This window comes from Streptomyces sp. NPDC046727 (genome assembly GCF_040645635.1).
Taxonomy (GTDB): domain Bacteria; phylum Actinomycetota; class Actinomycetes; order Streptomycetales; family Streptomycetaceae; genus Streptomyces.
Map to the genome: position 1 here is coordinate 1 of NZ_JBEYYR010000009.1, position 226,978 is coordinate 226,978.

The 226,978-nt window shown below is 71.7% G+C and carries 205 protein-coding genes, 2 tRNA genes, 2 pseudogenes and 1 riboswitch; of the genes and pseudogenes, 118 read left to right on the forward strand and 91 right to left on the reverse strand.

The genetic code is table 11. The annotated features are described in order from the left end of the window. Nucleotides 1-122: 122 nt before the first annotated feature. Complete coding sequence (locus ABZ937_RS13260; RefSeq protein WP_361690201.1) at nt 123-833, reverse strand: ATP-binding protein; 711 nt, start codon at nt 831-833, stop codon at nt 123-125. Between the two features lie 221 nt (nt 834-1,054). Between ABZ937_RS13260 and ABZ937_RS13265 the strand changes: the two genes are divergently transcribed. Further along, entirely contained in the window at nt 1,055-1,645 is a 591-nt protein-coding gene (locus ABZ937_RS13265; RefSeq protein WP_361690204.1) for a TetR family transcriptional regulator, read from the forward strand. A gap of 388 nt (nt 1,646-2,033) precedes the next feature. Here ABZ937_RS13265 and ABZ937_RS13270 read toward each other — a convergent pair whose 3' ends face one another. Next, on the reverse strand, nt 2,034-2,474 hold the full coding sequence (locus ABZ937_RS13270; protein WP_361690207.1) for a VOC family protein: 441 nt from the start codon (nt 2,472-2,474) through the stop codon (nt 2,034-2,036). A gap of 48 nt (nt 2,475-2,522) precedes the next feature. Further along, the gene (locus tag ABZ937_RS13275) at nt 2,523-3,620 is read right to left on the reverse strand and encodes a hypothetical protein (RefSeq protein ID WP_361690210.1); all 1,098 of its coding nucleotides are present in this window, start codon (nt 3,618-3,620) and stop codon (nt 2,523-2,525) included. Between the two features lie 194 nt (nt 3,621-3,814). Between ABZ937_RS13275 and ABZ937_RS13280 the strand changes: the two genes are divergently transcribed. After that, nucleotides 3,815-4,426 (forward strand): Tat pathway signal protein, encoded by a 612-nt coding sequence (locus ABZ937_RS13280; protein ID WP_361690213.1) that lies wholly within the window; start codon nt 3,815-3,817, stop codon nt 4,424-4,426. Between the two features lie 178 nt (nt 4,427-4,604). After that, nucleotides 4,605-5,240 carry a hypothetical protein gene (locus ABZ937_RS13285; protein ID WP_361690216.1) on the forward strand — a complete coding sequence of 212 codons (636 nt, stop codon included), beginning with the start codon at nt 4,605-4,607 and terminating at the stop codon, nt 5,238-5,240. Here ABZ937_RS13285 and ABZ937_RS13290 read toward each other — a convergent pair. Then, nucleotides 5,198-6,091 (reverse strand): helix-turn-helix transcriptional regulator, encoded by an 894-nt coding sequence (locus ABZ937_RS13290; RefSeq protein WP_361690219.1) that lies wholly within the window; start codon nt 6,089-6,091, stop codon nt 5,198-5,200. The genes ABZ937_RS13285 and ABZ937_RS13290 overlap by 43 nt on opposite strands. A gap of 238 nt (nt 6,092-6,329) precedes the next feature. On the opposite strand from ABZ937_RS13290, the gene ABZ937_RS13295 reads away from it, so the two are divergent. Beyond that, nucleotides 6,330-7,778 carry an MFS transporter gene (locus tag ABZ937_RS13295; protein ID WP_361690223.1) on the forward strand — a complete coding sequence of 483 codons (1,449 nt, stop codon included), beginning with the start codon at nt 6,330-6,332 and terminating at the stop codon, nt 7,776-7,778. 15 nt (nt 7,779-7,793) lie between these two features. Here ABZ937_RS13295 and ABZ937_RS13300 read toward each other — a convergent pair whose 3' ends face one another. Then, nucleotides 7,794-8,495, reverse strand: coding sequence for a DUF5324 family protein (locus ABZ937_RS13300; protein WP_361690225.1), 702 nt, complete (start codon nt 8,493-8,495; stop codon nt 7,794-7,796). Nucleotides 8,496-8,768: 273 nt separating this feature from the next. Between ABZ937_RS13300 and ABZ937_RS13305 the strand changes: the two genes are divergently transcribed. Further along, complete coding sequence (locus tag ABZ937_RS13305) at nt 8,769-9,299, forward strand: peptidylprolyl isomerase (protein ID WP_361690228.1); 531 nt, start codon at nt 8,769-8,771, stop codon at nt 9,297-9,299. Nucleotides 9,300-9,390: 91 nt separating this feature from the next. Next, nucleotides 9,391-10,278: a rhomboid family intramembrane serine protease gene (locus ABZ937_RS13310; protein WP_361690231.1), complete on the forward strand. Its 888-nt coding sequence runs from the start codon at nt 9,391-9,393 to the stop codon at nt 10,276-10,278. A gap of 282 nt (nt 10,279-10,560) precedes the next feature. On the opposite strand, the gene crgA is transcribed toward ABZ937_RS13310, so the two are convergent. Further along, complete coding sequence (crgA, locus tag ABZ937_RS13315) at nt 10,561-10,815, reverse strand: cell division protein CrgA (protein ID WP_361690234.1); 255 nt, start codon at nt 10,813-10,815, stop codon at nt 10,561-10,563. A 152-nt stretch (nt 10,816-10,967) separates the two neighbouring features. On the opposite strand from crgA, the gene ABZ937_RS13320 reads away from it, so the two are divergent. Genes ABZ937_RS13320 through ABZ937_RS13345 form a run of 6 tightly spaced genes read left to right on the forward strand, consistent with a single transcriptional unit; the run spans nt 10,968 to nt 15,152 of the window. Continuing rightward, nucleotides 10,968-11,756 carry a DUF881 domain-containing protein gene (locus ABZ937_RS13320; RefSeq protein ID WP_361690237.1) on the forward strand — a complete coding sequence of 263 codons (789 nt, stop codon included), beginning with the start codon at nt 10,968-10,970 and terminating at the stop codon, nt 11,754-11,756. A 21-nt stretch (nt 11,757-11,777) separates the two neighbouring features. Then, nucleotides 11,778-12,467: a class E sortase gene (locus ABZ937_RS13325; protein WP_361690240.1), complete on the forward strand. Its 690-nt coding sequence runs from the start codon at nt 11,778-11,780 to the stop codon at nt 12,465-12,467. A gap of 53 nt (nt 12,468-12,520) precedes the next feature. Beyond that, the gene (locus ABZ937_RS13330) at nt 12,521-12,682 is read left to right on the forward strand and encodes a hypothetical protein (protein WP_361690243.1); all 162 of its coding nucleotides are present in this window, start codon (nt 12,521-12,523) and stop codon (nt 12,680-12,682) included. Then, nucleotides 12,679-13,317 carry an aminodeoxychorismate/anthranilate synthase component II gene (locus ABZ937_RS13335; protein ID WP_361690246.1) on the forward strand — a complete coding sequence of 213 codons (639 nt, stop codon included), beginning with the start codon at nt 12,679-12,681 and terminating at the stop codon, nt 13,315-13,317. Before ABZ937_RS13330 ends, ABZ937_RS13335 begins: the two co-directional genes overlap by 4 nt. Continuing rightward, entirely contained in the window at nt 13,314-14,366 is a 1,053-nt protein-coding gene (locus tag ABZ937_RS13340; RefSeq protein ID WP_361690249.1) for a class E sortase, read from the forward strand. Before ABZ937_RS13335 ends, ABZ937_RS13340 begins: the two co-directional genes overlap by 4 nt. 27 nt (nt 14,367-14,393) lie before the next feature. Then, a complete protein-coding gene (locus ABZ937_RS13345) occupies nt 14,394-15,152 on the forward strand; it encodes a class E sortase (RefSeq protein WP_361690252.1) in 759 nt (252 codons plus the stop codon). Between the two features lie 73 nt (nt 15,153-15,225). Here the strand turns inward: ABZ937_RS13345 and pknB are convergent, their stop codons facing one another. The 6 genes from pknB to ABZ937_RS13375 form a co-directional block, all read right to left on the reverse strand. Continuing rightward, nucleotides 15,226-17,226 carry a Stk1 family PASTA domain-containing Ser/Thr kinase gene (pknB, locus tag ABZ937_RS13350; protein ID WP_361690255.1) on the reverse strand — a complete coding sequence of 667 codons (2,001 nt, stop codon included), beginning with the start codon at nt 17,224-17,226 and terminating at the stop codon, nt 15,226-15,228. Between the two features lie 196 nt (nt 17,227-17,422). Continuing rightward, a complete protein-coding gene (locus ABZ937_RS13355; protein WP_361690258.1) occupies nt 17,423-18,904 on the reverse strand; it encodes a penicillin-binding protein 2 in 1,482 nt (493 codons plus the stop codon). After that, nucleotides 18,901-20,343 carry an FtsW/RodA/SpoVE family cell cycle protein gene (locus ABZ937_RS13360; RefSeq protein ID WP_361690261.1) on the reverse strand — a complete coding sequence of 481 codons (1,443 nt, stop codon included), beginning with the start codon at nt 20,341-20,343 and terminating at the stop codon, nt 18,901-18,903. Before ABZ937_RS13360 ends, ABZ937_RS13355 begins: the two co-directional genes overlap by 4 nt. Before the next feature lie 27 nt (nt 20,344-20,370). Beyond that, nucleotides 20,371-22,056 (reverse strand): Stp1/IreP family PP2C-type Ser/Thr phosphatase, encoded by a 1,686-nt coding sequence (locus ABZ937_RS13365; RefSeq protein ID WP_361690873.1) that lies wholly within the window; start codon nt 22,054-22,056, stop codon nt 20,371-20,373. 140 nt (nt 22,057-22,196) lie between these two features. After that, nucleotides 22,197-22,727 carry an FHA domain-containing protein gene (locus ABZ937_RS13370; RefSeq protein WP_361690264.1) on the reverse strand — a complete coding sequence of 177 codons (531 nt, stop codon included), beginning with the start codon at nt 22,725-22,727 and terminating at the stop codon, nt 22,197-22,199. 10 nt (nt 22,728-22,737) lie between these two features. Next, on the reverse strand, nt 22,738-23,601 hold the full coding sequence (locus ABZ937_RS13375) for a DUF3662 and FHA domain-containing protein (RefSeq protein WP_361690267.1): 864 nt from the start codon (nt 23,599-23,601) through the stop codon (nt 22,738-22,740). 478 nt (nt 23,602-24,079) lie between these two features. On the opposite strand from ABZ937_RS13375, the gene ABZ937_RS13380 reads away from it, so the two are divergent. Next, nucleotides 24,080-24,163: transfer RNA gene (locus ABZ937_RS13380), tRNA-Leu, on the forward strand. 194 nt (nt 24,164-24,357) lie between these two features. Here the strand turns inward: ABZ937_RS13380 and ABZ937_RS13385 are convergent. Then, nucleotides 24,358-25,167, reverse strand: coding sequence for an arginine deiminase-related protein (locus tag ABZ937_RS13385; RefSeq protein WP_361690270.1), 810 nt, complete (start codon nt 25,165-25,167; stop codon nt 24,358-24,360). 358 nt (nt 25,168-25,525) lie between these two features. Between ABZ937_RS13385 and ABZ937_RS13390 the strand changes: the two genes are divergently transcribed. From ABZ937_RS13390 to ABZ937_RS13400, 3 genes are all read left to right on the forward strand, one after another. Beyond that, a complete protein-coding gene (locus ABZ937_RS13390; RefSeq protein WP_361690273.1) occupies nt 25,526-26,956 on the forward strand; it encodes a DUF2252 domain-containing protein in 1,431 nt (476 codons plus the stop codon). A 258-nt stretch (nt 26,957-27,214) separates the two neighbouring features. Continuing rightward, entirely contained in the window at nt 27,215-28,027 is an 813-nt protein-coding gene (locus tag ABZ937_RS13395; protein WP_361690276.1) for a hypothetical protein, read from the forward strand. A gap of 49 nt (nt 28,028-28,076) precedes the next feature. Then, complete coding sequence (locus tag ABZ937_RS13400; protein ID WP_361690876.1) at nt 28,077-28,406, forward strand: rhodanese-like domain-containing protein; 330 nt, start codon at nt 28,077-28,079, stop codon at nt 28,404-28,406. A 26-nt stretch (nt 28,407-28,432) separates the two neighbouring features. Here the strand turns inward: ABZ937_RS13400 and ABZ937_RS13405 are convergent, their stop codons facing one another. Next, nucleotides 28,433-29,575: an acyl-CoA dehydrogenase family protein gene (locus ABZ937_RS13405; protein ID WP_361690279.1), complete on the reverse strand. Its 1,143-nt coding sequence runs from the start codon at nt 29,573-29,575 to the stop codon at nt 28,433-28,435. A 157-nt stretch (nt 29,576-29,732) separates the two neighbouring features. Between ABZ937_RS13405 and ABZ937_RS13410 the strand changes: the two genes are divergently transcribed. Continuing rightward, nucleotides 29,733-30,665 carry a hypothetical protein gene (locus ABZ937_RS13410; RefSeq protein WP_361690282.1) on the forward strand — a complete coding sequence of 311 codons (933 nt, stop codon included), beginning with the start codon at nt 29,733-29,735 and terminating at the stop codon, nt 30,663-30,665. Nucleotides 30,666-30,726: 61 nt separating this feature from the next. On the opposite strand, the gene ABZ937_RS13415 is transcribed toward ABZ937_RS13410, so the two are convergent. The 5 genes from ABZ937_RS13415 to paaA are packed head-to-tail and all read right to left on the reverse strand — an operon-like array spanning nt 30,727 to nt 34,346. Then, a complete protein-coding gene (locus ABZ937_RS13415; protein WP_361690285.1) occupies nt 30,727-31,791 on the reverse strand; it encodes a 2Fe-2S iron-sulfur cluster-binding protein in 1,065 nt (354 codons plus the stop codon). Further along, on the reverse strand, nt 31,791-32,324 hold the full coding sequence (paaD, locus tag ABZ937_RS13420; RefSeq protein ID WP_361690288.1) for a 1,2-phenylacetyl-CoA epoxidase subunit PaaD: 534 nt from the start codon (nt 32,322-32,324) through the stop codon (nt 31,791-31,793). The genes ABZ937_RS13415 and paaD overlap by 1 nt, the downstream gene beginning before the upstream one ends. After that, the gene (paaC, locus tag ABZ937_RS13425; RefSeq protein ID WP_361690879.1) at nt 32,318-33,019 is read right to left on the reverse strand and encodes a 1,2-phenylacetyl-CoA epoxidase subunit PaaC; all 702 of its coding nucleotides are present in this window, start codon (nt 33,017-33,019) and stop codon (nt 32,318-32,320) included. Before paaC ends, paaD begins: the two co-directional genes overlap by 7 nt. Before the next feature lie 26 nt (nt 33,020-33,045). Next, the gene (gene paaB, locus ABZ937_RS13430) at nt 33,046-33,333 is read right to left on the reverse strand and encodes a 1,2-phenylacetyl-CoA epoxidase subunit PaaB (protein WP_184967739.1); all 288 of its coding nucleotides are present in this window, start codon (nt 33,331-33,333) and stop codon (nt 33,046-33,048) included. Next, on the reverse strand, nt 33,330-34,346 hold the full coding sequence (gene paaA / locus ABZ937_RS13435) for a 1,2-phenylacetyl-CoA epoxidase subunit PaaA (protein ID WP_361690291.1): 1,017 nt from the start codon (nt 34,344-34,346) through the stop codon (nt 33,330-33,332). The genes paaB and paaA overlap by 4 nt, the downstream gene beginning before the upstream one ends. A gap of 434 nt (nt 34,347-34,780) precedes the next feature. Between paaA and ABZ937_RS13440 the strand changes: the two genes are divergently transcribed. The 3 genes from ABZ937_RS13440 to ABZ937_RS13450 are packed head-to-tail and all read left to right on the forward strand — an operon-like array spanning nt 34,781 to nt 37,520. After that, the gene (locus ABZ937_RS13440; RefSeq protein WP_361690294.1) at nt 34,781-35,563 is read left to right on the forward strand and encodes a DUF5819 family protein; all 783 of its coding nucleotides are present in this window, start codon (nt 34,781-34,783) and stop codon (nt 35,561-35,563) included. Further along, nucleotides 35,560-36,771 (forward strand): HTTM domain-containing protein, encoded by a 1,212-nt coding sequence (locus tag ABZ937_RS13445; RefSeq protein WP_361690297.1) that lies wholly within the window; start codon nt 35,560-35,562, stop codon nt 36,769-36,771. The genes ABZ937_RS13440 and ABZ937_RS13445 overlap by 4 nt, the downstream gene beginning before the upstream one ends. Further along, nucleotides 36,768-37,520: a TrmH family RNA methyltransferase gene (locus ABZ937_RS13450; protein ID WP_361690300.1), complete on the forward strand. Its 753-nt coding sequence runs from the start codon at nt 36,768-36,770 to the stop codon at nt 37,518-37,520. The genes ABZ937_RS13445 and ABZ937_RS13450 overlap by 4 nt, the downstream gene beginning before the upstream one ends. Here ABZ937_RS13450 and paaN read toward each other — a convergent pair. Next, nucleotides 37,517-39,211 (reverse strand): phenylacetic acid degradation protein PaaN, encoded by a 1,695-nt coding sequence (paaN, locus tag ABZ937_RS13455; protein WP_361690303.1) that lies wholly within the window; start codon nt 39,209-39,211, stop codon nt 37,517-37,519. The two genes, ABZ937_RS13450 and paaN, sit on opposite strands and share 4 nt — an antisense overlap. A 159-nt stretch (nt 39,212-39,370) precedes the next feature. On the opposite strand from paaN, the gene ABZ937_RS13460 reads away from it, so the two are divergent. Together ABZ937_RS13460 and ABZ937_RS13465 are read left to right on the forward strand one after the other, a co-directional pair. After that, the gene (locus ABZ937_RS13460) at nt 39,371-40,885 is read left to right on the forward strand and encodes a 3-hydroxyacyl-CoA dehydrogenase (RefSeq protein WP_361690306.1); all 1,515 of its coding nucleotides are present in this window, start codon (nt 39,371-39,373) and stop codon (nt 40,883-40,885) included. Continuing rightward, nucleotides 40,882-41,469 (forward strand): TetR/AcrR family transcriptional regulator, encoded by a 588-nt coding sequence (locus ABZ937_RS13465; protein WP_361690309.1) that lies wholly within the window; start codon nt 40,882-40,884, stop codon nt 41,467-41,469. Before ABZ937_RS13460 ends, ABZ937_RS13465 begins: the two co-directional genes overlap by 4 nt. A gap of 2 nt (nt 41,470-41,471) precedes the next feature. On the opposite strand, the gene ABZ937_RS13470 is transcribed toward ABZ937_RS13465, so the two are convergent. Further along, entirely contained in the window at nt 41,472-41,972 is a 501-nt protein-coding gene (locus ABZ937_RS13470) for an Lrp/AsnC family transcriptional regulator (RefSeq protein WP_361690312.1), read from the reverse strand. Between the two features lie 175 nt (nt 41,973-42,147). On the opposite strand from ABZ937_RS13470, the gene pdhA (ABZ937_RS13475) reads away from it, so the two are divergent. From pdhA (ABZ937_RS13475) to ABZ937_RS13505, 7 genes are read left to right on the forward strand one after another with little or no spacing between them, the layout of a single operon-like run. Beyond that, nucleotides 42,148-43,314: a pyruvate dehydrogenase (acetyl-transferring) E1 component subunit alpha gene (pdhA, locus tag ABZ937_RS13475; RefSeq protein ID WP_361690315.1), complete on the forward strand. Its 1,167-nt coding sequence runs from the start codon at nt 42,148-42,150 to the stop codon at nt 43,312-43,314. After that, on the forward strand, nt 43,311-44,315 hold the full coding sequence (locus ABZ937_RS13480) for an alpha-ketoacid dehydrogenase subunit beta (protein ID WP_361690318.1): 1,005 nt from the start codon (nt 43,311-43,313) through the stop codon (nt 44,313-44,315). Before pdhA (ABZ937_RS13475) ends, ABZ937_RS13480 begins: the two co-directional genes overlap by 4 nt. Beyond that, the gene (locus ABZ937_RS13485) at nt 44,315-45,691 is read left to right on the forward strand and encodes a dihydrolipoamide acetyltransferase family protein (protein WP_361690321.1); all 1,377 of its coding nucleotides are present in this window, start codon (nt 44,315-44,317) and stop codon (nt 45,689-45,691) included. Before ABZ937_RS13480 ends, ABZ937_RS13485 begins: the two co-directional genes overlap by 1 nt. A gap of 46 nt (nt 45,692-45,737) precedes the next feature. Continuing rightward, the gene (locus ABZ937_RS13490) at nt 45,738-46,649 is read left to right on the forward strand and encodes an NTP transferase domain-containing protein (RefSeq protein ID WP_361690324.1); all 912 of its coding nucleotides are present in this window, start codon (nt 45,738-45,740) and stop codon (nt 46,647-46,649) included. Beyond that, the gene (locus ABZ937_RS13495) at nt 46,646-48,037 is read left to right on the forward strand and encodes a molybdopterin molybdotransferase MoeA (RefSeq protein ID WP_361690327.1); all 1,392 of its coding nucleotides are present in this window, start codon (nt 46,646-46,648) and stop codon (nt 48,035-48,037) included. Before ABZ937_RS13490 ends, ABZ937_RS13495 begins: the two co-directional genes overlap by 4 nt. Further along, entirely contained in the window at nt 48,034-49,131 is a 1,098-nt protein-coding gene (locus tag ABZ937_RS13500; protein WP_361690330.1) for a potassium channel family protein, read from the forward strand. The genes ABZ937_RS13495 and ABZ937_RS13500 overlap by 4 nt, the downstream gene beginning before the upstream one ends. A 29-nt stretch (nt 49,132-49,160) precedes the next feature. Further along, nucleotides 49,161-50,141 carry an NAD(P)H-quinone oxidoreductase gene (locus ABZ937_RS13505; RefSeq protein ID WP_361690333.1) on the forward strand — a complete coding sequence of 327 codons (981 nt, stop codon included), beginning with the start codon at nt 49,161-49,163 and terminating at the stop codon, nt 50,139-50,141. Between the two features lie 21 nt (nt 50,142-50,162). On the opposite strand, the gene ABZ937_RS13510 is transcribed toward ABZ937_RS13505, so the two are convergent. After that, entirely contained in the window at nt 50,163-50,882 is a 720-nt protein-coding gene (locus ABZ937_RS13510; RefSeq protein ID WP_361690336.1) for a hypothetical protein, read from the reverse strand. A 174-nt stretch (nt 50,883-51,056) separates the two neighbouring features. Between ABZ937_RS13510 and ABZ937_RS13515 the strand changes: the two genes are divergently transcribed. Then, a complete protein-coding gene (locus ABZ937_RS13515; protein WP_361690339.1) occupies nt 51,057-51,596 on the forward strand; it encodes a bacterial proteasome activator family protein in 540 nt (179 codons plus the stop codon). Nucleotides 51,597-51,683: 87 nt separating this feature from the next. Here ABZ937_RS13515 and ABZ937_RS13520 read toward each other — a convergent pair whose 3' ends face one another. Next, the gene (locus tag ABZ937_RS13520; protein ID WP_361690342.1) at nt 51,684-53,339 is read right to left on the reverse strand and encodes a protein kinase; all 1,656 of its coding nucleotides are present in this window, start codon (nt 53,337-53,339) and stop codon (nt 51,684-51,686) included. A 354-nt stretch (nt 53,340-53,693) separates the two neighbouring features. On the opposite strand from ABZ937_RS13520, the gene ABZ937_RS13525 reads away from it, so the two are divergent. Beyond that, nucleotides 53,694-55,346 (forward strand): protein kinase, encoded by a 1,653-nt coding sequence (locus ABZ937_RS13525; protein WP_361690345.1) that lies wholly within the window; start codon nt 53,694-53,696, stop codon nt 55,344-55,346. A 51-nt stretch (nt 55,347-55,397) separates the two neighbouring features. On the opposite strand, the gene ABZ937_RS13530 is transcribed toward ABZ937_RS13525, so the two are convergent. Then, nucleotides 55,398-56,441 carry a phosphotransferase gene (locus ABZ937_RS13530; RefSeq protein WP_361690348.1) on the reverse strand — a complete coding sequence of 348 codons (1,044 nt, stop codon included), beginning with the start codon at nt 56,439-56,441 and terminating at the stop codon, nt 55,398-55,400. Nucleotides 56,442-56,954: 513 nt separating this feature from the next. On the opposite strand from ABZ937_RS13530, the gene pdhA (ABZ937_RS13535) reads away from it, so the two are divergent. The 3 genes from pdhA (ABZ937_RS13535) to ABZ937_RS13545 are packed head-to-tail and all read left to right on the forward strand — an operon-like array spanning nt 56,955 to nt 60,574. Then, a complete protein-coding gene (pdhA, locus tag ABZ937_RS13535; protein ID WP_361690351.1) occupies nt 56,955-58,193 on the forward strand; it encodes a pyruvate dehydrogenase (acetyl-transferring) E1 component subunit alpha in 1,239 nt (412 codons plus the stop codon). A gap of 1 nt (nt 58,194) precedes the next feature. After that, a complete protein-coding gene (locus ABZ937_RS13540) occupies nt 58,195-59,172 on the forward strand; it encodes an alpha-ketoacid dehydrogenase subunit beta (RefSeq protein WP_361690354.1) in 978 nt (325 codons plus the stop codon). A 10-nt stretch (nt 59,173-59,182) separates the two neighbouring features. Further along, nucleotides 59,183-60,574 (forward strand): dihydrolipoamide acetyltransferase family protein, encoded by a 1,392-nt coding sequence (locus ABZ937_RS13545; RefSeq protein ID WP_361690357.1) that lies wholly within the window; start codon nt 59,183-59,185, stop codon nt 60,572-60,574. Nucleotides 60,575-60,665: 91 nt separating this feature from the next. Here ABZ937_RS13545 and ABZ937_RS13550 read toward each other — a convergent pair whose 3' ends face one another. After that, nucleotides 60,666-61,688, reverse strand: coding sequence for a Bro-N domain-containing protein (locus ABZ937_RS13550; RefSeq protein ID WP_361690360.1), 1,023 nt, complete (start codon nt 61,686-61,688; stop codon nt 60,666-60,668). A 222-nt stretch (nt 61,689-61,910) separates the two neighbouring features. Between ABZ937_RS13550 and ABZ937_RS13555 the strand changes: the two genes are divergently transcribed. Beyond that, nucleotides 61,911-62,795, forward strand: coding sequence for an alpha/beta hydrolase (locus ABZ937_RS13555; RefSeq protein WP_361690363.1), 885 nt, complete (start codon nt 61,911-61,913; stop codon nt 62,793-62,795). 6 nt (nt 62,796-62,801) lie between these two features. On the opposite strand, the gene ABZ937_RS13560 is transcribed toward ABZ937_RS13555, so the two are convergent. The 5 genes from ABZ937_RS13560 to ABZ937_RS13580 all read right to left on the reverse strand — a co-directional run bounded on the left by ABZ937_RS13560 (nt 62,802) and on the right by ABZ937_RS13580 (nt 66,174). Then, the gene (locus ABZ937_RS13560; RefSeq protein WP_361690366.1) at nt 62,802-63,254 is read right to left on the reverse strand and encodes a hypothetical protein; all 453 of its coding nucleotides are present in this window, start codon (nt 63,252-63,254) and stop codon (nt 62,802-62,804) included. Beyond that, on the reverse strand, nt 63,251-63,802 hold the full coding sequence (locus ABZ937_RS13565) for a sigma-70 family RNA polymerase sigma factor (protein ID WP_361690369.1): 552 nt from the start codon (nt 63,800-63,802) through the stop codon (nt 63,251-63,253). The genes ABZ937_RS13560 and ABZ937_RS13565 overlap by 4 nt, the downstream gene beginning before the upstream one ends. Nucleotides 63,803-63,811: 9 nt before the next feature. Then, entirely contained in the window at nt 63,812-64,822 is a 1,011-nt protein-coding gene (locus tag ABZ937_RS13570; protein WP_361690371.1) for a DUF1648 domain-containing protein, read from the reverse strand. Next, nucleotides 64,819-65,166 (reverse strand): GntR family transcriptional regulator, encoded by a 348-nt coding sequence (locus tag ABZ937_RS13575; RefSeq protein WP_361690374.1) that lies wholly within the window; start codon nt 65,164-65,166, stop codon nt 64,819-64,821. The genes ABZ937_RS13570 and ABZ937_RS13575 overlap by 4 nt, the downstream gene beginning before the upstream one ends. Nucleotides 65,167-65,271: 105 nt before the next feature. Further along, the gene (locus ABZ937_RS13580) at nt 65,272-66,174 is read right to left on the reverse strand and encodes a D-alanyl-D-alanine carboxypeptidase (protein ID WP_361690377.1); all 903 of its coding nucleotides are present in this window, start codon (nt 66,172-66,174) and stop codon (nt 65,272-65,274) included. 191 nt (nt 66,175-66,365) lie between these two features. Here ABZ937_RS13580 and ABZ937_RS13585 point away from each other — a divergent pair, with 191 nt between their 5' ends. Together ABZ937_RS13585 and ABZ937_RS13590 are read left to right on the forward strand one after the other, a co-directional pair. Continuing rightward, nucleotides 66,366-67,040 carry a GntR family transcriptional regulator gene (locus ABZ937_RS13585; RefSeq protein ID WP_361690380.1) on the forward strand — a complete coding sequence of 225 codons (675 nt, stop codon included), beginning with the start codon at nt 66,366-66,368 and terminating at the stop codon, nt 67,038-67,040. Next, nucleotides 67,037-68,344, forward strand: a complete 1,308-nt coding sequence (locus ABZ937_RS13590) for an MFS transporter (protein WP_361690383.1) — start codon at nt 67,037-67,039, stop codon at nt 68,342-68,344. The genes ABZ937_RS13585 and ABZ937_RS13590 overlap by 4 nt, the downstream gene beginning before the upstream one ends. A 99-nt stretch (nt 68,345-68,443) precedes the next feature. On the opposite strand, the gene ABZ937_RS13595 is transcribed toward ABZ937_RS13590, so the two are convergent. Continuing rightward, nucleotides 68,444-69,268 carry a maleylpyruvate isomerase family mycothiol-dependent enzyme gene (locus ABZ937_RS13595; RefSeq protein WP_361690386.1) on the reverse strand — a complete coding sequence of 275 codons (825 nt, stop codon included), beginning with the start codon at nt 69,266-69,268 and terminating at the stop codon, nt 68,444-68,446. Nucleotides 69,269-69,451: 183 nt separating this feature from the next. Between ABZ937_RS13595 and ABZ937_RS13600 the strand changes: the two genes are divergently transcribed. Next, the gene (locus ABZ937_RS13600) at nt 69,452-70,252 is read left to right on the forward strand and encodes a carbon-nitrogen family hydrolase (protein WP_361690389.1); all 801 of its coding nucleotides are present in this window, start codon (nt 69,452-69,454) and stop codon (nt 70,250-70,252) included. Between the two features lie 6 nt (nt 70,253-70,258). Here ABZ937_RS13600 and ABZ937_RS13605 read toward each other — a convergent pair whose 3' ends face one another. Further along, a complete protein-coding gene (locus ABZ937_RS13605; protein WP_361690392.1) occupies nt 70,259-70,753 on the reverse strand; it encodes an LURP-one-related family protein in 495 nt (164 codons plus the stop codon). A gap of 78 nt (nt 70,754-70,831) precedes the next feature. Between ABZ937_RS13605 and ABZ937_RS13610 the strand changes: the two genes are divergently transcribed. Next, nucleotides 70,832-71,434, forward strand: a complete 603-nt coding sequence (locus ABZ937_RS13610) for a hypothetical protein (protein WP_361690395.1) — start codon at nt 70,832-70,834, stop codon at nt 71,432-71,434. Here the strand turns inward: ABZ937_RS13610 and ABZ937_RS13615 are convergent. Next, nucleotides 71,405-72,406: a helix-turn-helix domain-containing protein gene (locus tag ABZ937_RS13615; RefSeq protein ID WP_361690398.1), complete on the reverse strand. Its 1,002-nt coding sequence runs from the start codon at nt 72,404-72,406 to the stop codon at nt 71,405-71,407. The two genes, ABZ937_RS13610 and ABZ937_RS13615, sit on opposite strands and share 30 nt — an antisense overlap. 51 nt (nt 72,407-72,457) lie before the next feature. On the opposite strand from ABZ937_RS13615, the gene ABZ937_RS13620 reads away from it, so the two are divergent. Beyond that, nucleotides 72,458-72,844, forward strand: a complete 387-nt coding sequence (locus tag ABZ937_RS13620) for a cupin domain-containing protein (RefSeq protein WP_361690401.1) — start codon at nt 72,458-72,460, stop codon at nt 72,842-72,844. A 149-nt stretch (nt 72,845-72,993) separates the two neighbouring features. After that, nucleotides 72,994-73,851: a calcium-binding protein gene (locus ABZ937_RS13625; protein WP_361690404.1), complete on the forward strand. Its 858-nt coding sequence runs from the start codon at nt 72,994-72,996 to the stop codon at nt 73,849-73,851. Between the two features lie 34 nt (nt 73,852-73,885). On the opposite strand, the gene ABZ937_RS13630 is transcribed toward ABZ937_RS13625, so the two are convergent. The 7 genes from ABZ937_RS13630 to ABZ937_RS13660 form a co-directional block, all read right to left on the reverse strand. After that, nucleotides 73,886-76,297: a hypothetical protein gene (locus ABZ937_RS13630; protein ID WP_361690407.1), complete on the reverse strand. Its 2,412-nt coding sequence runs from the start codon at nt 76,295-76,297 to the stop codon at nt 73,886-73,888. A 120-nt stretch (nt 76,298-76,417) separates the two neighbouring features. Then, the gene (locus ABZ937_RS13635; protein ID WP_361690410.1) at nt 76,418-77,167 is read right to left on the reverse strand and encodes a hypothetical protein; all 750 of its coding nucleotides are present in this window, start codon (nt 77,165-77,167) and stop codon (nt 76,418-76,420) included. A gap of 240 nt (nt 77,168-77,407) precedes the next feature. Beyond that, a complete protein-coding gene (locus tag ABZ937_RS13640) occupies nt 77,408-77,749 on the reverse strand; it encodes a hypothetical protein (RefSeq protein WP_361690413.1) in 342 nt (113 codons plus the stop codon). Nucleotides 77,750-77,827: 78 nt separating this feature from the next. Then, nucleotides 77,828-78,079, reverse strand: coding sequence for a DUF6458 family protein (locus ABZ937_RS13645; RefSeq protein WP_361690416.1), 252 nt, complete (start codon nt 78,077-78,079; stop codon nt 77,828-77,830). A 65-nt stretch (nt 78,080-78,144) separates the two neighbouring features. Beyond that, the gene (locus ABZ937_RS13650) at nt 78,145-79,443 is read right to left on the reverse strand and encodes a M18 family aminopeptidase (RefSeq protein ID WP_361690419.1); all 1,299 of its coding nucleotides are present in this window, start codon (nt 79,441-79,443) and stop codon (nt 78,145-78,147) included. A gap of 99 nt (nt 79,444-79,542) precedes the next feature. Continuing rightward, nucleotides 79,543-81,369 (reverse strand): acyl-CoA dehydrogenase, encoded by a 1,827-nt coding sequence (locus ABZ937_RS13655; RefSeq protein WP_361690422.1) that lies wholly within the window; start codon nt 81,367-81,369, stop codon nt 79,543-79,545. 132 nt (nt 81,370-81,501) lie between these two features. Then, complete coding sequence (locus ABZ937_RS13660; RefSeq protein ID WP_361690882.1) at nt 81,502-82,245, reverse strand: alpha/beta fold hydrolase; 744 nt, start codon at nt 82,243-82,245, stop codon at nt 81,502-81,504. A gap of 258 nt (nt 82,246-82,503) precedes the next feature. On the opposite strand from ABZ937_RS13660, the gene ABZ937_RS13665 reads away from it, so the two are divergent. From ABZ937_RS13665 to ABZ937_RS13680, 4 genes are all read left to right on the forward strand, one after another. Then, entirely contained in the window at nt 82,504-82,986 is a 483-nt protein-coding gene (locus tag ABZ937_RS13665) for an SseB family protein (RefSeq protein ID WP_361690425.1), read from the forward strand. Between the two features lie 53 nt (nt 82,987-83,039). After that, complete coding sequence (locus tag ABZ937_RS13670; protein ID WP_361690428.1) at nt 83,040-83,900, forward strand: DUF3592 domain-containing protein; 861 nt, start codon at nt 83,040-83,042, stop codon at nt 83,898-83,900. Nucleotides 83,901-84,012: 112 nt separating this feature from the next. Further along, nucleotides 84,013-84,984 carry a pirin family protein gene (locus ABZ937_RS13675; protein WP_361690431.1) on the forward strand — a complete coding sequence of 324 codons (972 nt, stop codon included), beginning with the start codon at nt 84,013-84,015 and terminating at the stop codon, nt 84,982-84,984. A gap of 297 nt (nt 84,985-85,281) precedes the next feature. Continuing rightward, complete coding sequence (locus ABZ937_RS13680) at nt 85,282-86,349, forward strand: AI-2E family transporter (protein ID WP_361690435.1); 1,068 nt, start codon at nt 85,282-85,284, stop codon at nt 86,347-86,349. A 592-nt stretch (nt 86,350-86,941) separates the two neighbouring features. On the opposite strand, the gene ABZ937_RS13685 is transcribed toward ABZ937_RS13680, so the two are convergent. Then, nucleotides 86,942-89,125 carry a SpoIIE family protein phosphatase gene (locus ABZ937_RS13685; protein ID WP_361690439.1) on the reverse strand — a complete coding sequence of 728 codons (2,184 nt, stop codon included), beginning with the start codon at nt 89,123-89,125 and terminating at the stop codon, nt 86,942-86,944. A 270-nt stretch (nt 89,126-89,395) separates the two neighbouring features. On the opposite strand from ABZ937_RS13685, the gene aspS reads away from it, so the two are divergent. Both aspS and ABZ937_RS13695 read left to right on the forward strand, forming a co-directional pair. Further along, a complete protein-coding gene (aspS, locus tag ABZ937_RS13690; RefSeq protein ID WP_361690442.1) occupies nt 89,396-91,159 on the forward strand; it encodes an aspartate--tRNA ligase in 1,764 nt (587 codons plus the stop codon). 108 nt (nt 91,160-91,267) lie between these two features. Further along, nucleotides 91,268-92,170: an intradiol ring-cleavage dioxygenase gene (locus ABZ937_RS13695; protein ID WP_361690445.1), complete on the forward strand. Its 903-nt coding sequence runs from the start codon at nt 91,268-91,270 to the stop codon at nt 92,168-92,170. A gap of 4 nt (nt 92,171-92,174) precedes the next feature. On the opposite strand, the gene ABZ937_RS13700 is transcribed toward ABZ937_RS13695, so the two are convergent. Beyond that, complete coding sequence (locus ABZ937_RS13700) at nt 92,175-92,870, reverse strand: nucleotidyl transferase AbiEii/AbiGii toxin family protein (RefSeq protein WP_361690885.1); 696 nt, start codon at nt 92,868-92,870, stop codon at nt 92,175-92,177. A 109-nt stretch (nt 92,871-92,979) separates the two neighbouring features. Between ABZ937_RS13700 and ABZ937_RS13705 the strand changes: the two genes are divergently transcribed. Beyond that, the gene (locus ABZ937_RS13705; RefSeq protein ID WP_361690448.1) at nt 92,980-94,323 is read left to right on the forward strand and encodes a polysaccharide lyase family 1 protein; all 1,344 of its coding nucleotides are present in this window, start codon (nt 92,980-92,982) and stop codon (nt 94,321-94,323) included. 68 nt (nt 94,324-94,391) lie between these two features. On the opposite strand, the gene metG is transcribed toward ABZ937_RS13705, so the two are convergent. From metG to ABZ937_RS13725, 4 genes are all read right to left on the reverse strand, one after another. Continuing rightward, on the reverse strand, nt 94,392-96,116 hold the full coding sequence (gene metG / locus ABZ937_RS13710) for a methionine--tRNA ligase (RefSeq protein WP_361690451.1): 1,725 nt from the start codon (nt 96,114-96,116) through the stop codon (nt 94,392-94,394). 122 nt (nt 96,117-96,238) lie between these two features. Continuing rightward, complete coding sequence (locus ABZ937_RS13715; RefSeq protein ID WP_361690454.1) at nt 96,239-97,747, reverse strand: VWA domain-containing protein; 1,509 nt, start codon at nt 97,745-97,747, stop codon at nt 96,239-96,241. Between the two features lie 59 nt (nt 97,748-97,806). After that, the gene (locus ABZ937_RS13720) at nt 97,807-99,753 is read right to left on the reverse strand and encodes an FUSC family protein (RefSeq protein WP_361690457.1); all 1,947 of its coding nucleotides are present in this window, start codon (nt 99,751-99,753) and stop codon (nt 97,807-97,809) included. Nucleotides 99,754-99,810: 57 nt separating this feature from the next. After that, nucleotides 99,811-100,767 carry an endonuclease/exonuclease/phosphatase family protein gene (locus ABZ937_RS13725; protein WP_361690460.1) on the reverse strand — a complete coding sequence of 319 codons (957 nt, stop codon included), beginning with the start codon at nt 100,765-100,767 and terminating at the stop codon, nt 99,811-99,813. Between the two features lie 105 nt (nt 100,768-100,872). On the opposite strand from ABZ937_RS13725, the gene ABZ937_RS13730 reads away from it, so the two are divergent. After that, nucleotides 100,873-102,216: a PLP-dependent aminotransferase family protein gene (locus tag ABZ937_RS13730; protein ID WP_361690463.1), complete on the forward strand. Its 1,344-nt coding sequence runs from the start codon at nt 100,873-100,875 to the stop codon at nt 102,214-102,216. 48 nt (nt 102,217-102,264) lie between these two features. Here the strand turns inward: ABZ937_RS13730 and ABZ937_RS13735 are convergent, their stop codons facing one another. Continuing rightward, nucleotides 102,265-103,200, reverse strand: coding sequence for a hypothetical protein (locus ABZ937_RS13735; protein WP_361690466.1), 936 nt, complete (start codon nt 103,198-103,200; stop codon nt 102,265-102,267). A 219-nt stretch (nt 103,201-103,419) separates the two neighbouring features. Further along, nucleotides 103,420-103,902, reverse strand: coding sequence for a hypothetical protein (locus tag ABZ937_RS13740; RefSeq protein WP_361690469.1), 483 nt, complete (start codon nt 103,900-103,902; stop codon nt 103,420-103,422). A 177-nt stretch (nt 103,903-104,079) separates the two neighbouring features. Here ABZ937_RS13740 and ABZ937_RS13745 point away from each other — a divergent pair, with 177 nt between their 5' ends. Together ABZ937_RS13745 and ABZ937_RS13750 are read left to right on the forward strand one after the other, a co-directional pair. Next, a complete protein-coding gene (locus ABZ937_RS13745; protein WP_361690888.1) occupies nt 104,080-105,243 on the forward strand; it encodes a PP2C family protein-serine/threonine phosphatase in 1,164 nt (387 codons plus the stop codon). 109 nt (nt 105,244-105,352) lie between these two features. Next, a complete protein-coding gene (locus ABZ937_RS13750; RefSeq protein ID WP_361690472.1) occupies nt 105,353-106,471 on the forward strand; it encodes a hypothetical protein in 1,119 nt (372 codons plus the stop codon). Nucleotides 106,472-106,474: 3 nt separating this feature from the next. Here the strand turns inward: ABZ937_RS13750 and ABZ937_RS13755 are convergent, their stop codons facing one another. Both ABZ937_RS13755 and ABZ937_RS13760 read right to left on the reverse strand, forming a co-directional pair. Beyond that, a complete protein-coding gene (locus ABZ937_RS13755) occupies nt 106,475-108,445 on the reverse strand; it encodes an Ig-like domain repeat protein (RefSeq protein WP_361690475.1) in 1,971 nt (656 codons plus the stop codon). Nucleotides 108,446-108,568: 123 nt separating this feature from the next. Then, nucleotides 108,569-109,810: an amidohydrolase gene (locus tag ABZ937_RS13760; RefSeq protein WP_361690478.1), complete on the reverse strand. Its 1,242-nt coding sequence runs from the start codon at nt 109,808-109,810 to the stop codon at nt 108,569-108,571. Nucleotides 109,811-109,906: 96 nt separating this feature from the next. Between ABZ937_RS13760 and ABZ937_RS13765 the strand changes: the two genes are divergently transcribed. The 3 genes from ABZ937_RS13765 (at nt 109,907) to ABZ937_RS13775 (ending at nt 112,513) form a co-directional block, all read left to right on the forward strand. Next, on the forward strand, nt 109,907-110,767 hold the full coding sequence (locus tag ABZ937_RS13765; RefSeq protein WP_361690481.1) for a helix-turn-helix transcriptional regulator: 861 nt from the start codon (nt 109,907-109,909) through the stop codon (nt 110,765-110,767). After that, nucleotides 110,745-110,903, forward strand: a complete 159-nt coding sequence (locus ABZ937_RS13770; protein ID WP_361690891.1) for a DUF397 domain-containing protein — start codon at nt 110,745-110,747, stop codon at nt 110,901-110,903. The genes ABZ937_RS13765 and ABZ937_RS13770 overlap by 23 nt, the downstream gene beginning before the upstream one ends. A 266-nt stretch (nt 110,904-111,169) precedes the next feature. Further along, a complete protein-coding gene (locus tag ABZ937_RS13775; protein WP_361690484.1) occupies nt 111,170-112,513 on the forward strand; it encodes a helix-turn-helix transcriptional regulator in 1,344 nt (447 codons plus the stop codon). Nucleotides 112,514-112,516: 3 nt separating this feature from the next. Here ABZ937_RS13775 and ABZ937_RS13780 read toward each other — a convergent pair whose 3' ends face one another. Then, nucleotides 112,517-113,308: a hypothetical protein gene (locus tag ABZ937_RS13780; RefSeq protein WP_361690487.1), complete on the reverse strand. Its 792-nt coding sequence runs from the start codon at nt 113,306-113,308 to the stop codon at nt 112,517-112,519. A gap of 324 nt (nt 113,309-113,632) precedes the next feature. On the opposite strand from ABZ937_RS13780, the gene thrS reads away from it, so the two are divergent. Next, nucleotides 113,633-114,859 carry a threonine--tRNA ligase gene (gene thrS, locus ABZ937_RS13785; protein WP_361690490.1) on the forward strand — a complete coding sequence of 409 codons (1,227 nt, stop codon included), beginning with the start codon at nt 113,633-113,635 and terminating at the stop codon, nt 114,857-114,859. Between the two features lie 64 nt (nt 114,860-114,923). Beyond that, on the forward strand, nt 114,924-115,886 hold the full coding sequence (locus ABZ937_RS13790; RefSeq protein WP_361690493.1) for a nucleoside hydrolase: 963 nt from the start codon (nt 114,924-114,926) through the stop codon (nt 115,884-115,886). Here the strand turns inward: ABZ937_RS13790 and ABZ937_RS13795 are convergent. Beyond that, nucleotides 115,883-116,971, reverse strand: coding sequence for a HoxN/HupN/NixA family nickel/cobalt transporter (locus tag ABZ937_RS13795; protein WP_361690496.1), 1,089 nt, complete (start codon nt 116,969-116,971; stop codon nt 115,883-115,885). The genes ABZ937_RS13790 and ABZ937_RS13795 overlap by 4 nt on opposite strands. 28 nt (nt 116,972-116,999) lie before the next feature. Then, a riboswitch (cobalamin riboswitch) is annotated at nt 117,000-117,192 on the reverse strand. An 80-nt stretch (nt 117,193-117,272) separates the two neighbouring features. On the opposite strand from ABZ937_RS13795, the gene ABZ937_RS13800 reads away from it, so the two are divergent. Continuing rightward, a complete protein-coding gene (locus ABZ937_RS13800) occupies nt 117,273-117,623 on the forward strand; it encodes a metalloregulator ArsR/SmtB family transcription factor (RefSeq protein ID WP_361690499.1) in 351 nt (116 codons plus the stop codon). A gap of 67 nt (nt 117,624-117,690) precedes the next feature. Beyond that, nucleotides 117,691-119,337 carry a glycoside hydrolase family 13 protein gene (locus ABZ937_RS13805; RefSeq protein ID WP_361690502.1) on the forward strand — a complete coding sequence of 549 codons (1,647 nt, stop codon included), beginning with the start codon at nt 117,691-117,693 and terminating at the stop codon, nt 119,335-119,337. Here the strand turns inward: ABZ937_RS13805 and ABZ937_RS13810 are convergent. Beyond that, complete coding sequence (locus ABZ937_RS13810) at nt 119,334-120,080, reverse strand: DUF4142 domain-containing protein (protein ID WP_361690894.1); 747 nt, start codon at nt 120,078-120,080, stop codon at nt 119,334-119,336. The genes ABZ937_RS13805 and ABZ937_RS13810 overlap by 4 nt on opposite strands. A 262-nt stretch (nt 120,081-120,342) precedes the next feature. On the opposite strand from ABZ937_RS13810, the gene ABZ937_RS13815 reads away from it, so the two are divergent. From ABZ937_RS13815 to ABZ937_RS13830, 4 genes are all read left to right on the forward strand, one after another. After that, the gene (locus tag ABZ937_RS13815; RefSeq protein ID WP_361690505.1) at nt 120,343-121,029 is read left to right on the forward strand and encodes a DUF6445 family protein; all 687 of its coding nucleotides are present in this window, start codon (nt 120,343-120,345) and stop codon (nt 121,027-121,029) included. A 40-nt stretch (nt 121,030-121,069) separates the two neighbouring features. Continuing rightward, a complete protein-coding gene (locus ABZ937_RS13820; RefSeq protein ID WP_361690508.1) occupies nt 121,070-121,753 on the forward strand; it encodes a DUF4328 domain-containing protein in 684 nt (227 codons plus the stop codon). Between the two features lie 40 nt (nt 121,754-121,793). Next, the gene (locus ABZ937_RS13825) at nt 121,794-122,459 is read left to right on the forward strand and encodes an SDR family NAD(P)-dependent oxidoreductase (protein ID WP_361690511.1); all 666 of its coding nucleotides are present in this window, start codon (nt 121,794-121,796) and stop codon (nt 122,457-122,459) included. 134 nt (nt 122,460-122,593) lie between these two features. Next, nucleotides 122,594-123,541 carry an MIP family channel protein gene (locus ABZ937_RS13830; RefSeq protein WP_361690514.1) on the forward strand — a complete coding sequence of 316 codons (948 nt, stop codon included), beginning with the start codon at nt 122,594-122,596 and terminating at the stop codon, nt 123,539-123,541. Between the two features lie 3 nt (nt 123,542-123,544). Here ABZ937_RS13830 and ABZ937_RS13835 read toward each other — a convergent pair whose 3' ends face one another. Continuing rightward, nucleotides 123,545-125,002, reverse strand: a complete 1,458-nt coding sequence (locus ABZ937_RS13835; protein ID WP_361690517.1) for an FG-GAP and VCBS repeat-containing protein — start codon at nt 125,000-125,002, stop codon at nt 123,545-123,547. A gap of 226 nt (nt 125,003-125,228) precedes the next feature. Between ABZ937_RS13835 and ABZ937_RS13840 the strand changes: the two genes are divergently transcribed. The 3 genes from ABZ937_RS13840 to ABZ937_RS13850 are packed head-to-tail and all read left to right on the forward strand — an operon-like array spanning nt 125,229 to nt 131,381. Next, nucleotides 125,229-130,409 (forward strand): caspase family protein, encoded by a 5,181-nt coding sequence (locus tag ABZ937_RS13840; RefSeq protein WP_361690520.1) that lies wholly within the window; start codon nt 125,229-125,231, stop codon nt 130,407-130,409. Nucleotide 130,410: 1 nt separating this feature from the next. Continuing rightward, nucleotides 130,411-130,725: a hypothetical protein gene (locus ABZ937_RS13845; protein WP_361690523.1), complete on the forward strand. Its 315-nt coding sequence runs from the start codon at nt 130,411-130,413 to the stop codon at nt 130,723-130,725. Then, complete coding sequence (locus ABZ937_RS13850; protein WP_361690526.1) at nt 130,722-131,381, forward strand: hypothetical protein; 660 nt, start codon at nt 130,722-130,724, stop codon at nt 131,379-131,381. The genes ABZ937_RS13845 and ABZ937_RS13850 overlap by 4 nt, the downstream gene beginning before the upstream one ends. 17 nt (nt 131,382-131,398) lie before the next feature. Here ABZ937_RS13850 and ABZ937_RS13855 read toward each other — a convergent pair whose 3' ends face one another. After that, complete coding sequence (locus ABZ937_RS13855) at nt 131,399-132,076, reverse strand: L,D-transpeptidase (RefSeq protein WP_361690529.1); 678 nt, start codon at nt 132,074-132,076, stop codon at nt 131,399-131,401. Beyond that, on the reverse strand, nt 132,066-132,584 hold the full coding sequence (locus ABZ937_RS13860) for a SigE family RNA polymerase sigma factor (RefSeq protein ID WP_361690532.1): 519 nt from the start codon (nt 132,582-132,584) through the stop codon (nt 132,066-132,068). The genes ABZ937_RS13855 and ABZ937_RS13860 overlap by 11 nt, the downstream gene beginning before the upstream one ends. A 165-nt stretch (nt 132,585-132,749) precedes the next feature. Here ABZ937_RS13860 and ABZ937_RS13865 point away from each other — a divergent pair, with 165 nt between their 5' ends. The 3 genes from ABZ937_RS13865 (at nt 132,750) to ABZ937_RS13875 (ending at nt 135,915) form a co-directional block, all read left to right on the forward strand. Then, nucleotides 132,750-133,757 carry a L,D-transpeptidase gene (locus ABZ937_RS13865; RefSeq protein ID WP_361690535.1) on the forward strand — a complete coding sequence of 336 codons (1,008 nt, stop codon included), beginning with the start codon at nt 132,750-132,752 and terminating at the stop codon, nt 133,755-133,757. Between the two features lie 48 nt (nt 133,758-133,805). Further along, entirely contained in the window at nt 133,806-134,918 is a 1,113-nt protein-coding gene (locus ABZ937_RS13870) for a hypothetical protein (protein ID WP_361690538.1), read from the forward strand. 100 nt (nt 134,919-135,018) lie between these two features. After that, the gene (locus tag ABZ937_RS13875) at nt 135,019-135,915 is read left to right on the forward strand and encodes an alpha/beta hydrolase (RefSeq protein ID WP_361690541.1); all 897 of its coding nucleotides are present in this window, start codon (nt 135,019-135,021) and stop codon (nt 135,913-135,915) included. Between the two features lie 38 nt (nt 135,916-135,953). Here ABZ937_RS13875 and ABZ937_RS13880 read toward each other — a convergent pair whose 3' ends face one another. The 11 genes from ABZ937_RS13880 to ABZ937_RS13930 all read right to left on the reverse strand — a co-directional run bounded on the left by ABZ937_RS13880 (nt 135,954) and on the right by ABZ937_RS13930 (nt 147,118). Beyond that, entirely contained in the window at nt 135,954-136,319 is a 366-nt protein-coding gene (locus ABZ937_RS13880; RefSeq protein WP_361690544.1) for a hypothetical protein, read from the reverse strand. Between the two features lie 115 nt (nt 136,320-136,434). Next, nucleotides 136,435-137,847, reverse strand: coding sequence for a nucleotide pyrophosphatase/phosphodiesterase family protein (locus ABZ937_RS13885; RefSeq protein ID WP_361690548.1), 1,413 nt, complete (start codon nt 137,845-137,847; stop codon nt 136,435-136,437). Continuing rightward, the gene (gene eboE / locus ABZ937_RS13890; protein ID WP_361690551.1) at nt 137,844-139,025 is read right to left on the reverse strand and encodes a metabolite traffic protein EboE; all 1,182 of its coding nucleotides are present in this window, start codon (nt 139,023-139,025) and stop codon (nt 137,844-137,846) included. The genes ABZ937_RS13885 and eboE overlap by 4 nt, the downstream gene beginning before the upstream one ends. Before the next feature lie 48 nt (nt 139,026-139,073). Beyond that, nucleotides 139,074-139,952: a TatD family hydrolase gene (locus ABZ937_RS13895; RefSeq protein ID WP_361690554.1), complete on the reverse strand. Its 879-nt coding sequence runs from the start codon at nt 139,950-139,952 to the stop codon at nt 139,074-139,076. Next, nucleotides 139,922-140,728, reverse strand: a complete 807-nt coding sequence (locus tag ABZ937_RS13900) for an EboA domain-containing protein (RefSeq protein WP_361690557.1) — start codon at nt 140,726-140,728, stop codon at nt 139,922-139,924. The genes ABZ937_RS13895 and ABZ937_RS13900 overlap by 31 nt, the downstream gene beginning before the upstream one ends. Continuing rightward, nucleotides 140,725-141,597 (reverse strand): sugar phosphate isomerase/epimerase family protein, encoded by an 873-nt coding sequence (locus tag ABZ937_RS13905; RefSeq protein WP_361690560.1) that lies wholly within the window; start codon nt 141,595-141,597, stop codon nt 140,725-140,727. Before ABZ937_RS13905 ends, ABZ937_RS13900 begins: the two co-directional genes overlap by 4 nt. Further along, nucleotides 141,594-142,538, reverse strand: a complete 945-nt coding sequence (locus tag ABZ937_RS13910) for an SCO3242 family prenyltransferase (protein WP_361690563.1) — start codon at nt 142,536-142,538, stop codon at nt 141,594-141,596. Before ABZ937_RS13910 ends, ABZ937_RS13905 begins: the two co-directional genes overlap by 4 nt. Nucleotides 142,539-142,541: 3 nt before the next feature. Further along, nucleotides 142,542-143,657 (reverse strand): ferritin-like protein, encoded by a 1,116-nt coding sequence (locus ABZ937_RS13915; RefSeq protein ID WP_361690566.1) that lies wholly within the window; start codon nt 143,655-143,657, stop codon nt 142,542-142,544. A gap of 1 nt (nt 143,658) precedes the next feature. Continuing rightward, entirely contained in the window at nt 143,659-144,720 is a 1,062-nt protein-coding gene (locus tag ABZ937_RS13920; RefSeq protein WP_361690569.1) for a hypothetical protein, read from the reverse strand. Beyond that, nucleotides 144,717-146,858: a hypothetical protein gene (locus ABZ937_RS13925; RefSeq protein WP_361690572.1), complete on the reverse strand. Its 2,142-nt coding sequence runs from the start codon at nt 146,856-146,858 to the stop codon at nt 144,717-144,719. Before ABZ937_RS13925 ends, ABZ937_RS13920 begins: the two co-directional genes overlap by 4 nt. Beyond that, the gene (locus ABZ937_RS13930; RefSeq protein ID WP_361690575.1) at nt 146,855-147,118 is read right to left on the reverse strand and encodes a hypothetical protein; all 264 of its coding nucleotides are present in this window, start codon (nt 147,116-147,118) and stop codon (nt 146,855-146,857) included. The genes ABZ937_RS13925 and ABZ937_RS13930 overlap by 4 nt, the downstream gene beginning before the upstream one ends. A gap of 223 nt (nt 147,119-147,341) precedes the next feature. Here ABZ937_RS13930 and ABZ937_RS13935 point away from each other — a divergent pair, with 223 nt between their 5' ends. Further along, a complete protein-coding gene (locus ABZ937_RS13935; protein ID WP_361690578.1) occupies nt 147,342-148,529 on the forward strand; it encodes an inositol-3-phosphate synthase in 1,188 nt (395 codons plus the stop codon). 11 nt (nt 148,530-148,540) lie between these two features. On the opposite strand, the gene ABZ937_RS13940 is transcribed toward ABZ937_RS13935, so the two are convergent. Beyond that, a complete protein-coding gene (locus tag ABZ937_RS13940) occupies nt 148,541-149,275 on the reverse strand; it encodes a helix-turn-helix domain-containing protein (protein ID WP_361690581.1) in 735 nt (244 codons plus the stop codon). A 225-nt stretch (nt 149,276-149,500) separates the two neighbouring features. Here ABZ937_RS13940 and ABZ937_RS13945 point away from each other — a divergent pair, with 225 nt between their 5' ends. Further along, nucleotides 149,501-150,166, forward strand: a complete 666-nt coding sequence (locus ABZ937_RS13945) for a DUF4097 family beta strand repeat-containing protein (protein WP_361690584.1) — start codon at nt 149,501-149,503, stop codon at nt 150,164-150,166. A 35-nt stretch (nt 150,167-150,201) separates the two neighbouring features. After that, nucleotides 150,202-150,462, forward strand: a pseudogene (locus ABZ937_RS13950) (ATP-binding cassette domain-containing protein); the annotation flags it as partial. Between the two features lie 44 nt (nt 150,463-150,506). On the opposite strand, the gene ABZ937_RS13955 reads toward ABZ937_RS13950, so the two are convergent. After that, nucleotides 150,507-151,283 carry a maleylpyruvate isomerase family mycothiol-dependent enzyme gene (locus ABZ937_RS13955; RefSeq protein ID WP_361690587.1) on the reverse strand — a complete coding sequence of 259 codons (777 nt, stop codon included), beginning with the start codon at nt 151,281-151,283 and terminating at the stop codon, nt 150,507-150,509. Nucleotides 151,284-151,539: 256 nt separating this feature from the next. On the opposite strand from ABZ937_RS13955, the gene ABZ937_RS13960 reads away from it, so the two are divergent. Genes ABZ937_RS13960 through ABZ937_RS13975 form a run of 4 tightly spaced genes read left to right on the forward strand, consistent with a single transcriptional unit; the run spans nt 151,540 to nt 153,862 of the window. Then, a complete protein-coding gene (locus tag ABZ937_RS13960) occupies nt 151,540-152,163 on the forward strand; it encodes a DUF6230 family protein (RefSeq protein WP_361690590.1) in 624 nt (207 codons plus the stop codon). Beyond that, nucleotides 152,154-152,624 (forward strand): DUF6114 domain-containing protein, encoded by a 471-nt coding sequence (locus ABZ937_RS13965; RefSeq protein WP_361690593.1) that lies wholly within the window; start codon nt 152,154-152,156, stop codon nt 152,622-152,624. The genes ABZ937_RS13960 and ABZ937_RS13965 overlap by 10 nt, the downstream gene beginning before the upstream one ends. Further along, nucleotides 152,614-153,468 carry a hypothetical protein gene (locus tag ABZ937_RS13970; RefSeq protein ID WP_361690596.1) on the forward strand — a complete coding sequence of 285 codons (855 nt, stop codon included), beginning with the start codon at nt 152,614-152,616 and terminating at the stop codon, nt 153,466-153,468. Before ABZ937_RS13965 ends, ABZ937_RS13970 begins: the two co-directional genes overlap by 11 nt. A gap of 46 nt (nt 153,469-153,514) precedes the next feature. Then, nucleotides 153,515-153,862, forward strand: coding sequence for a VOC family protein (locus tag ABZ937_RS13975; protein WP_361690897.1), 348 nt, complete (start codon nt 153,515-153,517; stop codon nt 153,860-153,862). Nucleotides 153,863-153,877: 15 nt separating this feature from the next. Here ABZ937_RS13975 and ABZ937_RS13980 read toward each other — a convergent pair whose 3' ends face one another. From ABZ937_RS13980 to ABZ937_RS13990, 3 genes are read right to left on the reverse strand one after another with little or no spacing between them, the layout of a single operon-like run. Beyond that, nucleotides 153,878-154,516, reverse strand: coding sequence for a response regulator transcription factor (locus ABZ937_RS13980; RefSeq protein WP_361690599.1), 639 nt, complete (start codon nt 154,514-154,516; stop codon nt 153,878-153,880). Next, on the reverse strand, nt 154,513-155,724 hold the full coding sequence (locus ABZ937_RS13985; RefSeq protein WP_361690602.1) for a sensor histidine kinase: 1,212 nt from the start codon (nt 155,722-155,724) through the stop codon (nt 154,513-154,515). Before ABZ937_RS13985 ends, ABZ937_RS13980 begins: the two co-directional genes overlap by 4 nt. 5 nt (nt 155,725-155,729) lie before the next feature. Next, nucleotides 155,730-157,928, reverse strand: a complete 2,199-nt coding sequence (locus ABZ937_RS13990; RefSeq protein WP_361690605.1) for an MMPL family transporter — start codon at nt 157,926-157,928, stop codon at nt 155,730-155,732. 164 nt (nt 157,929-158,092) lie between these two features. Between ABZ937_RS13990 and ABZ937_RS13995 the strand changes: the two genes are divergently transcribed. Then, nucleotides 158,093-159,550 carry an FG-GAP-like repeat-containing protein gene (locus ABZ937_RS13995; RefSeq protein ID WP_361690608.1) on the forward strand — a complete coding sequence of 486 codons (1,458 nt, stop codon included), beginning with the start codon at nt 158,093-158,095 and terminating at the stop codon, nt 159,548-159,550. Nucleotides 159,551-159,649: 99 nt separating this feature from the next. Here ABZ937_RS13995 and ABZ937_RS14000 read toward each other — a convergent pair whose 3' ends face one another. The 4 genes from ABZ937_RS14000 to ABZ937_RS14015 form a co-directional block, all read right to left on the reverse strand. Next, nucleotides 159,650-159,937: an SCO5918 family protein gene (locus ABZ937_RS14000; RefSeq protein WP_361690611.1), complete on the reverse strand. Its 288-nt coding sequence runs from the start codon at nt 159,935-159,937 to the stop codon at nt 159,650-159,652. Between the two features lie 101 nt (nt 159,938-160,038). After that, nucleotides 160,039-161,586 (reverse strand): DEAD/DEAH box helicase, encoded by a 1,548-nt coding sequence (locus tag ABZ937_RS14005; RefSeq protein ID WP_361690614.1) that lies wholly within the window; start codon nt 161,584-161,586, stop codon nt 160,039-160,041. A 248-nt stretch (nt 161,587-161,834) separates the two neighbouring features. After that, complete coding sequence (locus ABZ937_RS14010; RefSeq protein ID WP_361690617.1) at nt 161,835-162,041, reverse strand: cold-shock protein; 207 nt, start codon at nt 162,039-162,041, stop codon at nt 161,835-161,837. Nucleotides 162,042-162,269: 228 nt separating this feature from the next. Beyond that, nucleotides 162,270-162,608 carry a helix-turn-helix domain-containing protein gene (locus ABZ937_RS14015; protein ID WP_361690620.1) on the reverse strand — a complete coding sequence of 113 codons (339 nt, stop codon included), beginning with the start codon at nt 162,606-162,608 and terminating at the stop codon, nt 162,270-162,272. A gap of 347 nt (nt 162,609-162,955) precedes the next feature. Here ABZ937_RS14015 and ABZ937_RS14020 point away from each other — a divergent pair, with 347 nt between their 5' ends. The 6 genes from ABZ937_RS14020 (at nt 162,956) to ABZ937_RS14045 (ending at nt 169,399) form a co-directional block, all read left to right on the forward strand. After that, nucleotides 162,956-164,248, forward strand: a complete 1,293-nt coding sequence (locus ABZ937_RS14020; RefSeq protein ID WP_361690623.1) for a hypothetical protein — start codon at nt 162,956-162,958, stop codon at nt 164,246-164,248. A 66-nt stretch (nt 164,249-164,314) separates the two neighbouring features. Further along, a complete protein-coding gene (locus ABZ937_RS14025; protein WP_361690626.1) occupies nt 164,315-165,118 on the forward strand; it encodes a calcium-binding protein in 804 nt (267 codons plus the stop codon). A 96-nt stretch (nt 165,119-165,214) separates the two neighbouring features. Beyond that, complete coding sequence (locus ABZ937_RS14030) at nt 165,215-165,349, forward strand: hypothetical protein (protein ID WP_361690918.1); 135 nt, start codon at nt 165,215-165,217, stop codon at nt 165,347-165,349. A 146-nt stretch (nt 165,350-165,495) separates the two neighbouring features. Continuing rightward, on the forward strand, nt 165,496-166,026 hold the full coding sequence (locus ABZ937_RS14035; RefSeq protein ID WP_361690629.1) for a SigE family RNA polymerase sigma factor: 531 nt from the start codon (nt 165,496-165,498) through the stop codon (nt 166,024-166,026). Continuing rightward, nucleotides 166,023-166,808 (forward strand): hypothetical protein, encoded by a 786-nt coding sequence (locus ABZ937_RS14040; protein ID WP_361690632.1) that lies wholly within the window; start codon nt 166,023-166,025, stop codon nt 166,806-166,808. Before ABZ937_RS14035 ends, ABZ937_RS14040 begins: the two co-directional genes overlap by 4 nt. Nucleotides 166,809-166,954: 146 nt before the next feature. After that, a complete protein-coding gene (locus tag ABZ937_RS14045; RefSeq protein WP_361690635.1) occupies nt 166,955-169,399 on the forward strand; it encodes a non-reducing end alpha-L-arabinofuranosidase family hydrolase in 2,445 nt (814 codons plus the stop codon). An 81-nt stretch (nt 169,400-169,480) separates the two neighbouring features. On the opposite strand, the gene ABZ937_RS14050 is transcribed toward ABZ937_RS14045, so the two are convergent. Then, the gene (locus tag ABZ937_RS14050; RefSeq protein ID WP_361690638.1) at nt 169,481-171,106 is read right to left on the reverse strand and encodes an RICIN domain-containing protein; all 1,626 of its coding nucleotides are present in this window, start codon (nt 171,104-171,106) and stop codon (nt 169,481-169,483) included. Between the two features lie 677 nt (nt 171,107-171,783). Next, entirely contained in the window at nt 171,784-172,134 is a 351-nt protein-coding gene (locus tag ABZ937_RS14055) for a MerR family transcriptional regulator (protein WP_361690641.1), read from the reverse strand. A gap of 642 nt (nt 172,135-172,776) precedes the next feature. Here ABZ937_RS14055 and ABZ937_RS14060 point away from each other — a divergent pair. After that, nucleotides 172,777-173,151, forward strand: a complete 375-nt coding sequence (locus ABZ937_RS14060) for a hypothetical protein (protein WP_361690644.1) — start codon at nt 172,777-172,779, stop codon at nt 173,149-173,151. Between the two features lie 60 nt (nt 173,152-173,211). On the opposite strand, the gene ABZ937_RS14065 is transcribed toward ABZ937_RS14060, so the two are convergent. From ABZ937_RS14065 to ABZ937_RS14075, 3 genes and pseudogenes are all read right to left on the reverse strand, one after another. Further along, nucleotides 173,212-173,424: an SCO5918 family protein gene (locus ABZ937_RS14065; protein ID WP_361690647.1), complete on the reverse strand. Its 213-nt coding sequence runs from the start codon at nt 173,422-173,424 to the stop codon at nt 173,212-173,214. 72 nt (nt 173,425-173,496) lie between these two features. After that, nucleotides 173,497-174,233: pseudogene (locus ABZ937_RS14070) on the reverse strand (DEAD/DEAH box helicase); the annotation flags it as partial. 283 nt (nt 174,234-174,516) lie between these two features. Further along, nucleotides 174,517-174,720, reverse strand: coding sequence for a cold-shock protein (locus tag ABZ937_RS14075; protein ID WP_361690650.1), 204 nt, complete (start codon nt 174,718-174,720; stop codon nt 174,517-174,519). 1,045 nt (nt 174,721-175,765) lie between these two features. Here ABZ937_RS14075 and ABZ937_RS14080 point away from each other — a divergent pair. After that, a complete protein-coding gene (locus ABZ937_RS14080) occupies nt 175,766-177,292 on the forward strand; it encodes an SDR family oxidoreductase (RefSeq protein WP_361690653.1) in 1,527 nt (508 codons plus the stop codon). Between the two features lie 16 nt (nt 177,293-177,308). Next, the gene (locus tag ABZ937_RS14085) at nt 177,309-178,682 is read left to right on the forward strand and encodes a deoxyribodipyrimidine photo-lyase (protein WP_361690656.1); all 1,374 of its coding nucleotides are present in this window, start codon (nt 177,309-177,311) and stop codon (nt 178,680-178,682) included. Nucleotides 178,683-178,726: 44 nt separating this feature from the next. Here ABZ937_RS14085 and ABZ937_RS14090 read toward each other — a convergent pair. Next, nucleotides 178,727-178,800 (reverse strand) — tRNA-Gly (locus ABZ937_RS14090). Between the two features lie 529 nt (nt 178,801-179,329). On the opposite strand from ABZ937_RS14090, the gene dcd reads away from it, so the two are divergent. Next, complete coding sequence (dcd, locus tag ABZ937_RS14095) at nt 179,330-179,905, forward strand: dCTP deaminase (protein ID WP_361690659.1); 576 nt, start codon at nt 179,330-179,332, stop codon at nt 179,903-179,905. Nucleotides 179,906-179,918: 13 nt separating this feature from the next. Then, nucleotides 179,919-180,422 (forward strand): phosphoribosyltransferase, encoded by a 504-nt coding sequence (locus ABZ937_RS14100; protein WP_361690662.1) that lies wholly within the window; start codon nt 179,919-179,921, stop codon nt 180,420-180,422. Between the two features lie 82 nt (nt 180,423-180,504). On the opposite strand, the gene ABZ937_RS14105 is transcribed toward ABZ937_RS14100, so the two are convergent. Then, nucleotides 180,505-181,545: a YIP1 family protein gene (locus tag ABZ937_RS14105; RefSeq protein ID WP_361690665.1), complete on the reverse strand. Its 1,041-nt coding sequence runs from the start codon at nt 181,543-181,545 to the stop codon at nt 180,505-180,507. 84 nt (nt 181,546-181,629) lie between these two features. Continuing rightward, the gene (locus ABZ937_RS14110) at nt 181,630-183,114 is read right to left on the reverse strand and encodes an FG-GAP and VCBS repeat-containing protein (RefSeq protein ID WP_361690668.1); all 1,485 of its coding nucleotides are present in this window, start codon (nt 183,112-183,114) and stop codon (nt 181,630-181,632) included. Nucleotides 183,115-183,321: 207 nt separating this feature from the next. Here ABZ937_RS14110 and ABZ937_RS14115 point away from each other — a divergent pair, with 207 nt between their 5' ends. Both ABZ937_RS14115 and ABZ937_RS14120 read left to right on the forward strand, forming a co-directional pair. Continuing rightward, nucleotides 183,322-184,341 (forward strand): hypothetical protein, encoded by a 1,020-nt coding sequence (locus ABZ937_RS14115; protein ID WP_361690671.1) that lies wholly within the window; start codon nt 183,322-183,324, stop codon nt 184,339-184,341. A 32-nt stretch (nt 184,342-184,373) separates the two neighbouring features. Beyond that, entirely contained in the window at nt 184,374-184,694 is a 321-nt protein-coding gene (locus tag ABZ937_RS14120; protein WP_361690674.1) for an antibiotic biosynthesis monooxygenase, read from the forward strand. Between the two features lie 73 nt (nt 184,695-184,767). On the opposite strand, the gene ABZ937_RS14125 is transcribed toward ABZ937_RS14120, so the two are convergent. Next, nucleotides 184,768-187,035, reverse strand: a complete 2,268-nt coding sequence (locus ABZ937_RS14125) for a (Fe-S)-binding protein (protein ID WP_361690677.1) — start codon at nt 187,033-187,035, stop codon at nt 184,768-184,770. A 200-nt stretch (nt 187,036-187,235) separates the two neighbouring features. On the opposite strand from ABZ937_RS14125, the gene ABZ937_RS14130 reads away from it, so the two are divergent. The 5 genes from ABZ937_RS14130 to ABZ937_RS14150 all read left to right on the forward strand — a co-directional run bounded on the left by ABZ937_RS14130 (nt 187,236) and on the right by ABZ937_RS14150 (nt 192,520). Next, nucleotides 187,236-188,261 carry an MraY family glycosyltransferase gene (locus tag ABZ937_RS14130; protein ID WP_361690680.1) on the forward strand — a complete coding sequence of 342 codons (1,026 nt, stop codon included), beginning with the start codon at nt 187,236-187,238 and terminating at the stop codon, nt 188,259-188,261. 94 nt (nt 188,262-188,355) lie between these two features. Then, nucleotides 188,356-190,206, forward strand: coding sequence for a molecular chaperone DnaK (dnaK, locus tag ABZ937_RS14135; protein WP_361690683.1), 1,851 nt, complete (start codon nt 188,356-188,358; stop codon nt 190,204-190,206). Continuing rightward, nucleotides 190,203-190,865 (forward strand): nucleotide exchange factor GrpE, encoded by a 663-nt coding sequence (gene grpE, locus ABZ937_RS14140; RefSeq protein ID WP_361690686.1) that lies wholly within the window; start codon nt 190,203-190,205, stop codon nt 190,863-190,865. The genes dnaK and grpE overlap by 4 nt, the downstream gene beginning before the upstream one ends. A gap of 33 nt (nt 190,866-190,898) precedes the next feature. Further along, a complete protein-coding gene (dnaJ, locus tag ABZ937_RS14145) occupies nt 190,899-192,068 on the forward strand; it encodes a molecular chaperone DnaJ (RefSeq protein ID WP_361690689.1) in 1,170 nt (389 codons plus the stop codon). 5 nt (nt 192,069-192,073) lie between these two features. Further along, nucleotides 192,074-192,520: a helix-turn-helix domain-containing protein gene (locus ABZ937_RS14150; protein ID WP_228621400.1), complete on the forward strand. Its 447-nt coding sequence runs from the start codon at nt 192,074-192,076 to the stop codon at nt 192,518-192,520. Between the two features lie 56 nt (nt 192,521-192,576). Here the strand turns inward: ABZ937_RS14150 and ABZ937_RS14155 are convergent, their stop codons facing one another. Next, the gene (locus ABZ937_RS14155; RefSeq protein ID WP_361690692.1) at nt 192,577-194,283 is read right to left on the reverse strand and encodes a PA14 domain-containing protein; all 1,707 of its coding nucleotides are present in this window, start codon (nt 194,281-194,283) and stop codon (nt 192,577-192,579) included. 293 nt (nt 194,284-194,576) lie between these two features. Between ABZ937_RS14155 and ABZ937_RS14160 the strand changes: the two genes are divergently transcribed. Both ABZ937_RS14160 and ABZ937_RS14165 read left to right on the forward strand, forming a co-directional pair. Next, nucleotides 194,577-195,683: a substrate-binding domain-containing protein gene (locus tag ABZ937_RS14160; RefSeq protein ID WP_361690695.1), complete on the forward strand. Its 1,107-nt coding sequence runs from the start codon at nt 194,577-194,579 to the stop codon at nt 195,681-195,683. A 307-nt stretch (nt 195,684-195,990) separates the two neighbouring features. Next, nucleotides 195,991-197,016, forward strand: coding sequence for a LuxR C-terminal-related transcriptional regulator (locus tag ABZ937_RS14165; RefSeq protein ID WP_361690698.1), 1,026 nt, complete (start codon nt 195,991-195,993; stop codon nt 197,014-197,016). On the opposite strand, the gene ABZ937_RS14170 is transcribed toward ABZ937_RS14165, so the two are convergent. Beyond that, entirely contained in the window at nt 196,979-197,968 is a 990-nt protein-coding gene (locus tag ABZ937_RS14170; RefSeq protein WP_361690701.1) for a helix-turn-helix transcriptional regulator, read from the reverse strand. The two genes, ABZ937_RS14165 and ABZ937_RS14170, sit on opposite strands and share 38 nt — an antisense overlap. 4 nt (nt 197,969-197,972) lie before the next feature. Continuing rightward, entirely contained in the window at nt 197,973-198,983 is a 1,011-nt protein-coding gene (locus tag ABZ937_RS14175) for a helix-turn-helix transcriptional regulator (RefSeq protein WP_361690704.1), read from the reverse strand. Nucleotides 198,984-199,283: 300 nt separating this feature from the next. Between ABZ937_RS14175 and ABZ937_RS14180 the strand changes: the two genes are divergently transcribed. Further along, entirely contained in the window at nt 199,284-199,619 is a 336-nt protein-coding gene (locus ABZ937_RS14180) for a hypothetical protein (protein WP_361690707.1), read from the forward strand. A 145-nt stretch (nt 199,620-199,764) separates the two neighbouring features. Here the strand turns inward: ABZ937_RS14180 and ABZ937_RS14185 are convergent, their stop codons facing one another. Continuing rightward, nucleotides 199,765-200,178, reverse strand: a complete 414-nt coding sequence (locus tag ABZ937_RS14185) for a PPOX class F420-dependent oxidoreductase (protein WP_361690710.1) — start codon at nt 200,176-200,178, stop codon at nt 199,765-199,767. Nucleotides 200,179-200,292: 114 nt separating this feature from the next. On the opposite strand from ABZ937_RS14185, the gene clpB reads away from it, so the two are divergent. Both clpB and ABZ937_RS14195 read left to right on the forward strand, forming a co-directional pair. Further along, nucleotides 200,293-202,890, forward strand: a complete 2,598-nt coding sequence (gene clpB, locus ABZ937_RS14190) for an ATP-dependent chaperone ClpB (protein WP_361690713.1) — start codon at nt 200,293-200,295, stop codon at nt 202,888-202,890. 268 nt (nt 202,891-203,158) lie between these two features. Continuing rightward, on the forward strand, nt 203,159-203,716 hold the full coding sequence (locus ABZ937_RS14195; RefSeq protein WP_361690716.1) for a YbjN domain-containing protein: 558 nt from the start codon (nt 203,159-203,161) through the stop codon (nt 203,714-203,716). A 42-nt stretch (nt 203,717-203,758) separates the two neighbouring features. On the opposite strand, the gene ABZ937_RS14200 is transcribed toward ABZ937_RS14195, so the two are convergent. Continuing rightward, nucleotides 203,759-204,952: a pyridoxal phosphate-dependent aminotransferase gene (locus ABZ937_RS14200; protein WP_361690719.1), complete on the reverse strand. Its 1,194-nt coding sequence runs from the start codon at nt 204,950-204,952 to the stop codon at nt 203,759-203,761. Between the two features lie 817 nt (nt 204,953-205,769). Here ABZ937_RS14200 and ABZ937_RS14205 point away from each other — a divergent pair. From ABZ937_RS14205 to ABZ937_RS14295, 19 genes are all read left to right on the forward strand, one after another. Beyond that, nucleotides 205,770-206,321, forward strand: coding sequence for a DUF2617 family protein (locus ABZ937_RS14205; protein WP_361690722.1), 552 nt, complete (start codon nt 205,770-205,772; stop codon nt 206,319-206,321). Between the two features lie 100 nt (nt 206,322-206,421). Next, the gene (locus tag ABZ937_RS14210) at nt 206,422-208,065 is read left to right on the forward strand and encodes a polyamine aminopropyltransferase (RefSeq protein WP_361690725.1); all 1,644 of its coding nucleotides are present in this window, start codon (nt 206,422-206,424) and stop codon (nt 208,063-208,065) included. 63 nt (nt 208,066-208,128) lie between these two features. Continuing rightward, nucleotides 208,129-208,923, forward strand: a complete 795-nt coding sequence (locus tag ABZ937_RS14215; protein WP_361690728.1) for an SRPBCC family protein — start codon at nt 208,129-208,131, stop codon at nt 208,921-208,923. Nucleotides 208,924-208,948: 25 nt separating this feature from the next. Next, on the forward strand, nt 208,949-209,737 hold the full coding sequence (locus ABZ937_RS14220) for an aldose 1-epimerase (RefSeq protein ID WP_361690731.1): 789 nt from the start codon (nt 208,949-208,951) through the stop codon (nt 209,735-209,737). Nucleotides 209,738-209,747: 10 nt separating this feature from the next. Then, nucleotides 209,748-210,296 (forward strand): orotate phosphoribosyltransferase, encoded by a 549-nt coding sequence (gene pyrE / locus ABZ937_RS14225; protein ID WP_361690734.1) that lies wholly within the window; start codon nt 209,748-209,750, stop codon nt 210,294-210,296. A 143-nt stretch (nt 210,297-210,439) separates the two neighbouring features. Further along, nucleotides 210,440-211,462, forward strand: a complete 1,023-nt coding sequence (fbaA, locus tag ABZ937_RS14230; protein ID WP_361690737.1) for a class II fructose-bisphosphate aldolase — start codon at nt 210,440-210,442, stop codon at nt 211,460-211,462. A 62-nt stretch (nt 211,463-211,524) separates the two neighbouring features. Continuing rightward, the gene (locus ABZ937_RS14235; RefSeq protein WP_361690740.1) at nt 211,525-213,021 is read left to right on the forward strand and encodes an MFS transporter; all 1,497 of its coding nucleotides are present in this window, start codon (nt 211,525-211,527) and stop codon (nt 213,019-213,021) included. A 4-nt stretch (nt 213,022-213,025) separates the two neighbouring features. Next, nucleotides 213,026-213,439, forward strand: coding sequence for a DUF3151 domain-containing protein (locus ABZ937_RS14240; protein ID WP_361690743.1), 414 nt, complete (start codon nt 213,026-213,028; stop codon nt 213,437-213,439). A gap of 161 nt (nt 213,440-213,600) precedes the next feature. Continuing rightward, nucleotides 213,601-214,449 (forward strand): tryptophan 2,3-dioxygenase family protein, encoded by an 849-nt coding sequence (locus ABZ937_RS14245; RefSeq protein WP_361690746.1) that lies wholly within the window; start codon nt 213,601-213,603, stop codon nt 214,447-214,449. Further along, nucleotides 214,442-215,626 (forward strand): kynureninase, encoded by a 1,185-nt coding sequence (kynU, locus tag ABZ937_RS14250; RefSeq protein ID WP_361690749.1) that lies wholly within the window; start codon nt 214,442-214,444, stop codon nt 215,624-215,626. Before ABZ937_RS14245 ends, kynU begins: the two co-directional genes overlap by 8 nt. A gap of 204 nt (nt 215,627-215,830) precedes the next feature. After that, complete coding sequence (locus ABZ937_RS14255; protein ID WP_361690752.1) at nt 215,831-216,745, forward strand: alpha/beta hydrolase; 915 nt, start codon at nt 215,831-215,833, stop codon at nt 216,743-216,745. A gap of 235 nt (nt 216,746-216,980) precedes the next feature. Continuing rightward, complete coding sequence (locus ABZ937_RS14260) at nt 216,981-218,009, forward strand: alpha/beta hydrolase (RefSeq protein WP_361690900.1); 1,029 nt, start codon at nt 216,981-216,983, stop codon at nt 218,007-218,009. Beyond that, nucleotides 218,002-219,237, forward strand: a complete 1,236-nt coding sequence (locus ABZ937_RS14265; protein ID WP_361690755.1) for an acyltransferase — start codon at nt 218,002-218,004, stop codon at nt 219,235-219,237. Before ABZ937_RS14260 ends, ABZ937_RS14265 begins: the two co-directional genes overlap by 8 nt. A gap of 97 nt (nt 219,238-219,334) precedes the next feature. After that, entirely contained in the window at nt 219,335-220,639 is a 1,305-nt protein-coding gene (locus tag ABZ937_RS14270) for a histidine kinase (protein WP_361690903.1), read from the forward strand. Continuing rightward, nucleotides 220,636-221,316 (forward strand): response regulator transcription factor, encoded by a 681-nt coding sequence (locus ABZ937_RS14275; RefSeq protein ID WP_361690758.1) that lies wholly within the window; start codon nt 220,636-220,638, stop codon nt 221,314-221,316. The genes ABZ937_RS14270 and ABZ937_RS14275 overlap by 4 nt, the downstream gene beginning before the upstream one ends. 116 nt (nt 221,317-221,432) lie before the next feature. Continuing rightward, nucleotides 221,433-222,788 (forward strand): histidine kinase, encoded by a 1,356-nt coding sequence (locus ABZ937_RS14280; RefSeq protein ID WP_361690761.1) that lies wholly within the window; start codon nt 221,433-221,435, stop codon nt 222,786-222,788. Then, nucleotides 222,785-223,450, forward strand: coding sequence for a response regulator transcription factor (locus ABZ937_RS14285; protein ID WP_361690764.1), 666 nt, complete (start codon nt 222,785-222,787; stop codon nt 223,448-223,450). Before ABZ937_RS14280 ends, ABZ937_RS14285 begins: the two co-directional genes overlap by 4 nt. 53 nt (nt 223,451-223,503) lie before the next feature. Continuing rightward, nucleotides 223,504-224,724 (forward strand): cytochrome P450, encoded by a 1,221-nt coding sequence (locus ABZ937_RS14290; protein ID WP_361690767.1) that lies wholly within the window; start codon nt 223,504-223,506, stop codon nt 224,722-224,724. 87 nt (nt 224,725-224,811) lie between these two features. Next, nucleotides 224,812-225,405 (forward strand): Uma2 family endonuclease, encoded by a 594-nt coding sequence (locus ABZ937_RS14295; RefSeq protein ID WP_361690906.1) that lies wholly within the window; start codon nt 224,812-224,814, stop codon nt 225,403-225,405. 16 nt (nt 225,406-225,421) lie between these two features. Here ABZ937_RS14295 and ABZ937_RS14300 read toward each other — a convergent pair whose 3' ends face one another. Further along, entirely contained in the window at nt 225,422-226,933 is a 1,512-nt protein-coding gene (locus ABZ937_RS14300) for an APC family permease (RefSeq protein ID WP_361690769.1), read from the reverse strand. Nucleotides 226,934-226,978 lie beyond the last annotated feature (45 nt).

Here is a 226,978-nt window from a genome sequence, read left to right on the forward strand (position 1 = left end):
GTCGGTGTGGCCGAAGCCGGAGTAGTAGGCGATGACGACGGACGGCTTCTTGGACATGGCGAGTGCCTCCGGGAAAGGAACGTGGACGTGGTCAGGGGGGTGGGAGCCGCGGGCGCTGCCGCTCAGGCGGCCTGCGCGACGCGCTCCGTCTCCAGGCGGAAGTCCTGGGCCGCGTAGTCCTGGCGGGACAGTTCCAGGGCCTCGTCCATGCTCATCACGGGCTTGAGGTCGAACAGCTCGCAGATCCGCGTCAGTCGCTCCGGCATGGTGCCCCGGATGATGTGGTACGGGATCTCCAGCTCGTCCAGCGTCTGCAGCAGCATCTTGTCGATCGTCGCCCGGAAGCCCTCGTTCATCGGCCGGTGGCCGTCCGCGGCGATCGGGAGCTCGTGCTCCAGGTGGACGTACGCGTCGTAGGTGTCCTTCACGTGCTGCTTCAGCGCGATGGCGTACTGGTCGACGACCTTGGCGAAGAACTCCATCTCCGCCTCCTGCACGACCGCGCGGCCGCCCGCGTTGTCCGCGGTGGCGTTCGGGTTCATCCCGTGCATGACGCGGCCCGCGCCGTACAGCCACTCCTGCAGCGAGGAGCCGTCGGAGATGAAGTGATCGCCGAGCACGGCCTCCGCCGCGACCCGCCCCGTGTGCCGGCGCAGCATCAGCTGGAGGAACTCCGCCGGCGTGACCTCGGCGAGGGCCTTGCCGGGCACCGCCTCGGGGAGGATCTCCCGGATGGTGCGGGCCAGGGTGCGCGGGACCCCGGTGTAGCGGGACAGGGCCATGACCGTCGACGTCTTGCCGGCCGAGTACGTACCTGAGATTGCGATCTTCACGTGCCTGATGGCCTTTCCGTTGGGACGTTCGGTGGAGGCAGACCGGTGCCGCGGTGCGTCCGGCCTTGGACTCTTGCCGTCGGCGACGGTCAAGAACGAGAGGGACAGGGAGGCTCCGGCTGCGTCGGCAGAGCCATCCAACCTGTTGGTTGGAGATCCTTGCATGCGCATCGGTTGTAGTCAACCAACCGGTTGGATGCCTAAGTCGATACAGTGGTCACATGGCTGGAAGCACGGAAACGACCAAGCGCCGACTCCTGGACGCCGCGCGGGTGGAGTTCAGCAGCTACGGCATCGCCGGAGCGCGGGTGAACCGCATCGCGGAGCGGGCAGGCGTCAACAAGGAACGGATCTATGGACACTTCGACAGCAAGGAGGGCCTGTTCAGGGCCGTTGTCGCCGAGGCGATGAGTGAACTCGTCCGGGAGGTACGTCCGGGCGAGGGCTCAATCGGCGACTACGTGGGCCGGATCTTCGACTACCACCGCAACGACCCCACCCTGCTCCGACTGCTCATGTTCGAAGGCCTGCAGGAAGGGCATCTCGGAACCGCCGACACCTCCGGCCGGGCCTCCTGGTACGCGGTCGCGGCCAAGGCCCTGGCGGAGAGCGCCGACTGCTCCGAGGACGACAGCGGACGCCTGCTGCTGACCTTGATCGGGCTGGGTGCCTGGCCGATGGTGATGCCGCAGCTCAGCCGACTGTGCCTGGAGGCAGGTGACGAGGCCGCCGACCTGACGGCGCTGAAGAGCTTCGTCGTCTCCTTCGCCGAGCGGGGCGCCCGCGTCGGTCCTGCGCCGAAGGAGGCGTGACAGAAACGCCCTTCCTCCCGACTCGAGCCCTGTTGATCGAGGTGGGAGGAGGGGACGACGACTCAGTCGGGTTCCCCCGCCACGGCGGCCTCGACGAGCCCTGCGGACATGATCCTCATATTTCCCCCCACGGACTGTGTTCGACAGACAGGAACCCGACGCCGGCGTACCCACCACCGACGACCCCTCAGAGTCCCGACTGCTGCCCTGCGTTACGTCAAAACTTCTACGAACACGCTCGACCGTAATGAGGCCCCACCTTTCCCGCAAGCGATCGCCGCCCTACCTGACGGACTTCCTTCCGGTTCTCCGGTGACCGGAAATCCGGCCCGCGTCGAGACCGTCGCCGACCGCTTCACCGGGGGCGCCTCGGGGGCTCCTCGGGGACTCAGTGGGGGCTCGGTGGGGGCTCTTCGCCGAAGATCCAGGGCGCCAGTACGACCTGCCAGCCGTCCGGGTCCTCGAAGAGAACGGCGCCGTGTTCCGGCCAGTAGGGGTTCGCGGCGGGAACCGGGCTGTACCCGAACTCGCCGAGCCGCCGGGCGGCGACCGCGACGGCTTCGGGGCCCCGAAGATAGAGCACCAACTGGTTCTCCGGATGCGGCTCGGGGATGCGGGGCGGGTCGCCGTGCTGCAGCAGTTCCATGTGCACCCGGGTACCTGGCAGACCGAGGACGACGCCGTCGTAGCCCTGGTGGCCGCGCCATTGCGCGAGCACCGGAAGGCCGAGGACGTCACGGTAGAAGACGAGGACCTCGTCGTACTTCGCGGTCGGCCGCGCGAAGCGGACCGCCCCGACATCGAGATGGCTGGGCCAGGAGTGCGGCATGGGACGATCCTGCCCGCTGTGGCAGCCCTCGCCCTTTGCGCCACGCTTCTAGCACGGTACGTCGCCACCGCACCGCCACTGGGTTTCCCGGTCCGAGTAGACGTTGGCGCGGGGAGACCACGCGTGGCCGGTCCACTCCTGCCCGTCGCCCGCGGCGATGTATGCCTCCCCCTGATAGGCCAGCGGGGCCTCCTGGCGCCCCGTCCCGCAGTGAGCCGGATCAGTGGTGAATGTCGTCCCCGGATCGACGGTGATGTGGGTGAGGGCAGGTCCGGGCTCGCAGACGTGCGCCGCTCCTGCCCAGAAGCCGCCCACCTTCACCGTGACCGGCGCGGCGGTGGCCGTGGGGTTGTCGACCTTGAGGGCGAAAACCACCCGGTCGCGCTCGACCTTCGCACAGGCGCGCAGCTGCACACCCGACGGACCGGCCTTGGGCGGAGAGCAGCGGCTGTCTCCCCCCAACGCGGCACCGGACCGGGGTGTTGTTCCTGCGGCTGATGTCGCCGAGCCGGCGGAAGGCCCGACCTGACCACCTTGCTCGGCCGACCCCGACCATCCCTTCGCGGCGATCGCCAGGGTGATCAGCAGGCCGACGGTCGCGGCAATGGCGGCAGGCCGCTTCCATGAGCGGGAGGCGGGAGAGCCGGCAGGGCCCGCGGCCGTCGGCGGGGTGGTAGGTCCAGCGGCGAGCTGCTCGCTGTCCTCGCTCCGGACGGCCTGAGGAGCAGCAGCCTCGGCCGCCGACGCCGGGGCCCTGAGCGCCGTGACCACAGCGCTGCGCCATTGATGACCCTTGATCTTCTGCAGCTCGGCCTTGTGGAACTCGATCCGCTGGGCGATCCCCATCAGCCGCCGGCGCTGGGGCGCCGCATCGGCTCGGAAGGCCGCCACGATCCGGGCGGTGTCCTGGACCGTCGGCACGCGGCCGGATCTCTTGTTCTCACCGAGCAGCTGATCGCGGCCGAGCAGCCACTGCCCCAGGAGAGGGTTGTCGATCTTCGGCTCCGCGTCCCGCAACCGAGCGACCAGCCCCGACCGGGAGGGCCCAGGGCCTGCCATCACCTCGTGCAGGCACTCGCTCCACTCGTCCAGGGCCTGGACGAGGCCGTACGCCAGCTCTTCGAAACCCTCTCCCTGTTCCCCCACCGCGGCTTCTCCTCCCGCCCAAAGCTTGCACTGCGCTAGTGAAACAGCAGGTCAGAGCTTGTGCACAGGGCACTGCAAGTGCCTGCCGGACGAAAGATCTGGAACGGGCCTCCGGCATTCAGGAGAGTGAATCGCGGCGGACGGCAGCGAGCTGATGCGCCATCAACCCACTTACTTCCGAACGGAGTCCTGCCATGAACCGATCGACGACCCGAAAGCATCGCACACTCCTGACCCTCCTCGCGGCCGTGCTGACGGCGACCGCCGCGCCGATGGTCGCCCCGGGCACGGCCGAGGCCGTCACCGGCGGCCGGGCGTGCCTCTTCCTGGACAAGGAAGGCGCCCGGTTCGCCGGCCGGACGTACGGCCACGTCGCCTGGGCGATCCGCGACCCGAAGAACACCAACCACTGGATCTGGGGCGCCACCGAGGGCTACAAGGGCAAGCCGCACATCCCGGCCGGCGACTACAACGGCAGCTGGATCAAGGGCGGCACCTGGGACGGCCTCCGCAGCAGCATCAAGCGGGACGACCACCACAGGGCGGGCTACTACGACGCCTACCGGTGCATCAACACGGCCGGCGGTGACCTCAGGGCCGCGCAACGCACCTACGACAACATGAAGAACAACGGCTACGACATCGGCTTCAACAACTGCCTCACGAAGTCGATCGCGATCTTCCGCAAGTACAGCCCCGCCCTCAGCGGCAAGCACCTGCCCGACGGTCAGGGCGTCCCGCCCAGGAACTACTTCAAGACGACGCTGGACAACGCGCGCGGCTGGGAGAAGGCCCGTACGTACTGAGGACGGTGGTGCGACAGCTGCCGCGGCAGCGGCGACTGCACGGCATGCGACGGCCGCGGCTGACCGCATGAACGCCGCGGGGTGACCTCACCCTGCCCGTTCGGTGAGGGCTTCTGCCACACCGCAGGAGCCCTCACCCTCTGACCCGCCACTCCAAGACCGAGGGAGAACGATCCGCATGAACGAGTCACTTCGCCCCGAGCCCGAGCAGAGCAGCCTTCCGCGCCGACAGCCGGGAACCGGCGTCCCGTACATGCCGCCCCCGCCGCGTCACCCACCGCGGCCTCAGATCTCGCCCGGCTTCGGGTACGTGCGACAGCCGGGGTACGCCGCCGCCTCCCTGAACATGCCGCAGCAGGTCAAGGCGGCTCGCATCGTCCTGTTCCTCCTGGCGGGCCTTCTGGTCGTTCTGGGTCTGGCCGCGCTCGCTCAGGCCGAGGCAGCGCAGAACGCCCTCGCCCCCTACAGCGGATCTTCGGGGCTCATGGCCCCCGCCGTCCACGAGGCGGAGCAGGAGGCGGCAGCGCAGAGGGGCATGGCGCAGTCCGGGATGCTCTCAGGTGCCACCTTCGCCGCCCTCGCGCTCGTTCTCGCCGCCCGGTTCGGCAAGGGCGGCAACGCCCTCCGCATCGGCACGATCGTCTACGGCGCCTGGCTCTGCGCGGCCGGCACCCTCACTCTCGGCCTCACCGCCGGCATCGCCCCCGCCGCCATCGTCATGGCAGCCCTCGCAGAACTGGCCGTCGGCGTCCTGCTGATCGTCTTCATGGCTCAGAAGGACGGCGTGGCCTGGTTCAGCCGCCCACGCCACTGAGCGCAGGAAAGACTCCCCAGGAGCCGCAGTGCCGCCTCCGACGACGAGCCCGACTCGGCCGTATAGGCGATCATGCGTTGGCCCGAGGTGCCGGGGAGGACGAGGTTCTCGAAGCTGAGCTCCATCGCACCGACCAGGGGGTGACGCAGCTGCTTCACCCCGGAGGTGCACGTGCGTACCGGGTGCCGGGCCCACAGAGAGGCGAACTCGTCGCAGTTCATGCAGAGCTGACCGACCAGCTCGGCCAGGGAGCGGTCGTCGCGGTGGCGGCCGGCGACCAGGCGCAGGGAGGCCACGGCGAGTTGGGCCTGGTCGTACCAGTTCGCGTACAGGTCCCGGTACTGCTCGTCCAGGAACAGCATCCGCGTCAGGTTGGGGCGGGTGGCGGGCGTGTCGGGGCTCTCGGGCGCCAGGTGTCCGGCGAGCAGCGCGTGGCCCAGCTGGTTCCACGCGAGGACGTCGCCCCGCCGGTCCATGACGAGGGCCGGCACGTCGGTCATGGCCGCCAGCAACTGCCGGGCCGAGGCGCTGGCGTACGCCACCCGGGGCGGTGCGGAGCGGGACGACGCGGTCGTGGGGCGGGCGAGGTCCAACAGGTGGGCCGTCTCGTCGTCGGTGAGGCGCAGGGTGCGCGCGATGGCCTCCAGCAGGCCGTCGGAGACGCCGGTGGTGCGGCCCTGTTCGAGGCGGGTGTAGTGGGTGATGCTGACGCCCGCGAGCATCGCCAGCTCCTCGCGGCGCAGTCCCGTGACGCGGCGGCGGGTCGGGTGCGGGGTGATGCCGACGTCCTCGGGCCGCAGCGCGGCGCGGCGCGACTTGAGGAAGTCTCCCAGCTCGGACGAGGCGTCCATTCATGTCTCCAGGTCGGCGGACTGCGACAGGCTGTGCCCACGGACCTCCCATGATGCGCGCTGGTCCCGAGGGCCGGAAGCCTTGAGGGTGGTGCTGGAATGACTACCCTCGTGCCGGCTGTGCACGACAGGGTTCTGGCTGGGGATCCCGGCGCCGACGAGCCTCTTTTCCGAAACCGCGCGTGACGCGACCGAGTGCGCCGCGCGTCAGGAACCTTGAGGAAAAGGACCCGACGTCATGTCTGTCACCGATACGGAGGCGGCCGGTACCGCTCCCGGCTCCGTCGCCGACGCGGCACCGGCCGTGCTCACCCCCCGGCTCCGGCTGGTACTGGTACTGCTGCTCGCCACGCAGTTCATGCTCGCCGTGGACTTCGCCATCCTGAACGTGGCGCTGCCCGTGATCGGCGGGGACCTGGGCTTCCCGCTGGCGCACCTGCAGTGGATCGCCACCGCGTTCGCGCTGTGCGCGGCGGGCTTCACCCTGCTCTTCGGCCGGGTCGCGGACCTGTTCGGCCGGCGCCGGCTGTTCCTCGGCGGCCTCGTGGTCCTGAGCGCGGCCTCGCTCGTCGGCGGGCTGGCGCGGAACCCGGAGATGCTGATCGCGGCCCGCGTCTTCCAGGGCCTGGCCACCGCCGCCGTGACCCCTGCCGCGCTGTCGCTGATGACGACCTCGTTCCCGGAGGGCCCGCTGCGCCAGAAGGCGCTCGGCCTCAACGGGGCACTGATGTCCAGCGGTTTCACCACCGGCGCCGTCCTCGGCGGCGTGCTGACCGACCTGCTGTCGTGGCGGTGGGCGTTCTTCATCAACGTGCCCGTCGCCCTCGCCGTGCTGCTCGTCGCCCCGACGGTCATCAGGGAGTCCCGGCCCGACGAGCGCCCCACGCTGGACCTGCCCGGCGCCATCAGCGTCACGCTCGGCCTGCTGGCCGTCATCTTCGGGCTCACCCAGGCGGGCGAGAAGGGCTGGACCTCGGCGACCACCCTGGTGTCGCTGGCGGCGGGCGTGGTCCTGCTGCTGGTGTTCTACGCCGTCGAGAGCAAGGTGTCCGCTCCGCTGGTGCCGCTCGGCGTGCTCCGCAAGCGGTCCGTGGCCTGGGGCAACGTCGCCGGTCTGATCGCGTTCCTCACCGAGTGCTCCCTGGTCTTCCCGCTGACCCTCTACCTCCAGGACGTGCTCGGCTTCTCCGCGCTCACCGCCGGCCTGTCCTTCGGCGTCCTCGGCCTGGGAACGGTCACCGGCGGCATCACGGCGCCGAAGATCATCGGGAAGACCGGCAGCAAGCGGACGCTGATCGTGGGCGGAATCCTGCAGACCGTGTTCACCGCGGCCCTGCTCGGCCTCGGCGCGGACCGCTCGTGGATGTGGCTGATGCTGGCCGCCAGCTTCCTCGGCGGTGTCGGCAACATGCTCGTCATCGTGGGCTTCATGGTCACCGCCACGACGGGTCTGCCCGATCACGAACAGGGCCTGGCCACCGGCCTCGCCACCATGACCCAGCAGGTCGGCATCACGATGGGCACGCCGATCATGAGCGCCGTCGTCACCGCCGCCATGACCGGAACCGCAGTCCCGGCCATGCTCGGCGGCCTGAAGGTCGCGATCGGCGTGAACGCCGCGCTCGTGCTCCTCGGCCTCCTCACCAGCGCCCTGTTCCTGCACAGCGACCGAGCGCCCACGCGGTGACGCGGAGCTGCGGACTCAGGACTGGTCGTCGCGGTCGGCCGCGTCCTCCTCCGCCTGCTTGGCCTGGACCTCGGGGTCCAGGCCGGACGCGTCGGTGCCGTCGACGGCCGTGATGCGGGGCCCGTCGGGGACCTCCGTCGCCGCGGGAGGCTCGACCAGCCAGTCGGGGTTGGCCTGCTTGTCCCACCACTTCCAGGCCGCGAAGGCACCGCCCGCCAGCACACCCAGCAGCGCGAGCGCCTTCACGGCGCGCCCGGCCCGGCACCGCCGCCGGTTCCGCCGGGCCAGCTTCTGGATGTCCTGCGCCGAGACCTGACCGCGCAGCGCGGCCATGGCGGCGGCACCGCGCGCGGCGGCCTCGTCGCGCACCGGAGCGGCCGCGGCCACGGCCTGCTCGATCCTCGGACGCGAGTACTCGGCCGCCTGCCGGGCGGCCTTGCGGGTGCGGACGGCGGCCTCGTGCGCGGCATGGTCCACCTTCGGCGGCACATGGGCAAGAGCCTGCTCCAGGCGCGGGGCGAGCCGGGCGTCGTACTGTTCGCGGGCCTGTCCGGCGGCCTGCGACACCACGGGCGCCAGCCGTACGCGTGCCTCCTGCGCGTAGTGCGCGGCACGCTCCATGGCCGTGTCGGCGTAGGGCGCCACCGCTTCCGCGGCGTGCAGCACGCTGTCCTTCGCCGAGCCGGTCGCGGCGCGCACGCTCTCGATGCGGGTCACGGGTTCCTCCTCCTCGGTGGCGTACGGTATTTCGACTTTCCACCCTTTTACGGATCATGCCTGCCGGTGGCCGGTGCGGCACGCGCGGGCGGGCATATGGGTGCCGATCGCTCCCTTCGCCGTGATTGCGGGCAACAGGGGCCTGACGTCGACCCTGCCACGAATCGCCGGGTCGCGCTCCCCGCCCGCCACAAGTCCTGGCCGCCCGCAGACGCGCAGGCGGGACCGTGGAAGGATCGAAGTGTCGCGGCGGACGACAACGGAAGGCGGATCGTGGCCGAGCAGCTGTATGCCACCCTGAAGACGACCCTCGGCGACATCGAGGTCCGGCTCTTCCCGTTCCACGCTCCCGTCACGGTCAGAAACTTCGTCGAGCTGGCCCGCGGCGAACGCGAGTGGACCCACCCCCGCACCGGTGAGAAGAGCAGAAACCCGCTGTACGACGGCACGGTCTTCCACGCCGTCATCGGCGGCTTCATGATCCAGGGCGGGGACCCCCTGGGCAACGGCCTCGGCGGCCCCGGCTACGGCTTCGAGGACGAGTGCCACCCGGACCTGGCCTTCGACCACCCGTATCTCATGGCCATGGCCAACGCGGGGCCCGGCACCAACGGCTCGCAGTTCTTCATCACCGTCACCCCGAGCACCTGGCTGAACGGCAAGCGCACCATCTTCGGCGAGGTCGCCTGCCCGGCCGGCCGCAAGGTCGTCGACGCCATCGCACGCGTGCCGACCGGACGCAACGACCGCCCGCTCGACGACATCGTCCTCGAGACGGTGGTCATCGAGACGCGCGAGGGCTGAGCGGCACGGGAACCGGACGCCCTGCTCGTCCGTATGGATGAGCAGGGCAGGATAGTGGCGTCGACAGGGACACGAGGAGCGAGGGGATCTGATGGACCAGGCCGCAGGGAGCGCGCAGGACGCCCGCAGCGTGCCCGTGTGCTACCGGCACCCGGACCGCGAGACCGGCGTGCGCTGCACCCGCTGTGATCGGCCCATCTGCCCCGAGTGCATGGTCAGCGCCTCGGTCGGCTTCCAGTGCCCGGACTGCGTCCGCGGCGGCTCCGGTACGGGACACGCCCCGACGGCTTCCCGGCCGCGCACGATCACCGGCGGCACGGTCACGGCCGACCCCCGCCTGCTCACCAAGATCCTGATCGGGATCAACCTCGCGGTGTTCATCGCGATCCAGGCCGACAGCTCCCTCCTGGACCACCTGCTGCTCTACGGCGCCTGGCCCCCGAAGCCGTTCGCGCCGGTCTCGGGTGTCGCCGGCGGCGAGTGGTACCGCTTCGTGACGTCGATGTTCGCGCACCAGGAGTACTGGCACATCGGCTTCAACATGCTGAGCCTGTGGTGGATCGGCGGCCCGCTGGAGGCGGCCCTCGGCCGGGCCCGCTATCTGGCGGTCTACGTCGTCTCCGGGCTGGCCGGCGGCGCGCTCACGTACCTGCTCGAACCCCCGACGACCTTCTCCCTCGGCGCCTCGGGTGCGATCTTCGGCCTCTTCGGTGCCACCGCCGTGCTGATGCGCCGGCTCAACTACGACATGCGGCCGGTCATCGCCCTGCTGGTGATCAACCTGATCTTCACCTTCAACCCGTCGATGCACATCTCCTGGGAGGCGCACATCGGCGGCCTCGTCGCGGGTGTGATCACCGGGTACGCGATGGTCCACGCCCCGCGGGAGAAGCGGTCGCTGGTGCAGTACGGCACCTGTGCCGTCGTCCTGCTCCTGGCCGTGGCCATGGTGCTGGTGAGAACCGCTCAGCTCACCTGACGGGCACGGGAACACACCGATACCGAACCGTTGTCCACAGCGTGTGGCGGATCTTGTGCACACGGTGCGGGCACAGCTGTGCCCCCTGTCGCTCGGATGTGTTTCCGCAGGTCGGACAGGGGGCGAACGCGTGTCTGAGGGGTGGCGGGCCAGTCACACCGGCGTCAACACCCAACGGGTTATCCACAGATCGTCGTTCTTTTTCCCCACTGTGGAAAACAGCTGTGGATAACTCAGTGGATAGCCCTGGGCAGAGCTAATTCCGCCCAGCCGGCTCCACCGCTACTTCCATTGCGTGGAGACACCGAAGCCGGCGGCGATGAAGCCGAATCCGACCACGATGTTCCAGTTGTCCAGGCTGTCGACCGGCAGCGAGCCGTCGGTCACGTAGAAGACGACGATCCAGGCCAGGCCGACGAGGAACATGGCCAGCATGACCGGCGCGACCCATGCCCGGTTGGTGAGCTTGATGGCCTGCGCCTGCCTCGCCGCCGGCGGCGTGTAGTCGGCCTTCTTGCGGATACGTGACTTCGGCACGAGGGTCTCTCCTGTCGATGCGCTGCGTGGCCGCGCAGGTAACTGGGGCGGACTCGGGGCAGCGTACAAAGGGCCGCCATGACGACTCTGTGTGCTCCCCCGGGCGTCCGTTAGCGTAGTGCTTCCGTGGCGCCGAAGGAGATAAGGGTACGTTGAGCAATTCTGCCGACTCCCCCGGGACGGGAGCAACGGGCTCCGGCCCGGTCCGCAGGCTGCGTCTGCGGCCCGTGCGGATACTCACCGCGGCCGTCTTCGCCCTCGCCGGGCTCATCTTCTTCACCAGCTTCAACACGGCCAAGGGCACCGACATCCGCCAGGACGGCTCCCTGCTGAAGCTGTCCGACCTGATCCAGCAGCGCAGCCGCAAGAACAAGGAGCTGGACGAGTCCAACGCGACCCTGCGCGACAGCGTGGAGTCGCTCGCCGAGAGCGACGACGGCAGCACCAAGGCCGAGGACGAGAAGCTCGGCGGGCTGGAGGGGGAGGCGGGCACCCGGAAGCTGACCGGCAAGGCGGTCACCGTCACCCTGAACGACGCCCCGCCGGGCGCCACCGCCAAGCTCCCCGGCTACCCCGAGCCGCAGCCCGACTACCTGGTCATCCACCAGCAGGACCTCCAGGCCGTGGTGAACGCCCTGTGGCAGGGCGGCGCGCGGGGCATCAAGGTCATGGACCAGCGGCTGATCTCCACCAGCGCGGTGCGCTGCGTCGGCAACACCCTGATCCTCCAGGGCCGCGTCTACTCGCCGCCGTACAAGATCACGGCGGTCGGGGACCCGGAGCGGCTGAAGCAGGCGCTCGCCGACAGCAAGGCGATCCAGACCTACATGGTGTACGTCAACGTCTACGGCCTCGGCTGGAAAGTCACCGACGACGGGACGGTGACTCTTCCCGGCTACTCCGGCACAGTGGATCTGCACTACGCGAAGCCAGTGGAGTAGACGTCCGTCCGGGAGCCGCCGGTGCGTGTGATCGTCAGGTCCGTCAGCGAACTGTGCATCACCCTCGGCACCCTCATCGTGCTCTTCGTCGTCTACGTGCTGTTCTGGACGGGCGTGCGGGCCGACGGCGCGATGAGCGACCAGATCGACCAGCTGCACCGGCAGTGGTCGCAGGGCAGCGTGCGGCGGACGGACCCGCCGGGCGAGCGGACGGTGTCCGCGACCAGACCGGCGCCGTACCGCGACGGCAGGCCCTTCGCGATCATGTACATCCCGCGGCTCGGTTCCACGTGGAACAAACCGGTGCTGGAGGGCACCGGCCGTGACGTGCTGGCCAAGGGACTCGCCCACTATCGGGGGACCGCGCAACTCGGCCAGAAGGGCAACTTCGCGGTCGCCGGGCACCGGCGGACGTACGGCGACCCCTTCAAGGACTTCCCCGGGCTGCGGCCGGGTGACGCGGTCGTGCTCACGGACGGGACGACCTGGTTCACGTATCGGATCGACAAAGGGCCCTACAAAACGGTCCCCACCGACGTCGAGGTGATCGACCCTGTCCCCCGTAAGTCCGGGTACACCCGTCCGGGCCGGTATCTGACGCTGACCACGTGCGATCCGGAGTGGGGGCACAGCCACCGGCTGATCGTCTGGGCGCATCTGGATTCCACACAGCCTGTGGAGGCAGGCGAACCGAGGGCCCTGCGCCGTTAGTCTGGTGACGTACGGCGTGGGTCTGGTGCCGTAGCGGATACGGAAGGGACGGCATGTACGGCTGGATCTGGCGGCATCTGCCGGGGAACGCGTGGGTGAAGGCGCTCGTCTCGCTCGTACTGGTCCTGGCCGTGGTCTACATACTCTTCCAGTACGTCTTCCCGTGGGCCGAGCCGCTGCTGCCCTTCAACGATGTGACGGTGGACAACCAGTGAGTGCGCGGATTCTCGTCGTCGACAACTACGACAGCTTCGTCTTCAACCTCGTCCAGTACCTGTACCAGCTGGGCGCCGAGTGCGAGGTCCTGCGCAACGACGAGGTGTCGACCTCGCACGCCCAGGACGGCTTCGACGGCGTGCTGCTCTCGCCCGGCCCCGGTACGCCGGAGGAGGCGGGCGTGTGCGTGGACATGGTCCGGCACTGCGCGGCCACCGGGGTCCCGGTCTTCGGCGTCTGCCTCGGCATGCAGTCGATGCAGGTGGCGTACGGCGGTGTGGTCGACCGGGCGCCCGAGCTGCTGCACGGCAAGACCTCGCTGGTCGAGCACGGGGGCAAGGGCGTCTTCGCGGGCCTGCCCTCCCCGTTCACCGCGACCCGCTACCACTCGCTCGCCGCGGAGCCGGCCACGGTCCCGGCCGAGCTGGAAGTGACCGCCCGGACCCACGACGGGATCATCATGGGCCTGCGCCACCGTGAACTCCTGGTCGAGGGAGTGCAGTTCCACCCCGAGTCGGTGCTGACCGAGCACGGTCACCGGATGCTGGCCAACTGGCTGGTGGAGTGCGGCGACCAGGGTGCCGTGGCGAGGTCGGCGGGGCTGGCCCCGGTGGTGGGCAGGGCCACGGCGTGACCGCGCTGCGCCCCGAGCGCGAGGACCTGTACGGCGGCGGAAGCCCGTACGAGTCCTCCGGCGGTGCGCGGTCGCACGCGGAGGATTTCACGGTTCCGTTGCCCGTCGTCGACGAGGAGACGGTGGCGCTGCGGATCCCGGGGCCCGCGGGGTACGGCTCGGGGCGCGGTCCCAGACGAGCCTCTGCGGCCTCATCGGCCTCTGCGGCCACCGGAGTCACACCGGGCGGCCGTGCGGCCCGGAGAAAGGCCGCCAAGCGGCGTGGCGGGGGGCGGCACGGCGGTGGTGCCCGGGAGGCGGCGTCCGGCCCGGCCCAGCGGGATCCGCAGCGGCCCCTGACCCGGGTGGAGGCCCGGCGGCAGGCGCGGCTGCGCAAGCCGAGCCCGGCGACCGTCGCGAGCCGGGCGATCGGCGAGGTGTTCATCACCACCGGCGTGCTGATGCTGCTGTTCGTCACCTACCAGCTGTGGTGGACCAACGTCCGCGCGCACGCGCAGGCCGGCCGGGAGACGCACCAGCTCCAGGACGACTGGGCCAGCGGCAAGCGGAACCCGGGGGTCTTCGAGCCGGGGCAGGGCTTCGCCATCCTGCACATCCCGAAGCTGGACGTGGTGGCGCCCATCGCGGAGGGCGTCAGCAACAAGAAGGTGCTCGACAAGGGCATGGTCGGGCACTACGGCGAGGCCCCGCTGAAGACGGCGATGCCCGACGCGAAGACCGGCAACTTCGGTCTCGCGGCGCACCGCAACACGCACGGTGAGCCGTTCCGGTACATCAACCGGCTCAAGGCCGGCGACGCGGTCGTGGTCGAGACGCAGGACACGTACTTCGTGTACAAGGTGACCTCGATGCTTCCGGTGACGGCGCCGTCCAACACGGGCGTGCTGGACCCCGTTCCGCCGGGCTCCGGCTTCACCGAGCCCGGGCGCTACATCACCCTGACCACCTGCACGCCGGAGTTCACCAGCAAGTACCGGTTGATCGTCTGGGGCAAGATGGTCCAGGAACGCCCGCGCAGCAAGGGCAAGCCGGACGCGCTCATCGAGTAGGGCTCATCGAGTAAGGGCAGAGGAACTGTGGCAGCGACCGCCGACGAGACCGAAGAGACCACGGACGCCTCCGAACCGGAACCGGATCCGGCTCCCCGGCGCCGGCGCCCCGGCCGGATCGCGCTGGCGGTCAGCGTCTTCGGGGAACTCCTCATCACGGTGGGCGTGTTGCTCGGCCTGTTCGTCGTCTACTCGCTGTGGTGGACGAACGTGATAGCGGACCGCAAGGCCGACCGGCAGGCCGACAAGGTCCGCGAACACTGGGCGCGGGAGAAGGACTCCGGCCCCGGCGCGCTCGACACCAAGGAGGGCATCGGGTTCCTGCACGTGCCGGCGATGGGGAACGGCGAGGTGCTGGTCGAGAAGGGCACGGGCGCGGACGTCCTCAACGACGGTGTGGCCGGCTACTACACGGACCCGGTCAAGGCGACCCTCCCGATAACGGGCAAGGACGGCAACTTCACCCTCGCCGCCCATCGGGACGGCCACGGCGCCAAGTTCCACAACATCGACAAGCTGGAGGAAGGCGACCCGATCGTCTTCGAGACCCGCGACGACTGGTACGTCTACAAGGTCTACTCGATCCTCCCCGAGACCTCGAAGTACAACGTCAAGGTGCTGACGTCGGTCCCCAAGGAGTCCGGCAGGAAGAAGCCGGGCCACTACATCACCTTGACGACCTGCACCCCCGTCTACACCTCCCGCTACCGGTACGTGGTGTGGGGCGAACTGGTCCGCGTGGAGAAGGTCGACAGCAAGCGCACCCCGCCGGAGGAGCTGCGCTGAACCGGCGCCGGAACGGCGTGGGCCCCTGCCGGGATGTCCCGGCAGGGGCCCACGCGTAGTGGCCGGGAGGCCGTCAGCCGTTGTTACCGCCGATGATGTCGGGGCCGCCGTTGTTGCCGTTGCCGTTCCCGCCGCCGAAGCCCACGGTCGTCAGGGTGATCGTGGTGGCGGCCGGGTCGTCGACCTGCTGGTTCTGCTTCGGGTCCTGGTCGGCGACGAACGCGGTGTCGCTGCTGTCGCTGCCCTGGGCGAACTGGATGTTCGTGAAGCCGGCGGCGTTCAGGATCTGCCGGGCCACGGCGACCGTGCGGCCACGGACGTCCGGGACCTGAGTCTTCTGCTGCTGCTCGGCCTTGCCGACGTTGATCACCACGTTGGTGTTCTTGACCACCGGCTGGCCCGCCGGCGGATTGGTGCTTTGCACCTTGCCGTTCTGGGCGGGGTCGGTGACCGGGGTGTCGGCGCAGGACGGCACCAGGCCCTTCGCCGTCAGCTCGGCCTTCGCCTCGTCACAGGACTTGCCGGTGACGTCGGGGACAGCGATCTTCTCCTCGGCCTTGGCGACCGTGAGCTTGATCGTCCAGCCCTTCTCCTTCTTGACGCCGCCCTTCGGGTCCTGGGCGGTCACCACGCCGGGTGTGCGGTCCGACACCTCGGTCTTCTTCTCGACCTGGAAGCCCTTCGCCTTGAGCTGGGCCTCGGCATCGGCGTACTGGGCACCGAGCACGTCCGGCACCGTGACCTTCGGCGCGCCCGTCGACACCACCAGGGTGATCGTGTCGCCCTTGTTGACGTCCGTGCCCGCCGTGGGGTCCTGCTCGCAGACGTTGTTCTTCGGCTGGTCCGCGCACGCCTTGCGGGTGGGCGTGCCCAGCTTCAGGTCGGAGTTCTCCGCCATCTTCTGGGCCTCGGCGTAGGTGTGGCCGACGAAGTTCGGGGCCTTGAACGACTGGTCGTTGCCCTTGCCGCCGAACGCCCACTTGCCGATCAGGATCGCGCCGACCAGCACCAGCAGACCCGCGACCACCAGCAGGATCGTGGAGGTGTTGGACTTCTTCTGCTGGCGGCGGCGGTCCGGGCGGTCGTCGTAGCCGTAGCCGCCGTCGTCCGGGTTCATCGGCGGGAGCATGGTGGTCGCTCCCGCGCCCGCCTCCTGGCGCAGGGCGGTCGTCGGCTGGTCGTCGGGGTAGCCGCCGTAGCCCACCGCGCCCATCGAGGCCGTGGCCGCGACCGGCTGGCCGTCCAGGCACGCCTCGATGTCGGCGCGCATCTCGTCGGCCGACTGGTAGCGGTAGTCCGGGTCCTTGACCAGCGCCTTGAGGACGATCGCGTCCATCTCGGGCGTGATCTCGGGGTCGAAGACCGACGGGGGCTGGGGCTCCTCGCGGACGTGCTGGTAGGCCACGGCCACCGGGGAGTCGCCCACGAAGGGCGGCCGTACCGTCAGCAGCTCGTACAGGAGGCAACCCGTCGAGTAGAGGTCCGAGCGGGCGTCGACCTGCTCGCCCTTCGCCTGCTCCGGCGAGAGGTACTGGGCCGTACCGATGACCGCCGCCGTCTGGGTCATGGTCATGCCGGCGTCGCCCATGGCGCGGGCGATGCCGAAGTCCATCACCTTGACCTGGCCGTTGCGGGTCAGCATGACGTTGGCCGGCTTGATGTCACGGTGGACGATGCCGTTGCGGTGCGCGTACTCCAGGCCCTGGAGGATGCCGATGGTCATCTCCATCGCGCGCTCGGGCAGCAGCTTGCGGCCGGAGTGCAGCAGCTCGCGGAGCGTGGATCCGTCGACGTACTCCATCACGATGTACGGGATGGAGACCCCGTCGATGTAGTCCTCGCCCGTGTCGTAGACCGCAACGATCGCGGGATGGTTGAGCGAGGCGGCCGACTGGGCCTCCCGGCGGAACCGGGCCTGGAAGGACGGGTCGCGCGCGAGGTCCGCGCGCAGCGTCTTCACCGCCACGGTGCGGCCGAGCCGGGTGTCATGCGCGAGGTAGACCTCCGCCATGCCACCGCGGCCGAGCACCTGGCCCAGCTCGTACCGGCCGCCGAGGCGACGCGGCTCTTCCATAGCTACCTACCAGCCCTCTCCGTCGATCTCGGCCACGCACCTGTCGTGCGCGGCCGGAGGCTGCCGTCCGGGCCTACCGTACCCGGCTCGCTTTGTATGACCTGGCCAAGCCCGTAACCCGATACAGGACCGGTATCGCAACGTGCAACGATGTGAAGGAGGTGTGAGTGGTGTCACTCCCAGGGGCCGACGGCGGTCACTTCTTGGATTCGATGACCGCCTCCATGACGCTCTTCGCGATCGGCGCGGCCAGGCCGCCGCCGGAGATGTCGTCGCGGTTGGCGCCCTCGTCCTCGATCACCACGGCCACCGCGACCGGCGAGCTGCCGTCGCTGAGCTTGGCGTAGGAGATGAACCAGGCGTACGGGTTCTCGCTGTTCTCGATGCCGTGCTGGGCGGTACCGGTCTTGCCGCCGACCGTGACGCCGCTGATCCGCGCGTTGGTGCCGGTGCCCTTCTCGACCACCGTCTTCATCATGTCCTGCAGGATCTGCGCGTTCTTCGGCGTCAGCGGCCGGCTCAGCTCCTCGGGCTGGGTCTTGGCGATCGGGTCCAGGTTGGACTCCAGCTCGTCGACCATGTACGGCTTCATCAGCTTGCCGTCGTTGGCGACCGCCGAGGCGACCATGGCCATCTGCAGCGGGGTGGCGGCGGTGTTGTACTGGCCGATGGAGGACAGCGCGGTCTGCGACTGGTTCATGTCGTCGGAGAACACCGAGGAGCTGGAGCGGACCGGGGTGAACTGCTCGGAGCCGAAGCCGAACTTCTTCGCCTCGGCGAGCATCTTGTCGTTGCCGAGGTCCGAGCCGATCTTGCCGAAGACGGTGTTGCAGGACCAGCGCAGCGCCTCACGCATGCTCGCGTCCTTGCACGGGATGTTGCCCTCGTTCTTCAGCTGGGTCGTGGTGCCCGGCATGGTCCACGGCAGCGGCGAGTCGGTCTTCTCGTCGGCCGAGGTGTACTTGCCGTTCTCCAGCGCCGCCGCGGCGGTGACCACCTTGAAGGTGGAGCCCGGCGGGTAGGTCTCGCGCAGCGCCCGGTTCAGCATCGGGTCGTTGGGGTTGTATTTCTTCTGCAGCTTCTTCCAGGCCGCCGCGTCGTCGTTGGAGTTCCCCGCGAAGGACGAGGGGTCGTACGACGGGTAGGAGGCCAGCGCCAGGATCTTGCCGGTGGAGGGCTCCAGGGCGACGACCGCGCCCTTGCCGCCCTGCTTCTTCAGACCGTCGAACGCGGCCTTCTGCGCGGCGCCGTTGAGCGTGGTGACGACGTTGCCGCCCTGCTGCTCCTTGCCGGTGATCATGTCCAGGGTCTTGCGGAAGAACAGCCGGTCGTCGTTGCCGGTGAGGATGCCGTCCTCGATGGACTCCAGCTGGGTGGCGCCGAAGGCCTGCGAGGCGTAGCCGGTGACCGGCGCCCACATGGGGCCGTTCTTGTAGGTCCGCTTGAACTTCAGGTCGTTCAGACCGGACTTGCCGGAGTCCGAGGACCCGGTGATCGGATTGCCGTCGACGACGATGTCGCCGCGCGGGGTGGCGTAGCGGGCGATGGTGACGCGGCGGTTGTTCGGGTCGTCCTTGAGGCTGTCGGCCTTGAGGTACTGGAGCCAGTTGTCCCGGATCAGCAGCGTCAGCACGAGCAGGCCGCAGAAGATCGCGATCCGGCGCAGGGGTTTGTTCATGACGGGCGGACCACCTGGGTCATCTCGGCGTCGGGGTTGCCGGCGGGGGTGGGCGCCGGGCGGCGGGCGGTGTCGCTGATCCGGATGAGGATGCCGATCAGGGCCCAGTTGGCCAGCACGGAGGAACCGCCGTACGCGACGAACGGCATCGTCATACCGGTCAGCGGGATGAGGCCCATCACGCCGCCGGCCACCACGAACACCTGAAGCGCGAAGGCGCCGGACAGGCCGATCGCGAGCAGCTTGCCGAACGGGTCGCGGGCGGCGAGGGCGGTGCGCACGCCGCGCTCCACGATCAGGCCGTAGATCAGCAGGATCGCCATGATGCCGGCCAGGCCCAGCTCCTCGCCGAAGGTGGCGAGGATGAAGTCGGAGTTGGCGGCGAACCGGATCAGGTCCGAGTGGCCCTGGCCCCAGCCGGTGCCGAGGGTGCCGCCGGAGCCGAAGGCCCACAGCGCCTGCTGAAGCTGCTCGGAGTGGCCGCCGACGCCCTGACGGCTGAGGGTGTACTCCCGCATCGGGTCGAGCCAGGACTGGACTCGGCTCTTCACGTGGGGCTCGATGCTCGCCACGCCGACCGCGCCCACCGCGGACATCAGCAGGCCGAAGACGATCCAGCTGGTCCGCTCGGTGGCGACGTACAGCATGATGACGAACATTCCGAAGAACAGCAGCGAGGTGCCGAGGTCCGTCTCGAAGACCAGGATGAGGATCGAGATAGCCCAGACGACCAGGATCGGGCCGAGGTCGCGGCCGCGCGGCAGGTACAGGCCCATGAAGCGGCGGCTGGCGAGGGCCAGGGCGTCCCGCTTCACCATCAGGTAGCCGGCGAAGAAGATCGCGAGGACGATCTTCGCGAACTCGCCCGGCTGGAGGGAGCCGAGGCCGGGGATGTTGATCCAGATCTTGGCGCCGTAGAGATTGGCTCCGAGGCCCGGCACCAGCGGCAGGATCAGCAGGATCAGCGCGCTGAACATGGAGATGTACGTGTAGCGCTGGAGAACGCGGTGGTCCTTCAGGAAGATCAGCACCACGACGAACAGGGCGATGCCGAGCGCGGTGTACAGCAGCTGGCGGGGCGCGGCCGTGAAGTAGGCAGGCAGCGACTGCAGCAACTTCGACTGGTCCAGCCGCCAGATGCACACCAGGCCCAGGCCGTTCAGCAGCGTGGCCAGGGGCAGCAGCAGCGGGTCCGCGTACGGGGCGAACTTGCGTACGGCGAGGTGGGCGACGCCCGCCAGCAGGCCGAGGCCGAGGCCGTAGCTCAGCAGGCCCGCGGGGACCTTCTCGTCGATGGCCAGGCCCACGTTGGCGTAGGCGAACACCGGGATGGCCACGGCGAAGACCAGCAGGGCCAGCTCGGTGTTGCGGCGGCTCGGCGCGCCGATGGCGCCGATCGTGGACGTGTGATGCGTCGGCGAATTCGTAGTACTGCTCATCGTGTGACGGGGCCTCTCACGGCTTGCCTACTGCTTACCGCACAGCGAGACGACCTTCTGCTCATCCTCCGAGAGAGTGGGGCCGGGGCTGGGGGTCGCGGACGGGGTCGTGGACGGAGACTTCGAAGGGGACGTCGGGGACGTCTTCGAGGCCGACGGGTTCGGGGTCGTGCTCGGCGTCGGGGAGGCCTTGGTGAAGGCGGCCTCGGTCAGGACGGGCTTGATGAAGGCGGTCTGCGTGCCGGTACCCGTGGTGCCGCCGGTGCCGGTGGAACCAGCGGTGCTGTTGGTGCCGGTGGAACCAGCGGTGCTGTTGGTGCCAGCGGTGCCGTTCGTGCCCGTGGTGCCGCCGTCGGTCTTGCCCTTGCCGTTCTTGGCGTTCTTCCGCGCCGCCTCCTCGGCTGCCTGGCGCTCGACCTGCTTCTGGCAGGCGGAGGCCTGCACGGCCAGCTCCCGCACCTTCGTCTGAGCGGCGTCCAGGCCACCTTCCGCGATCGTCGCCTTCACCTGCTTCTGCTGGTACGGCGGCAGGTACTTGAGTTCGATCTCGGGGTGGTCCTTCTCCACCTTCGACAGCGACACCCAGGCCAGGTCCTGGCTGATCCCGCGGTACAGCGCGACGTGCTCGTCCTTGGTGCCGACGTAGTACTGCGTCTGCGTCCAGCGGTACCCGCCGTACAGGCCGCCGCCGACGACGGCGAGGGCGAGGGCGCCGTAGAGCGAGGTCTTCAGCCATCTGCGCTGCTTGCGCGGCTTGGTGAAGTCGCCGTCGGCGTATTCGCCGAAGCCGCCGGACGGGATGTAGCCGGTGGTGTCGCCGGAGCCGGGCGGACCGAACTCGCCGCCGCCGTGCCCCTGGCGGCCCAGGTGGGAGGCGCGGCCGGCCGGCGTCTGCATGATGCCGTTGTCGTGCAGGTGGTGCTGGTTCTCGGCGACGGCGCCGACCACGACCGGCTGGTCGGACAGCTGCCCGGCGAGGGTGTCCCCGGTGTCCAGGTCGAGCACGTCCGCGACGATCACGGTGATGTTGTCGGGGCCGCCGCCGCGCAGCGCGAGCTGGATCAGCTCCTGCACGGTCTCCTGCGGGCCCTGGTAGCTGGCGAGGGTCTCCTCCATCGTCTGGTGGGAGACGACGCCGGACAGGCCGTCGGAGCAGATCAGATAGCGGTCGCCGGCCCGGACCTCGCGGACCGACAGGTCGGGCTCGACATGGTCGCCGCTGCCCAGGGCGCGCATCAGCAGGGAGCGCTGCGGGTGGGTGGTGGCCTCTTCCTCGGTGATCCGGCCCTCGTCCACCAGCCGCTGCACCCAGGTGTGGTCCTGGGTGATCTGGGTGAGCACTCCGTCGCGGAGCAGATACGCGCGCGAGTCGCCGACGTGCACGAGACCGAGCCGCTGCCCGGTCCACAGCAGCGCGGTGAGCGTCGTCCCCATGCCTTCGAGCTGGGGGTCCTCCTCCACCATGGCGCGCAGCTGGTCGTTGGCGCGCTGCACGGCGGTGCCGAGCGAAGTGAGGATGTCGGAGCCGGGCACGTCGTCGTCGAGCGTGACCAGGGTGGAGATCACCTCGGAGGAGGCGACCTCGCCCGCCGCCTGGCCGCCCATGCCGTCGGCGATGGCGAGCAGGCGCGGACCGGCGTAACCGGAGTCCTCGTTGCCCTCGCGGATCATGCCTTTGTGCGATCCGGCGGCAAAGCGCAGTGACAGACTCATGCGCACCTCGCCCGTCGGCTCCGGGTACAGCCGGTCGTGTCGAGCCACACTGCCCACCCTCCGGTCGGGAGCGCGCCGGAAGCCTGGGCGTGGCCTGCCTCCGCGTGCTCGCTCCGCTCGCGCTCATTCATGACGTAGCACTACTTCCGCAGCTCGATTGCGGTCTTGCCGATGCGGATCGGCGCGCCCAGCGGGATCGGTGTGGGGGTCGTCAGCCGGGATCGGTCCAGGTAGGTGCCGTTCGTGGAGCCGAGGTCCTCGACGATCCACTGGCCGTCACGGTCCGGGTAGATCCTGGCATGGCGGCTGGAGGCGTAGTCGTCGTCCAGCACGATCGTGGAGTCGTGCGCCCGGCCCAGGGTGATCGTCTGGCCCTGCAGCGCGACGGTGGTGCCGGTCAGTGTGCCTTCGGTCACGACCAGCTTGCTGGGGGCGTTGCGGCCGCGCCGGCCGCCGCCGCCCTGCTGGGCGCGCTGCTGCGGGGGCGCGGCCTGCTGCCGGGCCTGCTGCCGGCCCGACTGCTGGGGCCGCGCCGCTTCCCTACGCGATCCGCGCTGGGTGACGCGCGTACCGAACAGGTCGCTCCGGATGACCTGCACGGCCACGATCACGAACAGCCACAGTACGGCCAGGAAACCCAGCCGCATGACCGTGAGGGTCAGCTCTGACATTGCCCCCGCTTCACCCTTCGGCTTGCCTATAGATAACGGTGGTACTGCCCACGACGATCCGCGAGCCGTCGCGGAGCGTAGCGCGGGTGGTGTGCTGCCCGTCCACCACGATGCCGTTGGTGGAGCCGAGATCCTGGATCGTCGAGGGCGTTCCGGTCCGGATCTCGCAGTGCCGGCGGGAGACGCCGGGGTCGTCGATCCGCACGTCGGCGTCGGTGCTGCGGCCCAGCACCAGCGTCGGGCGGGAGATCTGGTGGCGGGTGCCGTTGATCTCGATCCAGTAGCGGGTGCGGCCGCCGCTCGCCGGGGCCGCGGCGGGCCGCTGGCCGGCGGGCTGCGGATAGCCGTACCCGCCCTGCCGGGCGCCGGGCGGCGGCGCGGACGGCATCGGGGGCGCGCCGGCGGGGGCCTGCGGGTAGCCGTAGCCGCCGGGGGCGCCCTGCCCCGGACGGGCGGCCGCCGGTGCTCCCGGGGCCTGCGGTGCCGCCTGCTGGCTGCTGGAGGAGGCCAGGGTGCGCGAGCGCACCCGGTACAGGCCGGTGTCCAGGTCGTCGGCCTTCTCCAGGTTGACCTTGATCGGGCCCATGAAGGTGTAGCGCTGCTGCTTGGCGTAGTCGCGCACCATGCCCGCCAGCTCGTCGCCGAGCTGCCCGGAGTAGGGGCTGAGGCGCTCGTAGTCCGGCGCGCTCAGCTCCACGATGAAGTCGTTGGGCACGACGGTCCGGTCACGGTTCCAGATGGTGGCGTTGTTGTCGCACTCCCGCTGGAGCGCTCCGGCGATCTCCACGGGCTGGACCTCGGACTTGAAGACCTTGGCGAAGGTGCCGTTCACCAGACCTTCGAGACGCTGCTCGAACTTCTTCAGGACTCCCATGGGGCACCTCCTCCGTCCCTGCCGTCGTCTTGCCTACTGCTTACTGATCGTATCTACGCGCCCGCCAATCAGCCGGTTCCCCCAGCGGCTCCCCTTCGAACTCCTGGTGGGTGTCCTGCTGCCATGGATCGTAGAGGCGGGCGAAGACCAGTGTCCCGCACCTGGCTGTGGACCCGGCCCGCCTCCTGGGCAGACGGCCTGGACCGGTACGAGGTTGATACGTGAGGCGCGTCTCCTCGACACGTGAGGCGCGTCTCCTTCATGCGTGAGGCGCGTCTCCTTCATACGTGCGGCCACGTGCGGGCTCTCCGCGCGTCGTCCTGCGCGTGGCGGGCGAGGTCGGCGAGGCGGGCCGGGCCGGAGGGGCCGGGAGCGGGCGGGCCGTAAGCGATGTGAATCCACCCCGTACGACGTGCTAATGTTCTGGGTGTCGGAAGGGGCCAGCCCGAAAGGGCCGGAAACGGAAGACACACCCAATGCGCGGGTGGCGGAATAGGCAGACGCGCTGGATTCAGGTTCCAGTGCCCGCAAGGGCGTGGGGGTTCAACTCCCCCCTCGCGCACAGAGAAACCGTGAGACGGGTCTCTGCCGGTGACGGAAGTCACGGTAGGGGCCCGTTTCTCGTTGTGTCCGAGGCGACCCGTCTTCACCCGTGAGCTATGTCACGGGTGGACGGGCTTCTTCTTTTCCTCTGCCGGGTTCTGGTGTGAGGAAGCTCTCAGGGGTGGGTGGGAGGCGTACCTCCCTGCGTGTTGATCAACCCCGGGCGCCGGGAACCGGGTTGTCGAGGGTGAGCGCCGTGCAGCGCACTCCTCCGCCGCCCTTGCGCAGTTCCGTCGTGTCCAGCTCGATCACGTCCAGGCCGCGTGCGCGCAGCTCGGCGGCGAAGCGGGGCGTGCCGGTGGTCATGGTGACCGTGGTGCCGTCGCTGACGAGGTTGAGCGCGAACATCGCGGCCTCCTCCAACGGCACCTCGATCAGGTCCAGGCCGAGGCCGCGCAGCCGGGCCGCGCTCTGAGGCTCCAGCGCCTGCGGGCAGTACGCCACGGTCCGCGCGTCGATCACGCCGACCGCCAGGTCCAGGTCGTACCACTGCTCGCTCGCCGTGCGCAGCGGCACGATCTCGTATCCGAACAGGTCGGCCAGGACGGCGTGCGTGCGGCGGTCCGTGCGCTGCCCGTGGCCGGCCAGCAGGAGCGGGCCGCAGACCAGGGCGTCGCCCTGGCCGCTGAAGGCGTACGGGGCGTCGTGCACCTCGTAGCCGTGCTCCGTCAACCAGGCGCGGACGTACGGTATTTCGGGGCGGCGAGGCGCCGGCGGGGCGCCGAGGACGGCACGGCCGCCGGCGACGAGGGCGCCGTTGGCCGTGTAGACCATGTCGGGGCACTCGGGCGCCGACTTCATGAACCTGACGGTGCGGCCGGCCGCGGCATGCGTCTTGGCGATGGCCTCGTGCTCGGCGAGGACGGCCAGCCGGTCCGGCTGGCGATCCGTGTGCATGTAGGGGTTGATGACGTAGTCGATGCGGAAATTCTCTGCATCGCACATCAGAAGTTCTTTGTTCAAGGGATCTCCTGGGGGATCTCCTGAGTGCGGAAAGCCGTCACGGACCCTGCCGGACTTGCGGGCCGGCGTGGTTGCCGTCGCCCTGCGGCAGGTCGGCGGGTTGACGAACTTCACGTGCTCCCTGGTCGTCAACGACCGTACCGGAGAGACAAGTCGTCGGTGGGACAGGCCTTTTGCGGGTTGCGGCGCGCATCAGGGCCCCGGCCGTGGCGCGCGGAGTGACGGAGTTGTGCACAGCGGCAGAGTTGTCCACAGGGTCTGACGCGTTTCGGCCACCGGTTGTACGGTCTCTCCGAGTTGATGTTCGTACCGGCGCCTGTCCGTCAGGCGCGCGGCCAGTACGGGGGAGGCGGTCGCGGTGACCGGAACCGGTGTGGGAGTGACGGGCGCGACGGACCGGGGCACCGGGCGGCTGCCCCGGGTGCGCGGGTTCGCCCAGTGGCCGCCGCGGGGCTCGGCGAAGGAAGAGGGCAAGGCGCTGCGGACGAGCGTGCCGCGCTCCGCCCACCGCACGCTCGGCCTGGACGCCGGCCGCCCCGACGCGGTGAGCGCCGTCGCCGAGTCCAACGCCGGCCGCATCCCCGAGCTGACGCCGATCCGCGTGGGCCGGATGGCGGCCGGACCGTTCGCCTTCCTGCGCGGCTCGGCCGGACTCATGGCGTACGACCTGGCGCGCACCCCCATGACCGGGATCGGCACCCAGATATGCGGGGACGCCCACGCGGCCAATTTCGGTCTGTACGGCGACGCCCGCGGTGACCTCGTCATCGACCTGAACGACTTCGACGAGACCGTGCACGGCCCCTGGGAGTGGGACCTGAAGCGGCTCGCGACCTCGCTGGTGCTGGCCGGCCGGGAGGCGGGCGCCGACGAGGAGACCTGCCGCGCGGCGGCCCGCGACACGGCGGGTGCCTACCGTCGCACCATGCGGCTGCTCGCCAGGCTGCCCGTCCTCGACGCCTGGAACGCCATCGCGGACGAGGAGCTGGTCTCCCACACCGACGCCCACGACCTGCTCGGCACACTCCAGAGGGTCTCGGAGAAGGCCCGGTCCAACACCAGCGGCCGGTTCGCGGCGAAGTCGACCGAGGCGGTGGCGGACGGCGGACGGCGGTTCGTGCCCGCCCCGCCGGTGCTGCGCCGCGTCCCGGACGCCGAGGCCGCGGCGGTCGCGGCGGCCCTGGAGTCGTACGTCGACACGCTCGGCGAGGACCTCCACCCCCTGCTCGCCCGGCACGCCGTGCACGACGTGGCCTTCCGGGTGGTCGGCACCGGCAGCGTCGGGACCCGGTCGTACGTCGTCCTGCTCCTCGACCACCGCGGCGAGCCCCTGGTCCTCCAGGTGAAGGAGGCGCGCCCCTCCGCGCTGGTCCCGCACCTGGCCACGGCCGGCTTCGCGACCCCGCCGGTGGCGCACGAGGGCCGCCGGGTGGTCCTCGGACAGCAGCGGATGCAGGTCGTCAGCGACATCCTGCTCGGCTGGACGACCGTCGACGGGCGCCCCTACCAGGTGCGTCAGTTCCGCAACCGCAAGGGCAGCGTCGATCCGGCCGCGCTCGCCACCGACCAGATGGACGACTACGGCCGCATGACCGGCGCCCTGCTGGCCCGCGCCCACGCCCACAGCGCCGACCCGCGGCTGATCGCCGGGTACTGCGGCAAGAACGAGGAGCTGGACGAGGCGATAGCCGGCTTCGCCGTCGCCTACGCCGACCGCACGGAGTCGGACCACGCCGACCTGCTCGCGGGAATCCGAGCGGGCCGGCTGGCGGCGGAACCGGGGGTGTGAGGGGGCCGCGGGCTGCCCAGGGGCGCGGGGCACTGTCGAGCGGACGGCACTGCGGCTTCCCCAGGGGCGCGGGGAACTGCGCGACGAGCCACGACGTGCCCGCAGCCGGCGGACGACCGGCAGCTCTACGGCGAGACACCGCACCGGCACCGGAGACACCGCACCGGAGACACCGCGCCGGCCACCGAAGATCCCTCCCGGCACGGTGCCGGAAGCGCAGACTCCGGCCCAGGCCCAGCGCAACGCTACGCTGGGCGGATGACGACCCCGGAAGCCGACCAGTCCCAGGCGCCGCGCCCCGAGGAGCGGCTGGAACAGGCCGTACGGGCCGCCGAGCAGGCGTTGATCGAGTACGAGATCGCCGTGGAGACGTTCCGCGTCGAGGTCGAGAACTTCTCCCGCCTGCACGAACAGCGCCTCGGCCCGCTCTACTCCCGCATCGAGGAGCTGGACGCGGAGATCGCCGAGGCGAAGGCCGCCCGGACCGGCGACCCCGAGGACATCCGCCGCGCCACCGAGGCCCGCGCCCGTGTGCAGCCGATCCCGGGTGTGGAGGAGCTGCTGCACGGCTGGATGGACGGCGACGGCCTGTTCCCGGAGGCCGTTGCCATGCTCACCGACCAGGCGGTACGGCCCCCGCAGCGGGTGCGGCCCAGCGAGGAGGCCCGCCGGCTCTACCGCGACCTGGCCCGCAAGGCCCACCCCGACCTGGCCCAGGAGGAAGAGGAGCGCAAGCGGCGCGAGGAGTTCCTCAGCCGGGTCAACGACGCCTACGCCCGGGGTGACGAGACCCTGCTCGGGGAGCTGGCCGCGGAGTGGGCGGCCGGGCCGGTGCCGCCCGAGCGCCGGCCGAGCCCCGCCGATGAGCTGTACGCCCGTCTCGAATGGCTCTCCCAGCGCAAGGAGCTGCTCACTCTCGTCGCCCGGGAGCTGGAGGAGGGCGCGATCGCCGGCCTGCTCCGCCTCGCTCCGGACGACCCGGACGGGCTGCTCGACGAGATCGCCGGCCGGCTGCGCTCCGACATCGCCCAGCGGGAGGCGGAACTGGCCGGTCTGCTGGGGCATGCCTGAGCCACCCGTCGCGTCGGGTAGCGTCGGAGCCATGAATTTCGGAGCTGGTGTGCCCACGGTCCAGGTCACGGACCTCAAGGACGGCGACTTCCTGCTGGACGTCCGCGAGGACGACGAATGGCAGGCCGGCCACGCCGAGGGAGCCCTGCACATTCCCATCAGCGACTTCGTGGCCCGCTACGGCGAGCTGACCGAGGCCGCCCCGCAGGACGGCCGCGTCCACGTCATCTGCCGCTCGGGAGGCCGCTCGGCCCAGGTCACCATGTACCTGGTCCAGCAGGGCATCGACGCGGTGAACGTCGACGGCGGCATGCAGCTCTGGCAGCAGGCGGGCCGCCCGGTCGTCACCGACGAGGGCCAGCAGGGCTTCGTCCTGTAGCCGAGGCCTGTCCGGAACCGTCCTCGTCAGCCGAGAGGGTGGGCGGCCAGCAGGTCGCCGAGCCTCTCCTCGTACGCCGCCGCCGGGCCGAGCGCCAGCTCCAGGTGCTTGGCCCAGGCGTGGTAGCGGTGCAGCACGTAGTCGGTGTCGGCGCCGAATCCGCCGTGCAGATGCTGTGCCGTCTGCACCACCCGCCGTACCCCCTCCGCCGCCCAGATCTTCGCCACGGCGACGTCCCCGGTGGCGGGCAGTGCCCCCGGCGCCCCGGAGGCGATCCGCCACGCGGCCTGCCACAGGGTGGCCTCCATGGCGCGCAGGTCGATGTACCGGTCCGCGGCCTGCACGGCCACCGCCTGGAACGTCGCGATCGGATACCCGAACTGCTCCCGTTTGCCGGTGTACTCGCCGGTCATCCGCAGCACCCGCTCACCCAGCCCGAGTGCCAGCGCGCACGTGCCGGTCACGAGCAGCGCGTGCAGCCACTCCCAGGCGCCCTCGGCCTCGATCACCTCGCCCGGCTCGATCCGGACGTTCCGCAGCCGCAGCTCGGCCAGCCGCTCCCCGCTGGTGGAGACCTGCTCGGCGAGCACCAGCCCGTCCGCCCCGCGCGGCACCAGCGCCAGCACGGTCCGGTCGGCGGCCGGGCCCTCGATCCGGGCCGGTACGACGACCAGGTCCGCGTCGTACGCCCACGGCACCGCCGTCTGCACCCCGTCCAGCAGCCACGCCTGCCCGTCCCGCCGAGCGGTGACGGCCAGCTCGGCCGGGTCGTGGCCGGTGCGCCCGTGCGCCGCGACGGTCAGCACCAGTTCCCCCCGGCCCGCCCGGGGCAGCAGCCGGCCGGCCTGCTCCGGGCTGCCATGGGTCCGCACGGCCGCCGCGGCGGCGCTGTGCTCCAGCAGCGGCACCCGGGCGAGCACCCGTCCGGCCTCGCGCAGCACCAGGCACAACGCGATCGCGTCCAGCCCCGCCCCGCCGTGCGCCTCGTCCAGCAGCAGGCTCAGCAGGTCGGCGTCGGCGAGCCGGGTCCACAGGGCCCCGTCCATGCCCTCGGCCACGGCACCGGTGGTGAGCGCCGGACTGGGCACCGCGTCCGGCGCGACACCGGCGAACACCCCCCGTGCCGCCTCGGCCGCCGCCTGCTGCTCCTCGGTGAAGGTGAAGTCCACGGCCTGTCCTCCTGGCGAGTACGGTCGTCCGGTCGATCTGACGGTCCGTCAAGATAGAACAGGTTCTAAGAGAAGGGAACGGGAACGGGTGCTGAGCGCTCGGGTGCTCCCGGAAACCACCGCGCGGACGACCGGGCGCACCCTCTATCGTCTCGGCATGCGGCGCACGGACATCACTCGGGACGACGGCACCTGGACGGGCCTGTCCCTGGAGGTGCGCGCGCGCCGCCGACCGGGGCTGTGCCTGTTCAGCGCCGAGCGGCGGCTGCTTCTCGCCCAGCACTCCCGGCCCGTGCTCCTCGCCGCAATCGAGGCGGACCACTGCGGGGTGGAGTACTGGCGCACGGACGCCTACCGCTCCCTCGTTCCGCCGCCGCGTGCCGAGACGGCACGGGCCCTGGCCGGCGACCCGGCTCGCTGGGCCCACCGCTTCGCCCGGCACCTGCTCGAATCGCCGGACAGCCCCCTGCACGAGGGCCGCTGGCTGCTCTCGGCCGAGAGCCCGCTCCTGCGCTGGAACCACGGCGGTCTGCCGCAGGCCGAGTACTGGAGCTCCATGCTCCTGCAGGGCCATCCGGACGGATACATCGACTGGTTCGTCCACTCCGGCTCATGGGAGCTCCTCCCCCTGCGCCCGATGCCCGACGCGGGCGACAGCCGGGTCAAGGCGTACCGCAAGCAGGCCCGTGACGGAACGCTCCCGCCCGTCCTGCTGTGGTGGGTCAGCGGCCTGGACTGCCACCTGATCCTGGACGGTCACGCGCGCCTCGCCGCCGCGATCGCCGAGTCGACCGCACCCCCGGTGCTGTTTCTGCACCGCACCGCACCGAGCGACGAGGTGACCGAGGGCACCGAGCGGGCGGTGCACCACTACGAAGCCGAACTGGCCCGCTTCGCCGAGCTGCGCACCCTCCACGGCACCGCGGTCCCCGACGGCGCCGCCCTCATGGGCCCCACCCTCGCGCGCCGCCTCCGCGAACTGCACACGGCACACCGGCCCACCTGGGCCTGGCCGTTGCCGGGCGGCGAAGCCCAGTGGCGCCGCATCGCCGCCGAGGCGACCGGCAACCGGTGGACGGGAGACGCCTGACCTTCGCCGTGGCCCGGTGCCGGCGTTCGACGGCGGCGGGGCCGGCCTGTCGGCGCGGCTCTCAGCGGTCGAAGTCCAGCTCCACCCGTTCCGTGAGCGGATGCGACTGGCAGGCCAGGACGTAGCCGGCCTCCGTCTCCTCCGTCTCCAGTGCGAAGTTGCGGTCCATGCGGACCTCGCCCGCGACCAGGAAGGCGCGGCAGGTTCCGCACACGCCGCCCTTGCAGGCGTAGGGCGCGTCGGGCCGGTTGCGCAGCACCGTGTCCAGCAGGGATTCGCCGTCCTGCACCGGCCAGGTGCCGCCGCGACCGTCGAGCCGGGCGGTGACGGTGCTGTGCGCCGGGGCCAGAACCGTGGCGGCCGGGGCCGAGCCCGCGTCCACGTGGAAGATCTCCTCGTGGATCCGGTCCCGCGCCACGCCCAGTTCCCGCAGCGCCTTCTCCGCGCCCTGGACCAGACCGTACGGACCGCACAGGAACCAGCCCGCCACCCGCTCCACCGGCAGCAGCGCGGGCACGAGCCCGGTGAGCCGCTCCTGGTCGAGCCGGCCCGACGGCAGACCCGCCTGCTGCTCCTCCCGGGAGAGCACGGTCACCAGCTGAAGCCGGTCCGGGTAGCGGTCCTTCAGGTCGGCGACCTCCTCCAGGAACATCGTCGACGCGGCCGTACGGTCGCTGCGTATCAGGCAGAAGCGGGCCGCCGGTTCCCGTGCGAGCAGTGTGGCGGCGATCGACAGCACCGGGGTGATGCCGCTGCCTCCGACGATCGCCGCGTACACGCCCGGCGCCGGTTCCAGCGTGAAGCGGCCCGCCGGGGTCATCACCTCCAGCTCGTCCCCGACGGCGATCTCCTTCAGTGCGTAGGTGGAGAAGGCGCCGCCCTCCACCAGCCGCACGCCGACCCGCAGGGTGTCCGGGCCCGCCCCGGCCGGGTCGGGGGCGGGGGAGCAGATCGAGTAGGTGCGCCGGATCTCCGTGCCGTCGGCCCGGCGGCGCAGCGTCAGGTGCTGGCCGGGCGCGTGCCGGTACTCCTCGCGCAGCTCGGGCGGGACGGTGAAGGTGAGGGCGACGGAGTCGTCCGTGAGCCGGTCGACCGCGGCCACCGGGAGCGGGTGGAAGCGCGCCATCACAACTCCTTGAAGTGGTCGAACGGTTCACGGCAGACCAGGCAGCGGCGCAGCGCCTTGCACGCGGTGGAGGAGAACCGGCTCAGCAGCTCGGTGTCGGCCGAGCCGCAGTGCGGGCAGCGGACCGGGTCGGTCTCGGTGTCCGTGGCGTCCGTGCGGGTCGGGCCGAGGGCCAGCGGGACCGGGCCGGAGGCGGCGTGCGCACGCGGGGGAGCGATGCCGAACTCCTGGAGCTTCTGGCGGCCTTCGGGGCTGATGTCGTCGGTCGACCAGGCGGGCGAGAGCACCGTACGGACCGTGACCTCGCGCATGCCGTGGGCGCGCAGCACCCGCTCGATGTCGACACTCATCGCCTCGATGGCCGGGCAGCCGGTGTAGGTGGGGGTCAGGTCGACCTCCACCGCGTCGGTGCCGTGGACGTGCACCGCGCGGAGCACGCCCAGCTCGCGCAGGGTGAGCACGGGCAGCTCGGGGTCGGGCACCGCGCCGGCCAGCTCCAGCAGCTCCGCCTCCAGGGCGGTGGCGGTCACCATGACGCCCCCGGGTGGCTGCGGTGCAGATGCTGCATCTCGGCGAGCATCCGGCCGAACGGCTCGGTGTGCAGGCCCTGCCGGCCGGCGCCCGCGGACCAGGCGCCGGTGCGCGGCCCCTCCGGGACGGTCAGGGTGGCCCGGCCGAGCACGTCGGTGACGGACTCCAGCCAGCGGGCCTCCAGGGCGGGCCAGTCGGCGGTCAGGCCCTCCACCGGCTGGAACATCTCCCCGGTGAACCGCCACAGCGCGTCGCAGGCCCGCCGCATCCGCTCGTGGCTCGTCTCCGTGCCGTCACCGAGCCGCAGCGTCCACTGCTCGGCGTGGTCGCGGTGGTAGGCGACCTCCTTCACCGCCTTCGCGGCCAGCGGGGCGAACGGACCGTCCCCGGTGGCCAGTTCCGCGTAGAGCAGCTGCTGGTACGTGGAGAAGTACAGCTGCCGGGCGATGGTGTGCGCGAAGTCGCCGTTCGGCTGCTCGACCAGCTGGAGGTTGCGGAAGGCGCGCTCCTCGCGCAGATACGCCAGCTCGTCCTCGTCGCCGGCCAGCGACAGCAGCACCCGGGCCTGGCCGAGCAGGTCCAGGGCGATGTTGGCGAGGGCGACCTCCTCCTCCAGGACGGGCGCGTGCCCGGCCCACTCCCCCAGGCGGTGGGAGAGCACCAGGGCGTCGTCGCCGAGGGCGAGCGCGGCGGTCACCGGGACGGTGGCGGGGCCGGTGGCGGTCACAGGTGCTTCACCCCTTCCGGGATCTCGTAGAAGGTCGGGTGCCGGTAGGGCTTGTCGGCGGACGGCTCGAAGAACGGGTCCTTCTCGTCCGGCGAGGACGCGGTGATCGCGGCGGCCGGGACGACCCAGATCGAGACGCCCTCGCCGCGCCGGGTGTACAGATCGCGGGCGTTGCGCAGGGCCAGCTCGGCGTCGGGCGCGTGCAGGCTGCCGGCGTGGGTGTGGGAGAGGCCGCGCCGGGAACGCACGAAGACCTCCCACAGGGGCCAGTCGGTGGTGCTCATGCTCGCGTCGCTCCCGTCTCACCGGCGCCGCCGGTGTGCTTGGCCGCGTAGGCCGCGGCCGCCTCCCGTACCCACGCGCCCTCGTCGTGGGCGCGCCTGCGCTGGGTGATCCGCTGCTCGTTGCAGGGGCCGTTGCCCTTGAGGACCTCCCAGAACTCCGTCCAGTCGATCGGACCGAAGTCGTAGTGCCCCCGCTCCTCGTTCCACCTCAGCTCCGGGTCGGGGAGGGTGAGGCCCAGGGACTCGGCCTGCGGGACGCAGATGTCCACGAAGCGCTGGCGCAGCTCGTCGTTGGAGTGGCGCTTGATCTTCCACTCCATCGACTGCGCGGAGTGCTGGGACTCGTCGTCGGGCGGGCCGAACATCATCAGCGACGGCCACCACCAGCGGTTCACCGCGTCCTGGGCCATCGCGCGCTGCTCCGGCGTGCCCTTGCCGAGGGCCAGCAGCAGCTCGTAGCCCTGGCGCTGGTGGAAGGACTCCTCCTTGCAGATCCGGACCATCGCGCGGGCGTACGGGCCGTAGGAGCAGCGGCACAGGGGGACCTGGTTGGTGATCGCGGCGCCGTCCACCAGCCAGCCGATCGCGCCGACGTCGGCCCAGGTCAGGGTCGGGTAGTTGAAGATCGAGGAGTACTTCTGGCGGCCGGCGTGCAGCTTGTCGAGCAGCTCGTCGCGGCTGGTGCCGAGGGTCTCGGCCGCGCTGTACAGGTACAGGCCGTGGCCCGCCTCGTCCTGCACCTTCGCCATCAGGATCGCCTTGCGGCGCAGCGAGGGCGCGCGGGTGATCCAGTTGGCCTCCGGCTGCATGCCGATGATCTCGGAGTGCGCGTGCTGGGCGATCTGCCGGATCAGGGTCGTGCGGTAGGCATCAGGCATCCAGTCGCGCGGTTCGATGCGTTCTTCGGCGGCCACGGCCGCGTCGAAGGCGCGCTGGTAGGCCGTCGTGTCGACGGTGTCCGGCGCGCCGTCCGCGTCGGTGCGGGCCGTGCGCTGCGCGGCTGCTGTGGCCATGCGGTCCCCCTGACCTCGGGCTCTGCGGTGAACACTGTCCGGTCGATCGGGCCCGGCCGTTCGTCCGACCTGTCCCGACCGATCGTTCGGTCCGTGCAGATCCATGGTGTGCCGGGCCGCCGCGGGGTGTCAACCGCTGTGGAAAACTCCTCGCGCGGGCTGTGGACAACGGGCGGAGCCCGCGGACGGGCCTCGCACCGGAGCACGTGCCGCGTGGCGAGGACCACCGTCGTCGGCCCGTACCCGGGGCTGCGCCCGGTGCCCCGGGCTGAGTACCGTTCCGTGCGGGCGTCGAGACGTGGCGCCCGTGCAGCATGCGGCGCCTGTGACGAACACCGCGCCGCTGAGCTGACCCGCTCAGCCGACCGCTGAGCCGGGAGACCGGGCTGGACGACCCAGCCGAACGCATGAGCCGAGACGGGGGACGGGACGTAATGGACGCGTACGACGAGGACTCGCGGGGACCGCTGGTTCCCGACGGGTCGGCCGGGACGCGTCTCCCGGACTCCCCGGAGCCCCCTCCGCCGCCCGCCGCCGCGGCACCGTCCCCCGATACCGCGCCCCCGCCCCGCACCGGCCTCGCCGCGCTCTCCCTGCGCTATCAGGTCGGCGCGGCGCTCGCGCTCGCGGTGGTCGCCGTGGCCGGCTGCGTGCACCTGGTGATGGTGTTCCTCAGCCTCGCGCCCGCGAACACCGTGACCAAGCAGCACGGCCAGGCCGTACAGGACTGGGTGTATCCGGAGTTCGAGCAGAACTGGAAGCTGTTCGCCCCGAACCCGTTGCAGCAGAACATCGCCGTACAGGTCCGCGCCCAGGTGCGGATGAAGGACGGCGGCCTGCGCACCACCGGGTGGACCGACCTGTCCGCCCAGGACGGCGCCGCCATCGACGGCAACCTGGTGCCCAGCCACACCCAGCAGAACGAGCTGCGCCGGGCCTGGGACTTCTTCGCCGCCACGCACGCCGCCGACAACCGTCCCGTGGGCATGCGCGGCTCCCTGTCCGAGCAGTACCTGCGCCGGATCGTGGTGATGCGCCTGTACCGGGACGATCCGACGAGCCGGGAAGGCGTGATCCAGCGCGTGCAGGTCCGTTCCAGCACCACCAATGTGCAGCCGCCGCCGTGGAGCCGTGAGCGGGTGTCCGACAAACCCGCCTACCGCCTGCTGCCCTGGTGGTCCCTGACGTCCGACGAGGCCGCGGGAGGTGTGCGGTGAACCGGCTCTCCCTGACGCTGGCGCGCGGTATCGCCCGGGTCACCGATGCGGCCGTCGGGCCGTACCAGACCGCCATCATCCGCATCGGCTTCGCCGGGACCTGGCTGCTGTTCCTGCTGCGCGAGTTCCCTCACCGCCAGGAGCTCTACGGCCCCTCCGGGCCGTGGGGCTGGAACCTCGCCAAGGAGCTGACCGCCGACAACCACGCCTTCACGGCGCTGCTGTGGTCCGACGGGCAGCTCTGGTTCGAGTGCTGCTACGCGCTGGCCATCCTCGCCAGCGCGGCCCTGCTGCTCGGCTGGCGCACCCGGACCGCGTCCCTGCTGTTCATGGTGGGTGTGCTGTCGCTGCAGAACCGCAGCGTCTTCGTCGGCGACGGCGGTGACAACGTCCTGCACCTGATGGCCGTCTACCTGGTGTTCACGCGCTGCGGACAGGTGTGGTCCCTCGACTCCCGCCGCGCGGCACACGCCGCCGCGGCACGCGCGCGTGGGGAGCACGTGCCCGCCGACCGGGTCGGACCGGCGCTGTGGGCGGTGCTCGGCCTGGCGCTCGGCACGGCGACGCTGACCGGGCGGCTCGACAACGGCTGGCTGATCCCGGCGCTGCTGTGGACGGCCTGGGCCCTCCTCGGCCTGTGGTGGGCCGTGCAGCGCCGGGCGGCGTGGCGCGAGCCGCGGATCCTGCTGGACGTCGTCGCCAACGTCCTGCACAACGGCGCCCTGGCCGTGATCATGGCGGAGGCGTGCCTGATCTACGCCACCGCCGGCTGGTACAAGATCCAGGGTTCGCGCTGGCAGGACGGCACCGCCGTCTACTACCCGCTCCACCTGGACTACTTCTCGCCCTGGCCCGGGCTCGCCGACCTGATGTCCTCCAGCGGCACGATCATGATGATCGTGGCCTACGGCACGGTCATGGTGCAGGTCGCCTTCCCGTTCACCCTGTTCAACCGGCGGGTCAAGAACGTCCTGCTGGTGCTGATGATGACCGAGCACGCGGTGATCGCCATCGTCCTCGGCCTGCCGTTCTTCTCGCTGGCGATGATCGCCGCGGACGCGGTCTTCCTGCCGACGTCCTTCCTGCGCCGGCTCGGCGACCTGGCGGCACGCGCGCGTGGGCGGCTCCTCGGGCCCGTCGGCCGTACGGTCCCCGCGCCGCGCACACCGGAGGAGAGCCCGGCGGACCGCGTAGGGTTCACCGCATGACCGACCCGCTGAGCCGCTGGCGCGCGCACGCGGAGGGCGCCGTGCTGCTCGACGGCTTCCACGCCCTGAAGCACGCGCTGCGCTTCGGGGCCGAGGTGCCGGTCGCGGTCACCACCGACCGGTCGGCCGCGCTCGCCCTCGCCGAGGAGCTGGCCGGGGACGTCCGCGACGCCCTGGACGCCCTCCTCGCCGAGGTGTCCGAGCAGGCGTACGCCGCGCTCGTCCCGCGCCCCCATCCGACCGGCGTGGCCGCGCTCGCGGTACGGCCGGCCCGGGAGGCCAACCTGCGCGCGCTCGCCCGCACGCCCCGCACCGCGCCCGTCGTGGTCCTGGACAACCCCCGCAACCTGGGCAACGCCGGTGCGGTGATCCGGCTGGCCGCCGGTTTCGGGGCGACCGGCGTGGTCACCACGGGCACGCTCGACCCCTGGCATCCCACGGTGGTGCGCGGCGGCGCGGGCCTGCACTTCGCGACCGCCGTGGAACGCCTCGGCGTCGGCGAGCTGCCCGCCGGACCGCTGTTCGCGCTCGACCCGGAGGGCGAGGACATCCGCGGCACCGAGCTGCCCGACGACGCCGTGCTGGCCTTCGGCTCGGAGCGCACCGGACTCTCACCGGAACTCCGAGCCCGCGCCGATCACCTCCTGCGCCTTCCCATGCGCCCCCAGGTCTCCAGCTACAACCTGGCGACCAGCGTGGCGATGACGCTGTACCACTGGAGCGCGACCGGCGCCGCGCCCATGTCCTAGGCCTCCCGCCGCACCTCCACCACCCGGAAGCGGTTGGCCACGAACGCGCTGTCGGTGAGTGCCGCGTTGGCCGCCGGGTTGCCGCCCGAGCCGTGGAAGTCGGAGAACGCGGCGGTCTGGTTGACGTAGACCCCGCCCGTCAGGTTGAGGGAGAGCTGGGCCGCCTCCTCCAGGCAGACCTCCTCGACGGCCTGCTCCACCTCGGCGTCCGTGGTGTAGGCGCCGACCGTCATCGCGCCCTTCTCCCGGACCGTGCGGCGCAGCAGCTCCACCGCGTCCGTCACCGTGTCGACGGCGACGGCGAAGGAGACCGGGCCGAAGCACTCGCTCATGTAGGCGGCCTCGTCGTCCGGCTTGGCGCCGTCCAGCTTGACGAGGACGGGGGTGCGGACCACGGCGTCCGGGAACTCCGGGTTGTTGATCTCGCGGGAGGCGAGGGCGACCTCGCCGAGGCCGGACGCGGCCTCCAGACGGGCCTTGACGTCCGGGTTGACGATCGCGCCCAGCAGGGCGTTCGCGCGCGCGTCGTCGCCGAGCAGGCCGTCGACCGCGCGGGCGAGGTCGGCGGTGACCTCGTCGAAGGTCTTGGGGCCCTGGTCGGTGGTGATGCCGTCGCGGGGGATGAGCAGGTTCTGCGGGGTGGTGCACATCTGGCCGCTGTACAGGGACAGCGAGAACGCCAGGTTGGACAGCATGCCCTTGTAGTCGGCCGTGGAGTGCACGATCACCGTGTTGACGCCGGCCTTCTCCGTGTACACCTGCGCCTGGCGGGCGTTGGCCTCCAGCCAGTCCCCGAACGCCGTCGACCCCGTGTAGTCGATGATCCGGATCTCGGGGCGGGTGGCGAGGGTCTTGGCGATGCCCTCGCCGGGGCGCTCGGCCACCAGGGCCACCAGGTTCGGGTCGAAGCCGGACTCGGCGAGCACGTCCCGGGCGATGCGGACGGTGAGCGCGAGCGGCAGCACCGCGCGCGGGTGCGGCTTGACCAGGACCGCGTTGCCGGTGGCCAGGGAGGCGAACAGGCCCGGGTAGCCGTTCCAGGTCGGGAAGGTGTTGCAGCCGATGACCAGGCCGATGCCGCGCGGGACCGGCGTGAACGTCTTGGTCAGCGCCAGCGGGTCGCGCTTGCCCTGCGGCTTGCTCCACTCCGCCGTCTCGGGCGTGCGGAGCTGCTCCGCGTACGCGTACGCCACCGCTTCCAGGCCGCGGTCCTGGGCGTGCGGGCCGCCCGCCTGGAACGCCATCATGAACGCCTGGCCGGAGGTGTGCATGACCGCGTGCGCGAACTGGTGCGTGCGGTCGCTGATCCGCTTCAGGATCTCCAGGCAGACCACGGCCCGCAGCTCCGCGCCCGCCTCCCGCCAGGCGCGCTGCCCGGCCTTCATGGCGGGCAGCAGCACGTCGATGTCCGCGTGCGGGTACGTCACGCCCAGCGCGATGCCGTACGGGGAGACCTCCTCGCCCACCCAGTCGTCGATGCCGGGCTGGTCGGCGAGGTCGAGGCGGTTGCCCAGCAGGGCGTCGAAGGCGGCCTTGCCCGCCGCGGCGTCCAGGCTGCCGTTCTCGCCGTACGCCTTCGGGTGTTCGGGATGCGGGGACCAGTACGCGCGCGTGCGGATCGCTTCCAGGGCCTGGTCGAGCGTCGGCCGGTGCTTCTCGATCAGCTCGTGCGCGGTCAGTTCGGCGGCCATGCGGGACCAACTCCTCGTCTGGTGAACTCTTCGTCGAGCTCTGGACCTGGCAGAAAGAGCAGCGGAATGGGACGGTCAGAGCTAGAGTAACCGAACGATCGGTCGGTACAAGGGGGTCCGCCGCATCTGTGGAAAACCCCGTGCGGGAGGATCGCGCACATGACAGCACTCGACCTCAGCAGCCCCGTGGCCGTCGTCGGCACCGGCACCATGGGCCAGGGAATCGCCCAGGTCGCGCTGGTCGCGGGCCATCCCGTACGGCTGTACGACGCCGTCCCCGGGCGGGCTCCGGACGCGGCCGAAGCGATCGGCGCCCGCCTCGACCGGCTCGTGGAGAAGGGCCGGCTCGCCGCCGCCGACCGGGACGCGGCCCGCGCGCGCCTGAAGCCCGTGGACACCCTTGCGGAGCTGGCGGACTGCGGGCTCGTCGTGGAGGCCGTCCTGGAGCGGCTGGACGTCAAGCAGCAGCTCTTCGGCGAGCTGGAGAAGACCGTCGCCGAGGACTGCCTGCTCGCCACCAACACCTCCTCGCTGTCGGTGACGGCCATCGGCGGCGCCCTGCGCCATCCCGGCCGCTTCGTCGGCCTGCACTTCTTCAACCCGGCGCCGCTGCTGCCGCTGGTCGAGGTGGTCTCCGGGTTCGCCACCGACGTCACGTCGGCCACGCGCGCGTACGAGACCGCCCGCGCCTGGGGCAAGACCCCGGTGGCCTGCGCGGACACCCCCGGCTTCATCGTCAACCGCATCGCCCGCCCCTTCTACGCCGAGGCGTTCGCCGTCTACGAGGCCCAGGCCGCCGACCCGGCGACCATCGACGCCGTCCTGCGCGAGTGCGGCGGCTTCCGGATGGGCGCGTTCGAGCTGACCGACCTGATCGGCCAGGACGTCAACGAGTCCGTCACCCACTCGGTGTGGCAGTCCTTCTTCCAGGACGTGCGCTTCACCCCCTCCCTGGCCCAGCGTCGGCTGGTGGAGTCCGGCCGGCTCGGCCGCAAGAGCGGACACGGCTGGTACGACCACGGCGAGGGCGCCGAGCGGCCCGAGCCGCACACCGCCGACAAGCAGCGGCCGCCCGCCTACGTCGTCGCCGAGGGCGGCCTGGGCCCGGCGGCCGAGCTGCTCACGCTGGTCCGCGAGGCGGGCATCCAGGTCCGCGAGGAGGACGACGACAACGGATCCCGCCTGGTGCTGCCCAGCGGTGGCCACCTGGTCCTCGCCGACGGCCAGCTCTCCGCGGAGTTCCGGGACGTCGTCCACTTCGACCTCGCCCTGGACTACCGCACGGCCACCCGGATCGCCCTGTCCGCCTCGCAGGACACCTCGCCGCAGACCCTCGCCGAGGCCACCGGGCTCTTCCAGGCGCTCGGCAAGGAGGTCAGCGTCATCGGTGACGTCCCCGGCATGATCGTCGCCCGTACGGTCGCCCGGATCGTCGACCTCGCCCACGACGCCGTGGCCAAGGGCGTGGCCACCGAGGAGGACATCGACACCGCGATGCGCCTGGGCGTGAACTACCCGCTCGGCCCCTTCGAGTGGGACCGCAGGCTCGGCCGCGAGTTCGCCTTCGACGTCCTGGACGAGATGCACGAGCGCGACCCCTCCGGACGCTACGCGCCCTCCCTCGCGCTCTACCGCCACGCCTATGCCATCGACAAGCGGGAGGGCACCGTATGACCACGGCCAAGCGCGACACGTACACCCCCGAGACGCTGCTCTCCGTCGCCGTGCGGGTCTTCAACGACCGCGGCTACGACGGCACCTCCATGGAGCACCTGTCCAAGGCGGCCGGTATCTCCAAGTCGTCGATCTACCACCACGTCAGCGGCAAGGAGGAGCTGCTCCGCCGGGCCGTCAGCCGCGCCCTGGACGGGCTGTTCGCCATCCTGGGCGAGGAGCACGCGCGCACGGGGCGGGCGGCCGACCGGCTGGAGCACGTCGTGCGCCGCATGGTCGAGGTGCTCATAGCCGAGCTGCCCTACGTGACGCTGCTGCTGCGCGTGCGCGGCAACACCGAGACCGAGCGATGGGCCCTGGAGCGGCGCCGGGACTTCGACCACCAGGTCGCCGAGCTGCTGAAGGCGGCGGCGGCCGACGGGGACGTGCGCGGCGACGTCGAGGTCCGCCTGGCCACCCGGCTGGTCTTCGGAATGATCAACTCCATCGTGGAGTGGTACCGGCCGGACGCGCGGGGCGCGGACGGCCGGGAGGTGGCCGACGCCGTCGTCCGGCTGGTCTTCTCGGGGCTGCGTCAGGCCTGACCTCAGCCGTCCGGCTCCAGGTCCTCCTCCTCGAACACCAGCAGCGTGCGGGTGCTGAGCACCTCGGGGATCGCCTGGAGCCGGGTCAGCACCAGCTCGCGCAGCGCCCTGTTGTCGGGCGTGTGCACCAGCAGCAGCACATCGAAGTCGCCGCCCACCAGAGCGATGTGGGAGGCGCCGGGCAGCTGCCTGAGCTGCTCGCGGACCGTGCGCCAGCTGTTCTGGACGATCTTCAGGGTGATGTACGCCGACGTGCCGTGACCTGCCCGCTCGTGGTCCACACGCGCGCTGAAGCCCCGGATCACCCCGTCCTCGACGAGCCGGTTGATGCGCGCGTAGGCGTTGGCGCGCGAGACGTGGACGCGCTCGGCCACGGACCGTATCGAGGCGCGACCGTCCGCCTGCAGGATTTTCAGGATGTCCTGATCGATGGCGTCCAGCGGGCGCGGCGGCGGCAGCGCGACACCTTCCTGCGGCCCGGCGGCCATTTGTTCAGGCTCCATGTCCCCCCGCTTCATCGCTGTGGACGTCCTGCGTTCATTCCAGGCTGTGGAGAACCGTTTGTCCACAGCCTGAAGCCGCCTGTAGCCAAAATGTGCCGACGACCGAACAATCGGTTGGTGAGGCGCCTCACAGTCGACGCGCCTCCCGTAGCCACTCCCACGAGGAGGTGCCGTCATGACGGTCATGGAGCAGCGGGGCGCGTACCGGCCATCGCCGCCGCCCGCCTGGCAGCCCCGTATGGACCCCGCGCCGCTGCTGCCCGACGCCGAGCCCTACCGCGTCCTCGGCACCGAGACGGCCGCCAAGGCCGACCCGGACCTGCTGCGCCGGCTGTACGCCCAGCTGGTGAGCGGGCGCCGCTACAACGCGCAGGCCACCGCCCTCACCAAGCAGGGCCGGCTCGCCGTCTACCCGTCCAGCACCGGCCAGGAGGCCTGCGAGATCGCCGCAGCCCTGGCCCTGGAGGAGCGCGACTGGCTCTTCCCCAGCTACCGCGACACGCTCGCCGTCGTCGCCCGCGGCGTGGACCCCGTCGAGGCGCTCACCCTGCTGCGCGGCGACTGGCACAGCGGCTACGACCCCCACGCCCACCGCGTGGCCCCCCTCAGCACCCCGCTGGCCACCCAGCTGCCGCACGCCGTCGGCCTCGCGCACGCCGCCCGCCTCAAGGGCGACGACGTGGTCGCGCTCGCCATGGTCGGCGACGGCGGCACCAGCGAGGGCGACTTCCACGAGGCGCTGAACTTCGCCGCCGTCTGGCAGGCACCGGTCGTCTTCCTGGTGCAGAACAACGGCTTCGCCATCTCCGTCCCGCTCGCCAAGCAGACCGCCGCCCCCTCCCTGGCCCACAAAGCCGTCGGGTACGGCATGCCGGGCCGGCTCGTCGACGGCAACGACGCCGCGGCCGTGCACGAGGTCCTCAGCGACGCCGTGCGGCACGCGCGTGCGGGCGGCGGCCCCACCCTGGTGGAGGCGGTGACGTACCGCATCGACGCCCACACCAACGCGGACGACGCCACCCGCTACCGGGCCGACGCCGAGGTCGCCGCCTGGCGCGACCACGACCCGATCGAGCTGCTGGCACGCGAACTGACCGCGCGCGGACTGCTGGACGACGCCGGCATCGAGGCCGCCCGGCAGGACGCCGAGACGATGGCCGCCGACCTGCGGGAACGCATGAACCGGGACCCCGAGCTGAACCCGATGGACCTCTTCGACCACGTCTACGCCGAGACCACCGCGCAACTGCGCGAACAGCGCGCCCTGCTGCGGGCCGAGCTGGAAGCCGAGCAGGAGCAGCACGGCGAGGAGCCCGGCGCCCGGGAAGGCGGCGCCCGATGACCACCGTCGCCGTCAAGCCCGCCACCATGGCGCAGGCCCTCACGCGCGCGATGCGCGACGCCATGGCCGCCGACCCGGCCGTGCACGTCATGGGCGAGGACGTCGGCACCCTCGGCGGCGTCTTCCGCGTCACCGACGGGCTCGCCAAGGAGTTCGGCGAGGACCGCTGCACCGACACCCCGCTCGCCGAGGCCGGCATCCTCGGCACCGCCGTCGGCATGGCGATGTACGGACTGCGGCCCGTCGTGGAGATGCAGTTCGACGCCTTCGCCTACCCGGCGTTCGAGCAGCTGATCAGCCACGTCTCCCGGATGCGCAACCGCACGCGCGGCAGGATGCCCCTGCCGATCACCGTCCGCGTCCCCTACGGCGGCGGCATCGGCGGCGTCGAGCACCACAGCGACTCCTCCGAGGCGTACTACATGGCGACCCCGGGCCTCCATGTCGTCACCCCGGCGACCGTCGCCGACGCCTACGGGCTGCTGCGCCAGGCCATCGCCTCCGACGACCCGGTCGTCTTCCTGGAGCCCAAGCGGCTGTACTGGTCGAAGGACACCTGGAACGCCGAGCAGCCGACGGATGTCGAGCCCATAGGGCGGGCCGTGGTGCGACGCCCCGGGAGCAGCGCCACGCTCATCACCTACGGCCCCTCGCTGCCGGTCTGCCTGGAGGCCGCCGAGGCCGCCCGGGCGGAGGGCTGGGACCTGGAGGTCCTCGACCTGCGCTCCCTGGTGCCGTTCGACGACGAGACGGTCTGCGCGGCCGTCCGGCGCACCGGCCGCGCGGTCGTCGTCCACGAGTCCACCGGGTTCGGCGGGCCGGGCGGCGAGATCGCGGCCCGGATCACCGAGCGCTGCTTCCACCACCTGGAGGCTCCGGTGCTGCGCGTGGCCGGCTTCGACATCCCGTACCCGCCGCCCATGCTGGAGCGGCACCACCTGCCCGGCGTCGACCGCATCCTGGACGCCGTGGCCCGGCTGCAGTGGGAGGCCGAGGGCTGATGGCTCAGGTGCTGGAGTTCAAGCTGCCCGACCTCGGCGAAGGGCTCACCGAGGCGGAGATCGTCCGCTGGCTGGTCCAGGTCGGCGACGTCGTCGCCGTCGACCAGCCGGTGGTCGAGGTCGAGACGGCCAAGGCCATGGTCGAGGTGCCCTGCCCGTACGGCGGCGTGGTCACCGCCCGCTTCGGCGAGGAGGGCGCCGAACTGCCCGTCGGCGCCCCGCTCCTGACGGTCGCCGTGGGCGAACCGGCGGCGGAGCCGGAGGGCTCCGGAAACGTCCTGGTGGGCTACGGCACCCAGGCCTCCGCGGCCCGCCGGCGCCGGGTCCGGACGGCCACCACGGCCGCCGACGGGCACGCGCGACCGCAGGGCGGCGTCCAGTCGGTGTCCCACGCGCGCGTGGCCGCACCGCCGGCGCCCCAGAGGCCCACGCCCACCCCGGCGCCCGCACCTCCGGCGACGCCCGCGCCCGCCGCCGCACTCGCCGAGGGCCCGGTCCCCGTGATCTCCCCCCTCGTGCGCAAGCTCGCCCGTGACAACGGCGTCGACCTGCGACAGCTGGCCGGTTCGGGCCCCGACGGGCTCATCCTGCGCGCGGACGTCGAGGACGCGCTGCGGGCGAAGGCCGCGCCGGCCCGCACGGCCGAGGAACCGGTCGTACGCACCCCCGTGGCGCCCCGCGCCGAGGGCGGGGTCCGGATCCCGCTCAAGGGCGTGCGCGGTGCCGTCGCCGACAAGCTGTCCCGCAGCCGCCGGGAGATCCCGGACGCGACCTGCTGGGTCGACGCCGACGCCACCGAACTCATGCGCGCGCGGACGGCCATGAACGCGGCCGGCGGCCCGAAGATCTCCCTCCTCGCGCTGCTCGCCCGGATCTGCACGGCCGCCCTGGCCCGGTTCCCCGAGCTGAACTCCTACGTCGACACCGAGGCCCGCGAGGTCGTCCAGCTCGACCACGTCCACCTCGGGTTCGCCGCCCAGACCGAACGCGGCCTGGTCGTGCCGGTCGTCCGGGACGCCCACGCGCGCGATGCCGAGTCCCTGACCGCCGAGTTCGCCCGGCTCACCGAGGCCGCCCGCACGGGGACGCTCACGCCCGGGGAACTCACCGGCGGGACGTTCACGCTGAACAACTACGGCGTCTTCGGCGTCGACGGCTCCACACCGATCGTCAACCACCCCGAGGCGGCCATGCTCGGCGTCGGCCGCATCGTCCCCAAGCCGTGGGTGCACGAGGGCGAGCTGGCCGTCCGCCAGGTCGTACAGCTCTCGCTCACCTTCGACCACCGGGTGTGCGACGGCGGCACCGCCGGCGGCTTCCTGCGGTACGTGGCCGACTGCGTGGAACAGCCGACGGTGCTGCTCCGCACCCTGTGACGCACGCCAGGTCCGGAAGAAGGAGGAGTCAGGACATACTCGGGGGGTGACCGACAACGCTCCCGCCGCCCCCGGGACCGCCCCGCCGTACGACGCCGTCGTGCTGGCCGGCGGTGCCGCCCGGCGGCTCGGCGGGGCCGACAAGCCCGCGGTCCGGGTCGGGGGCCGCGCGCTGCTCGACCGGGTGCTCGCGGCCTGCGCGGACGCCCGGACGACCGTCGTCGTGGCCGCACCCCGGCCCACCGCCCGCCCGGTGCGCTGGGCCCGCGAGGAGCCACCCGGCGGCGGGCCGGTCGCCGCGCTGGAGGCCGGCCTCCGGCTCACCACCGCCGGGCACACCGTCGTCCTCTCCGCCGACCTGCCCTTCCTCGGCCGGCCCACGCTCCAGCGCCTGCTGACCACCCTTCAGGCCACCGGCGCCGACGGCGCGCTGCTCACCGACGCCGACGGCCGCGACCAGCCCCTCGTGGCCGCCTACCGCACCGCCGCCCTGCGCCGCGAGCTGACCGCCCTCGCCGCCGCGCACGACGGCCTCACCGGGCTGCCCCTGCGCCGGCTCACCGGCGCCCTCCGCCTCACCCGCGTCCCGGACCCGCTCGCGTCCTTCGACTGCGACACCTGGGACGACATCGCCGACGCCAGGGCACGGATCAGGGAGCATGGGCACGTGTTGGATGAATGGATCTCCGCAGTCAAGGACGAGCTGGGCATCGACCTGGACGTCGACACCGGCGTCCTGCTCGACCTGGCCCGGGACGCCGCGCACGGCGTGGCCCGCCCCGCCGCCCCGCTGACCACCTTCCTCGTCGGCTACGCCGCGGCACAGGGCAAGGGCGGCCCCGAGGCCGTCGCCGAAGCCGCCCGCAAGGCCACCGCGCTCGCCCTCGGGTGGGAAGAGGAGAGCGGCGGCGGCAAGGACGGGAGCAGCGGGGGCCCGAGCGCCCCGGACGCCGGATGACCGCCCCCGGCACCCGGGCCGATGCGCCCGCCGAGGACACCGACGACCTCGATGTCGAGGAGGCCCTGGCGCTGGTGAGGGAAGCCCACAGGGAGACCCGGGACGACGGCAACGGCACGGACGACGGCACCCGCCAGGGGCCCGCCGGGTCTCCGCAGGCGCCCGGCGACCGTCCCGGCGAGCGGCACAGGGCCACCCCCTGGCCCCGGGCCCGCGAGATCGCCGCCCGCGCCGCCCGCTCCGGGAAGCGCCGCGCCCCCGTCACCGTGCCCCTCGCCGACGCCCTCGGACTGGTCCTGGCCGCCCCCCTGGACGCGCTCACCGACCTGCCCTCCTTCGACACCTCCGCGATGGACGGCTGGGCGGTCGCCGGCCCCGGCCCCTGGCAGGTGCGGGAGAAGGGAGTGCTCGCCGGGCACGCGCAGCCCGAGCAGCTCACCGACGGCGAGGCGGTCCGCATCGCCACCGGCGCCCGCATCCCCGACGACACCACCGCCGTCCTGCGCACCGAGCACGGCCGGATCGACACCCAGGGCCGCCTGCACACCACCCGCGAGATGCTCCACGGCCAGGACATCCGTCCCCGCGGCCAGGAGTGCCGCAGCGGCGACCAGCTGCTGCCCGTCGGCACCCTGGCCACCCCCGCCGTCCTGGGCCTGGCCGCGGCGGCCGGGTACGACACGGTCACCGTCGTACCCCGCCCCCGCGCCGAAGTCCTCGTCCTCGGCGACGAGTTGCTGACCGAGGGCCTCCCGCATGACGGGCTGATCCGGGACGCGCTCGGCCCCATGCTGCCGCCCTGGCTGCGCGCGCTCGGCGCCGACGTCATCGCCGTACGCCGGGTCGGCGACGACGCCAAGGCCCTCCGCAAGGCCGTCACCGGCTCCGACGCCGACCTGATCGTCACCACGGGCGGCACCGCGGCCGGACCCGTCGACCACGTCCACCCGACCCTGGAGCGCATCGGCGCCGAGCTCCTCGTCGACGGCGTCAAGGTGCGCCCCGGCCACCCCATGCTGCTGGCCCGCATCCAGGACCACCAGCACCTCGTCGGTCTGCCCGGCAACCCCCTCGCGGCCGTCTCCGGCCTGCTCACGCTCGCCGAACCACTGCTGCGGACCCTCGCCGCCCACCCCGCCCCCGAGCCGTACACGCTGCCGCTCAGGGAGGCGGTGCAGGGGCACCCGCACGACACCCGGCTCATCCCCGTGGTGCTGCGCGGTGACCATGCCCTGCCGCTGCACTACAACGGCCCGGCCATGCTCCGCGGCATCGCCGCCGCCGACGCGCTGGCCGTCGTACCCCCGGGCGGGGCCCGGCAGGGCGAGGAGACGGAGCTGCTGGACCTGCCCTGGGCGACCGCCGGGATCGGGGTGTGTTTCACGTGAAACTCCCGGGCCATGACGCCATCGCCCGCCAGGCGGACGAACACCTGGTGACCCATCGGGTGAAACTCCCGAGGAAAGTGGTGGACCGCCCGATCCGCCAGGTCGTCAAACGGCTGGTCATGGCCCTGGTGGTGCTGGTCGCCACCGCCTTCGTCGTCTACGCCGACCGCGACGGCTACCGCGACAACTCCGACGGCCCCGTCGATCTGCTCGACGCGTTCTACTACGCGACCGTCACCCTCTCCACCACCGGATACGGCGACATCACCCCGGTCAGCGACGGCGCCCGGCTCACCAACATCTTCGTCATCACGCCCCTGCGCGTGCTGTTCCTGATCATCCTGGTCGGCACCACGCTGGAGGTCCTCACCGAACGGACCCGCGAGGAATGGCGCCTGAACCGCTGGAGGTCCACCTTGCGTGATCACACCGTCGTCGTCGGCTTCGGTACCAAGGGGCGGTCGGCCCTTCAGACCGTCTGCGCGACCGGGCTGAGGAAGGAGCAGGTGGTCGTGGTCGACCCCAGCTCCAAGGCGATCGAGGCGGCGACCGCCGAGGGCTACGCCGGCGTCATAGGCGACGCGACCCGCAGTGACGTGCTGAAACGGGCCGAGCTGCACAAGGCCCGGCAGATCATCGTCGCCCCGCAGCGCGACGACACCGCCGTCCTGGTCACACTGACGGCCCGCCAGCTCAACCGCGGCGCCAAGATCGTGGCCGCGGTGCGCGAGGAGGAGAACGCCCCGCTGCTCAGGCAGTCCGGGGCCGACGCGGTCATCACCAGTGCCAGCGCGGCCGGCCGGCTGCTCGGTCTCTCCGTGCTCAGCCCCGCCGCCGGCATGGTGATGGAGGACCTCATCCAGCAGGGCAGCGGGCTGGACCTCGTCGAGCGGCCGGTGGTCCGCGCCGAGGTGGGCAGGAAGCCACGCGACACGGACGACCTCGTGCTGAGCGTCGTCCGCGGCCACCGGGTGCTCGGCTACGACGATCCGTCCGTCGGCACCCTCCAGCTGACGGACCGGCTCATCACCATCGTCCGCGCGACCCCCGGCGCCCAGGTCGCCCCGGACACCCGCCCCCTGCCACGCGGCTGACCGCACCGGTGCGGAGTAGCGTCACCGGCATGCATGCGATCACGATTCCCGAACCTGGTGGTCCCGAGGCGCTGGTGTGGGGCGAGGTCCCCGATCCGGTACCCGGCGAGGGCGAGGTGCTGGTCGAGGTGGTGGCCAGCGCCGTCAACCGTGCCGACGTCCTGCAGCGCCAGGGCTTCTACAACCCCCCGCCCGGCGCCTCCCCCTACCCCGGCCTGGAGTGCTCCGGCAGGGTCGCCGCGCTCGGCCCCGGCGTCTCCGGCTGGGCCGTCGGCGACCCGGTGTGCGCCCTGCTCGCGGGCGGCGGGTACGGCGAGAAGGTCGCCGTACCGGCCGGGCAGCTGCTGCCCGTGCCCGAGGGTGTCGACCTGAGGCAGGCGGCGGCGCTGCCCGAGGTCGTCTGCACGGTCTGGTCCAACGTCTTCATGGTCGCCCATCTGCGCCCGGGCGAGACGCTGCTGGTGCACGGCGGCTCCAGCGGCATCGGCACCATGGCGATCCAGCTCGCCAAGGCCGTCGGTGCCAGGGTCGCCGTGACCGCGGGCACGAAGGAGAAGCTGGACCGCTGCGCCGAGCTGGGCGCGGACGTGCTCATCAACTACCGCGAGCAGGATTTCGTCGCCGAGATCAAGCAGGCCACCGGCGGCGCGGGCGCCGACGTCATCCTCGACAACATGGGCGCCAAGTACCTGGACCGCAACGTCCAGGCCCTCGCTGTCAACGGGCGTCTGGCGATCATCGGTATGCAGGGCGGGGTGAAGGGCGAGCTGAACATCGGCGCGCTGCTGAACAAGCGGGCCGCGATCAGCGCGACCTCGCTGCGCGCCCGCCCGCTGGAGGAGAAGGCGGCCATCGTCGCCGCCGTACGCGAGCATGTGTGGCCGCTGCTCGCCGGCGGGCACGTCCGCCCGGTCGTGGACCGCGAGCTGCCGATGCCGCAGGCGGCCGAGGCGCACCGTGTGGTGGAGGCGAGCGGACACATCGGAAAGGTGCTGCTGGTGGTGCCGTAGCGGCGGGCCGAGGCCGGGCGGTCAGTCCCTGCGCAGGCGCAGGCCCAGAAGTGCCAGGCCGAGGCCCAGGCCTATGAGGACCAGGCCGCTGCCCAGCGGGAGGATCTGCAGGACCGGCTCCGTGGGAGCTTCGCCCTGCTGGGCCGCCTGCTGGGCGGTGGGCTGCGGCGGGGTCGTGGCGGAGCCGAGGCCGGCCTCCTCGGGCGGCTCGGAGGCGCCCGGTACGACGGTGGTCTCCGGCTCGGCCGGCTGCGCGGCGGGGGTGGCGGACGTGGAGTCGTCGTCACCCTCCACGTCGGCCGCGGGCCCGTCCGGCCGGCCCGGCCGCATCCGCCCCTCACCGGCCCGGCTGCCCGCGCGGGAGGGCTCGGTGGAGGCGAGCGGGCGATAGGGGCGGACCGAGGCCGAGGCGGAGTCGGACGGTATGGGCAGGGCGGCCGGCGAGTCCGGCGGGGCGAAGCCGGTGCCGGGGGACTGCGTCCGGCCCGGGTGGCCGGGGCCCGGGGGAGCCTGCTGCGGGTGTCCGCGGCCCGGGATCGGGTGCCGCGGGGCCGCTTCCCGCGTGGGCCCGGGCCGCTCCTCGCCGTGTCCGACGGCGGGCGGGCGGACGGGCCCCGGCTCGGTGGTGTACGGCGGCGGGCTGCCGTGCGCGACGGCGGTGCCGTACGCAGGCAGGGTCGCCGCCGTGAGGACGACCAGCAGCCGGAGGCATCGGAATGTGAGTCTCAGGCGTGGAGTCACGTCGGTGACCTCCCGGAGCCCAGGTGTCGTGACTGATGGATAACCGACGGGAACAAGCCTCACATTCAATGCCCAATGGGGCATTTCATATTGCTCCGACAGGTCTAAACGGTGGATCAGCCCCACAAGGGGGCACCACGGTGATGAGGTAATGGCGTGCGAGAGAATGGCGGCATGGAGATGCCGAGGAACGAACGGTCGCCGGAGAATCCCCAGATCCTTGTCGTGGGCCAGGACGGGATGGCGCTCGGCGGTGGGGACGAGGACTCCCGTGAGACCCCGGTGACGGAGCAGGTGGAACAGCCGGCCAAGGTCATGCGGATCGGCAGCATGATCAAGCAGCTTCTGGAGGAGGTGCGCGCGGCTCCTCTCGACGAGGCCAGCCGGGTCCGGCTGAAGGAGATCCACGCCAGCTCGGTCAAGGAGCTGGAGGACGGCCTGGCCCCGGAACTGGTCGAGGAACTGGAGCGGCTCTCGCTGCCGTTCACCGACGACGCCACCCCCAGCGACGCGGAACTGCGGATCGCGCAGGCGCAGTTGGTGGGCTGGCTGGAGGGCCTCTTCCACGGGATCCAGACGACGCTGTTCGCCCAGCAGATGGCCGCGCGGGCTCAGCTGGAGCAGATGCGCCGCGCGCTCCCGCCCGGTGTGTCCGGCCACGAGGGCGGCGACGACCACCACGTGGCGGGCCGTTCGGGCGGGCCGTACCTGTGAGTGCGGGCCTGCCCCGCGGGCGCGGACCGCATCGGTAAGCCATGACAGACGAAGGGCCCGGCGGGTGACCGCCGGGCCCGACCTATGTCACTGCGGGGGGTTGCCCGTCGAGACGCTCAGCTCGATGGAGCCCACGTTGTCCGGGTCGACATCGGTGCCCTGCGTGGGGAACTGGTTGAGGACGGTTCCGTCGCCCCAGGTGTTGTCGTCCTGGTGCTTGATGTTCCACTTCCAGCCCGCGGCCTGCAGACACTTCTTCACGGAGGTGAGGTCCTTGTACCGGAAGTCGGGCAGCTCGACCTTGTCCGGGTCCTTCCACGACTCCTGCGGGTCGCTGCACTTCTCCTTGTCGATCTGCCGGCTGGGGTCCGGCCCGCGGTAGCCCGCCCGGTGGGACGCGGACGCCGAGGCGCTGGAGCCGCCGGAGCCGCCGTCTGCGCCGTCGTCGCCCTTCTTCAGGGTCAGCGCGACGACCAGCCCGACGACCACGACGGCCGCCACCGCGACGGAGCCGATGACCAGCGGTCGCTTGCTCCGGCCGCCGCCGGCGGGCCGCCCGGCCGGCTGCCCGGCGGGCCCCGGCGAGATCGTGTACGGCGGCGGGGTCTGGACGCCCTGCGGGCCGTAGCCCACGGGAGGCGTCTGGTAGCCGCCCTGCTGCGGGTAGCCGTAGGCCGGGGAAGGCGTCGGCTGGCTGTACGGGTTCGGGGCGGGCGTCGGGGCCGGAGCCGGCTGGTACGGCGTCTGCACCTGCCCGTGCGGCGCCGGGGCCGCGCCGTCGACCGGCGGGAACACCGCGGAGCCGACACCGGACCCGCTCTGCGTCGGCCCGGCGCCCGGCACGATGCTCGGCGGGGCCGCCTGGAAGGAGGCGGCGATGCGCAGGCACTCGTCGCGCATGGACTCGGCGGTCGGGAAACGCTCGTTCGGGTTCTTCTTCAGGGCGCGGGCGACCAGCGCGTCCACCGCGGGCGGCAGCGAACGGTTGATCGAGGAGGGCGCCACCGGCTCCTCCTGCACATGCGCGTACGCGATCGCCAGCGGCGAGTCCGCGTCGAACGGCAGCCGCCCGGTGACCAGCTGGAACAGCATGATGCCGACCGAGTACAGGTCGGAGCGGGCGTCCACGCCACGGCCGAGGGCCTGCTCGGGCGAGAGGTACTGCGGGGTGCCGACGACCATGCCGGTCTGGGTCATCGAGGTGACGCCGGACTGCATGGCGCGGGCGATGCCGAAGTCCATCACCTTGACCACGCCACGCTTGGTCGTCATCACGTTGCCCGGCTTGATGTCGCGGTGGACCAGCCCCTTCTCGTGACTGATCTCCAGGGCGGCGAGCACGTCGGCGGTGACCTTCAGCGCCTTGTCGGCGGGCATCGCGCCGTACTGGCGGATGTCCTCCTCCAGGACCGAGCCCAGCGGGCGGCCCTCGACGTACTCCATGACGATGTACGGCGTCGTCATGCCGTTCAGCTCGTCCTCGCCCGTGTCGAAGACGGAGACGATGTTGGTGTGCGTGAGCTTGGCCACGGCCTGCGCCTCGCGGCGGAAGCGCTCGCGGAACGCCTGCTCCCGGCCGAGTTCGGTGTGGAGCGTCTTGATCGCGACCTGGCGGTCCAGCACCGCGTCGTACGCCAGGTGGACCGAGGCCATGCCGCCCTCGCCCAGCAAGTCGCGCAGCTGGTAGCGGCCCTGGGCCAGCGCCTGCCCCGCGTACCGGCCGTGTGCGCCGTCCTGGCTCATCTCTCCGCGTCCCCCACCGGCCGTCCGGCGCCGACAGCCGGCGAACAGGCCTTGATCGAATGTCTCATTCCCGGCCAAGTCTGCCCGAGGGCACTGACACGTCAAGCTCGGTGCCCGTTCCGTGACCGTACGCGCAAGAAGCGTCGCGCAAGCGTTACAGGGGGCGTACGACCGGCACACAGAATTTGCACGACAGCGCGTGCTACGGGTTTGCTACGGGTTTCATGACCGGTCCGTCTCGGGTCGGTCCCGGTGCTCGTTCCGGACCGGCGGCCCCCACGGAGGCTGTAGCGTGGCCGACGGAGACCGTGACAACACCGCGCGCACCGCGGGCAGAAACGACGGCGAGGACTGATGGCACAGACGCAGCGCTCTCAGGGCCCGTCCGACCCCGAGGCGACTGGCGGCGGCATGTCAGACGCGCCGGAGATGTGGGGCAACGGAGGGCTCGTCGGCGACGGCCGGTACCGTCTCACGCACCGGCTGGGCCGGGGCGGCATGGCCGAGGTGTTCGCGGCCGAGGACGTCCGTCTGGGCCGTACGGTCGCGGTCAAGCTGCTCCGTGCCGACCTGGCCGAGGACCCGACGTCGAAGGCCCGCTTCACGCGCGAGGCCCAGTCGGTGGCCGGCCTCAACCACCACGCGATCGTCGCCGTGTACGACTCCGGCGAGGACATGGTGGGCGGTCAGTCCGTGCCGTACATCGTCATGGAGCTGGTCGAGGGCCGCACCATCCGCGACCTGCTGCTGAACGCCGAGGCGCCGGGCCCCGAGCAGGCCCTGATCATCGTCTCCGGTGTGCTGGAGGCGCTCGCCTACTCGCATCAGCATGGCATCGTGCACCGTGACATCAAGCCGGCGAATGTCATCATCACCCATGGCGGCGCCGTCAAGGTGATGGACTTCGGCATCGCCCGCGCCCTGCACGGCGCCTCGACAACGATGACGCAGACCGGCATGGTCATGGGCACCCCCCAGTACCTCTCCCCGGAGCAGGCGCTCGGCAAGGCCGTCGACCACCGCTCCGACCTGTACGCGACCGGCTGCCTCCTCTACGAACTCCTCGCGCTGCGTCCCCCGTTCACCGGCGAGACCCCGCTGTCGGTGGTCTACCAGCACGTCCAGGACATCCCGACCCCGCCCTCCGAGTACTCCGACGGCTGCCCGCCGGAGCTGGACGGCCTGGTCATGCGCTCGCTCGCCAAGGAACCCGACGACCGGTTCCAGACGGCCGAGGAGATGCGCGGCATGGTCCAGTACGGCCTGCAGATGCTGTACGACCAGGGCGGCCACACCGGCACCTGGAACACCGGCCCGGTGGAGACGCACGACGGCCGCAGCACCCCGGCGGGCGGCTTCGCGGGCACGACCGCGATGCAGCACCCCGGCGACTTCGGCGCCGGCACCGCGCAGATCCCGCAGCCGATCCTGCCCAACCGGTACGGAGGCGACGACGAGGGCGGCTTCGAGGGGCACGGCAACAAGGGCAGCGGACGCGGCAAGCTCTGGATCCTGGCCGTCCTCGCGGTCATCGCGATCGCGGCGGGCGTGGCGCTGGCGCTGAAGGGCACCGGTGGCCACGGCGGCGGCGACGGCACCGACACCAAGCCGACGACGACGCACTCCAAGGACACGAAGAAGAAGTCGCCCTCCGCGACCCCGTCCGACAAGGACACGGGCGAGCCCAGCGACACGTCCACGGACACCGGTTCGGACACGGGCACCGGCTCCGGCTGGCCGCCGGCGACCACGCCGTCGTACAGCCAGTCGCAGTCGGCCAGTTCCACCCCGAGCGGCGAGCCGTCGGACCCGGAGCCCTCGGACCCGACGGACGGCGGCACCACCGACGGCGGCACGACCGATGGCAGCACCACCGACGGCGGCACCACCGACGGGACCGTCGACGGCGGCACCATCGAGGGGACGACGGACGGCGGAACCGCGGAGGGCGCCACCACCGACGGCGGGACCACGACGGACGGCGGCACCGGCGAGACCACCGGTTGAAGGACACCCACGGTGCCCGCGCCGGCGTCACCCTGAGGTGACGCCGGCCGCTCACTGCACGAACGCGTCGCACACCGCGTCGTACTCGCGCGTCCACCACACCACGAGCGCCGACGCGGCCGGGAACTGGCAGTCCGCGCGCGTGTCGCCGCGCTCGTAGTGCCAGCGCAGCATCCAGAAGTCGTTCAGCCGCTCCCACCACACCCGGTGCACGGCCGCCGCCAGCTCCGAGGGCGGGGCGCCGGCCGCGCGCCGGTACGCGCGCGCGTAGGCACGCACTTTGGGCAGGTCCAGCGTCCCTGCGGGCCGTACGAAGAAGATCACGGCGGCGCGTACGGCCTCCTCCGCGCGCGGCTGCACGCCGAGCCGGTCCCAGTCGACGATGGCGGCCGGGGCGTCGTCCTTGTAGAGCAGGTTGAACGGGTGGAAGTCGCCGTGCACCCAGCCGACCGAGCCGCCGCGCGGCGGGCGCCGGTCCGCGTGCTGCTCCAGGAGCGCGCGGCGTTCCAGCAGCCGGTGCCGGGCGAGTTCGTCGAAGGCGTCGGCGGGGCGCTGCCGGCGCACATGGGCGAGCAGGTCGTCGATGAGGGCGAAGGTGTCGGACGGGTCGGCGCTCTCCACGGGGTGCGGGCTGGTCGCCGGGCGCGTGCGCCCCTTGGGCGGCATCACGCGCTCCAGACAGGCGTGTACGGCGCCCAGGAGCGCCCCCAGGCGTGCGCTCTCCCCGCGGGTGAGCTGGCCGCCGTCGCGGTGCCGGCCGTCGATCCAGGGGTGCAGGGCGTAGGCGTGGCCGCCGACGACGGCGACCGTGCGGCCCCCGCGGTGCGCCAGCGGCAGCGCGACCGGGACGCCCAGGTCGGCGAGGCGCTGGGTGGCCCGGTGCCGGCGTTCGATGGCGGCGGGGTCTGCCGTGTCCGGGTCGAAATGGTGTTTGAGGAAATAGCGTCCGCGTGTGGTGCAGAGCCGGTAGCCGCGGTTGAGCAGGCCCTGGTCGACCGGCTCACAGGTGAGGGCGGTACCCGCGGCGTACAGGCGCAGCAGGGCGCCCAGAGGGGGCGCATGGGGTACGAGGGGGGGTACACATGAGCGCGGCACGCGGCAGATGTTAGGGCAAGCGCCGCCCCTGTGAGCTGGGGCTTGTCACAGGCAGTCGCCGACGGTCGCTTTCGGTCATGGGATGGGCTTTTCCGCTTGCCCGCGGGCGCCCTGTGCCGCCGCCCGGGAACGTCACTGCATTCCTCGTTGGCCGCCGAGCAGAAATACTCGGATTTTTCCTTCTTCGTGTGCGAGGTCTGTCTCACAGAGAACTCTTCCCGAAGGCTGGGTGCGCGGGATAACGTGCGGTTGCTCCGGACGGCCGCAAGGCTGTGACCAGCGCGCTTCCGCACCCCCTGGATTTACTTGGAAATCCAAGCAAAATCGCAGGTCAAATGGGGTTTCACAGAAATGTGGCGCACTGGGTAACGTGTTGGTTGCAGGGCGCTCGCCGGGGCACCTGTCACGCCTGTTCCCGGCCGAGTGGCACCCACCCCGTGCCCGGTGGTCGAAACAGGTGAGCCGCACTGGCCTACCGGCAACCCCGGGGGCCGGAACGACGGAGGAGCACACGTGACCGTGGAGAGCAGTGCCGCGCGCAAGCCGCGACGCACCGCCGCAGGCAAGGCCGGCACCACCGGCAGCAAGACCGGCACGACCGGCGACGCGACCGGAGCCACCGGCACCAAGCGCACCACCCGTACCACCCGCAGCACCGCGAAGAAGAGCGCCGACCCCGAACTCGTGCAGCTCCTGACGCCGGAGGGCAAGCGGGTCAAGAACGCCGAGTACGACGCCTACGTCGCCGGCATCACCCCCGACGAGCTGCGCGGCCTCTACCGCGACATGGTGCTCACCCGACGCTTCGACGCCGAGGCCACCGCCCTGCAGCGCCAGGGCGAACTGGGCCTGTGGGCCTCCCTGCTCGGCCAGGAGGCCGCCCAGATCGGCTCCGGCCGCGCCACCCGCGAGGACGACTACGTCTTCCCGACCTACCGCGAGCACGGCGTCGCCTGGTGCCGCGGGGTCGACCCGACCAACCTGCTCGGCATGTTCCGCGGCGTGAACAACGGCGGCTGGGACCCGAACAGCAACAACTTCCATCTGTACACGATCGTCATCGGCTCCCAGACGCTGCACGCCACCGGCTACGCGATGGGCGTGGCCAAGGACGGCGCGGACTCGGCGGTCATCGCCTACTTCGGCGACGGCGCCTCCAGCCAGGGAGACGTGGCCGAATCGTTCACCTTCGCCGCGGTCTACAACGCCCCGGTGGTGTTCTTCTGCCAGAACAACCAGTGGGCGATCTCCGAGCCCACCGAGAAGCAGAGCCGCGTGCCGCTCTACCAGCGCGCGCAGGGCTTCGGCTTCCCGGGCGTACGGGTCGACGGCAACGACGTCCTGGCCTGCCTGGCGGTCACCAAGTGGGCGCTGGAGCGCGCCCGCAACGGCGAGGGCCCCACCCTGGTGGAGGCGTTCACCTACCGGATGGGCGCCCACACCACCTCCGACGACCCCACCCGGTACCGGGGTGACGAGGAGCGGCTGGCCTGGGAGGCGAAGGACCCGATCCTGCGCCTTCGCCGCTACCTGGAGGCTTCAAACCACGCGGACGAGGGATTCTTCGCGGAACTCGAATCCGAGTCCGAGACGTTGGGCAAACGAGTGCGCGAAGCGGTCCGCGCCATGCCCGACCCGGACCACTTCGCCATCTTCGAGAACGCGTACGCGGACGGGCACGCGCTCGTCGACGAGGAGCGCGCCCAGTTCGCCGCCTACCAGGCGTCGTTCGCCGATGAAGGGGGTCACTGAGATGGCCGAGAAGATGGCGATGGCCAAGGCCATCAACGAGTCGCTGCGCCGCGCCCTGGACGCCGACCCCAAGGTCCTCGTCATGGGCGAGGACGTCGGCAAGCTCGGCGGTGTCTTCCGGGTGACGGACGGACTGCAGAAGGACTTCGGCGAGAGCCGGGTCATCGACACCCCGCTCGCCGAGTCCGGCATCGTCGGCACCGCGATCGGCCTGGCCCTGCGCGGCTACCGCCCGGTGGTGGAGATCCAGTTCGACGGCTTCGTCTTCCCGGCCTACGACCAGATCGTCACCCAGCTCGCCAAGATGCACGCCCGCTCGCTGGGCAAGGTCAAGATGCCGGTCGTCGTCCGCATCCCCTACGGCGGCGGCATCGGTGCGGTCGAGCACCACTCCGAGTCCCCCGAGGCGCTGTTCGCGCACGTGGCCGGCCTGAAGATCGTCAGCCCGTCCAACGCCTCCGACGCTTACTGGATGATGCAGCAGGCCATCCAGAGTGACGACCCGGTGATCTACTTCGAGCCCAAGCGGCGCTACTGGGACAAGGCCGAGGTCGACTTCGAGGCCATCCCCGCCCCGCTGCACAAGGCCCAGCTGGTCCGCGAGGGCACCGACCTCACCCTGGCCGCCTACGGCCCGATGGTGAAGCTGTGCCAGGAGGTCGCGGCGGCCGCGGCCGAGGAGGGCAAGTCCCTGGAGGTCCTGGACCTGCGCTCGGTCAGCCCCCTCGACTTCGACGCCGTCCAGGCCTCGGTGGAGAAGACCCGCCGCCTGGTGGTGGTCCACGAGGCGCCGGTGTTCTTCGGCTCCGGCGCGGAGATCGCCGCCCGGATCACCGAGCGCTGCTTCTACCACCTGGAGGCACCGGTCCTGCGCGTCGGCGGCTACCACGCCCCGTACCCGCCGGCCCGCCTGGAGGAGGAGTACCTGCCGGACCTGGACCGCGTGCTCGACGCCGTCGACCGCTCGCTGGCGTACTGAGGAGAGGGTCGTGACGACGATGACGGATGCGTCCGTACGCGAGTTCAAGATGCCCGACGTGGGCGAGGGACTCACCGAGGCCGAGATCCTCAAGTGGTACGTCCAGCCGGGTGACACGGTGACGGACGGCCAGGTGGTCTGCGAGGTGGAGACGGCGAAGGCGGCCGTCGAACTGCCCATCCCCTACGACGGCGTGGTCCGCGAACTGCACTTCCCCGAGGGCACCACGGTGGACGTGGGCACGGCCATCATCGCGGTGGCCGTGGCCGGCGGTGCCGCGCCCGAGGCGCCCGCCGAGCAGCCGGAGGCGGAGCCCGCGCAGCCCGAGGAGCCGAAGGAGTCGAAGCCGCAGGGCCGCCAGCCGGTCCTCGTCGGCTACGGCGTGGCGACGTCCTCCACCAAGCGCCGCCCCCGCAAGGGCCCCGAGGTCACCGTCCCGGCGGCGGCGCAGGCGATCCAGGCGGAGCTGAACGGCCACGGCGGCGCCGTCGCCGACAAGCCCCGCCCGCTGGCCAAGCCTCCGGTGCGCAAGCTGGCCAAGGACCTGGGCGTCGACCTGACTGTGGTCATCCCGTCCGGCCCGGACGGCATCATCACCCGCGAGGACGTCCACGCGGCGGCCGCACCGCAGGCCGCCGAGCCGGTCGCCCCGGTCCCGGCCGCGCCCGCCGCCCCGGCGCCCGTGGCGGCGTACGACACCGGACGCGAGACCCGTGTCCCGGTCAAGGGTGTCCGCAAGGCCACCGCGCAGGCGATGATCGGCTCGGCGTTCACGGCACCGCACGTCACCGAGTTCGTGACGGTGGACGTGACCCGCACGATGAAGCTGGTGGAGGAGCTCAAGCAGGACAAGGAGCTGCAGGGCCTGCGGGTGAACCCGCTCCTGCTGATCGCCAAGGCCCTGCTGGTCGCCATCAAGCGCAACCCGGACATCAACGCCTCCTGGGACGAGGCGAACCAGGAGATCGTGCTCAAGCACTACGTCAACCTGGGCATCGCGGCGGCCACCCCCCGTGGCCTGATCGTCCCGAACATCAAGGACGCCCACGACAAGACGCTCCCGCAGCTGGCGGAGGCGCTGGGCGAGCTGGTGGCGACGGCACGCGAGGGCAAGACCTCCCCCGCGGCGATGCAGGGCGGCACGGTGACCATCACCAACGTCGGCGTCTTCGGCGTCGACACGGGCACCCCGATCCTCAACCCGGGCGAGTCGGCGATCCTCGCGATCGGCGCGATCAAGCTCCAGCCGTGGGTCCACAAGGGCAAGGTGAAGCCCCGCCAGGTCACCACCCTGGCCCTGAGCTTCGACCACCGCCTGGTCGACGGCGAACTGGGCTCCAAGGTCCTGGCCGACGTGGCGGCGATCCTGGAACAGCCGAAAAGGTTGATCACCTGGGCGTGAGAACCCGCCTCGGGGGGTAATGTCTGAGACGTGAAGGGGGACGGCCGCAACTTCTGCTTGCGACCGCCCCCCTCTCTTCTCTCTTCTACTCTCAGCTCCGGTTGAGCACGTACACCGGCGCTCCGTCCTCCGCCCCGCCCCGCGAGCGGATGCAGGCGTGCTTGCGCAGCAGGCGGAGGCATTCATTCACGCGGTGCACCGAGAGACCGGTACAAGCCGCGACAGCCTCCAGCGGCTCCCGCAGCTCACCCTTCTCCACAAGGATCGGGGCGATGACCACGGCCACCGTCCACACGTCCGCCGTCACGGACAACCGCTGCCGCCAGTCGGCCAGAACGGACTCCGTGGTGGGCGGCGATGCCGCGAGGTGGACGCCGGGCGCCCGACGGTCGAGGACGAGGGCGTCGAACCGGTCCGCGATGCGTTCCATCGCCCGGACCATGGCCTGTTGCACGGCGAGCGTGGCCTTCTGCGTCGCCAGGGTCTCCCTGTGGATGGCGAGCATCTCCCGCTGGACGGTCAGCGTCTCCTTCTGGACGGCGAGCGTCTCCTTCTGGAGATCGATCGACTCACGCTGCCCGTTCGCAAACTCCTCGTCCAGCTGGAGGTTGCGCGCTTCGAGCCGGACGATGGCTTCCGCGACCTGCTCGGGCATGGCGTACGCGATGGGAGCGCCCGGCTCGGTCGGCTGTACCTCGGCCTCTTCGAGAGTGTAAGAACCCTCCCGCTGCACGGTCTCGATGACTTCGGCGGCCCACTGTTTGAAGGGGGCGCAGGAGGCTTTGGTGCAGGCCTGGACAAGGAGGATCAGGCCTTGGAGATCGATGAGTTGCAAGTCTCGGCGCCACTCCCTACCTGCGGGAATGCTGAGACCGTAACCTCCAGTTACGGTCTCAAGAATCTCTCGGTGCTCTTCGGGGACATGGTCGGCGAGAGCCTTCCGAGAGTTGGTGTGCCCCAGTTCCTTGCAGACATCCACCGCCGGGAACCAGTGGCTCCCGTCCGGCATCGTCAGCCGGCGGACACGGGCTCCGGTCGCCGCGTACACGAAGTCGCTGACGTCGATCGCCTCGTGCTGTCGGGCGGAGTCGGACTGCTTCTTGGGTTCGTTCATGCGAACCTCCTTCCGCAACGGAACGTAGAGGGAAGCAAACGGCATATGCCATCAGAAATCGGTGATGTTCACGATTGCGAGGGAAGAACACGAATTCGCCTGCGCCAGGCCGTCCTTGTGTGCAGTGACAAATCAAGGCGGAACCTTTCGCGCGCAGCCCCACTCCTGACTCCGCGACGCGGGCCCGACGGGGGGGCCGTGCCGGTGTGAGAGGGGTCAGAGATGGATTCGAGGGACTCGAGGGCGCTGCCGGAGGACCGTCATGCCGTTCACCGGTACGTCACCGTACGCGGTACCCGGCTGCATCTTGCCGAGTACGGGGGCAGCGGCACCCCGCTGCTGATGCTGCACGGCTTCCCGCAGCACTGGTACGCCTGGCACAAGGTCGCCGGGCAGCTGTCCGGCGAATACCGGCTGCTCTGCCCGGACCTGCGGGGCTTCGGCTGGTCGGGGCTCACCCGGCGCGGCTACGACATGGACGCTCTGGCGGACGACGCCCTCGCCCTCCTCGACGCGCTGGGACTCGGCGAGCCGGTCGGGCTCGTCGGGCACGACTGGGGAGCGCACCTGGGGTTCCGGCTGTGCCTGCGGGCGCCGGAGCGGTTCACCGGGTATCTCGCGCTGAACATGTCCCACCCCTGGCCGCGGCACCGCGCGGTCCTGCCCAACCTGTGGCGGCTGTGGTACACCGCGTTCATCGAGTACCCGGTGCTCGGGCGCGCCGTGCTGCGCCACTGGCCCGGTTTCACCCGCTTCCTGCTGCGGCACCAGGTGGCCGACCGGGCCGTGTGGACGGAGGCCGAGCTGACCGAGTACGCCACCGCGACCTCGGCCGGCGCCGCCGCCGTGCAGTCCCTGTTCTGGCAGTACGTGCTGCACGACATCCCCGCGCTCGTCCGCGGCACCTGGCGTCGGCACCGGCTCACCGTGCCGACGCTGCTGCTCGGCGGGGAACGGGACACCGTCGTCGTACCGTCGCTGCTGGCGGGCGCGGAGCCGTACACCGACGAGCTGAGCGTGCGGCTCGTTCCCGGCGCCGGTCACTATCTGCCGCAGGAGCGGCCCGGGGAGGTGGCGGACGCCGTCCGCGAGCACTTCCCTCGCTGACGGCCCCTAGCGCAGTGCCGCCCGCTCGGCCACCCGCCGGACGAACGCCCGCCCGCGCCGTTCGCCGACCAGACGGCCGTAGAGCCACTGGGCGGGGCGCAGCGCGGTCGGGCGGGTGGCGCCGAGGACGGCGAAGCGGGTGCCGCCGGCCTCCGGTACGGCCGCCATGCCGCCCACGACCAGCCGGGACTGCATCAGGCACCAGCCGGGGGCGAGCCGTACCTCGAAGGTCTCCGTCAGACCCGAACGGCCCACCGCGAGCGCCTGCTTGCGGTCCGCGTCGCCGGCCGGCACCCGGAACTCCCGGAGGAACGGGACCAGATGGGGGAGTTCCGTGCGCAGGTCGGCGGCGACCTGCCACACCTGGTCGTACGGCAGGGGGAGGTGCTCCTCGGCGTACATCCCGGCGTGCAGGCCCGCGGCCAGTACCCGAAGCCGTCGTACGGGGTCGGCACTCATCGTGTCCACGCTTTCCGGAAGGAGGAACGGGCCCGGTGCAACCGGGACTTGACCGTGCCCTGGGGCACTCTGAGCAGCTCGGCGACGGCGGCCTCGTCCAGCCCCTCCAGCTCGCGCAGCACCAGGACCGCGCGGTGCCGGACGGGCAGCCGGGCCAGGACGTCCCGGACGTCGGCCGGGAGTTCGCCGTCGGCCTCCGCACGCAGTCCGCCGAGGCGGGCGAGGTCGTCGGGGTCGGCCGGTTCCTCGGCGGAGGTGCGGCGGGCGACACGCACCGCCTCGCGCACGGTGGCGGTGCGCAACCAGCCGTAGAAGGCCTGCGGGTCGCGCAGTCCGCGCAGGCCCTTGAAGACGGCCAGCAGGGATTCCTGGACGGCGTCGGCGACGTCGTGCGGGGCGATCGGGCGGCACAGCCGGGTCACGTACGGCGTGACGAGCGCCAGCAGTTCGTCCATGGCCAGGGCGTCCCCGCCCTGCGCGGCCCGGACCAGCGCGGCGGCCGTGTCCCAGGGCTCCGCGCGGCCCTCATCCTCCCCCTGGACGCGCATCGGCTCAGCCTAGCCGCGCGCCGTCCCGTCGGGCCGCCGGGTCCGCAGGGCGTTGAGCAGGGCCGCGCCCCGCTCGGCGTCGTCCACACTCACCGCGAAGTCCGTGCGCCGGCCCCGGGGGCGTACGACCAGGCAGTCGCCGGCGCGGAGCATGACCGTCGTACCGAGGCCGCTGAGCCGGTAGCCCCAGCCGCCGACCTGGGACGGCAGCCGCCGTTCCGCGCGGGCGGACTCGATGGCGGCCGGGGTCCAGCGGCGGGCGGGCCAGCCGAGCGGACCGAACGACACCTCCAGGCCCGCCTCCGACACCTTCGCCTGGACCGAGGAGAAGACGGCGCCGGCGAGCGCCGTGACGGCGCAGACCGCGCACACCGGCCAGAGCCCGGCGGGGTCCGCCAGGCCGACGGCCAGGGCCACCAGCGCGAGTGCGGCGATCAGGCCCGCCACCGCCGCCAGCAGGCGCAGCCAGGGGTTGGCCGTGCGGGAGAACCACACCAGCCGTTCGCCCTCGGGCAGGTCCAGCGCGGGAGTGGTGGCGGCCGGTGCGGTGACGGTACGCGGGGTCAGCCGCCAGGCCACCGCGCCGGCGATCCCCGCCAGCGCCAGGACCACCGCCACACCGACGACCGGCTGACGGGCCTCGTGCCAGTCCGTGCGGTCGAGGTTCGCCCGGACGACGGAGACCTGCGCGCCGACGAGCACCACCCCCGTGGGCACCAGCGCCAGCGCCCGCCAGGGGCGCGCGGTCGTCCGCGAGGGGCGCCATCCGGCGCTCACCGCGAGGGCGACCACCAGCCAGACACCCGCAGGGAACAGGGAGGCCGCCCACAGCGGCATCGATCCGTCGGGGACGTCACCGCCGCTCCAGTGGGTCGCCAGCCGGTCGGGAAGCCGGCCGCGCGCGACCCAGGGCAGGCCGGCGAGGACGGCGAGTACGGCGAGGACGGCCGTGACGGTCGCTGCCGAGCCGAGGAGCCCTGGGCGGCCCCGGTCGGGCTTCGTGTCGTCCCCGTGCGTCATGAGGTCCCCCGGATCATGTCGATGAGGTCGGTGCGGCTGTAGCCCAGCCGGGATGCCTCCGCGACCAGTTCCCGCACCCTGATCTGCAGTCCGGAGCGCCGGGCCGCGCCCTCGGCGACGGTGATCCCCCGGCCCCGGCGGAACTCCAGCAGCCCTTCGTCCCGCAGTTCGCGCAGGCCGCGCAGGACGGTGTTCACGTTGATGTCCAGGGCCGTGGAGAGGTCGCGGGCCGAGGGCAGCCGGTCGCCGGCGCGGCACTCGCCCTCGGCGACGGCCCGCCGGATCGCCGCCGCCACCTGCTCGTGCAGGGGGCGGGTGTCGGTCTTGTCCAGACGCAGCAGCATGGTGCCAATGACACTAGCACCATGCGTGCCATCGCGGGGTGCCGGGCGCAGCACAAAGGGCCCGCCGCTTGTCGCGGCGGGCCCTCATGGCTGTCTGTCCGGATGTCAGCCGAGCTTGGCGAAGCCGTAGTTGAGGAGCTTCTTCGCGTCCGCCTCGCGCTGGGCGATGGAGGTGGAGGCGAGGACGGTGCCGATGACCGTCTTGCCGTTCCGGGTCGCGGCGAAGACCAGGCAGTACTTGGCCTCCGGGCCGGAGCCGGTCTTCACGCCGATGGTGCCGCTGTAGCTGCTGAGGAGCCCGTTGGTGTTCTTCCACGGGTTCATCGTGCGGATGCTGCCCGTCTTCGTGATCGTCTTCGCGGTGTACGACTTCGTCTTGACGACCGTGCGGAACGTGGAGCTCTTCATCGCGCTGCTGGCGATCTTCGTCAGGTCGCGCGGCGTCGAGTAGTTGTTGCCGTTGCCGATGCCGTCGAAGGAGTCGAAGTGAGTGTTCTTCAGCCCCAGGTTCGTGGCGGCGGTGTTCATCTTGCCGATGAAGGACTTCACGCGCGCGGAAGTGGTGGAGCCCGTGCCGTACTTGTCGGCGAGCGCGTAGGCGGCGTCGCAGCCGGACGGCAGCATCAGGCCGTACAGCAGCTGGCGGACGGTCACCTTGTCGCCGACGATCAGGTGCGCCTGGGAGGCGTTGTTCTTGACGACGTAGTCGCTGTAGATCTTCTTGATCGTGACCTTGGAGTCGAGGTTCAGGTTCGACTGCGCGAGCACGACCTTGGCCGTCATGATCTTGGTGGTGGAGCCGGTGGCGAGCCGGGTGTCCTTCTTCTTGTCGAACAGCTGCGAGCCGTTCGCGTCGTTCATGAGGTACCCGCCCTTGGCCACGATCGAGGGCGTGGTGACGGCCTGGGCAGGCGCTGCGGTGAGGGCACCGGTGGTGAGCAGCGCGCCGGACGTGACGACGACGGCGGCGGCTCTGCGGAGGCGGGTGCCCGTGATGCCGGTAATCAAAGTGATGTACCTCGAATGTCTTGAATGCCCCTGAAGTGCGGCCTAGTTGAGGTGGCAAACGGGAGGGGGGCCGCACGTGTGTGACACGTAAGTAGCACAGAAGGTTGTGCGGTCGCTGCGAGGGAGCTTCGTCACGTCCGCATGATGGACGGTCCTGCCGCTTGCGTACGTGTTGTATCTATCCTGTGGTCATGAAGACGGCCGTCGAGCAGCCCGCCACCCAGTCCCTCAAGCCGCCACCCGCCGCCGACCGCGTGTACGCCCACGTCAAGCAGGGTGTCCTCGACCGTCGCTACGAGGGCGGCACCCTGCTGACCGAGGGTGAGCTGGCCGAGGCCGTCGGGGTCTCGCGCACACCCGTCCGGGAGGCGCTGCTGCGGCTGGAGGCCGAGGGCCTCATCCGGCTCTACCCGAAGAAGGGCGCCCTGGTCCTGCCGGTCTCCGCGCAGGAGATCGCGGATGTGGTGGAGACCCGGCTGCTGGTGGAGGAGCACGCGGCCCGCAAGGCCGTACCCGCCCCGCCGGGCCTGCTGGAGCGGCTGTCCGAGCTGCTGGAGCAGCAGAAGGCGCAGGCCGCCGCCGGTGATCTGGCCGCCGCCGCGGTCACCGACCGCTGCTTCCACGCCGAGATCGTGCGCAGCGGGGGCAACGAGATCCTCTCCCGGCTCTACGACCAGCTGCGCGACCGCCAGCTGCGGATGGGCGTCGCCGTCATGCACTCCCACCCCGACCGGATCGCCAAGACGCTCGCCGAGCACGCGGAGATCCTGGACGCGCTGCGCGCCGGCGACGCGGAGGCGGCCGTCGGGGTCGTCCACCGGCATGTCAGCTGGTTCTCGCACCTCGCCCGGGGTGAGGTCCGATGAGCGCCACGGTGCGGAGCGCCACCCTCCCGGGTGACCCGCCGGGCGGCCGCCGGGCCGTCGCCGTGTGGTCCATAGGTGTGGCCGTCTACTTCGTCGCCGTCATCTTCCGTACGTCGCTGGGGGTGGCCGGCCTGGACGCGGCCGACCGCTTCCACGTGGGCGCCTCCGCCCTCTCCACGTTCTCCATCCTCCAGCTGCTGGTCTACGCGGGCATGCAGATACCCGTCGGCCTGCTGGTCGACCGGCTCGGCACCAAGAAGGTGCTGAGCATCGGGGCGGTGCTGTTCACCGCCGGGCAGCTGGGCTTCGCCTTCTCCCCCTCCTACGGCACCGCGCTCGCCTCCCGGGCACTGCTGGGCTGCGGTGACGCGATGACCTTCATCAGCGTGCTCCGGCTCGGCACCCGCTGGTTCCCGGCCCGGCGCGGGCCGCTGGTCGCGCAGCTCGCGGGGCTGGTCGGCATGGCGGGCAACCTGGTCTCCACCCTGCTCCTGTCCCGGCTGCTGCACGGCATCGGCTGGACCCCGGCGTTCGCGGGCAGCGCGCTGGCCGGCGCCGTCGTCCTGGCCCTGACCCTGCTGTTCCTGAAGGACCACCCCGAGGGCCAGGAGCCGGAGCCGTCCCCGCACCAGGGCGCGGCCTACGTCCGCCGGCAGATCGCCGCGGCGTGGCGGGAGCCGGGCACCCGGCTGGGCCTGTGGGTGCACTTCACCACCCAGTTCCCGGCGATGGTGTTCCTGCTGCTGTGGGGCCTGCCGTTCCTGGTCGAGGCGCAGGGCCTCAGCCGCGCCACGGCCGGCGAACTCCTCACCCTCGTCGTGCTGTCCAACATGGTGATCGGCCTGGTCTACGGCCAGATCGTCGCCCGGCACCACGCGGCGCGGCTGCCGCTGGCGCTGGGCACCGTGGGCGCCACCGCGCTGCTGTGGGCGGTGACGCTCGCGTACCCCGGGGAGCGGGCGCCGATGTGGCTCCTGCTGGTGCTGTGCACGGTGCTCGGGGCGTGCGGGCCGGCGTCGATGCTCGGCTTCGACTTCGCCCGGCCGGCCAACCCGCCCGAGCGACAGGGCACGGCGTCCGGCATCACCAATATGGGTGGCTTCATCGCCTCGATGACGACGCTGTTCGCGATCGGTGTGCTGCTGGACGCGACCGGGGACGACTACGCCGTGGCGTTCTCCGCGGTGTTCGTCCTCCAGGCGCTCGGGGTCAGCCAGATCCTGCGGTTGCGGGGGCGGGCGGCTCGGCGGGAGCGGGAGCGGTTGGTGGCGAGCCGGGTGGAGACAGTGCACGTTCCCGCCTAGGTGCCCTGTGCTGGTGTGGGGGCCGGGTGGGGTCGCTCGACGGGTGTCGCTGCGCCCACCCGTGCCGCCCCAGCGGCACGATTGCCCGCAGCTTGGTAGTTACTGCGTCACCGTGAAGTTCCGCAGGATCGCCGCCGTCAGGTCCTGGTCGCCCTCCGTCTTGACCCGGTCCGCCACCGCCTCGGGGGTGACCCGGCCGCAGGCCAGGCGGACGTAGGTCTCCCAGTCGAGGGTGAGCGTGGCGGCGGGGCCGAGGGCGGGGGCGGTCTCCACCGTGCCGCGGCCCTGGATGTCGACGCGGACGGTGCGCAGGAACTCGACCGGGCCGTGCACGTCGAACACGATCGCCGAGCTGCGCGGGGCCGCCGCGTCGTGCGCCACGACCTTGGGCAGCGCCTCCAGCAGCATGTCCCGGGTGATGTGCGCGCCGGGCGAGTCCAGGTTGCCGGGGTGGCCGAGGGCCGTGCGCAGGTCCTGCTCGTGCACCCAGACGTCGAACGCCCGGGCCCGGTAGGCCTGTTCCAGGGTGATCTCCGTGCCCAGCGGTCCGCGGACCAGGGTGCCGGGGTCACGGGACTCGTTGCGCAGCTGGCGGTTGCGGCGGATGACCGTGTACTCCAGCTCGGCCGTCATCTCCGGCGCCGTGTGGTGTCGGCGGACGTCGACCTGCATCTCCATGTACCGCTGGTGCTCGGTGGCGACGTGGAAGAGGTCGCGCGGCAGGGCGTGGATGGGGCGCGGGTCGCCGAGCATCTCGCAGTCCATGCCGATGACATGGGACACGATGTCCCGCACCGACCAGCCCGGGCAGGGGGTCCGCCGGTTCCACTCGCCCTCGACAAGCGGCTGCACCATCTCCGATATCGCTTCGATGGAGTGCGTCCAGGCGTCGGCGTAGGGCTGGAGGGTGGGATGCAGACTCACGGAACGGGACCCCTCGGCGGTCGGTACACGGGCAGGTGGTGGCGGCATTGCCAGCGGGCGGCGGCTGCACTTCGGCGGGCGTCTTGAGAGGCTAAGTTACGCTGCTGAAAGGCACCCCGGCAGTGCTTTCGTGTGACGATCGTAGGCCCGTGTGGACGACTCGAATGCCAGGACGGTGGTAGTGTGCGCGCCTCGCTGATCCAGATCGATGTGGACGAGGGTGAACCGGTCGACTCCCGGAGGCGGCGCGCGGCCGCGCTGGTGCGGGAGCAGAGCGGGGCCGACCTCGTCGTACTGCCCGAACTGTGGACCACCGGCGCCTTCGCCTACGAGGAGTTCGGCCGCGAGGCCGAGCCGGTCGAAGGTCCGACCTACGAGACGATGGCCAAGGCGGCGAGCGACGCGGGCGTGTGGCTGCACGCCGGCTCCTTTCCCGAGCGGGCCCCTGACGGCACCCTCTACAACACGTCTCTCGTCCTCTCCCCCTCCGGTGAACCGGCCGCGGTCTACCGCAAGATCCATCGCTTCGGCTTCGACAAGGGCGAGGCCGTGCTGATGGGCGCGGGCCGGGACCTGGTGACGGTCCGGCTGCCCGGGACCACGCTCGGCGTGGCCACCTGCTACGACCTCCGTTTCCCCGAACTCTTCCGCGGACTGGTCGACGCCGGCGCCGAGACGCTGGTGGTCCCGGCGGGCTGGCCCGAACGGCGACGCGCGCACTGGACGCTGCTGGCTCGGGCGCGGGCGGTGGAGAACCAGGCGTTCGTGCTCGCCTGTGGAACGGCCGGGACGCACGCCGGAGTTCCGCAGGCCGGTCACTCGATCGTGGTGGATCCGTGGGGCGAGGTGCTCGCGGAGGCCGGCCCCGGCGAGGAGGTCCTCACCGTCGACATCGACCCGGCGGAGGTGGCCGTGACCCGCGAACAGTTCCCGGCGCTGAAGGACCGGGTCCTGGGCCTGGAGCCGCCCCGGCACCGCGGCTAGGGCCCGTCAGTCCTCCTCCCCCTCCTTCTCGGCGAGGTGGATCACACACACCGCCACCGCGATGAGCAGCGCCGGGTCGGCGTCCTCCCGTACGACGTCCACGCCGTACGTGTCGCGGAGGGTCAGCCAGCGGCGGGAGATGAGCGCGAGGAGTTCGCCGTCGTACTCGACGGCGAACTCACGGTCCAGGATCTTGCCGCTGACGTCCAGTTCGGTGCCGTCCACCAGGGAGACCCGGTAGTGGTTGCGCAGCAGGGAGAGCCGCTTGCGCTTGATCCGGGCCAGGGCCTCGCCGTCCCGTTCGATCACCATGGTGTCGCGCAGGGCGAACATCTTCTGGTGGATGTCGATCAGGACCCGACCGTGGGCGTCCTTCAGCTCGAAGGTGTCCCGCAGGCGCATCGCCTTGCCGTCGACGAGGAACACTTTCCGGCCGTGTTCGTCCTCGATCCACCAGTCGTCACCGATGCCGAGGATCCGGTCGCGTACGAGGAATCTCATACGGATCATGCTTCCCCGGCGTCGGCCGATCGTCACAGAGCCGTCATACGAGAAGGAAAAGGGAAAGGAACGGGGAAAGTGAGATCAGACGGACGGGCGGGGTTCCTGGCGGTCGGGACCGCCCTGCTCGCGGCCTCCTCCGGGTGCGCCGACACGAACATCTGCGCCGGCTGGGACGTCGTACCCGGTGTGGGCGTCATGTTCGACCGTGCGGGGTACGGCGATCTCCAGGGTGCCTCCTACGAGCTGTGCGCGCGGGGCGAGTGCACCGAGGGCCGGCTGCGGCAGGAGCGCATCACGCACGTGAACCTCCCGCTGCCGGACGACGTGGACCCCGACGCCGGCCCGGTCCGCTTCCGGGTCACCCGCGAGGGTGCCGCTCGGCCCGTCGTCGACGCGTCCGCCGACGTGCGGCTCACCCACGAGTCCGACGGCTGCGGCGGCGGCGCCTACACGCGCGGGCTGGCCTTCACCCGCGAGGGCGGGCTGACGACGAAGGTCCCGAAGTCGCTGTCGGACGCCTGGATGCGGCAGGTCAGATCCGAGGCCACCTCAGATCCCGAACCTTCTCCGGATCCTTCGCTCGCCCCTTCCCCGGACCCTTCGCTCGCCCCTTCCCCCGGGCCGTCACTCGCCCCTCTCCCGGACCCTTCACCCGACCGTTCCCCCGACCCCTCCTGAGCCGGGCCCCGGCTCCCCTCCGAACCGCTTGCGGTACGCCGACGGGCTCAGCCCCGTCTCCCGCCGCAGCCGGGCCCGCAGGTTGGCCGCCGTACCCAGGCCACTGCGCGCCGCCACGACGTCCAGCCGCTCCTCGCCCCGCTCGATCAGCCGGCACGCCAGCGCCACGCGCTCCCCGGTGAGCCAGGCCAGCGGGGTCGTACCCAGCTGACCGCGGAAGCGGCGGTGCAGGGTGGCGGGGGAGACCGCCGCGCGGGCGGCGAGGTCCGCGACGGTCAGCGGCTCGCCCAGCCGCTCCTGCGCCCAGGCCAGCAGCGGACCGAGCGACTCGTCCGGCACCTCGGGCACCGGCCGCTCCACGAACTGCCGCTGCCCGCCGTCCCGGTGCGCGGCGAAGACGAGCCGCCGGGAGACATGGTTGGCGATCTCCGCACCGTGGTCCCGGCGCACCAGATGCAGGCCCAGGTCGAGCGCGGAGGCGCTGCCCGAGGCGGTGAGGATGTCGCCGTCGTCCACGAACAGCACGTCCGGTTCCAGCCGCACCTGGGGGAAGCGGGCCCGGAAGGCCGCCGCCCACATCCAGTGGCAGGCCGCCCGGCGCCCGTCCAGCAGCCCGGCCTCCGCGAGGGTGAACGCGCCCGAGCAGAAGCCGACGAGCCGGGCGCCCCGCGCGTGCGCCCGCCGGATCGCGTCCAGGACGCGTGCCGGGCGGGGTACCTCGGTGTCGGGCCGGTTCGGCACGATCAGCGTGTCGGCCGACTCGGCGGCCTCCAGACCGGCGACCCCGGTGAGTGTGAAGAAGCCGTCCCGCATCCGCGTCCGGGGCTCGGCCGCGCACAGCCGGAAGTCGTACAGCTCCCGCCCCAGCTCGGGCCGCGCGAGCCCGAAGATCTCGATGGCGCAGCTCATCTCGAAGGGGTTGGAGTTGTCGTCCACCACCAGCACGACACGGTGAGAGGATCGTTGCGGCATATGCGATTTCTAGCACTCGTGCGACGGTCCGGCGACCCGCACGATGAGCCCATGGAACCGATCTCCCTGGACGAAGCCCTCGCCTCCTTCACCGAGCGGTGGAGCCCCCGCATCGTCACCGCCGTCAACGACTACGACGTGCGCGTGGCCAAGGTGGAGGGCGAGCACCTCTGGCACGCGCACGCGGACACCGACGAGTTCTTCCTGGTCCTCTCCGGCGAACTGCACATCGGCCTGCGGGAGCCGGCCGGCGAGCGCACGGTGGTCCTGCCCAAGGGCTCGGTGTTCACCGTCCCGCGCGGCATCGAGCACAAGCCGTACGCGCCCGTGCCCACCGAGATCCTGGTCTTCGAGCCCACCGGGACGCTGACCGTCGGCGACCGGCACGAGGACATCCCCGACCACGTGGACGCCACCACGGGCCACGCACTCTCCTGACCGGACACCGGAATCCACCGGGACACCAGGTGTGCCCCTGATGAACTTCCGGGTTCGGCAAGGCAGTTGACCAACCAACGGACCGGGCTCCGAGTCGAACGGTGCGGAAGTCAGCGGAAGAATCCGCCCGTTCCTCCCGGAGGTGCACCATGTCCGCTCCCCCCGACCGCCGCAGGTCCGTGCGCGCGCTGGCCCTGGCCGTCGGCACGGCCGCCGCGCTGGCCGTGCCGTTCGCCCTGCCCGGCAGCGCCGCCGCGGCCACCGCGCCGGCCACCGCCGAGGTCAACCAGTACGGCTGGCAGCTCGCCTACAGAGCCGCCTCCGGGCAGACCAACAAGGCGACGGTCACCGCGACTCTCACCGGCGACCGGACCGGCATCACCTATGTCATCGACGACATCGTCCCGGTCAAGGCCGGCCACGGCTGTGCCTACCCGAACGGCGCCGACCACACCAAGGTCTCCTGCACGGTCACCGCCGAGGAGAGCCAGGACCCGTACGCCGCCCTCACGATGGACCTCGGCGACCGCGACGACACCGTCTCCTACGCGAACGACACCGGCCAGGTGTACTACTTCGCGCGGATGGACCTGGGCACCGGCGACGACAGGCTCACCGACACCGGCCGCCTCGACGGCAGCGACGTCTCCGGCGGCGCGGGCGACGACACCCTCACGGTCGGCAGGACGGCCCTGGCCTTCGGCGGCGACGGCCACGACACGATCAACGCGAACGGCGACCTGATCATCGCGAAGGGCGGCAGGGGCGACGACGTGCTGCGCGGCGGCGCCGCGGGCCAGGACCTGGCCGGCGACGACGGCAACGACACGATCTACGGCGGCACCGGCGCCGACACCCTGTACGGCGGCAAGGGCAACGACGTCCTGTACGGCAACAGCGGCGACGACAAGCTGTACGGCAACAGCGGGAACGACAAGCTGTACGGCGGCCCCGGTCGCGACACCCTCTCCGGCGGCCCCGGCCGCAACGTGATCCACCAGGACTGACGGCCGGGCCCGCCGGGCCCGGAGGGTCAGCGGATCACCGGTGTCCGGCCGCCTGGAGGCCGTCGTGGTCGTCCAGGGCGGCCTCGTCGTCGGCGTCCCCTTCGGCCTCCGCCTCGTGTTCGTCGTCCTGGGCGGTGCGCCGGCGGAGGTTCTCGACGTCCGTCTGGAGGCCGATGAGCAGCTTGTGGAGTTCGTCGAGGGTGGCCGCCGGAACGATCGGGGTGTGCCGGCCGACCTGCGGTTCCAGCAGGCTCAGCCGGTCCAGCGCGTCCCGGGCCGTGACCACGCTGTCGCGCAGTATCCGGCGCTGCTCGGCGGCCTGCTGGCTGGCGGGAGGCGTGAAGGCGCTTCCCGGTCCGGCCGTGCCGCCGGTCGCGGGCGCCTCTCCCGCCGAGCCGTTGATCGCCGAACCGCCGTCCGCGAACCCGTCACCGGCGGTCCCGTCGCTCGCGGACCCGTCACCCGCGAACCCGTCACCCGCGGACGCCTCGCCCGCCGCGCTCCCGGAGCCGTTCGCGGCCGTGGAAGAGGACGGGAAGAGGGGCAGGGACGGCTTCGGCGGGTGGGCCTTCAGCGCGCGCTCCGGGTTGGACGCCCACACCACGTTCCACTGGTACAGCTTCTCCGGCAGGCCGTCGGCGTCGCGCGCGATCTTGTCCTCGGCGTCGAGATCGACCCGGAAGTGGACGTACGGCGTCTCGGCGGGATCCTGCGCGCTCTCCCGCCGGGTGAGATGCCGCATGGTCACCGCGTTCTCGGGCAGCGCGTCGCTGCGGAACCGGTTCGCGGCCAGGGCCAGGGTCCACAGCCCCAGCTCGTTGTGCGGCCGGGACAGATCCTCGATGACCTGGTTGACGTCGGCGCGGAACGGGACGCCGCCCTTCTCCTTCGCCGCCATCAGGGCCGAACCGACGTTCCGCGTCAGCAGCTTGTCGGCGATCAGGGCCACGCCTCCGGCCACGGCCAGCGTGCAGCGGGCGTCGACATCGCCGGCCAGAGCCGGCGCCACCAGGGTCCTGAAGTCGTCCGTGGGGCGGGGAGTCCACTCCTGCAGCACGTCCTCGGTGAGGACACCGCCGTTGTTCCAGGCATTGCGGGCCTGGGTGGTGACCTGCTTCTTGTAGGCGCGCCAGGGCAGGTCGATCAGCGGTCCGAGCAGCTCGGCGAACCCCTTCAGCCCCATGCGCTTGCCACCCTTGATGGCCTTGGCCTGGTCCTTCAGGCGCTCCAGGAGTTCCGGCCGGGTCAGCCAGTAGACCAGGTACACGCTGCGCCACAGCGCGGTCCCGGGCGGCGCGGTCTCGCCGGGGACCACCTGGGGCAGCTCCTCCGGGGTGATCCGGCCGACGGCCAGCCCGTGCACGATCTGGAGATCGTCCTTCGGTACGAGGGAGTCGCCGAGCTGGATGACCCGCTTGAGCGCACGGGTGGCGACCTCGACGTTCTGCGCCGCCGCGTCCCACTGCTTGAACTCGACGTGCACCGAGGCGAGTACGGAGCGGATCGCGTCGTCGAAGAGGTCCTCCGCGGCGAGCAGATGCCCGGGGTGCCCCTCGGCTCCCACGGCGATCTGCGCCGGGAGTACGGCGGTCTGGGCGATCTGGGCGGCGCGCAGGCCCGGTTCGGACTGGGCCAGCTCCTGGGCGAACTCCTCCCGGAGCGCCCGGCGCCAGCGGCTCCGGTTCGCGGCCAGCCGCTGGCCCAGGGGGTCGCCGCCGGACGCGAGCGGCGCCGAGGTCTTCTTCCCGAGAAGCGAGTCCACGGCCAGCGCGGCGGCCTCGGCGGCGTCCGCGTCGGGCCCGGCGAGCACGGCCCAGGCGCTGGCGAGGCGGGTGATGCCGTCGCGTACGACGAGCATGTGGAAGGACTCGGTGCCGTCCTCGAAGGCGATCTCGACCGGGTGCGTGATCAGGTTGCGGGTGACCTTGCGGGCGAGGATGGACTGCGCGTAGCTGTTGAGCGACAGCGTGCCGTGGACGGTCTGCCAGACGTGGTGCCGGAGGTGCTCCATGTCGCGGTACCGGTACCGGATGACCGCGCACGCCCTGCCGTCCTCCGTCAGACCCTGCACCTGGGGGTCGGGGATCTCCATGACCTCCATGCCGGTGCGGGGCTGGATGCCGGGCAGCAGCTCGCTCAGGTGCACACGGGTGACGACCGAGTACAGGGTCGCGCCTTCTACGTTCTCCTCCATCAGCAGGCCGCCGGGCTCCTGCGCGGTGGAGCGGAGCTGCACGGCGAGGGCGTCCGGGCCGGTGGAGGCACCGCCGATGCCGCTCCAGGCCGGTACGGGCAGCAGCGTCAGCGGATTGGCCCGCCCGGCCTCGACCACCTTGGCGATGTCGTCGTCGGACGCGGTGGCGGGCAGCTCGGAGTCGATGTTGGACACCAGGATCGGATCGGAGCCCCAGCGGACATTGAGCGAGCGGGGAGTGTTGCGGGGCATGAGGATGACCTCCGGAGCACGGAACGGGGTACGACGGGTCGGACGGGTACGGCGGATACGGCGGATACGGCAGGGCGGGTACGGCGGCCGGGCGCGGGGCCCGGCCGCCGGTGACAGGGGTCAGAGCGTGAAGGGGCCTTCGGCGCCGGGCAGCAGCTCGGGGAACCAGGGCGGCAGGAGACGGCGCTGGTGCATGCGCGCCCAGTGGCGGTAGGCGCAGTAGGCGACGAACTCCGCGGGCTCCAGAAGACGTTCGGCCGCGGCCGTGATGTCCGCCGGGCCCTCGACGACATGCGGCGCCTCGGCGCCGGGCGGGATCCGGTACCAGGAATGGGTGCCGTTGCCGGTGCGGAGCAGCGCGAACGCGGCGGCGGCGTCCGCCGCGTGCTGCGCGGAGAACCGCTTCAGCAGGGCATCGGTGGCGTCCGTGGTGGACAGGCCATGGCCGCCCGCGGTGCCGACCGTGGTGCCGGGCAGGGCGGCGATCACGTCGATGCCACGCCTGAGGACCCGACGGTAGTTCCACTTCTCCGTCCGGTTCGGGCCACGCCTCAGGTACGCGCCACCCAGCGGTCTGCCCTGCCCGGCGGCCAGCTTCCGGGCCCGAAGGTCGTCGTCGGGCCGGACGTTGAGCGCCGGGTCGTCGTGCAGTTCCGCACGGAAGGCCGTCCAGCGGGCGGCTGCCCCCGCGATCTCGGCGAAGGGCAGCCGCAGCCACCCGAAGACGGTCAGGGCGGCGTCACCGGAGGGGACGACGACATAGGCATTCGCGTGTGCATGTGCGAATTCGGGGGTGGCGGGAAGGTGCCCCTCGCCGCCGGCGGCGAGGCCGGGCTGGTCGGAAGAGGGCAGATGGGCGTGGCCGTCCATGGTCGAACTCCATTGCTTCACAAGTGAGGTGATGGAGCTTCCGCTTGCAAACGCGGGCTCGCGCGTCGCACGCGCCACGGGCGTCACCGGCTTCACGCCCTTCACAGGGTAGGGGCGTGTGTGCCGGTCGGCCACCGAAATTGCTATTTTTGCCAGCGGTCGGTACGGAATGACTGATTCCGTACGATCGTGCGAGGGGCGGCCGTACGGCGGGCGAACAACCTTGCGACCCTACGGTGTTCAGGGAGTCAGTGCGTCGCGGGCGCCGGGATGGTTCTCGAAGAGCGAGGGCAAGGGGTTCCCGCCGATCCGGTCGAACTCCGCCAGCTTCGAGGCGATGGTGACGGCCTGCCCGAGGGTGCTGGTCTTCTCGATGACGAGCACGGAGTCGTTCTCCGACGTCGGCAGCCGTCTGGGCAGGGTGATAAGTCCGAGATTCCCCAACTCTTTCGTGATTTGTGCGCACAACTCGGCGCTCAAGCGGGCGCGGTCCGGCGCGGCGAGCTGCTTGATGAAACGCATCGAAAGGTGCTTCACGCCGTGATCCACCTGAACGGCGTGCTTGATAACGGTGAAGTCCATAACTCAGTAGATTACTGAGTTATGGACTGCGGCGGTGTGGCTTCCGCGGAAGCTCCCCGTCGTATCCCGGTCGTGCGCTCACACGCCATAGCCGTCGCTGTAGCCGTCGCTGTGGTGGTGGTGGCGTTCCTCCTCGACGACCGGGGTCGTCGGCGGGACCACTACCCGGCGGCGACGGGCGATTCCGGTGAATGTCGCCACGCCGATCAGACCCACGGCCATCAGGATCAGGCCGACGACGGTGAGGTTGACGTCCTGCATGTGCCAGTCGGTCGCGAACGTCAGGATGGCCCCTACGGCGATGAGGATGATGCATCCGCCGAGACCCATGAGACCTCGCCTCCCCTTCGGTTCCGGAATCTCCGGTGCCGTCCGGGTACCCGGCGGGGCCGCGCCTAGCCCTCCAGGAAGGCCGTCAGGGCGTTCGCCAGCAGGAACGGGTCGTCGGCGCCGCACAGTTCACGGACGCTGTGCATGGAGAGGATCGCGACGCCGATGTCGACCGTGCGGATGCCGTGCCGGGCCGCGGTGATCGGGCCGATGGTCGTACCGCACGGCATGGAGTTGTTGGACACGAAGCTCTGGAAGGGGACGTTCGCCTTCTCGCAGGCCGCGGCGAACACCGCGCGGCCCGAACCGTCCGTGGCGTAGCGGTTGTTGACGTTGACCTTGAGGATCGGGCCGCCGTTGACCCGCGGGTGGTGCGTCGGGTCGTGCCGCTCCGCGTAGTTGGGGTGCACGGCGTGGCCCGTGTCGGAGGACAGACAGACCGTGCCCGCGAAGGCGCGCGCCCGGTCCTCGAAGGATCCGCCGCGCGTGAACACCGAGCGCTCCAGAACGGTGCCGAGCAGCGGGCCGTCCGCGCCGGTGTCCGACTGCGAGCCGTTCTCCTCGTGGTCGAAGGCGGCCAGCACCGGGATACGGGTGAGCGGGGCGCCGGAGGTCGCCACGGCGGCGAGGGCGGCGAGCCCCGCGTGCACCGACAGCAGGTTGTCCATGCGCGGACCGGCGACCAGCTCCCGGTCCCGGCCGAGGTAGGCCGGTGGCTCCACCGGGTGCACCATCAGGTCCCAGCCGGTCACCGAGCCCGTGGCCAGCCCGGCCTCCTGCTCCAGGAAGGCGATGAGGTCGCCCTCCCGCGCGTCGTCGCCGAGGCCCCACACCGGCTGCAGATGCCGCTGCTTGTCCAGCTTGAGCCCCTCGGAGCTGACCGAACGGTCCAGGTGGATGGCGAGCTGCGGCACCCGCAGCAGCGGCCGGTCCACGTCGACCAGGACCGAGGAGCCGTCGCGCAGGGTCAGCCGGCCCGCCAGGCCCAGGTCCCGGTCCAGCCAGGAGTTGAGCAGCGGGCCGCCGTAGATCTCCACGGCGACCTGGCGCCAGCCGTGCGCCCCGCTGTCCGGGCGTGGCTTGACCCGGAGGTTCGGGGAGTCGGTGTGCGCGCCGATGATGTGGAACGGGGTGTGGGGCTCGGCGCCCTCGGGCACGTACCAGGCCACGATCGCGCCGCCGCGCAGCACGTACTTGCCGCCGCTCGTGCCGTCCCATGCGTCCGTCTCCGACACCTGCCGGAAGCCCGCCTTCTCCAGCCGCTCGGCGGTGTTCGCCACGGCGTGGTAGGGCGACGGGCTCGCCGCCAGGAAGGACATCAGGTCGTCGGTGTGGCCGCGGTCGAAGCGGGCTGGTGCGCTCATGGGATTCACCTTAACGACGTGCACGGGCCCGCTCCCGGAAAGGAGCGGGCCCGTGCTCGGAATCGACGGGGACGTCCGGAACGTCCAGGACGGGGGCGTCTAGAACGCGGCCTCGTCCAGCTCCATCAGGTCCAGCTCGACGTTGCCGGCGACCTTGCGGGCCAGCGTGACGCCGGGCAGGACGTTCGCCGCGAAGAACTTCGCCGCGGCGATCTTGCCGGTGTAGAACGCCTTGTCCTTCGCCGAGGCGGTGGCCAGCTTCTCGGCGGCGATCGCGGCGCCCTTGAGCAGCAGGTAGCCGACGACCACGTCACCGGAGGCCATGAGCAGGCGGGTGGTGTTCAGGCCGACCTTGTAAATGTTCTTGGTGTCCTGCTCGGTGGCGGCGAGGTCGGTCAGCATCAGGCCGACGATCGCCTCCAGCTCCACGGCGGCCTTGGCCAGGTGCTCGCGGGCGCCGGCCAGTTCCTCGCCGCCGGTGCCGAGCGCCAGGAACTTCTTGATGTCCTCGGCGAGGGAGTTCAGCGCGGCGCCCTGGTTGCGGACGATCTTCCGGAAGAAGAAGTCCTGGCCCTGGATCGCCGTGGTGCCCTCGTACAGGGTGTCGATCTTGGAGTCCCGGATGTACTGCTCGATCGGGTACTCCTGCAGGAAGCCGGAGCCGCCGAAGGTCTGCAGCGACTGGGCGAGCTGCTCGTAGCCCTTCTCGGAGCCGTAGCCCTTGACGATCGGGAGCAGCAGGTCGTTCAGCGCGTGGTCGGCGGAGGCGTCCTCGCCGTTCGCCTCCTTGACCTGGATCGCGTCCTGGACCGAGGCCGTGTACAGCACCAGGGCGCGCATGCCCTCCGCGTACGCCTTCTGCGTGATGAGCGAGCGGCGCACGTCGGGGTGGTGCGTGACGGTGACCTTGGGCGCGGTCTTGTCCATGAAGTTCGCCAGGTCCGGACCCTGGACGCGCTCCTTGGCGTACTCCAGCGCGTTCAGGTAGCCGGTGGACAGCGTGGAGATCGCCTTCGTGCCGACCATCATGCGGGCGAACTCGATGATGCGGAACATCTGGCGGATGCCCTCGTGCTTGTCACCGATCAGCCAGCCCTTGGCGGGGTGCTTGTCGCCGAAGGTCATCTCGCACGTGTTGGAGGCCTTCAGGCCCATCTTGTGCTCGACGTTGGTGGCGTAGACGCCGTTGCGCTCGCCCAGCTCGCCGGTCTCGAAGTCGAAGTTGAACTTCGGGACGAGGAAGAGGGACAGGCCCTTGGTGCCGGGGCCGGCGCCCTCGGGACGCGCGAGCACGTAGTGGAGGATGTTCTCCGACATGTCGTGCTCACCCGAGGTGATGAAGCGCTTCACGCCCTCGATGTGCCAGGAGCCGTCCTCCTGCTGGACCGCCTTGGTGCGGCCGGCGCCCACGTCCGAGCCCGCGTCGGGCTCGGTGAGGACCATGGTGGAGCCCCACTGCTTCTCGACGGCGATCTTGGCGATGTGCTTCTGGACCTCGTTGCCCTCCTCGAAGAGGATGCCGGCGAACGCGGGGCCCGAGGAGTACATCCACACGGCCGGGTTGGCGCCCAGGATCAGCTCGGCGTAGGCCCAGATCAGGGAGCGCGGCGAGGTGGTGCCGCCGATCTCCTCGGGCAGGCCGAGCCGCCAGTACTCGGAGTCCATGAAGGCCTGGTAGCTCTTCTTGAAGGACTCGGGGATCGGCGCGGTGTTGGTCTCCGGGTCGAAGACCGGCGGGTTGCGGTCGGCGTCGGCGAAGGACTCGGCCAGCTCGTTCTCGGAGAGGCGGGTCAGCTCCTCCAGGACGCTCTTGGCGGTCTCGACGTCCATCTCCTCGAACGGGCCGGTGCCGTACACCTTGTCGCGCCCCAGTACTTCGAAGAGGTTGAACTCGATGTCGCGGAGATTCGACTTGTAGTGCCCCATGGCGACGGCTCCGTAGAGAGATCGGCGAGGCACTGACTCCTCGCACCTAGTTCACGTACCAACAAGTAGCTAGGATGATGCTACCCGTCGGTAATAAGAAGCAACCCCTTTCGGGCCAAGTGTGAGAAGGGTCTACTCCTCCGCGCCCGTGACGCCGCACGTGACGCCGTCCGTGAGCAGGTTCGCCCACCGGTCGGGCTGTTCGGCAAAGGGAAGGTGACTGCCCGGTATCTCCACCAGCCGGGCGCCCCGGATCCCCGCCGCCACCGCCCGGTGCAGCCGGGGCGGGACCAGCGCGTCGTCGGCCGGTGAGACGACCAGGGTGGGCGCGCCGATCCGGGCCAGGTCGGCGGTCACGTCCAGCCGCGCCACCAGCTCCACCTGCTCCGGAGTCCCCTCCGGGACGGTCGCCCCGGTCTCCTTCACGGCCGCCGCCAGCTCCCCGGGCGCCATCGCCTCCAGCGCGGCCGGACTCAGACCGCGCGCGAGCAGGAACCGCCCGAGCGTGTCCGGGTCCCCCGCCTCGCACAGCGCCTGCCACACCTGCGCGTTGAGCCGCGTCTCGGCGTCGGCGCGGGCGAAGGGCGCGGTCAGGACCAGCGCCGACACCCGCTCCGGATGCCGCGCGGCCAGCCGGATCGCCACGGCCCCGCCCAGTGAGTACCCCGACACCGCGAACCGCCGGGCCCCCGCCGCGTCGGCGACGGCGAGCAGCAGGTCGGCCAGCTCGTCCAGCTCCAGCGGGTGCGTGGCGCGCGGGGTGCCGCCCGCGCCCGGGTAGTCGGCGCCCAGCACGGTGTACCGCTCCGTCAGACGGGCCATCACCGGCCCGTAGTTGGCCGCGATCGAGCCGCCGGCGCCGTGCGCGAGAAGCAGGGCGGGGCGGGAGCCGGGAGGTGGGCCGGGGCGGGATTCAGGGCCCGAATCAGGACATGCACCGGGACGCGCATCGGGGTGCACGCCAGGACGGGCATCGGGACCGGCGGCGGAGACAGGCATGGAGAACCCCCTGGTGCGAGCGGCGACCGCAATGTGTAGCGGCCGATACAAAAACAGTAGCCCATTTCTCTATCGACCGCTACATAAATTTCCCCGGCGCTCATGAAGGCGCCCTCGCTCGGTACGCTTGCGCGCATGTACGGATACGGCCAGCCCATGGACGGGAGTGCTGCTCAGCAGCAGTACGCCTCGCCGCAGCAGCAGATGCCGGGCGGTGTCGGCGGATACGGCCAGCAGCCGCCGCTCTACCCGGAGCCGTCCCCGCCCTCGCTCGCCGACGCGGTGCGCGCGTTCACCACCGGCCAGATGTCCGCCGAGGACTTCCAGCAGATCTTCGCCACCTCGAAGGTGTACTGCCCGCGCGGCGACACCCCGGGCTTCCTCGCCCTGCACAACACCCAGCAGCCGGTGATCCCGATGTTCACCTCGCTGAAGGAGCTGCGCCGGTACGCGGGCAAGGAGTCCAAGTACTTCGTCATCACCGGCGCCGAGGTGATCGACCTGCTGCCGACCGGCTACGGCTTCGTCCTGGACATGGAGGGCGAGCACCGCATGGTGTTCGACGCGAAGGCGGTCGAGCAGATGGTCGAGTTCGCGATGCGCCGCATGTACGGCTAGCCCGGCCGGCGGAACGGCCTCTTCCGTCAGTGGAGTCGGCCTACCGTACCCGCGTGACTCCGACAGGCACCTCGCCGCTGGTCCTGCACGGCCGCCGGCGCCGTGCGGCCCGGCTGCGCTCCGGTGAACTGCTGTGGGACGCGGCGGGAGTGCGCCATCGGATACCGGTCGCCGCGATCGCCCGCGTCGACGTGTCCGGCCCCCGCGGAAACCGGCTGACCGTGGCCCTCTTCCCGCCCGCCACCGCGCACCCTCCCGCGGGCTTCCCGCCCTCCACCTACACCCTCACCTCCCGCAGCGCCCCGGCCGTACGGGAGTTCGCCGCCGCCGTGCGCCGCGCGCTGCCCGCCCGGGGCGACGCCGGTGAACCGCTTCCCGGTCCCTCCGGGCGGATCCGGGTGGAGCCGCTGGAGCGGCCGGGGCTGGAGCCGCGGCGGGTGCGGTGGTGGGCGCTGGGCGGCGTGTACGTACTGGTGGCGGCGTTGCTGGCGGCGAGGCGGTCGGGCTCGGGGTTCCTGCCCTGGCTGTGCTCCCCGGTCCTCGTCGCGGGGCTGGTGGGGGTGCGCAACGGGACCGCGGCGATCCGGGATGCCTGGGTGCTGCGTACGCGCGGGATCACGGTGGAGGGACGGCTGGAGCGCACCTGGACGTACCACCACGACGACGGGTCGGAGGAGCAGTACGTCTACGCGTACGACGACACGCGCGGGGTGACCCGTACCCGTACGGGCCCCGAGGGTGGCCGTGAGCGGGTCGAGATCGTGTACGACCCCGAGGATCCGGCGCTGACCAAGGTCGGGCGCGGCCCGGGTGACCTGGTGCTGGCCGTGGCCCTCCAGCTGGTGTTCGGTCTGCCGCTGCTCGGATTCGGCCTGGCCTGCGCCGGGCTGGGGCTGCTGGGGGTGATCCGGTAGGCGGGCGCGAGAGTCGACGGCCCGGAGGGGAATGCCCTCCGGGCCTTTGCTGTTCAAGGTGGCAGAAAGTTCAACACTCAACTAAAGTGGGCGTACCAAGGAGGTACCCACCATGCCTGCAGTGACCGTCGAGAACCCGCTGACGCTGCCCCGTGTGACCGCTCCCGCCGACGCCGTGGCACGTCCCGTGCTCGCCGTCACGACCGCTCCGAGCGGTTTCGAGGGTGAGGGCTTCCCGGTGCGCCGGGCGTTCGCCGGGATCAACTACCGCCATCTCGACCCGTTCATCATGATGGACCAGATGGGCGAGGTGGAGTACGCGCCGGGAGAGCCCAAGGGCACGCCCTGGCACCCGCACCGCGGCTTCGAGACCGTCACCTACATCATCGACGGGGTCTTCGACCACCAGGACTCCAACGGTGGCGGCGGCACCATCACCAACGGCGACACCCAGTGGATGACGGCGGGCTCGGGTCTCCTCCACATCGAGGCCCCGCCGGAGTCGCTGGTGATGTCCGGCGGGCTCTTCCACGGCCTGCAGCTGTGGGTGAACCTCCCGGCCAAGGACAAGATGATGGCCCCGCGCTACCAGGACATCCGCGGCGGCAACGTCCAGCTGCTCACCACCCCCGACGGCGGCGCGCTGCTGCGCGTCATCGCCGGTGAGCTCGACGGCCACCAGGGCCCCGGCATCACGCACACGCCGATCACGATGATCCACGCGACGCTGGCCCCGGGCGCGGAGATCACCCTGCCCTGGCGGGAGGACTTCAACGGCCTCGCGTACGTCCTCGCGGGCCGTGGCGCGGTGGGCACCGAGCGGCGGCCGATCCACCTCGGCCAGACCGCCGTCTTCGGCGCCGGCGGCTCGCTGACCGTCCGCGCGGACGAGAAGCAGGACGCGCACACCCCGGACCTGGAGGTCGTCCTCCTCGGCGGGCAGCCCATCCGCGAGCCGATGGCCCACTACGGCCCGTTCGTCATGAACACCCGCGATGAGCTCCAGCAGGCGTTCGAGGACTTCCAGAAGGGCCGGCTGGGCACGATCCCGGCCGTGCACGGGATGTCTGAGGGCGGACTGTAGGGCTCGCCGGGCCACACACGGACCGGGTCGGGACGGTGACCTGCGGCGATGGGTGCCGCAGGTCGCTGACCCGGCCTTTGGTCTTGAGCGGGTGACCTCCTCCGGCACGTCCGCGAAGTGCGCGGCGGCCAGAACCTTGCGCGCGAACTGCGTGAGCCGCTGGGGCGGCGCACTGCGCTGCCCGGACTCGCCACGGCTACGGCAGCCTGCGTGCGGTGACTTGATCGTCGCGGCCGGGGCTCACCCGCCCGGACCCGTGCACAGGACAGCCGGCGGTGTTCATGATCCGCTGGGCTCGTGCGTCTGTTGCCCGAGTCCGTTCGCCGGCTCGCCGCCTGGTGTGTCGTGCTGCTGCTCGTCGCCGGGGTGGGCTGGGTCGGGGTGCGGCTGTGCGCGGAGCTGCGGACGGCCGTCACGCCGGTGCTGCTCGCCCTGCTCGGCACCGCGCTGCTCGGGCCGCTGTACCGGCAGCTGGTGCGGGCGGGCGTGCAGCGGTCGGTGGCGGCCGGGCTCACCTGTGTCGCCGTCGTGGCCGTCGTCGGCGGTGCCGTGTACATCGTCGTCGCCGCGCTCATCGACACCGGCGGGCAGATCGTCGCCTCGCTGCGGCAGGCCGCCAAGGGTCTCGCGCAGCACTTCGGGGCCGCCGGGACCGGCCTGGACGACCTGGCCAGGAACTCGCGCGAGCTGCTGGGCAAGTTCGGCCAGACGGCCGCGTCCAACGTCATCAGCGGGGTCAGTGTCGTCGGCGAGAGCATCGCCATCGCCGTGCTCGCGCTGCTGCTCGTCTTCTTCTTCCTGCGTGACTCCCACCGGGCCATGGCCGCCCTGCGATCGGCCGCGCCCGGGGACAGCGCCGACGCCCTGGAGGCCATCGCCCGGCGCGCCTTCGCCGCGATGGAGGGGTTCATGCGCGGTACGACCCTCATCGCGCTCATCGACGCGCTGTGCATCACCGTCGGCCTGCTGGTCCTCAGGGTGCCCGGCGCGGTCGGGCTGGGCGCGCTCGTCTTCGTCGGCGCCTACATCCCCTACCTCGGCGCCTTCATCTCCGGAGCGGTGGCCGTGCTGGTCGCCCTCGCCGACCGGGGTTTCGTGATCGCGCTGTGGGCGCTCGGGGTGGTGCTCGCGGTGCAGGTGCTGGAGGGGCATGTGCTGCAGCCGGTGATCCAGAGCCGGACGGTGCAGATGCACCCGGCCGTGGTGATGCTGGCGATCACCGCGGGCGCCTCCGTGGCGGGCATCCTCGGCATGCTCTTCGCGGTCCCACTGACCGCGGCGTCGTTCGCCGTCGCACAGGAACTGAGGGAGCGCTGCACCGGCACCGGCACCTCCGACATCCCGACCCCCGAGCCCCCCGGCTAGCGCGTTCCCTGGGCCTTCCGGCTGGTGTGCGTTCCCGATCCTCCGGGCTGACGCGTTCTCTGGGCCTCGGGCTGGTGCGGTCCAGAGCCTGCCGACTGGTGTGCTCCCCATGCCTCCCGGCTGGCGCGCCCCACGAGCCCCCCCGCGTCGGCGCTCCACCGCGCCTCCGGGTTGGTGCGCTGCCTGGGCGTCCGGGCTGGCGCGCCCCGCGACGGTGCTTCCCCGAGTCTCCGGGTTGGTGCGTTGCCTGGCCTCCGGGCTGGCGTGCTCCCCGGGCCTCCGGGCTGGCGCGTCCCGCGAGCCCCCGTCGGCGTGCTCTCCGAGCCTCCCTGCTGGTGCGTTCTCTGGGCCTTCGGGTTGGCGCGCCCCGCAAGCCCTCCGCGTCGGTGCTTCCCCGAGTCTCCGGGTTGGTGCGTTGCCTGGGCGTCCCGGCTGGCGCGCCCCGCGAGCCCCCGTCGGCGCGCTCTCGGGCCTCCGGGCTGGCGTGCTCCCCGGGCCTCCCGGCTGGCGCGCCCCGCGAGTCTCCCGCCCGTGCGCCCCCGGGCTGGCGCGCTCCCTGAGCCCCCGGCTAACGCGCCCCCGAGTCCTCCGGTCAGCAGGGCCCGGAGTCCTCCGGTCGGCAAGGTCCGGAGTCGTCCGGTCGGCAGGGTGCGGAGCCGTTCGGCTCGTGGAGTTCGAACCAGATGCTCTTGCCCTCGCCCCGCGGGTCCACCCCCCACGCGTCCGCGAGGAGTTCGATCAGCATCACGCCGCGGCCGGAGGAGGCCAGTTCGCCGGGGCGGCGCTTGTGCGGCAGGTCGTCGCCGGTGTCGAAGACCTCCACCCGCAGCCGCCGCCCGGCTCCCGCGCCGGTGACCTCGGCGAGCAGCAGCGCGTCGGTGTCGGTGTGCACCAGCACGTTGGTGACCATCTCGGAGACCAGCAGCACCGCCGAGTCCACCTGGTCGTCGGACACCCAGTCGTGCAGCAGCTCGCGCAGGTGCCGGCGGGCCTCGGCGATCCGGTCCGGCTCGTCCTGCGCCACCGACAGCAGCGTGCGCCGCACCGGGGGCCGTACCGTGACGGCGGTGTCGCCGCAGCCGCAGCCCTCCCCCGGCCGGCACAGCAACAGCAGCGCGATGTCGTCCTCGCGGCGATCGGCCAGCGGGCCGGTGGTGTGGTGCGAGGACGGCCCGTGCACGGCCTGCACCAGGGTGTCCGCCAGCGACTCCAGGTCGCCCTGGTGGTCCTCCAGGATCGCGCGCAGCCTGCGCCAGCCGCTCTCCAGGTCGTGCCCGCCGGTCTCGATCAGACCGTCGGTGCACAGCATCAGCGTCTCGCCGGCTTCGAGGGTGAACCGGGTCGTCGGGTAGTCGGCGTCCGGATCGATGCCCAGCGGCAGCCCGCCCGCCGTCGGCCGCATCATCACCGTGCCGTCCGCCATCCGGATCACCGGGTCCGGGTGCCCGGCGCGGGCGATCTCCAGCCGGCCGCTCGGCGGGTCGGCCTCCACGTACAGGCAGGTCGCGAAGCGCGGGTCGGCCGACGGGCCGTCGCCGGAGGCGTGCGTGACGCCGTGCAGGAAGCGGGAGGCGCGGGTCAGGACGGCGTCCGGGCGGTGCCCCTCGGCGGCGTAGGCGCGCAGCGCGATCCGCAGCTGGCCCATGAGCCCGGCCGCGCGGACGTCGTGGCCCTGGACGTCCCCGATGGCCAGCGCGAAACGGCCGGACGGCAGCGGGATCATGTCGTACCAGTCCCCGCCGACCTGGAGTCCGCCGCCGGTCGGGATGTACCGGGCGGCCAGCCGCATCCCCGGGATCTCGGGGCCCAGCGACGGCAGCATGGAGCGCTGCAGGCCCTCCGTCAGCTCCCGCTCCGACTCGGCGGCGCCGGCCCGGGACAGCGCCTGGGCGAGCATCCGGGCGACCGTCGTCAGGACCGCGCGCTCGTCCGGGGTGAACGCGACCGGATAGGCGAAGGCCGCCAGCCAGGTGCCCATCGTGCGCCCGGCCACGGTCAGCGGCAGGAACGCCCACGAGCGGCGCCCGAAGTGCCGGGCGAGCGGCCAGGTCGCCGGGTAGCGCTCCTTGTACTCCTCGGGGGAGGACAGGTACACCGCGCGGCCCGTGCGGACGACCTCCGCCGCCGGATAGTCGGTGCTCAGCGGCATGTGGGAGAAGGGGTTCATGTCGCCGGGCTGGTGCCCGTGCTCACCGATGATCGTCAGCCGGTCGCCCTCGACCCCGAACACCACGAGCCCGTCCGGGGAGAAGCCCGGCATCGACAGGCCGCCGGTCACCCGCAGGACCTCGGCCGTGGACCGCGCCTCCGCCAGCGCCCGGCCCGCGTCCAGCAGGAACGCCTCCCGGGAGCGCCGCCAGTCCCCGGTGACCGCGCTGCGGGCGGCCGGTGTGCCCGGGGCCGGCTCGGTGACCTCCTGGAGGGTGCCGATCAGCTCGTACGCCTGCCGCTCGGGGTCGAAGGCCGGCTTCGACCGGCTGCGGACGACCCGCAGGATGCTGCCGTCCCCGTCCATGATCCGGACGCGGACCTCGGCGAGGGTGCCCTCGGCGGCCGCCAGCCGCACCACACCGGTGATCTCGTTCCAGTCGACCGGGTGCAGCCGGGCCCGGGTCTGGACCTCGGTCAGGGTGGCCGGCTCCGCGGGCAGTCCGAGCAGCCGCGCCGCCTCCGCGTCCACGGTGACCAGCCCGGCGGCCGTGTCCCAGTGCCACAGCCCGGTCGCGAGAGAGGTCAGGACCTCACTCACGGGCGGCAGGGACTCGCCTGTGCGCATTGCCCCACTTTAGGAAGATCTTTGCGATAGGTGCCACTGTAGGAAGAGCTGATGGGTGAGCATCGCTTTTGGAGGTCTCGCCGAGGGGTCACCGAGGGGCCGGAGCAGGTGGGGGGCCGGTGCGGGGCCGGTGCGTGGCGGCCGGGCGGAAATGGTGGGGAGCCGATCTTGGCGTGCCCGGTACCCTTGATGGGTCCGGGCCCCGTGCCCGTTCCCGCCGGTCCGCAGAGCCGGCAGGAGAAACCCCACCACGAAGGACGATGAACGACGATGCATCGGTACAGGTCCCACACCTGCGGCCAGCTCCGCGCCTCTGACGTCGGCACCGACGTCCGGCTGAGTGGCTGGCTGCACAATCGGCGCGACCTGGGCGGCATCCTCTTCATCGATCTGCGCGACCACTACGGCATCACGCAGCTGGTCGCCCGCCCCGGCACCGCCGCGTACGAGGCTCTGGACAAGATCTCCAAGGAGTCCACGGTCCGCGTCGACGGCCGCGTCGTTTCACGTGGAACCGAGAACGTGAACCCGGAGCTGCCCACCGGCGAGATCGAGGTCGAGGTCGCCGAGGTCGAGCTGCTCGGTGCGGCTGCCCCGCTGCCCTTCACGATCAACGCCGAGGACGGGGTCAACGAGGAGCGGCGCCTGGAGTACCGCTTCCTGGACCTGCGCCGCGAGCGCATGCACCGCAACATCATGCTGCGCACGGCGGTCATCTCGGCGATCCGCCACAAGATGACGGCGCTGGGCTTCAACGAGATGGCGACGCCGATCCTGTCCGCCACCTCCCCCGAGGGCGCCCGCGACTTCGTGGTCCCCTCCCGCCTGAACCCGGGCAAGTTCTACGCCCTTCCGCAGGCCCCGCAGCAGTTCAAGCAGCTGCTGATGATCTCCGGCTTCGACCGCTACTTCCAGATCGCGCCCTGCTTCCGCGACGAGGACGCCCGCGCCGACCGCTCGCCGGGCGAGTTCTACCAGCTCGACGTCGAGATGAGCTTCGTCGAGCAGGAGGACGTCTTCCAGCCGATCGAGCAGCTGATGACCGAGCTGTTCGAGGAGTTCGGCAACGGCCGGCACGTCACCTCCCCGTTCCCGCGGATCCCGTTCCGCGAGGCGATGCTCAAGTACGGCTCCGACAAGCCGGACCTGCGCGCCAAGCTGGAGCTGGTGGACATCACCGATGTCTTCGAGGGCTCGGAGTTCAAGGCGTTCGCCGGCAAGCACGTGCGCGCCCTCGCCGTCCCGGCCGTCCAGGACCAGCCGCGCAAGTTCTTCGACCAGCTCGGCGACTTCGCCGTCTCGCTGGGCGCCAAGGGCCTGGCCTGGGTCCGCGTCGGCGAGGACGGCGCGCTGTCCGGCCCGATCGCGAAGTTCCTCACCGAGGAGAACGTCGCCGAGCTGACCAAGCGGCTCTCGCTGGCCGCCGGCCACGCCGTGTTCTTCGGCGCGGGCGAGTTCGACGAGGTCTCGAAGATCATGGGCGCCGTCCGCGTCGAGGCCGCCAAGCGGGCCGGCCAGTTCGAGGAGAACGTCTTCCGCTTCTGCTGGATCGTCGACTTCCCGATGTACGAGAAGGACGAGGAGACCGGCGCGATCGACTTCTCGCACAACCCCTTCTCCATGCCGCAGGGCGGCCTGGAGGCCCTTGAGACCCAGGACCCGCTGGACATCCTGGGCTGGCAGTACGACATCGTCTGCAACGGCGTCGAGCTGTCCTCCGGCGCGATCCGGAACCACGAGCCGGAGATCATGCTCAAGGCGTTCGAGATCGCGGGCTACGACCGCGAGACCGTCGAGGAGAAGTTCGCGGGCATGCTGCGCGCGTTCCGCTTCGGCGCCCCGCCGCACGGCGGCATCGCGCCGGGTGTGGACCGTATCGTCATGCTCCTCGCGGACGAGCCCAACATCCGCGAGACGATCTCCTTCCCGCTCAACGGCAACGCCCAGGACCTGATGATGGGCGCGCCGACGGAGCTGGAGGAGGCCCGGCTGCGCGAGCTGCACCTGAGCATCAGGAAGCCCCAGCCGAAGTAGTCACCACCCGCCTGTGCGCGCCGATCGTGTCCTGACTCGCTCTTGACGATCGGCGCGCACAGCCGTCTCCGGGCTCGGTGACAGCTTGCGTCCCTACCGTCCCGGCTCATGACTGAAACCCCTGAACGCGGCGGCAGCGACCGCGAGCTGACCCGTCGTGCCGTGATCGTGGCGGGCGGTGCCACCGCCGTGGCCGTGGGCCTGGGCGGCGCCCTGGCCGTCGAGGCGTCCGCGGACGACGACACCACCACCGCGGACACCTGCTACACGCTGACCTCCGAGACCGTCGAGGGCCCCTACTACATCGACGCCGACAAGCTCCGGCAGGACGTCACCGAGGACCAGGACGGCATCCCGCTGACGCTCACCCTCAAGGTGATCGACGCCGAGACCTGCGAGCCGCTGAAGAACGCGGCGGTCGACATCTGGCACTGCAACGCGGTGGGCGTCTACTCCGGGTACGAGTCGTCGGGCAGCGGCGGAGGCGGCGGCCCGGCCCCGACCGGCACCCCCACGGACACCCCGACCGGCACCCCGACCGGCATCCCCACGGGCACACCCCCCACCGGCGGGCCCGGTGGCGGGGGCGGCGGCCACCAGGAGCCCACCGACGACAGCCGCTACCTGCGCGGCACCTGGCGCACCGACAAACGCGGGTACGTCACCTTCCGCACGGTCTTCCCCGGCTGGTACCAGGGCCGCTGCGTGCACATCCACGTCAAGGTGCACGTCGACGGCACCTGGACCGACGCCGGGTACGAGGGCGGCCGCACCTGCCACACCGGGCAGCTGTTCTTCGACGAGAAGTCGGTGCTGCTGACGGAGGACGTCGAGCCGTACTCCACCAACACCGCGACCCGCACCACGCTCGACGAGGACACCATCTACCCGGGCAACGGGCACACGGGCGGCCTGCTGTACCTGAAGTACGACAGGAAGCGCATCGCGCGCGGTGTCCGGGGCCGTCTCACCCTGGGCGTGGCCCCGGACGAGACGCACGACGGCAGCTGACCCGTCAGTCGCCCTGCTCGTCGGTCTCGGTGTCCGGGGACGCGCCGTCCTCCAGCAGGCGCTCGGCGATGTCGTCGGACCAGCGCTGGGCCCAGGCGCGCAGGGCGACGACCTCGGCCTCGTCCAGGCCGTACCGGAAGAAGTCCACGTCGGAGTAGTAGTCCGTGCCCGTCAGACGGGACTGGAGGGTGGGCAGGTCGAACGGGTCGTGGGCGTGTCTGCGGCCCAGCTCCTCCAGGCCGGGCAGCGAGAACCGGGCCGCGGCGGCCCGCGCGTCGATCAGATCGACGGCCGCGCCCCGGTCGTACAGCGCGCGGATCTTCGTACCGACGGCGTCCTCCAGACAGAGCGCCGGGCCGTACCCGGTGAGTTCCGGCGGCTGCCAGAAGGTCTCCTTGTGCAGTGCGAGCACGCACGGCTCGCCGGTCGGCGGGTCCGTGACCGTCAGCTGTGCGGTGAGCGCGGTGACCGCGTCGGTCCGCACCCGCCGCCCCCGCGCCTCCAGGGCCGCGCCGACGGCACCGGCGAGGTGCTCCATGGCCTCGGCGCTCTCGGTGGCGAGGTCGATGTCGGCGTGCGGGCGGCGGAGCAGGCCGTGCGCCTGGAGGGCGTAGCCGCCGGCCAGCACCAGACCGTACGGGCTGCCCGCCGGCACGGCGTCCCTGAGGAGCCGGCCATGGGCTTCGGGGATGTCAGGGATGTCCACGGGAAGATTTTTCCGGCTTTCCCCGCCGAGCGGCAACTTCCCCGTGCGCGGCGGCCACTGAGGGCCCGTAAGGCATGTTCGACAGACCCCTAAGGACTCCTCCGTGGCAGCTCCCTCCCACCGCCGGTCCCTCCGCAAGCGGCGCACCCTCGCCGCCTCCGCCGCCGTCGTGGCCGCGGGTGTCGGCGCCGGGGTGTTCGTGATGAGCGCGAACGCCGACGCCGTCGACCTGTACCACCAGACCCTCGCCGCCAAGGACGGCTGGGCCGCCTCCGGCACGGGGACCACCGGCGGCGCGAAGGCCGACTCCGCGCACACCTTCACCGTCTCCACCCGGGCCCAGCTCGTGAAGGCGCTGGGCCCGGCCTCCGACACCACGCCCCGCATCGTCAGGATCAAGGGCACCGTCGACGCCAACACGGACGACAGCGGCAGGAAGCTGGCCTGCGCCGACTACGCCTCCGGCACCGGCTACTCGCTCCCGGCGTACCTGAAGGCCTACGACCCGGCCACCTACGGCCGCTCCAAGCTGCCCTCCGGCACCCAGGAGAAGGCCCGCGCCGCCGCCCAGGACAGGCAGGCGAAGAACATCGTCTTCAAGGTGCCGGCCAACACCACGATCGTGGGTGTGCCCGGCACGGGCGCGGGGATCACCGGCGGCATGCTCCAGATCCAGAACGTGGACAACGTCATCGTCCGCAACCTGGCCTTCTCCGCCACTGAGGACTGCTTCCCGCAGTGGGACCCGACGGACGGCGACGACGGCAACTGGAACTCGAACTACGACTCGGTCACCCTGCGCGGCGCGACGCACGTCTGGGCGGACCACAACACGTTCACCGACGCGCCGCACCTCGACAGGGCCAACCCGAAGTACTACGGCCGCGAGTACCAGATCCACGACGGCGCCCTGGACATCACAAAGGGCTCCGACCTGGTGACCGTCGAGCGCAACCGGTTCACCGACCACGACAAGACGATGCTGATCGGCAGCAGCGACAAGGACAGCACCGGCAAGCTGCGCGTCTCGATCCACCACAACGTGTGGAAGGGCATCGTCCAGCGGGCCCCGCTGGCCCGCCTCGGCCAGGTCCACCTCTACAACAACGTGTACGACACGACGACCGTCGACGGCTACGCGCCCCTGTACAGCATCAACTCCCGCGCCAAGGCCCAGGTCGTCGCGCAGGCCAACTACTGGACCGTGCCGTCGGGCGGCAAGGTCGCCAAGCTGCTCAGCGGCGACGGCACCAGCTCGGTCGCGGGCAGCGGCAACCTCGTCAACGGCACGGCCACCGACCTGGTCGCCGCGTACAACGCCGCGTCGTCGAAGAAGATCAGGACGACGGTGAACTGGACCCCGTCCCTCACCGCGGGCCTTCAGACCTCGGCGAAGAACCTGCCGACGGAGCTGGCGGGCACGACCGGCGCCGGCGTCCTGAAGTAGACCGGACCGCATGCGAGAGGGCGCCGAGCCCATCCGGCTCGGCGCCCTCTCGCGTGATCGGACCTCGGTCAGCCTTCCTCGCCGCCGAAGCGCTCCTTGTACGTCTCCAGGTCCTCGTCCGTCAGCTTGGCGAACAGGACCGGCGGGACCGTGAACGGGGTGCCGGCCGGGACGAAGGCCAGGGCCCTGGCCTCCTCGGCGGTGACCCAGGCGGCGGTGTCGTCCGCCAGGGAGAACGCCGTCCGCATGGTCTTCGCCGTCGCCGGGATGAGCGGCTCGGACACCACCGCGTACAGGTGGATCAGGTTCATCGCCGTACGCAGGGTGAGGGCCGCGCCCTCCTTGTCGGTCTTGATCTCCAGCCAGGGGGCCTTCTCCTCCAGGTAGGAGTTGCCGGCCGACCACAGGGCGCGCAGCGCGGCGGCGGCCTTGCGGAACTGGAGGGCCTCCATCTGCGACTCGTACTCCGCGAGGAGCGTCGCGATCTCCTCGCCGAGCCGGGCCTCCGCCTCACCGGGCGCGCTGCCCGCCGGGACCTCCTCGCCGAAGCGCTTCTTGCTGAAGGACAGCACGCGGTTGACGAAGTTGCCGAGGGTGTCGGCGAGGTCCTTGTTCACCGTGGCGGTGAAGTGCTCCCAGGTGAACGACGAGTCGTCCGACTCCGGGGCGTTGGCGATCAGGAAGTACCGCCAGTAGTCGGCGGGCAGGATGTCCAGGGCCTGGTCGGTGAAGACGCCCCGCTTCTGCGAGGTGGAGAACTTGCCGCCGTAGTACGTCAGCCAGTTGAACGCCTTGACGTAGTCGACCTTCTTCCACGGCTCGCGCACGCCCAGCTCGGTGGCCGGGAACATCACGGTGTGAAAGGGGACGTTGTCCTTGGCCATGAACTCGGTGTACCGGACGGGGTTCTCGCCGGAGTCGGCGTCGTACCACCAGCCCTTCCAGTCCCGGTTCTCCGGGTCCTGGTCGGCCCACTCCTTCGTCGCGCCGATGTACTCGATCGGGGCGTCGAACCAGACGTAGAAGACCTTGCCCTCGGCCGCCAGCTCCGGCCAGGTGTCCGCCGGGACCGGGACGCCCCAGTCCAGGTCACGGGTGATCGCGCGGTCGTGCAGGCCCTCGGTCAGCCACTTGTGGGCGATGGAGGAGGCCAGCTGCGGCCAGTCCTTGTCGTGCTTGGCGACCCACTCGCGGACCTCGTTCTCCAGCTTGGACTGGAGGAGGAAGAGGTGCTTGGTCTCGCGGACCTCCAGGTCGGTGGAGCCGGAGATCGCCGAGCGCGGGTTGATCAGGTCGGTCGGGTCCAGGACGCGGGTGCAGTTCTCGCACTGGTCGCCGCGGGCCTTGTCGTAGCCGCAGTGGGGGCAGGTGCCCTCGACGTAGCGGTCCGGGAGGAAGCGGCCGTCGGCGGGCGAGTAGACCTGGCGGATCGCCCGCTCCTCGATGAAGCCGTTCTCGTTCAGCCGGCGGGCGAAGTGCTGGGTGATCTCGCGGTTCTCGGGCGAGGAGCTGCGGCCGAAGTAGTCGAACGCGAGTGCGAAGCCGTCGTAGACCGCCTTCTGCGCGTCGTGCGCCTGGGCGCAGAAGTCGGCGACCGACAGGCCGGCCTCCTTCGCGGCCAGCTCGGCGGGGGTGCCGTGCTCGTCCGTCGCGCAGATGTAGAGGACGTCGTGGCCGCGCTGGCGGAGGTACCGGGAGTACACGTCCGCCGGGAGCATGGACCCCACCATGTTGCCCAGGTGCTTGATCCCGTTGATGTACGGAAGGGCGCTGGTGATGAGGTGTCGAGCCATCGGGGGCTGCTCCCAGGTCGGTTCTGCTGATGGTTTTGCGAACCTTGAAATCGTAGCCGACATGTGTATGCCGCCCGCTTCCCGTTTTACGGGGTGAGAAGCGGGCGGCATACGGGGGAGTTCTACGGGCGCCAGTTCGCCAGCACGCCGTTGTACAGCTCCGTGTCCGTCAGCTCACGGGGGGTGGGGCCCGCGTGGAAGAAGGACGCGTTGTCGGTCTTCAGTTTGCGGAGGTAGTCGAAGGCCTTGTTGTCGTGCTCGCCGAAGGCGACGAAGGAGAAGAAGAGGGTGGGGTGCGACTCCGCCGCGGCGGTGAGGGCCTGGGTGGCGGGGGTCTTGGCGTCCGGGGCGCCGTCGGTCTGGAAGACGACGAGGGCGGGGGCGGCGGGGGTCGCGTTCTTCTCGTGGTGGGCGTCGTAGTGGGCGAGTACGGCTTCTACGGCGGCGTGGTAGCTGGTACGGCCCATGCGGCCGAGGCCGGCGTGCACGTCGTCGATCTTGGTCTCGTGGTCGGGGGTGAGGGTGAGGTCGGTGGTGCCGTCGACCTCCGTGGAGAAGAAGACGACGTGGACCGTGGCCTCGGGGTCGAGGTGGGCGGCGAGGGCGAGGGTCTGGTCGGCGAGGGCCTGGGCGGAGCCGTCCTTGTAGTACGGGCGCATGCTCGCGGAGCGGTCCAGGACGAGGTAGAGCTTCGCTCGGGTGCCGGTGAGGTCGGTCTTCCTGAGGGCGGTCGTGGCGGCCTTGTAGGCGGTGGCGAGGGTCGGGGCGCTGGCCTTGACCTTGGTGAGGGGGGTGGCGGGCTTGGGCTTCCCGACCGCCTCGGCTTCGCCTTCGGCGTCCGTGTTCCCACCCGCACCACCCGTGCGGCTTTCGTCGTCGGCCGCGGGTGGCCCCAGTGGGGCGTCCTCACCGTCGGCGGCGGGTTCGGTCTGCGGGGCCGCCTCGGCTTCGCCTTCGGCGTCCGTGTCCCCACCCGCACCACCCGTGCGGCTTTCGTCGTCGGCTGCGGGTGGCCCCAGTGGGGCGTCCTCACCGTCGGCGGCTTCCGGGGCGGCCTCGGCGGCGGGCTCGTTGCCTTCCGCCTCCGGCTCAAGCTCGGTCGCCGCCTCCGCCGTCACCGTCTCGGCCGGCTCCTCCGCCGGCGCGCTCTGGTCGGCCTCCGGCTCGGGCTCGCTCTCGGGCTGCTCGTCGACCTCGGCCTCGGCCTGGGCCGGAACCGTCTCCTCTGCCGTCGGCTCAACCGCAGCCGGGGCTGTCGCCTCGGGCGTCTCCTCAGCGGCCGTGTCCTCGGCCTGGGCCGGAGTCGTTGCCTCGGCCGTCTCCTCGGCCTTGGCCGGAACCGTCTCCTCGGGCGTCTCCTCAGCCGCCGTGTCCTCGGCCTGGGCCGGAGTCGTTGCCTCGGGGGTCGCCTCAGCCTCGGACTGGGGTGGAGTCGGTTCCTCGGGGGTCGCCTGGTGGGGGACCGTGACGTTGTCGAAGGCCGCTGATACCAGTTCGTGTTCCTCGGAAGAGGACTCGCGGGGGTCGGGGACCGTCGGCTGCGTGGGGGTCCGGTCCGCACCCTCCGACTCGGTGGCTCGTGTTTTGCGTGAGCGGCCGAATGCGTTCCTCAGGAGAGTGAGAATGCCCATGTGCGCAACCCTTCGTGAGTTGTAGCCCGTCAATCCCTGGCCAGGACGGACACGTAAGGTTAGCGACCCGGCGATGTGATGGCCCGGGCCGCCGCCACCTCCTGGCGGAGGGGTTCGAGGACGCTGCCCGAGGGGCCGGTGAGGTCCGTGCGGACCGCTGTCAGGGTTTCGGCGTTTCTCACGCCCTCCGACAGTTCCCTCAGCTGCAGCGTCACCTGGGCGATCTCGGCGGTGGACGGGGGCGGAGCCCCGTGGCGGACGCGGACGCGGGCCGCCGTCGTGGCGTCCACGATGCGTTCCACGGCGACCACCAGCGGCCACCACGCGGCGGCCCGCCGCCCCGTCGGCGGTGGTTCGGTCAGCGCCCGCTGGAATTCCGTGCGGATGACCGAGAGGTCGCGGTAGAGGCGGCGGCGCATGCGGGCCCGGGCGGAGGGGTCCGTGGCGGGGCCGAAGGCCGCTTCGACGTAGGTCGCCGTGTCGGCCACCGCGTCGGCCAGGCGGTCGCCCACGCGCGTGTGCCAGCTCTCGGGCCACAGGAGGTAGCCGGCCGTCAGGGCGATCGCGCAGCCCAGGAGGGAGTCGGCCAGCCGGGGGAGCAGCAGTGCCGTGCCCTGGCCGTTGAGGACGTCGGAGAGGAGAAGGATCACCGGGGTGATCGCCATCGTCTGGTGGCCGTAGCCCCGGGGGGTCAGGGCCGGGATCAGGGGGGCCAGCAGGAAGAGGGCGAGGACGTTCCACCAGCCGGGCGGGACCTCGGCCAGGACGACCGCCGCTATCACCAGGCCGGCCACCGTGCCGAGCGCGCGCAGCAGGGCGCGGGAGAAGACGGAGCCGAAGTCCGGCTTGAGGACGAAGGTGATGGTCAGGGCGACCCAGTAGGAGCGGGGGACGGGGACGAGGGAGACCAGGGCCTGGGCGATGCCGATGCAGAGGGCCAGGCGTACGCCGTAGCGCCACGAGTTGGCGGAGAGGACGACGTTCCGGGCCGCGCGGGCCGTGCGGATGCCGAGCGCGGCCGGGCGGCCCAGGCGGTCGTCGATGCCCCGGGGGTCCACGTCGGGCGAGGTGACGACCTCGGCGGTGTGGCGCAGGGCGTGGTCCACCGCCCTGGCCGTCTCCGTGGTGGGGAGGGGGAGGGACAGGGCTGGGAGGGGAGTGTCCTCCGATTCGACCGACCTCGCCAGGTGGCGGAGGGACTCCGGGATCTCCGGGGGGAGCGGGCGGGACGCCAGGTGGGCCGCGGGGGCCGCCTCGATCACCGGGGTGATCGCGTTCAACCGGGCCAGCATCCGGGTGAGTTCGGGGCTGCGGCCGTGGTGGCGGGCGCGCCGGGCCAGGATCAGGTCGTACGACTGGTTCAGGGACTGGGTGACGGTGCGGCGGGCCTCCTCGTACTCCTCGGTGCGGTCCGTGCCGGCGACGGCGAGGAGGTCGGCGACGGTGCGGTAGGTGGCGGCGACGGCCGCGCGCTCGGGGACGCCGGCGCGCAGCGGCCAGGCCAGCAGGGCCAGGAGGAGGACCAGGAGGCCGCCGCCGGTCATCAGGGCGGGAGCCAGCCACCAGGGGGAGGGGAGGGGGAGGCCCGCGCCCACCACGCAGTTCAGCAGGAGCAGCAGGCCGGAGACCGAGGCCACCGCGCCGATCGTCGAGATCATGCCGGACAGCAGCGCGATGCCGGTGACGGCCGCGACCGCGTACCAGCCGTGGCCGTACGCCAGCGTGCCCAGGGTCACGCCGACCGCGCCGAAGAGCTGCGGGACGGCGATGTTGAGGATGCGCATGCGGTAGGCGTCGGCGGTGTCGCCGATGACGCCGGACAGGGCGCCCATGGAGGCGAGGGCGCCGTAGGCCGGGCGGCCGGCGGCCAGGCCGATCGCCAGGGGGAGGGCCATGGCGAGGGCGGCGCGGGCCGCGGCGGGCCAGTTGACGGGTGCCTGCTGGGGTTTGAGGTTCCGGACCAGCCAGTCGGGAGGGGTGAGGCCGATGGGGAACTCGCGGGGCATGCGCCCATTATGGCCGGATTGCGCGGCTCGGCCGTGGGCCGGGGCCCCTGCCCGCCGTCATGTCCGCCGGTGCAGTGTCAGGTCGGCCACCAGCGCGCGGTGGTCGGTGCCGGACACCCGCAGGAAGCGGGCGCGGGTCGCGGCGAAGTCGCGGGTGACCAGGACGTGGTCGATCTGGGCGCCGATGACGGAGGCGGTGCGGGACGGCCAGCTCGGGGCGCGGTCGTGGCCGGTGAGACGGGCCGCGTCGGTCAGGCCGGTGTCGAGGATGTGCCGGAAGGCCGCGTGGTCCTGGGAGGCGTTGAAGTCGCCGGCGAGGATGGTCGGGGTGTCGCCCCCGGTGGCGGCGAAGGCGCGGAGCCGGCCGAGTTCGCCGCGCCACAGGCCGAGCTGCTCCGGCAGCGGGGGCATGGGGTGGGCGAGCTGGAGGCGTACGGCGTGGCCGCGCACGTCGGCCACGGCGCCGGGCATTCCCATGGTGCCGCGGACGCCCGCGGTGGGCCGGAGCGGGAAGCGGCTGAGGATGAGGGAGCCCCGGGAGCCGTCGGCCTCGACCGCCCGGCGGTGCGGGTAGACGGTCGCGAAGTCGTGGTCCAGGGTGGCCCGGCAGCCGGACTCGCATTCCTGCACGAAGACCACGTCCGGCTGCTCGGCGCGCAGGATCCGGGCCAGGGCCGGGGTGCCGCGGCCGAACTCCACGTTCGAGGTGAGCACGCGGAACGTGGCGACGGGCGGGCCGTCGGGTTCGCCGGTCTTTCCGTACGGCTCCAGGTACCAGGCGAGCAGTCCGAGGACCGCGACTCCCCACACCAGCCCCACCCACCAGCGGGCGAGCAGCGCGCACAGCAGGGCGAGGCCGGCCGGCGCGAGCAGCCAGGGCAGGAAGGCGAGGAGTTGGGGTACGGGGGTGATGCCGTCGGTGTCGGCGGCCCGGCAGCCCATGACCACGCTCACCGTGGCGAGCAGCAGCCCGGCACACCAGGCGCCGAGCCTGCGTCCGGGGCGCTGGGTCACGGAAGGGAGCCTACGGTCACCCGTCCGGCCGCGCCAGGACATCACTCGGAGCAATAGGATCCTCACTTTTGGTGCACTTCAACGGGTGGGACATCAGGGGGACTTGTGGGCGACTTTCGGCGTATCGCCGACCGGATCGCGGCCGACATCACCGGCGGACTGCTCCGGCCCGGCCAACGGCTGCCGCCGCAGCGGGCGTTCGCGCGGCGGCACGGCATCGCCCCGTCGACGGCGGGGCGGGTGTACGCCGAACTCGTGCGCCGGGGGCTGGTGGTGGGCGAGGTCGGGCGGGGCACGTTCGTGCGGGCCGGCGCGCCGGACGGGCGGCCGGGGCGCGTCCTGGCCGGGGCGGCCGGGGACCCGCCGGTGGACCTGGAGCTGAGCCACCCCTGCGCGCCCGGCCAGTCGGAGCTGCTGGCCCCGGCCCTGGCGCCGCTGCTGCGGCCGGACGCGCTCGGCCAGGCGCTGCGGCCGGCCGCCGCCGAGGGCACCCCGGCGGCCCGGGCGTCGGTCGCCGGGCTGCTGGCGCGTAGCGGGCTGCGGACCGCTCCGGGCCGCGTCCTGTTCACGGGCAGCGCCCGCCAGGCGATCGCCGCCACCCTGGCAGCCCTGGTCCGGCCCGGCGGCCGGGTCGGGGTGGAATCCCTGACGTATCCGCTGGTCAAGGAGATCGCGGCCCGCCTCGGGCTGGTCCTCGTGCCGCTCGCCACGGACGCGGAGGGGCTCGTGCCGGAGGCCGTGGCCGCCGCCCACCGGGGCGCTCCGCTGTCCGCCCTCTACGTCCAGCCGACCCTGCACAATCCGACCTCGCGGACGACGGGCGCCGGGCGGCTGCGGGAACTGGCCGACTGTGTCCACAGGCTGGGGATACCGGTGGTGGAGGACCGGGTCTGGTCCTTCCTGCACCCGGGCGGCACACCTCCGCTGGCCGCGCTCGCGCCGGGACTGGTGCACCTGGTGGACGGCCTGTCCCAGCGGGTGACGCCCGGCCTCACCGTCGGCTTCGTCGTCGTACCGGAGGACCGGGTCGAGGCGGTGGCGCGGGCCGTTCGGTCCGGTGGGTGGAGCGCGGGCTCCTTCGCGCTGGAGGCGGCTGTGCGGTGGCTCGGCGACGGCACCGTGGACCGGCTGGCGGCCGCCAAGCGGCAGCACGCGCGGCGGCGGCAGCGGCTGGTCGCGGAGAAACTGGCCGGGTTCGCCGTACGGTCCGATCCGGCCGCGTTCTTCGCCTGGTGGGAGCTGCCCGCACCGTGGCGGGCGGACACCTTCACGGCCGCCGCGCGGGCGCACGGGATCGCCGTCACCCCGGGCACGGCCTTCTCCGTCGGCCCGGGCCGGGCCCCGGACGCGGTCAGGCTCGGGCTCGGGTCGGTGTCGGAGTCGCGGTTGGCGCGGGCGTTGGCGACTCTCGCCGGCGTCGCACGGAGCGGGGCAGCCGCAGGTGGCTGAGGGCGTCGTGGACCGCGCCCGTCGCCGGGTGGGACGTGTCGGCCGGGGTCAGGCTGCGGCCGATCCGTCGGCCCGGGTCGGTGCCGGAGGCGCAGCCGGGGCGGGCGCCGGGGATTCTCGCCGGCGTCGCACGGAGCGGGGCAGGTGCAGGTGGCGGGTGAGCCAGGTGAGGAGGGCCACGGTCAGGCCGAGGGCGAGCAGCAGCCAGCCTGCCGTGCGCAGGGTGCCGGTGAGGGCGTCGTAGACCGCGCCCGCCGCCGGGTGGGACACGTCGGGGGGCAGGTCGGCCAGGGTCAGGCCGCGGCCGACGGTGAGGGCGAGGACGAGCAGGCCGCCGCCCAGGGCCGTACCGAGGGCGGTGGCGGCGACGGCCCGGCGCCGGCGGACGGCGAGCGCGATCCCGCCGACGGCGAAGGCGACGGACGCCACCGGAAGCCAGAGGCCGGCGACTTCGAGCACGTGGAACCCCTTCCGCAGCGCGGTCAGCCGGCCCGCGGGGAGCACGGCGACCGCGGTGTGCGCCACCGGGATACGCGCGGCGAGCGGCACATGGTCATGGGTGAGCTGGCGTTTGACCTGGGCGGTGACGGGGGCCAGGTCGACGGTCACCTCGCTGTCGTCCTCCTCGCGCAGGGCGCGCAGGACGGCGTCGTGGGTGATCCGGTTGCCGGTGTCCCAGGCCAGCCGGAAGGCCCGCGTCTGGGTGAAGGAGCGCACCGCGTCGTGGACGAACGGGCGGACCGAGCCGCGGACCGGGCGGACGTCCAGGTGCTGGTCCACCGCGCGCCAGATGCCGTCACCGACCGTGTCCACGACGGCCTCCCGCACGGCCGGGTCGGCGGCGAGCGGCGCCATCGTGGTGACGTACCGGCCCGTGTCGGCGATGCCGTACGCCGCCCAGGCCGCCAGCGCGCCGAACGGCGCGAGGAGGCAGGACAGCGCGGTCAGTACGGCCGACAGGGCGCTCCTGAGGCGTGAGGGCACGCTTCCAGGCAAGGACGGCGGGGGCCGGGCCGCGACCGGGAGGACTGCATTCGGGCGGCGGAAGGACCCCCTTGGCGGAACTGGGGTTTCCGCTCTCCGGTGGAGGGTTCGCCCGAACGGGTGTTTCCTGGTGCTGGGGTGAAAAGTGGGGACACAGGGGAACGCGTGGGCCCCGGCCGGGTCGGCCGGGGCCCATGCGTGCACCGCCGCGGAACCCGCTCAGCGGATCCGGCGGCCGGACGCGTCCTCCCGCGTGTAGTAGCGGTAGAAGAAGACGGCGAAGGTGACCGCCGACACCGCCAGGGCCATCCCCACGGACCGCAGGACCGACGCGCCGGTCTCGCTGTAGAGGAACCCGAACGCGCAGCCGACGAACGCCGTCCACAGCAGGGCGTGCGCCTCCCGCCGCATCCGCGGGGCCAGCGCCAGCAGGGCCATGCACAGCCCCGCGAACACCAGCGCGCTGACGAAGCCGAGCAGCAGGTTCCAGCCGGTGATCCCGCCGCCGGACCGGTTGTTGGCCGCCACCCAGTAGCCGTAGACCAGGCCCAGCGCGACCGGGACGCCGATCCGGGCCATCGCGTGGGTGCGGGCGTCGAACACGTCGGGTGTGCGCGCGAGCGCGCCGGCCGGCCGGCGCTCCACCGCGGCCGTGCCGCCGGGCCGGGGCATTCCGCCGGGCGCGGGTGCCGCATGAGCCATGGGAGCACTCCTCTCTCCTCGCCCCCGATTTCTCCTCGCCCCGAGCTGCCTCGCTACCAGCGCACACCGGGGGACCCGGCCTGGCAAGTCGGCCAGGAGGGTGACGAGTGCCCGGATGCGGGCGGTTCTCCCCCGTGTTTCGCTGAGGGACATGGAGGGCTGTCCGCCGTGACGGAGATGGCGTACGGGCGGCGGCGCCCGCTGCTGCGGGTCCACGGGCGGAGCGTCGCGTGGCTGCCGCCCCTGCTGCTGCTCGTCGGGATCATCCTGCTGGACTTCGCCACCGGCGAGGACTTCCGGATCATCACGTGGATCGTCCTGGTCCCGGGCATCGCCGCCGCGATCTGCGGGGTGTGGACGACGGCCGCCTACGGCGTGGTGTCGGTGGTGACCTACTTCGTGGTGGACAGCGCCTGGCCCGAGCAGTACAAGGCCGGATTCGGCGACTTCCTGCTGGTCGCCCTCGGCGGCGCCCTGGCCACCCTGGCCGCCGTGGTGCGCATGCGGCAGGAACGGCAGATGCTGCACATGCGGGACATCGCCGAGACCACCCGGCGTACCGTGCTGCGCCCGCTGCCGCCCCGCTGGGCCGGGCTCGACCACGCGGGCGTGTATCTGGCCGCCGACGTGGACGCCCGGGTCGGCGGCGACTTCTACGACATCCAGCCCGGCCTGCACGGCACCCGGGTCCTCGTCGGCGACGTGCAGGGCAAGGGCCTGGGCGCGGTGGAGGCCGCCGCCGCGCTGCTCGGCACCTTCCGCGAGGCCGGCTACCACGAGCGGGACCTCGCGACCGTCGCCGACCGCCTGGAGATCCGGATGCACCGGCACCGCCGGCACACCACCGCGCTCGGCCGGGACGACGGCGACCGCTTCGCCACCGCCGTGCTCATCGGCTTCCCCGAGGACGCCCCGGAGACGATCGAGGTCGTGAACTTCGGCCACGAGCCCCCGCTCGCCGTCGGCCCGCGCGGGGTGCGCGAGCTGCCCAGCGGCGACGGGCTGCCGCTCGGCCTCGGCGACCTCGGCGAGGGGCTGCCGCCCGTGCACCGGGTGCCGCTGGCCGACGACGAGACGCTGCTGCTGGTCACCGACGGGGTGACCGAGGCCCGCGACGAGCCCGGCGCGTTCTACCCGCTGGCCCGCGAGGTCACCCGCGCGGTCCGCGCCGACCCGCGCCGCGCCGAGCCCCGGCGGCTGGTCGGGCGGGTCCGCGACGGCGTCCTGCGGCACAGCGGGGGCCGGCTGGGGGACGACACCACGATCTTCGCGGTGCGGCGGGCGACGGGCGCCGGGGGCACGCCGGGCGAAGACCCCGAACAGGGGCGTTTGCGGTCCTGAGGCGCCGATCGGCGGCGGCAGCGGCTACGGTGCTGGCTGGAGAGCGGATCTACGGGGTCCTCGGGTCCGGAGGGTTCACGGGGTTCGCAGCGTGACAGGGGGAGGCACGATGCCCGGAACCGTGCTGCTGCTCGCGGCCTCGCCGCTGGGCCGGGGGCGCCTGGTGGACGCGGCCGGGGTCCTGCCGGTGCTGGCAGCCGTCGCCCCCGCCGTGCTGTCCGGCACCGACACCGCGAACGTCGTCGAACTCGCCGACCCGCTGGAACCGCAGGCGGTCCTCACCCGGCTGCGGGCCGCGGCGGCCACGCCGGCCCCGCTCACGGTGTACATCGCCGGCCAGCTGCACCTGGACCGCCGTCAGCACCGGCTCCATCTGGCCCTGGCCCGCACCACCCCGGCCACCACCCGCTACACGGCACTGCCCTGGCAGTGGATCCGCGAGGAGCTGCGCCTGCGCTCGGCCGCGGACACCGCCCTGGTCCTCGATCTGCACGCGGACGCCGAGGCCTGGCGCCACATCGCCGAACGCGGCCTCGACTGCGGCCCGCACACCGCCGTCTACGGCCGTGTCGCCCCGCCCGCGACCCGGCGGGGCCTGGCCGAGCCGGCGTACATGAAGACGGTCGCCACCCTCCTGCGCAGCGGCCACCGGCCCCCGCTGGACGCCCTGCACCAGCAGACCCTCGCCCGCATCCCGCAGGAGACGGCGGGCAACCTGCTGCTGGCCCACGGCGGGGGCCGTAGTCCGGGGTTCCCCGTCACTCCCGCCGCCGCTCCCGCTCCCGCTCCCCCGGCCGCCCGACCCGCCGATCCGCACGCCGACATCCGGGCCGCCGTGGAGGCCGGGCGGCACGGCGAGGCCGACGGGATCGCCGCCCGGTTCGAGGAGGACGCCCTGCGGGCGCACGGCGCCGGGTCCGAGCAGGCGTTGCACTGGAGCGAGGTGCGGGCCGATCTGGCGATGTTCGCCGGGGACCCCGCACGCAGCTGCCGGGTCTGGATGGGCGTGGCCGGGGCGCGGCTGGCCGCCGGGCAGGCGGTGGACGCGCCCGCCGTGGAGACGGCCGTGGACCGCGCCCACCACCAGTGGGCCCACATCAAGGACGCGGCGCGGGCCCGTGAACTCGGGCTCGCGCTCGCGGAGTTGCGGCTGAGGGTGCCGGGCCGCCGGCGCGGCGCGCTGGAGAACGTCCAGCGGCAGCTGCGCCAGCTCCAGGCGGCCCCGTAGCCCTTACCGGGTGAAGGTGAGGTACTTCCAGGCGCCGTGCGTCGTGGAGTTCACGGTGTCACCGGAGGCGCTGTTGATGTACGACGAGCGGACCCGGAAGCGCCAGCCGACGTCCTCGCCGTGGTCGCCGGTGATGCGCACCTTGGACACGCCGTCGGAGCCCAGCTTGAAGTAGGAGGGGTCACCCGGGTACCAGCGGCCCTGGTAGTACACCTCGAACTCGAACTTCTGCGACCGGCCCGGGAAGTACGACATCTTCGTCGTGACCAGCGGGTCCTTGGTCTTGTGGAAGAAGTAGTACGTGTGGCCCCACGCCGACTGCGCCTTGTAGTGGTTGGAGACCGACGTGGACACGTTGACCCGGGCGCCGACCGTGCTGGCCGCCGAGGCCGGCTTGTAGCGGGAGTCGCCCGCGAATTTCGCGGTGACCTTGGTGTCCCGCTTCAGGTCCAGGGTGACCGACAGGTAGCCGTCGGAGTTGACCTTGCCGGACTTCACCAGCTTGTTCGGCTTGTCGCCGCCGAACGGGTCGGCCCAGATCTCCACCGTACGGTTCTTGTAGGTCTTCCCGAGGTGGGCCGTGAACTTCACGTCCTTGCCGTACGAGTAGACCTTGCCGTTGTTGTTGACCGTCAGGCTCGGCTTGGCGCGGGAGACCTCGACGGAGTCCGAGCCGGAGCCGGCCGCGTGGTCGGCGTCGCCGGCGTAGGCCACCGTGTACTTCACCTTGCCGCCGGCCGGCGGGATGTCGGTGAAGGAGAACGTGCCGTCCGCCTTGGTGGTCGCCGCCGCGAGGGCCTTGCCCTTCGGGGACTCCAGGTCGGTGCGGGTGACGGTCAGCCTGGTGCCGGCCGGGACGGGCGCCTTGGAGGTGACCTTGCCCTTGACGGTGAGCTGCTTGGCGCGGGTGGCGGTGGCCGGCGCGTCCACGGTGACGGTGGCGACCGCCTTGGTGGGCGCGGTGAGGACGCGCAGGGAGTAGACGCCGTCGCTGTTGTACGACACCGCGAACAGACGGGGCGCGTCGGGCGCCCAGGCGAGGCCGGAGTCGGCGAGTTCGTCGGAGCCGCTGGTGTGGCCCGTGTTCGGGAAGTCGTACTCCCGCACGGTGGTGGTGGCGCCGGGCTTGTAGACGTAGACGTCCGGGTTGTACCAGCCGTCCACGCCGGCCGCGACCGTGCCGTCCGGGGCGATGGCCACCGCGTTCGGGTAGGTGTCGCTGGCGTAGGTGCCGTCCGGCGTGAGGTCGGCGGTCTTGAACACCGGGTGGTGGTACGGCCATCCGCTCGCGGTGACGACGTCCTTGCCGTCGGGTGTGACGGCGATGTCCCGCAGGTTCTCACCGGCCGACGCGGACGCGAGGCGGGTGGCGGTGCCCGAGGAGACGTCGTACGAGACCACGGTCCCGGAGCTGTCGCCGGTCTGTCCGCCCAGCAGGACGTTCGATCCGGGCGCCGCGTCGAGGATCGGGGCGGAGTACCAGCCCTTGTCCTGGTCGAGGGTGACCTCGTGCTGCTCGCTCGTGAGGTCGACCGAGCCGATGTTGCCCTGGGCGGCACCGCCGTAGCCGAACCACAGCCGGCCGCCCGCGAGGGCGACGCTGCGCGGCTGGTCACCGGTCGTGTACCGGGTGGGCGTCACGGTGTCGGTGGCGGTCTCGACGACCGCGATCTCGTCCGTGTCCTTCACGGCCGCGTACAGCGTGCCCGAGTCGGCGGACAGTTCGAGACCGGTGACGCCCGGCAGCGAGGTCAGCTGCTTGACGACGTTGCCCGAGTAGTCCGTGACGACGATCTTGCCGTTGTTCGGGTCGCTGACGAAGACCTGGTCGTGGACGCCGTCGACCACGATGTCACCGATCTGCTTGACCGGCAGGGCCTTGCTGGTGTCGGCGAACGCCGGAGCGGCGGCCAGCGCCGCCGAGCTGAAGAGGACCGCCAGGGTGGTGGCGGCCGTGAGAGAGCGCTTGCGCACGCTGATTCGAACCCCCCGGAACGAATGAAAAAGACGTGGGTGCCCGCGCGGACACGGCCGAATGTGAGCCCCCTGTGCATGAGCCGTGTGCGCCGCGCGTGGCGAGTGTGCGCAAAGACTAGGTCATGCCACCGACAACAACGCCAGGGCCCCGGAGACCAGAGTCCGGACACCCGGGGCAACCGTGGACAGGTCGGGCGCGAAGTGGGGGCTGTGGTTGCTCGGGACGCCCGAGAATTTTTCCGGGAGCGTGTCGCCGGGCGCCTGCTCCCACACCTCGGCGGGGGTGGTGGTGACGAACCAGTACGCGTACGGGATCGAGCCGAGCGCCAGCTCGGGGAAGTCCTCGCTGCCCATCGCCGGGCCCGGGTCGAACACCGTGCCCGCGCCGAACACCTCGCCGTGCACGGCGGCCACGGCGGCGTCCGTACCGGCGTCGTTCACGGTCACCGGGAAGGTGGTGCCGAGGGTCACGTCCGGCTCGCGCGGGCAGCCGGCGGCCAGGCACTCGCCGAGCGCGATACGCCGGATCGCCGCCAGCATCCGCCGCCGGACCGCCTCCGACTGGGTACGCAGGTTCAGCGCGATGCGCGCCTCGGCGGGAATGATGTTGTGCCGGGTACCGGCCTCGATCCGCCCCACGGTCAGCACCGCGGACTCACCGGCGGCGATCTCCCGCGACACCACCGTCTGCAACCGCGTGACCAGGTAGGCGGCGGTCACCACGGGGTCGACGGTCGTCTCCGGCCGCGAACCGTGCCCGCCCCGCCCGTACACCACGATGTCCACGTCCGTCGCCGCGGACATGATCAGTCCGGGAGAGTGCGGATACAGCCCCGCCGGGCCCGGCGCCGCATGCTGCCCCAGCAGGACGTCCGGCCGCCCGAACCGCTCGTACAGCCCGTCGGCGACCATCCGGACCGCGCCCTGCCCGGTCTCCTCGGCGGGCTGCCCCACCACCAGCAGCGTCCCGCGCCAGGCATCCCGCCCGGCCGCCAGCGCCGCGGCGGCCCCGGCCAGCCAGGTGACGTGCAGATCGTGCCCGCAGGCGTGCATGAGCCCGGCCGTCTCGGAGGCGTACGGCAGCCCGGTCTCCTCCCGGACCGGCAGCGCGTCCATGTCGGCGCGCAGCAGGACGGTCGGCCCGTCCCCGTTGCGCAGGGCCCCGACGACGCCGGTGCCGCCGACCCCCTCGGCGGTGTCGTACCCCGCCGTCCTGAGCCGCTCGGCCAGCTTCCCCGCGGTGCGGTGCTCGCGCAGGGACAGCTCGGGATGGCGGTGCAGGTCGCGGTACATGTCCTCCAGGCCGGTGACCGGGAGGTCGGAGGTGAGGTCCAGTGCGGTGCGCGCGGCGGATGACGTCACGGTCGCAGCGTAGGTCGGTTTCGCCGTTTCCGGCACCTGCGGGCGACCACTCCGTTACGCTCAGCGACAGTCCGATCGCAGGGGGTGCCTCACGCCATGGTCAACATCCGCGCACTCGACCCCAGTGCCTCTCCACTGGACTACTTCGGCTCGGAGCTACGGAGAAAACGGGAAGCGGCGGGGCTGACGCAGAAGGAACTGGGCGCGATCGTCTTCTGCACGGGCTCCCTGATCGGCCAGATCGAGACGACGCTGAAGGTTCCGACGCGGGAGTTCGCCGAACGGGTGGACGCGGCGCTGATGACGGACGGGTTCTTCTCGCGGTTGGTGGGGTTGGTTCTGCGGAGCCAGTTGCCTACGTGGTTTCAGCCGTATGCGGAGATGGAGGCGAAGGCGACCTACATCTCGACGTATCAGGCGCAGATGGTCTACGGCCTTCTGCAGACCGAGGCGTACGCACGTGCCGTGCTGGCGACTGGTATGCCGGACAGGCTCGATGAGCTGGTGGCGGCACGTATGGAGCGTCAGCGCCTCCTGGCGCGCGAGCAGCCGCCGTTGACCTGGGTCGTCCTGGATGAGGCGGCTCTGCACAGGCCGATCGGCGGTCGTGAGGTCATGCGTGACCAACTGGCCCACCTGTTGAGCTTCCGCGACGACAGGTGGGTGCGCGTCCAGGTGCTGCCGTTCCGCGCTGGTGAACACGCCAGTCTCATCGGGTCGTTCAATGCACTGCGCTTCGCTGATGACCCGGACATCGTGTACACCGAAGACCTGATCTCGGGGCACATGACGGCCAACCCGGACACTGTCAGGGAAGCAGCCCTTCGTTACGCTCACTTGCAGGCCTCCGCCCTCTCCGTAGAGGATTCGGCGGCACTGATCATCCGCGTGATGGAGGAACGCTATGGACATCAGCCAGCGGCTGAAGACAGCGATGTGGCGGAAGTCCAGCTATAGCGGCAATACCGGAGGTGATTGCGTAGAGGTCGCCGACCTCCCCGCCCTCATCGCCATCCGTGACTCCAAGAAGCCCGACGCCGCGCACCTCACCGTGACTCCCCGGGCGTGGGCTGTCTTCGTCAGCGCTGTCTGACCTCAACGGCATGCGCCGCCGGCGCTGGCGCCTCCGCCTTCGCCGGGCCGGCGTTCGCCGCGATGAGCAGGGCCGCCGCGGCGATCACGGCCGCCGTTACGGCCCTCCGTGCGGTGGGGCGTGCGTAGGGTGCGGATGTACGTCCGTGCACGGCGACCTCGCAACACAACAGCGACCTGTTAAGCATGCTTAATACGCCGTTTAACCTAGGGGCTGCCGGAGCCTAACGGCAAGGGGTGACTGGGCAGTTGGGGGGCGTAGGGGTCATGCGGGAGAGGGATGATCCGGAGGTCGTCGGGCGGCGCGTGCAGCGGCTGCGGGCCCAACGTGGTCTGACACAGCGCCAGTTGGCGGAGCCCGCGTACACGCCCGCCTACATCTCCACCCTGGAGGCGGGGCGCGTGCGGGCCTCCGACGAGGCGCTGCGGCACATCGCGGAGCGGCTCGGCGTCGCCTTCGAGGAGCTGGCCGTGGGTCGGCCCGCCCACCTCGCCACCGATCTGCGGCTGCGGCTCACCGAGGCCCAGCGGGTCCTCGCCGACGGGCGGGCCGAGGAGGCCGCCGCGCAGTACGCCGTGCTGCGCGGCGAGGCGGAGGCCCACGGACTGGGCGGCGAACAGTGCGCCGCCCTGCTCGGGCTCGGCGAATGTGCCTTGGAAACCGGGCAGTTGGGCGAGGCGCGGGAGTACTTCGAGCAGGCCGAGGGGCGGCTGACCGGGAAGACCCTCCCCGAGCGCGTGCCCGCCGTACGCGGCCGGGCCGTCGCCCACTACCTCGCCGGTGAACTCCGGTACGCCGTCTACCTCCTGGAGTCCACCCTCGACGAGCTGAACCGCGGCGGGCTGCACGACCCCGACGCCCTGCTCCTGCTCTACGCCAGCGTCATCGGCCCGTACATGGACATGGGCGCCCACGCCCGCGCCGCCCAGGCCGCCGAGTTCGCCCTCGCGCTCGCCCCGCAGGCCGGCGACCCCGCGCTGATCGCCCGGATGCACCGCTCGGTCGCCCGTACCCTGCTCGCCGAGGGCCGGGTCGCCGAGGCCGACGCGTCCCTGGCCAAGGCGGCCGAGCTGTACCGCCAGCTGCGCCTGCGCACCGAGCTGGCCAACTGCCACTGGATGCGCGGCTACGTCTGCGCGCAGAACGGCGAGCTGGACCGCGCCGAGGGCGAGCTGCGGCAGGCCCACGCCATGCTCGCGCAGAGCCGGGCCGCGCTGTACCGCAGCCAGGCCGCCGTCGAACTCGCCGACGTCCTGCACCGGCGGGGCAAGTCCCAGGAGGCCGCCGAGCTGCTGGAGGGCGTCCTCGGCGACTTCTCCTCCGAGCGCGGCGCCGTCCACGCCGCCGCCGCGCACCGCCTCCTCGGCATCATCGCCGAGGACGCCCGGGACACCGAGGCCGCCGAGGAGCACTACGTCCGCGCCCTCAGCCTGCTGGAACGCGCGGGTGCCGCCGGCGACCTCGCCGACCTGTGCCGCCTCCTCGGCGACCTGCTCCGCCGCACCGGCCGCACCGAGGCCGCCCTGGACGCGTACCGCACCGGTCTGGGCCACCGCACCACCCCCGGCACCACCACCCTGGGCCCGGCCCCCGCCCAGCCCCCGCTGTGAGCGTCACACCTGCGCCCGGCCCTGCCTGCGGATGTCCGCAAGGCGCAGGGCGCCGATCTGCACGGCGGCCTGCGTCGCGTCGTTCGGTACGTCGCCGAGGCCGCCGTTGGTGAGGGCGAACGCGTCCTCGCCGACCCGGACGGCGGCCACGTCCAGGGTGAGCAGGTACTCCTGCCCGTCGGCGTCCGTACTGGCCAGGGAGACCCGCAGGCCCTGCCGCACGTCCCCGACCTCCGGCAGCGGGGCGTTCACGACCTGCACGTCCTCCACGAGCCCGAGCTGCGTGGTGGCCGTGAACCGCGCGCACTGCTGCGGCATCGTGCCCAGCCAGGTCAGCACGGCGTCCACGTCCGCCGGGCGGCGGGCGCCGATCTGGTAGCGCAGCTGGGCCTCGGTGTCGGCGTCGTCCAGGCCGATCGCCACCCGGCCCGGGGCGCCGAGGAGTTCGTCGCTGTAGAGGGCGTCCAGCAGCCGCTGGCACTCCCCGGCCGACGTCTGCGCCTTCAGCAGGCCGTCCCGCCAGGTGGCCGCGCCGGTCGTGGCGGTCCAGGGCGCGCCGAGGTCGGTCTGCGTGATCAGAGCGGCCTGCGCCTGCTCGTCGGTGAGGGTGGAACCGTCGGGCCGCGCCGGCGCCTTGGACGGGACCGCCGACCGGTCGACCGTCGGCAGGGGCTGCGGCGCGCTCGCCGGGTGCCGCAGCCCGAGGGCCGCGACGGCGCCGCCGGCCAGCAGACCGGTGGCGAGGAGGGGCAGGAGGACGGCACGGGGTATGCGGGGGCGTATCGCGGGGGACATCGGTGCCTCCTGAGCTGCGTGCGACCGGCCGAGGTGGGGTGCCTGATCTCACGGCACCACCCGCCCGACCCGCTCACCAGCGCTCCGGGCCGTACGGGTGAGGGCACGCACGGCGTCCGGGTGAGGCGGAAAACCCGTGGCCGTCCGGCGGGCGCCGCTGTTACGGTCGCCGCATGCAGCGCGCCCAGCAGTGCCCGTCGAGCACGACGACGCCGGAGACCGTCCCGGCGCGCTGACACCTGACCAGCATCGAAGCCCCGGGGCGAACGCCCCGGGGCTTCGACGTGCACCGGGGTGTCCGCCTCCCGCACCGAGGAGACCCCGATGAACGACCAGCTCCCCGACCACCGCCGCATCGGCCGCGCACTGGACCTCTTCGACACCGACCCGCTGATGGGCGCCGGCCTGCCGTACTGGCTGCCCGACGGGGCGGCCGTCCGGCACACCCTGGAGGAGTACATCCGGGACGCCGAACGCCGGGCCGGCTACCGGCACGTGTACTCGCCCGCCCTCGGCAAACGGGAGCTGTACGAGATCTCCGGGCACTGGGACCACTACAGCGACGACATGTACCCGCCGATGAAGCTCGGCGCCGAGGAGGTCGTCCTGCGGCCCAGCCTCTGCCCCCACCACGCCCTGATCTACCGCTCCCGCTCCCACAGCTACCGGGAACTGCCCCTGCGCATCGCCGAGCTGGGCACCATGCACCGCGCCGAGCTGTCCGGCGTGCTGGGCGGCCTGACCCGGGTACGCGCCATCCACCTCAACGACGCGCACATCTTCTGCACCCTGGACCAGGCGGTGGCGGAGGCGCGCGCCGCCCTGGAGCTGATCGCCCGCGCCTACACCGACCTCGGCATCCAGGCCGTACGCCACCGCCTCTCGCTGCCCGGCGCGGGCGGCAAGTACGTCGCCGACCCGGAGCTGTGGCGGCGGGCCACCGAGCTGCTGCGCGAGGTGCTCGCCGAGGCCGGGGTGGCGTACGAGGAGGCCGAGGGCGAGGCCGCCTTCTACGGCCCGAAGATCGACGTGCAGATCGCCGACCCGGCGGGCCGCGAGTCCACCCTGTCCACCGTGCAGATCGACTTCCACCAGCCCGCCCGCTTCGACCTGCACTACATCGGCGCCGACGGCGGAAAGCACCGGCCGGTCATGGTGCACCGCAGCATCATCGGCAGCGTCGAACGGGCCGTCGCCCACCTCATCGAGGCCCACGGCGGCGCGTTCCCCGCCTGGCTGGCCCCCGTCCAGCTGGCCGTGCTGCCGGTGGCCGAGGAGCAGGTGGAACCGGCGGCGGCACTGGTCCGGGAGGCGCTCGCGCTGGGCCTGCGCGCCGAGCTGTCCGGGCCCGGGGAGGGCACCCTGGGCGCCAGGATCCGCGCGGCACGGCTCGTGCCGTACCAGGCGGTGATCGGCGCGCGGGAGGCCGGCGCCGGGCTGGCCGCCGTACGCCTGCGGGACGGTCGCCGGCCCGGTGCGCTGCCCGGGAGTGAACTCCTGCGGCGCATCGCCGCACGGGTGGCGGCCCGCGGCACCGCGCTCTGGGAATGATCACCCGGCGCCGGTCACGATCCGCCGACCTGATCTAAGGTCGGCTCGACGGAAGGAGTCCGCAGTGACCGGTCAGCCCACCCCCGTGATCATCGACTGCGACACCGGCGTCGATGACGCCCTGGCCCTGCTGTTCGCCGTACGCCACCCGGGGCTCGACCTCCGGGCGGTGACCTGCGTGGCCGGCAACACCGACGTCGACGGCGTGGTCCGCAACACCCTCACCGTGCTGGAGCAGGCGGGCGCCCCCGACATCCCGGTGGCCCGGGGCGCCGAGCGCCCGCTGCTGGAGCCCGCCCGCTCCGCCCCCGTGCACGGCGCCGACGGCATGGGCGACCTGGGCCTGCCCGCGCCGTCCCGCACCCCGGCGGACGTCGACGCCGTCACGCTCCTGCACCGCGAGATCCTCGCCTCCCCGCGCCCGGTCACCCTGATCCCGACGGCACCCCTGACGAACATCGCCCTGCTCCTGCGCACCCACCCGGAGGTGACCCGGAACATCGAGCGGATCGTGTTCATGGGCGGGGCGGTGGAGATCGGGAACGCCACGCCGGTCGCGGAGTTCAACGTCTGGCACGACCCCGAGGCCGCGGCGATCCTGCTCACGGCCGGGGTGCCGATCACGATGTACGGCCTGGACGTCTTCCGGCAGGTCGTCGTGGACAGCGCCGAGGTGCACCGGCTGCGCGCGAGCAGTGAGCCCGGCACCCGCCTGGCCGGCGAACTCCTCGCCCACCGGCCGGCCCACCAGGGCGAGCCGCCGGAGGCCGAGGAGGCGGGCGGCCTCGGCGACGCGGGCGCGGTGTGCGCGGTCGCCGACCCGCACGGCATCACCACCCGCCTCCTGCCGGTCGAGGTCTCCCTCGCCCCCGGCCCGACCCGCGGCCAGACCATCGTCGACCGCCGGCCCCGCCTGGGCGAGTCCGAGATCCACGAGGGCGGCCGCGAACGGGCGCTGGTGGACGTCGCGTTGGAGGTCAACGCCGACCGGTACGTCAAGCTCTACCTGGAGACCGTGGAACGCTAGTCGGCAGGGGCGGCGGGGGCGGGGGCCGACCAGCGCTCCTCCACCCGGGCCAGCCGCCAGTACGCCAGCGCCGCCGCCCATACCACCACGAACAGGCCGACGATGAGATAGCCGACGTTGTCGAGATCGAGCCCGGCCACCCAGCCGGTGACCGGGTCGCTGAGGCCGAACTTCTCGTGGACCACGCCGACCAGCTCGATCGTGCCGATGAAGAAGGCGACCGCGATGGACAGGCCGGTGATGGCGAGGTTGTAGAAGACCTTGCGGACGGGATTCGAGAACGCCCACTGGTAGGCGAAGTTCATGAACGTGCCGTCGAGGGTGTCGAACAGGCTCATCCCGGCGGCGAAGAGCAGGGGCAGGCAGAGCACCGCGTACCAGGGCAGGCCCGCCGCCGCGCCCGAGCCCGCCATCACCATCAGCGTGACTTCGGTGGCCGTGTCGAAGCCGAGGCCGAAGAGGAAGCCGAGCGGGTACATCTGCCCGGGCCGCGAGACGGACTGGGTGAGCCGGCCGAGGACCCGGTTCATGAACCCGCGCGAGTCGAGGCGCTGTTCGAGCTCCTTCTCGTCGTACGCACCGGCACGCATCGCGCGGAAGACCTTCAGGATGCCCACCAGGGCGACCAGGTTCAGGGCGGCGATGAGATACAGGAACGTCCCGGAGACCGTCGTACCGAGAAAGCCCAGCACCTGGTGGGTGCTGGACCCCTCGTTCATCACCTTCCCGGCCAGCGAGGTGCCGCCCGCGATCAGCAGCGCCAGCAGCACCACCACGCTGGAATGGCCGAGCGCGAACCAGAACCCCACCGACACCGGCCGCTTCCCGTCGGCCATCAGCTTGCGGGTGGTGTTGTCGATCGCGGCGATGTGATCGGCGTCGAAGGCGTGCCGCATGCCGAGGGTGTAGGCGGTGACACCGAGCCCGACCCCGAAGACATCGCTGCCCACCTTGTAGTGCTCGGGCGCGACGAGGAGGAACAGGATCCCGAAGGCGACGACATGCAGAGCGACGATCACCGCCAGCAGCCCCACCGTCTTGACGGTGTCCTCGCGTCGCCAGCGGAAAGAAGCTGCGTCAGCCATCGGTTTCATGCTCCAGCACCTCGTGGATCACTTCATGAGCTGCCGTGGCCGGTCTCCTGGCTTACGGGTACGCACATCCGCCGCTCCTGCCTTCCCGGCCGCCCTGCGACGCCCAGTGGCTGCCCCTCGCGGGACGCGGAACGGGGACTCCCCGATCACAGTGGCGAGGGCCGCGTCGACCTTGCATCGACTTCCCGAACACCACGGCCCGCCCACCGTAGAGGGGCACGCGGTTTCCTGCATAGCTGCGCACCCGCGCAGGTATGCAAGATCACAAAAGCGCGCCTGCGAGGATGACGGCATGCATCTCGTGCCTGCCGACCGAGCCGACCGGCGCACCATCGACGGTCACCGGGTGTGCGAGGCGATCGCCGCCATCGGTGACGCGGACCGCCTGCGCGCCTGGGCCGACCGCTTCTCCCTGCTGGCCGACGCCAACCGGCTCGCGCTGCTGCTCGCCCTGCACCGCACCGGACCGCTCGCCGTCTCCGACCTCGCGATCGCCACGGGCATGAACGACCCCGCCGTCTCCCAGGCGCTGCGGCTGCTGCGGGCGGCCGGGGTGGTGGCGGGGGAGAAGGAGGGGCGCGTGGTGCGGTACCGGGTGGTGGACGCGGAGGTGCGGGGACTGCTGGAGCACTGCGGCGACTGAACCGGACGGCTGTTCGGTCACCCGGACGGACGTTTCCGGTTCCCGGTGGTGTGGACAGATTCCGTGCATGGCAGACCTTTCGTCCAGGGACCCCGACTGGTGGCGGCAGGCCGTCATCTACCAGGTCTATCCACGCAGCTTCGCCGACGCCGACGGTGACGGGCTCGGTGATCTCAGGGGCGTCACCGAGCGGCTGGACCATCTCGCCACGCTCGGGGTGGACGCCCTGTGGCTGAGCCCCTTCTACCCCTCCGAACTCGCCGACGGCGGCTACGACGTGGCCGACCACCGGGACGTCGACCCGCGCCTCGGCACCCTGGACGACTTCGACGCCCTGGTCGCCGAGGCGCACCGGCTCGGTCTGAAGGTCGTCGTGGACGTCGTACCGAATCACACCTCGCATCTGCACCCCTGGTTCCAGGAGGCGCTGCGCGCCGGACCCGGGTCCGCCGCCCGGGAGCGCTACGTCTTCCGTCCCGGCAAGGGTGCGCGCGGTGAACTCCCGCCCAGTGACTGGCAGTCGGTCTTCGGCGGCAGCGCCTGGCGGCGGGTCCCGGACGGGGACTGGTACCTGCACCTCTTCGCCCCCGAACAGCCCGATCTGAACTGGGACAACGAGGAGGTCCGCGCCGACTTCCGCACCACCCTGCGCTTCTGGGCCGACCGGGGCGTCGACGGCTTCCGCGTCGACGTCGCCCACGGCCTGGCCAAGGACCTCACCGAGCCGCTGCGGGACGTCGGCGGCATCGGCGCGACCGGCGAGGACGCGCTGCCGCGGGTGGAGCCGGGCAGCCACCCGTACTGGGACCGCGACGAGGTCCATGAGATCTACCGGGACTGGAGGAAGGTCTTCGACGCCTACCGCCCGCCGCGCACCGCCGTCGCCGAGGCCTGGGTCCCGGGCGCCCGACGCGCTCTGTACGCCCGCCCCGACGAACTCGGCCAGGCCTTCAACTTCGAGTATCTGGAGGCGCGCTGGGACGCCGAGGAGTTGCGGGACGTCATCACCGGGTCGCTGGCCACGGCCCGGTCCGCCGGGGCCTCCGCGACCTGGGTGCTGTCCAACCACGACGTCGTACGGCACGCCTCCCGGCTGATGCTGCCGCCCGGCACCGACCCGGCGGCCTGGCTGCTGTCCGGCGGCAGCGCGCCCGCGGTCGACCCGGCGGCCGGTGTGCGCCGGGCCCGGGCGGCGACCCTGCTGATGCTGGCCCTGCCCGGCTCGGCCTACCTCTACCAGGGCGAGGAACTCGGCCTGCCCGAGGTCGCCGATTTGCCCACCGAGGTGCTCCAGGACCCGATCTGGGAGCAGACCGGGCATGTCCGCAAGGGCCGCGACGGCTGCCGGGTGCCGCTGCCCTGGATGACGACCGGACCCTCGTACGGCTTCGGGCCCGGGGCCGGCTGGCTGCCGCAGCCGGCGTCCTTCGCGGCCCTCGCCGTCGAGGCGCAGGCCGGCGCCGAGGGCAGCACGCTGGAGCTGTACCGCACGGCCCTGCGGCTGCGCCGCAAGCTGCTGGAGGGCGAGACGCTGGCCTGGACGCCGGGCACGGCCGCCGGTGTGCTGGACTTCCGCCGCACCGGGGCCTGGCGGAACGTCACCAACCTCGGCACCGGACCGGTACCGCTCCCACCCGGCGAGGTCCTGCTGAGCAGCACACCCCTGCCGAAGGGGAGCACCCTGCCGCCGGACACCACGGTGTGGCTGGCCTAACCCCCGGTCGGGCTCGGGCTCGCCCCCGAGCCGGAGGAGTTGCCGCCGCCGGCGACGCCGTTGACGTCCACCGGTGTGGAGGTGGCGTTCGGCGGCGGGGTGAGCACGACCTCCGGCTGGCCGGCGGCCGGGGGCGGCGGGGTCAGGTCGGAGTCGGGGAGCTTCGGCGGGGTGGTCTGCTGGAACAGGGTCTGGTCGAAGTCGACCAGACCCGTCTTCTCCATCACGGTGATGTGGTCGAGGACGGTGTCGTTGGCCTGGTCGGCGAGGGCCCGCACCAGTGAGTTCTTCGTGGTGGAGCGGATCTTCGCGACCGTGTTGAAGATCGAACCGTGCGTCATCCGCAGGATGTTGGCGAAGTCGGTGTCGAACGTCTTGCCGCTCTCCGACTTCAGCTGGTTGACGAAGCCCTGCTGCTGGGGGCTCGCGATGTTGGGCAGCGTGATGTTCAGCATCGGGGCGATCTTGCGGCAGGTGGTGTCCAGCGCCGAGTGCCCGTCGACCAGGTGCTGGCTGGCCGTCTTGACGGCCGGCGAGGTGCCCTTCTGCAGCCCGATCTGCCCCACCGGGTACTCCCACAGCCCGGCCGCCCGCACCTTCACCACGAAGTCGCGGTCCTGCTCGGTGAGCGGCCCCCACTGGGTGTTGGCGATGACGCGGTCCTGTGCGCTGGAGACCTTGCTCAGCCCGAGCATGCCCGGGTAGGCGAGTGCCGCGAGGGTCAGGGCCATCGCACCGCCCACGAAGAGCGTTCCCGTCGCGTTCCGCGAAAAGCGCACCGTGCCTCCTGCCCGGTCGGGGAGCCGCCCGCGGTCACGGCGCGGGCGGGTCGGACACACAGCAGTACGGACGCGAGCACGATTCGTCTCTGCCGCGCGGGTAAAGAATGTGTATGGCGCCGCCCGTACGGTGATTGCCATCCGTTGGTGTCCATGGCACACGGTTGCCGAAAGGTTGACCATGGGACGGGAGAAGGCGGGGCGCACGCGGACCTAGATTCGCCGCATGCCCCCACAGCCGCCGCCCCGCACCCCCGCCGCGCTCCCCGTCCTGCCCTACCGCAAGCCCACCAAGGGCCGCGACTTCTGGGTGCTGGACGACGTCCTGCCCGACGTGGACGCCGTACGGGAGCGCTGCCTGGCCAAGGACGACTGGGTCCAGGGGTACCCGTACACCACGGAGACCTGGCCCGGACTGCGGACCATGCCCGGCCTCGAACCATCCGAACTCGCCCGCGTGGAACGGCTGGTGAAGCAGGCCACCGGGGCGAAGGAACTCTGGGTGCAGCAGACGCCCGGCGGCGGCACCCTCAACCACAACTGCGTCCAGGTGGTCGGCGAGGGCGAGAGCGAGCCCCGCCCGCACACCGACTCGCGCGCCCTGTGCCGGTACGCGGCCGTGCTCTACCTCAACCCCGCCGCCCCCAAGGACTGCGGCACCGCCTTCTACCGGCAGTCCCTGCCCGGCGGCCGGCTCGGCGGCAACATCGTCCAGGCCCCGCACAACAACCTCGTCGAGGCCCTCGGCACGCGGTACGTCCCCGCGGACCACTTCGAGGAGGACGTCCGCGTCCCGCACAAGTACAACCGTCTGCTCCTCTACCACGCCAACCTGGTGCACAGCGCGACCGGCTACACCGGCCGCACGCTGGAGGAGAAGCGGATGACGGCGGTCTTCTTCTGGATGGCCTGACCAGGCCGGCGGGGCCGTCCGGGTGAGTCAGTATGGGACCGTGACCGAACAGAGGGACGTTCAGAGGGCGGGGCGGCTGGCCGCCGGGGGGCTGCTGCTCGCGGGGCTCGCGTGGGCCGTGCGAGGGGCGTGGGAGGTACGGCTGGCGCTGGCCGGAGAGCCGGCGTCGGGGCCGCCGGACCAGGGGGACGGGGTGCACCGGCCGCTCAACGCGCTGGAGGACTCGTACCACCTGGTGACCTCCCTCACCGGCGTTGCCGTCGTGCTCTGCGCCCTGCTCTTCCTCTCCTGGCTGGGGCGGGTGCGGGACACCGCGCGTGCGCTGTCGGGTCAGGAACCCAGGTACGCGGGGATCTGGGTGTACGCGGGGTGGCTCGTCCCGGTCGTCAACCTGTGGTTCCCGCGGGGGATCGTCGTGGACGCGTTCCGGCGTACGGCGCCGGGGCGGAAGGTGCCCGTCTGTGTCGAGGTGTGGTGGGTGCTGTGGCTGATCGGCATGCTCAGCGGGGTGGGGATCGTGTACCGCGACTCCACCGACGAGATCATCGCCCGCGCCTACACCGAGGTGTGGCCGCTGCTCGCGAGTGACGCGGCCGTCATCGGGGCCGCCGTCGCCGGCGTGTTCGCGGTACGGGCTGTCACCCGCGCGCAGGTGGAACGCATCCGCGAGGGGTGGGCCGCGCCCGCCGCGGTGGTCGCGACACCGGCGCCGGGGCTGTCGTAGCCGGTGTGAGGCGGCTGCCGGTGCGGTACGGATGGTGGGCATGACCAGTGTCGCCATCGTGGGAGCCGGACCGGGGCTCGGGGCCGCCGTCGCGCGGCGCTTCGGGCGGGAGGGGTTCGGCGTCGGGCTGGTCGCCCGGGACCGGGGCCGGCTGGACGTCATCCTGGACCGGCTCGCCGGTGACGGGATCACCGGGCGCGGGTTCGCCGCCGACGTGCGCCGGCCGGAGGAGCTGGCCGTGGCGCTGCGCGACCTCGCCGAGGCCCTCGGGACCATCGAGGTGCTGCAGTACAGCCCGGTGCCGCACCGGGACTTCATGCGGCCCGTGCTGGACACCGGGCACCGGGATCTGGTGGGGCCGATCGAGTTCTCCGTGTACGGGCCGGTGGCCGCCGTGCAGCAGGTGCTGCCGGGGATGCGCCGGCTCGGGCGCGGCACCATCCTGTTCGTCAACGGCGGGTCCGCCGCCGTACCGCACCCCGAGCGGGCCGGGACGTCCATCGCCTTCGCCGCGGAGAGCGCGTACGGCCATCTGCTGCACGACCGTCTCGCGCCGGAGGGCATCCATGTCGCGCAGCTGGTGATTCCGGGCGCCATCACGGCGGGGCACGCGCGCAAGGACCCGGACGTGCTCGCCGAGACCCTGTGGGCCATGCACCGGGACCGGCACGGCTTCCGGCACTACGCCGACGACCTGGACAGCTGACCCGCCGAAGGCGCGCCCGCCCGGGGCGGTATGTGCGGGGCTGAGCGGGCCTGGGGGACGGTCACCCTGCGGAGAGTGGATTTGTGGGCCAATATGGTGACATTGGCCGCATTGCTCTCTTCAAGGGGGCCTCCATGGCTGTAGAAATCCCCGCGCTCGTCAAGCCGTCCCGCCTCAGAAGCCGGGGCGGGCTGCTGGGCGAGTGCCTCGCGGAGTTCCTCGGGACCTTCGTCCTCATCTCCTTCGGCTGCGGTGTCGTCGCGATGGCGGTCGCCGCGCTGCCCGGTTCCGGCCGGGCCGCCACCACCACCACGATCTTCCTCGCGGCCGGCGACTGGCTGCTCATCACCTGGGGCTGGGCGATGGCCGTCGTGTTCGGCGTGTACGTGGCCGGCGGCGTCAGCGGCGCCCACCTCAACCCGGCGGTGACCCTGGCCATGGCCGTACGCCGCGGGTTCCCCTGGGCCAAGGTCCCGCCGTACTGGTTCTCGCAGGTCGTCGGCGCGCTCACCGGAGCGGCACTGGTCTACCTCGTCTACCACAACGCGATCAACTCCTACGACCACACCGTGCCCGGACCGAAGGTGAACGGGCACACGAACGCCACGTTCTCCATCTTCGCGACCTTCCCGGCCCCCTACTTCCACGGCGGCATCTGGGGTCCGCTGATCGACCAGATCGTCGGCACGGCCTTCCTGCTCATGCTGATCGCCGCCGTCCTCGATCTGCGCAACCAGGCCGTGAAGGCCAACCTCGCGCCGCTGGTCGTGGGCTTCGTCGTCGCCGCCATCGGCATGTCCTACGGCGCCAACGCGGGCTACGCCATCAACCCGGCCCGCGACTTCGGGCCGCGCCTGTTCACCTACGCCGCGGGCTGGGACAGTCTGGCGTTCCCGGGGAGCGTCTCCGGCTCGTTCAGCGCCTATTGGTGGATCCCGATCGTCGGGCCGCTGATCGGCGGGACGCTCGGGATCCTGGTCTACGACCTCTTCATCGGTGACGTCCTGCTCGTCCGCGCCCAGCAGGCCCAGTTGCCCGAGGCGGGCCGGGCGACTCCGGTGCGGACCAGCGACGAGGAGTAGGGCCTAGCCCGCCAGGTCCGCCCCGAACGCCGTGTACGCGCGCGCCGGCAGGCCGAGCTTCGTGGGGCCGAACGTGGTGGACGCCGTGGTGGAGTACAGCGTGCCGGCGGCGCCGGGCAGGTGCCAGAGGGCTCCCTCGGGGTCGTTCTCGTTGTCGGCGACGGCCGTCAGGTCCGCCCGGCCGTCGTGGCCCACGTCGGAGGCGAGCAGGGCGCTGCCGAAGCCGTCAGCGAATTCCGAGGCGCCCGGCACGCCGGGGCTGTCCTGGGTCAGGAACACCGCGCGCGTGGCGGTGAGACCGGAGGCCGAGCCGCGCAGGAGGGTGACCGCGCCGGCGCCCCCCAGGTAGTGGGAGTCGTCGCCGAAGCTCTCGCCGGGCGCGCCGACCGCGAGGTCCCCGTAGCCGTCCTTGTCGAAGTCGCCGATCGCCAGCGCCTCGCCGAAGTCGTCCCCCGCTTCGGAGGAGTCGGGCACCCCGGCCGTGTTCTGGGTGAGGGAGACGCGGCGGGTGGCGCTCGGGCCCGACGAGGTGCCGTAGACGACGTGGATCCGGCCGCCGGTGGAGCCGGACGGATCACGGTCCGGGTCCAGCGGGTTGCCGAGGACGATGTCGCCGTAGCCGTCCTTGTCCAGGTCGCCGATCGCGGCCGTCTGAGCGGTGCGCAGGCTCGCCGCCTTGCTGATGCCGTCGGCGGTGCCCTTGTAGTAGACGGCCGTGGCGAGGTGGTCACCGTTCGGCTTCTGGCCGGTGACCACCAGGTCGGCCTTGCTGTCGCCGCTGACCCGGCCGGCGGTGAGCTGCGGACGGTCGGGGCCCGGGGTGTACGAGGAGACCCTGCCCGTCGTACCGGACGTGGTGAACGGGCCGCGGATCAGCCGGATCCGCCAGCTGGAGGAGCCCGAGTCGCTCTGCGCGGAGATCGCCAGGTCGGGCTTGCCGTCGCCGGTGAAGTCGGCCGCGGCGATGCTCAGCCCGAAGTAACTGCCGTAGAGGGTCTGCGGGTTCTTCACCGTCGTGCCGCCGGACAGGCCGTTCTTCGAACCCCAGAGGATGACCACCGTGCCGGCGTCCTCCGCGTTGCCCGTCTTCTCGTGCGGGGCGGCGACGGCCAGGTCGCTGTAGCCGTCGCGGTCGAGGTCGGCGGCGGCGAGCTGGTCGCCGAACTCGTCGTCCTTCTCCGCGTCGCCAGGGACGCCCGCGGTGTTCTGGCTGATCAGCTGGCGCTTGGCGGGGTTCAGACCGCTCGCGGTGCCGTAGACGACGGCCACCTGGCCGGCCCACGACTTGCCGTTCACGGTGGCGGCGGGGGCCGCGACGGCCACGTCCCGGTAGCCGTCGCCGTTGAAGTCGCCGGGCAGCCCGGAGGGGGCCGCGGCGGCCGTGCCGGCCAGGACCGGCGGGGTCAGGCCCGCGAGGAACAGGGCGGCGAGCGCGGTGGAGCCGCGCAGGGGAAGCTTCACGTCCGTGTCTCCCGTGGAACAGTGGATCAGTCGCGTCTGTGGCGAAGAGGAGACCCGCGGTCGTGCCCCAGGGTTGTAGGGGAGTTCGGTGAATTCCTGAGGTCGCCGGAGCCGGTGGTGACGCCGGTCAGTGGTCCGCCCACGTTCCGTACGCGCTTCTGCGATAATCGCGCTCCATGCCGTGATGGGGTGTCAACTCCCCCAACGCGAGGGGGGTTCGGGAACGATGAACGCCGGACGACGGCGGGCTCTGCTGATCGGCGTGCCCGCGTATCCACAGCTGGAGCAGGTGCCGGAGCTGCGGGACGACTTCCCGAGCCTCACCTTCGCCGCGAAGGACGTCGGGACCCTGCGCGCCACCCTGCTGCGCAGCGGCTATCTGCCGGAGCACGTGACCGTGCTCGACGACGAGGAGTCGACCGGCCTCGGCAACATCCTGGACGAGCTGGGCCGGTTCCTGAACTCCTGCGAGGACGGCGACGTCGGCCTCGTCTACTTCTCCGGCCACGGCGTCCGCTTCGGCGAGATCGACTACCTGGTGCCCGGTGACGTCCGGGGGCGGTGGGGGCAGGACGGAGAGCGCACCCTGGGCCCGCGCGAGCTGATCGAGATCGTGCCCGACGAGCTGCTCGCACCCTTACACTCCAGCGCCACGGTGATGCTCTGCTTCGACGCCTGCCGGAGCAGCGGGACCACCCCGCCGGCCGCCTTCGAGGGGATGAAGGCCAGCCGCCCCTGGGACAACGTCGTCGTGCTGAGCGCCTGCGCCCCCGGCGAGGAGGCCCTGGGGCACGCCGGCGCCGGCAGCGTCCTCGCCACGGCCCTGAACGAGACCCTGCTTCCGACCTCCTCGGCCCGCACGTTCGGCCAGGTGATCCGGCGCGTGACCCAGCGCGCGGAAGAGATCGCGGAGAAGTACACGTACAGCAGGCCGCCCGGCGCCGTCGCCCGGTGGCTGAGCATCGACGGGACCGGCGGCGCCCACGCCGACGTAGCGCTGTGCGACGCCATGCCGGACTCCGGTCCCTGGACGGACGCCGTCATCGGGTCGAGCCTGTGGGACCGGACCGAGGGCACGCCCGCCCAGCGCAGCAGGGCCAGGGAGCACCTCGCGGAGGTCGTCACCAAGACCGTAGCCATCCGCAAGAGCCGGCAGGACGAGCCCGACCCGTGGGACGACCCGCTCGTCCCGCAACGGCTGATCGAGCGGCTCGGCCACCTCGTCGACGCCGCCGGCGCGCGGCTGAGCCTCATCGAGACCGTCGTGCTCCTCGGCGCGCCGTTCCTCCGCGAGGCCGCGCTGGCCTGCGGCCTGGCCGCGCTCCGCACCGTCCACGGCGACGGCCCGGACGACACCGCCGCCGACCGGGCACTGCCCGAGGACAGCTTCGCCGCCCATCTGGACCGCGACATGGGCGACGTACGGCGCGCCCACCGGCAGATCGAGGCCACCCGCCGGACCCTGCTGCGCCGCGGGCACAAGACCGACGCCCGCAGCGTCGAGTACTGGCTGCGGCACCGCTTCCTCGCCGACTGGGACCTGCTGTGGGAGAGCCGCGGGGACGCCGAGCTGGACAGCCTGGGCAACGCGATCGACCTGCTGGTGGACGCGGCGGAGAGCGCCGCCGACCTCACACTGGGCGCCTACGAGCGGGGCGTGCTGCGCAGTGCCCTCGTCCATGTCGTCTCCCAGCTGGGCACGGGCACCCCGGCCGACGCCGTCGCGCCCGACGGCAAGGAGTGGATCACCGACCTGTGCGCGCAGCTGTGCGGGGAGGCGGAGCGGTGGAGCTGGCGCCCGCGCGAACTGGCCACCCTGCTGCATCTCGCCGGGCTCCTCGCGATCGATCCGCGCATGCTCGACGGCGTGCTCATCGACCACCTGGGCCCGCGCGAGCCCACGCAGGTCCGGCCGGAGAGCGTCATCGGCGAGATCGCCACGAACAACGGCTTCCGCCCCATCACGCACAACCGGTCCGCGGAGGCGGGCGGGTGGGACCCCGCCGCGGCCACCCGCTGGCTGCTGGCGTTCAAGTGCGGCAGCGCGGCTCTGTTCACGGCGCTGGACCGGCTCGCCGCCCGGATCACGGCGGTGTCGGAGGCGACCCGCCGCGGCGAGGGCACCCTGCGCCACGGCGACCTCCTCTTCGGCCTGCCGCAGCTGGTCAAGACGGAAGGCCTGCTGCCCAAGAACCGGGGCTTCGACAAGCCGCCGCCCCGGTTCCGGCTCGCCGAGGACGAGGTGAAGCCGCTCATCATGGGCACCCAGCTGTACGGGGACCGGATGCTGGCGGTGCGCGAGCTGTACCAGAACGCCCTCGACGCGTGCCGGGTACGGCAGGCCCGCCGCCGGTACGCGGACCGTGCCCGGCAGACCGACGGCCAGACCGAGCGGGAGCAGCTCGCCGGGTGCGGCATCGTCTTCACCCAGGGCATCGACGCGGACAGCGGCCGGATGTACATCCAGTGCGAGGACAACGGCGTCGGCATGACCGCCGAGGAGCTGCGGGACCTCTTCGCCCAGGCCGGCCGCCGCTCCGAACAGTCCTCGTCCCGCATGCGGGAGATGCGCCGCTGGCGCCGCCGCGGCATCACCACGGAACTGAACAGCCGGTTCGGCATCGGGGTGTTCAGCTACTTCATGCTGGCGGAGGAGGTGGAGGTGGTGACGCGGCCGGTCGACGTGTACGGCCACCGCCCTCTCGACGGCCACCGGGCCAGCGTCACCGCCGGGTCGGGGCTGATGCACCTCAGCCGGGAGCAGCGGGAGCTGGCGGGCGGCGGCACCAGGGTCCGGCTGTATTTGCATGACGATCCCGAGGAGACGGACGAGCAACGCCCCTCCCTGATCCAGGCTCTGCGGGAGTTCCTGTGGTGCAGTCCGGTGGAGGTCACCGCGACGGAACTGGACGGTGACCCGGCGACCTGGCGGCCGGGCGAGCTGTACGGCGACTCCTCGCTGCCGAGCGAGCGGATCGAAGCCACCGAGGGGGTCTGGTGGGTGCAGGGCGACGGCATGCTGCTGGCGGACGGGCTGCTGGTCTCGGAGGCCGAGCGCCCGGAGGGGTACGTGGTGAACCTGCGGGGCAGGCACCGGCCGGAGCTGAGCGTCGACCGCAACCGTTTGCTCGGGTACGACGAGCGCCGCGTCGAGGAAGACCTCAGGAAGGCTGTCCCGGCGCTGGTCCACAAGGCGTGGCGGCCCTTTCCGCTGGACTGGCTGTGGGGTCTCAGCGAGTCCTGGCCCAGGCTCACGCTGGAGGTCCTCGGCCAGATGATGGAGCACGACGTGTCCGTGACGGTCCCGGACGAGATGCGGCCCGACGACTGGGTAGAGAAGTGGAAGGAGTTCTCGCTGCGCGAACTCGGCTGCCTGCCCGTCGACGAGTCCGTCCTCAAGCAGCACAGCGTGCTGTCCACCTTCGACACGGACTTCTTCGTGGCCTGGCGCGCCGGCGCCCTGGGCGTGAAGCGTCACCAGGAGCCGATCGGCGCGCACGCGGGCTTCGCCCTCCCGGAGCCTTTGGACGCGGTGCTGTTCCGGAATACGCCGGACGAGTCCCTCCTGCAGTCGATGCACGCCGCCGCGGACACCGGACGCTCGCTGCGGGAGGTGACCCGTCGGCTGCGCCGGTACGCCATCACCGGTGTGCCGGTTCCGGAGATGGCGGACGTCCGTGTCCTGGACGGCGTCGTGCCGAGCCGGCTGGCGACCCGGCTGTACGAAGCGCTGTACGGCAGGCTGAACCTGAAGTTCAGGCACGATGCCGATGCCGCGCACAGCGCCGTGCGGCGGACGATGGTGCATCTGTCGTCCGAGGAGAAGGTGAGCCTGGGCGCCCTGGCGGAGCTGCTCGAACAGCTGTCAGGGCTCGATCCGTCGATTCCCGGGCCGCCGGACCTCAAGGGGCTCGCCTCCCATCGGGTGGACGCGCGCGAGCGACGCATCCTGCTGAACGACCAGTCGAGCGGGAACCCTTTCCGGCAGAGTACTTCCGCGCCGTTCTCCGGGCTGGTGCGGCCGGTGGACGTCGCCTACCGGGCGCAGCAGACGGGGATCCCGCCCGCCGAGATCGAGGCGGTCGTGCGCCGCTTCGAACCCCTCGGCTACCGGCTGGCCGGACCGGATCTGCCGTACCTCCTGGACGATGCGCAGCTCGTGGCGCTCAGCCGTGACCTGGACGCGCAGCCGCCCTTCTTCACGCCGGAGCCCATCGGCCTGACGCACCTGGTCCGGCTGGCGGCCCGACGCGAGGAGACCGTGGGGGCCACGGCGGGCTGGCTCACCGCATGGGCGGGGCAGCTGGGTGTCGAGGTCGCGGACCCGGGTCCGCTCGCCTCGCTCCGGCCGCCCTCCTGGTGCGAACGGCTTCCGCGGGAGAGGCTCAGCGCGGACGGGAACGGCGGCGGGGACTCCCCCGGCGCATCGCGGATCTCCGCCTGGGCCCTGCTGGGGGCGATGGAGAATCTGAAGGACACCGCTTCGGCAGACCGGCACATCGCCGCGGTCGAGGCGCTGGCGGACGCGGGCATGGTCGAGCGGCGGGCGATCGACGCGGCCCGGACCATGCTGTCCGAGCCCCTCTCCGCCCGGACCCGGGCCCTGTGGCGGTCCGGCTTCCGGGTGCCCGGGCGACGCCGGGGATTCACCGAGCCGGCGCACGTCGGGGCGGACGGCCGGGTGGCGCCCGCTTCTCTGGTGGCGCTCGCCGCGGACACCGACGAGAGCCTCGGTGCCACCGCGGAGACCGTCCGGCGCCAGATGGCCGTCTACGGTTTCGACGTGCCGGACCTCCCCGAGGACGTCGCCGGGCTGAGCCCGGACCGCTCTGTACGGAGCGCCCTGTACAGCGGCGGAGCGTGGCGCAGCAGAATTCCGCTGAGCAGCCTCATGGCCTTCGCGGACGAAAGCGACCTCGACCTCGCCACCGCCGCCGCCCAACTGAACGCCTACCGCTCCCTGGGCGCCCCCACCGTGCCCGTGCCCCCCGACTTCACACCGCCGGAGGATCCTCCGGAGCGTGACATCGCCGCCGAGCACGCGCTTCTCCAGCCGTCCCTGGAGGACTCCTGGACCCTCACCCCGCTCGCCCTGGTCGTCGCGGCCGGGCGGCTCGGGAACGGGCTGCGGGAGACGTACCGCCGGCTCCAGCCGTTCACCGTGGTCGGGCTGGACATCCCCTTCCCGGAGCCGGACTGCGCCCGCACTCCCGACTGGCGGGACGTCGTCCTGCTCACCAGCCGGCTCACCGGGCGGGAACCCGTGCTGTCCGGTGAGGTCACCGAGGACCACCTCGGGCTGGCCGCCGAGGAGACGGACCTGACGACCGACGAGGTCCGCGCGCGGCTCCAGGACTACGCGCCCCTGTTCGGATACCGGTTGCCGCCGTACGAGAGGACGAGCTGACGTGTCGCATGACCCCAAGAACTACGAGTCCAAGTACCTGCCGGACCAGACCGGATTCGTCTGGGACTTCACCACCGGCCGGCTCGTCATCACCGGCAGCTGCCCGGAGTGCGCCGGCGAGATCCGCCATCCGCTCCGGGACATCAAGCCCGGCGCGGTGGCCAAGGGCCCCGGCAAGGGCTCCGCGGACGACCCGGTGCCGGACCGGGTGTACATGCGGTGCCGGTGCCGCCGGCCTCACCCCGGGGACACCCAGGAGACCGGCGGCTGCGGGGCCAAGTGGACGGCCGTCCGCACGGGCGGCGCCGGATCGTGACGCCACCGGGGGACTACGAGCCGGAGGAACTCGAACGCGCCCAGCAGCGGCTGGACGCGATGGCCGAGAACCAGCTGCAGATCGCCCAGGCGCAGGCCGAGGGCTGGCGGAACTTCCTCACCGTCGCCACCGGGCTGCTGGCCGCGGTGCTGGTCCTCAAGGGCCGGGAGAACGTCGCCGAACTCCCCGACGGCTACCGGCTCGCGGTCTTCGCTCTGATGGCGGCCGGGCTGGTCCTGCTGCTCCTCGCCGCCTTCCTCGCCGTGTCGGCGGCCCATGGCCGGCCCGGCGACGTGCTGAAGTACGCCCATGCCGCCAGGCTGCTGGACTGGGAGGAGAAGGAGCTGGACCGGATCGGCTCGCGGATCGGCGGGGCGCGCTGGGCGACCGTGCTCGGTGTGCTGGCCACCGCGGCCGGCATCCTCCTCACCTGGGTGGCGCCGGGGCCGGGCGAACCGGAGCGGACGGTCCGGGTGCACACCCGGGGGGAGACGGTGTGCGGGGAACTCCTCGCGGTCGACGGCAGCGGGGTCACGCTCAAGGTCGTACCCGCAGGAGGCAAGGCGGACAAGGGCGGCGGCAAGGACGCCGCGACGATCCGGCATCTGACCTGGGAACGCGACGCGGTGAGCGTGGCGCCCGCCGACAAGTGCTGACCGGCGGACGGAACCCGTCAGCTCCCGTCGCCGGTGATCACGACCTTCGCGCCGACGACGGTGTGCTCGTACAGCCAGCGGGCGTCGGCGGTGCGCAGGCCGATCAGGCCCAGCGTGGACGGGCGGCGCCCGGGGACGTCCGCCGTGCCGTCGGTGCCGTAGAGGAAGTGCGTCTGCTGTTGGGGGCCGAGGAAGGCCAGCACCCAGTCGTGCCGCACGATCTCACCGGTCGGCGAGGAGCTGAACCGCGCACTGCGGAGGCGCTCGCTGACCCGGGCGACCGCGTCGCCGCGGAACGGCCGGTCCATGCCGGGCGCCGAGACCGAGAACGTCCGCCCGCCCGCGCGGAGCTGGAGCGTGGTCAGGTCGATCCTGATGTCCCGGACCGTGCCGTCCGCGAGGGAGGGCGGCGGCGCAGGAGCGGTGGTGGAGGCGGTCGCCGCGGGCGGGGGCGCCGGCCGGTCGGCGGGGTCCAGCAGGGTCGTACCGGCCAGGACGGCCGTGCCCAGGGCGACGAACCCCGCGGAGACCAGCCCGGCCCGGCGGGTACGGCGGCGCAGCACGGCCCGGCGCCGCACGACGGCGCCCGGGGCGGGGGCGGAGCGCCGGCCCTCGGCGGCCACCTCGCGCAACGCCTCGGTGAGCCGGTCGGACAGCTCCTCGGGCGCGGCCGGGCCCGACGGGTCATGAGGCATGCGTGGCCTCCTTCGTCCCGGTCATGGTCTCAGCCTCCTCGGGCGACAGATGGCGGGCGAGCGCGGCACGGCCACGGGCCAGCCGTGCCTTGACCGTCCCGACGGGCGAACCGGTCTCCGTGGCGATCTGATCCACGCTCAGGTCGCACACGTGGTACAGGACCACGGCCAGCCGCTGCGCCGCGGGCAGTTCGCGCAGCGCGGCGACCAGGGCGACATGCTCGGGTCCGGGCCCCGGGGTCTGCTCCGGCGGCGGGTCCTTGCGGACGAGTTCCAGCCAGCGCCGGGCGCGCCGGAAGCGGCTGACGGCGAGCCGGGTGGCGACCGTGCGGATCCACGCCTCCGGCGCCTCGGCCGCGTCGAAGGACGCCCGCCGGTCCCAGGCCCGGACGAAGGCCTCCTGCACCACGTCCTGGGCCTCGGCGTGATCGCCGGTGAAGGCGTACAGCTGCCCCACCAGACGGGGGAAGGCAGCCGCGTAGAAGGCGTCGAACTCCGCCTCGGTCATCGGCCCCGCCCCTGTCCCCCGTACTGGAGAAGTGATCCTACGGGGCGTTCGAGGCCGCATGCCCCCGTGTCACGGCGCCGGGAAAATCCCCGGAGCCGGGTGCAACCCGGGCCTCCCGCCGTGCGTACAGACGATGTCCGCACGCATCCCAGGGGGGAACCTTCCGTGTCCACGCACGACTCGACCAGCCACCGTCCCCGCCGTCCCCGCCGTCCGCACACCGTCCTCGGCGCCCTCGCCGCGGCCTGCGCGCTCGTCCTCGCGGCGACCGGCTGCTCGGCCGTCACCTCGTCGTCGGCCGCTGCCGGCGCCACCGTCCCGGCCGGCGAGGGCGCCCACCGGCCTTCCGCCGCGCCCGGCCGGACCGCGCCCGCCGTCCCCGAGCCGGCCGCTCTCGCCCAGGCCCGCGTCAATGTCGGCGAGGGCGCCACCGTCGGCGTCGGCATGCCGATATCCGTGACCTTCCCGAGCCCGGTCCCCGAGGACCGGCGGGCGGCGGTCGAGCACTGGCTCGGCGTCGGCACCGAGCCCGCCGCCAAGGGCGCCTGGAGCTGGGTCAAGGACCGCAACCTGAACGACGGCCAGCGCGTCGACTACCGCCCGCCGGCGTACTGGAAGCCCGGCACGCGCGTCACGCTGCGCGTCGGCAGCCACGCCGTACGGCACTTCACGATCGGCCGCTCCCTGACCGCGACCGTCGACGTGCGCGGTCACACGATGACCGTCCGGGAGGACGGCAGGCCCACCGCCCGCATCCCGGTCACCGCGGGCCGGCCCGGCCTGGACACCTGGAACGGGACCATGGTCGTGATGGACAAGCAGCCCAAGGTGTACATGGACTCCCGGACCGTCGGCCTCGGCGACGCCTACCACGGCTACTACGCCTGGGCCGTGCACGTCACCACGTCCGGCACCTACGTCCACCAGAACCCCAACGCGAACACCTACGCCGGCCGGGACAACGTCACCCACGGCTGTGTCGGCCTCGCCACCGACGGCACCGCCGAACGCTTCTACCAGCGGGTCATCCCCGGCGACGTCATCCGCGTCACCGGCTCCAAGGACACGGTCGAGGCCGGCAACGGCTACGGCGACTGGAACCTCACCTGGTCCCAGTGGCTGGCCCACAGCGCGTCCCCGCACGGGAAGACCGAACCGTCCGCAGGATCGTGACGGACCGTCACGCCCGGCGGTGTCGCGCGTTGAAGTAGCGTGAAACTGATGTCCACGTCCGCCGAGGGCACGCTCTCGACGGCATCCGTTCTCAGCCTCAGTCCCCTCCGCGTCGCCCAGCTCACCCGTGCCTGGGCCGTGGAGGTGACGGCGGCGGACCTCGCCCGGCTCGCCGCCCCCGCCGACGCCGCCCGCCGGCTCGGGGCCGGCCGGGGGTACCTCGGCGAGACCGGGGCGAACACCGAACTGGCCCGGATGCTCGCCGACCGGCCCGAGGACTTCGGCGCGGCGGGCCAGGTCGTGCTGGGCGCCGAGGCGGTCGAAGTGCGGTCCGGCGGGCGGCTGTTCGCCGACACGCTGCATGTCATCGGGCCCGAGTGCATCGACGGCCTGCAGCGCCTGAAGATCATCGCCGGGATGCGGGACCACCTGCCGGAGGAGCATCTGCGGCGCTCCGTCATCCGGCTGGAGATCTACTGCGGCGCCGAACGGGACCGCGCCCGCCGCCTGTACGACGTCGCGGACCGCTGTCTCAACGTGTCCACGGCCCAGGACCGCCTGATCCGCTGCCCGAGCATCAGCCGCCTGATGCGGGCCGACTGGGAGAAGGGCGACTTCGACCCGCGCCGGGGCATGACGACGGGGCCGCACGCGCTGCGCTTCTCGATGGCCGAGGTGACCCGCGCGCTCGCCTGCCTGTCGGCCGACCCGCAGCCGGTCGCGGCGCACATGGCCGCCACCCCGGAAGGACGGGAAGCGCTCTGGGAGGAGTGCGCCTCACCCCTCTACCGGAGCCTCTTCCACGGCCGGATGACCCCGGTCGGCGTGATGCGCGCCGTCGAGGCGTGGACCTCCGCCCACCGGGCCCTCGCGGCCGTGCCGAAGAAGTCCCGCCAGGCCCACGGGCGCCTTGTCGAGTACGCGCCGGAGCTGATCTGCTGGCAGGCCTGCCGCGGGCTGCCGCTGCGCGCGCTGCACGACGCCAGGTCGTCCTACCCGTGGGAGCGGGCCATCGAGCACGACCTGCCCGCCTGGACCGTACGGGCGGCGAGGAACCTGGTCGCGCGCTACGAGGAGGCGCGCCCGGGCCGGCACGCCTACCACCAGGAGGCGCCCAAGCTGGAACTGTGGCTGCACCTGACGGCGCCCGACGGCCGCTGAGCCCCACGGACGGCCGGGGCGACGGCCGGTGCGCCACCGGCCCCGGATCCCCGACAGGTGGCGGGTGAACGCGGGCGCGGCGGCTGTGACCATGAGCCGCATGGATCCCGAACTCGAAGCGTTTCTCCCGCTGTTCCCGAAGGACGACCTGACCGACGTGGCCGGCACACGCAAGGACTATGCCGAGCGTGCCGCGGCGAGACCCGCCCCGGACACCTCCCGCCTGGAGATCGAGGACCGCACGGTCCCCGCCGACCCGGACGTACCGGTGCGGATCTACCGCCCGGACCGGGCCCGGGGCACCCTCGTCTGGCTGCACGGCGGCGGATTCGTCTTCGGCGACCTGGACACCGAGCACCCGTGGGCCACCCGGCTCGCCGACGCCTCCGGCGCGGTGGTGATCTCGGTGCAGTACCGGCTGGCCCCCGAGCACCCCTTCCCGGCCGCCCTGGACGACGCCTACGCCGTACTCGCCTGGGCGTACGAGCACGCGGCCGGGCTCGGCATCGACCCGGCGCGGATCGCGGTCGGCGGGCACAGCGCCGGAGCCGGGCTCGCCGCGGCACTGGCGCTGCTGGCGCGCGACCGGCAGGGGCCGCCGATCCGCTTCCAGCTGCTCAACGAGCCGGGGCTCGACGACCGGCAGGACACCTGGTCGGCTCGGAACTTCACCGACACCCCGTGGCTGTACCGCGACAAGGTCTCCGCGATCTGGCGGCACTACCTGGGCTCCGGGCCGGCCACGCCGTACGCCGCCCCGGCCCGCGCCACCGACCTGTCCGGCCTGCCGCCCGCCTACCTCGCCACCGCCGAGTTCGACCCGCTCCGCGACGAGGGCATCGGCTACGCGCTGCGCCTGCTCCGGTCGGGCGTACCGGTCGAACTGCACCAGTGGCCCGGCACGTTCCACGGATCACAGGCGGTCCTGTCCGCAGAGGTCTCGCAACGGCAGGTCGCCGCCCTCGGCACGGTCCTGCGCCGCGCCCTGACCGCGTAGGCCCTGAGGACCTCGGTCGCGGCGGCCGGGGACGGGCGTCAGCCGGGGACGCAGCCGAACCAGTGCACCGTGTCCTTCTCGGCGATATGGCCCAGGCACCGGACGGTCTCGTCGTGCACGGTCTTCTTCCGTGCCACTCCTCCGTCCAGGTACTCCGTCCTGTAGTAGGTCTGCACGAGGGAGTCGACGTCGATCCGGTACCAGCGGTGGTCCTGGTCCGGGACGCTGCAGTGATGGCCGATCACGTCGGTGCCGGGCCCCTCGCTCCACATGTCCCGTTCGGCGCGGTCGCAGTGCGCGCGCTCGGCGGCACCGGCGCTGCCCGCGCCGGGACCGAGCAGGGCCGCCGCGCAGGCGGCCACCGCCGCGCCGGTGCCTATCAGGCGCTTCAGAGTGGGATGCATCCTCGATCCTCCTGCCAGCCGTGGTGACACCAGGGAGTCACCTGGTCGTCTACGAGTGATCTGACACCCGTCCCGGACGTACGGCCCGCTGAGTCCCCCGCTCCGGTGACACCGGTCATACCGATGCAGCAGGCGGCACGTCCCCGGGTGGTCCCGCGAGGCGGAGCAGCAGGCGGGGGAGGTCGACGGCCAAGTGGCCCGCGCGGGCGTCCACGGCCGTGGCGTCGGAGCAGAGCAGGACGGGGCCGTCCTCGGGGTCGTCGGGAAGCCGGCCATGGCTGCCGCGTACGCACGTGGCGTCCAGCGGGACCACGGCGAGGGTGGCGCGCAGGCCGAGGCGCGTGCGGAGCAGGGCACCGGCGGCCTTCAGCCTGATGAGCGGGTCGGCGGGGTCCATGAAGAGTTCCGCCGGGTCGTAGCCGGGCTTGCGGTGGATGTCCACGCAGCGGGCGAAGTCCGGTGCGCGGGCGTCGTCGAGCCAGTAGTAGTACGTGAACCAGGAACGGCTGTCCGCGACGGCGACCAGCTCACCGGACCGGGCGTGGTCGACGGCGAGTTCGGCCTTGCCGGCCTCGTCCAGGACGCGGGCGACGCCGGGCAGCGCCGCCACCAGGTTCCGCACGTGCGGCACGTCCGCGGGGTCCCGGACGTGCAGGTGGGCCACCTGGTGGTCGGCGACGGCGAAGGCACGGGAGGTGACCGGGTCGAGGTACTCCATGCCGGCCTGGGTGTGGACCGAGAGCAGTCCGGCCTCGCGCAGGGCGCGGTTGAGGTGCACGGGGCGGTCGACGGCGGTGATGCCGTACTCGGAGAGCGCGACGACGGTGATGCCGCGCTCCTGGGCGAAGTCCAGCAAAGGGGTGACGGCGGCGTCCAGTTCCGCGGCGGCGGCCCGGGCCTCGTCGCCGTGGGGGCCGTGGCGCTGCAGGTCGTAGTCGAGGTGCGGCAGATAGGCCAGGGTGAGGTCGGGGGCGGCCGTGCGCAGGACGTGCCGGGTGGCGCGGACGATCCACCGGGTGGAGGCGAGGGAGGCGGCCGGCCCCCAGTAGTGGAAGAGCGGGAACGGCCCGAGGCGCCGGGTGAGTTCGTCGCGCAGACCGGCGGGCACGGTGTAGCAGTCGGGGGACTTGCGGCCGTCGGCGTGGTAGACGGGCCGCGGGGTGACGGTGATGTCGGTGCCCGCGCCCATCGCGTACCACCAGCAGATGTTGGCGGTGCGGTGACCGGGGAAGCGGCGGCGGGCCGTCTCCCAGACCTTCTCGCCGCGCACCAGCCGGTTGTGCTGGCGCCACAGCAGGACCTCGCCCAGCTCGCGGAAGTACCAGCCATTGCCGACGATCCCGTGGTCGCGGGGGTACAGCCCGGTGAGCAGACTGGACTGGACGGTGCAGGTCACGGCCGGGAAGACGGGGGTGAGGGAGGCCGGGCGTCCGCCGTCGGCGAGGCTCCGCAGCCGGGGCATGTGGCGCAGCAGGCGCGGGGTGAGGGCGGCGACGTTCAGGACCAGCAGGGGCCTGGCACGGCTCACGCGAGGGCCTCCAGTCCGGCGGCGACGAGCCGGTCGCGGGTCCAGGCCAGTTCGGCTGCGATGCCGTCGGCCAGGCCGTCGGCGTCGGCCGGGCGGCCGGCGGGAGGCAGCACCGACCAGGTGTAGGTCTCGACCTCCAGGTGATCGGTGACGGCGCGCGGGCCGGCCACCAGCTCCCGGATGGTCCGGTCGAGCACCGGCCGGGTCGAGGACAGGGGCGGTACGGGGTCGGCGTGCACCGGGATGTGGAAGTGCACGCGCCAGGGCCCCGCCGGGTCGTACGCCGTGCCGGTGTCCCGGAGGGCGAGGGGGAGGTCGTCCCAGCCGTGCGGCGCGGGTCCGGCCCCGGCCGCCCGGGTCTGGTGGAGGAAGCGGGGCTCGGCGAACGCCGCCAGCGCCCGCCGCACCTCGGCCCGCGCCGGCTCCCCGGCTTCGAGGGCGGCGGAGAGCTGGGCCTTGACGACGGGGAGCCCCGCCTCGGCCAGGCGGCGCAGCGCCGGGCCGGGCTCCTCGAAGTCGACGGCCAAGTGACAGGCGTCCAGACACACCCCCAGATGGCGGGGGTCGATACGGCCGCCCAGGCGGGCGCAGGCGTCGGCGGTGGTGGCCACGGCGCACCCCGGTTCGGGCTCCAGGCCCACGCGGATCTCCCGCCCGGTCTCCACGGCGAGCTTGCCCAGCCCCTCGGCCAGCCGGTCGAGATGGCGCAGCGCCGCGTCGTGGTGCCGTGCCGACCACGGCGTACGCCAGCCCAGGGGCAGGGTGGAGATGCTGCCGCGTGCCGCGTCGTCGGGCAGCAGCGCGGCGAGGACACGGGCCAGGTCGAGGGTGTGGGCGAGCCGCTCGGGGTCGGTCCAGTCGGGCCGGTAGACGGCCTTCTTGACGACGGGCTCGTGGAAACCGCGGTAGGGGAAGCCGTTGAGGGTGACGGTCTCCAGGCCGCGCGCGGTCAGTTCGCGGCGCAGCCGGTCGGTGGCGCCCCGGTCGGCGGCCAGCTCCCGGGACACCTCCCGGGCCAGCCACAGGCCGAGACCGAGCCGGTCGGTGCCGAGCCGCGCACGGACGGGCTCGGCACAGGTGTCGAGCTGGCGCAGCACCCCGGCGAGGTCCTCGGCGGGGTGGACGTTGGTGCAGTGGGCGAGATGGAGGATGGTTCCGTCGGGGTGGCGCAGGCGCATGGTGCTGGCGTCCTTCTTCCGGTCGTCCGCGGGGTCGGCAGGCGGGCGTCAGCCGCCGCGGGCCAGGGAGTTGCCGAGGTAGGTGGCGGCGGGGACCGGCTGACCGGCCGCCCGCGGACCCCCCGGAACCGAAATGTCCGTCTCCAACTTTCCGCTCTGGCTGTAGAAGGCCACCGGGTTGTCCCAGAAGACCCGCTCGATCCGGTCCTCGTCGAAGCCGGCGGCGCGCATGGCCTCGGCGGTGCGCACGGTGCTCAGCGGGTCGCTGCGCCCCCAGTCGGCCGCCGAGTTGACCAGCATGCGCTCGACGCCGTGGTGCGCGAGGATCCGTGCGGTGCGCGCGGGATCGAGCTTCGTGTACGGGTAGACGGAGAACCCCATCCAGCAGCCCGTGCCGGCGACCTCGCCGACGGTCTCCTCGTTGAGGTGGTCGATGAGGACCCGCTCCGGGGGGAGACCGGACTCGCGCAGGACGTCGAGCGTGCGCCGGGTGCCGGTCAGCTTGTCCCGGTGCGGGGTGTGGACGAGGACGGGCAGGCCGAATTCGGCGGCGAGTGCCAGCTGGGCCGCGAGGGCCTCGTCCTCCTGGGGTGTGAGCGAGTCGTAGCCCACTTCCCCCACGGCGACCACGGAATCCTTGGCGAGGTAGCGCGGCAGCAGGTCGAGGACTCCGGTGCAGCGCGGATCGTTGGCCTCCTTGGGGTTGAGCGCCAGCGCGCAGTGGTGCCGGATGCCGTGCTGGGCGGCGCGGAACGGCTCCCAGCCGATCAGGGAGTCGAAGTAGTCGGCGAAGGACCCGACGCCGGTGCGTGGCTGGCCGAGCCAGAACGCGGGTTCCACGGCGGCGCGGACGCCCGCGGCGTGCATGGCCTCGTAGTCGTCGGTGGTGCGGGAGGTCAGATGGATGTGGGGGTCGAAGATGCGCACGGGGTCCCTGTGGGGGGTGAGGGGAGGGCGAGGAGCAGGGGCAGGTCGGCGGGGAGCGGGCGGCCCGCCGAGGCCAGCTCCCGGGCGTGGTACCGGGCCATGCGGGCGAGTTCGGCGTCGTAGCGGGCGGACAGGCCGGCCACGGCCCGCAGCGGGATCGCGCAGTGCAGGCACTTCATGACCGCCTGCCGCCAGGCCGCGCCGTCCAGCCACCGGGCGCCGTACGGGCCGAGGGCGGCGGCGATCAGCCGGGGGTCGTTGGTCCGCAGCGCGTCGGCCGTGAGCGGCAGCGCGTGGTGCGCCGTGTCGATCACCGACAGGGAGCGCAGCACACCGCGCCGCTCGGCGGCGTCCCCCCGGTGGTACAGCTCGGCAACCCGCTCGGTCGGCACGACGGCCGGCACGGAGAGCGCCGCCAGCAACAAGGCCCGGACCGCGTCATCCACGGTCCAGAACAAACAGACGTCCGGCACGGCGCGCGGGGGCTGGGCGCGGAGTGGCGTGGCGCCCGCGGGGCGGTCAGGGAACGGGACCGGGCCCGCGGGCGGGTCGGGGGGTGGGGCGGCGTTGCGGAGCAGTACCGCTCGGCCGCAGTGCCGGCCGGCCTCGGCGAAGCGCCGGGGGAGGGCGGACGGAGTGTCGGTCACTTCCGCGACGGCCGCCGCCAGCCAGGCCATCGCGCCGGCGCCGGCCTGCCGGGCCACCGCCGTGTACAGCTCCGTCAGGGTGGGGGTCGCGGCGTTGCCGAAGCCGTCGGGCGCATCGGGCGCGCTCACCGGGCCGGCCCCGCGGGCACGGCGGCGCAAGCGGCTCGCAGGAACGCCAGTGACCGGGCGGCCAGACCGGGCGCGTCGTGGCTGTGCCGGGGCAGCTCCACGCTGACCAGGCCCCGGTAGCCGGCCTCGGTCAGCGCGTCCAGCACCGGCGGGAAGTCGATCTCGCCCGCACCGAACTCCAGGTGCTCGTGCACACCGCGCCGCATGTCCTCGATCTGCACGTTGACCAGGCGCGGCCCGGCCCGCCGGACGCAGTCGGGCACGGGCGCGTCCTCCAGGCAGCGGCAGTGGCCGATGTCGAGGGTGAGCCCGAGGTGCGGCGGGTCGCCGAGCCGGCGGCTGAGCCGGTCGTAGGCGTCCAGGGTGTCCACCAGCATGCCCGGCTCGGGCTCGAAGCCGAGGACGACGCCGTGCCGTTCCGCCTCCTCGACGGCCCACGAGCAGCCGCGGCACAGCCGGTCCCAGGCGGCCTCGGGAGTCAGCCCGGCGGGGCGCGTACCGCTCCACAGCGACACCGCCTCCGCACCGAGGTCGGCGGCGACGCGCATGGCCAGACCCAGGTACTCCAGCCGGGCGCCGGGCGCGTCGTCCAGCAGGGTCGGGGCGTGTTTGCGGCGCGGGTCCAGCAGGTAGCGGGCGCCGGTCTCCACGACGACGGCCAGCCCCGCCCCGTGCAGCCGGCGGGCCAGCGCGGCGGTGCGCCGGGCCAGGTGCGGGGCGAACGGGTCGAGGTGGCAGTGGTCCAGCGTCAGGGCCACGCCCTGGTAGCCGAGGTCGGCGAGGACGGCCACGGCGTCCTCCAGGCGGTGGCCGGCGAATCCGTTGGTCCCGTAGCCGAACCGCGGGGACGAGGAGGGGGTGGGAGTCATGCGGGGGTGACCTTCCGGAACAGATGGCGGGCCGTCCCGTGGCCCAGGAGCAGGGCGGCCCCGGCCGCCGGCGCCCCCGACCGCGCCAGGCACGCCGCCTGGAGCGGCAGCATGCCCGCGACGCCCGCGGAGACGGCCCGGCGCAGGCACTGCGGCCGGCCGGAGAACGCGGCGAGCTGGCGACCGGCGAAGGGCACGGCGTACGACCCGAGCGCGGTCAGTACGACGGCCCGGCGCCGCAGCTCCCCGGCACGGGGCACGGCGTCCCGGCGCCACGCGGCGCGGGCGGCCAGCCCGGCCGTCACGGCGGTGGCGCAGAGCGTGGGCCCGAGCAGCCGGGGGCCCGCCCCGGTGGTCTCGTGGCGGCCGAGCGCGCTGACGACGAGGGTGTGGCCGGCGACGATCCCGGCGGCCGGGGCCGCGGCGCGCAGCCGGCCGGGTCCGGCGCCCAGCAGCACGTCCAGGCCGCGCGCGGCGGCCATGGTGACCGGCCCGGCCACGGGGTGCCGCTTGACCCGGAGGTCGTACGCCCACACGGTGGCCGCCAGCGGCACCGCCACCCGCAGCGCCCGGCCCCCGCCGGCCGCCGCGGCCAGTGCCAGGCCCGCGCCGGTGAGACCGGCGGCCAGTCCGAGGGCGAAGCCGGGGCGGACGCGGCCGGACGGGATGGGCCGCTCGGGGCGCTCCCGGGCGTCGGCATCCCGGTCGGCGAAGTCGTTGAGCGCCATCCCGGCCCAGTACAGGCAGACCGAGGCGGCGCCGAGCAGCGGCGTCCGGGCCCCGAACGGCCGCCCGGCCGCGACGGCGCCGGCCAGGCTGTCGCCCGGGACGGTCAGCGCGGCCGGCGCGCGGACGAGTTCCGCGACCGCGCGCCACCGCGACGAGGGGAGGGGCGGCCCGCCCCGCGAGCCGCGGAGGGGCCGCCGGTGCTGGTCGAGCACCCGTCACTCACCGGGCAACGGCGGGTAGCCGGAGGGCAGTTCGAAGGTCGGGGTGGCCTGCCTGCCCTCGCCGGGGCCCGCGGTCAGGGTGTGGTCCAGGACCCGGCGGGCACTCTCCTCGAGCTGGTTCATCAGCCCGATCGCGGCATCGACCTGCGCGGGGTGTCCGCTGAAGCCGATGTGGAGGTTGTCGACCATCCGACCGTAGAGCCGGTTGAAGGTGTGGGCGAGGCTCCATGCCGTACGGTCGCCGCGATACTGCTCCATCTTCGGGTCCGCGGGGATGTCGGCCACGTCGGACGGCCAGTCGACCGGGTCCCCGCTGGGCAGGCACGGCAGGTCGCCGTACTCGTAGCGGGCCTTGAGCCACATCTCCGCGAAGGAGAAGTAGTGGGAGAGGTCGCCGTTCTCGTCCCAGATCGTCCACGACGATCCCTCGCCCTCCGTGATGATGTCCTCAAGGAGGTTCGCCGCCTTCTTCGGGTCGGTGATGCTGATGTCCTCCTGGCCGCCGAAGTGGATGTACTGCCGCTCCCGGGAACCGCCGTTGGGGAAGACGTAGTCCGCCCCGTAGTTCACCACCAGCCACTGCAGCCCCTGCGCGAGAGCCTCGTAGAACCTGCCGAGGGACGGGTACCCGGCGGCGAGCATCGGGTGGCCCTCACCGACCTCGTCGACCAGGCCCACGGCCACGGAGATCTCCCCCTCGATCAGCGGGATGTCCTCGCAGGGCAGCGGGTCGGGCTGTTCGATGAACAGCCCGAGCCGGATGAAGTCCTCCCCGAACGGCAGCAGCCGGACCAGCTTGTCGCTCGCCTTCTTCGGATCGTCGCGGTTCGGGATGCGGCAGGGGTACACGGGGGCGGCGGCACGGACGTCGGGCTGACCGCCGACGGCGATGAGCAGGTTGGCGACGATGGCCAGGTGCCGCATCTCGGCGATCGCGATCTTCTGGATGCTCGTGCAGACGTACGCGCTCTGCTCGTTCTTCGGGATCGTCCACCAGCCCGTCAGGTACGGCGGGATGGTGGCGAACTCGATCGCGATCGCGTCCTGGAGCTTGGCACGCAGCTGCTGGAGGGTGTGGATGTCAGGGAGTTCCGGGACGTCTTGGGGCATGTCACGTTCCTTCGGCGAGGATGCCGCTGATGTCGGTCAGCAGGTCCGAGGAGGGCAGCAGGGCCGAGAAGACGAAGTTCTGGGCGATGACCTCTTCCGGATGGAAGAGCTCCGACATCGTGTTGCGCCCCACCTTCTCCAGGTACTGGTTCCACAACTCGCTGTCCCGCTCGACCTTGTACATCAGGGGCCGCCCGTCCGGTCCCAGCACGGCGACCCAGCCGGAGCTCTCCTGCCGTACGGCCATGAAGTACCAGGTCAGGTAGTCGAAGAAGCTTCCGCCCCGGTACGGCCCGTCCGCCATGAGCACCGGCAGCAGCTGGCGCGTGACCGGCGGGGAGGCCGGGTCCCGGGGGTCGGAGGGCACCGTCAGCTCGACGTACACGTCCAGCAGCGGGGTGTCCGGGTTGGTGATCTTCAGGTCCGGCATCCGGGTGTCGGATTCCGCGGTCGGCCACGGGACGTCGGGCAGCTCGACGGGGACGCCGGTCTCCGCGTGGTGGATCCTCCGGTACAGCGCCTCCCGCTTGCGGTCGTTGTTCTTGCTCACCAGGTGGAACAGCTCATGGATGAGCACATCGCGGAGGGGGGTCGTGTTCTTCCGGGGGAAGAGCGGGTCGCCGCCCGAGTCGGCGGCCAGGATGGTGTCCACCTTCCCGGCGGGCAGCACGATGGTGTCGTCGGACCGCGTGTACGCCGCCCGGCCTTCCTCCTGGCCGGTGGTCTTCACCAGGTGGACCGGCGACGGCAGGCGGAAGTTCCAGCGCTTCGCGAGGAGAGCGTCGATCTCGGCGACGATGCCGCGCAGCGCCTTGATCTCCTCCGGCGTCCAGGCCATCACCTGGGAGGCGACGTAGTCGAGGTAGATCTTCTGGGTGACGGTGACCACCTCGGCCCGCAGGCCCACCCTGGCCTGGCGGTCGAACGCGGTGAGGTTGAGCACGAAGTCGTCGACGCCCTGGAGCAGCCGGCGACCGGAGGCCACGCCCGCGGCGACGAGGTGGCTGCCGTGCACCTTGCCGACGTTCTCGTCGCCGTCAGCGGTCCGGTTCTGGTCGTTCATTCCTCGTCCAATGCGTCCGGGGCCCAGTTGCTTCGGACCAGGTGCCGGTACATCTCCAGCACCTGGCGCTTTCCTTCGGACAGCTCACGCGAGACCGGCATGTACAGCGTGGAGTTCGACTCCAGGAGTGTCCGGTCGGCGAGTTCGACGATCAGCTCGATGTTCTCGTCGACGCTCGCGCGGTCCCCCAGGTCCAGATGGGCGACGTACTTCATCGACGGGTAGATCACGTCGTAGGGGCACAGCACCTTCTCGTAGAGGTACTTCCACGCCTCGTCCCTGGCGGCCTCGCGGCTGCCCGACGCCGTGCTCCTCCACCTGCTCCGGAACTCGGCGGGGAGGAGGTTGTCGAAGGGCAGCGCCCGCACGTTGGTGTAGGAGGCCCAGCACACGGTCATCGCGTCGAACGCGACCGGGCCGAGTTCCTTCGGGGCCTGCTCTCCCGGGGCGAAGAAGGCGATGACGGCGAAGCCGGGCCGGGCCGGCGGGGGGAGTTCCAGGTGCCCGAGGCCCTTTTCGACCGTGACGGTGACCGGGGCGGGCAGGAAGACGGCGTCGTCGGCCTGGTCCACCCGGACCAGGCCCTCGGCGTTCGGCGCCGGAGGCTTCGGCTCGGGACGGTACTCCACGGCGGTCAGGCCGAGGGAGTTGTCGGGCACCTCGCCCTTCCGCCGGACCTGCACCTGGATCACCGTCTTGACGGGGTTCCCGTCCGACGGCTGGTCCACGTACAGGCTGCGGTCGTCCGTCTCGACGGTGTACTCCCGCTCCCGGAGCAGGGTCTTGCCGTCGACCGCGCGGTGGACTTCGAGCGCGCCCTTGGCGAGGTCCTCGTTCGCGATGGTGTCGGGGATCTCGACGTCGACGATGCCGGCGCTGCGCTCGTAGGCCTGCTGGTCGTACCCGGAGCGTTCGATCTCGGCGACCGGGACGAGCCCGTTCCGGTCGGTGCGCAGCATCAGGCGCAGTGTGCCCAGGTCCTCCTTCTTCCCCGAGCTGTCGATCTCGGGGACGGTGCTGCCGAGGTCGATCGTGGCGTACCGCCTGTGGTCGGCGAGATGCGTCTCGACCGCCGCCGGCCCCAGCACCACGGGCCGGGTCCCGCCGCCGGGCGTGAACGTGTCCTTGGGCACCAGATGACGGCCGCCCGGGGCGGTGACCCACGGGTCGTCACCGGTCCACAGCCCCACCGTGCCGACCAGCCGGGAGACCGCCGGGTTCTGCGTCGGTGCCCGCCCGGACGCCAGGTCGTCGTTCCACAGCTGGACCAGCCGGGCGAACTGCCGGGTGGTCCACAGATAGGGGTTGGGGTCGTAGCAGTCCGCGAACTCGGGCAGGGTGAAGTACCGGGTGAGGTAGGCCGTGCAGCGGACCATGAGGCCGCGGACACTCGGCCGCTCCAGCTCTTCCTGGAACCGGGACAGGATGCCGGACCCGTCCGCGTTGATGCGCAGCGGATCGCCCTCGGCCTGCTTGGGCAGGCACACCTGGAGGAGCGTGCTCGCGATTCCCGCGACCTGCAGCTTGCCGTCCCGGTTGAGGTTGCGCTGGAAGTTCACCCAGCGGGAGCTCATGTACGTCCCGGGTTCCACCGGCCCCGAGAGATACCGCTCGGGGGCGGTCTGCGTGCCGATCTGGAACCGCTGCGCGTAGAAGTTGCTGCTCCAGAAGCTGTTGGGGTTGGTGTCCGTCATCCGCGCCGGTGTCGGGAAGGACCTGCCGGGAAAGGGGTCGCCGACCATGTCGACGACGGCACCGACCAGTCCGTCGCCCTGCACCGGCCCGCCGAGTCCGGTCTGCGTCCCGGTGATGTGGGTCGCGGCGTCCCGGGAATGGAACGCCCACTCCATGCCGCCGTAGTAGTCCCATCGGGCGGGCGGTTCCTGCACCCTTCCCAGAAGTTTTCCCTTGCCGTCCTTCACTTCGAACTCGCGGAGCGTACGGGCCCACTTGGGGAACTCGGTACGGATGTTCTCGCGGGTGAAGTGCTGCGTGTCGGGATTCTTCCGGAAGAATTCCCAGTCCAGATCGGCGTTCACATAGTCGTAGATGGACCAGTGGTCATTGTTGTTCATGGTGGCCGGATGCCAGGCCGCCACGCCCTGGAAATACATCCGGGGGACCGAGAGGACGCTCATTCCTGGAACCGCCCTTCGCGCGCTGTGGACGAACCGGCCGTCGTGCCGGGCAGGAGAACACCGGCGGCGGCGACCTCCTGGGTTACCGTGTTCACCACGGTGACGTCGATCGCCTTGTTCTGAGCCAGCAGTTCAGCCACCGCATCGGCCTTCTCGGCACCGACTTCGAAGGTGATGTTCGGATGTGCCGTGTCCCGCTCCATCGCCGCTGCGGCCTTCTCCTCCGCATCACGTTGGACAGCGGACAGATCTCCTACCATCTACGCCCCTTCGCGCGGGATGACGAATATGTGCCGGAGCTTATGGGCGGGGCGGTCACGCCGACCCGCTGCGACGTCACCCGTCGAATGAAGAAACGGTTTCTCCTCACTCGGGCGGCGCAGAAATCGGCGCGCACGGCAGCCGCCCGACGGAATTCGTCCGGTCCGCACCTCTAGCCTTCCCACGGCTGGGCAATTCCGTGAGCTGCGAGGAAGAACGCTGATGTCACAAACGAGTGCGACGGCCGGTGGCCGTGTCGGGGTCTGGCTGGTCGGGGCGCGCGGATCCGTGGCGACGACGGCCGTCGTCGGCGCGCAGGCGCTGAGAGCCGGACTCGCGGCGGGCACGGGCATGGTGACGGAGCTGCCGCCGTTCGCCGGCGCCGGCCTGCCCGCCGTGGCGGATCTCGTCTTCGGGGGCCACGACCTCACCGAGGTCCCCTGGACCAAGAAGGCGGAGGAACTCGCGGACCAGGACGTCCTGCCGCGACGGCTGGTGACGGCGGTGGCGCGGGACCTGGACCGGGCGGAAGCCGCGCTGCGGCCGGCCCCGACGGACCCGCACCCCGGGCGGAACATCGAGCGCATCGCCGAGGACCTCGCCGCGTTCGCGGCGCACCACGGCCTGGCCCGCACGGTCGTGGTCCACGTCGCGTCCAGCGAACCCGCCGCGCCGGCCCACCCGGCGCACGCGAGCCTCCACGAGACCGAGGCCGCGCTGGCCGCGGGGGCGGCGGACGTACTGCCGCCCAGTTCGCAGTACGCCTGGGCCGCGATGCTCGCCGGCTGCGGCTACGTCGACTTCACGCCCTCGACCGGGGCACGGCTGCCGGCACTGGCCCAGCTCGCCGAGCGCCGGCGCGTGCCCTACGCCGGCCAGGACGGCAAGACGGGCGAGACACTGGTGAAGAGCGTCCTCGCCCCGATGTTCGCCTGCCGGAACCTGGCCGTCAGTTCCTGGTCGTCCGTCAACCTGCTGGGCGGCGGAGACGGCGCCACCCTGGCGGATCCCGGAGCGGGTGCCGCCAAGGCCGCGAGCAAGACGCACGTCCTGCGGGAGACCCTGGGCTATCTGCCCGAGGGCCATGTGCGCATCGACGAGGTGCCCGTCCTCGGCGACGCCAAGACCGCGTGGGACCTGGTGACCTTCACCGGCTTCCTGGGCGCGCGGATGCGGCTGGAGTTCACCTGGACCGGCCTCGACTCCGCACTCGCCGCGCCCCTGGTCCTCGATCTGGCCCGCCTGGTGTCCCGTGCCCAGGAAGCCGGCCGGTTCGGCCTCCTGCCGGACCTGGCGTACTTCTTCAAGGCACCGCACGGCACGGTTCCGCACGACCTTGCCGGGCAGTGGCGGCGGCTGTGCGGATTCGCGGCGGAACTGTCGGCCGGGGCCGGACATCCGGCCGGATGAGGGAGCGTGGCTCAGTCAGTGCCCTCTGAGGTCGTTGCGGGTTTCGTGGAGAGGATCTCGCGGGCCTGCTCCGCCGCGCGGACCATGCTCTCGCCGACGAAGTCGACGAAGCGGGCGATGTTCTCCAGGCGGACGGCGGCCGGGGTGTCGGGGCCGAGGATCCTGACGCCCTGCCGTGCGGTCTCGGCGAGCTGGGCGTGGGACCGGGCGGCGGTGATCATTCCCTGGTACCAGAGTTCGTTGTCGACGACGTAGCGCTCGCGGCGGCGTTCGTCGCGTTCCCGGCGGATGAGGTTCAGGCCCTCGAGGAGCGTGACCGCTTTGGAGACGGACGCCGGGCTGACCTGGAGGCGCTGGGCGAGTGCGGACGCGGTGAGGCTGCCCTCGTCGGTGGTGTAGAGGCAGGCCAGCACCCGGGACGCCATCTTGGGCAGGCCCTGCTGCATGAAGAGGGTGGTGAACGTCTCCGTGTACGCGTGCACGGCCTCGGCGTCGCGTCCATGGGCCTGCGGGGGCGTGCTCGCGTCCCGGGGCGCGGCCTGCCTGCGCCGGTGGGCGCGGTGTTCGGTGGCGCGGTGGGCCAGGTCGGCGCGGTAGGTGACGGGGCCGCCGTTGCGCATGACCTCACGCGTGATGGTCGAGGTCGGGCGGTCCAGGCGTCTGGCGATCTCCGCGTAGGCGAGCCCGTCGGCCAGTCCCAGCGCGATCTGCTGACGTTCCTGCTGGGTGAGTCTGCCTCCCGGCATCGCGGTCTCCTTCGGGGCGTGTCGTGTCGCCAGCATAGCGTTCACGCTCAACTCATTGCAACGGATGAGGGGAGGGCTGTTGCGTTAGATTCAGAACCGTTGCAACGATTTCTTGGTGCTGAACTGCACATATGTCGATCGCGCGCAACGAGTCTGTTGCCTTATCTGTGAATGCAACGTAGCTTTTCTGTCATCGGAAACAATGAGCGAGCACAGGAGAGCACGATGCAGAAGTTCGACACTCCCGCCCCGATCTCCGCCGTCCTGGACATCCCCGCCGGTCGCGTCCAGCTGATCGCCGCCGACCGGGCCGACACCACGGTCGAGATCCGGCCCGCGAACGCCGCCAAGAGCCGCGACGTGAAGGCGGCCGAGCAGATCGAGGTCGCCTACGGCGACGGCGTCCTGCGGATCGCGGCCCCGGAGGCGAAGAACCAGCTCTTCGGCCCCTCCGGAGCCGTGGAGGTCACCGTCCAGCTGCCCGCCGGCTCCCGCGTCGAGGGCCAGACGGCCGGCACCGAGCTCCGCGGTGTCGGACGGCTCGGTGACGTCGTCTTCGACGGCGCGTACCACCAGATCAAGATCGACGAGGCCGCGAGCCTGCGCCTCACCGCCATCGACGGCGACGTCGAGATCGGCCGGCTGGCCGGTTCCGCCCAGATCCGCACCGCACGCGGTGACATCCGGATCGCCGAGGCCGGGCGCGGCACGGTCGTGCTCCGCACCGAGTCCGGGGACATCTCGGTCACCGCCGCCGCAGGCGTCTCGGCCGCCCTGGACGCCGGCACCGGCCACGGCCGCATCAACAACGCCCTCAAGAACGACGGCACCGCCGAACTCGACATCCGCGCCACCACCGCCCACGGCGACATCACCGCCCACAGCCTGTAGATCCGCAGCCACTGGTCAAGAGGGGGGCAGCACTCATGACCGACCTGGCCATCGCGGCGAACGGGCTGCGCAAGCCCTACAGCGGCAAGACCGTCCTGGACGGCGTCGACCTGGCCGTCCCGGAGGGCACGATCTTCTCCCTGCTCGGGCCGAACGGCGCCGGCAAGACCACGGCGGTCGACATCCTGTCCACCCTGATCTCCGCCGATGGCGGCCAGGCGCGGATCGCCGGGCACGACCTCACCGCCGAGGCCCGGTCGGTGCGGGCCGCCATCGGGGCCTGGTCAGCCCGAACGCCGAGGCCGCCAGCAACAACGCCCAGAAGTGACCGCCGTGATTCCTACTCGTCCGGCTCCCAGGCCGCAAGCAGGTCGAAGATGCGTCCGTCGCCGTCGACCTTCAGGGAGTCCACCGGAATACGGCCGTACAGGGCGAGGACCAGCTCACCGGCCGTGCCCTGGAAGGAGGCGTCGGCCGGGGTGGCGGGCGAGGTGCCGGACGCGGGAAGACGAGTGGCCCGTGCGCCGTCGGCGGAGAGCGAAAGGCGCCAGGAGTGGCCCTCCGTGGCGTGGAACTCGACGGCGGCGGGCTCGTGCGGCCAGGCGGCCGGCGTCGCGACGCAGGTGGACAGGAACTCGTCGACACCGTCGAGTGCCACCTCGTCCGGCAGCGGCTGCGGGGCGCCCACGGTGACCTGGGCGTCGTAGGTGTGCACCGCGAGCTGCTGGAGCTGGTGCCGGGCGACGGCGCCACAGGTCGGCGGCGACTGGGACGCACCCCACCACGTCCAGCAACCGCGGTCCGGGCCGGCCTCCCGCAGCGCGGCCAGCAACTCCTGCGTCGACGTGGCCAACCAGGCCGACAGGGCCTCGCGCTCCCGAGGCGCGGCCGGGGTGCCCTCCGGCGCGGACTTGGCCGGAGCAGGACCTGCGGCGACGGTGGCGGCCCAGGCGCGGCGCCCCTCGCCGATGTGCTCCGCCAGATCGAACAGCGTCCACTCGGGGCAGGTCGGCACCTGCACGTCGAGGCTGGGCGCGGAGGCGACCGCGGCACGGAAGGCGGTCGACCGCTCATCGATCAGCCGCAGCAGATCGGGGAACTCCAGAGTCTTTTCCACCGGGGCTGTCTATCACCGTGATCAGATAACAGGACAGCGATTTTCGACGAGGCAACGCCCGTCGTGGTCCGGCCCGCAGGCCGGTGGTGCGCGACTGTCGCCCGGAGGGCCCAGTAAACGTCGCCTCACCCGTCCGGCGGACCCGACGTGCAGCCGGTTGCCGGCTCCACCACCCTAAGATCCGTCACCGGGCAAACGGGACATCATCTGCCGTATCGGGCACGGGTGGGGCCGCTTGACGACCGAAGGAGACCGGATGGCGCACCGCGTGGGCAGGACCCGTTGGAGGCGCTTCGCGGCCGTCCTGGTCCCTGGCGTCGCCGCCTGTACGGCGCTCGGCATCGCCACGGCGCAGGGCGTACTCGCCGCGTCGTTCTTCATCTCCGGCGAGAAGTTCCAGATCACCGCGGACAAGCTGACCGCCAGCGGCTTCAGCCTCTACAGCATGGTCGACGTGACCAGGGAGCACGAACCCGTGCCCGTGCTGGTCACCGGAGCCCGCCATGCGGCGCTGAGCGGGCTGTGCCAGTCCGTGGTGATCGACATCCCGGTGCTGGGGCCGCAGACACTGCGGCTCACCGGCGGCGACGAACGGCCCATCGAGGCGTCGAACCTGTTCCTCGACGTGACTTCCCAGTCCGCCGGGCAGGCGAACTTCAGGGGCCTCGACATCGGCGTCGCGCAGGGAGCCATCACCAAGGGGCCGATCCGCCCCGGGGACCGGGACGCGCGGCTCTTCGACCCCGACCTCCCCGGCCAGCAGGCCCAGTCGGTGTCCCTGACCGACGTGCGCGTGACCGCGGTCGCCGTCTCCGCAGGCACGTTCGACGTCCCCGGTCTGCGCGCCGTACTCAAGCGAGGCCGTGACGAATGCTTCTGACCAAGCGACGTGCAGCGCCCCTCACCGTGGCGGAGGTCCGGCGCAGGTTCAGGACCTGGCGCGGCGAACGACCCTTCTGGGCCGGCCTGTTCACCTTCCAGGCCGGGCTGCCCATCATCTACTGGCCGTACGCGCACCTCGACCTGGGCGCCGTTCCCCTGGCCCTGTCGACCACGTCCGGTGCCGGATCCCTGACCATCGGCATCCTGCTCATGACCCTGGGGCTCGCCCTCTGGTACCGCCCCCACCTGCGGGTGTTCGCCGGGATCGCGGCCCTCCTCCTCTCCCTCGTCTCCTTTCCGCTCGTGAACTTCGGCGGCCTGTTCCTCGGCGTGGCCTCCGGCCTGATCGGCGGGTCCCTGGCCTGTGCCTGGATTCCGCCCGCCGCCGAGCCGCCGACCGCGGCGGCGCACCACCTGCCCACGGCCGACCCGACGGAAGACAGCACAGGTGGCACCTGACAACGACACCGACCGGACCGCCGGCTCCCCGGAGCCGGAGCGGCACACCCCGAGCCGCGTGCCACCACCCCTCGCCTGCGCCCTGGCCGCGGTCACCGTCCCCCTGGCCCTGCACCTCCCCACGCCCCGGCCGGCGAACCCGCTCCCCACCCTCGCCGGAACGATCGGCCCCACGGCACCGGCGAGCACCCTGCCGACCCCGACGGGCATCGCGCCGACCCCGACGAGCACCGTCCCGGACCCGACCGGCACCCCGCCGCCCCTCCCCAGCCCGAGGGGAACATCGACGAGCACCACACGCCCCACCACGAAGGCCTCGCCGCCGGCCTCCCCCGCACCCCCACCGCCACCCGCCGTCCCGCCACCGGCTCGCCCCGCGAACACCCCCTGGACACTGCGCGCCGACCGGCTCGTCCTGCGCGCCCTCGCCTTCCGCGGCACCGTCACCGTACGCACCGCGGCCGGGCCCGTCCGGGTACTGAAGTTCACCGCACGGTCGGTGGACGCCGTCGACCTCGATGTGACCGCGGGCCGAGGCCGCGCGGCGATGCGCCTGCGGACCGGGCCCGGGACCAGGTCGACGTTCACAGGCCGAGGCGGGACGGGCGTGGTGACCTTCTACATCAGCAAGCTGTCCGGCACGGTCACGGCCCTCGACGGCGCCGCCCTCCCACCGGACCCCACCGTCACCCTCACCCCCGATGCCATGCCCCGCTGGCTGGCCCACCCGGCCACCGCCCCGCACACGGTCACTGTCGCCGACGCGACGGTCTCGACGGTCGCGCAATCCGTCGGCAGCCTGTCCGTCACAGGACTACTGCTCCACCCCGTCGGCTCTGTCTAGTACTCCTTTGAGGACCAGAGACCCGTACATGCGTCTGGAGTCATCGATGGCCGTTCGTCGTGTCGTGCCCAACATCCAGTCCGAGGCCGTGCAGGAGAGCCGGACGTTCTACGGTCTGCTGGGTTTCGAGGAGGTCATGAACCATGGCTGGATCATCACGCTCGCGGCCCGGTCCGATCCGGCGGCGCAGGTCAGCTTCATGTCGAGCGACAGGACGGCGCCGGTCACCCCGGACATGAGCGTCGAGGTGGATGACGTGGATGCGGCTTACGCGGTCATGCGGGAGAGCGGCGCGGAGATCGTTCACCCGTTGCAGGACGAGGAGTGGGGGGTGCGGCGGTTCTTCGTCCGCGACCCCAACGGCCGGGTGGTCAACGTACTGGGTCACCGCTGACGCCTTCGTACGCCCCTAGGGTCGCCGTAGCAGCCCCCTCTCCATGGCCACCACCACCGCCCTCGTCCGGTCGTTCACATCGAGCTTGGCGAACAGGCGCAGCAGGTGTGTCTTCACCGTGGCTTCGCCGATGACGAGGCGTCTGCCGATCTCGGCGTTGGTGAGACCGTCGGCCACTGCGGCCAGGACCTCGGTCTCGCGGTCGGTCAGCGGGTCCTGGGCGGGGCGCCGCATCCGTGCGACCAGCTTCTCGGCGACCCGGGGAGCGAGCACCGTCTCACCGCGTGCCGCGGCGTGGATGGCATCCACGAGCTGTTCGCGCGTGGTGTCCTTGAGCAGGTAGCCGATGGCACCGGCCTCCACCCCGCGTTCGATGTCCGCGTCGGTGTCGTACGTCGTCAGGATCAGCACCCGGGTCCGCGGGTACCGGCCGACGATCTCGGCCGTCGTCGCCACCCCGTCCAGGACGGGCATCCGCAGATCCATCAGGGCGACGTCCGGGTCGTACCGTTCGACCAGTTCCAGCGCCGCGCGTCCGTCGCCCGCCTCCCCGACGATCTCGATGCTGTCCTCGCCCGCGAGCAGCGCGACCACTCCGGCCCGCATCACGGTGTGATCGTCCACCACGACGACACGCAGACTCCCCTCGCTCATGCCCCCACCTCGTCCGAGGAGGTGACAGCGGAGGGGATCATCGCGAGGATCCGCGTCCCGTCGCCCACCGAACTCGTCACCGTGAGCCTCCCGCCCAGTTCCGCCAGTCGTTTGCGCATGCCGTCCAGCCCGAAGCCCGTCGACTCCTCCACCACGAATCCGGTCCCGTCGTCGGTGATCTCCAGCTCCACCCCGTACGGCCGCCGGACCAGCACCACGCCGACCGTGGACGCGCGCGCGTGCTTGCGTACGTTGGCCAGGGACTCCTGGGTGCAGCGCAGCAGCGCGATCCGGGTCCGCTGGTCGCAGTCGAGGTCGGCGAGCTCGGTGTCCACGGCGAGCCCGGTGTCCTCCGCGAAGCGGTCCAGCGTACGGCGCAGCGTCTGGGCCACCGAGCCTGAGGCCACGCGGCCCGGTCCGGGCTGTCGCGCCGAGGCGACCAGCTCCCGGGCCTCGGCGAGGTTCTCCCTGGCGGTGGACTCGATCGACCGCAGCTGATGGGCGCTGCGCTCCGGATCGTCGGACAGGACCGCCCGGGCCGCCTCCGCCAGCACGATGATCGACGCGAAGCCCTGCGCCAGGGTGTCGTGGATGTCGCGTGCGATGCGTTCCCGCTCGTCCGCCGCGCCCTGCCGCTGGTGCGCCTCGGACAGTTCGGCCTGCGTCCGCTCCAACTCGTCGATGAGCCGCGCGCGTTCGCTGCTCTGGGCGACGACCGAGTGCGCCCACAGCCCGATCAGCACACCCACCGCGACCACGATCAGAATGGACACCACCGTCTTGCCGAAGAACTCCCCCGACCAGCCCTCCCGGACCAGGGCCCCGGTGAGCGTGGCGCCGGCGGCCAGCCCGAGGAAGACCATGGACATCCTCGGGGTCCGTCCGAACATCCAGTAGTGCGGCAGTGTCACCATGAACAGCGCCGCATAGCTGCCGCCCAGGTACGCCAGCCCGCCGAGCGCGAGCACGAGCACCGACAGGTAGACCCGCGGGCGTACGACGGGGTTTCCCGGGAAGCGGTCGAGAACGGCGTAGGCCAGCACCACGCAGCCGAGCAGAGCCAGCGCCTGGTACGTGCTCCCGCCCCGCGGGGCGGTCGTCACCAGCCCGACGGCCATCGCACCGAACAGGACCCAGCACACCGCGTTCCACCGGCGCAGCGACGTGGCCCAGAAGGCGTCGGCCAAGGGGTCGGTGAGGGCAGTCATACCGATCAACGTACGTCGACCACCGGCCGCCCGTCGGCGGATTCGGCCGGGACCGCCGGCGCTCGCCGTGCCGCCCGCGAGGGCCACCAGCTCGCCTCGCCGAGCAGCAGCAGCGCCGACGGCAGGACCATGATCCGGACGACGAAGGCGTCGAGCAGCACGGCTGCCGCGAGGACGAACCCGATCTGCTTCATCTCGATGATGTGCAGGAAGACGAAACTCACGAAGACGGTCGTCATCACCACCGCCGCGCTGGTCACCACGCTCGCCGACCGGCGGATGCCGTCGAGTACGGCCTGCCGCGTCGGCACGCCCGCGAGCACGGCCTCCCGGATCCGGCTCACCACGAACACCTGGTAGTCCATCGAGAGCCCGAAGAGGATCACGAAGAGGAACAGCGGTACGCGCGATCCGATCGAACCCGTGGAGTGGAAGTCCAGCAGCCCCTCCGCCCAGGTTCCCTGGAAGACCAGGACGAGCAGTCCGAGCGCCGCCGCCGCGGACAGCACATTGAGGAAGACACCGATCAGGCCCAGCACCACCGAGCGGAACGCGTACACGGTCATCGCGAAGGTCACGAGCAACAAGGCCCCGAGAACCAGCGGGAGTTTGCCGTTCTGGTGGGCGGGATAGTCGGTGTACCGGGCGACGTCCCCGCTCACTCCGAACTCCGCGCCGGCGACCCGGCCGACGGTGGCGGGCAGGTACCGGTCCCGCAGGTGGTCGAGGGAGTCGTACGCCTGCTCGGAGTTGCCCAGGTACGGCACCTTCAGTTCCAGCGTGCTGATCCGGTGGTCGGCGGACGTCCGGACGCGCGAGGCACCGGCGAACAGCGGATCGGCGCCGGCCCGCCGGGCCAGCTCGCGCAGCGCGTCGGCCACCTCACCGGAGCGCGCGGCGCCGGCCCGTACGACGACCTGGTGGGTGACCCGCTGCTCCGGGAACTCCTCGTTGAGCCGGTCGTACACCCGCATGGCGGGGATCTCCCGGGAGTGCGTGTCCCGGCTCATCTCCGTGATCTTCAACCCGGCCAGCGGGGTGACGAGCGCGAGCAGGGCGAGAACGGAGACGCACAGGGTGACCAGGGGATGCCGGCCGGCCGGCCGCAGCAGTACGCCCCACACCCGGCCGCCACCGTCGCCGCGCACCCGGCGCGCCGGCTTCCCGCGCTCGGCACGGCGCCGCGCCCCGCGCTCCTGCCGCTGTCCGAGCTTGACCAGCAGCGCGGGCAGCGCCGTCAGGGAACTGGCCACCGCGACCAGGACGACCACGATCGTGCCGGTGGCCAGCGAGGAGAAGATGACGTCGGAGGCGAGATAGAGCGTCGCGGTGGAGGCCACGACCGCGAGTCCGGAGATCACGACCGCCCGGCCCGACGTCGCCGCGGCCAGCTCCACCAGCGCCTCGGAACTCAGCCGGCCGCCCGAGCGGGCGCGCTCCTCCCGTTCCCGCTTGAGGTAGAAGAGCGTGTAGTCGACGCCGACCGCGAGGCCGATCATCAGGATGACGTTCGTGCCGACCCCGGCGTCGGGGGAGAGATGCGAGGCCACCATCGACAGCCCGACGGCCGCCGCGATCGACGAGAGCGCGAGCAGCAACGGCACCCCCGCCATGGTCACCGACCCGAAGACCACCAACAGCGTGACCAGCGTGACGGGCAGCGTGATCTCCTCGGAGAGCGCCAGGTCGTCGCCGCGCTGCTGGTCGACACCCTTGCTGATGGAGGGAGACCCGGTCTCCTCCAACAGCAGCCGCGGATAAGCCTCCTGCACTGCCTCGGTCTGTGCGACCAGCGCGTCGACCTTGTCCTTCGCGTCCCGCTCCTCGCCCTTCAGGGCCACCTCGACCATGAGGACCCGCCGGTCCCGGGACACCACCGGCTCGGCCACCCCCGCCACCTCCGGCAGCCGCCGCATCCGGCCCGTCAGGTCCCTGGCGGCGGCTTCGGCCGCACTCCGGTCCGGCGCCCCCGCCCGGGAAGAGATCAGCACCTGCTCGGTGGACCTCCGCTCCAGGTGCCCCTCGGCGGCCATCTCCTCCGCCCGGCCGGCCTCACCGACCCGGTAGTCGGCCGTCTTCGCGCTGTGTGTGCCGACGGCACTGCCGATCCCCAGGCACAGCACCACGAACACGAGCCAGCCGACGACGGCCCGCCAGGGATGCCGAGCACTCCAGCGCGCCATGCGCACAGTGAATGAGTCCATGCCCAAAAGCCTCGTCGGCCAGGGCAGTTGGCGGACAGAGGTACCAGGTTGAACTTCGTGTCCACCGTCCGGTGGACACGAACCGGTCTCTCCCTTCCCGTACAACCCTTCGGCCTCGCCCAAGGTCATCTCTGAGCCCGCACACATGTCCTGGAGAGGAACCCATGCCCCGGCCCCACCACAAGCGCTCCCGACGTCCCGTCGTCCTGGGGGCCACCGCCCTCGTGGCCGCCCTGGCCGGCGGGCTGCTCATCACCCTGCCCGGCGGCGCGAGTGCCGCCGCGTCGGGCCTCGCCGACGACTTCAACGGTGACGGCTACCGCGATCTGGCGGTCGGCGCCCCGGGTGCCGTCGCGGGCGGGAAGGCGAAGGCGGGCGCCGTGGTCGTCACCTACGGCTCGTCGAGCGGTATCAGCGCCGCGCGCCACAAGACCACCTCGCAGAGTTCCTCCGGCGTCCCGGGCGACTCGGAGACCTCCGACCGCTTCGGCACCGAACTCGCGCACGGCGACCTGAACAGGGACGGCTACGGCGACCTCGTCGTGGGCACCCCGCTGGAGGACGTCGGCGGCGATGCCGACGGCGGTTCGGTCACGATCCTGTGGGGCGGCCCGTCCGGCCTGTCGGGCGGCACGACGATCAGCGACCCGAACCCGTCGGGCCACGACCGGTTCGGCCAGTCCCTCGTGGTCGGTGACTTCACCGGTGACGGGAAGGCCGATCTGGCGGTCGGTTCCACCGGCAAGGACGTGTGGATCTTCAAGGGCGGCTTCACCAAGTCCGGCGGCGCGGCCGGGAAGCTGCGCTTCGACGCGAAGATCGAGTCCGGCGCGTACCCGAAGGGCGCCGTCGAGCTGGCCGCCGGCGACTTCGACAACGACGGGGCGGACGACGTGGTGGTCGGTTCCTCCGCGGGCAACTTCGTCTACCGGGGCGGCTCGACCGGGCCCACGCTGCAGACCGAGGCGGGCGCGGGGTACGCGGGCGCGCTCACCGCGGCCGACTTCGACCGGGACGGGCACGACGACCTGGTCGTCGGCACCGACTTCCTCGACATCTTCGACCGGACGGCGAAGGGCGGCTACGTCACCGTGTTCTACGGCGGTGCCGCGGGCGTCGACACCTCGCGCAGCGCCGTCCTCAGCCAGGACACCGCGGGTGTGCCGGGAGCGGACGAGTCCGAGGACTCGTTCGGAGGCGCACTCGCCGCGGGCGACGTCAACGGCGACGGCTACCCGGACCTCGCCGTCGGCGCGGACTTCGAGAGCATCGGCTCGGCGTCCCACGCGGGCAGCGTCTGGGTGCTGCGCGGCGGCGCCTCCGGCCTGACGGGCGCCGGCGCCCAGTCCTTCGACCAGGGCACCTCGGGTGTCCCGGGCGCCAACGAGTCGTCGGACCTGTTCGGCGACGTCGTCCACCTCGCCGACCACAACAAGGACGGCCGCGCCGATCTGTCGGTGGGCGCGGCCGGCGAGAACAGCGACGACGGCGCCGTATGGGTCCTGCGCGGCTCCGCCAAGGGCGTCACGACCACCGGCGCGGTGAACTTCGGCGCGTCGTCCGTGGGCATCGGGAAATCGGGGGACGACCCCATGTTCGGTCGCGCCATGTCGGGTTCCTGAGCACGTTGTGCCGACTGCCCGGCCTGCGCCGGGCCGCCGGTTGGACGGGTGCCCTTCGGTGTTCCGACGGCACGTCGTCCGCTGCCGCCCTTGAGGGCGTCACCAGCCGAGCGCGTCGTCGTCGGCCGGTGCGTGCCGGGCGGGTGCCACGGGGGGCGTGTCGTGGCAGGTGAAGCCGAGCCGGGTCAGTGCTCGGCGCATCTCCGCCACCGTGAAGTCCCGGCGGTTCTGCCTGGTGATCACTTCCCCGACCTGCATCACGGGGTAGAGGCGACGGTCGATGGTCACGGACACGCCGGTGACGGGTTCGGGTGTGATGCCGCTCATGGACTGCTCGACCTCACCTTTGGTCAGGTCGAAGGGGAAACGGGCGATGACACAACGCATGGATGCCTCCACAGGGGTGGGGAAGAACGCCGGAGAGGTCGACCGGGCCACGGCGGTCCGGGTGTGAGAGCGAGCATGTCCAGGGCGCAGCCGTGTTCGGGCTACGGGTTGTTCCTCGGTGCGGGCCGACGGCTCCGGGCGACCCGGCCGGTGCCCTGACCGCTTCCTCCACGGCCGGCGGCCCGGCCCCTGCGACGCCGGCCGGCGGATCCCTCGCCCTCTCCTCGTCCGTCGGCCGGTGCGGTGAGGACGACGGGTACGCCGGAGGGCGTCCGGGCGCCGGTGATGCGCTGCAGCTCGGCCTCGCCCGGGCGGACCCGGGCGGCACGCGGGGTGATGCCGGCGTCGGCCATCAGCCGCTCCACGGCCCGGCGCTGGTGCGGAAGGACGAGGGTGACGACGGTGCCCGACTCGCCGGCGCGGGCGGTACGGCCGCCGCGGTGGAGGTAGTCCTTGTGATCGCCGGGAGGGTCGACGTTCACGACGAGGTCGAGGCCCGCGACGTGGATGCCGCGGGCGGCGACGTTGGTGGCCACCAGGACCGTGGCGTGGCCGTCCTTGAACTGGGCGAGTGTCCGGTTGCGCTGCTGCTGGGACTTGCCGCCGTGCAGGGCCGAGGCACGCACCCCGACGGACAGCAGGTGCTCGGCCAGCCGGTCGACCGCGTGCTTGGTGTCCAGGAACATGAGCACGCGTCCCTCGCGCGCGGCGATCTCGGTCGCGGCGGTGTCCTTGTCGGCGTCGCGCACATGCAGCAGATGGTGCTCCATCGTGGTGACCGCTCCCGCGGACGGGTCGACCGAGTGCACGACGGGGTCGTCGAGGTAGCGGCGCACCAGGAGGTCGATGTTGCGGTCCAGGGTGGCCGAGAAAAGCAACCGCTGGCCCCTGGCGGGAACTTGGTCGAGCAGTGCGGTCACCTGCGGCAGGAAACCCATGTCGGCCATCTGGTCGGCCTCGTCCAGGACGGTGACGGCGACCTGGTCCAGCCGGCAGGCTCCCCGTTCGATGAGGTCCTTGAGGCGGCCGGGCGTGGCGACGACGACCTCGGCGCCTTCGCGCAGCGCCTTCGCCTGCCGGCCGATCGACATGCCGCCCACCACGGTGGCGATCCGCAGCCGCAGGGCGCGGGCGTAGGGGGTGAGCGCGTCGGTGACCTGCTGGGCCAGTTCCCGGGTCGGGACGAGAACGAGGGCGAGCGGCTGCTTGGGCCGTGCCCGCTGCCCGTCCAGGCGCGCCAGCACCGGCAGACCGAAGGCGAGCGTCTTGCCCGAGCCCGTACGGCCGCGGCCCAGGACGTCCCGGCCGGCCAGCGCGTTCGGCAGCGTGGCGGCCTGGATCGGGAAGGGTACGGTCACGCCCTCGGTGCGGAGCGCGGCCAGCAGCCGTGCCGGCATGTCCAGTTCGGCGAACGTGTCGACCGCGGGCAGGGGCTCGGTGACGGTGACCGGCGGAGCGAACTCCCGTCGGCGCGGGGTGGAGCGTGCGCCTTGGTCGCTCTTTCGCCCGGCGCCCGGGCGGGGGCCCTTACGGCCCGTCTCCTGCGTACGGAAGCGGTTGCCGCCGGCGGACCCGGTCGAGCGCGCGGACCTTCTGTCCGTGCGGGAGCCGCCGGAGGTGCCGCTGGCGCGATGGGGGGTGCGGTTCATGGAGGAACCTTCCTCGATGCGGCGTATCGAGGAATTCCGTCCGGCGGTGATGACCACACGAGGATTCGCAAGAATGAGCCGGAGAAAAATGAAGATCCGGGAGTCGTGGGGCGGCCGGCCGGGGAATGTCGGTGGCCCGGTGAAATCCGGAAAATCGGAAAACCAATGAGCTGGGGCCCGCACCCCAAGAGCGCGGGCCCCAGCCACATGATGCGCGAACCACTGGCTCGCGGCGATTCACGTCAGTGTCAGGCGGGAACGATGTTCTCGGCCTGCGGGCCCTTCTGGCCCTGCGTGACGTCGAAGCTGACCTTCTGGCCTTCCTGAAGCTCGCGGAAACCACCGTTGCTGATGATGTTCGAGTAGTGGGCGAACACGTCAGCGCCGCCACCGTCCTGCTGGATGAAGCCGAAGCCCTTTTCCGCGTTGAACCACTTCACGGTGCCAGATGCCATGTTGAATCTCCCTTGAGAGGCAGTGCGGACTCCACACTTTATGGAGCCGAGTCGCCGCGATGATCACCTCTCCGGAAAGATCTGGAAAGCTCTGCAAAGAAAAAATCTCTGGCAATCAAAACTGCAACTGCCACCACGCTAACACAGGCTGGTGGTGGCGGCCATGCGTTTTGAGCAGCGCCAGATAATTCTCATCCGCCGCCGGCGTGTATTTCTGTGGTGGCGAGACTAGGTATCCGCGCCGTGCTCGCCCAGCTTCCGGCCCACTTCCCGGTTCAGACGGAGCGCGTGGTCGAGCTGGTCCTCGAGGGAGACGATGCGGCACGCGGCCTCGATGGGAGTGCCCTGGTCGACCAGCTCACGGGCGCGGGCGGCGACGCGCAACTGGCGGCGGGAGTACCGGCGGTGACCGCCTTCCGAACGCAGCGGGGTGATCAGCCCGGCTTCGCCGACGGCCCGCAGGAAGGCAGGGGTGGTGCCGAGAACGTCAGCGGCCCGTCCCATGGTGTAGGCGGGATAGTCGTCGTCGTCGAGGTTGCCGGCGACAGGGGCGTTCTCAGCGGGCATAGCACCTTGGTTTCGGGGACGCGGCGAGGGACCCGGGGGTGCCTGGCACCGGTCTCCGAAGGTTCCGGCACCGTCCGCGTCGTGCGACAACCCTAACTCCGGCAGGCATGGAGATGTGGGCTCGCCATGACAGATTTCCCCCTGCCCCGGGCTGTGATCAGCTCGCGGATCAGCCCGGTCCCAGTGTCGGACCGGCGTGAGGAGGGAGGCCCTTCCGTACGCATGTGACGTTTGAGCATGCAGGTGCGCTGGGTATTGCGGGCAGCCTGTGTGACGGCTGTGCCCACGTCACGGGAACGAAGTGGGGGATGAGGGTGGCTCAGGGTGCAGCACGCCATCGGCGTTCGGTGAAGCGTCGTGTTCTTGCCGGGGTTTCCGTCGCCGCGGCGGCCGGGATCGCGGTCACCGCGACGATGGCCATGAACGCCGAGGCGGCGTGGACGTCGACGTGGAACGTGTCGGCCTCCGGCTGGACCCCTGACGACTCCCCCACGGTGTCGGTCGACCGGCAGGGCGACGCCCTGCTGGTCTGGAACGCCTGCAACCTGTCGACGCCGGGCTGCTACTACCGGATCCAGACCAGGGTGAAGACCGCGAGCGGCACGGTGACGGCGATCCGCACCCTGTCGCCCGACGGTGCCGCACCGTCCTGGCCGGAGGCCGCCTCCGACGACACCGGCGACTCGGCGGTGGTCTGGCAGCAGGACAGCCAGGTCGTGGGCCGACGGGTCTCGGCCTCCGGCAGCCTCGTCGGACCGCTGCAGAAGCTGTCCACGTCGGCGCCCGCGACCACCCCGGTGGTCGCCGTGACCCCGGGCGGCACCGCGATGGCGACCTGGACGGAGATCCGCGACGGAAGCTGGTACGCGGTCGCCCGTCGCCTCAAGCTCGACGGCACGCTCGGCGCGCCCATCACCCTCGGCTCGGGCTCGGCGGAGAAGCCGGCCATCGGAGTGGACCGCAACGGCCAGTTCGTCGTCGCCTGGGCGCGCGCCTCGGACGTCGTGGCCAGGCGGATCACGTCGACGTCCGTCTCCTCGACGAAGGTGCTCACCTCGCCGATCGCGTCGTACGGCGGTTTCGGCATGGTGCGAGTCGGCGTGGACCGGGACGGCGACGCGGTCGTCACCTACCACTCCGGCGGCGGGGAGCGCTCGCAGGTCTGGGCCTCCCGCTGGAGCCGCACCGGCACCCTGGCGGCTCCCCTGCGCATCTCGGCCTCCACGGACAACGTGGGCTTCCACCACGCCCTCGCGACCGACCTCGACGGCGACTCGATGATCGTGTGGACCCGGTACACCAACGGCAAGCTGGAGCTGCTCGGCCGTCGGCTGTCCGCGGGCGGCACCCGCGGCACGGTCACCACCCTCGGCCTCGGCGACCGCCCCGACCTGGCCCTCGACGACGACGGCGACGGCATGCTGGTCTTCCACACGGTCGTCCCCAAGTCGACGCCCCCGTACAGCTACACCAGGACCAGCGCCCGCCTGATCAGCCGCTCCGGCGCCTTCGGCACGACGAAGACCCTCACGTCGGACGGCCGGGTACCCCAGGTCGACACCCGCCCGGCCTCCCGGTTCACGGTGATCTGGCAGCAGGAGAGCTTCCCGTACACGATCAAGTCGGTCACTGGTCCCTGACCGGCTTCGGCTGCCCCGCCGCTCCCGCTCGGCGGGTTCCCCCTCTTCCCTCTGTGAAGGAGATACATGCGCAAGCGCGCTGCCTTTGCTCTGTTCGGTGCCGTGGCCGCGCTGGCCGGCGTCGCCGCCCCCGGTGCCTACGGCGACGAGACCCAGACCGACGTCCAGATCAGCGACGTCACCTTCGACGGCGGCAAGAACGTCGTGGTCGATCTCTACGCCAAGACGGTCACCGTCTCCGGGACCTTCACCCACCCGTCCGGCATCCAGGACGCGGATTTCGTCCTGTGGCGCGGACCGGACGGCACGAACCCCTACGAGGCGTACGACGACCGCATCGTGTCGAACCAGTTCCACTACCACGCCGACTGCGTCGCCTCGAGTGCCACCACCTCCACCTGCTCGCAGACGTTCTCCCTCGAACCGGACTGGAGGTACAGCGGCACCGCGCTCACCAACGCGCACGCCGGCACCTGGAAGGTCAGCGTCCAGGGCGTGGCCAATGACGACACCTGGACGCACACGCCGGACTACACCACGACCCGTCTGCAGCGGCAGTCCAAGCTCACGGTGAACGCGGGCCCCGAGCCGGTGGCCAAGGGCGCGGCCCTCACCGTCACCGGCAAGCTCACCCGCGCCGACTGGGACAACCTCGACTACCGGGGTTACACCAACCAGCCGGTCAAGCTCCAGTTCCGCAAGGCGGGCACGACGGCGTACACCACCGTCAAGACCGTGACCACGTCCAGCACCGGCACCCTGACGACCACGGTCCCCGCCTCCGAAGACGGCTACTGGCGCTGGAACTTCGCAGGCACCTCCACCACCCCACCCGTCAAGGCGACCGGCGACTACGTGGACGTGCAGTAACCCGAACACCGCTCCCGCCACCTCACGCCCGCACACCGATCACACCCCCAGGTCTGTGACCTGGGGGTTTCCCATGGGTCGGTCGGCGTCGGCGTGGTGCGGAAGAAACCGGGAGCAGCGGCGCGTCACGGTGGGCCGAACGACATCTACGGGGAGCAGCTGACCGTCGACGGCATCGCCGTACGGCCGGACGTCGCGCAGCCGACCGGCGTCCGGTTCGCCCGGCATTGACCAGCCCGCCGGTCAGCCTTCACCGGTCCGCAACCGAGCACGACCGCCGTTCGAATCCCGGGCCGGGCACTGTTAGGCTGCGCCCCCCGTTGTTGTTAAACGCGCAACCAACGCGCACATCATGGCAAGGAGAGGGCGACCGGGGGATGGTCCTCGACGACGCGTCCGCGGAGTTCCACGAATTCTTCGAACGCCACTATGCCGAACTCGCCCGTCTGGCACACCTCCTGACCGGCGAGACCGACGCGGCGGACGACCTCGCGGCGGATGCCCTGGTCGCCCTGTCGCAGCGTTGGGACCGGTTGCGGCAGGCCGACCACCCGGTCGCCTACGCCCGCGGTGTGGTGGCCAACCTGGCGCGCGGACGGATCCGCAGCGCGGTGCGCGAGCGACTCCGGGTCACGCTGTTCTGGTCCCGCAGCCCAGAGAAGGCGGAGGGGCCGGACGTGGCGGCCGTGCTGGACGTCCGCGCGGCGCTCGCCCGGCTGCCGTTCCGCAAGCGCGCCTGCGTGGTGCTGCGGCACGCCTTCGACCTGTCGGAGAAGGACACGGCGGCAGCGCTGGGCATATCGGTGGGAACGGTGAAGAGCCAGACCTCGAAGGGAATGGCCGAGCTGGAAAGGATACTGGGCGCGCGAGCGGTCGGGGACCTGGTGGCAGGGAGGAGGAACCGGTGAACGAGGAGATCGCCCGTCGGCTGCGCGAGGCCGCCGAGGCCCACCGGCCCGACCGCGCGCGGATGCTGGCCCGAGTGGAACGCGGCATGGCCGGCCCCGCCGTCCGTCACCGCGCGCGGCCGTTCGCGAGGTCCGGGACCAGGGTCGTGCTCGCCGGGCTCGCCGCCACCGGCATCCTGGCGACCGGCGGCCTCGCCGTCGCCGCCATCGTCGCGCACTCGTCGCCGTCGGCCACCGTGACCACGCCTGCCACCCCGTCCCCGACCGTCAGCTCCCCGCACCCGACATCGGGCCGCCCCACCCCTGTCGCGCCGGCCCCGGCCACCACCCCGGGCAGCTCGCGCCCGACTCCGTCGGCCGCCAGTCCCTCGCCGGCCGCCGGCGAGAGCCAGAACGGGCCGCTGTGGTCGGCCGGCTCGGTGGACCCGCACAGCACCGTCTACTGGACGCAGAGCAACCTCGTCCTCAAGACGGCCCAGCCGCTCACCTCGCTCACGGTCGAGATGCGGATCGTGCAGACCGGCGGGGTGAAGAACACAGGCACCTGGCAGACCCTGCCGAGCGGTGACTTCACCGTCACCGTCCAGGAGGCCGACGGCACGCTGATCTACCGCTGGGTCCTCAAGCCGGGCCTGACCGTGCCGGCCGGGAGCCATGAGTTCGCCGCGCAGTTCAACAACGGCGCCGACGCGCGCAGTGCGGCGGGCGACGGCTACCGCGTCGACGCACAGGGTACGGGCGGCTCCGCGTCGGTCCGGGGAGCGTTCGTCCCGTCGGCGTAGGCGGCCGGCAGGTCGCCGTGGAGCTGGGTCGGGGAGGGTGACGGCGGCCGTGAAAATTCCTCCCTCGATCGCGGCAACCTTTGTGTGCGTGGCGACAACTGGCGGGGTGACCAGGGCCGGATCAGGGCCCGCTGTGCCAGAAGGACATGCCGTTGTCAGATCAGAACCGCTCTCATCGTCGCCGTCCGGCCACCCGCCGCGTGCTCGCCGCCGCCGTGGTCCTCGCCGCCGCGGGCGCCGCCGTACCACTGGTCGCCCTGGCCGCACGCACGCCGGAGGCCCCCACACCGACCACGGCCGCCGACGCGGCGGCCGGCAGCGGCCGTTACTTCGGCACGGCAGTGGCCGCGGGCAAGCTCGGCGACTCCACGTACTCCGCCATTCTCGACCGGGAATTCAAGATGATCACCCCGGAGAACGAGATGAAGTGGGACGCCATCGAGCCCTCCCGCGGGTCGTTCACCTTCGCCGCCGCCGACTCGATCGTCAGCCACGCCTCCGCGCACGGCCAGCGCCTGCGCGGCCACACCCTGGTCTGGCACTCCCAACTGCCCGGCTGGGTCAAGTCCATCACCGACGCCGGCACCCTGCGCACGGTGATGAAGAACCACATCACCCAGGAGATGACCCACTACAAGGGCAAGATCTACGCCTGGGACGTGGTCAACGAGGCCTTCGCCGACGGCGGCAGCGGCCGGCACCGCAGCTCCGTGTTCCAGGACGTGCTGGGCGACGGCTTCATCGAGGAGGCCTTCCGCACCGCCCGGAACGCCGACCCCTCCACCAAGCTCTGCTACAACGACTACAACATCGAGAACTGGTCCGACGCCAAGACCCAGGGCGTCTACAAGATGGTCAAGGACTTCAAGGCGCGCGGTGTGCCCATCGACTGCGTCGGCTTCCAGAGCCACTTCGGCGCAGGCGGCCCGCCGGCCGGCTTCCAGACCACCCTGTCCAACTTCGCCGCGCTCGGCGTGGACGTGCAGATCACCGAGCTCGACATCGCCCAGGCGTCCGCCACCGCGTACACCAACGCCGTCCAGGCGTGCATGAACGTCGCTCGCTGCACGGGCATCACGGTGTGGGGCATCCGCGACAGCGACTCCTGGCGCACCGGTGAGAACGCCCTGCTGTTCGACGCGGGAGGCAACAAGAAGCCCGCCTACAACGCCGTGCTCACCGCCCTGGCCAGCACCGGCGGCGGCACACAGGCCGGGGGCATCACCTCCGGCACCGTCTACACGCTCTCCAACGCAGCCGCCGGACGCGTTCTCGACGAGCCCGCGGGACAGAACGACAACGGCACCCCGCTCCAGGTGTGGGACGCCGGCGGCGCCTCCAACCAGCAGTGGAAGGCCACCCGGAACAGCGACGGCTCCTACACCCTGACCAACGTCGCCAGCGGCCGGGTACTGGACGAGCCGGCCGGCCGGACGGCCAACGGGACGAGGCCGACGGTCTGGGACGCCAACGGCGGCGCCCACCAGCACTGGAAGGCCAACCGGAACAGCGACGGCTCCTACACGCTGACCAACGTCGCCAGCGGCCGGGCGCTGGAGATCCCCGGCGGCCGGACCGCCAACGGCACCCCCGTCCAGATCTGGGACACCAACGGCGGCGGCGCCAACCAACGCTGGAACTTCCAGCCGACCGCGGCGCCGAAGAGCGACACGTGTGCTCTTCCGTCGACATACCGGTGGACCTCGACGGACGCGCTGGCCCAGCCGGCGAACGGGTGGGCCTCGCTGAAGGACTTCACCACCGCGACCTACAACGGCAAGCACCTGGTCTACGGGTCGAACTACTCGGGATCGGCCTACGGCTCGATGGCGTTCAGCCCCTTCACGAACTGGTCGGACATGGCGTCGGCCCGCCAGACCGGCATGAGCGAGAAGGCGGTGGCGCCCACGCTGTTCTACTTCGCGCCCAAGAAGATCTGGGTACTGGCGTACCAGTGGGGTCCGTGGCCCTTCAGCTACCGCACCTCCAGCGACCCCACCAATCCCAACGGCTGGTCCGCGCCGCAGCCGCTGTTCACCGGCAGCATCCCCCGCACCGACTCCGCCACCGGCCCGATCGACCAGACCCTGATCGCCGACGACAAGAACATGTACCTGTTCTTCGCCGGCGACAACGGCAAGATCTACAAGTCGAGCATGCCGATCGGCAACTTCCCCGGCAGCTTCGGCTCGTCGTACACGACCGTCATGAGCGACTCGGTGAAGAACCTGTTCGAGGCGCCGCAGGTCTACAAGGTCCAGGGCCAGAACCAGTACCTCATGATCGTCGAGGCTCGCGGTGCGAGCGAGCAGCGCTACTTCCGCTCCTTCACCGCCACCAGCCTGAACGGTCCGTGGACCCCGCAGGCCGCCACCGAGTCCAACCCCTTCGCGGGCAAGGCCAACAGCGGCGCCACCTGGACCAACGACATCAGCCACGGCGACCTGGTCCGCAACAACCCCGACCAGACCATGACCATCGACCCCTGCAACCTGCAGTTCCTCTACCAGGGCAAGTCCCCCGACACACCGCCGAACACCTCCTACGACAACCTGCCGTACCGGCCCGGCATCCTCACCCTGAAGCGCTGACCCGCCTGATCGACACTCACCACCACGAGGAGCCCCAGCCGTGCATCGGCTGGGGCTCCGGGGCGCATTCGTCGGCTTCACCTACTTGAGTGCTGTACCGCGCGAGTTGTGATAGGCGATCGTCTTGTTGATCAGGTTTCCGCCGTCGGACTCGACCGCGGTCTGTTCCTCCTGCCCCGGACCGAAGAACAGGCCGGCGACATGGGCGTTCGCGACCTGGTCCATGTGTGCGAAGAACCAGTCCACCTTGTCGTCCTTGTAATGGTTGCGGGTGTTGTTCTGCGCCATGTTGCCCACGGGGATCTGCCACAGGACCACCGGCTTGCCCACGGACTCGGCCATCGTCCTGTAGAACTCCAGCGCGGCGGCGGCCTTCCGGTCGGTCCAGAAGTGGTCACTGCCGCCGTGGGCCGGCTGTGCGTACCAGCCCGCGTCGCGGTCCGACACATCGGTGGCCAGGAAGTCGGCGTTCTGCGCCCCGAGGCTCGCGTAGTCCTTGACGCAGGCCTGTGTGTCGGTCTCCCAGTCGAAGCAGGAGAGGTGCATCCCCACGGCGGTGTTCGGCGCGTACTTGTGCGCCATCGAGATCAGGCACTGGGCGAGTCCGGCGGCGCTGTTCTCCTGCGATCCGCAATCCGTCGGATTCGCGCCCGAGACCTGTGCGGGAACCTGGTGCGGATTGCCGAGCGACCGGACGTAGCCCCAGAAGTCGGGCTCAAGATCGATCGCTTCGTGCGACGTGCCGATCTTCTGGAGGAAGAAACGGTAGTCGTTCAGGTACCGGGTGAGCAGGTCAAGCCGGTTGATGGCCTTGACCTCGCCCGGACCGTCGCCCTGGCCTGCCGCATCCCCGAGGTCGCGCAACGAGTACCAGGTCCAGAGCATCTTCTGCGGACGCGGGCTGCCCTTGTACGTCGCGTGGGCCGCCACGTCGTCCCGCCAGGTCACGTAAGTGCCGGGCGCCGTGGTGCTGCCGTTCCAGCAGCCCCACCAGCCCGACCAATCGTCGTGGCAGCGCGCTGCCGAGTAGTAGTCCGACGAGGGCGCGGGCTGGCTGTGCACATAGGCGTACCGCACGTCGAACGGTGCGGCAGCTGCCGAGGCGTCGGACATCGAGCCGCCGATGAGCACCTTGTCACTGCCCATGAAGCGTTTCGTCGAGCTGCCGCCACCGGCCGAGGGAGACGGTGCTGACGACGGCTGCGTGCCGACACTCCCGGCCGGGACGAGCTTCCACTGCTGATCGGCACCGCCCCGGTCGCGGTTCTGGACGACGTCGCCCCCGTCGGCCTTGGCGGCGTTGTGGACCTCGACGGCCATGCCACTGAAGTGATTGATCAAACGCACGTAGCCGTCCGGCGACTTGGCCAGTTTGAACTGCTGGTTGGTGCCGTTCAAGTCTTTCCACTGCACGATGGCGGAGCCGGCGGTCTTCGACCGGCCGAGGTCGTCCAGCACCTTGCCGGAGTTCCGGTTCTGCAGCCGGTAGTACCCGTCACCCGCGTCGATGAACCGCCACTGCTGGTTGGCCCCGCCGTGGCGCGCCCACTGCACCACCGCCGCGCCGTCGTTCGTGGCGGAGCCGCGGTCGTCCAGCACCTTGCCGCTGTTGCGGTTGACCAGCACGTACCACTTCTTCAGATCCAGGGTCTTTTGCTGCGCCGAAGCCTGGCTGACCACGACAGCCGAACCGGCCACGACCACCATGGTGAGACCCGCCCAGAGACCCCGATGCGCGAGCAACCGACGGCCACGGTGCTTCGGGCGACCACCGCGCGCGCCGCCGTCGCCGTCGGCACGGTGGCCGCCGCCGCGGGACGCCGCCGATGACGCGGGTGGACCGGGGACATGTCTGTGCTCTCGTTCCAGGGACATGCCTGTGCTCTCTTTCAGCTGGTGCATCTGACCGGACCGCTTGGCCGGACAAGACTCAGTGGTCCGAGAGGCCGAAAAGGTTGCCGCGAAGATCCCCAGGGCTTTTCCGCCTGTGCAGGGGTGAGGGGCGGTTCGGCCCGGATCGTCTTGCCGACGCGGGCGGGACGAGGCCTGACTGCTGTGAGAGCTGAGCGACGATCACCGTCGGGTTCACGGGCCAGGGCTACGACGGAGGCGCCGTTGCACGGGCCGGTCGGTACCGCTGGTGACCCTGGTTGTCCGCTCTTATGGCCACGCGGTGGGCACGGCGTCGAAGGACGCCGGCCGAAGCGCTTGCGGGAACGGGCTCTGCGCTTGGCGCCGCTGTCTCCGTCGACATGCCCGGGGACCCTTGGCGAGTGCACAGCCCTTCTGGCGGGGTGCGTCTCAGCAGCGGACCGGCGACTTTCCGAGCCGTGCTCTCCTTCGGCCGCAAGACGGCGTTTCGGATACGGCGCGCGCCCGCGTGTTCAGGCGGAGCCGGAGCCGGCACGGCCCGCCGACTCGCTGGCGGCACGACGGTACTCGGCGTTGATGCGCTGCGCTTCCTCGAGCTGGTCCTCGAGGATGACGATGCGGCACGCGGCCTCGATCGGAGTCCCCTTGTCGACGAGCTCGCGGGCGCGCGCGGCGATCCGCAGTTGGTAGCGGGAGTACCGGCGATGTCCTCCCTCGGAGCGGAGCGGAGTGATCAGGCGAGCCTCACCGATGGCCCGGAGGAAGGCCGGGGTGGTGCCGAGCATCTCGGCTGCCCGGCCCATCGTGTACGCGGGGTAATCGTCGTCGTCCAGACGATCATTCAGGGGGTTGTCCGATGTCATGTCACCTCGCTGTGCAACGCGTCGAGGGGCCCTGGCGCCGTACGGCACCAGGGCCCCGAAGGAAATTGAACACCATCTGTCGGCCCTACTGCTGTGCCGACCTTCTGTTTCCGCTACCCAGCCCGGCAGAGGGGGGTGCGGGGGGATCGCAGCTGCTTGACCGGGGACCACCATCCATTCCGGGGTCTTGCGGTACCCGGGCCGAGTGCTTCTCGGGCCGGGCGATCCTGATGGCGTCTGCTCCTCCGTTCCTCTCTGAACCAACCACTGAGTGAACCGGTACTGCTGTTGGCGGCTCCTTGGCGTGCGAGCCGCCCAGTGCGGCTCCCAGTCCCGTCACCCGTTCTGGGAACACTCCGGCTTCGAGGCTCGAGAGCCGCACTGACCTGCGTACTTCGTCTTCAGGCACCCGCCAGTTCGTGTCTGGCGGGTCTCGTTCGACCGTGTCTACGAGAAGGAGCATACCCATGCCGGGAAAGAAAATCTACTCATGCAAGAGTAGATTTCACCCTTCTGGTGGAGGAAGAAGCCTGCCGCGGTCGGGCCTCACCGGTTGACGGAAGCCGCCTCCTGCCGAGCGCCCAACTGCCTCAGCCTCACGGGTGGTTCCTGATACAGGTGGACCGAATAAGCTGTGCTGTCATGTCGAACCCTGATGAGCTGCTCGTCGCCATCTCCGCCGCGGTGGAGTCCGAGCGAAGCAATCAGATGTCGCTGACCGTGGTCGTCGGCGGCGCCGTCATCACCGGCCGGCTGGCTCCGGAGGCCGTGTGGAGGGAGCGGGTGGCGGAGGTCCTGAAGGACTCGGACCGTCTCGGCCCGTTCTCGGACGTCTTTGCGCGCGGTCTGCGAGGGAACCGGCCAGGTCGCGGCGAGGCACCCACGCATCTGCACTTTCATCTCGCCCGGATCCTGCAGGGCAGCCTCGGCATCCCGGAGACGGGCGGCATGTATCGCGTCGCGATCAAGGACGTCAGCGCATGGACCGTAGGAGATCTCGTCCATTTCGACCGGTGAGACGCTGCCTCCGCCCCGCTGCCCGGCCGGCGCTCCCCGGGGGCGGTCTCCCGCCCGTCCTCACACGGCCACGGGGCCGGTGCCGCCGAGCAGTGCGGACGCGGTTTGGAGGAGGGTGGAGCCGAGAGGCGTCATGGCCCGCACGACCTCGCCGGCGGTGAAGTCACGGGGGTCCTGTCGTGTGATGCCCTGGCCCACCTGCTCGACGGGGTAGCGGCGGCGGCCGACGATCACGGACGCCCCCGTGACGAGCTCGGGCCTGACGCCCTTCATCGAGGCCGGCACCCACCGACGCCACCCGAGCGGCCGGCAGAGCTGTGCTCTGGTCGTCCCCGTCGCACACGGTCAGGTACTCGACCCGGACACGGGGGTGGGGCCCGGCCTGCGGTGCTGCATCCGCGCCGGCGTCAAGGGTGTCTCCTTCGATAAGGGCTGGTCGGCTTGGCGGTCTTCGGCCCCGGGAGACCACGGCGGCTTCCGGAAGACCAACGGGGCTCCGGGGACCGCGCCGACCCGAGCAGCCGAGTGGTTGCCGGGCCGCCGCTGTGCCCTGCGGCGCACCCCCGCGCCGACGGGTCGGCCCTGGCCGGTGCGGTCCCGGCGGTACCTGGACGGCGAAGGCTCGCGGCGGGTGCGTTCCACGACAGGCGCGGTGATGACCACAGGGACCCCGGAGGTCGCCTGGGCGCCTGTGATCCGGCTCAGCTCCGCTGCCGGACTCCCCGGCGCGGCCGTGCGGCCGCCACGGCGCAGACAGTCCCTGCGGTCCAGGGTGGCCGAGAACAACAGCCGCCGGCCCTCGGGCGCACCTGATCGAGCAGGGCGGTGGCCTGGGGCATGAACCCCATGTCCGCCATCTGGTCGGCCGCGTCGAGCACCGTGACATCGACGTCGGCGAGTCGGCAGTCGCGCCGGTCGATGAGGTCCTTGAGCCGACCGGGCGTCGCGACGACCACCTCCGCGCCGGCCGGGGTCTTGCCCGAGCCGGTGCGGCCGCGACCGAGTACGTCACGGCCGGCCAGGGAGTCAGGCAGGTTCGCCGCCTGGATCGGGAACGGTACGGTCACGCCTTCATGGCCGAGCGTGGTCGGTTTCCGTGACCACTGGAGCGGCCCGCAGCGGTGCTTCCTCCGAAGCGGTCGTATGTGCGATTGGTGCGTGCGCGAGTGGTACGTGTGCGGTTCATGCGGAACCTTTCCTCGGTGCGGGCACGCATCAAGGAATTTCCGCAGCGGAATGAGCGGCGCAGGATCGCGAGAACGGGTCGAAAAAGACAGGGCCGAATCGTCCCGGGAATAAAGCGCGCTGGGGCCCGCACCCCAAGGTGCGGGCCCCAGCTGCGAAGTATGCGTCAGTGCCGGTGCGTCAGGCGGGAACGATGTTCTCGGCCGTCGGGCCCTTCTGGCCCTGCGCGATGTCGAACGACACCTTCTGGCCTTCCCGCAGCTCGCGGAAACCCTGGGCGGCGATGTTCGAGTAGTGGGCGAAGACGTCGGGGCCGCCGCCGTCCTGCTCGATGAAGCCGAAGCCCTTTTCGGCGTTGAACCACTTCACGGTGCCAGTAGCCATGTTGTTTCTCCTTCGAAGGCGGTTTCGGGAATACGCCCTGTGCGCGTTCCGTGTCGCCGTGATGATCAGCCGTCGGAAAAACCTTCTGGCAACCACACCTGCAACTGAGAACGACAGTAGCACGGTGCGATCGGCCTTGCGTGGTGGACAATTCCACTCCGCCGGGCGGTAGAGGAATACTCGCCGTACCCGACATCTATATCTCATTTCACGGGCACAGATATTGGTCTCCGCAGGCGCGGCTTTCCTGCCGTGCACTTCCGCCCACCATCCCCGCGAAGAGCGCGACGGCCAGTGGCCGGCAGCCACCTCCGCAGGGGCAGCGCGCGACCTCGTCCCGTGGTGGCGGACGCTTTGGCCGACGTCCAGACGACGGTGATTCGTCGGGCAGGTGGATCCCGGAGATTCCGGGGGCACGGGGAGTGGCGTGGGAGGCGCGAGGCGAGTCCCGTGTTCGCACCGGCTCCGATTCACCCCCTGCTTCCCTGCATCTGCCGAGCGGCGTCGGAGTCGCGGGAAGGTGTCCTGGACGGTGCGTGGTGACCGCGGTCGCGCGACATCGCTGCCGAGCTGCCCGAGCTGCTGAGCGCCGTGCTCGGGACCGAACTGCTCCGCCACGGCGCGGTCCATCGCCCGCCGCCTCGGCATCTGCCCAGACACTCCGGGCCACAACCAGCCGGGGCCAGGCGGACCTGCCCTGGGCAACAAACAATCCCCAGGTCGCTGACCTGGGGATTCGGTGTGTCGGCATCGCTGTACAGGGGCCGGGCGCCCGTGGTCGACCGTGATTGTCCGCACTTACGGGCACGGATAGGGCACGTCCCTGCCGTACCCCAGTCTTCGCCGTCCTCACCCACCGAAGCCGTTGTCAGCGCCCTCCGGCCGGGGACGGCGAGGTTGCGGTGTTCGTCCGCGGCCCCAAGCATGGGGTCAGAGACCAGCGGCAGGGCCTCTCGGAAGGCACCTCCCAGGAGGACATGAGAGCCATGACGTTTCCTGCGCCCCGGTCCGCAGGCCGTCGCCGGACAAGGCGCACTCGACAGGCATGCGTGCGACCGGCATGACCGACGACGACCGGCCGCTGCGCTGTCTGGTCACCGGCGCCACCGGTTACCTGGGCGGAAGGCTGGTGCCGGAGTTGCTGGCCGCCGGGCATTCCGTGCGCTGCCTGGCCCGCTCGCCCGGCAAGCTGCGGGATCATCCGTGGGCCGGGCAGGCGGAGGCCGTGCGCGGGGACGTGACGGACGAGGGCGCCGTGCGCGCGGCCATGGAGGGCATGGACGTCGCGTACTACCTGGTGCACGCGCTGGGCACCGGTCGGGGCTTCGAGGAGACCGACCGGCGCGCCGCCCGGATCTTCGGTGAGCAGGCGCGGGCCGCCGGAATCCGCCGGATCGTCTACCTCGGCGGACTCAGCCCTTCCGGAGTACCCGAGCACGCACTGTCACCCCATCTGCGGTCCCGCACCGAAGTGGGCCGCATCCTCCTGGCCTCGGGCGTGCCGACCGCCGTGCTGCGGGCAGCCGTGATCATCGGGTCGGGTTCGGCCTCGTTCGAGATGCTGCGGTACCTGACCGAGCGGCTGCCCGTGATGGTGACCCCGAGCTGGGTGCGCACCCGCATCCAGCCCATCGCCGTCCGCGACGTGCTGCGCTACCTCGTGGGATGCGCGACGCTGCCGTACGACGTGAACCGCGCCTTCGACATCGGCGGACCGGACATCGTCACGTACGAGGAGATGATGCGGCGGTACGCCGTCGTCGCCGGGCTGCCGAAACGGGTCATCGTCCCGGTTCCGCCGCTCACCCCCCGGCTGTCCAGCCTCTGGGTCGGTCTGGTCACCCCGGTGCCGGGCGCTCTCGCGCGCCCGCTGGTCGAGTCGCTCAGGCACGAGGTGGTCTGCGCCGAGCGGGACATCGTCCGTTACGTGCCGGACCCGCCGGAGGGACCGGTCGGTCTGGACCGGGCGATCCGGCTGGCTCTGCGGCGTGTGCAGGACGCGGACGTCGCCACCAGGTGGTCCTCGGCCTCGACTCCCCGCGCCCCCAGCGACCCGCTGCCCACCGACCCCGACTGGGCGGGCGGGAGCCTCTACACGGATCACCGAGAGCGCACGGTCGCGGCGCCGCCGCAGGAGCTGTGGCGGGTGGTGGAGGCGATCGGCGGCGAGAACGGCTGGTACTCCTCGCCGCTGGCCTGGTCCCTGCGGGGCTGGCTGGACGCTCTGGTCGGCGGAGTCGGTCTGCGCCGGGGCCGCCGGGACGCGACCAGGCTGCGGGTCGGCGACAGCCTGGACTTCTGGCGAGTGGAGGAGATCGAGCCGGGCCGGCTGCTCCGGTTGCGCGCGGAGATGCGGCTGCCGGGCCTGGCCTGGCTGGAGATGGCCGTCGACCGGGATCCACAGGGGCGCACGGTGTACCGGCAGCGGGCCCTGTTCCATCCGCACGGCCTGGCCGGGCACGCCTACTGGTGGGGGGTGACCCCCTTCCACGCCGCGGTCTTCGGCGGCATGGTCCGCAACATCGCCGCCGCGGCCGAATCGGCTGCCCCTGAACCGGCCCGTACTCACTGAGGGGGCTCGAGGAACCGTGCGCGTCTCGGTCGCCCTGTTCACTGCCGACCTGCGGGTGCACGACAACCCGGTCCTTCAGGGCGCTCTGAAGGACGCGGAACGTGTGGTCCCGCTCTTCGTCGTCGACAGCGGCATCCGCCGCACCGGCTTCACCGGACCCAACCGCGCGGCGTTCCTCGCCGACAGCCTGGCCGATCTCGACATGGCCCTGCGGGCCCGGGGCGGCCGGCTGGTGGTGCGCGTCGGTGACGTGGTCGAGGAGACCTGCCGGGTGGCGGCGGAGACGGGGGCCGCCGTGGTGCACATCGCGGGCGGGGTGAGCCGCTACGCGGGACGGCGCGAGGACCGGCTGCGCACGGAGCTGGCCGGCGACCGACGCGAACTACGCGTCCACGACGCCTCGTTGACGGCCGTACCGCCGGGGGCACTGACACCCGCGGGCAAGGACAGGGACCACTTCGCGGTCTTCACCCCGTACTTCCGCCGGTGGGAGGGCTTCTCCGTGCGCGGCGTCCTGCCGGCACCGGACGCCGTACGGCTACCGGACGTGGGCTCGGCCGGCCTTCCTCGCGCAGAGTCCCTCACGTCGGGTTCCACCTCGCCGGGCCGGCCTGCCGGCGGGGAATCCGAGGCCCGCCGCAGGCTGCGGTCATGGCTGGCAGGCCCGCTGTCCGCATACGGCGACCTGCAGGACGACCTGGCCGCCGACGCGACTTCCCGGCTCTCTCCCTACCTGCACTTCGGCTGCCTCTCACCCACCGAACTGCTGCACCGGGCCCGCGCCCAGGACGATCCCGGTGCGCGTGCCTTCGTCCGCCAGCTCGCCTGGCGGGACTTCCACCACCAGGTCCTGGCGGCCCGCCCGGACGCGGCCGACCACGACTACCGTCCCCGGCACGACCGTTGGCGCCGCGCCACGGAGGAGTTCGAAGCCTGGCAGGACGGCCGCACGGGCTACCCCGCCGTCGACGCCGCCCTGCGACAGCTTCGCCACGAGGGCTGGATGCCGGGCCGTGCCCGCCTGCTCGCGGCAAGCTTTCTCACCAAGACGCTGTACATGGACTGGCGGGCGGGAGCCCGCCACTTCCTGGACCTCCTTGTCGACGGCGATGTGGCGAACAACCAGCTCAACTGGCAATGGGTCGCCGGGACCGGCACGGACACCCGCCCGAACCGGCTCCTCAACCCACTCGTCCAGGCACGCCGGTACGACCCCCGCGGGGAGTACGTACGCCGCTGGCTCCCCGAGCTCAGCCACCTCGACGCCACCGCGGTCCACCGCGTCGTCCACCTCGACACAGCCACCCGGGCGGGCCTGGACTACCCCGCCCCGATCGTGGACCTCGCCGCGGCCGCCACCCGATTCAGGGAGCGGCGGAGAGCCGACTGACCGGAAAAAAACAAACCCCAGGCCGCTGACCTGGGGTTTCAATCTGGAGCGGGTGACGAGAATCGAACTCGCGCTCTCAGCTTGGGAAGCTGATGTTCTACCATTAAACTACACCCGCGTAAGTACAGACATGATCAGGGTCCCGAAGGATCCCGTGTCCGACGCTCGCTCACTTTACATCATCGCGGACCCCCGGTGCTGGGACCCCGGGGGTCCGAGTCTGTTTCAGGGTGGGATCCGGCTGCGGGCGGCCCGAGTTGGGGCGTACCGTGGGGGCCCGGAGTGCCGCCTGGAGCGCCGTCTCTTTGATCCCGTAATGTGGCTTTTGTCGTCCGGGCAGCAACGCCGGACGAGGCTCTTGGGGAAGGGACTTGAGGGACTTGATGGAACGCACCGTCGTCCGATGTGCGGACGGGCACGTCTTCAGCACCGCTTCGTTCCCGATGCAGCAGGCCGAGCGGCTCGGTCCGGGCCGGCTCGTGCGGTGTCCGCGGTGTGCCCGGCTCCGCAGTGCGGTGCCGGTGGCTGTCGCCATGGAGAAGCGGTGAAGCGGCGACAGGACAACTGGCTGTAGTCGGAGTGTGACCGCGGGCGCGCGGAGCCGTCGTGAATTCCATGGCTCCGCGCGCCTTGCGTATCCTCGCTACGTGCTTCTCTCAGACAAGGACATCCGGGCCGAGATCGACGCCGGGCGGGTACGGATCGATCCCTATGACGAATCCATGGTGCAGCCGTCGAGTATCGACGTGCGGCTGGACCGCTATTTCCGGGTGTTCGAGAACCACCGCTACCCGCACATCGACCCCTCCATCGAGCAGGCCGATCTGACGCGGCTGGTGGAGCCGGACGGCGACGAGCCGTTCATCCTGCACCCCGGGGAGTTCGTGCTGGCCAGCACGTACGAGGTCATCTCGCTCCCTGACGATCTCGCGTCGCGGCTTGAGGGCAAGAGTTCGCTCGGGCGGCTCGGGCTCGTCACGCACTCCACCGCCGGGTTCATCGACCCCGGCTTCAGCGGGCACGTCACCCTGGAGCTGTCCAACCTCGCCACGCTCCCGATCAAGCTGTGGCCGGGCATGAAGATCGGGCAGCTGTGCATGTTCCGGCTGACCTCGCCCGCCGAGTCGCCGTACGGCAGTGAGCGCTACGGCTCCCGCTACCAGGGGCAGCGCGGGCCCACCGCCTCGCGGTCCTTCCTCAATTTCCATCGGACCCAGGTGTGAGGTCGACCACAGCATGAGCAGCGCAGACGTGCGGGAGAACCTGACCTACGAGCGGTTCGGGGGCGCCATCCGGGAGCTGGCGCAGACCATCGCCGATGACGGGTACGAGCCCGACATCGTGCTGAGCATCGCCCGGGGCGGGGTGTTCGTCGCCGGTGGGCTCGCCTATGCCCTGGACTGCAAGAACATCCACCTGGTGAACGTGGAGTTCTACACGGGCGTCGGAACCACCTTGGAAATGCCCGTCATGCTCGCGCCCGTGCCGAACGTGATCGACTTCTCCGACAAGAAGGTGCTGATCACCGACGACGTCGCCGACACCGGCAAGACCCTGAAGCTCGTACGCGACTTCTGCCTGGACACCGTCGCCGAGGTGCGCTCCGCGGTGATCTACGAGAAGTCCCACTCCCTCGTGAAGTGCGAGTACGTGTGGAAGCGGACCGACGACTGGATCAACTTCCCGTGGAGCGTCGAGCCGCCCGTGGTGAAGCGGGCCGGACAGGTTCTCGACGCCTGAGAACCAGCACGGAACCAGGAGCACCAGGAGTACGAAAGGGCCCCGGCAAACCGCCGGGGCCCTTTCGCTTCACTCACCGCTTCTAGAACGTGCCCAGCTTCACTATCGACAGCAGCGCCACCAGCTGGATCGCCGACGCGCCCAGCGCCTTCGGCCAGGGCAGGTCGTGGGAGCGGGAGACCATCATGGTCAGCAGGGCGCCCGCGCCGACCCAGGTGGCCCAGCCGAGGATCTGGACGAAGCCGGCGTCGCCGCCGAAGAACATGGCGACGATCAGGCGGGGCGCGTCCGTGAGGGCCGTGATCAGCATGGACAGGCCCACCGTGGGCTGCCAGGCGCCGTCGCCGCCGAGCTGGCGGGCCAGCGTGTGCGTGACCACGCCCAGGACGAACAGGCCCAGCACCATCACGACCGCCGTCACCAGCACGATCGGCACCGCGTTGGACAGCGTCGCGCTGATCGCGTCCTCGCGGGCGCCGTCGAAACCGAAGACGGCGAGCAGGCCGTAGAGGAAGGTGACGATGAGGGCGGGGGCCCACATCGTGTAGTCCCGCATGCGCAGGAACGTCTGGTCGGGGGAGAGGATGATCCCCTTCAGGAGTTCCTTCCAGTGCAGCGGCGGCCCGACCGGGCCGGCGGGCGCGGCGGCCGAGCCGGCGTGGTAGGTCGCGCCCTGCGTGTAGCCGGCGGCCTCGTCGACCGAGAAGGCCTGGGTGTGGCCCGGGTTGTTGGCCGCGTAGGGGTCGTGGCCGCCGTGTCCGGGGTGCGCGTAGCCGCCGTCGCCGAAGTACTCCGGCCCGTCGTCGGCCGGCCCCGGGTGTCCGTACGACTGCTGTCCCGGCTGCGGGTACGGCGGCTGCGGCGCCGACGGGTAGCCGTACGAGGGGCCCGACGGGCGGCCCGCCGGGCCCGGCCTGCCGTACGACGGCCCCCCGGGCTGTGCGGGGCCGTGCCCTCGCCCGTACGACGGTCCCTGGGGCGCCTGCTGTCCTTGGGGAGTGCGGTTGTCCCGGCCCCCGCGTCCGATCCTGAATCCAGCCACGTCATCGAACGTACCTGGTCCTGAGGGCCGACGTGCCGGGCCCGGCGGTCCGGGCCCGGCTTTGCGGCCGACCTGTGACATCCCCTAAGGGACCGTCAGGCGAGGTCCCCGGGGTTCTTCGGGGATTCCTCGGGGTTCCCCTGGGTTCGCGCCTCCGGCGCCGGCTCAGTCCGCGATGACCGCGCCGAACTGCGGGGTGCCGGAGGTCGAGACGCCCACGGTGGACGCCCCGAAGGCGCGGGAACCGGTCGTGGTGAGCTTCGTGCCGTTGGACGGCAGGTAGGTGATCGCGCCGTCGCCGCCGTTCTCGTACGAGCCGATCACCAGGTCGGCCTTGCCGTCGCCGATGACGTCGTCGAGCTTGACGTCGGCGCCGAACAGGTCGTTCTTCTCGTCGGCGTCGGGGACGCCCGCGGTGCTCTGGGCGAAGGACTGGGCGCTGGAGGCCGTGTTCACACCGGACTTGGCGCCGTACAGCACGGTGACCTGGCCGGTGTTGGAGACGCCGCCGATGTCCTCGTTCGGGGAGCTGACGACGAGGTCCTGGTAGCCGTCGCCGTTGACGTCGCCGAGGTCGAGGTCCCAGCCGAAGCCGTCGCCCGTCTCGGAGCCGCCGGGCACGTTGCCGGTGTCCTGGTTGATGGACCTGGTGCCGGCCGGGCCGGAGGCGGAGCCGTAGGTGACGCTCACCCGGCCGCCCTTGGCGGAGTCCGGGATGGTCCTGCCGTCGCCGGTCTTCGTGTCCCAGGAGGCGCCGCTGACGATGTCGCCGAAGCCGTCGCCGTTGATGTCGCCGATGCCGGTGACGATGCCGGACTTGAGGGCCTTGGCGGAGGCGGCGCTCAGGCCGTTCGCGGTACCGGGCAGCCAGTAGTTGGTGTTCCAGTGGGACGACGTCCGGGTCTCGTAGCCGTCGACGACGAGGTCGGTGCGGCCGTCGCCGTTCACGTCGCCCGCCGTCAGGTTCATCGGGCCGTACGGGTAGTCGTCGGTGCCGGACTCGATGGGCGGCTTCACGGTGGTGCGGCTGCCGGGGGCGCCGGTGGGGCCGAAGCCGCCCTTGTAGAGGTAGAGGGTGGCGGCGGAGCTGCCGACGACCAGGTCGGCCTTGCCGTCGCCGTCGAAGTCGCCGGCGGCCAGGGTCTGGCCCCAGTAGTCGTGGGAGCCGGCGGCCGGGTCGGGGATCTCCACGCCCTTGCCGGTCAGGCCGCTCCCGGAGCCCCACAGGAGGGTGACGGCGCCGCCGTTGGTGTCGGTGCCGACCTTCTCGCTCGGGGAGCCGACGGCGAGGTCGTCGTAGCCGTCGCCGTTGAAGTCGGCGTACGCCAGCTCGGCGCCGAACATGTCGCCGGCCTCGGCGGTGCCGGGGGTGCCGGAGCTGTTCTGGCTGAGGGTGGTGCGCTTGGCGGAGGAGACGCCGGTGGACGTGCCGTACAGGACGACGACCTGGCCGGCGCCCTTCTGGCCGCCGACGTAGGCGGTGGCCGCCGAGGTGGCGACGTCGCCGATGCCGTCGCCGTTGAAGTCGGCCTTGGCGACCTTGAAGGAGTCGGCGGCGGTGGCGGGCGACGCGGCGAAGGTGAGCAGACCGCCCGTGAGCGCGGCGGCCACGGCCGTAGCGAGGGCCAGTCGCGGGTGGTGCGTGTGCATGCGGTCTCCTGCGGCATGCGGGGGATGCCTGGCGGGGCATCCGCAGTTGATGGGGTGCGGTCCGCCCGTGTTCAGCACGGGTTGTCCCGAGGTTCACCGGGCGGTCGGCGATCAGGAGACCGGCGATGGTCCTCAAGGGTTGTACGCGTGTTCGGAAGCGGTATGAAGTCGATGTGACTGCTGGGGGCAGAGGGGGAGGGGTTACGGATGGTGTCCGCGTTGGTGTGGTTCGTACGGCTGTGCGGGCTGGCGGGGTGGGGGTCGGCGGCCGTCGCGTGCGGGTGGCTGCTGGGGGCCGCGCCCATGTCCCGGCCGTGGGACGGGCCCCTGGTGTGGGGCGGCGTGGCCGCCGGGTGCGCGGCGGTGCGGGTGCTGGCGCTGTGGGCACTGCGGCTGATCGGCGAGGACGGGGCGCCCGGCTGGAAGGTGTCCCTGAAGAAGGGCACAGGACGGAGGGACGTACGGAACGTACGGCACCAGGACGTGTGGCGCCGGCATGTGCGGTGGCGGAGCGGACGGTCCTTCGGCCTCGCCGGCTCCGCGCTCTGGGTCAAGGGCCGCACCGCGCTCGTCTGGCTGCTGGTCGCCTTCGCCGCCGGCGCCATGTTCGCCTGCCTCATGAGCATGGGCAGCGGGCGGATCGACGAGCTGCGGGACGCCGGCGCCGAGGTGGCCACGGCACGGGTGGTGGGGGATCCGCTGCGGGTGCGGGCGGAACGGGACGACGAGGACCAGGTGAAGGGGTACGCCTCGCGGCTCGTGGTCGCCGTCGACGGTGGCGCCGGGCGGCTCACCGTGAAGGGCGCCTACACCTACGACAAGCCCCGCGAGGGCACCCGGGTGCGGGTGCTGTGGGCCCCGTCCGCGCCCGGCCTCGGCGGGTACGTCAACGAGTCCCGGGACCTGCCCACTCTGGCCGCCGGCCGCTGGCAGCCCTTCGCGGACGACGAGCTGGGCGGCGCCGCGCTGTTCGCGTTCGTCCTCGTCGCCGTCATCGGCGGGCTCGTCATGGCCCCGGTCTTCTCCCTGGCCGCCGACGAGGACTCCCTGGAGGAGCGGGCCTGGTCGGCGCCGTGGCAGACGGTCCGCGGCCTGTTCGTCGTCGGGCAGTACCTGGCCTGGCGCCCGATCCTGCTCGGGCAGGAGGCGCACTGGGCGTCGTTCGCGTTCGCCGGCGGCGGCTTCGTCCTCGTCCTGTTGGTGTACGCGTTCACCACCGCCTTCTGATGCCGGCCGGGGGCATGGTCCAGGATGGGGGCATGAGCGTAGTGAAGATCAACGTGCTGACCGTTCCCGCCGAGCAGCGGGAGGTCCTGGAGAAGCGGTTCGCCTCGCGGGCCCACGCGGTGGAGAACTCCGACGGCTTCGAGTGGTTCGAGCTGCTGCGCCCCGTGGAGGGCACCGACACCTACCTCGTCTACACGCGCTGGCGGGACGAGGAGTCGTTCCAGGCGTGGATGGAGGGGCCGATGAAGTCCGCGCACCAGGGCGGCGAGGGCGGCGAGCGCCCGAAGCCGGCGGCCTCCGGCTCCACCCTGTGGTCCTTCGAGGTGGTCCAGCAGGCCGGGCCGAAGGCCTAGCCGATCCGATCCACACATGACGGCGCCCCCTGCCTGTGCGGGTCAGGGGGCGCCGTACGTCGGGGAGCGGCTGTTACTTCACCGGCTCCGGCTCCGGCTCGCTCTCGGTCTCCGGCTCGCCCGCCGGGTCGACCGGCGTCTTGACGGATTCGAGCAGCAGCTGGGCGACGTCCACGACCTGGATGGACTCCTTGGCCTTGCCGTCGTTCTTCTTGCCGTTGACCGAGTCGGTCAGCATGACGAGGCAGAACGGGCAGGCCGTCGAGACGATGTCGGGGTTGAGGGAGAGGGCCTCGTCGACGCGCTCGTTGTTGATGCGCTTGCCGATCCGCTCCTCCATCCACATCCGCGCGCCGCCGGCGCCGCAGCAGAAGCCGCGCTCCTTGTGGCGGTGCATCTCCTCGTTGCGCAGGCCCGGGACCTTGCCGATGATCTCGCGCGGGGGCGTGTAGATCTTGTTGTGGCGGCCCAGGTAGCACGGGTCGTGGTAGGTGATGATGCCCTCGACCGGGGTGACCGGGACCAGCTTGCCCTCGTCCACCAGGTGCTGCAGCAGCTGCGTGTGGTGGATGACCTCGTAGTCGCCGCCGAGCTGCGGGTACTCGTTGCCGAGCGTGTTGAGGCAGTGCGGGCAGGTCGCGACGATCTTCTTCGCCGACTTGGGCTTCTTGGTCGCCGGGTCCTCGTCGTCCTCGCCGAAGGCCATGTTCAGCGCGGCGACGTTCTCCATGCCGAGCTCCTGGAACAGGGGCTCGTTGCCGAGGCGGCGGGCGGAGTCACCGGTGCACTTCTCGTCGCCGCCCATGATCGCGAACTTGACGCCCGCCATGTGCAGCAGCTCCGCGAAGGCCTTGGTGGTCTTCTTGGCGCGGTCCTCCAGGGCGCCGGCGCAGCCGACCCAGTACAGGTACTCGACCTCGGTGAGGTCCTCGATGTCCTTGCCGACGACCGGGACCTCGAAGTCGACCTCCTTGGTCCACTCCAGGCGCTGCTTCTTGGCCAGGCCCCAGGGGTTGCCCTTCTTCTCCAGGTTCTTGAGCATCGTGCCCGCCTCGGAGGGGAAGGCGCTCTCGATCATGACCTGGTAGCGGCGCATGTCCACGATGTGGTCGACGTGCTCGATGTCCACCGGGCACTGCTCGACACAGGCGCCGCAGGTGGTGCAGGACCACAGGACGTCCGGGTCGATGACGCCGTTCTCCTCGGCGGTGCCGATCAGCGGGCGCTCGGCCTCGGCCAGGGCCGCGGCGGGAACGTCCTTCAGCTGCTCCTCGCTCGCCTTCTCCTCGCCCTCCACGGTCTTGCCGCCACCCGCGAGCAGGTAGGGCGCCTTGGCGTGCGCGTGGTCCCGCAGCGACATGATCAGCAGCTTCGGGGAGAGCGGCTTGCCGGTGTTCCAGGCGGGGCACTGCGACTGGCAGCGTCCGCACTCGGTGCAGGTGGAGAAGTCGAGCAGGCCCTTCCAGGAGAACTGCTCGACCTGGGAGACGCCGAAGACGTCGTCCTCGCCCGGGTCCTCGAAGTTGATCGGCTTGCCGCCGGACGTCATGGGCTGGAGCGCGCCGAGGGCCGTCGAGCCGTCCGCGTTGCGCTTGAACCAGATGTTCGGGAAGCCCAGGAAGCGGTGCCAGGCCACACCCATGTCGGTCTTCAGCGAGACCACGATCATCCAGGTGAAGGAGGCCGCGATCTTCAGGCCGGCGAAGAAGTAGGTGAGGTTCTGGAGCGTGGAGACGTCCAGGTCCCGGAGCGCGGCGACGACCGGGTACGAGATGAAGAACGAGGCCTCGTAGCCGTCCACGTGGTGCTGGGCGCCTTCGAGGGCGTGCAGCATGAAGATGCAGACGCCGACGATGAGGATGATCGTCTCGACGAAGTACGCCTGGCCGGTGTTCGAGCCCGCGAAGCGGGACTTGCGGCCCGGCTTGCCCGGCCGGGACAGCTGCCGGATGACGACCAGCGTCGCGATGCCGATCACCGTCATGGTGCCGATGAACTCGACGTAGACGTTGTACGGTGCCCATTCGCCGATGAGCGGCAGGATCCAGTCGGCCTTGAAGAGCTGGCCGAAGGCGTTGACGATCGTCAGGAGCAGCGTGTAGAAGCCGATCGCGACGAACCAGTGCGCGATGCCGACGATGCCCCAGCGGTTCATCCGGGTGTGCCCCAGGAACTCCTTCACCAGGGTGACGGTGCGCTGGTAGGGGTCGTCGGTCCTGGACCCGGCCGGCACCGGCTGGCCCAGCCGCATGAAGTTGTAGATCTGCAGGAGGGCGCGGCCGAACAGTGCCACGCCGACCACGATCAGGACCAGCGACACGATGATCGCGGCGAGTTGCATTGGCGCTCCTGAGGCGGCCTCGGTCTGAACGAGCTGTCTGAACTGATCGACGTTACTAAGCGGTAACTTATGTAGTCCGTCTGAGACTACCCCCATCTTCCGTCGGGATGCAGCAGAGCGCGGGGTGATCTGGGTCGCCGCCAGGCAATCGGATCGTGTTATTCGTACCGAATTGATACTTTCGCCCCTACCTTAGAGCCGTGCTCTACGGGATCGCCGCCGCCACCGCCGCCCTGCTTCTCGCCGCCGTGCTCGCGGCGGCGCTCCGGCTGCCCGCCCTCAGAGCCGGGATCCTCGACCGGCGCCGGCAGCGGCCCCTGCCGCTCCTCGGCGGACTCGCCGTCGTGCTCGTCACCTGCCTGGTCGCGGGGGTGGGCGAGTGGACCCGGGTCGCCCGGCTGGGGGAGGGGGTCGGACGGCTGCTGGTGGTCGCCGCCGGGATCGCCGGACTGGGCCTGGTGGCCGACGTGTGGCGGCTGCGCGCACGCGTGCTGGTCGCCGGTACGGCCGTGGCGGCGGCCTGGGTGGTGCCGTACGACGAGACGGGCGTGCCGGGCGGGCTGCTGGCCGTCGGCTGGATCGTCGTCGCCACGCTCGCCTTCAAGGGGCTCGACCACGCCGACGGGCTGGCCGGGACGGTCGGGGTGGTCACCGCCTTCGGCGCGGGGGCCTGTGCCGCCGCCGAGGTGATGGACGGGCTGGCCGTGCTGCTCAGCGTGGTCGCCGCCGCCCTCACCGGCTTCCTGATGCACAACTGGCATCCCGCGCGGGTCGGCCTCGGCGCCTGCGGCTCGCTGTTCACCGGGTTCGTGCTGTCCTCCGCCGTCGTCTTCACGCGCGCGGGGTACGAGATCGGGCCGAGCGCGGCGGTGGTGTTCTGCCTCGGCGCCGTCGCTCTCGCCGACGCCCTGCTCGTGGTCCTCGCCCGGGGGGTGGCCCGGCGTCCGCTGCTCAGGCGCGGCCCGGACCATCTCGCGCACCGGCTCAGACGGCTCGGGCTCACCCCGCAGGGGGCGGTCGTACTGCTGGGGGCCGCTTCCTTCTCCTCGGTGCTGGTGGGGGTGCTGGTGCACGCGGGGTGGACCGGGGACGGGGCTGCGCTCTGGGTGGCGGGCGCGGTGGTGGCCGCCGTGCTCGTACTCGTACTCCTTCGGACACCTGTCCAGCAGCCCCCGCCGACGACATCCACGCAGGTCAGCGGGCGGTTGCGTGTAAGGAACGGATAAGAGTTGAGTGGGTCCGACTCAGGTCTGTTGACCCATCGCACCTCCTCGTGCACACTTGAGCCTGTTCCACTCAAGTCAGCTGGAGGAATCAACCATGGCACGTGCGGTCGGCATCGACCTGGGCACGACTAACTCCGTCGTCAGCGTTCTGGAGGGCGGCGAGCCCACCGTCATCACCAACGCCGAGGGTGCCAGGACCACGCCGTCCGTCGTCGCCTTCGCCAAGAACGGTGAGGTGCTCGTCGGCGAGGTCGCCAAGCGCCAGGCGGTCACGAACGTGGACCGGACCATCCGCTCGGTGAAGCGCCACATGGGCACCGACTGGAAGATCGAGCTCGACGGGAAGCCCTTCAACCCGCAGCAGATCTCCGCGTTCATCCTGCAGAAGCTGAAGCGGGACGCCGAGGCCTACCTGGGCGAGAAGGTGACCGACGCGGTCATCACCGTCCCGGCGTACTTCAACGACTCCGAGCGTCAGGCGACGAAGGAGGCCGGCGAGATCGCCGGTCTGAACGTCCTTCGCATCGTCAACGAGCCGACCGCGGCGGCCCTCGCCTACGGCCTCGACAAGGACGACCAGACGATCCTCGTCTTCGACCTCGGTGGCGGCACCTTCGACGTGTCCCTCCTGGAGATCGGCGACGGCGTCGTCGAGGTGAAGGCCACCAACGGTGACAACCACCTCGGTGGTGACGACTGGGACCAGCGTGTCGTCGACTACCTGGTCAAGCAGTTCCAGTCCGGTCACGGCGTGGACCTGTCCAAGGACAAGATGGCCCTCCAGCGCCTCCGCGAGGCCGCCGAGAAGGCCAAGATCGAGCTGTCCTCCTCCACGGAGACCTCGATCAACCTGCCGTACATCACCGCGTCCGCCGAGGGTCCGCTGCACCTGGACGAGAAGCTCACCCGGGCTCAGTTCCAGCAGCTGACGGCCGACCTGCTGGAGCGCTGCAAGACGCCGTTCCACAACGTCATCAAGGACGCCGGCATCTCCATCAACGAGATCGACCACGTCGTCCTCGTCGGCGGTTCCACCCGTATGCCCGCCGTCGCCGAGCTCGTCAAGGAGCTGACCGGCGGCAAGGAGGCCAACAAGGGCGTCAACCCGGACGAGGTCGTCGCCATCGGCGCCTCGCTCCAGGCCGGTGTCCTCAAGGGTGAGGTCAAGGACGTCCTGCTGCTCGACGTCACCCCGCTGTCCCTCGGTATCGAGACCAAGGGCGGCATCATGACCAAGCTGATCGAGCGCAACACCACGATCCCGACCAAGCGCTCCGAGATCTTCACGACGGCCGAGGACAACCAGCCGTCCGTGCAGATCCAGGTCTACCAGGGCGAGCGCGAGATCGCGGCGTACAACAAGAAGCTCGGCATGTTCGAGCTGACCGGTCTGCCGCCGGCCCCGCGTGGCGTCCCGCAGATCGAGGTGTCCTTCGACATCGACGCCAACGGCATCATGCACGTGACCGCCAAGGACCTGGGCACGGGCAAGGAGCAGAAGATGACCGTCACCGGCGGCTCCTCGCTGCCGAAGGACGAGGTCGACCGCATGCGCCAGGAGGCCGAGCAGTACGCGGAGGAGGACCACCGCCGCCGCGAGGCCGCCGAGACCCGCAACCAGGGCGAGCAGCTCGTCTACCAGACGGAGAAGTTCCTCAAGGACAACGAGGACAAGGTCCCCGGCGAGGTCAAGACCGAGGTCGAGGCCGCCGTCGAGGAGCTGAAGGCCGCGCTCAAGGGCGAGGACACCGCCGCGATCCGCACCGCCACCGAGAAGGTCGCCGCGGTCTCGCAGAAGGTCGGCCAGGCCATGTACGCCGACGCCCAGGCCGCGCAGGCCCCGGGCGGTCCCGAGGGTGCCGCCGCCGGTGGCGCCAAGGCCGCCGACGACGACGTCGTCGACGCCGAGATCGTGGACGACGAGCGCAAGGACGGTGCCGCGTGACGGAGGAGACCCCGGGCTTCGAGGAGAAGCCCGACGTCCCCTCCGGCGCCACCTCCGACGACGCCGAGCCGAAGGCCGCCTCCTCCTCCGAGGAGGGGGCGGCCCCGGCCGGGGACGCCAACACAGAGAACGCGGGTCTGGTCGCCCAGCTGGACCAGGTGCGTACGGCGCTCGGTGAGCGCACGGCGGACCTCCAGCGCCTCCAGGCCGAGTACCAGAACTACCGCCGCCGCGTCGAGCGCGACCGGGTCGCGGTCAAGGAGATCGCCATCGCGAACCTCCTGACCGAGCTCCTGCCCGTGCTCGACGACATCGGCCGCGCGCGGGAACACGGCGAACTGCTCGGCGGCTTCAAGTCGGTGGCCGAGTCGCTGGAGACCGTCGCGGCCAAGATGGGCCTGCAGCAGTTCGGCAAGGAGGGCGAGCCCTTCGACCCGACGATCCACGAAGCCCTGATGCACTCGTACGCGCCGGACGTCACCGAGACGACCTGCGTGGCGATCCTGCAGCCCGGGTATCGCATCGGGGAGCGCACCATCCGCCCCGCGCGGGTGGCCGTCGCCGAGCCGCAGCCCGGCGCGCAGACGGTCAAGGCCGAAGGTGCCGACGAGGGCACGCCGGCCGACGACAAGGAGAACGGTGGCCCGGAGGAGGGCTGACGTAGACACCGAACGGAAGGAGGGACGTCGGGGATGAGCACCAAGGACTTCATCGAGAAGGACTTCTACAAGGTCCTCGGCGTCCCCAAGGACGCCACCGAGGCCGAGATCAAGAAGGCGTACCGGAAGCTCGCCCGCGAGTTCCACCCGGACGCCAACAAGGGCAACGCCAAGGCCGAGGAGCGCTTCAAGGAGATCTCCGAGGCGAACGACGTTCTCGGCGACCCCAAGAAGCGCAAGGAGTACGACGAGGCACGCGCCCTGTTCGGCAACGGCGGCTTCCGCCCCGGGCCGGGCACGGCCGGCGGCTCCTTCAACTTCGACCTGGGCGATCTCTTCGGAGGCAACGCCCAGAGCGGAGGCGGCTTCGGCGGCGGAATCGGTGACGTCTTCGGGGGCCTGTTCAACCGCGGCGGCACGGGTACGACCCGTACCCAGCCCCGGCGCGGCCAGGACATCGACACCGAGGTCACGCTGAGCTTCACGGAGGCCATCGAGGGCGCCACGGTGCCGCTCAGGATGTCCTCCCAGGCGCCCTGCAAGGCGTGCTCGGGCACCGGCGACAAGAACGGCACACCGCGCGTGTGCCCGACCTGCGTCGGCACCGGGCAGGTCGCGCGGGGCTCCGGCGGCGGCTTCTCGCTCACCGACCCCTGCCCCGACTGCAAGGGCCGCGGCCTGATCGCCGAGCACCCCTGCCTGGAGTGCAAGGGCAGCGGGCGCGCCAAGTCGTCCCGGACCATGCAGGTCCGCATCCCGGCGGGCGTGACTGACGGGCAGCGCATCCGGCTGCGCGGCAAGGGCGCGCCCGGCGAGCGCGGCGGTCCGGCGGGCGACCTGTACGTGGTCGTGCATGTCGGGGAGCACCCGGTGTTCGGCCGCAAGGGCGACAACCTCACCGTCACCGTGCCGGTGACGTTCGCCGAGGCGGCCCTCGGCGGCGAGGTGCGGGTGCCGACGCTCGGCGGCCCCGCCGTCACGCTGAAGCTGCCGCCCGGCACGCCGAACGGCAGGACGATGCGGGCCCGGGGCAAGGGCGCGGTCCGCAAGGACGGCACCCGTGGCGATCTGCTGGTCACCGTGGAGGTGCGTGTTCCCGCGGACCTGTCGGGGAAGGCTCGTGACGCGCTGGAGGCGTATCGCGAGGCGACCGCGGACGAGGACCCGCGGGCGGAGCTGTTCGAGGCCGCGAAGGGAGCTTGAGAGTGATGGACGGCCGTCGGCGTAACCCGTATGAACTGACCGAGGAGACCCCGGTCTACGTCATCTCGGTGGCGGCCCAGCTCTCCGGACTCCACCCGCAGACGCTGCGCCAGTACGACCGCCTGGGCCTGGTGTCCCCGGACCGCACCGCGGGCCGGGGCCGCCGCTACTCGGCCCGTGACATCGAACTGCTCCGCCAGGTACAGCAGTTGTCGCAGGACGAGGGCATCAACCTGGCCGGCATCAAGCGGATCATCGAACTGGAGAACCAGGTCGCCGCCCTGCAGTCCCGCGTCGCGGAGCTGGAGGCGGCCCTGGACGGCGCGGCGGCGGCGATGCAGCAGCGCGAGGCCGCGGTGCACGCCTCCTACCGGCGCGACCTGGTCCCGTACCAGGAGGTCCAGCAGACCAGCGCGCTGGTGGTGTGGCGGCCGAAGCGGCAGCAGGACTGACGCGCGCAGGCGCAGCCGAGAGGGGCCCGGGCAACCCGGGCCCCTCTCGCCGTTCCTCAGGGCGCCAGGGCGGCCCAGGTGCCGCCGGGCGCGGATTCGGTGCCGTCCGCGAGGAGGGCGGTCACCCAGTAGAAGTGGGTGGTGCCCTTCGGGGCGCCGGTGTCCTCGTAGGACGTCCCGGCCGTGGCCGCCAGCTTCTCGTACGCCTTGGTCCCCGGGTTCCAGCGGTAGACCTGGTAGCCGGTGGCGTCGGGTACCGCGTTCCAGCCCAGCGTGACCGGCCCCGCGCCGTCCTGGCCGGTGGTCGCGTTCGGCTCGACCGGCGAGCCCTCGGGCGTCGGCACGCTCGGCGTCATGTCCAGCTCGGTGGCGACGACGGAGGAGGCCGGACCGTTCCACTGGTTCGCGGAGTTGCCCTCGTCGTCCACGGCGTCGACGAAGAAGCAGACCTCGTCGCCGTCCGGGTGCGTGAGGTAGGTGTAGGACGTCGTGTCCGGCGAGAGGTAGTCGAGCGTGCCGGCGTAGCAGGCCTGGTCGCCCTCCTCGCCGACGATCTCGCCCCGGTGGACGGTGTAGTACTTCAGGTCCGTGGCGGGGCTCTTGTCCCAGTCCAGCCGGAAGCCGTACTCCGTCGGGGTGACCTTCAGACCGGTGACGAGGGCCGGCGGGTCGTTGTCCCAGATCCTGCCCCGCTGCGCCGCGGACCGCACGGACTCGTTGCCGGCCGCGTCGACGGCCGAGACCCGGTAGTAGTAGGTGACGCTCTCGGCGGCCGAGGTGTCCAGGTAGGACGGCTTGTCCACCTTGGCCAGTTCGGTGTACGTGCCGTTCTCCGTCGGCGCCCGGAAGACGCGGTACGACACCGCGCCCGCGACCTCGTTCCAGGCCACCTTCAGCCCGCCCGTGCCGCCCTCCGGGGTCACCTCGCCCGTCGCGGCCGTGATGACGGGCGCGTCGGGCGCGACCCGGTCGACGGTGGTGACCGGCTGGTCGGCCGTGCCCGCCGACTCGTTGCCGGACCGGTCGAAGGCGCGGACCTCGTAGTAGTACGTCTCGCCGGTCTGCGGCAGGGCCGTGTCGGTGTACGACGTGACGGTGCGGGTGGCGAGCGGCTCGGCGTCGAACGGCCTGCCCTTCGGGCGTCGGTAGACGCGGTACCCGGCGAGGTCCATCTCCTTGTTCTTCGCCCAGCTCAGCGCGGCCTTGCCGGTCGCCTTGTCGTACGCCACCGAAACCCCGGCCGGCACCAGGGGCTTGACCTTGTCGACGTCGGCGCCGCTGCGCGGGGCGTAGCCGAAGGAGGCGTCCGCGCTGCCGGTCCAGTTGACGTAGTCGATGCGCAGGGTGTGCTTGCCGGACGGGACGGTGACGTCGACCGTCTTCGACTGGTCACGGGAGACGTTCTTCCACAGGTCGATCTTGCGGGTGCCGTCGAGGTACACCCGGATGCCGTCCTGCGCGGTCGCGACGAAGGCGAAGGGGCCGCCGGAGCCGAAATCGCGGGTCACGGTCCAGCGGACGCCGAAGTTGTCCTTCGGCAGCCCGGACGCGGGCGCGCCGCTGCCCCACTGCTCGTGGATGCCGCTGTCGCAGTCGGATTTCTTCGGCGTGCCCGAGAACGTGGTGTTCGCGAAGAACTGCCGGGTGTAGACCGGTGAGACGCAGTTCGGGGCGGCGGAAGCGGCCGGGGCGACGGTGCCGAGCAGGGCGCCGGAGGCGGCGAGCACGACGGCCGTGGCGGTCGCGCGTCTGGCTGGGTTCATTCGGTCCTCTGATCGATTCGGTGCGGCTCGGGGCCGCGGAGATCACGACTCGCAGTGGACCGGGTTGGTTGTACGGATCTTTGCCCAGACCGTGGACTCCCTTGGGGTGGAGGGTCGGTAAAGGCCCTTTGCAGGGTGTTTCGCGTGACCTTCACAGATGCAGCTGAGCGTGGTGTTGCGCACTCGTTAAGTGATTCTTCTTGACGCCGGGTACGGCATCCGCGTTGTCTTTTCAGACACCTGGGTCGTAAAGCAGCACCCACGTCCGGAACGCACCTGAAGTGAGCCCCCGAATGCGTCGTATCGCCATATCCGTGGCCGCGTCCACGATGACCCTCTCGCTCGCCGGCTGTGGCGTGCTGAACGCGACGGGGGACGGCGCGAGCGCGAGCCCGACCAAGGGCGACGACGTCACCGTGGGCCTGCTGCTGCCGGAGAAGGCCAACACCCGCTACGACAAGTTCGACTACCCCATCATCAGGGACAAGGTCGCCGAACTCACCAAGAAGCAGGGCAAGGTCAAGTACGCCAACGCCGACGCGAGCGCCGCCCGCCAGTCCGAGCAGCTGCAGAACATGATCGACGACAAGGTCGACGTCATCCTGCTCGACGCGGTGGACGCGCACGCCGTCGCCGGTGATGTGAAGAAGGCCAAGGACGCGGGCATTCCGGTCATCGCCTACGACCGTCTCGCCGAGGGTCCGATCGACGCCTACATCTCCTTCGACAACGAACTCGTCGGCGAGGTGCAGGGCCGCACCCTGCTGGAGGCGCTCGGACCGAACGTCGACACCTCCGACAAGATCGTCATGATGAACGGCTCGCCCACCGACCCGAACGCCAAGCAGTTCAAGGAGGGCGCGCTCTCCGAGCTGAACGGCAAGGTGACGATCGCGGAGTCCTACGACACCACGGACTGGAAGCCGGAGAACGCCCAGGCCAGCATGGCCACGGCCATCGCGGAGGTCGGCAAGAACAACATCGCCGGCGTCTACTCCGCCAACGACGGCATGGCGGGCGGCATCATCAAGGCCCTGAAGTCGGCCGGCGTCACCGACCTGCCCCCGATCACCGGCCAGGACGCCGAACTGGACGCGGTGCAGCGGGTCGTGGACGGCGAGCAGTACATGAGCGTCTACAAGTCCTACCCGGACGAGGCCGAGGCCGCCGCGCAGATGGCCGTCACCAAGATCCAGGGCAAGGACATCCAGTTCGACGCCCTCACCCAGGACCGGGTGGACAGCCCCACGAACAAGGACATCCCGTCCCGGCTGGTCCAGGTGTCCGCCCTGACCCGGAAGACCATCAAGGACACGGTCGTCGCGGACGGCATCTACAGCGTCGACGAGATCTGCACCGCCAAGTACAAGACGGCCTGCGCCGCGATCGGCCTCAAGTAGGCCCACGGCGCCCCGCGCGCCCCGGATGTGACAGTGCGGCCCCGGCCGGGGTGGGGGTCCCCCGGCCGGGGCCGCTCCTTGTGCTCCGGGTGCCGGTGGCACCCGGGGGAAGCGACGTCCACGATGCCGAACTGACGCCCCCGCCACCACCGTCATCTTGTTGCAATGCGCAGGGCGGAGCCTCGCCAAACTCCCGCAGAGCGGCGGATTTCGCCCGCCGCCGCAGGGGGAGCCGTGTTGCGGACCCGGTCGGCGCCGCGCATAGTTGCGCTGCGGAAGTGGCAGCACATCGGGGGTGGAATGGGCGATGGCCGGGCGCGGGGCGGAGGAGCATCCTCACGGTGCCGACCGGCTGTGCGAGGCCGGGGACCGGGTGTATTCCCGTGCCGTACGCCGGGGACGGGTGGCACGCACGGACGCCGAACAGGTGCCCTGCCTGCTGGAACTGGCCCTGCTGCACCCCGACCCCGACGACATGGCCTGGCTGGTGCCGACCTCCCCGCAGGAGGTCATGACCCGGCTGCTGCGCGGGGTCTACGACGAGGTCAGCGCGAGCCAGCGGCGGGTGGGGTCCGCGGTGGCCGCCTTCGAGTGGTACGCGGGCCTGGGCCGGCGGCTGAACGCGCTGGCGGCACCGGTCGAGGGCAGCGCCATCCGGGTCCTGGACGGGCTCTCCCGCATCCAGGCGGCGATGGACGAGGCGACCGAGGCGTGCACCAGCGAGGTGCTCACCGTGCAGCCCGGCGGCATCCGGCGGGAGGCGGAGCTGACGGAGGGCCTGCACCGGGCCCTCGCCCTGCGCGGCCGGGGCGTGCGCATGCGCGACCTCTACACGCATGTGGCCCGGCACGGCCAGGGCCTGCTCAACTACCTTGAGCTGATGGGCGACACGGTGGAGGCCCGCACGCTCGACGAGGTCATCGACCGCCTCATCCTCTTCGACCGCACGGTCGCCTTCATCCCCGCCAACGCCGACCGCACGATGGCCCTGGAGCTACGCCACCCGGCCCTGGTGGAGTACCTCGTCACGGTCTTCGAACGCCTCTGGCGCCTGGCGATCCCGCTGACCGCCCCGCTCCCCGACACGGGCATCGAGGGCATCTCGCACCGCGAACAGTCCATCGCCGCGCTGCTCGCCGAGGGCCACCAGGACGCGGTCATCGCCGAACGCCTCGGCATCAGCGTCCGCACCTGCCGCGCCCATATCGCCCGCCTGTCGGAGACACTGGGCGCGGCCAGCCGCACCCAGCTGGGCGTCCGCATCGCCCAGGTCGGCCTGGACGGCCACCGCGCCCTCACCGCTCCGGATCAAGAACCCCCGACCGTGCGATGAGATAACCGAGCTGAGCCCGGCTCTCACTGCCGAGCGTGGCGGCGAGCTTGGCGATGTGCAGCCGAGCGGTACGCACGTTCATCCCGAGCCGATCGGCGATGACGGCGTCGGTGTGCCCCTCCACGAGAAGCGCGGCGATGGCTCTCTGACGGTGCGTGACGCCGTTGAGGGAGGGGGTCTGGACGGCTTCGGGGTACATGGGGGTGGCTAGGTGCCAGAGGCGGTCGAAGGTGGTGACGAAGTGGGCGAGGAGGGCTGGGTGGCGGACTTCCAGGGCCTTCGTGCCGTCGGAGTTCGCCGGGAGGAAGGCGACCTTGCCGTCCACGACGATCAGGCGGCCGGTGACTTGGTCCAGGGTGCGGACCTCGTGGTCGCCGTTCAGCCGTTCCTGGTAGGCGATGATGTCCGGGGCGTGGCGCAGGGTGTGCTGGTAGATGGTGCGGATGCGCCCGCCGCGGTCCAGCAGCGCCTGGTCGCGCCGCTGGGTGAGGGAACGGACCGCGTTCGCGTTGCGTGCGGTGTACGGCTGAACGCACAGGAGCTCCTGGCTCGCCTCCGCCATGGCCTCCGTGATGGCCGCGTTGATGCGTGTGTTGCCGTCGAGCAGCCGTAGCGTCGGGGTGTCCGCCGCGCCCTCGGTCCATCGGCCGTCGACGCGCATGAGCGGCTCGAACGTCTCGGTCAGCAGTTCCTCGCGGCGGCGTTCCTCGGCGATCCGCTCTTCCGCTGAGCGCAGCAGACGGTGCAGGGCCACGATGGGCGCGACCGGTTCCAGTCGCCCGGGGTCGTCCAGCGCGGGGTGCAGCAACCCGGAATCGAGCAGGCAGGGCGCCTGTGCCGCGTCGGCTGCGGGGAGGTGCCCGTCCCGCAGCGCGCGTTCGTACAACTCCCGTCCGGCCGCGCACAGGTCTTCGGCCGGGTGAGCCTGGTGCGTCGCTCCTGAACCGCCCATCGGGTCACTGGTCCCGGTCCAGGATGCCGGACTGTGCGATGAGATAGCCGAGCTGGGCGCGGCTGCCGCTGCCGAGGGCGGTGGCCAGCTTGGCGATGTGGGCGCGGCAGGTGCGGACGTTCATACCGAGGCGCCGGGCGATGGCCTCGTCCACGTGACCCTCGACCAGGAGCTTGGCGATGGAGTGCTGGATCTCGGTGATGCCGTCGGGTGCCGTCTCGTACGGTGCGCCGGCCGTCAGCGGGACCGCGCGGCCCCACATGAACTCGAACACCTTGATCAGGTAGCGGACCAGGCCCGGGTGACGCAGTTCCAGGGCGACCTGTTGGTCGTCCCGCGTGGGGATGAAGGCGACGCTCTCGTCACAGATGATGAGGCGCTCCACCAGTTCGTCGATGGTGCGGTACTCCGCCTTGCCGTTGGCGAGCTGAGCCACATAGGCCAGCTTCTCAGGGTTGTACCGCGCAGTGTGCTGATACAGCGTTCGGATCTTCACACCGCGTTCGATGAGTGGTCTGTCCCGTTCCAGCCCCCGGAGGAGACTCCGCTCGGAGTAGCGGTCGCTGGGCTGGACGGTGAGAACCTCGTTCTGGCACTGGACGGTGGCCAGGTTCAGTGCCGCGTTGATACGCTCCCCGCCCTCCAGCACCGTGATCGAATCGGTGGTGGCCGCCATGTGGCTGCTCAGTGTCATGAACGGCTCGAATGTGTCGGCGAGTTGGATCGACAATCGCCTTCGTTCGGTGATCTCACGTTCTATGGGGTTGAGACGCTGGGCCAGTGCCACGGGCGCGGGCACGGGGCGCAGCCATTCCGGATCGTCCGGGTCCGGGTGCAGAAGGGCGAACTCCAGCAGGCACGGAGCGTGTTCCACCTCGGTACGAGCGATGCGTCCGGAGCGCAGGGCATCGGCGTAGAGGCGTCCCCCTTCCTCACACATCTCGGTCACCGCATGGGGATGTGTAGGTTTAGTCTGATTCGTTGCCAAATCTCCACCCCCCAGGGTCCTGAACATGCAGGAACATGATGCATTGATTATGTGGCCACGACATGCCCGAATGAGCCATCGTCGTACCCGACGGGGGAAGAGGGGACCTTCAAGTGAGGACGAAGCCGACTATGGGCAAGAGACTGCTTCGCTCGATACTTGTCGCCGCCTTCTCCGTTGTCGTGGCCGCAGGAGCGCTGGGCGGCTTCACGAGGGAGAACGGCGACGCGCGAGCGGACACCAGCTGGCCGGCGGTGGCTGCGACTGCCGTGGCCGCTAGTGACACCAGTTGGCCCGTGAATCCCACGCACGCGGTGAGGAGCTGACGTGACGACCCCGCCTGACGACCGCTCCTTCCGTCGCGAAATGGCCACCGCGTACCGCTCCGGCTGGCACTTCATCGACCTGGTCACCGCCATCCCCCACAGCGGTGACTCACTGATGGTGACCGTGTTCGGTGAGCCGGTCGTCGTCACGCGGGACGAGGAAGACGACGTACGGGCGTACCGGTGCCTGCGCAAGCCGCGCGGCGCGCCGCAGCCGGTGCGATGTGCCATCCGGTACGGAATGATCTTTGTGAACCTGGACCAGCGGGACCACCGGCTGAGTGAGCCGGCGGAGTCCGACCTGAGGACCATCTCGGCCACCCCCCGCAGTGCCTGACGCGATTCCCCCGTCGTAACAGATCGCTCAGGTGCTTCCCCCCGCAGCGGCGTCACCGTGACCTGAACACGGTGACGCCGCTGCAGTTTCCGGGGATATTTCAGGCTATGGGCCCACTCCCACGGTGGCTGAAAACCGTCGTTCATCAGCCGTTCCCCAGTGCCCGCTCCACCTCGATCTCGATGACCACCCGGGCCGGGTTCGGCGACGGCGTCCGCTCGTACCGCTCGGCGTACCGCCGCACCGCCTCCCCCACCCGTTCCGGCTCGGTCCGCACCCGCGCCCGCCCCTCCAGCGTGGCCCAGCGCCGGCCGTCCACCTGGCACACCGCGACCCGGGCGCCCTCGGGGCCGGCCGCGCGCACGTGCCGGACCTTCGCGCTCGTCCCGTTGGTTATCACCCGGGCCAGCCCCGCCTCGGCGTCGTACGTCACCCCCACCGGCACCACGTGCGGGCTGCCGTCGGGGCGCAGGGTGGTGAGGGTGCACAGGTGCCGTTCGCGCCAGAAGGCGAGGTACGGCTCGTCGGGGGAAGCCGGGTCCATGGCGTGGCTCGTCATGCGCGCAACATAGCCGTGAACCGCTCCGCACCGAACCTTGAGTGGAATAGACTCAACTTTGTGTACGCTGACTAAGTCAGCAGTGGACAGTGGCCGAGGAGGAGAACGGACGACGTGGACGCCGAGCTGACCAACAGGAGCCGGGACGCGATCAACACGGCGAGCAATCGCGCCGTGAGCGAGGGGCACCCGGACCTCACCCCCGCCCACCTGCTGCTGGCTCTGCTCCAGGGGCAGGACAACGAGAACATCACCGACCTGCTGGCCGCCGTCGAGGCCGACCAGGCGGCCGTACGCGCCGGTGCGGAGCGCATCCTCGCCGGCCTGCCCAGCGTGACCGGATCCACGGTTGCGCCGCCGCAGCCCAACCGTGAGCTGCTGGCCGTGATCGCGGACGCCGGCGAGCGCGCGCAGCAGCTCGGCGACGACTACCTGTCCACCGAGCACCTGCTGATCGGCATCGCCGCGAAGGGCGGCGCCTCCGGCGAGCTGCTCACCCGGCAGGGCGCCGAGGCGAAGAAGCTGCTGGAGGCCTTCAAGAAGGCCAGGGGAGGACGCCGCGTGACCACCGCCGACCCCGAGGGCCAGTACAAGGCCCTGGAGAAGTTCGGCACCGACTTCACCGCCGCCGCCCGTGAGGGCCGGCTGGATCCGGTCATCGGCCGGGACCAGGAGATCCGGCGGGTCGTGCAGGTGCTCAGCCGGAGGACGAAGAACAACCCGGTGCTCATCGGTGAGCCCGGTGTCGGCAAGACCGCCGTGGTCGAAGGGCTCGCGCAGCGGATCGTGAAGGGGGACGTGCCCGAGTCGCTGAAGGACAAGCGGCTCGTCGCGCTGGACCTCGGAGCGATGGTCGCCGGTGCCAAGTACCGCGGCGAGTTCGAGGAGCGACTGAAGGCCGTCCTCGCCGAGATCAAGGACTCCGACGGGCAGATCATCACGTTCATCGACGAGCTGCACACCGTCGTGGGCGCCGGTGCGGGCGGGGACTCCGCCATGGACGCCGGGAACATGCTCAAGCCCATGCTCGCCCGGGGTGAGCTGCGCATGGTCGGCGCCACCACCCTGGACGAGTACCGGGAGCGGATCGAGAAGGACCCCGCGCTGGAGCGGCGCTTCCAGCAGGTGCTGGTCGCCGAGCCCACGGTGGAGGACACCATCGCCATCCTGCGCGGGCTCAAGGGCCGCTACGAGGCGCACCACAAGGTGCAGATCGCGGACAGCGCGCTGGTGGCCGCCGCCACCCTGTCCGACCGGTACATCACCTCCCGCTTCCTCCCCGACAAGGCCATCGACCTGGTCGACGAGGCCGCCTCCCGGCTGCGCATGGAGATCGACTCCTCCCCGGTCGAGATCGACGAACTCCAGCGTGCCGTCGACCGGCTCAAGATGGAGGAACTGGCGATCGGCAAGGAGACCGACCCGGCCTCCCGTGAGCGGCTGGAGAAGCTGCGCCGCGACCTCGCCGACAAGGAGGAGGAGCTGCGCGGTCTGACCGCCCGCTGGGAGAAGGAGAAGCAGTCCCTCAACCGGGTCGGCGAGCTGAAGGAACGCCTGGACGACCTGCGCGGGCAGGCCGAGCGCGCCCAGCGGGACGGCGACTTCGACACCGCCGCCAAGCTGCTCTACGGCGAGATCCCGCAGCTGGAGAAGGAGCTGGAGGCCGCCTCCGAGGCCGAGGTGGAGGCCGCCCGGGACACCATGGTCAAGGACGAGGTCGGCTCCGACGACATCGCCGACGTCGTCGCCGCCTGGACCGGCATCCCGGCCGGCCGGCTGCTGGAGGGCGAGACGCAGAAGCTGCTGCGGATGGAGGACGAGCTGGGCCGGCGGCTGATCGGGCAGGGCGAGGCCGTGCGGGCCGTGAGCGACGCCGTACGGCGCTCGCGGGCCGGGATCGCCGACCCCGACCGGCCTACCGGGTCGTTCCTCTTCCTCGGCCCGACCGGTGTCGGCAAGACCGAACTCGCCAAGGCGCTCGCGGACTTCCTCTTCGACGACGAGCGGGCCATGGTCCGCATCGACATGTCGGAGTACGGCGAGAAGCACAGCGTGGCCCGCCTGGTCGGCGCGCCCCCCGGCTACGTCGGCTACGAGGAGGGCGGTCAGCTCACCGAGGCGGTGCGGCGCCGCCCGTACAGCGTGGTGCTGCTCGACGAGGTGGAGAAGGCACACCCGGAGGTCTTCGACATCCTGCTCCAGGTGCTGGACGACGGCCGCCTGACGGACGGCCAGGGCCGGACGGTCGACTTCCGCAACACCATCCTGGTGCTCACCTCCAACCTGGGCAGCCAGTTCCTGGTCGACCCGGTGCTGGGCGAGACGGAGAAGAAGGAGCAGGTGCTGGAGGTCGTCCGGACCTCCTTCAAGCCGGAGTTCCTCAACCGGCTGGACGACCTGGTGGTCTTCTCGGCGCTGACCAAGGCCGAGCTGGAGCGGATCGCCCAGCTGCAGATCGAGCGGCTGGCGAAGCGGCTGGCCGAGCGCCGGCTCACGCTGGACGTCACCCCCGAGGCGCTGGCCTGGCTGGCGGAGGAGGGCCTGGACCCGGCCTACGGCGCCCGTCCGCTGCGCCGCCTGGTGCAGACCGCCATCGGCGACCGGCTCGCCAAGGAGATCCTCTCCGGCGAGGTCAAGGACGGCGACACGGTCCGTGTGGACCGGTCCGGCGAGGGGCTGATCGTGGGGCCGGCCACGGGCAAGACGCTGTAGGACGCGTCGGCGTGCGGCGTCGGACGGTGAACGCCGTGAACCGTACGAGGGCCTGCGCCGGGCCCTCGTACCGCACGTCGATCAGCACGGCGGCCGCGAAAAGCCCCCATCCGGTCCGTCTTCGCCCCGCCACCGCCGCCACCTGCCCTTCCTGCCGCCCGGCAGCCGGAATCATGTCGGGCAAAGGCCCGCAGGAGGGCGTCGGGGCTTGCCTCCCCCCTCCCCGCATGGGGGAGGATGGCGGCATCCGCATGAAGGGAAAAACACGGTGAGCATCGACCCGTCCTCGATTCCGAACTTCGGGGGCCAGCCCGAACCGCAGCCCCAAGGACCGGCGGGCCCCGTCCTTCCGGATCAGGACCTGGTGAAGCAGCTTCTCGACCAGATGGAGCTGAAGTACGTCGTCGACGAGGAGGGTGACCTCGCCGCGCCGTGGGAGCAGTTCCGCACGTACTTCATGTTCCGTGGCGAGGACGAGCAGGCGATCTTCTCGGTGCGGACCTTCTACGACCGCCCGCACAAGATCGACGAGAAGTTGCAGCTGCTGGAGTGCGTCGACGAGTGGAACCGCCGCACCCTGTGGCCCAAGGTGTACACCCACACCCACGAAGACGGCGCCGTCCGTCTGATCGGCGAGGCCCAGATGCTGATCGGCACGGGCGTCGACATCAACCACTTCGTCTCCTCCACGGTCAGCTGGGTGCGGGCCGCGATCGAGTTCGACAAGTGGCTGGTCGAGCAGCTCGGCCTCGAGCAGGAGGTCGACGAGACCGGAGTGGAGAAGGCCGAGGACGACGCCGAGAAGCCCGAGGGCGACGGCGAGTAACCGAGGAACCCGGGTCCGGGGGCGGCAGCCCCCGGACCGCACTCACATGCGCCGCAGCCGCTCGGCCGCCTCCCGGAGCACCTCCTCCTTCTTGCAGAAGGCGAACCGCACGAACGGCGCCCCCGCCTCCCGGTCGTCGTAGAAGACCGCGTTCGGGATGGCCACCACGCCCGCCCGCCGCGGCAGAGCCCGGCAGAAGGCGAAGCCGTCCTTCTCGCCGAGGGGCCGGATGTCGGTGGTGATGAAGTACGTGCCGGCCGGCCGGAACACCTCGAAGCCCGCCGCCGCGAGCCCCTCCGCCAGGATGTCCCGGCGGGCCAGCATGCCCTGACGGAACTCCTCGAAGTAGGCGTCGGGCAGCGCGAGGGCCTCGGCCACCGCGTACTGGAAGGGCCCCGAGGCGACGTACGTCAGGAACTGCTTCACCGACCGGACCGCGCTCACCAGCTCCGGCGCGGCCGTCACCCAGCCGACCTTCCAGCCGGTGAACGAGTACGTCTTGCCGGCCGAGCCGATGCTCACCGTCCGCTCGCGCATCCCGGGGAACCCCGCCAGCGGGAGGTGTTCGGCGCCGTCGAAGACCAGGTGCTCGTAGACCTCGTCGGTCACCACCAGCAGGTCCCGCTCCACCGCCAGCTCGGCGATCGCGGCCAGCTCCGCGCGCGTGAGGACCGTGCCGGTCGGGTTGTGCGGGGTGTTGATCAGCAGCAGCCGGGTGCGGTCGGTGACGGCGGCCCGCAGTTCGTCCAGGTCGAGCCGGAAGCTCGCGCCCCCGTCGACGTGCGGCCGGAGGGTCACCGGCACCCGCGTGCCGCCCGCCATCGCGATGCTCGCCGCGTAGGAGTCGTAGTACGGCTCCAGGGCCACCACCTCGTCACCCGGCTCGACCAGCGCCAGCAGCGAGGCCGCGATGGCCTCCGTCGCGCCCGCCGTGACCAGCACCTCGGTGTCGGGGTCGTAGGCCAGACCGTAGCGGCGCTGCTGGTGCGCGGCGATCGCGGTGCGCAGCTCGGGGATGCCGGGGCCCGGCGGGTACTGGTTGCCGCGGCCGTCGCGCAGCGCCCGTACGGCGGCCTCGCGGATCTCCTCGGGGCCGTCGGTGTCGGGGAAACCCTGGCCCAGGTTGATCGCCCCGGTCGTCATGGCGAGCGCGGACATCTCGGCGAAGATCGTCGTCCCGAATTCCGCGAGCCGGCGGTTCAGGTGAGGGCGTGCGCTGGAGGTCATGCCGGCCATCCTGCGCTCAAGCTCTGGACTTCCTCAACTCTGCTTTGCGCGCCGTTCCGGCCGGGCATCCCCCCGGCACCGCGCCACCCACGGCGCGGGTGAGGCGCCCACGGGGGGCCGCTTCGGGGGAACGGAAGGAGCGTGACGCCATGAGTGACAGCGCGATCGAAGGCATCATGCTTGCGGTGTTCGTGGTGGTGGCCACCGCGTTGAGCAGGATCCGTCAGCGGCGGCGGGCCCGGCTGTCGCTCGGCAAGGGCGGCCGGCGGCGGTCGTACGGCTCGTCGTCGTCCTCGTCGTCCTCGTCGTCCTCCACCTATGGGGACGACGGCGGTTCGAGCTGGTGGGTCGGAGGCGGTGACTCCGGCTCGTCGGGAGGGCACGGGGGACACGGCGGCGGGCACCACGGAGGCCACTCCTGCGGGGGTCACTCCTGCGGCGGGGGTTCGTCCTGCGGCGGGGGTTCGTCGTGCGGCGGCGGGGGCGGATGCGGGGGAGGCAGCTGACACGGGGCAGCTGAGCTTCCGGAACAGGGGGAACCGCATCCGGGCCGCACACCACCGAGCGCCCGCCGGGCAGGACATCCGGCGGGCGCTCGGCCTGTCCGAAAACCGCGCCCGGCGCACGCCATAGTTGAACAGTTGAGCTGTGCAGCCCTCTGAGGGATGGAAACCCCACGAAGTTGGGTAAAAACGCTGTGGCGGCGCCACTGTTCATGATTCCCTCTACAACGCCAACGCAGCCCCTGGGACGCCCCCAGACTCCCACCCCGGCTGGGCTGACATGGCCGATCTCCCCCTCATTTGCGTGTTAGCGGAGCCGATCCATGCTCACGACCCTGAACACCTCCTACACCGATACGCGTGCGGCCGACCTCGCCTGGGCCCTGGGACGCGAGCCGCTGCCCGCGCTGGCCACCATGGACCTGGAACTCACGGGGACGAAACTGCAGTTGAGACTGCTCGGCGCATCCCACCAGGTGCTCCTGGAGGAGGAGCGCGGGATCTGTTCGGAGACGGTCGCGTGCATCCCCGGCTCCAGCACCCCGCTGCCGCTGGGCGTCGCCAAACGGGTCGGCGACTGGGAGTACGAGTTCGCCGCCCGCGTGGAGGTGCTCACCCCCGGCTCGTTCGCGGGCCGCGCCCAGGAGTTGCTGGCCCTGGTCTCCGACCATCCGCACGGCCTCGCCGGCGTCTTCCCCGGCAGCCCGCACGCCTTCACCGCGATGCTGGCCCAGCGGTACGAGGGCCAGGTCCACTGGCGCACTTGGCACGCCTACCCGCAGGACGGGCAGTTGGTGGCCACCCGGACCCGGGTCGGGGTACGGGTGAAGGTCAACCCGGCCGATCCCGCCCCGGAGACGGGCTGGTCCCCTTGACCGGCGCGGCCGGCGGCATAAACCCCGCCCTCCGTCGACCGCCCCAGATCCACACGTGTGGGTGACGAAGCGTGCCGAGTATGTGACGTAACGTCGCAGCGTGATCGAACCGCACGCCCCCGCGCCCCCGGGTGCCCCGCCCTCCTGGACAGGCCCCGCCCGGCTGCCCGTCCGGCCCGGCACCGGTCGGTTCCTGGTCCTCGTGTGCGTCTTCGTCTGTGCGGCCTGCGGGCTCGTGTACGAACTCGAACTGGTCGCGTTCGCCTCGTACTTGATCGGCGACTCGGTCACGCAGGCCTCCGTGGTGCTGTCCGTGATGGTGTTCGCGATGGGCATCGGCTCCCTCGGCGCCAAACGGCTGCGCTGGCACGCGGCGGCCGGATTCGGCGCGCTCGAGTCCGCCCTCGCGCTGGTCGGCGGATGCAGTGCGATGGCGTTGTACGCCGTGTTCGCCTGGACGGCCGGCTGGGGCGGGATCTGGGCCGACGGGCCGCGCTGCCTGCTGGTCGCCTTCTCCCTCGCCATCGGCCTGTTGATCGGCGCCGAGGTCCCGCTGCTGATGGAGCTGATCCAGCGGATCCGCCGGCAGGACGCGGGCGGCGCGGTGGCGGACCTGTTCGCGGCGGACTACGTGGGCGCGCTGGTCGGCGGCCTGGCCTTTCCCTTCCTTCTCCTGCCCTTCCTGGGCCAGTTGACGGGCGCCCTGCTGACGGGAACGGTCAACGTCGTGGCGGGCGGCGCCCTGGTGCTGGGCCTCTTCCGCCGCGACCTCAGCCGCCGCGCCTACTGGACCCTCCTCCTCGCCGGCCTCACCGTCCTCGGCGTCCTCGCCACCGCCGCCGCCCTCGCCGACGACTTCGAACGGGCCGCCCGGCACGCCGTGTACGGCGCGGACGTCCGGGTGGCCGTGCAGACCGACGTGCAGGAGGTCGTCCTGGCCGGCGGCACCCACGGCCGGCCCCTCGACCTCTTCCTCGACGGCCGCCTCCGCGTCGGCGGCCGGGACGAACGCCGCTACCACGAGGCCCTGGTCGCCCCGGCCCTGGCCGGCCCGCACGCGCGCGTCCTGATCCTCGGCGGCGGCGACGGCCTGGCCGCCCGCGAGGTGCTGCGGCACCGAGGGGTGCGCCACGTCGACGTCGTCGAGCTCGACCCCGGCCTGGTCCGCCTGGCCCGCCGCGACCCCGGCCTGTCCGTCGCCAACGGGCACGCCCTCGCCGACCCGCGCGTGCGCGTCACCACCGCCGACGCGCTCACCTGGCTGCGCGAGGAACGCGGAGCGCGCGGGCCGGCGTACGACGTCGTGGTCGCCGACCTCCCCGATCCCGGCATCACCGCCAGCACCAAGCTGTACTCCCAGGAGTTCTACGGCCTCACCCGCCGCGTCCTCGCCGCGGACGGCCGCCTGGTGGTGCACGCCGGGCCCGTCACCACCCGCCCCCGCGCCTTCTGGACCGTCGCCGCGACCCTCCGCACGGCCGGCTTCGCCGCGTCCTCCTACCGGGTGCTCGGCCACGACTCCGCCTTCGCGGCCGGCCCCGACCGCTCGGCGGGCACCCCCCGGACCCCGCACGACTGGGGCTTCCTGCTGGCGGCCCCCGGGCGCACTCCGCCACCCCTACGGGTGGACCCCGACGACCCCGGCACCCTGACGGGGGAAGAGCTGACGGCGGACGGCGCGGCGGCGGAACGGACCCGGATCCGGGGGCTGCCGGCGTCCACGTTGGTGCATCCGCGCTACTGAACGCCTGCCGTGTTCCCGCACGGCAGGGTGAGTTCCGGTCCCGACTGGGTAGGCTCCCGCACCATGGAGCACCAGGTCTTCGTCCCGGCCCCCGCCGACAGGCTCGCCGCGGCCCTGGCCGACCGGTCCCGCGTCGCCCGCGCCGTCCCCGGCCTGCAACAGGACGCCGGTGCGGCGCCGATCACCGGCCGGCTGAAGCTGCGCGTGGGCGGGCACTCCGTCACCTATCGCGGCACGGCACGCGTGACCCCCCGCGAGGACGGCACGTACACCGTCGACGCCAACGCCACCGAGGCCCGCGGCACCGGCGCGGTCCGGCTCGCCCTGACCCTGCGCCTCACGGACACCGACGACGGCTGCACCGTCACCGCCGAGGGCACGGCGGACGCGTCCGGCCGGATCACGGAACTGCCGGCGGACACGGTGACCGCGGCGGCGACCAGGCTGCTGAACCGTTTCCTGGAGGCCCTGGCGGCGGGCGGCGAGGAGCAGCCGAAGCCGCCCACCGAAGCCACCCACACCTCCCTCTTCGACGCCGAGATCCCCCCGTCCTCGCTGGCCCCGGACGCGGACGAGGAAGCGGGCGCGGAAGGCGTCGGCGCCGGGCACCCCGACCGGTTCACCGGGGACTTCGCCGACACCGGTGAACCCCCCGCGGAGGCCGCGCACGCGCGCCGCACGATGATCGGCCGCAGTGCCGAGGAGGTCGACCACGCCCCGCCGCGCGGCCGGTACGCGCCCGTCCCGGCCCCCCAGACCGTCATGGGAGGCCCGGCCCTGCGCTGGGCGGCCCCGGCGGCGGCACTGGTGGTGGCGTCGGCGATCGTCGTGGGCAGGGCACTGCGAAAACGCCGCTGAGCGAAAGCGCCAGTACTGTCGTCCCGTGAGTAACGAAGACATCACGCTGACCGCAGGCGAAGCGGAAGCACGCGTCAGCCCGGCCGACGGCGGCCGGATCAGCAGCCTCAAGATCGGCTCCCTGGAACTGCTGAGGCAGGGGCAGCGCTACGGCTGTTTCCCGATGGTGCCCTGGTGCGGCCGGATCCGGGACGGCCGCTTCCTGGACGGCGGCACGGTCCGCCAGATGCCGCTCAACTCCCCGCCGCACGCCATCCACGGCACCGCACGCGACGGCGCCTGGCGCACCGCGCGCGTCACGGAGAACGAGGCGGTGATCACGTACGAGCTGACCGACCCCTGGCCGCACGCCGGCCGCGTCACCCAGATCGCCACGCTCACCGAGGACGGCCTCACGCTGACCATGTCCGTGGAGACGTACGACGACTCCTTCCCGGCGCAGCTCGGCTGGCACCCGTGGTTCCACCGCAGCCTCGGCGGTGCGGACGTACGCCTCGACTTCAAGCCCGCCTGGCAGGAGGAGCGCGGCGCCGACCACCTGCCCACCGGCAACCGCGTCGACCCGCGGCCCGGCCCCTGGGACGACTGCTTCGGCATGCCCGGCGGGGTCGACGTCACCCTCACCTGGCCCGGACAGCTGGAGCTGAAGGTGGCGAGCCGCGAGGAGTGGGTGGTGGTCTACGACGAGCAGGCCGAGGCCGTCTGCGTCGAACCGCAGACCGGCCCGCCCAACGGCCTGAACACCCTCCCCCGCCTGGTCACCCCGCTGGAACCGCTGGAGGCCACGACCACCTGGAGCTGGCGGCGGCTCTAAGCTGGACGGCATGACGGACGTACGTGGCGCGCTGCTGCAGCAGATCAAGGACAAGGCCGTGGTGCACGGCAAGGTGACCCTCTCCTCCGGTCTGGAGGCCGACTACTACGTCGACCTGCGCCGCATCACCCTCGACGGCGAGGCCGCCCCGCTGGTCGGCCAGGTGCTGCTGGACCTGACCGCGGACCTGGAGTTCGACGCGGTCGGCGGGCTCACCATGGGCGCCGACCCCGTCGCCGCCGCCATGCTGCACGCCGCCGCCGCGCGCGGGCGGCGGCTGGACGCGTTCGTCGTCCGCAAGGCGGCCAAGGCGCACGGGATGCAGCGGCGCGTCGAGGGCCCGGACATCGCGGGCCGCCGGGTCCTGGTGGTGGAGGACACCTCCACCACCGGCGGTTCCCCGCTGACCGCCGTGGAGGCCGTGCGCGAGGCCGGTGCCGAGGTCGTCGCCGTCGCGACCATCGTGGACCGGGCGACGGGCGCCGCCGAGAAGATCGAGGCCGGCGCGGGTGTGCCCTACCGCTTCGCCTTCTCGAAGGATGAACTGGGTCTGGACTGACGACCCGTATTGACCTGGACTTGACCGGCGCCTGGACCATCGGTCCAGGTCTGGAAAGATGGGGCCGACGACGACGTCGCATCCCCAGGTCTAGGTCAGGGCCGTAACGCAGAACCCCAACCCGCAACTCAAGGAGCGGACAGATGCCCATCGCAACCCCCGAGGTCTACAACGAGATGCTCGACCGGGCGAAGGCAGGCAAGTTCGCCTACCCGGCCATCAACGTCACCTCCTCGCAGACCCTGAACGCGGCCCTGCGCGGCTTCGCGGAGGCGGAGAGCGACGGCATCGTCCAGATCTCGACCGGTGGGGCCGAGTTCCTCGGCGGCCAGTACAGCAAGGACATGGTGAGCGGCGCGGTGGCGCTCGCCGAGTACGCGCACATCATCGCCGAGAAGTACCCGGTCAACATCGCGCTGCACACCGACCACTGCCCGAAGGACAAGCTCGACGGGTACGTACGGCCGCTGATCGCGATCTCCGAGGAGCGCGTCAAGGCCGGCCGCAACCCGCTGTTCCAGTCGCACATGTGGGACGGCTCCGCCGAGACCCTCGCCGACAACCTGTCCATCGCCCAGGAGCTGCTGGAGCGCACCCGCGCCGCCAAGATCATCCTGGAGGTGGAGATCACCCCGACCGGCGGTGAGGAGGACGGCGTCTCGCACGAGATCAACGACGAGCTGTACACCACCGTCGACGACGCGATCCGCACCGCCGAGGCCCTGGGCCTGGGCGAGAAGGGCCGCTACCTGCTGGCCGCCTCCTTCGGCAACGTCCACGGCGTGTACAAGCCGGGCAACGTCGTCCTCCGCCCCGACCTGCTGAAGGAGCTGAACGACGGCGTCGCCGCCAAGTTCGGCAAGGCCTCCCCGTTCGACTTCGTCTTCCACGGCGGCTCCGGCTCCACCGAGCAGGAGATCCTCACCGCGCTGGAGAACGGCGTCGTGAAGATGAACCTCGACACGGACACCCAGTACGCCTTCACCCGTCCGGTCGCCGCGCACATGTTCCAGAACTACGACGGCGTCCTGAAGGTCGACGGCGAGGTCGGCAACAAGAAGGCCTACGACCCGCGGACCTGGGGCAAGCTGGCCGAGGCGAGCATGGCCGCGCGCGTCCTGCAGGCCACGCAGAACCTGCGCTCGGCGGGCAACAAGATCAAGTAAGCGGTACCTCCGGCGGGCCCGGCGGCTGTCCATGCCGCCGGGCCCGCTGTATACCTGGGGGCATGCCCGACGTCCGGCTGGCCTCGCCCCAGGGCACGTGGATCCTGCTCACGACGGTCCTCGGGTCCAGCATGGCCATGCTGGACTCCACGGTGGTCAACGTCGCCCTGCCGCGCATCGGCCGCGACCTGGACGCGAGCCTCGGCGCCCTGCAGTGGACGGTCAACGCGTACATGGTCACGCTGGCCGGTCTGATCCTGCTGGGCGGCTCGCTCGGCGACCGCTACGGCCGCCGCAAGATCTTCGTCCTCGGCGTGGTCTGGTTCGCCGTCGCCTCGCTGCTCTGCGGCCTGGCCCCGACCTCGGCCGTACTGATCGCCGCCCGGGCGCTGCAGGGCATCGGCGGCGCCCTCCTCACCCCCGGCTCGCTCGCGCTGATCCAGGCGTCCTTCCACCCCGACGACCGCAGCCGGGCCGTCGGCCTGTGGTCCGGGTTCGGCGGGATCGGCGCCGCCGTCGGCCCGTTCCTCGGCGGCTGGCTGGTGGCCGGCCCCGGCTGGCGCTGGGTGTTCCTGCTGAACGTGCCGCTGGCGCTGCTGTGCGTACCGGTCGCGCTCCGCCACGTACCGGAGTCGTCCGGGGGCAAGGGCGCCCAGGGCCGCTTCGACGTCCTCGGCGCGGTGCTCGGCGCCCTGTCCCTCGCCCTCCTGACGTACGCGCTCATCGAGGCCCGGACCGGCTCCCTGGCGGTCACGCTGACCACGGTGGCGGGCTGCGCGGCGGCGGTGGCCTTCGTGTACGTCGAGAAGCACCGCCGCGACCCGATGCTCCCGCCGGACATCTTCGCCTCGCGCCAGTTCACGGCGGTCAATCTCGTCACCCTGTGCGTGTACGCGGCCTTCAGCGGCTTCTTCTTCCTCACCGCGCTCCAGCTCCAGGTCGTGGCGGGCTACTCGCCCCTGGCGGCCGGTACGGCCCTCCTGCCCACCACCGTCCTCATGCTGCTGTTCTCGTCCCGCTCCGGCGCGCTCGCGGACCGCACGGGGCCGCGGCTGCCGCTGACGGTGGGCCCGCTGCTCTGCGCGGTGGCGATGCTGCTGATGCTGCGGGTGGGGAAGGACGCGGACTACCTCACCGACGTGCTCCCGGCGGTCCTCGTGATGGGCGCCGGCATGGTCGTCCTGGTCGCCCCCCTGACGGCCACCGTCCTCGCCTCCGTCGACACCGCCCGGGCGGGCCTGGCCAGCGGTATCAACAACGCGGCGGCCCGGGCGGCGGGCCTGGTGGCCGTGGCGGCGCTGCCCCTGCTGGCCGGGATGGGCCCCGAGGCCTACCGGTCCCCCACGGCGTTCGACGCGGCGTTCGACCGGGCGATGCCGATCTGCGCGGGGGTCCTCCTGGCCGGCGCGGTCCTGGCCGCCGCCCTGGTCCGCCGCCCCGCACCGGGCTGCCTCCGCCCCGAGTGCAAGCTGCACGGGTGCGTGACGGCTCCGCCGCTGGAGGCCGGCCGCAAGGTCGGCCCAGGCCGGGCGGCACCCCCCGCCCATGCGGGAAACTGAACCCATGACGATTCACCAGAACCTCCTCGGCGGTCCGCCTCCGACCCATCTCCCCGACGACCCGGAGCCCCGCCGGCTGCTGGCGAACGGCACCGCGCCGGCGGACGTCGCCGCCCAGCACCCCACCTCCTCCCTCGCCTGGGCCCAGCTGGCCGACGATGCGTTCGAGCGCGGCGCGGTCGTGGAGTCGTACGCCTACGCCCGTACGGGCTACCACCGCGGTCTTGACGCCCTGCGCCGCAGCGGCTGGAAGGGGCACGGTCCGGTGCCCTGGGAGCACGAGCCGAACCGTGGCTTCCTGCGCGCCCTGCACGCCCTCGCCCGCGCCGCCCAGTCGATCGGCGAGCAGGACGAGTACGAGCGCTGCTCGCAGTTCCTGAAGGACTCCTCGCCGACGGCGGCCCAGACCCTCGGCTGACCCGCAGGGGAGCCACCGAAGTGACCGGTGTGGCCCGTCTGGCACCAGGCGGGCCTTGCCGTACCCGGGGGGAATGCGGAGGATGCGGGGTGGGGACCGGGGCCCCCGTGCCGGCATCGGCAGGGGCGGACCGCTACCCGGAGTAACAACAGGAGACAGCGATGTCCCAACAGGCTCACCCCCCTTACGAGGCCGCTGAGCCCGAGACCCCGAATCTCGACTTCGCGGGGACGACGCCGTACGAGGACTACGTCAAGGCCGACGTACTCACCCATCTCCAGCACACCCTCTCCGACGACCCCGGAGAGATGGTCTTCCTGGTGACCACCCAGGTCATGGAGCTGTGGTTCACGGTGATCGTCCACGAGTGGGAGACCGCCGCCCAGGCGCTCCGCGCGGACGACGTGCCGACCGCGATCGCCGCCCTGAAGCGCTCCGTGCGCGAGCTGGAGGCCCTGAACGCCTCCTGGAAGCCGCTCGGCCAGCTGACCCCGGCACAGTTCAACGCCTACCGTTCCGCCCTCGGCGACGGCTCCGGCTTCCAGTCGGCGATGTACCGGCGCCTGGAGTTCCTGCTCGGCGACAAGTCCGCGTCCATGCTCGTCCCGCACCGCGGCGCCCCCCGCGTCCACGCGGAACTGGAGAAGGCGCTGCACGAGCCGAGCCTGTACGACGAGGTGGTACGGCTCCTCGCGCGCCGCGGCCACACCATCCCCGCGTCCGTCCTGCACCGGGACGTCTCGCAGCGGTACGAGCCCTCGGACGCCGTCGAGTCGGCCTGGGCGGAGATCTACTCCGGCGACCAGAACGCCGAACTCGCCCGCCTCGGCGAGGCGCTGAGCGACGTGGCCGAGCTGGTGTGGCGCTGGCGCAACGACCACCTGGTCGCCACCCGGCGCGCGATGGGCGCCAAGGCCGGCACGGGCGGCTCCGCCGGCGTGGCCTGGCTGGAGAAGCGCGCCCGCAAGAACGTGTTCCCGGAGCTGTGGACGGCGAGGTCGCATGTCTGAGCAGGCCCTGCGGGCAGAGAAGCTGGACGCGGCGGACGACCTGGCCCCGCTGCGCTCCCGGTTCGTCCTCGACGACGTGACCTACCTGGACGGAAACTCCCTGGGCGCCCTGCCGGCGAACGTGCCGGACCGGGTGCGGGACGTCGTCCGCCGCCAGTGGGGCGAGCTGCGCATCCGCTCCTGGGACGAGAGCGGCTGGTGGACGGCGCCCGAGCGGATCGGCGACCGCATCGCCCCGCTGGTCGGCGCGGCACCGGGCCAGATCGTCGTGGGCGACTCCACAAGTGTCAACGTCTTCAAGGCACTCGTGGCGGCGGTCCGCATGGCCGACGAGGGCCGCGACGAGATCCTGGTCGACGCGACGACGTTCCCCACGGACGGCTACATCGCCGAGTCGGCGGCCCGCCTGACCGGTCGGACGCTGCGCGCGGTGACCCCGTCGGAGGTGCCCGCGGCGCTCGGCGACCGTACGGCCGCCGTCCTGCTCAACCACGTCGACTACCGCACCGGACGCCTGCACGACCTGCCGTCGCTCACCGCCGCCGTGCACGCGGCCGGGGCTGTGTCTGTCTGGGACCTGTGCCACAGCGCGGGCGCGCTGCCGGTCGGCCTGGACGAGCACGGGGTGGATCTGGCGGTCGGCTGCACCTACAAGTACCTGAACGGAGGCCCGGGTTCACCGGCGTACCTGTATGTGCGCGGGGAACTGCAGGACCGCTTCGACTCGCCCCTGCCCGGCTGGAACTCCCACGCCGAGCCGTTCGGCATGAGCCCGTCGTACGCACCGGCTCCGGGCGCCCTGCGCGGCCGCGTCGGCACGCCCGACATCCTCTCCATGCTGGCCCTGGAGGCGGCCCTGGACGTCTGGGACGACGTCTCGATCTCCGCGGTCCGCGCCAAGTCCCTGGCGCTGACGGACTTCTTCCTGGAGTGCGTCACGGCGTACACCGAGCCGGGCCGGGTGGTCTCCGTGACTCCGGAACCGCACGGGGAGCGGGGCAGCCAGATCGCCCTGCGCTGTCACGACGCGGGTGAGATCATGAAACGCCTGATCGAGCGAGGAGTCGTGGGCGACTTCCGGCATCCCGACGTCCTCCGCTTCGGCTTCACACCGCTGTATGTGAGCTTCGCCGAGACGGAGCGGGCGGCGCGGGTGCTGGGCGAGCTGCTCGGGTAACCGGCCCTCGGCAGCGGCGTGGGGCGGGGTGTCCGTCCGTGCGACGGCACCCCGCCCCACGCACGAACACCCCGCAGAACCGTTTTCCTTCACCCTGCGTGACAACCCCATGTCGCCGCACGTTTCCGGCCTGATACCGTCCCCGCCAACGGCCGAATCGCCGCCTGATGCACCAAATTCGTTCTGTCGCTGAGAGGTTGGAGCATGCCGGACGACGCCGCAGCTGCCCGCGCCGCCGCCGAAGAGGAATCGGCCTTCTCGCACCCCCCGGTCGACCCCGACGCCACCGCCGCGTACGGTGACCACCCCGACCAGGTGATCGACTTCTACGCCCCCCGCCCGGGCCCGGATTCCGCCGCCTCTCTCGCCCCGCTGGTCGTCGTCCTGCACGGCGGCGCCTGGCGCGCCCGCTACGACCGCCGCCACATCACGCCCTTCGCCGACTACCTGGCCCGCAGGGGCTTCGCGGTGGCCAACGTCGAGTACAGACGAGGCGGTGAGCCACTGATCCCGGGGCAGCAGGCGGGGGAGAGCGGCGGGGGCGAGGGCGTGCCGCTCGCCGGGCGCTGGCCCGACACCCTGGACGACGTCGCGGCGGCACTGGACGCCCTGCCCGCGCTGGTCCGTGAGGCGCTCCCGCAGGCGGATCCCCGCCGCACGGTCCTGACCGGCCACTCGGCGGGCGGCCACCTCGCCCTGTGGGGAGCGGCCCGGCACGTCCTCCCCGTGGGCGCCCCCTGGCGCACCGACGGCCCGGCGCCGCTGCGCGGTGTCGTCGCGCTCGCCCCGATCGCGGACTTCGAGGTGGCGGAGAAGCTGGACGTCTGCGGGCACGCGTCCCTGCAGTTCCTCGGCGGGCAGGACGGCTTCGCCGAGCGCCGCCCGTACGCGGATCCGGTGCTCCTGCTGCCGACGGGCATCGCCACGACCCTCGTCCAGGGCCGTACCGACCTGGTGGTGCCGCAGCAGGTGGCCGAGGCGTACGTGGAGGCGGCGGCGAAGGCGGGCGAGATGGTCGGCCTGACGCTTCTGGAGGACGTGGGCCACTTCCCGCTGATCGACCCGGCGGCGGACGCCTGCGCGGTGGCGGCGGAGGAGATCGCTCAACTGGCCTGGTGATACCCGTAGTACCTGAGAGCTACGCCGTAGGACAGCTCTCTGGCGGGACGCCGACGACAGCCCCTGCTCCGTAACTTCCTTCTCAGTCAAGCCCGATGGCCGGGCTCCCTGAAAGGAACCCACCATGGGGCACCCCCTCCCACGCGTCGACATCCCGCAGCCGCCGACGGCGAATTCGCCCCACGGGGGCCACCCGCGGTCGGCGACGAAAGCTGCACGGGTGGTGCGGGTGGGAATCCGGACCCGGCCGAAGGCCGGGTGCCCACCCACCAGCCCGCACCCAAGCCCGCACCCGAACCGGCGGCGCCCCCCGCACAGAGCCCTCCGCCCCCTCCTCGCCGCCCTCCTCACCGCCGCCATAGTCGCCCCCCTCACCGGCGCAGCGCGCCCGGAGATCCCCGCCCCACCCCCCGCCACCCTCGCCCCCCTCACCCCGACCACCCTGCACTCCACCTACGCGGCCAACCGGACCAACGCCGCAACGGCAGCCCGCATGGCCACCGCCCACGGCGACCCCCACCGCGCCGCCGCGGACCGCGCGCTGGCCACCCCCTCCCGCCACCTCCTCGCCTTCGACGGCCGAGGCGCGGGCCAGGTCACGGAGGTCCTCGGCGACCTCGCCCACGCCGATCACATCGCCGTCCTGGTCCCCGGCTCGGACACCTCCCTGGACACCTACACCCGCTTCCACCGAACCGCCGCGGCCCTGTACACGGACCTCACCCACCGCACGGCCCCCGGCACCCACGTCGCCGTCATCGCCTGGCTCGGCTACGAGACCCCGGCCACGATCAGCCCCACGGTGGCCACCGCCACCCGCGCCGACGAAGCCGCCCCCCGCCTGCGCGCGTTCGTACGTCACCTGCGCGCCGCGGCCCCCGCCGGGGCACACGTCTCCCTGCTCTGCCACTCCTACGGCTCCGTGGTCTGCGGCCGAGCCGCCCCCGCCCTGGCCGCGGACGACATCGCCCTGATCGGCAGCCCCGGCACCGGCGCTGACTCCGTGGCCGCCCTGCACACCCGCGCCCGGGTCTGGGCGGCCCGCGGCAGCGGCGACTGGGTGGCGCACGTCCCGCACGTCCGCGCCGACCTCTTCGGCACCACCGTCGGCTTCGGCACCGACCCCGTCTCGGCCGCCTTCGGCGCCCGGGTCTTCGACGCGGCCGGCGCCGACCACAGCGGCTACTTCACCCCGGGCTCGGCCTCCCTCGCCAACCTCGCCCGGATCACCCTCGGCGAGACCTCGGAGGTGACCCATGCCTGAGCCGTCCCGGCGTACCCGTGGCGCCGCCGTACATCTCGCAGGCCAGGCGCGCCACGCGCTGCACCGGGCCGCCCAGCGCGTGGACGCCGCCACCCCCGCCTCCCGCGACCGCGCGGTCGACGCCCTGCGGGCCTTCGCGATCCTCGGTGTCGTCCTGGGGCACTGGCTGGTCACCGCGCTGGTCGCGGAGGACGGCGCGCTGCACACGGCGAGCCCGCTGCGGCACATGCCCTGGCTGGCCCCGGTCTCCTGGCTCTTCCAGACCCTGGCCGTGTTCTTCCTGGTCGGCGGCCATGTGGCGACCCGCAGCCTGGCCACGGCCCGCACCAGAGGCGACTCCTACGCCGACTGGCTGCGCGCCCGCCTGACCCGCCTGCTCCGCCCGGTCGCGGCCCTCCTGGGCCTGTGGGCGGTGGCCGCCACGGCCCTGCTGCTCACCGGCGCGCCGCCGGCCACTGTCCACACCCTGGGGAAACTGGCGCTGTCCCCCCTGTGGTTCCTGCTGGTCTTCGCCGTGCTGACGGCCGTCACCCCGCTCGTCACCCGCCTCAACCCGCTGTGGCCGCTCGCCGTCGTCCTGCACGTGGACCTGTTCCGCTTCGGCCTGCACCTCGGCCCGTCCTGGATCGGCTGGATCAACCTGGCCGCCGGCTGGCTGGTCCCCTACACCCTGGGCGCCGCCTGGGCCCGGGGCGAAGTGCACAGCCGCCGCTCGTCCTGGGCGCTCCTCCTCGGCGGTACGGCGGCCACCGCGGTCCTCGTCGGCTGCGCGGGCTACCCGGCGTCCATGGTCGGCGTCCCCGGCAGCGCGGTCTCCAACCTGAACCCACCGACCCTGGCGGCCGTCACGTTCGGCCTGGCCCAGTGCGGTCTGGCGCTCCTGCTGCGCGACCGGCTGCGCCGTGCGACGGCCCGCCCGCTCGCCTGGCTGGCGGTGGCCCTCGTCAACCTCTCCGCGATGACGATCTTCCTGTGGCACCAGACGGCCATGATGGCCACCACGGCCACCGGTCTCCTGGCCGGCCGGCTGCCCGGCCTGCACACCCCGCCCGACTCCCTCACCTGGGTGGCGTACCGCCTCGCCTGGCTCCCGCTGTTCGCGCTGGTGCTGTCCCTGTGCCGGGCGGCCTTCCGCCACCATGAACAGGGCCCGCGCCGCGGGCGCAACCGCCCGTCCCACGTCGTCCACCGCCATCTCCCGCCGACGAAGTCCCCGCACCATGCCTAAGGTTGACCCCGTGAAGCCCGCGGACCCCAGCCCCACTCCCGCCTCCGCCGACGGCCGTCACACCCCGCCCCGCGACACCGCCCCCGTCCGCCGCCGCCTGAGCGCCTGGCTGGGCGAAGCGCCCTCCCGCCACGCACCGCCCCTGTCGAAGTACCGCTGGCTCCGGCTCCTCACCTACCTCCTCATCACCTGGTTGGCCCTGATCATCGGGCTGGCCGGCGGCGAGGAGCTCGCCACCTCCTACGGCCTCGCCCACGCCGACGCCTTCCTCCTCACGTTCCTCCAGGCCGCCGCCATCGTCCTGGCCCTCTGGCGCCCCGTGCCCGCCTGGGCCCTCTCCCTGGCCGCCGCCGTCGTCGCCGCGCTGGTCGCCCGCCCCCACCTGGAGACGCTCCCGCCGTCCTCGGGTCCCAACTGGCCCTGGACCACCCCCACCCTGGTGGCCCACATGGCCGTCCTCCTGCTCCTGGCGCTGCGCGTCCGCTTCCGCGGCGCGATCGCCGTGCTCGCCGTGACGACCCTGGTCACCTACGTAGTGCAGGGCGGCATGGCGGTGGGGCACTACTCCGGCACCGGCACGATGGCCGTGGCCGTGTTCGCCATCGTCGCCGTCATCGGTGCCGCCCTGCGCAGCCGCAGCGAGGCCCGTACCGAACTGGTACAGCAGACGACGATCACAGCGGAGGAACGTGCCCGCCGCACGCTGCTGGAGGAACGCAGCCGGATCGCCCGCGAGCTGCACGACGTCGTCGCCCACCACATGTCGGTGATCTCCATCCAGGCCCAGGTCGCGCCCCATCTGGCGGAGCACCCCTCCGAGGAACTGCTGGAGAACCTGGCCGGGATCCGCAACAACGCGCTGGAGGCGCTCACCGAGCTGCGCCGGGTGCTCGGCGTGCTGCGCTCCGAGAACCCCGAGGACCCCTACGGCCTGGGCAGCCCCGGCACCGGAGCGGCCCCGGACGCACCCCAGCCCACGCTCGACCGGCTCGACGCGCTGATCGAGAACACCCGCGCGGCGGGGCTGGACGTGACCACGGAGGTGACGGGCCGGGTGCGGCCGTACGCTCCGGGGGTGGAACTGTCGGCGTACCGGATCGTGCAGGAGGCGCTCAGCAACGCCCTGCGGCACGCCCCGGGATCCCGGGTGCGCGTGGAGGTCGGGCACTTCCCGAACGGCCTGCACCTGGAGGTGACCAACTCGCCGCCGCGCCACCCCGTCCCGCCCTCCCCGGGCGCCGGGCACGGGCTGCTCGGCATGCGGGAGCGCGCGGCCATGCTCGGCGGCCATCTCGTCGCGGCCAGAACCTCGGACGGCGGCTTCCACGTCACGGCCTTCCTCCCCGGAGACATCGCCCCGAACCCGCCCGACCAGCCCCCGACAGGAGAAGAGAGCACATGACGAGCGGTACCGGCAGCATCCGGGTACTCATCGCCGACGACCAGCAGATGGTCCGGCAGGGCTTCACCGTGCTGCTCAACACCCAGCCCGGCATCGAGGTGATCGGGCAGGCGGTGGACGGCCGGGATGCCATCGCCCGGACCGCCGACCTGTCCCCGGACGTCGTGCTGATGGACATCCGGATGCCGGAGATGGGCGGCATCGAGGCGACCCGCCGGATCGCCGAGGACCACCCCGCCGTCAAGGTGCTGGTGCTGACCACGTTCGACCTGGACGAGTACGTGTACGACGCGCTGCGGGCGGGAGCCTCCGGCTTCCTGCTCAAGGACGCCTCGGCGGACAAGCTGGCCGAGGCGGTGCGGGTGGTGGCCGCGGGCGACGCCCTGCTCGCCCCCGGCATCACCCGCCGGCTCATCGCGGAGTTCTCCCGGCTGGACGGCGGCAGCCGGGCCCCGCTCAAGCGGCGCGTCGGCGACCTCACGGAGCGGGAGACGGAGGTGCTGGCGCTGATCGCGCAGGGCCTGTCGAACGCGGAGATCGCCGAGCGGCTGGTCGTGGCCGAGCAGACCGTGAAGACGCACGTGGGCCGGATCCTGGTGAAGCTGGGCCTGCGCGACCGCACCCAGGCGGCGGTCTTCGCCTACGAGTCCGGACTGGTCCGGCCCGGAGGCCGCTGACCCCGACGCGGCTCAGGGCTCCGGCCCCGCCCTACGCGTAGTACCTGAGAGGGATGCCCGAGGACCCCTCTCCAAGGGGACGACCGCGACCCCCGCCCCCGCATACCGTTTTGCACGTGACCGAGACGACGCACACCCAGACGATCCCGCCGGGGCCGGCCGACAGGCCGCGCAGCCCGGAGTTCCGGCTGGCCGTCGACGCCCTGCGGGGGCTGCGGCAGGACCTGTTCCACGGGGCTTTCGCCTACCGCCCGCTGCCCCGCACGGCTGCCGACGGCCCGCTCACCCGCCACCTGTCCGGCCGCTGGCGGGAGTACGCGTCGTGGACCCCGCACGCGCTGGTGGTCGTCGCCGGCATGGTGGCGGCGCTCGCCAACGCGGCGAGCTTCTCGCAGAACGGGGTGACGCAGCTGGTGTGCGGGGTCCTCGCGCTGGCCCCGGTGCTGCTGACCCTGGCGCGTCCGGTCGGTGCGTTCTGGCTGTCGCTCGCGGCGACCGCGATCACCTCGGCGGTCGGTGACAGCTGGGAGACCTGGCCGTGGCTGCCGGGCAGCTTCATCGCCCACCTGACGGTGCTCACCGTCGTGGCGATACGCACCCGCCCGCGCACCGCGGCCTGGATGTGGCTGCTGACCGCGCTGTACGGCTTCTGGATGGTGACGGTCTTCGGCGCGAGCCACTACGACATCAACGCGGCCCCGATGATCGTCCTCTCCGCGCTGATCCTGCTGGCCGTCACCGTGCGGCACACCCGCCGGGAGGCCCGGCAGGAGGTGACCGCCCAGCAGACGGTGACGGAGCACGAGCGCTCGCGGCGCACCCTGCTGGAGGAGCGCACGACGATCGCCCGTGAACTGCACGACGTGGTCGCCCACCACATGTCGGTGGTCGCGATCCAGGCGGAGGCCGCGCCGTACCGGGTGGAGAACCCGCCGCCGGAGCTGGAGAAGGCGTTCGCCACGATCCGGGAGAACGCGGTGGCGGCCCTGACCGAGCTGCGCCGGGTCCTCGGCGTGGTCCGCGCGGAGGACTACGAGGCCCCGGACGCCCCGCAGCCCACCCTGGCCGAGCTGGACGGCCTGCTCGCCAATGTGCGCGAGGCCGGCCTGGAGGTGGAGAAGGCGGTGACCGGCGCGGTGCGGGAGCTGCCGCAGGGCGTGGAGCTGTCGGCGTACCGGATCGTGCAGGAGGCGCTGAGCAACAGCCTGCGGCACGCTCCCGGCGCGAGCGCCCGGGTCGAGATCGGCTATGTTCTCGGCGGTCTGGGCCTGCGCATAGTCAACGGCCCGCCGCCGGCCCCGAACCTGGTCAAGGCCTCGCCCGGCGCCGGGCACGGCATCACGGGCATGCGGGAGCGCGTCTCGATGCTGAACGGCGACATGACGGCGGGCCCCCTGTCCGAGGGAGGGTACGAGGTGACGGTGTTCCTGCCGGTGCCGGCGGCGGACCCGGCGATCGAGGGCACGGCATGACGATCCGCGTACTGATCGCGGACGATCAGATGATGGTCCGCGAGGGCTTCTCGGTGCTGCTGAACGCGATGCCGGGCATCGAGGTCGTCGGCGAGGCCGTCAACGGCCGGCAGGCGGTGGAGCGGGTGCGGGAGCTGTCCCCGGACGTCGTCCTGATGGACATCCGCATGCCGGAGCTGAACGGCATCGAGGCGACCCGGGAGATCGTCGCCGCGGACGAGACGGCGAAGGTGCTGGTGCTGACCACGTTCGACCTCGACGAGTACGTGTACCAGGCGCTGCGCGCGGGAGCCTCCGGCTTCCTCCTCAAGGACGCCTCGGCGCGCCAACTGGCCGACGGCGTCCGGGTGGTGGCGGCGGGCGAGGCCCTTCTGGCACCCTCGGTCACCAAGCGTCTGATCACCGAGTTCTCCCGTCTGGCGGACACCCCGCGCCTGATGCCGGCGGCACAGGCGGCGTACGGGGAGCTGACGGAGCGGGAGACGGAGGTGCTGGTGCTGATCGCGCAGGGCCTGTCGAACGCGGAGATCGCCGGGCGGCTGGTGGTGGCGGAGTCGACGATCAAGACCCATGTGAGCCGGATCCTGGTGAAGCTGGGCCTGCGCGACCGCACCCAGGCGGCGGTGTTCGCGTACGAGGCGAGGCTGGTCACACCGGGCTGAGTCGCGGTCCCTCACCCTGGCCGGGAGCGGACCCCCGGGGCTAACGTCCGTCCATGGCAGCTGCTGCGGACCTCGCCTTCGACCCCTGGGACCCTGCGTTCGTCGCCGATCCCTACCCGGCCTATGCGGAACTGCGGGCGCGGGGGCGGGTGATCAGGTACGAGCCGACGGACCAGTGGCTGGTGCCGCGGCACGCGGACGTCTCGGCGCTGCTGCGCGACCGCCGGCTGGGCCGGACGTATCAGCACCGGTTCACGCACGAGGAGTTCGGCCGGACCGCGCCCCCGCCGGAGCACGAGCCGTTCCACACGCTCAACGACCACGGGATGCTCGACCTGGAGCCGCCGGACCACACCCGGATCCGGCGCCTGGTGTCGAAGGCGTTCACTCCGCGCACGGTGGAGCGGCTCCAGCCGTATGTGCGCGGGCTGGCGGACGAGCTGGTGGCGAAGCTGGTCGAGGCCGGCGGCGGTGATCTGCTGCGGGATGTGGCGGAGCCGCTGCCGGTGGCGGTGATCGCCGAGATGCTGGGCATCCCCGAGGCGGACCGCGACCGGTTGCGCCCCTGGTCGGCGGACATCTGCGGGATGTACGAGCTGAACCCGCCGGAGGAGACGGCCCGCAGGGCGGTGCGCGCTTCGGTCGAGTTCTCGGACTACCTCCGCGAGCTGATCGCCGAGCGGCGCAAGGAGCCGGGCGACGATCTGATCTCCGGGCTCATCGCGGCGCACGACGAGGGCGACCGGCTCACCGAGCAGGAGATGATCTCCACGGCCGTACTGCTGCTGAACGCGGGCCACGAGGCGACCGTCAACGCCACGGTCAACGGCTGGTACGCCCTGTTCCGCAACCCCGGCCAGCTCGCCGCGCTGCGCGCCGACCACTCCCTGATCCCGTCCGCGATCGAGGAGCTGATGCGCTACGACACCCCGCTCCAGCTCTTCGAACGCTGGGTGCTGGAGGACATCGAGATCGACGGCACGACGATCCCCCGGGGCACGGAGATCGCCATGCTCTTCGGCTCCGCCAACCACGACCCCGAGGTCTTCGCCGACCCCGGCCGCCTGGACCTCACCCGCGCGGACAACCCGCACATCTCCTTCAGCGCGGGCATCCACTACTGCATCGGCGCACCCCTGGCCCGCATGGAGCTGGCGGCTTCCATGACGGCGCTGCTGAGAAGGGCCCCGACGCTGAGCCTGGCGGCGGAGCCGGTGAGGAAGCCCAACTTCGTGATCCGGGGACTGGAGGAGCTGAGCGTCCAGGTGGGGTGATCATGCGTTCGAGTGATCACTGCGCGATTCCGGGCGATCGTCACGGGCGGCTCGCCAAGCTGGTGCCCGCCTGCGAAGGGAGGCACCATGACGGTTATGGCAGAGCGCGCGTCATCCAGGTTGTCGGTGGACATGTTCGAGCGGATCGCCGAATTCGCCGCCCGCGAGGACGAGACCGTCAGTTTCGAGTTCATCGACGGACGGATCGGGGTCAAGAAGGTGACGAACGGCAACCATGATGAGATCACGATGTGGTTGGTCTTCCAGTGCAAGCACGCGCGGTCTGAGCTCACGCTCTATCCGAACCGTGGTCTGAAGGTCGGGGCGTATCGCAACGGTCGTGCCAAGCCGGACGGCGTGCTCGCACCTGCGGGTCACTTCGCGGGGAAGGGCAACTGGGCCGACCCTGCCGGTGTGTTGATGGCGGTCGAGATCACGTCGTACGACTCGGACACCCACAGCCGCGATCGAGTCGAGAAGCCCCGGGCTTACGCCGAGGCAGGGATCCCTGTCTACTTGCTGATCGACCGTGCGAACCTCACGATTCTCGTGCACAGCGACCCGGACCTGGAGGTCGGTTACCGGGACGTCCACGTGGTCAGGCTCGGCGGCAGCATCACCCTCCCCGACCCCGTAGGCATCGAACTCGACACCGACGACCTCAAGCAGTACGTGGACTGAGGGTCGGACGGCGGTGTCACCGTTCCTTCGTCTCCTCCAGCACCGTCCGGCCCAGCAGCGCGTACCGCTCGGGGGAGCGTCGCTTGAGGTACTGGGCGTAGCCGAGGCCGGTCGCCGCGACCAGGGCCACCAGCCACGGGGTCGCCTTCAGGACCAGTGAGCCGGACTCCGGTCCGGCCGCCACGCCCATGTTGGACACCAGCAGCACGACCACCGCGAGCATCGCGACCCCGCCCAGCAGCGGCGCGGTGAAGGTGCGGAACCAGTGCCGGCTCTCGGGGTGGTGGGAGCGGAAGTACATCAGCACCGCGAACGAGCACACGGCCTGGACGACGAGGATCGCCATGGTGCCGAGGATGGCGAGCAGGACGTACGTACCCGTGTAGGGATCCTTGCCCGCGGCCCAGAAGGCGCCGATCAGCACCGCGCTCACCACCGTCTGCACCAGGCCGGCGATGTGCGGCGAGCCGTGCCGGGCGTGGGTCCGCCCGATGGTGGTCTTCAGTGACGGCAGGACGCCCTCCCGGCCCAGGGCGTAGAGGTAGCGGGCGGCGCAGTTGTGGAAGGCCATGCCGCAGGCCAGTGAACCGGTGATCATCAGCCACTGCATGACGTCGACCGCCCAGTGGCCGACGTAGCGCTCGGTGGGGTTGAAGAACATCGCGAGCGGGTTGGCGGAGGAGGCGGCCCGCACGGCCTCCGCCTCGCCGTTGCCGGTGATGGCCATCCAGGAGACGAGGACGTAGAAGACGCCGACGCCCAGCACGCTGATCATCGTCGCCTTGGGGATGATCTTCTTCGGGTCGCGGGACTCCTCGCCGTACATCGCCGTCGACTCGAAGCCGACCCAGGACCAGAAGGCGAAGAAGAGCCCGAGGCCGGCGGAGGTGCCCTTGAAGGCGTTGACGGGGTCGACGGGCGCGAAGGTGAACCCGTGCGGCCCGCCTCCGTGGAGGGCGACGGACACCGCCATGGCCGCCAGCACGGTGACCTCGGTCGCCAGCAGCACCACCAGCAGCTTCTCGGCGACGCTGACCCCGAACCAGGTGCCGGTGGCGTTGATCGCGAGCATCAGGATGGCGAAGGCCCACCAGGGCACGTCCAGTCCCGTCTGGTCCCTGAGCGTGGTCGTCGCGAAGGTCGAGAAGATCCCGATCAGCGCGGGCTCGAAGACGACGTACGCGAAGGTCGCGAGCAGTCCCGAGGCGAGGCCGGCGGTGCGGCCGAGACCGTAGGAGATGAAGCCGTAGAAGGCGCCCGTGGACGTGATGTGCTTCGCCATCGATGTGAAACCGACGGAAAAGATTGCCAGGACGACCATTGCCACGAGATAGCTCGCGGGCGCCCCGACGCCGTTGCCGGACGACACCATGAAGGGCACGTTGCCGGTCATCGCGGTGATCGGCGCGGCGGTGGCGACCGCCATGAACACCACCCCGAGCAGGCCCACGGCGTTGGGCTTCAGCCGGTGAACCATTCCGTCGTCGCCCGTGCCCGTCGCCGGCGCGACACCCTCGTCCACAGCCATCGGGTGGCCCCTTCCCTGTCCTGTCCGCGGGTACTGATGGAGCAG

Coding starts and splice junctions, on each gene's coding strand:
- ABZ937_RS13265 (WP_361690204.1), top strand. CDS start 1,055: ATGGCTGGAAGCACGGAAACGACCAAGCGCCGACTCCTGGACGCCGCG.
- ABZ937_RS13270 (WP_361690207.1), bottom strand. CDS start 2,474: ATGCCGCACTCCTGGCCCAGCCATCTCGATGTCGGGGCGGTCCGCTTC.
- ABZ937_RS13280 (WP_361690213.1), top strand. CDS start 3,815: ATGAACCGATCGACGACCCGAAAGCATCGCACACTCCTGACCCTCCTC.
- ABZ937_RS13285 (WP_361690216.1), top strand. CDS start 4,605: ATGAACGAGTCACTTCGCCCCGAGCCCGAGCAGAGCAGCCTTCCGCGC.
- ABZ937_RS13290 (WP_361690219.1), bottom strand. CDS start 6,091: ATGGACGCCTCGTCCGAGCTGGGAGACTTCCTCAAGTCGCGCCGCGCC.
- ABZ937_RS13295 (WP_361690223.1), top strand. CDS start 6,330: ATGTCTGTCACCGATACGGAGGCGGCCGGTACCGCTCCCGGCTCCGTC.
- ABZ937_RS13310 (WP_361690231.1), top strand. CDS start 9,391: ATGGACCAGGCCGCAGGGAGCGCGCAGGACGCCCGCAGCGTGCCCGTG.
- ABZ937_RS13330 (WP_361690243.1), top strand. CDS start 12,521: ATGTACGGCTGGATCTGGCGGCATCTGCCGGGGAACGCGTGGGTGAAG.
- pknB (WP_361690255.1), bottom strand. CDS start 17,226: ATGGAAGAGCCGCGTCGCCTCGGCGGCCGGTACGAGCTGGGCCAGGTG.
- ABZ937_RS13355 (WP_361690258.1), bottom strand. CDS start 18,904: ATGAACAAACCCCTGCGCCGGATCGCGATCTTCTGCGGCCTGCTCGTG.
- ABZ937_RS13360 (WP_361690261.1), bottom strand. CDS start 20,343: ATGAGCAGTACTACGAATTCGCCGACGCATCACACGTCCACGATCGGC.
- ABZ937_RS13365 (WP_361690873.1), bottom strand. CDS start 22,056: ATGAGTCTGTCACTGCGCTTTGCCGCCGGATCGCACAAAGGCATGATC.
- ABZ937_RS13370 (WP_361690264.1), bottom strand. CDS start 22,727: ATGTCAGAGCTGACCCTCACGGTCATGCGGCTGGGTTTCCTGGCCGTA.
- ABZ937_RS13375 (WP_361690267.1), bottom strand. CDS start 23,601: ATGGGAGTCCTGAAGAAGTTCGAGCAGCGTCTCGAAGGTCTGGTGAAC.
- ABZ937_RS13395 (WP_361690276.1), top strand. CDS start 27,215: ATGACGACCCCGGAAGCCGACCAGTCCCAGGCGCCGCGCCCCGAGGAG.
- ABZ937_RS13410 (WP_361690282.1), top strand. CDS start 29,733: ATGCGGCGCACGGACATCACTCGGGACGACGGCACCTGGACGGGCCTG.
- ABZ937_RS13415 (WP_361690285.1), bottom strand. CDS start 31,791: ATGGCGCGCTTCCACCCGCTCCCGGTGGCCGCGGTCGACCGGCTCACG.
- paaD (WP_361690288.1), bottom strand. CDS start 32,324: ATGGTGACCGCCACCGCCCTGGAGGCGGAGCTGCTGGAGCTGGCCGGC.
- paaB (WP_184967739.1), bottom strand. CDS start 33,333: ATGAGCACCACCGACTGGCCCCTGTGGGAGGTCTTCGTGCGTTCCCGG.
- paaA (WP_361690291.1), bottom strand. CDS start 34,346: ATGGCCACAGCAGCCGCGCAGCGCACGGCCCGCACCGACGCGGACGGC.
- ABZ937_RS13440 (WP_361690294.1), top strand. CDS start 34,781: ATGGACGCGTACGACGAGGACTCGCGGGGACCGCTGGTTCCCGACGGG.
- ABZ937_RS13450 (WP_361690300.1), top strand. CDS start 36,768: ATGACCGACCCGCTGAGCCGCTGGCGCGCGCACGCGGAGGGCGCCGTG.
- paaN (WP_361690303.1), bottom strand. CDS start 39,211: ATGGCCGCCGAACTGACCGCGCACGAGCTGATCGAGAAGCACCGGCCG.
- ABZ937_RS13460 (WP_361690306.1), top strand. CDS start 39,371: ATGACAGCACTCGACCTCAGCAGCCCCGTGGCCGTCGTCGGCACCGGC.
- ABZ937_RS13465 (WP_361690309.1), top strand. CDS start 40,882: ATGACCACGGCCAAGCGCGACACGTACACCCCCGAGACGCTGCTCTCC.
- ABZ937_RS13470 (WP_361690312.1), bottom strand. CDS start 41,972: ATGGAGCCTGAACAAATGGCCGCCGGGCCGCAGGAAGGTGTCGCGCTG.
- pdhA (WP_361690315.1), top strand. CDS start 42,148: ATGACGGTCATGGAGCAGCGGGGCGCGTACCGGCCATCGCCGCCGCCC.
- ABZ937_RS13480 (WP_361690318.1), top strand. CDS start 43,311: ATGACCACCGTCGCCGTCAAGCCCGCCACCATGGCGCAGGCCCTCACG.
- ABZ937_RS13485 (WP_361690321.1), top strand. CDS start 44,315: ATGGCTCAGGTGCTGGAGTTCAAGCTGCCCGACCTCGGCGAAGGGCTC.
- ABZ937_RS13495 (WP_361690327.1), top strand. CDS start 46,646: ATGACCGCCCCCGGCACCCGGGCCGATGCGCCCGCCGAGGACACCGAC.
- ABZ937_RS13505 (WP_361690333.1), top strand. CDS start 49,161: ATGCATGCGATCACGATTCCCGAACCTGGTGGTCCCGAGGCGCTGGTG.
- ABZ937_RS13515 (WP_361690339.1), top strand. CDS start 51,057: ATGGAGATGCCGAGGAACGAACGGTCGCCGGAGAATCCCCAGATCCTT.
- ABZ937_RS13520 (WP_361690342.1), bottom strand. CDS start 53,339: ATGAGCCAGGACGGCGCACACGGCCGGTACGCGGGGCAGGCGCTGGCC.
- ABZ937_RS13525 (WP_361690345.1), top strand. CDS start 53,694: ATGGCACAGACGCAGCGCTCTCAGGGCCCGTCCGACCCCGAGGCGACT.
- ABZ937_RS13540 (WP_361690354.1), top strand. CDS start 58,195: ATGGCCGAGAAGATGGCGATGGCCAAGGCCATCAACGAGTCGCTGCGC.
- ABZ937_RS13550 (WP_361690360.1), bottom strand. CDS start 61,688: ATGAACGAACCCAAGAAGCAGTCCGACTCCGCCCGACAGCACGAGGCG.
- ABZ937_RS13555 (WP_361690363.1), top strand. CDS start 61,911: ATGGATTCGAGGGACTCGAGGGCGCTGCCGGAGGACCGTCATGCCGTT.
- ABZ937_RS13560 (WP_361690366.1), bottom strand. CDS start 63,254: ATGAGTGCCGACCCCGTACGACGGCTTCGGGTACTGGCCGCGGGCCTG.
- ABZ937_RS13565 (WP_361690369.1), bottom strand. CDS start 63,802: ATGCGCGTCCAGGGGGAGGATGAGGGCCGCGCGGAGCCCTGGGACACG.
- ABZ937_RS13570 (WP_361690371.1), bottom strand. CDS start 64,822: ATGACGCACGGGGACGACACGAAGCCCGACCGGGGCCGCCCAGGGCTC.
- ABZ937_RS13575 (WP_361690374.1), bottom strand. CDS start 65,166: ATGCTGCTGCGTCTGGACAAGACCGACACCCGCCCCCTGCACGAGCAG.
- ABZ937_RS13585 (WP_361690380.1), top strand. CDS start 66,366: ATGAAGACGGCCGTCGAGCAGCCCGCCACCCAGTCCCTCAAGCCGCCA.
- ABZ937_RS13590 (WP_361690383.1), top strand. CDS start 67,037: ATGAGCGCCACGGTGCGGAGCGCCACCCTCCCGGGTGACCCGCCGGGC.
- ABZ937_RS13605 (WP_361690392.1), bottom strand. CDS start 70,753: ATGAGATTCCTCGTACGCGACCGGATCCTCGGCATCGGTGACGACTGG.
- ABZ937_RS13615 (WP_361690398.1), bottom strand. CDS start 72,406: ATGCCGCAACGATCCTCTCACCGTGTCGTGCTGGTGGTGGACGACAAC.
- ABZ937_RS13620 (WP_361690401.1), top strand. CDS start 72,458: ATGGAACCGATCTCCCTGGACGAAGCCCTCGCCTCCTTCACCGAGCGG.
- ABZ937_RS13625 (WP_361690404.1), top strand. CDS start 72,994: ATGTCCGCTCCCCCCGACCGCCGCAGGTCCGTGCGCGCGCTGGCCCTG.
- ABZ937_RS13630 (WP_361690407.1), bottom strand. CDS start 76,297: ATGCCCCGCAACACTCCCCGCTCGCTCAATGTCCGCTGGGGCTCCGAT.
- ABZ937_RS13635 (WP_361690410.1), bottom strand. CDS start 77,167: ATGGACGGCCACGCCCATCTGCCCTCTTCCGACCAGCCCGGCCTCGCC.
- ABZ937_RS13640 (WP_361690413.1), bottom strand. CDS start 77,749: ATGGACTTCACCGTTATCAAGCACGCCGTTCAGGTGGATCACGGCGTG.
- ABZ937_RS13645 (WP_361690416.1), bottom strand. CDS start 78,079: ATGGGTCTCGGCGGATGCATCATCCTCATCGCCGTAGGGGCCATCCTG.
- ABZ937_RS13650 (WP_361690419.1), bottom strand. CDS start 79,443: ATGAGCGCACCAGCCCGCTTCGACCGCGGCCACACCGACGACCTGATG.
- ABZ937_RS13655 (WP_361690422.1), bottom strand. CDS start 81,369: ATGGGGCACTACAAGTCGAATCTCCGCGACATCGAGTTCAACCTCTTC.
- ABZ937_RS13665 (WP_361690425.1), top strand. CDS start 82,504: ATGTACGGATACGGCCAGCCCATGGACGGGAGTGCTGCTCAGCAGCAG.
- ABZ937_RS13675 (WP_361690431.1), top strand. CDS start 84,013: ATGCCTGCAGTGACCGTCGAGAACCCGCTGACGCTGCCCCGTGTGACC.
- ABZ937_RS13685 (WP_361690439.1), bottom strand. CDS start 89,125: ATGCGCACAGGCGAGTCCCTGCCGCCCGTGAGTGAGGTCCTGACCTCT.
- aspS (WP_361690442.1), top strand. CDS start 89,396: ATGCATCGGTACAGGTCCCACACCTGCGGCCAGCTCCGCGCCTCTGAC.
- ABZ937_RS13695 (WP_361690445.1), top strand. CDS start 91,268: ATGACTGAAACCCCTGAACGCGGCGGCAGCGACCGCGAGCTGACCCGT.
- metG (WP_361690451.1), bottom strand. CDS start 96,116: ATGGCTCGACACCTCATCACCAGCGCCCTTCCGTACATCAACGGGATC.
- ABZ937_RS13715 (WP_361690454.1), bottom strand. CDS start 97,747: ATGGGCATTCTCACTCTCCTGAGGAACGCATTCGGCCGCTCACGCAAA.
- ABZ937_RS13720 (WP_361690457.1), bottom strand. CDS start 99,753: ATGCCCCGCGAGTTCCCCATCGGCCTCACCCCTCCCGACTGGCTGGTC.
- ABZ937_RS13740 (WP_361690469.1), bottom strand. CDS start 103,902: ATGGCTCATGCGGCACCCGCGCCCGGCGGAATGCCCCGGCCCGGCGGC.
- ABZ937_RS13745 (WP_361690888.1), top strand. CDS start 104,080: ATGGCGTACGGGCGGCGGCGCCCGCTGCTGCGGGTCCACGGGCGGAGC.
- ABZ937_RS13750 (WP_361690472.1), top strand. CDS start 105,353: ATGCCCGGAACCGTGCTGCTGCTCGCGGCCTCGCCGCTGGGCCGGGGG.
- ABZ937_RS13765 (WP_361690481.1), top strand. CDS start 109,907: ATGGTCAACATCCGCGCACTCGACCCCAGTGCCTCTCCACTGGACTAC.
- ABZ937_RS13770 (WP_361690891.1), top strand. CDS start 110,745: ATGTGGCGGAAGTCCAGCTATAGCGGCAATACCGGAGGTGATTGCGTA.
- ABZ937_RS13775 (WP_361690484.1), top strand. CDS start 111,170: ATGCGGGAGAGGGATGATCCGGAGGTCGTCGGGCGGCGCGTGCAGCGG.
- ABZ937_RS13780 (WP_361690487.1), bottom strand. CDS start 113,308: ATGTCCCCCGCGATACGCCCCCGCATACCCCGTGCCGTCCTCCTGCCC.
- thrS (WP_361690490.1), top strand. CDS start 113,633: ATGAACGACCAGCTCCCCGACCACCGCCGCATCGGCCGCGCACTGGAC.
- ABZ937_RS13795 (WP_361690496.1), bottom strand. CDS start 116,971: ATGGCTGACGCAGCTTCTTTCCGCTGGCGACGCGAGGACACCGTCAAG.
- ABZ937_RS13800 (WP_361690499.1), top strand. CDS start 117,273: ATGCATCTCGTGCCTGCCGACCGAGCCGACCGGCGCACCATCGACGGT.
- ABZ937_RS13805 (WP_361690502.1), top strand. CDS start 117,691: ATGGCAGACCTTTCGTCCAGGGACCCCGACTGGTGGCGGCAGGCCGTC.
- ABZ937_RS13815 (WP_361690505.1), top strand. CDS start 120,343: ATGCCCCCACAGCCGCCGCCCCGCACCCCCGCCGCGCTCCCCGTCCTG.
- ABZ937_RS13825 (WP_361690511.1), top strand. CDS start 121,794: ATGACCAGTGTCGCCATCGTGGGAGCCGGACCGGGGCTCGGGGCCGCC.
- ABZ937_RS13830 (WP_361690514.1), top strand. CDS start 122,594: ATGGCTGTAGAAATCCCCGCGCTCGTCAAGCCGTCCCGCCTCAGAAGC.
- ABZ937_RS13840 (WP_361690520.1), top strand. CDS start 125,229: ATGAACGCCGGACGACGGCGGGCTCTGCTGATCGGCGTGCCCGCGTAT.
- ABZ937_RS13855 (WP_361690529.1), bottom strand. CDS start 132,076: ATGCCTCATGACCCGTCGGGCCCGGCCGCGCCCGAGGAGCTGTCCGAC.
- ABZ937_RS13860 (WP_361690532.1), bottom strand. CDS start 132,584: ATGACCGAGGCGGAGTTCGACGCCTTCTACGCGGCTGCCTTCCCCCGT.
- ABZ937_RS13870 (WP_361690538.1), top strand. CDS start 133,806: ATGTCCACGTCCGCCGAGGGCACGCTCTCGACGGCATCCGTTCTCAGC.
- ABZ937_RS13875 (WP_361690541.1), top strand. CDS start 135,019: ATGGATCCCGAACTCGAAGCGTTTCTCCCGCTGTTCCCGAAGGACGAC.
- ABZ937_RS13880 (WP_361690544.1), bottom strand. CDS start 136,319: ATGCATCCCACTCTGAAGCGCCTGATAGGCACCGGCGCGGCGGTGGCC.
- eboE (WP_361690551.1), bottom strand. CDS start 139,025: ATGCGCCTGCGCCACCCCGACGGAACCATCCTCCATCTCGCCCACTGC.
- ABZ937_RS13905 (WP_361690560.1), bottom strand. CDS start 141,597: ATGACTCCCACCCCCTCCTCGTCCCCGCGGTTCGGCTACGGGACCAAC.
- ABZ937_RS13915 (WP_361690566.1), bottom strand. CDS start 143,657: ATGCCCCAAGACGTCCCGGAACTCCCTGACATCCACACCCTCCAGCAG.
- ABZ937_RS13920 (WP_361690569.1), bottom strand. CDS start 144,720: ATGAACGACCAGAACCGGACCGCTGACGGCGACGAGAACGTCGGCAAG.
- ABZ937_RS13925 (WP_361690572.1), bottom strand. CDS start 146,858: ATGAGCGTCCTCTCGGTCCCCCGGATGTATTTCCAGGGCGTGGCGGCC.
- ABZ937_RS13930 (WP_361690575.1), bottom strand. CDS start 147,118: ATGGTAGGAGATCTGTCCGCTGTCCAACGTGATGCGGAGGAGAAGGCC.
- ABZ937_RS13935 (WP_361690578.1), top strand. CDS start 147,342: ATGTCACAAACGAGTGCGACGGCCGGTGGCCGTGTCGGGGTCTGGCTG.
- ABZ937_RS13940 (WP_361690581.1), bottom strand. CDS start 149,275: ATGCCGGGAGGCAGACTCACCCAGCAGGAACGTCAGCAGATCGCGCTG.
- ABZ937_RS13945 (WP_361690584.1), top strand. CDS start 149,501: ATGCAGAAGTTCGACACTCCCGCCCCGATCTCCGCCGTCCTGGACATC.
- ABZ937_RS13960 (WP_361690590.1), top strand. CDS start 151,540: ATGGCGCACCGCGTGGGCAGGACCCGTTGGAGGCGCTTCGCGGCCGTC.
- ABZ937_RS13965 (WP_361690593.1), top strand. CDS start 152,154: ATGCTTCTGACCAAGCGACGTGCAGCGCCCCTCACCGTGGCGGAGGTC.
- ABZ937_RS13975 (WP_361690897.1), top strand. CDS start 153,515: ATGGCCGTTCGTCGTGTCGTGCCCAACATCCAGTCCGAGGCCGTGCAG.
- ABZ937_RS13980 (WP_361690599.1), bottom strand. CDS start 154,516: ATGAGCGAGGGGAGTCTGCGTGTCGTCGTGGTGGACGATCACACCGTG.
- ABZ937_RS13985 (WP_361690602.1), bottom strand. CDS start 155,724: ATGACTGCCCTCACCGACCCCTTGGCCGACGCCTTCTGGGCCACGTCG.
- ABZ937_RS13990 (WP_361690605.1), bottom strand. CDS start 157,928: ATGGACTCATTCACTGTGCGCATGGCGCGCTGGAGTGCTCGGCATCCC.
- ABZ937_RS13995 (WP_361690608.1), top strand. CDS start 158,093: ATGCCCCGGCCCCACCACAAGCGCTCCCGACGTCCCGTCGTCCTGGGG.
- ABZ937_RS14000 (WP_361690611.1), bottom strand. CDS start 159,937: ATGCGTTGTGTCATCGCCCGTTTCCCCTTCGACCTGACCAAAGGTGAG.
- ABZ937_RS14005 (WP_361690614.1), bottom strand. CDS start 161,586: ATGAACCGCACCCCCCATCGCGCCAGCGGCACCTCCGGCGGCTCCCGC.
- ABZ937_RS14010 (WP_361690617.1), bottom strand. CDS start 162,041: ATGGCATCTGGCACCGTGAAGTGGTTCAACGCGGAAAAGGGCTTCGGC.
- ABZ937_RS14015 (WP_361690620.1), bottom strand. CDS start 162,608: ATGCCCGCTGAGAACGCCCCTGTCGCCGGCAACCTCGACGACGACGAC.
- ABZ937_RS14025 (WP_361690626.1), top strand. CDS start 164,315: ATGCGCAAGCGCGCTGCCTTTGCTCTGTTCGGTGCCGTGGCCGCGCTG.
- ABZ937_RS14035 (WP_361690629.1), top strand. CDS start 165,496: ATGGTCCTCGACGACGCGTCCGCGGAGTTCCACGAATTCTTCGAACGC.
- ABZ937_RS14045 (WP_361690635.1), top strand. CDS start 166,955: ATGCCGTTGTCAGATCAGAACCGCTCTCATCGTCGCCGTCCGGCCACC.
- ABZ937_RS14050 (WP_361690638.1), bottom strand. CDS start 171,106: ATGGTGGTCGTGGCCGGTTCGGCTGTCGTGGTCAGCCAGGCTTCGGCG.
- ABZ937_RS14055 (WP_361690641.1), bottom strand. CDS start 172,134: ATGACATCGGACAACCCCCTGAATGATCGTCTGGACGACGACGATTAC.
- ABZ937_RS14060 (WP_361690644.1), top strand. CDS start 172,777: ATGTCGAACCCTGATGAGCTGCTCGTCGCCATCTCCGCCGCGGTGGAG.
- ABZ937_RS14065 (WP_361690647.1), bottom strand. CDS start 173,424: ATGAAGGGCGTCAGGCCCGAGCTCGTCACGGGGGCGTCCGTGATCGTC.
- ABZ937_RS14075 (WP_361690650.1), bottom strand. CDS start 174,720: ATGGCTACTGGCACCGTGAAGTGGTTCAACGCCGAAAAGGGCTTCGGC.
- ABZ937_RS14080 (WP_361690653.1), top strand. CDS start 175,766: ATGCGTGCGACCGGCATGACCGACGACGACCGGCCGCTGCGCTGTCTG.
- ABZ937_RS14100 (WP_361690662.1), top strand. CDS start 179,919: ATGAGCAGCGCAGACGTGCGGGAGAACCTGACCTACGAGCGGTTCGGG.
- ABZ937_RS14105 (WP_361690665.1), bottom strand. CDS start 181,545: ATGTCACAGGTCGGCCGCAAAGCCGGGCCCGGACCGCCGGGCCCGGCA.
- ABZ937_RS14110 (WP_361690668.1), bottom strand. CDS start 183,114: ATGCACACGCACCACCCGCGACTGGCCCTCGCTACGGCCGTGGCCGCC.
- ABZ937_RS14115 (WP_361690671.1), top strand. CDS start 183,322: ATGGTGTCCGCGTTGGTGTGGTTCGTACGGCTGTGCGGGCTGGCGGGG.
- ABZ937_RS14120 (WP_361690674.1), top strand. CDS start 184,374: ATGAGCGTAGTGAAGATCAACGTGCTGACCGTTCCCGCCGAGCAGCGG.
- ABZ937_RS14125 (WP_361690677.1), bottom strand. CDS start 187,035: ATGCAACTCGCCGCGATCATCGTGTCGCTGGTCCTGATCGTGGTCGGC.
- dnaK (WP_361690683.1), top strand. CDS start 188,356: ATGGCACGTGCGGTCGGCATCGACCTGGGCACGACTAACTCCGTCGTC.
- dnaJ (WP_361690689.1), top strand. CDS start 190,899: ATGAGCACCAAGGACTTCATCGAGAAGGACTTCTACAAGGTCCTCGGC.
- ABZ937_RS14150 (WP_228621400.1), top strand. CDS start 192,074: ATGGACGGCCGTCGGCGTAACCCGTATGAACTGACCGAGGAGACCCCG.
- ABZ937_RS14155 (WP_361690692.1), bottom strand. CDS start 194,283: ATGAACCCAGCCAGACGCGCGACCGCCACGGCCGTCGTGCTCGCCGCC.
- ABZ937_RS14160 (WP_361690695.1), top strand. CDS start 194,577: ATGCGTCGTATCGCCATATCCGTGGCCGCGTCCACGATGACCCTCTCG.
- ABZ937_RS14165 (WP_361690698.1), top strand. CDS start 195,991: ATGGCCGGGCGCGGGGCGGAGGAGCATCCTCACGGTGCCGACCGGCTG.
- ABZ937_RS14170 (WP_361690701.1), bottom strand. CDS start 197,968: ATGGGCGGTTCAGGAGCGACGCACCAGGCTCACCCGGCCGAAGACCTG.
- ABZ937_RS14175 (WP_361690704.1), bottom strand. CDS start 198,983: ATGTTCAGGACCCTGGGGGGTGGAGATTTGGCAACGAATCAGACTAAA.
- ABZ937_RS14185 (WP_361690710.1), bottom strand. CDS start 200,178: ATGACGAGCCACGCCATGGACCCGGCTTCCCCCGACGAGCCGTACCTC.
- ABZ937_RS14200 (WP_361690719.1), bottom strand. CDS start 204,952: ATGGCCGGCATGACCTCCAGCGCACGCCCTCACCTGAACCGCCGGCTC.
- ABZ937_RS14205 (WP_361690722.1), top strand. CDS start 205,770: ATGCTCACGACCCTGAACACCTCCTACACCGATACGCGTGCGGCCGAC.
- ABZ937_RS14215 (WP_361690728.1), top strand. CDS start 208,129: ATGGAGCACCAGGTCTTCGTCCCGGCCCCCGCCGACAGGCTCGCCGCG.
- pyrE (WP_361690734.1), top strand. CDS start 209,748: ATGACGGACGTACGTGGCGCGCTGCTGCAGCAGATCAAGGACAAGGCC.
- fbaA (WP_361690737.1), top strand. CDS start 210,440: ATGCCCATCGCAACCCCCGAGGTCTACAACGAGATGCTCGACCGGGCG.
- ABZ937_RS14235 (WP_361690740.1), top strand. CDS start 211,525: ATGCCCGACGTCCGGCTGGCCTCGCCCCAGGGCACGTGGATCCTGCTC.
- ABZ937_RS14240 (WP_361690743.1), top strand. CDS start 213,026: ATGACGATTCACCAGAACCTCCTCGGCGGTCCGCCTCCGACCCATCTC.
- ABZ937_RS14245 (WP_361690746.1), top strand. CDS start 213,601: ATGTCCCAACAGGCTCACCCCCCTTACGAGGCCGCTGAGCCCGAGACC.
- kynU (WP_361690749.1), top strand. CDS start 214,442: ATGTCTGAGCAGGCCCTGCGGGCAGAGAAGCTGGACGCGGCGGACGAC.
- ABZ937_RS14255 (WP_361690752.1), top strand. CDS start 215,831: ATGCCGGACGACGCCGCAGCTGCCCGCGCCGCCGCCGAAGAGGAATCG.
- ABZ937_RS14265 (WP_361690755.1), top strand. CDS start 218,002: ATGCCTGAGCCGTCCCGGCGTACCCGTGGCGCCGCCGTACATCTCGCA.
- ABZ937_RS14275 (WP_361690758.1), top strand. CDS start 220,636: ATGACGAGCGGTACCGGCAGCATCCGGGTACTCATCGCCGACGACCAG.
- ABZ937_RS14285 (WP_361690764.1), top strand. CDS start 222,785: ATGACGATCCGCGTACTGATCGCGGACGATCAGATGATGGTCCGCGAG.
- ABZ937_RS14290 (WP_361690767.1), top strand. CDS start 223,504: ATGGCAGCTGCTGCGGACCTCGCCTTCGACCCCTGGGACCCTGCGTTC.
- ABZ937_RS14295 (WP_361690906.1), top strand. CDS start 224,812: ATGACGGTTATGGCAGAGCGCGCGTCATCCAGGTTGTCGGTGGACATG.
- ABZ937_RS14300 (WP_361690769.1), bottom strand. CDS start 226,933: ATGGCTGTGGACGAGGGTGTCGCGCCGGCGACGGGCACGGGCGACGAC.